Consider the following 230686-nt stretch of genomic DNA (forward strand, 5'->3'; position numbering starts at 1 on the left):
CCGCTGGCGATCCTGATGATGGACCTGGATCACTTCAAGCAGGTCAATGATCGCTATGGCCATCTCGCCGGCGATGCCTGTCTGCGCCATACCGCCCAACGCATCCAGCAACGCCTGCGCAGCAGCGACCTGCTGGCACGCTTCGGCGGCGAAGAATTCGTTGCGCTACTGGACAATACCGATCTCACCGGCGCACTCGACCTGGCCGAACATCTGCGCGAAGAGCTCGCGCAGAATCCCTGCCTCTACCAGCAGCATTCGATCACGTTGAGCCTGAGCATCGGTCTGCATGCCGGGATGCCGAGCGACGCCAGCGTCGCCGAGCAATGGCTGGAACTGGCAGACCGCGCGCTCTATCGCGCCAAGGCGAACGGTCGTAACCGTATCGTCAACTACGAAGCCAAGGCCTTCAACGACGTCTGAGGCACCTGCTCCAGCAGTTCGAGTACTGCCTGCACGAGCAGCGGTTCACTCAACAGACGCTGATGCCCTCCGGCAGGCAGGCGCAGCAGCTGGCTGTCGAACCAGGCCTGGTGGATCAGATCGGCTTCGCTCACAGGTACCACCTGATCATCCTCGGCATGCACGATCATGCCCGGCAAATCCAGCTGATAGCGCTGTACGTCGAGATGGGCGGCAGGGATTCCGGCAACCCTTTCGACCTGGCGCACAAAGTGCGCTCGCGCCTCGGGCGGCAAACCCATGTGTCTGGCGAACCCGCGCAGCAGCCCCAGAATGCGACTCGGTGTGGCGATGGTCACCAGAGTTTCGCTACGCAAGCCCATCTGCGTGGCCAGCAGCGCGCTGGCGCCACCCATTGAATGACCGATCACGGCACGTAGCGGCGGCAACTCACTGGCGGCCTCGAGCAGTGCGCGTGCAAACAGCACCACATTGGCCTCCCGCCCAGGCGAGCGGCCATGGGCCGGTCCATCCAGCGCGACGACGCCGTAGCCCGCATTGACCAGACCGCGGATCAGCAACGCGAACTGAGTCGGCCGTCCTGACCAGCCATGCATGAGCAGAACCGTAGGCCCACTCCCCCAGCGCAAGGCAGACAGCCCGAAACGCAGAGTAATGCGCTCGGAACTGGCCAACAGGGGCAGCTCCCACTCGCGCGGAGGCAAGTTGTGCGGCGTCATGAAGCGCTCGCGCATGCGGCCGGCAAGCCATTGCGGCGCTACCCTGCCCAAGGTTGCATTGACGCCGCGCACCCATGTCATCTGGTTCATAACCCTCTCCTCTCGCTCGAGATCAGATCACTGCCGATTTGGCAGCACGCAACAGCCGGTCGGACAGCTCTCCCGGCCCCAGTGCCCTTGCCAGCGCCAGACCACCGACCATCAACGCCAGGTCGGCCAGCGCGGCATCCGCTTCTTCTGGCGCATCGCTCATCTGTGCCGCCGTCAACTCAACATGCCTGGCCAGCACCTGGCGAAAACCAGCCGGCAGACGCTCGACTTCACTCAGCGAGCTCGGCAGCGGGCAACGCTCTGCGGCGTCATCACGGTGTTTGCGCGACAGATAGAAGGCTGCCACCAGCACCCTGCGTTCTCTGCCACTCAGACGCCGATCGACCCGCGTCAGGCGCTCGCGTCGAATCCTGAGCAACTGCTCAAAGGCTTCGAGCATCAGCGCCTCCTTGCTGGCGAAATGTGCATAGAAACCGCCCACGGTCAGCCCGGCTGCAGCCATCACCTCGGCCACTGCCGGGTCAGTTGGCCCGCGCTCGACCAGTTCCCGTCCAGCCGCGGCGAGGATGCGTTTACGGGTTTCGCTTTTGCGTTCGCTCATGACCGCAGCCCTTTATATGATAATCAAAATATTACGACCATCATATGAATTTGCAAGCGCTATCCACGACCGCTGGTCAGCATTGAAAAAGGGGCGAAAAATCAGAGAAGGTCGGAGGGGAAAACAAAAAGGGGCCACCTCTGAAGAAGCAGCCCCTGGATTCCGCAAATGCGGCAAGAAAAATGGCGTCCCCTAGGGGACTCGAACCCCTGTTACCGCCGTGAAAGGGCGGTGTCCTAGGCCACTAGACGAAGGGGACGGATCCTTCGAACGACAAGGCCAGCGCTAGGCTGGCCTTGTGTGTGATTGGTGGAGCTAAACGGGATCGAACCGTTGACCTCTTGCATGCCATGCAAGCGCTCTCCCAGCTGAGCTATAGCCCCGAAACCTTGCGGTCGGCTCGCCGCGCTTGCGCGCTGCGACTGGAAAATGGCGTCCCCTAGGGGACTCGAACCCCTGTTACCGCCGTGAAAGGGCGGTGTCCTAGGCCACTAGACGAAGGGGACAAAACCTTCGAAGAACAAGGCCAGCACTAAGCTGGCCTTGTCAGTGTTTGGTGGAGCTAAACGGGATCGAACCGTTGACCTCTTGCATGCCATGCAAGCGCTCTCCCAGCTGAGCTATAGCCCCGAAACCTTTCGGTCTGGCTGCAACGCCTGAGCGCTGCGGCTGGAATAAGTGGCGTCCCCTAGGGGACTCGAACCCCTGTTACCGCCGTGAAAGGGCGGTGTCCTAGGCCACTAGACGAAGGGGACGCAAGACCCTGATCGTGAATCGACTCACATCGATTCTGGCACTCCCGAAGGAGTCGAGATTGGTGGAGCTAAACGGGATCGAACCGTTGACCTCTTGCATGCCATGCAAGCGCTCTCCCAGCTGAGCTATAGCCCCATCTCGAGGACGGGGCGCATGTTAAGAGCGCCCCGATTGGCTGTCAACAACATTTTTCCTGCCAGCCAAAAGTTTTTGCCACTAGAACAATTACTTAGGGCTTTCACTCGTGGAGAGTCAGCCGTCACCGCGGGAGGCGCTTTCGACTCTGGCATCATGCTTCGTTCTAACTCCTGCATCCATGCAGTCGTAGCGACGACAAAATCAAATCATCGCGGCTAAGCCCCTCTCACAGTTGCACACCTCAACTTAGCCGATGCTCGCCAGTAGTTTTTCCCATTCCTTGGTCTCTTTCTTCGAAGTGCCGCCCAGCAACTCTAGCGCCTGACGCAGGCGGAAGCGGGTCAGGTCCGGACCGAGAATTTCCATGGCATCGAGCACGGATACCGAGCTGGCCTGACCGGTGATGGCGGCGAACATCAGTGGCATGGCATCGCGCAGCTTCAGCTCCAGATGCTCGACCACGGCCTGGATGCAACCGGTGATGCGATCCTTTTCCCACTGACGCAGCGATTCGAGCTTCCACAGGATCAGCTGCATCAACCGGCGAACCTGGTCAGACGACAACTTCTTGTGCTCGAACAGCTTGGCGTCGAGGCTCAGACCACCCGAGAAGAAGAACCCGGCCAGCGGCGCAATCTGGCTGAAGGTCTCCACCCTGCCCTGCACGTGCGGCGCGATCTTCATCATGTATTCGGGGTTGAGCGCCCATTTCTGCACTTCGGCGGCGAAGGTCTCCACCGGCAGCTCACGCAGCCACTGACCATTGAGCCAGGACAGCTTCTCCAGGTCGAAGATCGGCCCGCCCAGCGACACACGATTGATGTCGAAGTGCTCGATCATCTCAGCCAGGGAGAACTTCTCGCGCTCGTCCGGCATCGACCAGCCCATGCGCCCCAGGTAGTTGAGCATGGCCTGCGGCAGGTAGCCCATGCGTTCATAGAAGGTGATGCTGGTGGGGTTCTTGCGCTTGGACAGCTTGCTCTTGTCCGGATTGCGCAGCAGCGGCATGTAGCACAACGCCGGCTGCTCCCAGCCGAAATACTCGTACAGCTTGATCAGCTTCGGCGCCGACGGCAGCCATTCTTCGCCACGCAGCACGTGGGTGATGCCCATCAGGTGGTCGTCGACCACGTTGGCCAGGAAGTAGGTGGGCAGGCCGTCGGCCTTCATCAGCACCTGCATGTCCATGCGATCCCACGGAATCTCGACATCGCCACGCAGCATGTCCGGCACCACGCAGACACCTTCGCTCGGCACCTTCATGCGCACCACGTGCGACTCGCCGGCGGCGATGCGACGCTGCGCCTCGGCCGGATCGAGATGCATGCAGTGACCGTCATACCGCGGAGTTTCCTTGTTGGCCATCTGCTGCGCGCGCACTTGATCGAGGCGCTCGGCGGAGCAGAAGCACGGGAAGGCGTGGCCCTTGGCGACCAGCTCATCGGAGTACTTCTTGTAGATCTCGCCACGCTCGCTCTGCCGGTACGGGCCGTGCGGGCCGCCGACGTCCGGGCCTTCGTCCCATTCGATACCCAGCCAGCGCAGGGCGTCGAAGATCTGCTGCTCGGACTCGCGGGTCGAGCGCAACTGGTCGGTGTCTTCGATGCGCAGGATGAACTGGCCACCGTGCTGACGGGCGAAGCACAGGTTGAACAGTGCGATATAGGCGGTGCCGACATGGGGATCGCCAGTCGGCGAAGGCGCGATACGGGTACGGACGGTGGTCATGAATGCTCTCGGATGGAAGACACGAGGTTTGAATCAAGCAGGCGATGTTATCAGGCCGACGGCCCCCGGCTCCAGCAACCCGCCACGGGTGATCGGCAAGCTGGCGATCAGGAAGTCGAGGAAGGTCTTGACCTTCATCGCCTGGAAGCGCCGCGACGGATAGATGGCATACACCTCCCCCACCGGCAGCCGCGCCTCGGGCAGTAGCTCGATCAGGCGCCCGCTGCGCACAGCCTCTTCGCTGATCATCACCGGCAACCCGGAAATCCCCGCCCCCGCCAGCGTCGCCTCGCGAGCGAAGGTGATGTTGTTGCAGGTCATCACACGCTGACAGGGCAGATGCTCACCCAGCAGCGGCCAGTAACGCGGCGCATCGTGCTGCAGGAGGATCGCCCGATGCCCCTCCAGCTCGGCGACGCTGCGCGGCGTACCGTGCGCGGCCAGATAGGCCGGGCTCGCGCAAAGGCGCCGGCCGCTCTCGAACAGCTTGCGCGCGATCAGGGTGGAGTCCTGCGGCTGCCCGATCTGAATGGCGATGTCCACGCCCTCCTCCAACGGATCGACAGTTCGCGAGGTCAGCTCCACCTCGGCGTCGATCTGCGGGTACTGACGCATGAACTCACCCAGAACGCGGCCGAGAAACAGCTGACCGAACTCAATGGGCGAGGTGATGCGCAACAGCCCGGAAGGCTCGCGCTGCAATTGCATGACCGCCTGCTCGGCCTCGGCGAAGTCGAGCATGATCTGCCGGCAGCGCTCGTAGTAGGCCTGCCCCACCTCGGTCAGGCGCAATTTGCGCGTGGTGCGATTGAGCAGGCGCACGCCCAGGCGCTCCTCGAGCAACGCAATGCGCCGGCTTACCGTCGACTTCTGCATGCCCAGACTGGTCGCCGCCTGGGTAAAGCTGTGGCATTCCACCACTCGGGTAAAGATCAGCGCGTCATCCAACCCCATGATTGTTCCTCATAAGCAACAAAGCATGCCAAGTCTAGAGTCTACTAGCTCAAAGGGAACATTGTTAAATTTGCTTACATTTCCATGTCGCATCCCGAGCCTCAAGCATGCCCGCCAAACTGCAACGCCGCCTCATCGTCTTCGTGATCCTGCTGGCCCTGATCGCCGGCGCCCTGCTGGCCCACTGGCTGCTAGTCGGCCGTTACCACGAGAGCACCGATAACGCCTACGTACAGGGCGAGATCACCCGTGTCTCCAGCCAGTTGAATGCACGCATCGAGAAGGTGCTGGTACGTGACAACCAGCACGTGCAAGCCGGCCAGTTGCTGGCCGTGCTGGAAGACGCCGATTTCCGTCTGGCCCGCCAGCGCGCCCTCGCCGCCCTGCAAACCCATCAGGCCGAGCGCGCCCAGGCGCAGAGCAAACTCGACCAGCAGGCCAGCCTGATTGCCGCCAGCCAGGCCGATGTAGCCGCCAGCCAGGCCACGCTGGATCGCGCCCGGCTCGATCTCGGCCGTGCTCAGACCCTGCGCAAGCCGGGCTATGTTTCCGAAGAGCGCGTCACCACCCTGGCCGCCGACAACCGCGTGGCCCGCTCACAACTGGCCAAGGCTCAGGCCGATCTGCAGGCGCAGCGCCAGCAGGTGTCCAGCCTGGAAGCCGAACTCAAGCGCCTGGATGCGCTGATTCTTTCCGCCCAGGCCGATCTGGAACAGGCCGATCTCAACCTCTCGCGCACGCAGATTCATGCGCCGATCAGCGGCATAGTTGGCCAGCGCTCGGCTCGTGAAGGCCAGGTGGTACAGAGTGGCGCCTACCTGCTGTCGCTGGTGCCGGATCAGGACATCTGGATCCAGGCCAACTTCAAGGAAACCCAGATTGGCCGCATGCGCCCGGGACAGACGGCCGAACTGTTGTTCGACAGTTTCCCGGACACACCCATCGAAGGCCGCATCGACAGCCTGTTCGCCGCCTCCGGCGCGCAGTTCAGCCTGCTGCCGCCGGACAATGCCACGGGCAACTTCACCAAGGTGGTACAGCGCATCCCGGTCAAGCTGACCCTGGCCGCCGACAATCCGTTGCGCGGGCTGATCCGCCCCGGCATGTCGGTGGAGGTCACCGTGGACCTGCGTAGCGACGAAAGCCATGGCGGGTGATGCGCTGATCCGCCCCACGGCGGAGCCCAGCCGCCGCGACTGGATCGCGGTGATGAGCGCCATGCTCGGCGCCTTCATGGCGGTGCTGGATATCCAGATCACCAACTCATCGCTGAAGGACATCCAGGGCGCGCTGTCCGCCACGCTTGAGGAAGGCTCGTGGATCTCCACCTCTTACCTGGTGGCCGAGATCATCATGATCCCGCTGACCGCCTGGCTGGTGCAGCTGCTCTCGGCCCGACGCTTGGCGGTGTGGGTTTCGGTAGGTTTCCTGTTCGCCTCGCTGCTCTGCTCCATGGCATGGAGCCTGGAGAGCATGATCGTGTTCCGCGCGCTGCAGGGCTTCACCGGCGGCGCGCTGATCCCGCTGGCGTTCACCATGACGCTGATCAAGCTGCCCGAACACCACCGGGCCAAGGGCATGGCGCTGTTCGCCATTACTGCCACCTTCGCGCCGTCCATCGGACCGACGCTGGGCGGCTGGCTGACGGAGAACTGGGGCTGGGAATACATCTTCTACATCAACGTGCCGCCTGGCCTGATCATGATCGCCGGTCTGCTCTACGGCCTGGAGAAGAAGGCGCCGCACTGGGAACTGCTGAAGACCACCGACTATGCCGGCATCGTCACCCTGGGCATGGGCATGGGCTGCCTGCAGGTGTTTCTCGAGGAGGGCCACCGCAAGGACTGGCTGGAATCGCAGCTGATCGTCGGCCTCGGTAGCGTGGCCCTGGTGAGCCTGATCCTGTTCGTCATCCTGCAGATGTCGCGCCCCAACCCGCTGATCAACCTCGCCGTGCTGCGCGAGCGCAACTTCGGTCTGGCCAGCATCGCCAGCATCGGCCTCGGCGTCGGCCTGTACGGTTCGATCTACGTGCTGCCGCTGTATCTGGCGCAGATCCAGGGTTACAACGCCATGCAGATCGGTGAGGTGATCATGTGGATGGGCGTGCCGCAGCTGTTCCTGATCCCGCTGGTGCCCAAGCTGATGAAGATCCTCTCGCCGAAATGGCTATGCGCCTTGGGCTTCGCCCTGTTCGGCGCGGCGAGCTTCTTCTCCGGCGTGCTCAATCCGGACTTCGCCGGCCCGCAGTTCAACCATATCCAGATCATCCGCGCGCTGGGTCAGCCGCTGGTGATGGTCACGGTATCGCTGATCGCCACGGCCTACATCCTGCCGCAGGACGCAGGTTCGGCCTCCAGCCTGTTCAACATCCTGCGCAACCTCGGCGGCGCCATCGGCATCGCTCTGCTCGCGACCCTGCTGGATGCGCGCGCCAAGGTCTACTTCGACTACCTGCGTGAATCCATCGTGCCCACCAATCCGCAGGTGGAGGAGCGCCTGCAGTTGCTGACACAAACCCTGGGCAGCGAACAAGCGGCACTGGCCAGGCTCAGCCAGATCGTCCATGAACAGGCGACCATCATGGCCTACAACGACGCCTTCCATTTCATCGGCATCGCCCTGGGCATGAGCATGCTGGCGATCCTGCTGACGCGAAAGCTGCCGCAGAACATGGCAGGCGGAGGCGCAGGACATTGAACCCTGCCCAGCAGAGCCAACGTCGCCCTATCGCAGGGTGGACGACGCTCTATCCGTCCACCACTTGCACACGCAATGGTGGATGAGCAGAGCGTCATCCACCCTACGCGAGGCGCCGAGGCGTAGCCCGGATGTAATCCGGGGAGCTCGGGCTGCTGGCCCCGGATTGCATCCGGGCTACGCGGTCTGCGGTATCAACCTTTGTGGGAGGCGCTTTAGCGGCGATGGTTTGTCGCGGCGGAAGCCCCCTCCCATAGTTTGCGGCGGTCTTCTAGGCCGGGCATTTCGCGGCTGAAGCGGAATGCCGCCCAGCCGCTCCTACACACATTCCACAGGCACCGCACCACCCTGTAGGAGCCGCGCCTCGCGGCGAATCGCAAGAACACCGCACCTCCAGAAGCTTCGCCCCGGGGGCGGGGCTCCTACACCGGCGCCCCCGCGCCACGCGGCAACATCAAACCTGCAACAACCTATCCCGCAGCTTCTGAATCTCATCACGTAACTGCGCGGCGGCCTCGAACTCCAGATCGCGCGCCAGGGCGTACATCTTCTCTTCCAACTGGCGAATGCGCCTGGTGATCTCGCTGGGCGAGCGCAGCTCATTCTCGTAACGCGCACTCTCCTCCGCCGCCTTGGCCATGCCCTTGCGCTTGTTGCTGCGCGCGCCCGGCACCACGGCGCCCTCGAGGATGTCCTTGACGTCCTTTTGCACGCCCTTGGGCACGATACCATTGGCCTGGTTGAAGGCGATCTGCTTCTCGCGGCGCCGCTCGGTCTCGCCAATGGCACGCTGCATCGAGCCGGTGATGTTGTCGGCGTAGAGAATCGCCTTGCCATTGAGGTTGCGCGCCGCCCGGCCGATGGTCTGGATCAGCGAGCGCTCGCTGCGCAGGAAACCTTCCTTGTCCGCATCGAGAATGGCCACCAGCGACACTTCGGGCATATCCAGGCCCTCGCGCAACAGGTTGATGCCCACCAGCACGTCGAAGGCGCCAAGACGCAAGTCGCGGATGATCTCCACCCGCTCCACGGTATCGATGTCCGAGTGCAGGTAGCGCACCTTGACGTCGTGATCACCGAGATAATCCGTCAGATCCTCGGCCATGCGCTTGGTCAGAGTGGTGACCAGCACGCGATCCCCCGCTGCCACGCGCAAACGGATCTCCGATAGCAGGTCGTCGACCTGGGTACGCGCCGGACGCACCTCCACTTCCGGATCGACCAGGCCGGTAGGCCGCACCACCTGCTCGATCACCCGCCCCGCATGCTCCGCCTCGTACGGGCCTGGTGTGGCGGAGACGAAAATGGTCTGCGGGCTCGCCGCCTCCCACTCCTCGAAACGCATCGGCCGGTTGTCCAGTGCCGAGGGCAGGCGGAAGCCGTATTCCACCAGGGTTTCCTTGCGCGAGCGGTCGCCCTTGTACATCGCGCCGACCTGCGGCACCGAAACGTGGGATTCGTCGATCACCAGCAGCGCTTCGTCCGGCAGGTAGTCATAAAGAGTGGGCGGTGGCGCGCCGGCCGGACGTCCGGACAGGTAGCGCGAGTAGTTCTCGATGCCGTTGCAGTAGCCCAGCTCGAGGATCATCTCCAGATCGAAGCGTGTGCGCTGCTCCAGACGCTGCGCCTCCACCAGCTTGTTGGCACCACGCAGGTATTCCAGACGCTGCTGCAGTTCGACCTTGATGTGCTCCACCGCCTCCAGCAGCGTCTCGCGTGGCGTGACGTAGTGGCTCTTGGGGTAGAAGGTGAAACGCGGCAGCTTCTGGATCACCTCGCCGGTCAGCGGATCGAAGGCGCTGATGCTCTCCACCTCGTCGTCGAACAGTTCAACGCGGATGGCTTCGAGATCCGATTCCGCCGGGAAGATATCGATCACGTCGCCGCGCACGCGAAACGTCGCGCGGGCGAAATCCATGTCGTTGCGCGTGTACTGCAGCTCGGCCAGACGCCGCAACAGCGCGCGCTGGTCCATCTTGTCGCCACGATCGAGGTGCAGCACCATTTTCAGGTACTCCTCGGGACTGCCCAGGCCGTAGATCGAGGACACGGTGCAGACCACAATCACGTCCTTGCGCTCGATCAGCGCCTTGGTCGCCGACAGGCGCATCTGCTCGATATGGTCATTGATCGAGGCGTCCTTCTCGATGAAGGTGTCCGAGGACGGCACATAGGCTTCCGGCTGATAGTAGTCGTAGTAGGAAACGAAGTACTCCACCGCGTTGTTTGGGAAGAACGCCTTGAACTCGCCATACAGTTGCGCGGCCAGGGTCTTGTTCGGCGCCAGCACCAGAGTCGGACGCTGCACCTGGGCAATCACGTTGGCGATGGAAAAAGTCTTGCCCGAGCCGGTCACCCCCAGCAGGGTCTGGTGCGAAAGACCGGCCTCAAGCCCCTCGACCATCTGCCGGATCGCTTCGGGCTGATCGCCGGCAGGTTTGAAGCGGGTCACCAACTGAAACTCGGACATGCAGTACCTCGACAAATGACTGTGACGCATACTTTCGGACTGCGTCAAAAGCCATGAATTGCGGGGCGATCTGGCGATAGTTCCAGATAGAGTCGAATTACCTGGCAAAAGGCCTTAATTCAGGGCTTTGCGCTGTCGCCCCCTGGATTCAGGGTCGTTATACTAACGCCCCGTTTACGCGCTCCCTAGCGCTTTCGTTGGGGACGCCTGGCCACCCACCCCTCACTCGAGTTGCCGCACCCATCATGAGTCTCTTCTCTGCCGTCGAAATGGCTCCGCGCGATCCCATCCTGGGCCTCAACGAAGCATTCAACGCCGACACCCGCAGCACCAAGGTCAACCTTGGCGTGGGCGTCTACTACAACGAGGAGGGGCGAATTCCGCTGCTGCGCGCCGTCGCAGAAGCCGAAAAAGCGCGTATCGAGGCGCACGCTCCGCGAGGTTACCTGCCGATCGAAGGCATCGCCGCCTACGACAAGGCCGTGCAGGAACTGCTGTTCGGCAAGGGTGCAGCGCTAATCGAAGCCGGCCGCGTGATCACCACCCAGGCCCTCGGCGGTACCGGCGCCTTGAAGATCGGCGCCGACTTCCTCAAGCGCCTGCTGCCGGACGCGACCGTGGCCATTAGCGACCCGAGCTGGGAGAACCATCGTGCTCTGTTCGAGGCCGCCGGCTTCCCGGTGCAGAACTACCGCTACTACGATCCGTTCAGCAACGGCGTGAACCGCGGCGGCATGCTCGAAGACCTGCGTAACCTGCCGGCACGCTCCATCGTCGTGCTACACGCCTGCTGCCATAACCCGACCGGCGTCGACCTGCAGCTGGAAGACTGGAAAGCCGTGCTGGAAGTCCTGCGCGAGCGTGAGCACGTGCCGTTCCTCGACATCGCCTACCAGGGCTTTGGCGACGGTATCGATCAGGACGCCGAAGCCGTGCGCCTGTTCGCCGACTCCGGCCTGGAGTTCTTCGTCTCCAGTTCCTTCTCCAAGTCGTTCTCACTGTACGGCGAGCGCGTTGGCGCCCTGTCGCTGGTCACCAGCAGCCGTGAAGAGTCGACGCGCGTGCTGTCGCAACTCAAACGTGTGATCCGCACCAACTACTCCAACCCGCCGACCCACGGCGCGACCGTAGTTGCCAACGTGCTGAACAACCCCGAGCTGCGCGCCATGTGGGAAGCCGAACTGGGCGAGATGCGCGACCGTATTCGCAGCATGCGCCTGGCCATGGTCAAGCAACTGGCGGCTCTGGGCGCCAAGCGCGATTTCAGCTTCGTCGCCGAGCAGCGCGGCATGTTCTCCTACTCCGGCCTTACCGTGGAGCAGGTGGAACGCCTGAAGGAAGAGTTCGGCATCTACGCCGTCGGCACCGGCCGCATCTGCGTCGCGGCGCTGAACAACGGCAACCTGGACAGAGTCACGCGCGCGATACACGAAGTGCTGTAAGCCTCTGCGATAAACAAGAACGCCGGCTCATAAGCCGGCGTTTTCGTATAAACCGGGTCCCTGTAGGAGCGGCTTCAGCCGCGTTCCACCACTGCTGTCGCGGCTAAAGCCCCTCCTACGACGCCATTGCTGAACACCCCGAATTCCAACCACATAGATATCGCGGCAAAGTATTGACTTCTCTTTTTTAATCAGTAACATACGCGCCGTTGTTCCGCGATAGCTCAGTCGGTAGAGCAAATGACTGTTAATCATTGGGTCCCTGGTTCGAGTCCAGGTCGCGGAGCCAAATTCTAGAACCCAGCCTTGCGCTGGGTTTTTTATTGCCTGCGGACTCTTACCAGGGACGGCGTCCCAGGTTATTCGCTTCGCTCCCCCCTACGGGGCCGCGCTAAAGCGCGTTCAGCTTCGCTGTCGAGTCCAGGTCGCGGAGCCAAATCCCAGAACCCAGCCTTGTGCTGGGTTTTTTATTGCCTGCGGACTCTCACCAGGGACTGCGTCTCAGGTTATTCGCTTCGCTCGCCGCTGAAGCGCGCTCAGCTTCGCTGTCGGGCCCAGGTCGCGGAACCCAAACGAGCACCCTGCCTGGTGCTGGTTTTCTCATTGCCCTCGTATGGAAGGCCACCCACATCCGCCCTCCTTTAGCACAACAGTTCTTGCCCCTCAGAAACACAAAAGGCCGGTCAAAGACCGGCCCAAATGGAAACGCCGCCAGGCGTCAGTTCACACTCAACTTGTCGCGATTCTTCTCCAGCGTCGCCTCGCCAATACCCTTAACTTCCAACAACTCGTCCACCGAGGCGAAATTACCGTGCTCCTCACGGTAAGCCACAATCGCCTGCGCCTTGGTCGCACCAATCCCCACCAGCTCACGCTGTAGCGTTTCAGCATCGGCAGTATTCAGATTGACCGCGGCAACCTGCGCGACCTGCACTGCAGCCGCTTTGGTACTTTCGGTTTTTGGGTTTTCAGCTGCAGCAGCAGCCAGAGAGAAGGAAGCAAGAACAGCAAACAGAATGGAAGACAGACGGATTTTCAGCATGGGAAACACTCCTTTGTTTATGAAAAGCGAGGCAGCCGTCGCCTCGCTTTTCAAACTAGACGCTATCTCCCAGCTGTCAAATCAAGCCTCAGCGCTCCCGGTTTCTGAGATGAATCCAGTCGACGATTTCACCCTCCGGCACATAGCCATGTACCGTTTCGCGTAGCAGCACACGCACACGAGCGTAATCATCCTGCTCAACTGCGGCCAACAGCTCCTGCAACCGTAGCTTGAGGTCCTCCCAAGGCAACATATCCTCTTCGGCGCTCATGATCATCGGATGCTCGGTCGGCTTCACGTCTTCACCGATCAACAGTTCCTCATAAAGCTTCTCGCCTGGGCGCAGGCCAGTAAACTCGATGGCGACGTCACCATTAGGATTGCTCTCATCGCGAACGGAAAGACCAGACAGGCGAATCATCTTCTCGGCCAGATCGGCAATTTTCACCGGCGATCCCATGTCGAGCACGAACACATCGCCGCCCTGCCCCATCGCCCCAGCTTGAATCACCAGCTGGGCCGCCTCGGGAATGGTCATGAAATAGCGCGTTATATTCGGATGCGTGACGGTTACCGGGCCACCCCGCTTGATCTGCTCTCTGAACAGCGGAATCACCGAGCCGGACGAACCCAGCACGTTACCGAAACGCACCATGGTGAAACGGGTCTTGTTGACGTGATGAACACCTGAATCATCACCGAACAGCAACGGCGCGGACTCACGACTCAACGCCTGCAGCACCATCTCGGCCAAACGCTTGGTACTGCCCATTACATTGGTGGGGCGTACAGCCTTGTCCGTGGAAATCAGAACGAAGTTAGCAACTCCGGCCTTGATCGAAGCCTGCGCGGCATTGACGGTACCCACGAGGTTATTCAGCACCCCTTCCGCGATATTGTGCTCGACCATGGGTACATGTTTGTAAGCCGCAGTGTGATAAACAGTATTCACGCGCCAGGTCTGCAGAATGTCAAACAATCGCTCGAAATTGCGGATCGATCCAAGCATCGGCACCAACTGGATCGGCAGCGACTCCCGCTGGATACGCTGCCGCAATTCACCATGGATACTGTAGAGATTGAATTCGCTGTGTTCGAAAAGCAGCAACGTACGAGCACCGCTCGCCAGGATCTGGCGACACAACTCCGAACCGATTGAGCCCCCAGCGCCGGTAACCATGACGACCTGATTCTTGATGCAGCGCTCGAACAAGTCTTGCCGAGGCGGCACGGCATCCCGCCCGAGAAGATCAGCGATATCGACTTCCTGAATATCCTCGACCTTTACCCGCCCACTGGCCAAATCAGTGAACCCTGGCACGCTGCGCACGTGCAAAGCATAAGGTTCAAGCGCGTCTAGGATCTCTCGTCTGCGCGCGCGCGCGAGCGAAGGCATGGCGAGCAGAATCTCATCCGCCCCCGTCTCATCGATCATCTGCTGAATGTGTTTAGGGGTATACACACGCAGCCCCGCGATGACGCGATTGGCGACCCCGGCATCATCATCCACGAAAGCCACTGGGCGCATTGTCTTGCTCAAGCGCAAGGCGGCCAACAACTGATTGCCCGCGGTGCCAGCGCCATAAATGGCCACCCGCGCCACGCCATTTTCGGAGTCACTTTGCCAGTTCAACGGATCTAGCCAGCTGCCGATAAAGAACTGGCGCATCGCCAAGCGCAAGCCGCCCAACAGCAACAGACTAAGCCACCAATAATTGAAAACCATCGAGCGTGGCACAATCGCCGTAGGACCGATGTACCAGTAAACCGCAAGCGCCAACACCAGAGCCGACAAGGAAACGGCCTTGGCAATGGTGAATAGCGCATCACTACCGATATAACGCATCACTGCCCGATACATGCCCATACGAATGAAGATAGGCAGAGCGATTAGGGGTGCAGTGATAAAAAGCCAACCATGGCCGTCGAAAGGCTTGGCAGCGAAAAAGTCGCCCAGCCGCACAGCGAATGACAGCCAAAGCGCAACCCAGATCAGCAGTGTATCGGCTGCTAGTTGCAAGAAACGCTTCTGCCGCCTGGGTAGAGCGACCAGAAATTCACGCATAAGAATCATCCCTAAGCTTTAACCCAACCAGCCAGCTAACGTCGCCGAACGCTGTTAGGCAGCAGAGCGTATCCAGAGTCATACACAGGCACAAACTCAGCGCACAACTCGATCACCACCGCCCTTTCCGAGAGCCGTCTGCATGATCAACCTGAAATACAAGGAAAGCGACAAGGTCCGGATCATCTGCGCGTCCGTTTCAGCCAAAAGCCTGGGCGTGGACATATCGACGCCCTGCACCTGAGCTACACCCGTAATACCTGGACGGACGTCATACACCCCAAGCACCTTTCGCTCAGAAATCAACTCGGTCTGATTGAACAGATTGGGGCGCGGCCCTACTAGGCTCATCTCACCTTTGAGAACATTCCAAAGTTGAGGCAGCTCGTCCAGCTTGGTGCGTCGCAAGAATCTACCCATCGGAGTAATCGATGCGGAAGATGCCAAATGACTGGCCACCGAGGCAGTGTCCACCGTCATGGTGCGAAACTTCACCAAGATGAAAGACTTCTGGTGGCGCCCTACTCGTTCCTGACGAAAGAGTGGCGAACCCGTATCGAAAAGCCCCAATACATAAATCAGTAGCAGCACAGGGAAGCCAAGCACCAGTCCCAACGAAGCAAACAGCACATCAAACAGACGAATCACGCACGCACCTTCTCAACCCTTCTTTAACGGAAACAGGCGGCTCCCAGCCCAGTAAATCACGCGCCTTGCTGATGTCTACCTGCAGCGAACCCAACAAGCGCTGAGCGACCGCACGCTTGCCCAGAACGGCAGCACCCAAACTGAGCAAACCGGCAGGTACAGGAATCAAACGCGCAGGGCTCCCTATCGCCTCAGCCAGTCCACACAGCAGCTCGGTTGTCGATAAATCCTCGCCATCACCAGCCAGGAACACCTGATTGGCAGCCGCAGGATGATCAATACACCGAATGACCAGATCAACCAGGTTGTCGACCCCCACCAGAGAGCGCTTGTTGTTAATGGCACCAAGTGGCAGGGGGAATCCTTTTCTCATGAGTTTGATCAGGCTAGCAAAGTTACCCTTTACTCCTGGCCCGTATACCAGAGGTGGACGAATGATCACGACCTCCATGCTGGTCTCATCCGCCAACTGCATCAGACCGCGCTCAGCCTCAAGCTTGGAAATACCATAGGGATCCTCTGGCGCCGGCGTATCAGATGGACCAAAAGATCTACCAGCATAGGTCGCCTCACCGTTGACCTTGATCGAGCTGATAAAAATAAAACGCTTTACGCCGCTGGCAGCTGCCTGCCGAGCAAGATTCAGAGTACCTTCGACATTTACTCGGCGGAATTCAGACAGCGGATCGCTGACGGCATCCGACATGACATGGACTCTAGCGGCACAGTGAACGACAGCCGAAACCCGTGAGAAAACCCCGACATTCTTAAAGTCAGGGGACAAAAAATCAGCATAAACAATATCGGGCGCAGCGATACAATCTGATGTAAAAGTACGGCAGAGGCCGACAGAGTGAAAACGACTCGCACTTGATAACGAGCGATGAAGCGCCCCCCCAACTAATCCATTAGCCCCTGTCACAAGAACGTGCATGACATATACCTAGGTTCTGTACGAAAAGTACTGTCGTAGGCACCGCAGCGTGCAAGCCAGCGTGACCATTGCGGCAAAACTTCTTGCCAGCTTGTCGTAGCGAGTGCCGATTCTGCGGCTCTCCTTCAGCCAGCCGAACATCCGCTCGATAATGTTGCGCTGTCGGTATTTCGGGCGGTCGAACAGCCTTGGTAGTCCCGGCTTGGGCTTGCGTTTCATGGTTCGCAGCGGAATCACAGGCTGCATCCGGTAACGGTCGCAGTACTGACGCAAGTGCTCGGCATCGTAGCCCTTGTCTGCCAACAGCCAGCGGCAGCGCTTGCGAGGTCGGCCTGGCTTGCCGGGGATACGAACCTGATCCAGGAGTGCCTGAGCATTCGAGATGTCGCTGGCCTGGCCCGGCGACAGCAAAAAGCGCAGAGGCACGCCGTTGGCATCGCAGAGCATATGAATCTTGGTGGTCAGGCCACCTCGGCTACGTCCCAACGCATGGTCTACCGGCTCTTCTGGCCCCCCTTTTTCCCGGCGCCAGAAGAGGCTCGGGTTGCTCGTACCGCTGTCGAGTCGATCATCCAGGTATCCAGATCAATCAGTCCTTCCTGATTCAATCGAATCTGCAAACGCTCAAGAACTTGGTCGAACGTACCGTCATCCCGCCAGTCACGAAACCGTTGATACACCGTCGACCATGGGCCAAACCGCTCTGGCAGGTCACGCCAAGCTGCGCCTGAGCACAGGATCCAGAGGAGGCCGTTGAGCATCAGCCGGTCATCACTGCGAGGTCGCCCCATTTTCTGCTCGGGGGAAACCAGATCCGCGATCAGCTCCCAAGCTGCATCCGGGAGTTCGTAACGCTTTGCCATGCGGGCCTCCAGCCGGTCATGGCGCCGATTCTACCCGTTCGGACTTTTCGTACAGAACCTAGATACGTTTAAAAAGCATAGCCAGCCACAACCCCAAATTATCTAATGACGACTGCCGGAAGACGCCAGATTTTTTAAAAGCGACCAAACGCTTCATCACCCCCCCCTCACGCCCTTGCAAAAAGGCATCATACACAGAACGATTCAGCGGAGTCATTTCGTCTTTAAAATAATTCAAAACCTCTATATTCGAATCAGACCACCCCTTAAATCGCCCCGCAAGCAGTTGCCGCATACGAGACAATCGATTTAGAAATGAGTTATTTGCTCCGACCAAATTCGCACCATGCTGTCGATAGCGCAAACATGGATAGGCATCATAAATCACGCGACCGCCACAAGCAGTTACCAATAAATAGGCAAGCCAGTCATGAGAAACAATATTCAACCCCGACGGGACCTTTACCAGCAGGTCGCGCGCCGCCCGATTCATAACCATAGTATTGCCCCCCCCGATACTCTGAACAAGAGCATTCTTGAAAGATGGCTCTATCGAGAATAGCGGCGAAAAACCAATCTCATTCTCTGCCTCATCTACTAACCGGGTGCGCGCACAATAGACAGCAGGAATCTGCTCTCCCAGATCACCCAAAGCCGAAATCGCTCGGCTTAACTTATCGCACTCCCACACATCGTCCTGATCAGAAAAAGCATAAAAATCATAATTATCACCAGCCCTACTCAGCAGGGAAATGAAATTCCATGCAAAGCCTTTTCTTGGCCCCGCGAATACGTTTAACGAGGGCTCTATCAACCTCTCGGAATACTCTCCCAAGATGGACAGGGTAGAATCAGAAGACCCATCATCAGAGACAAAAATATCAGAATCCTTTACATCCTGAGCCAAAATAGAATCAATCTGACTCGATAGATAACGGCTACCATTATAAGTAGCAATCAACACAGCAACCCGCGCCATACTCAACACCCAGCCTAAATACTATATGCGTCCAACTAGAATATATTGAACTGTTAGGTAGCGCTTAAAAACACCCAATGTCAAAAAATTAATGAGTCTTGGTAAAGTGTGAGACTCAAGCTTGTGATGCACACTTTCCAACTCAAAACCAGCCCCCCGCAGCAATTCAACTGCTGTTCGCTTAGTAAAAAAGCGCAAATGCGTCTTATCTAAAATCCCTAACTCTTTGTACCGCCACTGCCCCATCAACAACGGCACCAAAACCCGGACACTTTGTACATTAGGCAGGCTCACATAAGCACGCCCACCAGGCCTCAAAAAACCAGAGATGCGCTTTAGAACAGACCATGGATCAACAAGATGCTCCAACACATCCAGCATGAGAATAGCGTCAAAGGTACGTCCATGCAGTATCTCCTCCAAATCATCTAGATTAGAGACAAAGGCCTCATCCACCCCTTGCCGCAGAGCGACTTCTATTTGGCTGCTAGCAATATCAATCCCAACCACATGCTGAGCAAGGCCATTAGATTTTAAATAAGACAATGTACCACCGGCACCGCAACCAATCTCTAAAACTTCGCCAGCCGGCTTATCAATAAAAGAGATCACATCCATACGAATATTATCGAAATAACCAAGAGGATTTTTTTCCTCATACATATCTTCAATCATAAACAATGATCCTCCATAAGCGCGAGAAACCGCTGAGCGACCGTACGAGAATCAGAAAAAGGCATAAAGGGACTCCCCATCCTAATCAACTCAAGAAGCTGACTATCTAACGAGTTACTTTGAAGCGTGTGAGCATATCCCATTTCAGAAAATCGCTCCGACGACAAACGCTCATCAAAAATCTGTATAGCCAACTTGCCAGCCAGCGAAGCCTCAAACAAAGCTGTGGAGGTAAAAGAAAGAAATATATCATATTCATCAAAAACAGCATCCAGCGACAAATCAGTCAACTCAACACCGCCATCAATATAATCACGAACCCCAGCCTCGCCAGGATGAGGCTTATACACAATATGAATACCTCCAAGTGAGAGTATAGATACCAGAGAAGACAGAAGACTCTTATAAACATCTCCTTTATCCTCATAGTACTGAGGCAACGGCTGCCCCAAAATACAGACAACCGAGCGCTGCTCACGCCATACTCGCGACTTGACATCCCCATAGAAACCAAAAACAACAGGATTCAAGGCACCAGTACGCTTCAGAATATCGACCTGACATTGGTCGTATGCAGCCATGACGTCCGCATACTTTCCATCATTGATAACGCCACCCGACTCAGAGAATAGTCCATGCTGAATACATATACTGCGAACACCCACTCTACGTGCAGCTAGAATCCATACTCTCTCTAATGGCAGTGAGTCACTCATCACCACTACCGCTTTGATTCCCCATTGACGGAGCAACCTCTCACATCGCCCTACCAGCTCCTCGAGAGCCAATTCATCTTTTGATAAGAATATTTTATAGGCTCGATAGGAAAGCCCCCAAGAACAAAAATAGCCAAAACGCCCCAAAAGTGAAAAATATAATTCCTTGCCCCCCCCTAAAACCTTTACAGACCTGTGCATATCAACCACACGAATCAGATCAGCAAATCTCCCCCCACAAAAAAGCACATCCGCCCTTCCTCGATTGAATAAAGAAATTGGCAGACTACAAAAAGCCCTCAATCTTGAACCATAGGCTTTCACTATACGCTGCGGCGCATTAAAACCAGGAACCTCAAGAAGAAAATAAGAAAAAATTTCTGAGTACGAAGCGCGCCAAAAACCTTTAATCATCTTTAAAACTCAAGTCATCAGGCCGCACTGGAGCAAATGCCTTTACTGAATTAACAACCACTCTACCAATCAACTTTTCATAATACTTTGGATGCATCCCAAAACCCGGCCTTACACTACGGACAGAATCCGCAGTAATGATTTCTCCCGCTGCCAAATCCTTAACAAAATACAAAGACCGACGGAATTTGACATTACCCTGCTCACTTGACTTCCTTCCATAGTCAACTCGACCCAAGGCGGCCCAAGCCGTCTTGCTGTCTCGGCACAGGGCTTCCAGCTCTTTCGGTTCCAAGGAGAAGCTGTCGTCGGGTCCACCGCCACTGCGATCCAGAGTGAAGTGCTTCTCGATGATGGAAGCACCCAGCGCCACGCTAGCTATAGCTGTGGTGTTATCCAACGTGTGGTCGGATAGACCCGTTACCAGACCAAAGCGCTGGATCATGTCCGGGATGGTGCGCAGGTTGTAATCCTCGGCTGGAGCCGGGTAGCCACTGACGCAATGGAGGATTGCCAGCTCTTTGCAGCCGCCTTCACGTGCCGCCTCGATGGCCTCCTGAATTTCCTCAGCATCTGCCATACCCGTGGAGATAATCATCGGTTTTCCAGTGCTGGCTACATATTTGATCAATGGCAGATCTACAGCCTCAAAAGAGGCGATTTTGTACGCCGGCGCGTTGAGGTCTTCTAGTAGGTCTACAGCCGTGTTATCGAAGGGCGAACTGAACATGGTAATCCCAATTTTCCGGGCATGTTCGAACAATGGCTTGTGCCACTCCCAGGGAGTATGCGCCTCCTCGTATAGATCATAAAGCGTACGCCCGTCCCATAATCCTCCGGAAATACGAAATTCCTCATTGTCGCTACGCAAAGTTATAGTATCTGCCGTATATGTTTGGAGCTTAACCGCCGAAGCACCTGCCTCTAATGCAGCGGTTACTAGCTTTTTAGCTCGCTCTAGGCTGCCGCCGTGGTTAGCGGACATTTCCGCAATGATAAAAGGAGGGCAGCCCTCCCCAATACCCACACCCGCAACTTCAATATACTTGCTCATAAACTCTCCATTGCATAATTTCCAGCCTGCTTGAAGCCTTGGATAGCCACAACATCGATAAACGAAAGGTGGGAGTGAAAGAGATCAGTACGATACTGCTCGTAATCGGCCGGACTATAGTTTTGAAACTCCAAATTTATAGTTGTCTTCAATGAAAAGCCATCGGACTCGAGATACTCTCTCGCACCTTGTGGAGATAGGTAGGTATCACACCCTAGCTTCTCACATATCGCAATAACATGTTCCGTTCTATGCCCGCCGCAATTGAGCTCTGAGGCAGAAATACACTTTATCGCCAATCCAGCCCTATCAGCCAACTCAAGAATAATTCGCTGGTTCAGCGGCACAAGATGTGAAAATGACTCTTCATTAAATATTGGATAGAGGCAATCTAAGAGCTCATCCCCATAGGGTGCTTTGCGATAAGCTGAAACCAAAGTCTTCCAGTGTTTAGTTTTCCAATGTTTATTTTCAACCAGCTGTATATCAGCAAGCATCGTTTTATGCGATACGTTCTTAATGGGTACTGTAAGATAATGCTCTTTGCCATCTAACAGAATTCTGTTTCGATTCTGCCATGACTGCTGTTCGTACTGCACATCATCCAAGAAAACGAACACATCGACTGAGGCCATCAAATTGAAGTAACCTGCCCAGGGCAAGTAGGTTGGCTGCATTATTGCACAGCGCATGAGGAGGCCTCCGTACACTGAAAAGCCGAGAATGCCGCTTTAACTTTTTCATCACGACCATAAAATTGCCAGCCGCCCGGAATTACAGCATGTTCAGCCAATGAAGAGGCAAGCAGGCTTAGGGTCTCTTTGTCAGAAAGCGTCAATAGTGTATATCGCTTCTGCAGCACAAGATGCTCCGAGGTCACCTTGCAAGCCCATCCCATCCGCCGCATCAGTGCATTAAGTTCTGTTATGAGCTCACCGCAAGAACGCCCTGTATCGAAACCTTCAACAGTTATCTTGCTCACACCTTGCAAGTCATATTTAAAAATTCGCAAGAATGGCGAATCACGCAAGAACGTCTGGTAGTAAACTGGCACCCCTTCCGGCTCTATATCCAAGGTTGCCACCAGATTGAAGCAAGACATCGCTGGCATCTCCAGACGACGCCCGGTGACCAAATGAGCCAAGGCAGTGGGGTTCGCACACCATACTTTCAAGTCATCAGGTAATTTTTTCTTCCTGACACTGAACTCTAATTTCCCTGAGATCATGCGCGGTGTTACCGGCGCCTGTAAATGCACCATTACCCCGCGCTTTACCATCTCTGTATGAATAGCGTCAAAAAAATTATTATAACCATGTGCCGGCAGTGCCGCGGCCTGAACAGCTAACGGTGGCTCAAATAAATGCCTTGGCAGACCAAGCATATCATTTGCCCACGGAGATTCTTCTTTCGTATTCCGAACGCGCTCTACGGCATCTGAATAGAAGACGCGCCCAAGCTGCATGTGCGTGCAGTTACCGGCATCTAGGTTATGCAGATCCCCAAACCTTTTTGCCCATGACAATAACGCATCAGCCACAACAGGCTCATAGGCACCCAAGCGCTCAGCCACTGTATTATTGTCATGATCAGACACCGTAACGTCAGACTGGCCCGGCACCACAACTTGGGCAAAGTCATCATAAATAACTAAATCTCCGAAAAGATCGTTCACAGATCCATAGCGATGCGGAAACTCAAAGAGATCAACACCTTCGACTCTTTTGAAAAGAGCATGACTCTCAGCACCAACATTCAGATACTGACAGTTACTGAAAAATAGTTTCTCGCCTACTTGAACATCCCTGCATATACCACCCAGACAGTCACTCGCCTCGTAGAGAGAGACAGCGTGCCCGAGATCAGAAAACTTCAAAGCCAGCAGGCAGCCAGAAATACCTCCACCTACTATCGATACATTCATGGCCGATTCGCCAATTTGTAAGCATAAACTGCAAACTCGAATGGCACTATCGTCTCTTTTACAACATAATCATTCCGAATAGAAACATACGGCGTAAGGCCTTTAATAAAACCAAATACTTTTTCTGGCTCCACATACCAAAGGCCATCATCATAGTAATCAACATGGCTACTCATGAGATTGAACGCCACGCCCTTCCCCGCTATAGCAAAAAGCTTTTGGATCGTAGCACTGAAAAAAAACCAGTTATCTTCAATGCGATTATTAAAAACACCGCTTACAAAAACGTAATCAAACGTTTCCTCACAAAAATCTTCCCAACTCCCAAATCTATGCTCAGGATGTTTATCCTTCGCATAGACGAAAAATTCATCAACTATATCAACGCCCGTATAACTTACAGAGATCCCTTGCTGCTTCAGGTACGTGGCGAAATGCCCTGTCCCGCAACCAAAATCCAATATTTTAGCACCATCCAAATCCGCAACGCCGGTCAATACTTTGAATCGGGCTTCCTGTGATTCCTTAGAAGAATATTGCGCGGCTTCATATGTATCGCCATGCATTTTTAGTAAATCATTGTAATGTGACCTAATGTCTTTCATCTAAAACTCTCTTCCATAATTTCTACAATTCGTCGAGCCCCGTCCAAAGGAACCACACCACGCCCATCTGGCTCCCAAGGCAGGTTTAACAAACGACTCAAAGCAATAGTTACGTGCTCTGACGATCCCAAACTCTCCAGGGGCAACATTAAAGCACGACCATTACTGATAAAGTACTCAGCTACATCCTTCTGAATATCAGATAGTGGCGTCAATAGACATGGTATCTCCAACGCCTGCAACTCAACAGCGAACATACCACAAGCGACAATGGCTGCCCTGGTCTCCGCCAGTAAAGGTCCTATTTGTCGGTGTGCTACCGTAAAGGCTACGCCATGAGACTGGCACCATGTCTGTAACTCTGACTGCCGTGTATTCATTACGCCAACTAATACATGCAACGGGTACGGCATACCTTGAGTAATAAGAGACTCCAGCACTTTCTGCGTATTATTTCCAGAGTCTGCCCCACCCATGAAAACAACAATATATCCCTGCTGGCTCAGCCACTTCTGTTTGGATATACGCAAGTCGAATACCTGACTAAACTCCCGGCGTAACAGAGTGAAGCGCGGCCCCAACAGTAGTTGACAATATTCCGGAACCAGAGCGGGATAACGCTCGTGGATTGAAGAAATAGCATTCTGGTCCACTAGCAAGTCACAGGCATACTGCCGATTGGCCAAGTCATCTATAACAGCAATGTGAGCGCCACATTGAACTACGGCGTTATGCCAGCGACCATCCAACTGATAATGGTCAACAATTACCCAGTCTGGCTCATAAGCATTGTTGTTAAGCACTCCTAAGGTATTCTCCGCATCTTGCAGCCAATCCCATCCGGAATCGGAAAACTCTTGCCTTACTGCTGGCAAAGGCCAGACCTGAAAACCTCTTTCAGTCAACTCTTTAATCAAAGAGCCGACGAAAGCCACACAGACAAATACCACCTCATGATTGCGCTCAATCAAGACCTCAGCCAGAGAAACGCATCGCATAACATGGCCCGACCCCATATGCTGCGAGGCATCCACACGAATAACTACGTTCATGAGCGCTGCGTTTCCTGCATGACTCTATATAGGCATTCTGCTCTCACCCAATCTTCCAGCGTATCGATATCCTGTACACGATAGCGAGGAAGCACAACCGGAGCGGCGTCCTGCGAAAATACCGGTTTTCCGTTCAACCAGGCTTCCGCCTTACCCCAACAGAACTGGCCTGCATCATGCCAGGCCTCTTCAAGATCCTGAGAGCGCGTGTTAAATTGCGTGGAATCGAACATTTCCACCCGCTGCTCCTTGGTAATACGTATAGCCCGCTGAATAGGAAAAGCGTAGCTGGTAACAGCAAAAGCATAATCGCAGTATTCATCGGCCATCATATCCAGCCCCTTTTTTAAATCCACTGTAGACGTAAAAGGAGCTGTGGCGTAAATGCAGCAAGCCAGCGTGACCTGCTGTTCAGAATTCGTATTCACCCACTTAATAGCATGCGCTATAACTGGGATGGTACCTGTATAGTCATCCGATAATGTCGCAGGCCGAACAAATGGAGTGGTAGCCCCATGCGCTCGGGCAACTTCCGCTATTTCCTCATCATCAGTAGAAACGATGACCTGATCGAAACAGCCGCTGTTTAATGCTGCCTCAATAGACCATGCGATAATAGGCTTTCCGTAAAACAGCTTGATATTCTTGCGGGGAATTCGCTTGCTGCCCCCACGGGCTGGAATTACTGCAATTTTCATTATTCACCCTGCCCATATTTAAAGATGACTTGGCAAATTGAACGGTGGGAAACGCCCTCAACCACCGTGAATTCCTAATGCACGCCTCAATACTTTAACAACCTGCCCCTGCTCATGCTCTCTCAATGCTTGAAACATCGGCAAGCTAATCGCCTCGGCGTAATAGCGCTCGGCCTCAGGGAAGTCCCCCTGTCGGAACCCCATTCGCTGGTAATACGGCTGGGTGTGCACGGGTATGTAATGCAGGTTTACACCGACGCCCTGTTCGCGCAGGGCTTCGAACACTTGTCGATGAGTTTTGCCGATCTTGTCCAGCTGCAGACGGATGACATAAAGATGCAGGCCGGAGTAGCTGTCCGGGTGCTGCCAGGGAGTGGTGACAGGCAGCTCGGCAAGCAGCGTGTCATAGCGGCTGGCCAACTGGTGGCGACGCGCAACGAACTGATCCAGTCGCTCCATCTGGCTGTTGCCGAGAGCCGCTTGCAGCTCCGTCATTCGGTAGTTGAAGCCCAGGTCGATCTGCTGGTAGTACCACGGGCCATCGGCTTCATGAGTCATCTGATTTGCATCACGGGTTATCCCATGACTGCGCAAGAGAGCCATCTTGCTGGCCAACTCAGCATCGTTGGTAAGCGCCATGCCACCTTCGGCAGTCGTGATGATCTTCACCGGGTGGAAGCTGAAAACGGTGATATCGCTATAGCGGCAACTGCCGATGAACTCGCCTCGGTACTTGCCCCCAATGGCGTGGGAGGCATCTTCGATGATCTTGAAGCCGTAGCGCTGCGCAAGAGCGCCGATAGCCTGCATGTCGCAGGGCTGACCGCTCAGGTGTACCGCGACCAAAACCTTGGGCAGCTTGCCGTCTCGCTCGGCCTGCTCCAGCTTGTCGGCCAATGCTTTTGGACAGAGGTTATAGGTGCGCGGATCGATGTCGACGAAATCCACACCTGCACCGCAGTACAGCGCGCAATTTGCCGACGCAACAAAGGTAATCGGCGTGGTCCACAACACATCACCCGGGCCAAGCCCCAACGCCAGGCAAGCGATATGCAGCGCCGAGGTGGCACTGTTGACTGCCAGCGCATGGCTGGCACCCACGTGCAGGGCCACGTTTTGCTCGAAGCGAGGTACCTGTGGGCCCTGGGTAAGGAAGTCGGATTTCAGGACATCCAGAACCGCATCGATGTCGGCCTGACTGATGTCTTGGCGACCGTAGGGGATCATTATTCAGATGCTCCCGATCTTTTCACGGTTGCTGTCGATCCAGGCTTGCAGTTGGGCATCACTCATCCACTCGCTGTTGTTGTCACTGGAATAGACAAAACCTTCCGCCACCTTGATGCCATCCTTGATGCGCTTTGCGCAGGTGCCCCAGTCGTGGATTGTGGGCAGGATCTTGAAGTGCTCCGGGTATTCGTAGGTGTAGTAGGCGTCTTCAGCGCTGATCATCTGCTCGTGCAGCTTCTCACCGGGGCGAATGCCGACGACTTCCAGGCGGGCTTCCGGGGCGACCACTCGGGCCAGGTCCGTCACCTTCATGGACGGGATCTTCTTGACGTAGATTTCCCCGCCAACCATGTCTTCGAATGCATGCCAGACCAGTTCGACGCCCTCCTCGAGCGAGATCATGAAGCGGGTCATGCGCTCATCGGTGATCGGCAGCACGCCCTTGTCCTTGATCGACATGAAGAACGGGATCACTGACCCCCGCGAACCCATCACGTTTCCGTAACGCACCACCGCCATGCGGGTATCGTGACCACCAGCATAGGAGTTGCCCGCGACGAACAGCTTGTCCGAGGCTAGCTTGGTGGCACCGTAAAGGTTGATCGGGCTGCTGGCCTTGTCGGTGGAGAGTGCGACCACACGCTTGACGCCCTTGTCGATGCAGGCATCGATCAGGTTCATGGCCCCATTGATATTGGTCTTGATGCATTCGAACGGATTGTATTCAGCGGTCGGAACGATCTTGGTCGCGGCGGCATGTACCACGTAATCCACGCCATCGAGGGCGCGATAGAGGCGATCTTTGTCGCGAACATCGCCAATAAAGAAGCGAACACGCGGGTCGCCTTCGAATTTCTTGGCCATGTCCCATTGTTTCATCTCATCGCGAGAGAAGATGATAATTTTCTTGGGATTGTATTTTGCCAATGTCATCGGCACGAATGTGTTGCCGAAAGAGCCAGTGCCCCCGGTAATGAGAATGGTTTTATTTTGAAGCATGGGTAAGTCCTTACATTAAACCCCTGATGCAGGGCTGTGATGGCGATACCGCACCGGAGTGAGCCGAATATAGGCCGCTACTTTCCAGACGAGCACCAGTGAAAAGGCAACGCAAAGGCCGACGGGAACAGCCAACGTAGGCCAAGTAGAAACGAGTGACCAAGTAACCGGCACGAACAGCAGCAAAGCCACGATATGACTTTGAATGATCGCCCGATCCAACCGCTGCGCATACAGTGCGTAGTGAGGAATCATACTGAGATTGTAGAGTGCCATCGCCAGCAAAACCCAGGGGAACACTTCAACATGCTCGCGATACAGCGGGCGATCAAGCCAGTGGAGCAAAGGATCGATTAGCGACAACGCGAGGATACAGAATCCAATCACGAGAAAAACGGTCTGCATGCAGAGCTTACGCATACCCAGCCTGAAGTTGGCCGGCTGCTCCTTTTGAAAAGCTGCAATCAACCCCGGATAGGCAAACACGAAAACTCCAGCCTCGAGGAATGCTCCCATAACAGTGGCAATGCTTATGAACAATACGTAAGCACCCAGTACATCAAGCCCCGCCAGGCTCTCCAGCCAGTAGCGATCAATCGTGAACAAAGCACGTATTGCAAGGGTAGCGACCAACAACGGCAGAGCAACCCTGACACCTTTGACGATCCAAGACCAATCGACTGGCAGAGACCACCCCCCCATCCGCATCGATATCAATCGCCATACGCACAGAGATAGAGCCACGAAGCCACCTACTGTCCAAGCCACCAGCACACTGGCCAACATGCGTATATCAGGATCGGCATACATCGCCGGCACGAGTAGTAGCACCCAAGCCCCCTGGCGCAAGAACAGTGCGGCACTGGCGAACAATGGATCTGAAACTGCAATCAGCAAGCGCGAAGCCTCCTGATTGAGGTGTTCAAGAATGATCAACGCGAAAAACCAACCAGCAGCCCACCAAGGCAGCTTCCCCCCCACAAACACCAGCAAGAGCAACGGCAACACAATGCTATAAAGCACCAACGTTAATGCGCCCTGACTTTTCAGCATCCCGCCCCAATGAGCCCTGTCGTACTTGAGGAGCTCTCGGGTTGTGTAAGCATAGAAGTCAAGCCCCAGCAAATAGAGGGCATAACCTATTGCAGCAACCAACAACCCATAAAGACCCAGCTCATGAGGTTCTAGAAATCTGGCAAGAAAGAAGATCAGCAAAAATTTGGCAAGTAGCGTCATCCCTCGCATGCCGAGGTTGAAAAGGCGATCAAGATGACTCACGCGCATCAGCGGCATAACTGGAGAGCATTCCAACTGAAGCAGAATTGGCAGCCACAGCAGCGTTGATAGCTTTCACGCCCTCTAAGCACACTCAAAATACTGAAGAAAGAAGTACTCTCAGCGTCTGCAATACCGGCATTTCGCCACAAAAAGATTTTCATATCCGATGACATTAACCGGGGATTACAGCTTCAAAAGAACGCCCGCCGTGTGCATAGGCGCCACGTAGGCATTGCGCGAAAGCCAATTTGGCCTGCCTATCTCCATGCACGATGCGAACTTCATCAGGCCACTTACGCATACCCGTAATAAATCTCATTAACCCTGCTTGATCCGCATGAGCTGAATAGCCGCCTATGGTATGCACCTGAGCTCGAATGTCATAGCGCTGCCCGTCAAATTCCACATAGCCACTACGCGGGCCAAAGCGCTGGATCTGTCGTCCAGGCGTGCCTTCAGCCTGGTAGCCGACAAACAGCACATCATGTCGTGCATCGCCCAGCATGGCTTTGAGGTAGTTGACGATACGCCCGCTGGAGCACATACCGTTACCCGCGATGACGATGGCCGGTTGAGCGGTTTTCGCCAGACGGTTGACCATGGCCAGGTGGGCCTGGTGGCTGTCGACCGTGAGCAGGTTACGAAAGGCCAGTGGGTTACGGCCTTTGGCCAGGCGCGCCCTCGCCTCTGCATCCCAGAAGTGATCAAGCTCGCGATACACCGCCGTAAAACGACTGGCCAGCGGAGAGTCGAGAATGATCGGCAAATTTGCCCAGTCGAGCGCTGGAGCTTTGCTTGCTTTCGGCGTGGAAGCACTCGATTGAACCTTAGCTGACTCTTTCAGTGCTCTGCGATGGATGATGTCCTCAAGTTCGTAGAGCAACTCTTGAGTGCGACCAATGCTGAAGGCCGGAATCATGACCGTGCCCTGGTTGCTCAACGCATGTTCGAGCACTTTCTCCAGTCGCGCACGTCGACTGCGACGGTCTTCGTGTAGCCGGTCGCCGTAAGTGCTTTCGATGACCAGGATATCTGCTTTGTATGGGGCTTTCGGGGCCGAGAGGATTGGTGCGTGTGGCGCCCCCAGATCACCAGAAAATACGATGCGTTTTTTCTCACCCGTATCGGGGTAGTGAACATCCACTTCGACGTAGGCCGAGCCAAGGATGTGGCCAGCACGCTGCAAACGAATGCGAGCCTTGAGCTGCGGCGTGTCGATCAAGCTGAACCACTGCTTGTAGGGCAAGGCGACGATGCGCTGGTCGATCAGTTTTAGGTAGCGCTCGACTTGTTTCTGGTCGCGGCTGAAACCGAGCTTGAAGGCATCCTCGAGGACGATGGGTAACAACTTGGCAGACGGCTCACTGCAAAGAATCGGGCCTTTGAAGCCAGCCGCTAACAAATAGGGGATGCGGCCAACGTGGTCGATATGGACATGAGTCGAGACCAGCGCCTTGATGCCGTCCAGAGAGAAGTCGATTGCGAGCTTGCCGGCGCCTGCCCGGCCTTCAGGGGAGGTTTCGGCGCCTTGAAAGAGGCCGCAATCAATCAGCAGCGAATGCTCAGCATCCATCTGCAGCTGATGACAGGAGCCCGTCACGCCTGTTACGGCGCCGTGGTGAACAATGGAGGGGTACCGCACGAGCCAATCCCTTAACGCTGGCGAAATTTAAAGGGAATCAACCCAGTAGCGCGGCTGACTGTTCAGATAAGGCAATTAACTGAACTAGCTGAAAACTGGCGAAGGCGCGCCTTGTGAAAGCCCGCACATTTTGCCGGTTTTTCATGATTTCTCAAGCATGACAAAAGCATGACGCCGGGCGACCGCCTAATCAGGAGACTTGCCACCCGCAACAAAGGGCAAAGCGCAGTCACTCATCCTCATTGACCCGATCACGTAGCTCCTTGCCCGGCTTGAAGTGTGGTACGAACTTGCCATCCAGACGCACCGACTGGCCGGTTTTCGGATTGCGCCCGACGCGCGGCGCGCGATAGTGCAGCGAGAAGCTGCCAAAGCCACGAATTTCGATGCGATCCCCCGTCGCCAGTGCCTGAGACATTTGCTCCAGCATGGTCTTGATGGCCAGCTCGACATCCTTGGAAGACAGTTGCCCCTGATGAGTGACGATTCTTTCGATCAACTCCGACTTGGTCATGGTTTTCCCTTCTTTTTCAAGCGGCTAGATGACTCGACGGCTTGGTTTTAGCACGCTGATCAGCTTTTGAACAGCCTAAAAAACAAGGTGTTAGCGCAATACGGGATTGGTCGTCTATATGTCGACCTCATCGCACTCGACCACAAGCAAATACCCTGTCGATCTTAGCAATGAGCCTGGAAGGAAATTTACAAGCCGCAATGCGTATCAGGGGAGGCTGATACGCAGCAACAGAGCGAGCCCCTGAAACGAAAAAAGGCGACCCGAAGGTCGCCTTTTTCTGGATGGAAAACCGAACTTAGTTCTGTTTTTCCATTTCAGCACGGAGCAGATCACCAAGGGTGGTCGGGCCAGTGCTTTCAACGTCTTGCTTGTTACGCAGTTCCTTCATCGCATCCTTCTCGTCTTCAACGTCTTTCGACTTGACGGACAGGCTGATGACGCGGGACTTGCGGTCGACGCTGATGATCTTGGCTTCTACTTCGTCGCCTTCTTTCAGGACGTTGCGCGCGTCTTCAACGCGGTCACGGCTGATTTCGGAGGCTTTCAGGGTAGCTTCGATCTCGTTGCCCAGGTCGATGATGGCACCCTTGGCGTCTACTTCTTTCACAACGCCACGGACGATGGTGCCCTTGTCGTTGATGGAGACGTAGTTGCTGAACGGATCGTCTTCCAGCTGCTTGATGCCCAGGGAGATGCGCTCGCGCTCCGGGTCAACCGACAGGATGACGGTTTCCAGCTCGTCGCCCTTCTTGAAGCGACGCACGGCTTCTTCGCCGGCTTCGTTCCAGGAGATGTCGGACAGGTGAACCAGGCCGTCGATGCCGCCGTCCAGACCAATGAAGATACCGAAATCGGTGATCGACTTGATGGTGCCGGAGATCTTGTCACCCTTGTTGAACTGACCGGAGAAGTCTTCCCACGGGTTGGTCTTGCACTGCTTGATACCCAGGGAGATACGACGACGCTCTTCGTCGATGTCCAGAACCATGACTTCCACTTCGTCGCCGACGTTAACGACTTTCGACGGGTGGATGTTCTTGTTGGTCCAGTCCATTTCGGAAACGTGTACCAGGCCTTCCACGCCCTCTTCCAGCTCGGCGAAGCAGCCGTAGTCGGTGAGGTTGGTGACACGGGCAACAACGCGGGTGTTTTCCGGGTAACGAGCCTTGATGGCAACCCATGGGTCTTCACCCAGCTGCTTCAGACCCAGAGATACACGGTTGCGCTCGCGGTCGTACTTCAGAACCTTGACGTCGATCTCGTCGCCAACGTTGACGATTTCGGACGGATGCTTGATGCGCTTCCAGGCCATGTCGGTGATGTGCAGCAGGCCGTCTACGCCGCCCAGGTCGACGAACGCACCATAGTCGGTGAGGTTCTTGACGATACCTTTGACTTGCTGGCCTTCCTGCAGGGACTCCAGCAGAGCTTCGCGCTCGGCGCTGTTCTCGGCCTCCAGGACGCTGCGACGGGAAACGACAACGTTGTTGCGCTTCTGGTCGAGCTTGATGACCTTGAATTCCAGCTCTTTGCCTTCCAGGTGAGTGGTATCACGCACCGGACGGACGTCAACCAGGGAACCCGGCAGGAACGCACGGATGCCGTTGACGTCAACGGTGAAGCCGCCTTTGACCTTACCGTTGATAACGCCCTTGACCACTTCTTCAGCGTTGAACGCAGCTTCCAGAACCAGCCAGGATTCAGCGCGCTTGGCTTTCTCGCGGGACAGCTTGGTTTCACCGAAGCCATCTTCAACCGCGTCCAGCGCGACGTGGACTTCGTCACCGACCTTGATGGTCAGCTCGCCTTGTTCGTTGAAAAACTGGTCGAGCGGGATGACGCCCTCGGACTTCAGGCCGGCGTGAACGGTAACCCAGTCACCGTCGATGTCGACCACGATACCGGTGATGATGGCACCCGGCTGCATGTCGAGGGATTTCAGGCTTTCTTCAAATAGTTCTGCAAAGCTTTCGCTCATGTTGATTCCTGTTGATCAAGGGCGGGGATTCGCCCAAACCACATTCCAGACCATGTGGGTTCGTTCATGTAAAAAGAGGCCTGCGGGACAGGGACTGGTCTCCCGCATGCCTCCTTGCGAGTTCATCGATTTAAGGCAACCGATAACCCTTAACCGGCGAGATCGCGTTCAGCGACCTCGCGCAGAATTCGTTCCAGCACTTGCTCGATGGAAAGCTCGGTGGAGTCCAGCAGGATCGCGTCGGCTGCCGGCTTGAGTGGAGCCACTGCGCGCTGGGTATCACGCTCATCGCGCGCCCGAATCTCGTCGAGAAGACTCGCGAGATTAACATCATCTCCCTTGGCCTTCAACTGCAGGTAACGCCGACGAGCACGCTCCTCGGCGCTGGCGGTGAGAAAAATCTTCAGCGGCGCATCGCTGAACACCACGGTGCCCATATCGCGACCATCAGCCACCAGGCCCGGCATTTCCCGAAACGCCCGCTGCCGCTGCAGCAGCGCATCACGTACGGCCGGCAGCGAAGCCACCATCGAAGCCCCCGCCCCCACCTGTTCGTTACGAATGGCGTCGGTCACCTCCTCACCTTCGAGGATGATGCGCTTGTCGATGAACTGCACATCCAGATGCGCAGCCAGTTGCTTGAGCGCCTCTTCGTTGGTCAGGTCGATACCGTGATTGCCGGCCGCGAAGGCCAACAGGCGATAGAGCGCGCCGGAATCGAGCAGATTCCAGCCGAGCTGCCTGGCCAGCAGCGCGCAAAGCGTGCCCTTGCCGGACCCGCTCGGCCCATCGACGGCGATCACCGGGGCGCTCATGCGGTCTCCTCGACGGCCACGTTGATACCCACTTCCGCCGAGAGGGAGAGGAAGTTGGGGAAGGAGGTGGCGACATTGGCACAGTCATGGATTCGGATCGGTGCGGTGGCGCGCAGCGACGCGACACTGAAGGACATGGCGATACGGTGGTCGCCATGCGCCCAGACTTCGCCCCCCCCAATGGGGCCGCCCTCGATGATGATGCCATCAGGGGTCGGCTCTGCCTTGACGCCCAAAGAGATCAGGCCATCGGCCATGACCTGAATACGATCAGATTCCTTGACCCGCAGTTCTTCAGCGCCACGCAGCACGGTGCGACCCTCGGCACAGGCCGCCGCCACGAACAACACTGGGAACTCGTCGATCGCCAGAGGCACCAGATCTTCCGGGATGTCGATCCCCTTGAGCCTGGCTGCACGCACACGAATGTCGGCCACCGGCTCGCCACCCACTTCGCGTTGGTTCTCCAGGGTAATGTCGCCGCCCATCAGCTTGAGGATGTCGATCACGCCAGTGCGGGTCGGGTTGATGCCGACGTGCTCCAGCACCAGCTCGGAGCCCTCTGCAATGCTGGCCGCCACCAGGAAGAAAGCCGCCGACGAGATATCAGCCGGCACTTCGATACGGGTGGCCGTCAGCCCATGACCGGACTCGACGCAGGCCGTGCTTCCGTCGACACTGACCGGGTAGCCGAAGCCACGCAGCATGCGCTCGGTGTGATCACGGGTTGGCGCCGGCTCGGTGACCGAGGTGCTGCCGGCGGCGTACAGGCCTGCCAACAACAGGCAGGATTTGACCTGGGCACTGGCCATGGGCATCTCGTAGTCCATGCCTGTCAGGCGCTGGCCGCCCTTGATGTTGAGCGGAGGACGGCCTTCCGGTCCGGTTTCAATGACCGCCCCCATCTCCCGCAGCGGCTTGGCCACACGATTCATTGGACGCTTGGACAGTGAAGCGTCGCCAGTCAGCGTGGTGTCGAATGGTTGCCCGGCCAACAGACCTGAAAGCAGACGCATGGACGTGCCCGAGTTGCCCATATACAGCGGGCCGGCCGGCGCTTTCAGACCGTGAAGGCCGACGCCATGAATGGTCACGCGACCGTGGTGCGGCCCCTCGATCACCACACCCATGTCGCGGAATGCCTGCAGGGTCGCCAACGCGTCCTCACCCTCGAGGAAGCCCTCGACCTCGGTAGTCCCTTCGGCCAGCGAACCCAGCATGATCGAACGGTGCGAGATGGACTTGTCACCGGGTACGCGAATACGTCCGGACAGGCTGCCACCAGGTTTTGCCAGGAAAATCAGATCGGTCGAGTGCATAGCGTCCACATAGGCCCTGCGGGCGAGAATTTTACTGAAATGTTCGCGGGCAACGCGGGCGCGGGTAAATACGCCCAGCAGTTGATGCCCATCCCCGGCGTCGACCGCGTCGCGCAGAGCGTCGAGGTCGTCGCGAAACGTGTCCAGCGTGCGCAGCACGGCCTCACGGTTGGCGAGGAAGATATCGTGCCACATCACCGGATCACTGCCAGCAATCCGCGTGAAGTCGCGGAAACCGCCAGCGGCATAGCGGAAAATTTCCAGGTTCTCGCTGCGTTTGGCCAGCGAGTCGACCAGAGTAAAGGCCAGCAGGTGCGGCAGATGACTAGTGGCGGCGAGTACCTGGTCGTGATGTTCCACATCCATGGCTTCGACGTCAGCACCAAGCTCACGCCACAAGCCCTCGACCAACGCCACGGCTGCCTCATCACTGTGCTCGCAAGGCGTGAGAATGACCCTGTGGCGGCGGAACAGCTCGGCGTTGGCCGCCTCCACCCCGCTCTGCTCGGAGCCGGCGATGGGATGCCCGGGCACGAAGCGCACGGCATTATCAGCAAAGGCCAAACGCGCCGCACGCACGACATTGCCCTTGGCGCTGCCCACGTCAGTCAGCACGGCAGTGCCGAGATCGAGCCTGGCCAGCTGAGCCAGCAGCTTCTCCATGGCCAGGATAGGCACAGCCAGCTGAATGACCTCAGCCCCCTGACAGGCGACAGCCAGGTCGCTCTCGCAGCGGTCGACAACTCCCAACTGCACTGCCAGGCGACGCGATTCGACATCCAGATCGACACCCACCACTTCCCGGCACAGGCCGCGCTCGCGCAGCCCCTTGGCAAAGGAGCCCCCGATCAGACCGAGGCCGACCACCACCAGCCGGCCGATTCTGGGTGCATTCGTTTGCACCGAAGTGACAGTCACGCCGACAGCACCTTGGCCAGTGCCTCGAGGAAACGTGCGTTCTCTTTCGGCAGACCAATGGAGACACGCAGGAAGTTGGGCATGCGGTAACCCGCCGTCGGCCGCACGATCACCCCCTCACGCAACAGCGCCTGGTTGATCGCGGCAGTATCGCGGCCGAAGTCGACGGCGATGAAGTTGCCCTTCGACGGAATCCAGCTAAGCCCCAGTGCGCGCAGCCCCTCTTCCAGTTGCTGCATACCGGCATCGTTGAGGCGACGACTCTCGGCGAGGTAGTCGGCATCGGTCAGCGCGGCGCAGGCAGCGGCCAGGGCGAGACTGTTGACGTTGAACGGCTGACGTACACGGTTGAGCACATCGGCGATCGCCGGCGAACTGATCGCATAGCCCACGCGTAGCGCAGCCAGGCCATAGGCCTTGGAGAAAGTGCGCGACACCAGCAGGTTGGGATAGCGCGCCAGGTAGTCCAGACCGTCCGGCAGTTCGTCGCCTTCGGCGTACTCGATATACGCCTCGTCCAGCACCACCAGCACCGACTCCGGCACCTTGGCCAGGAAGGCTTCCAACGCGTCCGGGCCGAACCAGGTGCCGGTCGGGTTGTTGGGGTTGGCGATGAAAACGACACGCGTGTTGTCATCGATGGCCGCCAGCATTGCTGGCAGGTCGTGACCGTAATCCTTGGCCGGCACGACCTTGCCCTGCGCGCCGACCGCCTGGGTGGCGATTGGATATACGGCGAAGGCGTAGTCGCTGAACACCGCATTGAGGCCGGGCGCCAGATAGGCCCGCGCGACCAGCTCGAGGATGTCGTTGGAACCATTGCCCAGCGTGACCTGAGCGGCATCCACGCCATAGCGCGCCGCGAGAGCGGTCTTGAGGGTGAAGCCATTGCCGTCCGGGTAACGGGTCAGCTCGTCCAGCTCGGCACGAATCGCAGCCAGTACCTTGTCGCTGGGGCCAAGCGGGTTCTCGTTGCTGGCCAGCTTGACGATACCGGCCGGATCGAGCCCCAACTCCCGGGCCAGTTCATCGACCGGCTTACCTGGTACATAGGGGGACAGCTTTTGCACCCCTGGCTGGGCCAGGGTCAGGAAATCGCAACTCATCACAAAACCTCATTGTCTCGACCGAACGCCACAGGCTGCGCAGGAGCGACCTCAATCGCGAACATCGCGGCCGAGCCCCTCGTGCAAGGGCGCGACTTACAGTACCGCCTTCGGATACGAACCCAGCACCTTGAGGGCCACGGTATCCTGCGCGAGCTTCTCCAGAACGTCCTTGATCAGCGGATCACGGTGATGGCCGATGAAGTCGATGAAGAATACGTAAGTCCATTTGCCGCTGCGCGACGGGCGGGTTTCGATACGGGTCAGGTCGATGCCGTTGTTGTGGAACGGCACCAGCAGCTCGTGCAGCGCGCCCGGCTTGTTGCGCATGGAAACGATGATCGAGGTCTTGTCATCACCGGTCGGCGGTACTTCCTGGTTGCCGATGATAAGAAAGCGCGTGGAGTTGTCCGGGCGATCCTCGATCTTCTCGGCCAGCTTGGTCAGGCCATAGAGACTGGCCGCCATGTCGCCGGCGATGGCCGCGCTGTTCCACTCACTCTTCACCCGCTTGGCTGCGTCGGCGTTGCTGGAAACTGCAACACGCTCAACATTCGGATAGTGCGCGTCCAGCCACTTGCGACACTGGGCCAGGGACTGGGCGTGGGAATAGATACGGGTGATCTTGTCGGTCTTGGTGGTTTCGCCCACCAGCAGGTGATGGTGGATACGCAGCTCCACCTCGCCGCAGATGACCAGGTCGTGTTCGAGAAAGCTGTCGAGGGTGTGATTGATTGCACCTTCGGTGGAGTTCTCCACCGGCACCACGCCGAAGTTGACCGCGCCGGCCGCCACTTCACGGAACACTTCGTCGATGGCTGCCATCGGCACGCTGACCACGGCGTGACCGAAATGCTTCATCGCAGCCGCCTGACTGAAAGTGCCCTCCGGGCCGAGATAAGCGACCTTCAGCGGGTTCTCCAGGGCCAGGCAGGAGGACATGATTTCGCGGAACAGTCGCGCCATTTCCTCGTTGCCCAACGGCCCTTGATTGCGCTCCATCACGCGCTTGAGCACCTGAGCCTCGCGCTCGGGACGGTAGAAGACCGGCGACTCGCCTTCCTTCAGCTCCTTCATCTTCACCCGAGCCACTTCTTCGGCGCAGCGCGCGCGGTCGCTTATCAGCTCGAGGATGCGCTCGTCGAGGTTGTCGATACGTACGCGCAGCGCTTGCAGTTCCTGCTCGGACATATCAGGCGTGCTCCTTCTCGAACTCGGCCATGTAGGCCACCAGCGCCTCGACCGCATCCAGGCCGACCGCGTTGTAGATCGACGCACGCATGCCGCCGACCGAACGGTGACCCTTCAGGTTGAGCAGGCCGCGCTCATCGGCGCCGGCGAGGAAGGCCTTGTCCAGCTTCTCGTCGGCCAGGCGGAACGGCACGTTCATCCACGAGCGCGCATTGTGCGCAACGGGGTTGCTGTAGAAGTCACTGTCATCGATGGCCTTGTACAGCAGATCCTTCTTGGCGCGGTTGATACGCTCCATGGCCTCGACGCCGCCCTGCTCCTTGAGCCACTGGAAGACCAGGCCGGAGAGGTACCAGGAATAGGTCGCCGGGGTGTTGTACATCGAGCCATTGTCGGCGGAGATCTTGTAGTCGAGCATGGTCGGGCAACTGGAGCGTGCCCGACCGAGCAGGTCTTCACGCAAGATCACCACCACCAGGCCGCTGGGACCGATGTTCTTCTGCGCACCGGCGTAGATCAGGCCGAACTGCGACACGTCGATGGGGCGCGAGAGGATGTCCGAGGACATGTCCACTACCAGTGGCACGTCACCGGTCTGCGGTACCCAGTCGAACTGCAGACCGCCGATGGTTTCGTTGCTGCAGTAGTGCAGGTAGGCGGCGTTCTTCGACAGCTGCCAGTCGTTTTGCCCGGGAATCGCGAAGTAGTCGTAAGCCTTGGCGCTGGCGGCAACATTGATGGTGCCGTAGCGACGCGCTTCTTCGATGGCTTTCTTCGACCAGATACCGGTCTCGACATAGTCCGCCACGCCGCCTTCCGGCAGCAGGTTCAGCGGGATTTCGGCGAACTGCTGGCTGGCGCCGCCCTGCAGGAACAGCACCTTGTAGTCGTTGGGCACAGCGAGCAGATCGCGCAGGTCCTGTTCGGCCTGGCTGGCGATGGCCACGTAATCGTCGCTGCGATGGCTCATTTCCATCACCGACAGGCCCTTGCCTTGCCAGTCGAGCATCTCGGCCTGGGCGCGTTGCAGTACAGCGGTCGGCAGCGCGGCCGGGCCGGCGCAGAAGTTGAATGCTCGCTTGCTCACTTCTTTTCTCTCAATTCATTCGATGGGGCCACCCCATCCTACGACCTGAACCTGTAGGAGCGGCTTTGGCCGCGAACCCGAGCGAAGCACGGAAGCTTCGCGACCAAAGCGGTTCGCCGCCCGACCGCTCCTACAATCCTATTGCTCGCCGCCTTCCTCGGCGTCAGCGACCGGTACGTCGGCGTTTTCGGCGACTTCAGCGCCCTCTTCACCTTCGACCAGTTCGTCCTCATCGACAGGTGTTGGCTCCTGCACACGCTCCAGGCCGACCAGTGTCTCGTCCTTGGCCAGCTTGATCAGGGTCACACCCTGAGTGTTACGGCCGGAACTGGAGACCTCGTCGACGCGGGTACGTACCAGGGTGCCCTGGTCGGAGATCAGCATGATTTCTTCGCCGTCCTGCACCTGGATGGCACCGACCAGCTTGCCGTTACGCTCGCTGGTGACCATGGCAATCACACCCTGACCGCCACGACCGCGGCGCGGGAACTTGCCCAGCGGGGTGCGCTTGCCATAACCGCGTTCGGAGGCAGTGAGGATCTGCGCGCCGCTTTCCGGGATCAGCATGGAGATCAGCTGCTGCCCCTTGGGCAGGCGCATGCCGCGTACGCCGCGGGCAGTACGGCCCATTTCGCGCACCTTGCTCTCGGCGAAGCGGATCACCTTGCCGGCGTCGGAGAACAGCATGACTTCCTTGGCACCATCGGTGATGGCCGCGGCGATGAGGGTGTCGCCCTCCTCCAGCTTCAGCGCGATCAGACCGGCACTGCGCGGGCGGCTGAACTGCACCAGCGGGGTCTTCTTCACGGTACCGAAGGCGGTGGCCATGAAGATGTACGCGCCAGTCGGCTCGGCATCCAGCTCGGCGGTATCGCCGTCGGCGTCATCGGCCTCCTCGGCCTCCACCACCTCGCCCTCCAGCACGACGCCCTCGTGTTCTTCCAGCTCGTCCTCGTCACCCGCGCTCTGCTGCAGGGCCTCAAGGTCGATCTGCAGCATCGCGGTGATGCGCTCGCCTTCGTCCAGCGGCAGCAGGTTGACTAGCGGACGACCACGCGCAGCGCGCGAGGCCTCCGGAATCTCGAAGGTACGCAGCCAGTAGACCTTGCCCTTGCTGGAGAACAGCAGCAGGGTCGCGTGGCTGTTGGCCACCAGCAGGTGCTCGACGTAGTCCTCATCCTTCACGCCGGTGGCGGACTTGCCCTTGCCGCCGCGACGCTGCGCCTCGTAGGCGGCGAGCGGTTGGCTCTTGGCATAGCCACCGTGGGAGATGGTGACGACGCGCTCTTCCTCGGTGATCAGGTCGGCGATGGTCAGGTCCTGACGCGAGGCGATGATCTCGGTACGGCGGACATCGCCGAACTCGGCCTTGACCTTCTCCAGCTCCTCGCGGATGACTTCCATCAGGCGCTCGGGACTGGTCAGGATGCGGATCAGCTCGCCGATCAGGCCGAGAATTTCCTGATATTCGGCCAGCAGCTTTTCGTGCTCCAGGCCAGTCAGGCGGTGCAGACGCAGCTCGAGGATGGCCTGGGCCTGTTCCGGCGACAGGTAGTACTTGCCGTCACGCAGACCGTATTGCGGATCCAGCCCTTCCGGACGGCAGGAATCGGCACCGGCGCGCTCGACCATGGCTTCCACGGCGCTGGACGCCCAGGCGGTGGCAATCAGGCGTTCCTTGGCTTCGGCCGGGGTCGGCGAGCTCTTGATCAGCTCGATGACCGGGTCGATGTTGGACAGCGCAACGGCCTGGCCTTCGAGGATGTGGCCGCGCTCGCGCGCCTTGCGCAGCTCGTACACGGTCCGACGGGTCACCACTTCACGGCGGTGACGGACGAACACCTCGAGCATGTCCTTGAGGTTCATGGTCTTCGGCTGACCGTCGACCAGCGCCACGACGTTGATGCCGAACACGCTCTGCATCTGGGTCTGGGCGTACAGATTGTTCAGCACCACGTCCGGCACTTCGCCGCGACGCAGCTCGATCACCACGCGCATGCCGTCCTTGTCGGACTCGTCACGCAGTTCGGTGATGCCTTCGATTTTCTTCTCTTTCACCAGCTCGGCGATCTTCTCGATCAGACGCGCCTTGTTCAGCTGGTACGGCAGCTCGGTGACCACCAGCTGCTGGCGGTTGCCGGACTTGTCGATATCCTCGACCTCGACGCGGGCGCGGATGTAGATGCGTCCGCGGCCGGTGCGGTAGGCCTCGATGATGCCGGCGCGGCCATTGATGATGCCCGCAGTAGGGAAATCAGGGCCGGGGATGTACTGCATCAGGTCATCGACGGTCAGATCGGCATTGTCGATCAGCGCCAGGCAGCCATCGATCACCTCGGTGAGGTTGTGCGGCGGGATGTTGGTGGCCATACCCACGGCAATACCGGAAGAACCGTTGACCAGCAGGTTGGGCACCTTGGTCGGCATGACGGCCGGAATCTGCTCGGTGCCGTCGTAGTTGGGCACCCAGTCGACAGTTTCCTTGTCCAGGTCGGCCAGCAGCTCGTGAGCCAGCTTGGTCATGCGCACTTCGGTGTATCGCATGGCCGCAGCGTTGTCGCCGTCCACCGAACCGAAGTTGCCCTGACCGTCGACCAGCAGGTAGCGCAGGGAGAAGTCCTGGGCCATACGGACGATGGTGTCGTACACCGCCGTGTCGCCGTGCGGGTGGTATTTACCGATCACGTCGCCGACCACACGGGCTGATTTCTTGTAGGGCTTGTTCCAGTCGTTACCCAGCTCGCTCATGGCATAGAGCACACGACGGTGGACCGGCTTCAAGCCATCGCGCGCATCCGGAAGCGCACGCCCGACGATCACGCTCATCGCGTAGTCGAGATAGGACTGTTTCAGCTCGTCTTCGATATTGACCGGGAGGATTTCTTTGGCCAGTTCGCCCATGAGAAGCCTGGTTCCTTTTTCTGGTGAAACTCCGCGTCATTCTTCCTGAACGCCATGGAGCTCGTCGCGATAGCCTCAGGCCATCAGCGACTCACGACAAATCAACGAGTTACGTCACGATTCGATGCAGTGACTGCGGCTGCTGCCAGCCCCCTTGAAAACTGCCGGAGATTACCACAAAGCGCGCGACACACCTACCCCGCAAAGACCGGGCATGGGCAGTCAATGCAGACGCTTGCGGCACATCAGTTGCGCCAGCTTGGCACTATCGGGGCGTTCGACCACGCCCTTCTCGGTCACGATGTAGTCAACCAGATCCGCCGGCGTCACATCGTACGACGGATTGACCGCATGCACGTCGGCCGCCACCCGATGCCCAGCAACCTCCAGCAGTTCGTCACCCTCGCATTCTTCGAACAGGAGGTCCTCGCCATTTTCCAGGTTCATGTCGATGCTCGAACTGGGCGCCACCACCATCAGGCGCACACCGTGATGCATGGCGTTGACCGCCAGCTGATAGGTTCCGATGGCGTTGATCACATCGCCATTGGCTGCAATGCGCTCGGCCCCGACAACGGCCCAGGTAATGCCCTTGACCTTCATCAGGTGCGCCGCAGCCGCATCGGCATTGACACTGACCGGCACGCCGTCAGCGGCCAATTCCCATGCGGTCAGCCTTGCTCCCTGCAACCAGGGACGGGTTTCATCGACATAAACCCGCTCGATCAACCCTTCGAGATGCGCCGCACGAACCACCCCGAGCGCGGTACCAAAGCCCCCGGTAGCCAGCGCACCGGCATTGCCGTGGGTCAGCAACACCTGCGCATTGCCCTGATGCCTGCGGATCAGCTCCATGCCCAGTTGCGCCATGGTCAGATTCGCCTCGCGATCGGAGGCATGAATACCCAGCGCCACAAACTCCAGCAACGCCAGAGCATCGTCGCCATCCTTGAGCCGCACAAGGCGCTCACGCAGGTGCTGCAGCGCCCAGTACAGATTGACCGTCGCAGGGCGCAACTGCTCGAGACAGGCAAAATCCGCCTCCAGCGCCTCACACCAGTCTCCCCCAGCCTGCAGCCGGGCGCGAGCCGCCAGCACCACGCCATAGGCGCCGGCAATGCCCACGGCCGGCGCGCCTTGCACCGCCCTGTCGCGAATCGCATCGACCACCTCGGCCACGGTATCCAGGCGCAACCAGCTTTGCCGATGCGGCAGCAGGCGCTGATCGAGCAGGTACAGCGCACCATCGCGCCACTCGATTGCCCGAATCTTCTCCACCGCCAGCAATTGCTCGCGCATCGCGCACTCCACCCTTGGCCGCCAAAAAGTCGCGGATTATACGCAGACCGACAGCTGCCAACCGAACAATCCGGCTCGCCCTCGCGACTTCAAGCTGCACGCGTTCATCTATACACTGGCGACCTTTCATGCACCGACCAAGCCAGACGGACAAGCCCGATGCCCGAAGCCCCTCTCGACCTGTTGCTGCTACCTACCTGGCTGGTGCCCGTGGAGCCGGCCGGGGTCGTCCTGCGCGATCATGGGCTGGGCATCCGCGACGGGCGCATTGCCCTGATCGCACCACGTAGCGAGGCACTGCGCCAGCCGGCGAGAGAAATACGGGAACTGCCGCAATGCCTGCTCGCCCCCGGTCTGATCAACGCCCACGGCCATGCGGCGATGACCCTGCTGCGCGGCATTGCCGACGACCTGCCATTGATGACCTGGCTGCACGAACACATCTGGCCCGCCGAAGGTCAGTGGGTCGACGAGGATTTCGTCCGCGACGGCACCGACCTGGCGATCGCCGAGCAGATCAAGGGCGGCATCACTTGCTTCTCCGATATGTACTTCTACCCGCAGGTGGCCTGCGAATGCGTGCACAACGCCGGTGTACGGGCGCAGATCACCGTTCCCGTGCTGGACTTCCCGGTGCCCGGCGCACTCAACGCTGCCGAGGCGCTGCGCAAGGGCCTGCAACTGTTCGACGACCTCAAGCAGCATCCGCGCATCCGCATCGCCTTCGGCCCGCATGCGCCGTACACGGTGAGCGACGACAAGCTCGAGCAGATTCGCGTACTGGCTGATGAGCTGGACGCCGGCGTTCATATGCATGTGCACGAAACCGCCCAGGAAGTGGCCGAAGCCGTCGCCAGCAACGGCGAACGCCCGCTGGCGCGCCTCGCGCGCCTCGGCTTGCTCGGCCCGCGCTTTCAGGCGGTGCACATGACGCAGATCGATGATGAAGACCTGGCGCTGCTGGTCGAGCACAACTGCAGCATCGTGCATTGCCCCGAGTCCAATATGAAGCTGGCCAGCGGCTTCTGCCCGGTCGAGCGCCTGTGGCAGGCCGGCGTCAACGTCGCCGTCGGCACCGATGGTGCAGCCAGCAACAACGATCTCGATCTGCTCGGCGAAACCCGCACTGCTGCCCTGCTGGCCAAGGCCGTCGCAGGCTCTGCCACCGCTCTGAATGCTCACAGCGCCTTGCGCATGGCCACCCTCAATGGCGCCCGCGCACTGGGTCTGGAAACCCAGACCGGCTCGCTGGAGCTGGGCAAGCTGGCCGATGTGGTCGCCTTCGACCTTTCCGGCCTGGCTCAGCAGCCGATCTACGACCCGGTTTCGCAACTCATCTACGCCAGCGGCCGCGACTGCGTGAAGCACCTCTGGGTTGGCGGCAAGCAGTTGCTGGACGACGGTCGCCTGACGCGCATGGACGAAGACGAGCTGATCGCCAAGGCCCGGGCCTGGGGTGAGAAAATCGCCAGGAAGTGATCCGCAGCACTGCGACAAACTGACATACATTGAACGAATCCGCGCCGCCCCATGCCCGTTCCTAAACTGGCAACATAGCGGCAATACGCTTTCCAGATTTGAAAGAGATGCTTATGAGCAACGTCGACCGCGCCGAAATCGCCAAATTCGAGGCCCTGGCACACCGCTGGTGGGATCGCGAAAGCGAGTTCAAACCTCTGCACGACATCAATCCGCTGCGGGTCAACTGGATCGACGAGCGCGTCAGTCTGGCCGGCAAGCGCGTACTGGACGTCGGTTGTGGCGGCGGCATCCTCAGCGAGGCCATGGCCCAGCGCGGCGCCAGCGTTACCGGCATCGACATGGGCGAAGCGCCGCTGTCGGTGGCCCAGCTGCACCAGCTGGAGTCGGGCGTCGAGGTGGAGTACCGGCAGATCACCGCCGAGGCCCTGGCCGAGGAAATGCCGGGCCAGTTCGACGTGGTCACCTGCCTGGAGATGCTCGAGCACGTGCCGGATCCGTCCTCGGTCATCCGCGCCTGCCACAAGCTGGTCAAACCGGGCGGCCAGGTGTTCTTCTCCACCATCAACCGCAATCCCAAGGCGTATCTGTTCGCGGTGATCGGTGCCGAATACATCCTGCGCCTGCTGCCGCGCGGCACCCACGACTTCAAGAAATTCATCCGCCCCTCGGAGCTGGGTGCCTGGAGCCGCGCTGCCGGCCTCGAGGTGAAGGACATCATCGGCCTGACCTACAACCCGCTGACCAAGCACTACAAGCTGGAAGCCGACGTCGACGTCAACTACATGATCCAGACGCTGAGGAAAGACTGATGCGTTTGCGCGCTGTACTGTTCGACATGGACGGCACCCTGCTCGACTCGGCGCCGGACTTCATCGCCATCACCCAGGCCATGCGTGCCGCTCGTGGCCTGCCGCCACTGCCAGACAAGACCATTCGTGACCAGGTATCCGGCGGCGCCCGCGCCATGGTCGCCTGCGCCTTCGACGAAGCCCCGGACTCGGCTGCCTTCGAAGCCCTTCGCCTGGAGTTCCTCGAGCGTTATCAGGAGCACTGCGCGGTGCTCACCCGCCCGTTCGAAGGCATCGAAGCCCTGCTCGGCGATATCGAACAGGCGCGCCTGCAATGGGGCGTGGCCACCAACAAACCGGCGCGCTATGCCGAACCGATCATGCAGCGCCTGAACCTGACCGAGCGTTCGGCCGTGCTGGTCTGCCCTGATCATGTCGAGCGGAGCAAACCCGCACCGGACATGCTGCTGCTCGCCTGCAGGAAGATGGGGGTAAAGCCCGAGGAAACCCTGTTCATCGGCGACGACGCGCGCGACATTGAATCCGGCCGCGCCGCCGGCTGCCGCACCGCAGCGGTCACCTACGGCTATATTCACCCCGAAGACAACCCGCGCAACTGGGGCGCCGATGTCGTCGTCGATCACCCATCGGAACTGCGTGCGGTGCTCGACCGTGCCCTCTGCAGCTGCTAAGACGCCTCCCATTTCGGCGGGATCCCGCCCCATTTCAGCATCACGAAGGACCTGAACATGTTCGACTACACCGCCCGCCCTGACCTGCTCAAGGATCGCGTCATCCTGATCACCGGTGCCGGCCGCGGTATCGGCGCAGCGGCCGCCAAGAGCTTCGCCGCCCACGGTGCGACGGTGCTGCTGCTGGGCAAGACCGAGGCCAACCTGAGCGAGGTATATGACGAAATCGAAGCGGCCGGTCATCCTCAGCCGGTGGTGATTCCCTTCAACCTGGAAACCGCCTTGCCGCACCAGTACGACGAACTGGCGGTAATGATCGAGAACGAGTTCGGTCGCCTCGACGGTCTGCTGCACAATGCCTCGATCCTCGGCCCGCGCACGCCGCTGGAACAGCTCTCCGGCGACAACTTCATGCGCGTGATGCACGTCAACGTCAACGCCATGTTCATGCTCAGCAGCACCCTTCTGCCGCTGCTCAAGCTGTCGGAGGACGCCTCCGTGGCCTTCACCTCCAGCAGCGTCGGCCGCAAGGGCCGCGCCTACTGGGGCGCCTATGCGGTCTCCAAGTTCGCCACCGAAGGCCTGATGCAGGTGATGGCCGACGAGCTGGACGGCATCGCCAACGTGCGCGCCAACAGCATCAACCCGGGTGCAACCCGCACCGCCATGCGCGCCCAGGCCTATCCGGGCGAGAATCCGGCCACCCGCCCACTGCCCGAAGAGATCATGCCGCTCTACCTCTACCTGATGGGTCCGGACAGCAAGGGCGTCAACGGCCAGGCATTCGACGCGCAGTAAGCCAGGACCATGGCCCGTCGCGAGTGGCGGGTCATGGCGTGACAGAAATCCGCCACGCCTCCTGCCGCACGGCAGCACATTGCCACCACTGCCGCCAAACATCCGGCAAAGGCTTGCCGACAAAAGCCGCGACTTAGCTCCAAGCACCTGATTTTATAGGGGTTTTTAGGCCGCGAACCAGTTGGCATGGAATTCGCTCTAACCCTCTCGTCGCACTACCGCACCTGAGGTTGAGCTCCATGGTTCCCCCCAACCATTCCAATACCATCGATTTCGACGCAGCCAAACTGCAGCGTCTCGGTTTCACCGGCAGCCGCAATCTGCCGCTCAAGCCCGCCAGCCTGGCAGAGCTGCGCCACCAGCTGAGTCTACAACTGCAGACCAGCCTGGATGTGGAGCGCATCCTCAACCTGTTCTTTCGCCAAGTGCAGCGCCTGGTGCCGCTCGATGCGCTGGCCTTCCAGCATCCCTCTCACGATCTGCGCCTTGAGCTGGGAGAACGCGCGCCGCACTCGGCCAGCTATCGTCTGAGTCATGAGGGGGAATACCTGGGCGAGCTGATTTTCCGCCGCAAGCAACGTTTCTCCGAAGAGGAGCTGATTCAGCTGGAGTCGTTGCTGGCCAGCCTATTGTTCCCACTGCGCAATGCCCTGCTCTACCGCACTGCTCTGCAAAGTGCGCTGCGCGACCCACTGACCGACACTGGCAACCGCATTGCCATGGACCAGGTGCTGCAGCGCGAGGTGGATCTGGCCCGCCGCAACCTGCAACCCTTGTCACTGCTGATGCTCGATATCGACCATTTCAAGAGCATCAATGACAACCACGGCCATGCGCTTGGCGATGAAGTGCTGAAAGCAGTCGCCCAGACCCTGAAGAACCAGCTGCGCAACATCGACATGGTATTTCGCTACGGCGGCGAGGAATTTCTGGTGATTCTCTCCGGCACCAACCGCGAAGGCGCTGCGCTGGTGGGCGAGCGCCTGCGCTTTGCGGTGATGGAGCTGCAATGCCTGGATGCCGGCCGCCACATCGACGTATCCATCAGCCTGGGCTGTTCCAGCCTGCTGCCGGGCGAGTCGGTGGAAAGCCTGCTACATCGCGCCGACAACGCGCTGTATATCGCCAAGCGCGAGGGACGCAATCGTCTGAACATGGCGGGATAACCACGCCTAATAGCGGGCATCCCGAGCAATACCTGTACGGTACTGCGCATCGCGTACAACAGGCGATTGCCCTTTGACTTCTACATATTTATCCTGCGCACTTCCCATAAGAGTGCTCAGATATGGACTGTCGCCTACACACTACCTCGTTGAAACAGCTATTTGTCCTGCTCGGCTTCGCCCTTCTAGCAGGCGGCTGCAGCAGCACCTCTCAGCAGAGCGCCCGTTTCTGCGATGACAGCGGCTGTTCCGAACGCCCCCTCTCCTCCGTCTCGGCCGACTATCTGAACAAACCGGCCGTGGTCAAAAGCGAAGAAATCCTCAAGCTCGAAGAGGCTGCCGCCAGCGAACCCAAGGCCGCATACGATCTGTCCCTGCGTTACTTTCGAGGCGACGGCGTACAGCGCAACAGTTATCAGGCTTTACAATGGATGCGCAAGGCAGGCCATGGTGGCCTACTGGAGGCCCAGAAGGCACTGGGCGGCTATTACCTGAGCGGTTTTGAGGAAATGGGCAGCGATCCCCAAGAAGCTGAGAAATGGCTATCGATGGCAGCAGCGCAAGGGGACCAGGAATCTGCCGCGCGTCTGGCAGAAGCCACGGAAGCGAAGAAATCAGAAGCTGAAGACTACCGCTGGCGCAAGCACTGGCGTGAGTACTACCGCGGATACTGGTATCGAGGCTATTCGTACTTCGGCTACTGGCGACAGGGCTATTGGTACTACTACTGACAGCCCTCAACAATAAGTAAGAAAGCTCGGCCAGGGAAGGCAAGGGTGATCCCTACCGTATCTGGCTAAGCGAATGATCATCCGACACGACAACATATGGAGAAGTGCATTTCATGAACAAGTCTCGCCTCCCATCCAAGCCTCTCAAACTGTTCAGCCTGTGCCTGCTGGGCGCGACTTTGTCCGCCTGTGCTGGCGGCGGCATGATCAGTACCGGCAACCAGTCCACTGCCATGTCCGGATCTGCTGGTGGTAGCACCAGCGTCGGCGCCAACCCAGAACTGGAGCGCTGCGATCGCACCCTGGGAACCATCGCCATCGATGATGGGCGCAATTCCGACTGGTATGGCCAGTTTGGCAGCGCAACCCAAGTCACCAGCATCGAACCACTCCTGCGCCTGGCAGTACAGCAATCCAACTGCTTCGTGATCACCTCCATCGGCAACCAGCAGCTAGACAGCCGTCTGAGCAAGATAACCGACCAGCAGCGCAATTCCGGCGAATACCGTGCCGGCTCCAACCAGCAAAAGGGCCAGCGCGTTGCCGCTGATTACTTCCTAGAACCCAAGATCATCATCGATAACGATTCGGTAGGCGGCGTGGGCTCAGCCATCGGTGGCCTACTGGGCAACAGCGCCGTGGCGGGTCTGGCGGGTGCCTTGCAATCGAAGGCATCGGTAGTAACCCTGTCGCTGTTTGACATTCGCTCCTCGGTACAGATTTCCACCTCCGAAGGCAACGCCACCGCTACCAACTATGGTGCAGCCATGGGCGCCCTCACCAGCAGCGGCGTGGCCGGCGGCCTGGGTGGTTTCTCCCGCACCCCGGAAGGCAAAGCCACCGTGGCAGCGTTCAACGACGCTTGGAACAAGATGATCGTCTCCCTGAAAAACTACAAGGCACAGGAAGTTGAAGGTGGCCTGGGTACCGGTGGCGTCTTGAAGGTCAACTGACCTACATACACCTTCACCAACAAAAACGCCCCGCACAAGCAGTTGTGCGGGGCGTTTTTGTTTGTAAACCGCTTGGGACTATAGATTTCTAGCGCTTGCGCCCGAAGCCCGGCCGTTGACCGTCACCCGCTGGCGGTCGCTTACCCGGGGTAGCCGGACGCGGCTTGCGCGCCGGACGCTCGGACAACTCGACGGCCGGGCGCGGCTGACGCTTCTTCATATCACTCGGTCGTTCGGCGACTGGCGTGCCGCGGTTGTTTTCACGACGCTCGCCACCCTCCTTGCGCGGCGCACGTGGCGTACGCTGCTCGCTATCCTCACGGCGCGGCGCGCGGCTCGGACGCGCGCCCTCAGCCGCATCATCCTTCGCCGGGCGCAGCACGCGCTTGCCACGCACCTCGACCGGTTTGGCCGATTTGCGCTGCAGGCGGTCAAGCTTCTCGCGGGTCTTTTCCTTCATCGCCGGCAGTGCCTGCGGGGTCAGGCCAACTTCGGCGCTGAGAATGTCCACTTCACGCTGCTCCATTTCGCGCCAGCGGCCCATGGTCAGCTCGGAAGTCAGGAACACCGGGCCGAAGCGCACTCGCTTCAGACGGCTCACCACCAGGCCCTGGGATTCCCACAGGCGACGCACCTCGCGGTTGCGCCCTTCCATCACCACGCAGTGATACCAGTGGTTGAAGCCTTCACCACCGGGCGCTTCCTTGATGTCGGTGAACTTGGCCGGACCATCCTCGAGCATCACGCCGTTCTTGAGGTTTTCCAGCATTTCCTCGGTGACTTCGCCACGCACGCGCACCGCGTATTCGCGGTCCATCTGATAGGAGGGGTGCATCAGGCGGTTGGCCAGCTCACCGTCGGTGGTGAACAGCAGCAGGCCGGTGGTATTGATATCGAGGCGCCCGATGTTGATCCAGCGACCTTCCTTCGGTCGCGGCAGGCGGTCGAACACGGTGGGACGGCCTTCCGGGTCGTCACGAGTGCAGATCTCGCCGTCCGGCTTGTTGTAGATCAGCACGCGGCGAACCGAACCGGTGATTTCTTCGCGCTTGAGCAAGCGGCCGTCGAGGGCGATGGCGTCGTTGGCATCGACACGCTGACCCAGGGTTGCAGCGGCGCCGTTGACCTTGATCCGCCCTTCGGCAATCCAGGTCTCGATTTCGCGACGCGAGGCCAGCCCGAGGCGGGCCAGGACTTTCTGCAGTTTCTCGCCTGCAGGACGCGGTTGTTCGTGCTCAGTCATCTTGGGCACCTCCCGGTGTAGTAAAGGATGATCGAAGGGCGCGCATCATACGCGCTGTAGAGCCCATAGGGTAGACGATGCTGCGCTATTCGCCCGCAGGGCGTGGGGGTCGTCAGTACTTGCGCCGGCCGGTCGCCTCCAGCGCCAGCAGGCGCATATCGGCTTCGGCCATCAGCGCCAGGCGTTCGTGCTTGTCCAAGCGCTTCCAGCCCTTGATTTCCTGACGGCTGCGGCCGCAGCCCAGGCAGATGTCCTTGTCGAACTCACACACCTTGATGCAGGGATTCTTGCTCATTGCCTCTCCTCGACCAGTGCGGGTCGGATGCTGGCAAGAATAATGGCCTGGGCAGGCAAGCGTGATTGAAGGATTCGATACCCGGCTTAAACCCTGTCAATGCAACGATTCGTCACCATCCAGGTCGGCCAGATCACTTTCGACTGGCTCGTCGTCGCTTTCGTCATCCAGGTGCAGGTCATCGAAGTCGGTCTTGAGCCCTTGTTCCATGTCGTCCAGCTCGGCCAGCAGGCTGCGAAAACTGGTCTCCTCACGCGGCTGCTCTGCAGCTTCACCTTCCTCCTGCAAAGCCAGGGCGGCGCGCGCCTGCAAGCCGGCCGGCACCTCGGCATCGTCGTCCAGCGCCAGCTCCGGTTCGGGCTCCAGTTCGCGCAGGGCGGCGAGCGGTGGCAGCTCGTCGAGGCTTTTCAGGTTGAAATGATCGAGAAAGCCCTTGGTAGTGGCGAACATCGCCGGACGGCCCGGTACATCGCGATAGCCCACCACACGAATCCATTCGCGCTCCAGCAGGGTCTTGGTGATATTGCTGTTGACCGCCACACCGCGCACATCCTCGATCTCGCCACGGGTAATGGGCTGACGGTAGGCGATCAGCGCCAGGGTCTCCAGCAGCGCACGGGAATAGCGTTGCGGGCGCTCCTCCCAAAGCCGGCCAACCCAGGGGGCGAAGCGCTCACGCACTTGCAGGCGATAACCCGAGGCGACTTCCTTGAGCTCGAAGGCACGGCCTTCGCAGGACTGGCGCAGAACTTCCAGCGCCGCCCTGAACTGCTCGGGCTCGGGCCGCTCGCCCTCCTCGAAAAGCTCGAAGAGACGCTCAAGCGACTGCGCCTTGCCGGAGGCGAGCAGGAAGGCTTCGAGCAACTGGGCCAGTTCTTTGGGGTCGTTCAGATTCATTCGGCACGGGCTCGGACATGGATGGCGGCGAAGGGCTCATTCTGCACCAGCTCCACCAGGGATTCCTTGATCAATTCGAGAACTGCCATGAAGGTCACCACCACGCCAAGCCGACCCTCCTCGACGGCAAACAGCTCGACGAACGGCACGAACGCGCCCCCCTTGAGACGCTCCAGCACTTCGCTCATGCGCTCGCGGGTGGACAGGGCCTCACGCGTGACCTGGTGGCTCTCGAACATGTCGGCGCGGCGCAGCACCTCGGCCATCGACAGCAGCACTTCTTCCAGGCTGACGTCCGGCAGCAGCTTGCGCGCACGGGCTTCCGGGGCGTCCAGCCTGGGCACGCTCACGTCGCGGCCCACGCGCGGCAGTTCATCGATATTCTCGGCAGCGGCCTTGAAGCGCTCGTACTCCTGCAGGCGACGAATCAACTCGGCGCGCGGATCGTCCTCTTCCTCTTCCGCCTCGGCGGAACGCGGCAGAAGCATGCGCGACTTGATCTCGGCGAGCATGGCGGCCATGACCAGATACTCTGCAGCCAGCTCCAGTCGCACCGACTTCATCAGCTCGACATAACCCATGTACTGCTTGGTGATCTCGGCCACGGGTATGTCGAGGATGTCGATGTTCTGCTTGCGAATCAGATAGAGCAGGAGATCCAGTGGTCCCTCGAAGGCTTCGAGAAAGACCTCCAGGGCATCCGGGGGAATATAAAGATCCAGCGGCAGTTCGGTGACCGCCTCGCCGTAGACCAGGGCGAACGGCAGCTCCTGCTGAGCGCCGGCCTGGCTGTCCACGGCTGGCGTGGCGGACTCACTCATCGACTGAGGCTCCTTCAACGATGATTCAGGCCCATGGCCTGGCGAACTTCGGCCAGGGTTTCGCGCGCCTGGTCACGCGCGTGCTCGGCACCCTCGGCGAGGATGCTGCGCACCAGGTCCGGGCTCTCCGCGTAATCGATGGCGCGCTGCTGCAACGGCGCGAGTTCGGTCTGCAGGGACGAACACAGAGCGCTCTTGCAATCGACGCAACCGATCGAGGCGCTGCGACAGCCCTCCATGACCCAATGCAACTGCTCGTCGGTGGAATACAACTGGTGCAGCGACCACACCGGGCAACGTTGCGGCTCCCCCGGATCGTCGCGGTGCACGCGTGCCGGATCGGTGGTCATGCGCCGCAGTTTTTCCTCGATCTCGGCATCGCTATCGCGCAGGAATATCGCGTTGCCGCTGGCATTGGCCATCTTCTGCCCGTCCAGGCCGGGCACCCGCGAGAATTCGGTGAGAAGCGGCTGCGGTTCGCTCAGAATCACCTTGCCGCCGCCTTCCAGGTAGCCGTACAGGCGCTCCTGGTCGCCCAGAGTAATGCTGCTCTGCTCCTTGAGCAGCGCCCGTGCCGTCTCCAGCGCCTGGATATCGCCCTGTTCCTGATAGGCCTTGCGCAGGTTGCTGTATAGCTTGCCGACCTTCCTGCCGAGCTTGCCGATGGCAGCCTGGGCCTTGAGTTCGAAATCCGGCTCGCTGCCGTACAGATGGTTGAACCGGCGCGCCACTTCGCGGGCGAATTCGATGTGGGGCAACTGATCCGCACCGACCGGCACCTGACCGGCGCGATAAAGCAGGATGTCCGCCGCCTGCAGCAGCGGGTAACCGAGAAAACCGTAGGTGGCGAGGTCCTTGCTGCTCTGATGCTCCTGCTGCTCCTTGTAGGACGGCACCCGCTCGAGCCAGCTCAGCGGGCAGATCATCGACAGCAGCAGGTGCAGCTCGGCGTGCTCCGGCACCTGGGATTGCACGAACAGAGTCGCGGAGCTGGGGCTGACACCTGCCGCCAGCCAGTCCACGGCCATGTCCATGACATGCTGGGAAATCAGACGGGTATCGGCGTACTCGGTCGTCAGCGCATGCCAGTCGACGATGCAGAAGTAGCAATCGTATTCGTGCTGCAACTTGACCCAGTTCTTCAGCACACCCTGGTAGTGCCCGAGGTGCAGGCGTCCGCTCGGACGCATTCCTGACAGCACCCGACGTTCGGAGTCGTTAAGGCTCAAACCGTTCTATCCAAAAAATCCAGACAAGGCGCTGGAGTATAGGGTAGCTGCGCTCACAACGGAAAAGCCCGTATCAGAGTTCGTTGAACGCTGTCGGGTCGCCGCAGCCGACGCGCACGACCTCGGGGCTTTCGCCGGCGAGATTGACCACAGTGGAGGCCTCCAGCCCGCCAAATCCACCGTCGATGATCAGATCCACATGATGCTCGAGCACCTGGCGCATCTCATAAGGGTCGGACAACGGCAGATCGTCGCCCGGCATGATCAGACTGACGCTCATCAACGGCTCACCCAGTTGCTCCAGCAATGCCAGGGCAATGGGATGACTGGGCACGCGGATGCCGATGGTGCGGCGCTTGGGGTGCAGCAGCATGCGCGGCACTTCGCGGGTGGCATTGAGAATGAAGGTATAGGGGCCTGGCGTGTGGTTCTTCAGCAGGCGGAAGGCCGCAGTGTCGACCTTGGCGAACAGGCCGATCTGCGAAAGGTCGCGGCAGACCAGCGTGAAGTTGTGCTTGTCATCGAGCTGACGCAGACGACGTATGCGTTCCACCGCATTCTTATCGCCAATGGCGCAACCCAGCGCGTAGGAGGAATCGGTCGGATAGACCACCACACCGCCGCCACGAATGATCTCCACGGCCTGCTTGATCAGACGTGCCTGCGGGTTTTCCGGATGAATCTGGAAAAATTGACTCACGCTTGCTCCCAGCTCATGAAGTGACAGCGGATGGCTGTGCATGTTCGAAGCGCTCCCAGAGCGCGGTCAGGTCATCGGGCAACGGGCGGTACATGCCCACCTCGGACCAGTCGCCCGGCGCATGGAAATCGCTGCCGGCGCTGGCCATCAAGCCAAACTCGCGCGCCAGAATCGCCAGGCCACCCACTTGTTCCGCCGGCTGCATGCCGTTGACCACTTCCAGGGCATGACCACCGGCCGCAGCGAAGTCGGCTACCAGACGTCGACGCTTACTGCGAGTAAAGTCGTACTGCCACGGATGCGCCAGGCTGATCCAGGCCCGGGCCGAGCGCAAGGTGGCAACGGTTTCTTCCAGCATAGGCCAATGTTGCTTGACGTCACCCAACTTGCCCGAGCCCAGCCATTTGCGAAACGCCTCGGCGCGGTCACGCACGTGCCCGGCGCGCACGAGAAACTCGGCGAAGTGCGGTCGCGCCGGCGCGTTGCCACTGTCGCCCAGTTCCTGCTGGACAGCCCGAGCCCCCTCCAACGCACCGGGCATGCCTTTGGCAGCCAGGCGTCGGTCGATTTCCTCGGCACGCTGCCAGCGCCCATGGTGCAGGGCCTCGATGGCCTCGCGCAGGGCCGGCGCGTCCTGTTCGAAGGCATAACCCAGCACATGGATGGTCGCTCCGCCCCAGGTGCAGGACAGCTCGATACCGTTGATCAGCTTCATGTCCAGGGCCGTTGCCGCGCGGCGCGCCTCGTCAAGGCCCTCAACGGTGTCATGGTCGGTCAGCGCCAGCAGCCTCACTCCGCGCTCATACGCCCGGGCCACCAGTACGGCGGGTGCCAGGGCGCCATCGGAGGCAGTGCTGTGGCAGTGCAGATCGACAATCATGGCGGCGCTTTCGTTGAGATTGATGTTTGTTATTATGCCCCACATCCGCCACAAGCAGGCCGTTGAAAAACCCAGGCGAGACAGCCAGTGCAAGGCAAATGCAGGCGAAAAAGCGCAGTCACGAGTTGTAGATGAGCATTTTTAGCCTGCCTTTAACGCAGCAATGGCAACGTAGGTAGTTTCTCAACAGCCTGCTGGGCAACTGCCGTATGGCACAAATACTTCACTCCCTCCTGCCTCGCCCCCAAATAAGGACTGAGATGCTCTACGCCATCATCGCCACCGACGTCGAAAACTCCCTGGAAAATCGCCTGGCCACCCGCCCCGCTCACCTGGCTCGCCTGGAGCAGTTGAAGGAGGAAGGCCGCCTCCTGCTGGCCGGTCCGCACCCGGCCATCGACAGCAACGACCCGGGCCCGGCGGGCTTCAGCGGCAGCCTGGTGGTTGCCGAGTTCGAATCGCTCGAAGCCGCGCAGAAGTGGGCCGATGCCGACCCGTACCGCGCAGCCGGCGTGTATGCCAGCGTTGTGGTCAAACCCTTCAAGAAAGTGCTGCCCTGACGCAGCACCAGCCAAGCTGCTTTCGCATACAAGGAATCGCGATGCGCTCGATCCCGTCGTCTCTGCTGGTCACCCTGCTGCTGACCTGCGTCTCGGTACAGGCCGAAGAAGAAATCGTGCAACCGACCGCGCCGGAAGTCGCAGTCGATAGCCAGAGTCGTGAGCTCGAGCAGCGCCTGGCCCAAAGCGAACAGCTGCGCAGCGAACAGGAGGCCAGTAGCGCTGTACAACTGCAGCGCCTGCGCCAGGAAAACCAGCGCCTGCGCATGCAGCTCAAGGAAAGCCAGGCGCAGAGCCAGCCGCGTCTGCTCAATGAAGAGCAGACCTGGTTCGCGCTTGGCGCCGCCCTGAGCCTGGTCTCGATACTGTTCGGCGCTCTGCTGCGCGGTCGTCGTAAAAGCCGTCGCGAGTGGATCAACTGAGCCATGAGCCGACTGCTGCTGATCGACGACGACCAGGAACTCTGTGAGCTGCTCGCCAGTTGGCTGACCCAGGAAGGTTTCCAGGTTACCGCCTGCCACGAGACCGGCAGCGCGCGTCAGGCCCTTGCTGCCCAGGCGCCTGACGCCGTGGTGCTGGACGTGATGCTGCCCGATGGCAGTGGCCTGGAACTGCTCAAGCAACTACGCGGCGAACATCCGGACCTGCCTGTGCTGATGCTCTCGGCTCGCGGCGAGCCACTGGATCGCATCCTCGGCCTGGAACTGGGCGCCGATGACTACCTGGCCAAGCCGTGCGACCCACGCGAGCTCACCGCACGCCTGCGCGCCGTTCTGCGGCGTACCGCTCCCGCCCCGACCAGCAGCCAGTTGGAGCTGGGCGACCTCAGTTTCAGCCCCAACCGCGGCGTGGTGAGCATCGGCGGACATGACATTCCCCTGACACTCTCGGAAAGTCGCCTGCTGGAGGCCCTGCTGCGCCAACCGGGCGAGCCGGTGGACAAACAGGCACTGGCGCAACTCGCCCTGGGTCGAAAGCTGACCCTGTACGACCGCAGCCTGGACATGCACGTCAGCAATCTGCGCAAGAAAATCGGCCCGCACCCTGACGGTCGCCCGCGCATTCTCGCCCTGCGTAGCCGCGGCTATTACTACGCGCTGTAGAACGTGTGCCGACCTCTGGTAAAGACCTTGCAACATTGCCTTTACCCAAGCTTTACCCACGCCTGACTGCCCTTGACCTTGACCGCCGCATACTGAGCCCATCCGGTCGTTACCGGTTTCGAGACAAGGAGAATCACCATGCGCAAGACCCTCACCGCACTGCTGCTCGCTGCCACCCTGCCGACCCTGGCCTTCGCCATGCCCGACGGCGGCCCACGCCACCATGACCGTGGCCACGGCATGTTCAAGGAGCTGAACCTGAGCAAGGAACAGCGCCAGGAGTTCCGCAAGCTGATGGGCGAGCAGATGAAGACCCATCGCGACATCACCAAGCGCTACCTGGACAAGCTGCCGGAAGCCGAGAAACAGGCCATGAAGAAGGAGCTGGAACAGGCCCGCGCCAACCAGCACAAGGCATTGCGTGACCTGCTCAACCCGGAACAGCAGAAAGCCTTCGATGAGCACCAGAAGAAAATGGAAGCTCGCCGCGCTGAAATGGCCGAGTTCAAGGCCTGGAAAGCCGAGAAGGCGAAAAGCGGCAACTAAGCCGTAAACCCTGACCCGCCGCCGCGCTCGCCGAGCCCGGCGGCTTTTGCATGAGGAATCACCGTGCGATCACTGTTCTGGCGCATTCTGGCGACTTTCTGGCTGGCCATCGCCCTGGTGGCCGGCCTGTCGCTATTGCTCGGCCGCGCCCTGAATCAGGACGCCTGGATTCTCAGCCTGCACCCGGGCCTGGATGACCTCGACAACAAGTGGGTCCAGCGCTACGAGCAAGAGGGGCCGGCGGCGGCCCAGGCCTTTCTCGAACAGCGCAAACGCGAATACCGCATCGACACCCAGGTGCTCGGGGAAAGTGGTCAGCAGCTGGTCAAGGGCACCTTCCCGTCACGCGCCGCTGCGTTCGAAGCGCGTCATGGCGATGACCGCCGTTTACCCTGGCGCCGCCTGACCGCCGAGTACACCAGCCCGGAAAGCGGCGAGAGCTATCTGTTCATCTACCGCATCCCGCATCCGGAACTGGCGGCCTGGCACCGTGGCAGCCTGTTCTGGCCACTCAGCGCCCTGGCCATCGCCCTGGTGGTGCTGACGCTGTTCAGCCTGATGCTGACGCTGTCGATCACCCGCCCACTGGATCGCCTGCGCGGCGCCGTGCACGACCTTGGCCAGACTGCCTACCAGCAGAACAGTCTGGCCCGCCTGGCCACCCGCCGCGACGAACTGGGGCTGCTGGCCAAGGACTTCAACCGCATGGGCGAGCGTCTGCAGGGGCTGATCGGCAGCCAACGCCAGTTGCTGCGCGACGTCTCCCACGAATTGCGTTCGCCCCTGGCGCGTCTGCGTATCGCTCTGGCGCTGGCAGAACGCGCTGATGCCTCAGAGCGGGAAAAGCTCTGGCCACGGCTTGGCCAGGAATGCGACCGGCTGGAAGCGTTGATCAGCGAAATCCTCGCCCTCGCCCGCCTCGACGCCGATCCGGGTGCGGCCCAGGCGATCGATCTGCGCGCACTGCTCGGCAAGCTGCAGGAGGACGCACGCCTGACCACGCCGCAGCAGCCGCTGCAGATCGATTTCGATCAGGCAGCACACCTCGAAGGCTGGCCGGATATGCTCGAGCGCGCGCTCGACAACCTGCTGCGCAATGCCCTGCGCTTCACCCCCGAGAACCAGCCCGTGGTTATCGGCGTGCAGCGCCAGGGAGCGGACGTATTGCTGAGTGTTCGCGACCATGGCCCGGGAGTCGCCAGCGAACACCTGCAGCAGTTGGGCACGCCCTTCTTCCGCGCGCCGGGCCAAAGCAGTTCCGGCCACGGCCTCGGGCTGGCCATTGCGCGCCGGGCGGCGCAGCGTCATGGCGGTGAGCTGTTGCTGGAAAACCATCCGCAAGGCGGTTTCGTCGCCACCCTCAGGCTGCCAGCCAAGCAGCTGACGGCCTGAGCCCGCTCAGCCTTGCCAGGTCCTGACGAAATCCTCGACTCGTAGTTCAGGAGCGCGGCGCGGCTCGCGCTCCGGCGTGCCGAGGTAGAGATAGGCGATGATCTGCTCATCCGCCGCCAGGCCCAGACCTTTGGCCACATGAGCGTTGTAGGCCATGTCGCCGGTACGCCAGACCGCACCGATACCCTGGGCATGCGCAGCCAGCAGCATGCCATGGGCAGCGCAGCCGGCGGCGATCACCTGCTCGGACGCAGGCACCTTGGGGTGCGCCTGGACACGGGCTATCACCACGACCAGCAACGGAGCGCGCAGCGGCATGCCACGTGCTTTGTTCAACGCTTCCGGCGAGACCTGAGCGTCGGCGACCTGCAAGGCCTCGGCGAACAACTCCCCCATGCGCTCGCGCGCCTGACCTTCTACGGTGAGAAAGCGCCACGGGCGCAGCTGACCATGATCCGGCGCACGCAACGCCGCGCGAAACAGCAGTTCACGCTGCGCCGCATCCGGCGCCGGCTCGACCAGACGGGGAACGGAAACACGGTTGAGCAGAGCGTCGAGAGCCTCCATCGGCCACCTCCGAAACACAAAGATGGCGCATTCTAGCAGGCTCTTGCAGCCAGACCGGCTTTGGCTTCTCGGGCCGTGACCAGGCTCAGGCGACGCGATCGGGTGATATCACCGGCTGCACCGGAGGTGTCAGCGGCGGCAGACCATGGGCCATGCGCGCTTCATCGCAACGCGGGTTGTGCACACCGTCCTCCCAGGAAGCCTTGAATTCGCGGCAACTGCTCGAACGCTGTTCATACATGGTGCAGCGCACGCCGCAACCGACATCGCCCAACAGCTGAACACAGCGCGCCGGCTTGCTCTCGGTACCGCGCATGGCAACGAAGTGCGGACTGATCTGAATGACCTGTTCGTCCGGGACGCTACCGCCCGCGGATTGACACTCGCCCCAGAAGAAGGACACACGAAAGAACGCGCAGCAGGCGCCGCACGTGAGGCAGGGATTGGCTTCGGACATTTGAGGAGAACTCGGAAACCGGCGAACGCCGGCAACGGACGGCTATTCTATGCTTGGGCATGCGCTTGTAAAGCCCCCTCGTGCAGCGGTTTACAGCTGCACGTCCACGGGTAGAATGGCGCATTTTGACAACCCGCCAGAGCCTTCTACATGGCCTTGCCGACGCTGCGCATCATCGGTTTCATCATCGGCATATTCCTGATTACCCTGGCGGTCGGCATGACCATCCCCATGCTGACCCTGCTGATCTTCGAGCACCCGCAAGATCTCAACGCCTTTCTCTGGTCCAGCCTGATCACCCTGCTCACCGGCCTCGCGCTGGTGATCCCCGGTCGCCCGGCGAATGCACGGCTACGCCCGCGCGACATGTATCTGCTGATGACGGGAAGCTGGACCCTGGTTTGCGCTTTCGCCGCCCTGCCGCTGATGCTGATCGCCGGTATCAGCCATACCGACGCCATCTTCGAGACCATGTCCGGCATCACCACGACCGGCTCCACCGTGCTGACCGGGCTGGACGACATGTCTCCCGGCATTCTGATCTGGCGCTCGATGCTGCATTGGCTGGGCGGCATCGCCTTCATCGGCATGGCCGTGACCATTCTGCCGCTGCTGCGCGTCGGGGGCATGCGCCTGTTCCAGACCGAATCCTCGGACTGGGGCGAGAAGGTCATGCCCCGCTCCCACTCGGCCTCCAAGTCACTGCTGCTGATCTATATCGCCCTGACCCTGTTCGGTTTCCTGGCATTCTGGGCGGCGGGCATGAGCCCCTTCGATGCCATCAACCACGCCATGGCTTCCATTTCCACCGGTGGTTTCTCCACCTCCGACGCGTCCCTGGCACATTGGCCGCAGCCTACGGTGCACTGGACGGCCATCATGCTGATGCTGCTCGGCAGCATGCCATTCATGCTCTATGTGGCCTTCGTTCGCGGCAATCGCCAGGCCTTGTTCAAGGATCATCAGGTCCGTGTTTTCATCGGTTTTCTGCTCCTGACCTGGCTGGTATTCGGCACCTGGCTGTGGATCAACTCGAATTACGCCTGGCTCGACGCATTGCGCATCGTCGCGGTGAACATCACTTCGGTGGTGACCACCACCGGTTTCACCCTGGGCGACTACACCACCTGGGGCAGTTTTGCCGTACTGCTGTTCTTCTACCTGACCTTTGTCGGTGGCTGCTCCGGCTCCACCGCCGGCGGCCTGAAGATCTTCCGCTTCCAGGTCGCCTATGTGCTGCTCAAGGCAAACCTGATGCAACTGGTGCACCCGCGCGCAGTGATCAAGCAGCGATACAACAATCACAACCTGGATGAAGAGATCGTCCGCTCGCTGATCACCTTCTCCTTCTTCTTCACCATCACCATCGGTGTGCTCGCCCTTGCCCTGACACTGGTCGGCCTGGACTGGGTCACCGCACTGAGCGGCGCCGCTACCGCCGTATGCAATGTCGGCCCGGGCCTCGGCCCGATCATCGGTCCGGCCGGCAACTTCGCCAGCCTGCCGGACTCGGCCAAGTGGCTGCTCAGCGCCGGCATGCTGATCGGCCGCCTGGAAATTCTGACCGTGCTGGTGCTGGTCACCCGCAGTTTCTGGAAGCACTGACCGATGCCCTTAGCCAGCCTGCGCATCCTCGCCTTCATCAATGGCATATTCCTCGTCACGCTGGCGTTGAGCATGCTCGTGCCGGTGGTCACCCTGCTGATCTTCGAACAGACGCAAAAGATCAATGCCTTTCTCTGGTCGAGCCTGATCACGGCGCTCGTCGGTGTCGCCATGATCGCTCAGGGACGGCCCCAGGAAACGCAGCTGCGTCCACGCGACATGTACATGCTGACGGTCTCGAGCTGGGTGATGGTGTCGATCTTCGCCGCATTGCCGTTCATCTTCGCCGAGCACGCGAGCATCACCGATGCCTATTTCGAGAGCATGTCCGGTATCACCGCTACCGGCGCCACGGTGTTCAGCGGCCTGGACGAGATGTCGCCCGGTACGCTGATCTGGCGCTCACTGCTGCACTGGCTCGGCGGTATCGGCTTCATCGGCATGGCCGTGGCGATCCTGCCGATCCTGCGCATCGGTGGCATGCGACTGTTCCAGACCGAATCTTCGGATCGTTCGGAAAAGGTCATGCCGCGCTCGCACATGGTCGCCAAGTACATGGTACTGGCCTACGTCGGCCTCAGCGCCCTCGCCATGCTAGCCTTCTGGCTGGCGGGAATGGGGCCTTTCGATGCGGTCAACCACGCCATGTCCGCCATCGCCACCGGTGGTTTTTCCACCTCGGATGCCTCACTGGGCAACTGGCAGTCTCCCGCCATTCACTGGGTTGCCATTGTCGTGATGGTCCTCGGCAGCCTGCCTTTCGCGCTCTACGTCAGCTCCCTGCGCGGCAACTACCGTGCATTGCTACGCGATGCTCAGGTACGGGGCTTTCTGCTGTTGCTGGCGGCCAGCTGGCTGGTGCTGGCAAGCTGGAAATGGCTTACCAGTGATCTGTACTGGCTCGATGCACTGCGCCTGGTGGCGGTGAACATTACCTCGATCATGACCACCACCGGTTTCGCCGTGGGTGACTACCACCTGTGGGGGCCGTTCGCCAGCATGATGTTCTTCTACCTGGGCTTTGTCGGCGGCTGCTCCGGCTCCACCGCAGGCGGCCTGAAGATCTTCCGCTTCCAGGTTGCCTACATCCTGCTCAAGGCCAACCTCAAGCAGCTCATCCATCCGCGTGCGGTGATCAAGCAGCAGTACAACCGCCACCCACTGGATGAAGATATCGTTCGCTCGATCCTCGCCTTCGCCTTCTTCTACACCATCACCATCGCCACTCTGGGGCTCGGCGTAGCCCTGTGCGGAGTGGACTGGATCACTGCGCTGACCGGTGCTGCGGCAATAGTCTCCGGCGTTGGCCCGGGCATGGGCGAGATGGTCGGTCCGGCCGGCAATTACGCCACCATCCCCGATCTGGCCAAGTGGCTGCTGAGCTTCGGCATGCTGCTCGGGCGCCTGGAAATCCTGACCGTACTGGTACTGCTGTTCCCGGCCTTCTGGCGCCACTGAGCAGACGCGCTACACCAGCCCACTACGAATACGGTACTCGCCCGGGGTTTCGTCGAACCAGCGGCGAAATGCCCTGAAGAAGTTGCTCGGGTCGGAAAAGCCCAGCAGGTAGGCGACTTCCAGCAGGGTCAGGTCGACCTGCCCGAGATACTGCTCGGCCAACTCACGGCGGGTGTCGTCGAGCAACTGCTGATAGCTGGTGCCCTCTTCCTGCAAGCGCCTTTGCAGCGTGCGTTGCGACAGATGCAGCGTCTGCGCCACCAGTTCGCGGCGCGGCTCGCCCTGAGGCAACAGGCGACAAAGCACCTGACGCGCCTGATGCGTGACCCGACTGCTGCAGAACCGTGCCAGGTACTCGCCGGCAAAACGATCATGCAGCTGCGCCAGCGCCTCGTTCGCGCTGGGCAATGGCGCCTCGAGATCCGCACGGTCGAAGATCAGCCCATAGTGCTCGGCGTTGAACCTCAGCGGCGCCTGGAATACCTGCTGATAAGGCGCCAGATCGGCTGGTGCCGCACCTTGCAGACGTATCTCGCGCGGGCGCATGGGTTTACCGGTCATCCAGCGGCAGAACGACAGACAGTAGGCCAGCGAGGCTTCGGCGCTCTGCCGGGCCGGCGGCAGGCGGTCGCCATGAATGGCCAGGGTCAGGGCGTAGCCATCGGGCTGCGGCAGGAAGTTCAGATCCGCGCCCTCGCCGATGATGCGCTGATAGCGCACCAGACGAGTGAAACCGTCTCGCAGGTTGCGGCTGGACATCAGCGCATAACCCACCACATGGAAGGATGCCGGACGCACCACCTGCGCCATGTTCAGGCCGATGGCAGGGTTACCCGACAACTCCACGGCGCGTTGCCACAGACGGGTCATGCCGTCCTGCGGGAAGCGCGCGTCGGGATCATTCAACGCGGCGTAATCCATCTCCAGCTCGGTGAACAGGCTGGCGCAGTCGACACCGCCCAGCTCCAGTGCCTGCACGATGGCCAATGCCCAGTTGGAAGAGGTGGTTCTTTCGCTCATCTTCTTTGTTCTTATGATCGATCAGGCCAGCAAGGTCAGAGTTGGCGGCGCAAGGATACTAGACTGGCACCTTAAGTCAGTGGCCCCGGAAGACAGCGCGATTACACTGACAGTGACAATAACAGGAGGTGTGCCATGACCGCCCAGACTACCGAACGCTACCAGAGCTTCGCCGAGTTCTACCCCTACTACCTGCAGGAACACAGCAACCCGGTATGCCGGCGCCTGCACTACGCCGGCAGCCTGCTGGTGCTGGCGATCCTCGCCTACGCCCTGTTCACCCAACAATGGCTGTGGCTGCTGGCCATGCCACTGGCCGGCTACGGCTTCGCCTGGATTGGCCACTTCGTGTTCGAGAAGAACCGCCCGGCCACCTTCGACTACCCGCTGTACAGCCTGATGGGCGACTGGGTGATGCTAAAGGATGCCTTTACCGGCCGTATTCGTTTCTGACGAAACAGGTTGCGCGCTCTGATGCGCGCCCTCGAACGGGGCCGGGACACTTCTGCTGACCGCCTTCACAGGCCTTGCTGCAATCCGGCCTCGCCCGGCCGAAGAACGCCCCGTTCACCTGGCCACCCCAGACAGTACCTGCCCCTGACCGCCTGCCACTGTTACGCCGCCGTTCGGCGGCCGTGCTTGGCTGGTCGCCCCCCCTTGGTTATGATCCCCGCCCATAGAGCCTCTGGCTCAGGTCTTGCAGACCAGTCAGGCGTCCGGCAGAGACGCCAGAATTCCAGCAGGGACAGTTCCAGCAGATGAAGCCAGCAACCACCAGCCGTGCCAACGGACTGCCAACGCCGCCGTTGCGCGAATACTACTCGCGCGTGCTGGCCTATATCACCACGGCGGCGGGTATCGCCGCCGGCACCTACGTCGGACACTTTTCCTACGACATCCTCTGGATGGTGCCTTACGCCCTGCTCTATCCGCATCTGGCGCACAATCTCAGCCGCCGCTTCAAACGCGAGCATCCCCAGCAGACCGTCTTGGCCCTGTTGTTCGTCGACGCCGTGCACGCAGGTTCCTCCGTCGTCCTGTTGGGCTTTTCCGTCGTGCCCAGCCTGATGATCCTGCTGATTCTGTGTTTCAGCTCCCTGGTCATCGGTGGGATGCGTTATCTGGGCCTGGCGCTGCTGCTGGCCGGCAGCAGCATAGCGCTGTGCATTGCCCTGCTGGGGATACAGCCCAATCTGGAAACGCCGATGCTGGTGGCATTGGTCAGCACGCTCTTCGCCACCCTGTACATCTGCATCACCGCGTACTTCGTCAACCTGCAGGGCCTGCGTCTGGCGCAGGTGCGCAGCGAGATCAAGCGCGAGCAGGAGAAGGCCGCGCGCCTGGCACGCAATCTGGCCAAATACCTGTCGCCGCAGGTGTGGGAGTCGATCTTCACCGGCAAGAAGAGCGTGCGTCTGGAGACCCAGCGCAAGAAGCTCACGGTGTTCTTTTCCGACATCAAGGGCTTCACCGAACTGTCGGAAGAACTGGAAGCCGAAGCGCTGACCGACCTGCTCAATACCTACCTCAATGAAATGTCGAAGATCTGCCTCAAGTACGGCGGCACCATCGACAAGTTCATCGGCGACAGCGTGATGGTTTTCTTCGGCGACCCGAGCAGCAACGGTGCCAAGAAGGATGCGGTCGCTGCGGTTTCCATGGCCATTGCCATGCGCAAGCACATGAAGGTACTGCGCCAGCAGTGGCGCGCCCAGGGCATCACCAGGCCGCTGGAAATCCGCATGGGCCTCAATACCGGCTACTGCACGGTAGGCAACTTTGGAGCCGATACACGTATGGACTACACCATCATCGGTCGCGACGTGAACCTGGCCAGCCGCCTGGAAAGCGCCGCCGAGTCCGGCGAGATCCTGATTTCCCACGAGACCTATTCGCTGGTCAAGGACGTGATCATGTGCCGCGACAAGGGTCAGATCACCGTCAAGGGCTTCACCCGCCCGGTGCAGATCTACCAGGTGGTGGACTTCCGCCGCGACCTCGGCGCCACTTCCAGCTATGTCGAGCACGAACTGCCGGGCTTCTCCATGTACCTGGACACCAACGGCATCCAGAACTTCGACAAGGAGCGGGTGATCCAGGCGCTCAACCAGGCCGCCGAGAAGCTCCGCGACAAGGTCATTCTCTGAGGCGAACCTCCTCGGTTGAGACTCGCGGCTACGCCGCCAGCCTGCTGATCTGACCGCCCCGGCACCGGAGCCAAGGGAAAGGCCCTTACATCAGACGGCATTACCGCGGACGTTACACCGCGGCGGTTGCCGAGGAAAACGCCATGCCCCCGATTCTGTCCCTGCGTCACTACAGTCACGAAGTACTCAGCCATAGCCACGATCACGCCCAGCTGGTGTTCGGCCTGGCCGGTGAGCTGCAGTTCGAAGTGGACGGTCAGGGTAGTCGCGTTCTGCGTCATCATCTGGCGGTAGTACCGGCCGAATCGCGCCACACCTGCGGCAGCCCGGGCGGTAGCCAGTGCCTGGTGCTGGACCTGCCGGCCAACGACTGGCTGGAGCGCCAGCTCGGCCACCACGCCAACGACATCCAGCGCCTGCTCGACAAACCCAACGCCCTGCAGCTCGATCCCTCACAGGGACAGCTGCTCAACTGGCTGGCCAGCAGCCCGATCAACGATCCAATCATCGCGGCTCAGGGTGCAGCCCTGCTGCTCGGCAGCCTGGCGTGCAGTCGCCAGCATGCCGAAACAGCCGGCTTGCCGATGGCAGCGCTGGACCACTACATCGAGCAGCACGCGGCCCATCCGCTGCAGGTGGCTGATCTGGCGCGCCTGGCCGGTCTCTCGGTGGCGCGCTTCCATGCCCGCTTTCTGGCCGAGACCGGGCATACGCCGATGGAACACATTCGCCAGCAGCGCCTGCGCCTGGCAGAACAGCTGCTGCGCGGCAGCGACCTGGCCGTTGGCGAGATCGCGTCCCGCGTCGGTTACAGCTCGCAAAGCGCCTTCACCGCTGCCCTCTCCCGTCATCTGGGCATGACGCCACGGCAATTGCGCCGTCTGCGCTAGCGCGGCGCGGATCAGGCGCACGCACGCGCAATCGAGAGTCTGGCGACAAAACTCATCACTCCCGCGACAGACACCGGCCATCTGCCGGGCCTAGACTGCGCCGCATCATCGAAGGAGTACCCCATGCAAACCATCGAATGGCAGGATTTCGAGAAAGTGGAACTGCGCGTCGGCACCATTCGCAGCGCCCGTCCCAATAAAAAAGCGCTGAAGCCGGCTTACGTACTGGAAGTGGACCTCGGCGAACTGGGTATCAAAACGTCCAGCGCACAGATCACCGCGCATTACGGCTGCGAGGACCTGGTCGGTCGTCAGGTGCTCTGCGTGTGCAATTTCGCGCCCAAGCGCATCGCCGGCGTGCGTTCCGAAGTGCTGGTCACGGGTGCCTATGACAGCGACAAGCGAGTGGTACTCGCCGGCTTCGACAAGCCTCTGCCCAACGGGGCGCGCCTGGCATGACGGAACGTAATGCCCTGCTGGCGATTCACCTGGGCGCCCTGCTGTTCGGCCTGTCAGGCATCTTCGGCAAGCTGGCCGCCACCACGCCGAACATGATCGCCGGCGGCCGTGCCCTCTTCGCCGTCATCGCCCTGGCTCTGGCCGCCCTGCTCTGGCGCAGCCGCAACGCGGTTCGCCCGAGCTTGCGGCAGATGGCCCTGCTGGCACTCGGCGGCCTGCTGCTGGGCACGCACTGGGTGACCTTCTTCGAGGCGGTGAAGGTCTCCGGCGTGGCCATCGCCACCCTGGGTTTCGCCAGTTTCCCGGCCTTTACCGTGATGTTGGAAGGTCTGCTGTTTCGCGAACGCACTCGCCCCGGCGAATTCGCCATGGTCGGCGTGGTGTGCGTGGGGCTGGTTCTGGTCACCCCCGAGTTCAGCCTGACCAGCGGCGCCACCGTCGGGCTGCTGTGGGCGGTGCTGTCGGGCTTCCTGTTCGCGCTGCTGTCGCTGCTCAACAGGGCCAGCACACGCGGCCTCGACCCGGTAAAGGCTGCGCTGTATCAGAACATCACCGTGCTGCTGTGCTTCCTGCCGCTGGCCTGGCCGTTGCTACCCAGCGTGCGTCCGCTGGACTGGCTGTGGCTGGCCATGCTCGGCATCTTCTGCACGGGCCTGGCGCACAGCCTGTTCGTTGCCAGCCTGCGCGTACTCAAGGCGCGCACCACCGCCGTGATATTCGCCCTGGAGCCGGTGTACGGAATTCTCTTCGCCTGGTGGCTGTTCAGCGAGCAACCTACCCTGCGCATGCTGGCCGGTGGCGTACTGATCGTCAGCGCCATCTTCGTTTCGGCGCGGATGGCGCGCTGAGCCGGCACCAGCCTAGCGGTCGTTGTGGCCCAGGTCGCGGGTTGGATCGATCTGGTCACGCACCCGCTGCTTGAGCACCTTGGCCTCGGGAAAGCCGCCATCGGCCTTGCGTTCCCAGATCTGTTCACCATCGCAGAGGATGCGAAACACCCCGCCTGTGCCGGGCTCGAGACTGACCCGCCCCAGCTCGTCGGCAAAGGTGCTGAGCAGCTCCTGAGCCAGCCAGGCGGCGCGCAGCAACCACTGGCATTGGGTGCAATAGGTGATGACGATTTCAGGCTTCTGATCGGACATGACAGCGGCTCTACGATGGGGCTTGGTGCCTATAATAGCGGCCTTTGTCCATGCTCCTGCCGGAAACCGCCATGCGTCGCCTGCTCGTTTCGCTGCTCTGCCTGTTTGCCCTGTCCAGCCTGCCTGCCATCGCCGCCGAACGGGTCGGCCTGGTCTTGTCCGGTGGTGCCGCCCGCGGCCTGGCACACATCGGCGTGCTCAAGGCACTGGAGGAGCAAGGCATTCGCATCGATGCCATCGCCGGCACCAGCATGGGCGCCATCGTCGGCGGCCTCTATGCTGCCGGCTATTCGGTGGCAGAGCTGGAACGGCTGGCGGTGGAACTGGACTGGCAGCAGGCGCTGTCCGACTCGCCGTCGCGCGAGGACATTCCCTTCCGCCGCAAACAGGATGACCGCGATTTTCTAATCAAGCAGAAACTCAGTTTCCGTGACGACGGCAGCCTGGGTCTGCCGCTGGGCGTGCTCCAGGGGCAGAACCTGGCGCTGCTGCTGGAAAGCCTGCTGGTGCACCGCAGCGCCACACGCGATTTCGATCACCTGCCGATTCCCTATCGCGCCGTCGCCACCGATGTGGTCAGCGGCGAGCAGGTGATCATGAGCACCGGCCACCTGCCACAGGTGATGCGCGCCAGCATGTCGATCCCGGCGGTATTCGCCCCGGTGGAGGTGGATGGTCGTCTGCTGGTCGACGGCGGCATGGTCAACAACGTGCCGATCGATGTGGCGCGGCAGATGGGGGTCGACCATGTCATCGTCGTCGATCTCGGCATGCCGCTGAAGCCGGCCAGGGATCTGCTCACGGTGGTCGATGTGATGAACCAGTCGATCAACCTGATGATGCGCAAGAACTCCGAAGCGCAACTGGCGACACTGACCGCCGGCGATGTGCTGATCCAGCCGCCACTGGCCGGCTTCGGTGTTGCCGATTTCAATCGCAGCGAGCAGATGATGGAGGCCGGCTACCGCGCCACGCAGATCAAGGCGGAGCAGTTGGCCCGACTGCGTACCACCGGCGCCGGCAGCCCGGCGCTGGCCATGGCGCGTACCCGTGAGCAGCGCACCCCGGTCATCCGCGAAATCCATGTGGAGAACGACTCGAAAGTCGGCGACACGGTGATTCGCCGCCATATTCGCCAACCGCTGGGCGAACCGCTGGACGTGGACCGCCTGCAGAAGGACATGGGCACACTGTACGGCCTGGATTATTTCGAACGTGTGCAGTACCGCATCGAGCCACTGGATGAGCACGGCAGCGCCCTGGTGATCGACGCACGCGGCAAGCGTACCGGTACCGACTACCTGCGCCTGGGACTGAACCTGTCGGATGACATGCGCGGTGACAGCGCGTTCAACATAGGCGCCAGTTACCGCATCAATGGTATCAACGAGCTTGGTGCGGAGTGGCTGACCCGCCTGCAGCTGGGGGATCGCCAGGAACTCTACAGCGAGTTCTATCAACCACTGGATGCCGGCTCACGCTATTTCGTCGCGCCCTATCTGTTCGGCGAAATGCAGAACGTCGAAGCGATCCTGGACAACGACCCCATCGCCGAATACCGCCTGGAGCGCTATGGCTATGGCTTCAACCTTGGCCGGCAGATTGCCAACAACGGCGAAATCCGCTTCGGTATCGCTCAGGCCTGGGGCGAGGCGGATGTGCGCGTCGGCGAGCGCGATCTGCCCAGCTTCAGTTTCAGCGAGGGCTACTACGAGTTGCTGTACTCCTTCGACACCCTGGACAACTTCGACTTCCCGCACACGGGCGAGGACATCGGCCTGACGGTGCGCAAGTACGACCGCGGGCTGGGCTCGGACGAGGAGTATCGGCAATGGCAGCTGAAGCTGGACAAGGCCTACAGCCACGGACCCAACACCTGGCTGTTCGGTGGCCGTTACGGCCGCACGCTGGATGAAGCGGAGGTGGTCACCTCAGGCTTCATCCTCGGCGGCGCCCAGGAACTGTCGGGCTTCCGCCAGGACTCGCTGAGCGGGCAGAACATGGCACTGGCGCGAATGATCTACTACCGGCGCATGACACAGAATTCGCTGTTGCCGCTGAACGTCCCGCTGTATCTGGGAATGTCGCTGGAGCGTGGCCGCTCGTGGAACAACGACAACGCTTTCGACAGCGGCTATATCAACGCCGCCAGCATCTTCCTCGGCCTGGATACGCCACTGGGTCCGCTCAACTTCAGCTACGGCTTCAACGACGAACGAGAAAAGGCGCTGTACCTGAATCTGGGCAAGAGCTTCTGAAACGACGAGGCCGCGCATGTGCGCGGCCTCGTTATACAGCAATCGATCAGGCAATCTTCGCCAGCAACTGGCGCGCGGCCTGTTTCTGCTCGTCGTCGCCGTGATCGATCACCTCATTGAGGATGTCGCAGGCCGTGGCGATATCGCCCTGATTGATGTAGGCCAGGGCCTGATTCAGGCGGGTCATGTGCTCGGGATTGCCTGCCAACACATCGATGTCCACCGGCAGCGCAGCAACGACCTCGGCTACGCCCTCTGCCTCGTTGGCGATGCTGTCAGCCACCTCATCGCCAAGCACCAACTCCATCTCGCCGAAAGCACTCATTTGCTCATCTTCGTGGTGCAGCTCGAACACTTCCGGCAGTTCCTGCAGATTGCTGGCGAAAGAGGTATCGAACTCCGGCTCGGCGGGCGCCTTGGGCTTGACCCTGGCGACCGTCGGGAACGGGCTGACCAGATCCCAGTCAGCATCCAGCGACAGGTCGTCAAGGTTGAGCAAAAAATCCTGATCGGCCAGTGGTTGTGCCGCCACCGGCTGCGCCGCTGCAGGTTCGCTCGGCGCCTGCTGAGTCGCCTGCAGCCCTGGATAGCGCGCTTTCAGTGCCTCGATACGCGCAGCATCGAACGCCTCGGTACGCAGCACAGCCTCCTCACGGGCGAAACCGCCACCATCCCCCTGCATAGCCAGAACCTCCAGCAGGCGGAAACGCAGGTCGGTGCGTTGTGGCTCCTGAGCCAGCGCCTTGCTCAACTCGCCACGCGCCTCACTGATGCGCCCGTAGGCGATGTAAACGTTGGCAGCTTCGAGCGGGTCGACCGGTCCTTGCACACGCAACGGCAGCGCTGCAGGCACCACCCTGCCCATCGGCGCAGGGGCTGGCGGGGTAACCGCAGCAGCGCCATGGGCGACGACAGGTTGCCGAGGCACTTCCACTTCAGGCCGAACCTGCACCACCGCCCTCTCATTCCCGCCACCACGCCGAACCACCCAGAACAGTGCGCCGAGCATCAGCAGCAAACCGACGCCACCGGCGAACAGCATCGTCCACCTTCCGCGCTCCGCGACCACAGGATTCTCCGCACTTGTCGGTGCTGTGGCGGCAGGCGCGGTGACGGCTTCGGCCGGCGTAAGCGCCGACAGCCTGGCCAGCAGAGCTTCCTTCTGCTCCAGTTGTTCCTGCAACTGGAGCAGTTGGGCCTGCAGCTGCGCCAAGCCCTGTCGCAGCTGCAGGTTCTCCGCAGCCTGATTGGCCAGCTCCAGATCGACCTGACGCTGCTTCTCTGCCAGCTGCTGCAGACTATCGTCCTGTTCCGACTCAGGCTCCATGGCCGCCACAGGAGCGCTGACAGGACTTTCGGCATCACTCCGAACAGCAATGGCGGGCGATGCCGCTGTCGATATCGCAGCCACCACAGGCTCTGCAGAGCCGATGCGAGCGGCGTCGGGCAGCAACAGGTCCGCGCCGGCCAGCAAACGGCCCGGATCTCCACCGCTGAAGGCACCTGGGTTCAGTGCGAAGATGCCATCCATCAGCGCCTGTTGCGACAGTGCGCTGCCCTGCTCGCGCAGACGCGCGGCAACCAGCCAGAGACTGTCGCCACGAGCGACCTGGTAACGATGCCCGGCCGTCGCACTCGGTGGCGTGAGCGTCCGCTGCGGTGCAGCGGGCACAACTGCGGAAACGTTCGTCTGCGCAGCCGGCACCGGGCTCGGCGCAGCCGCTACGGCGGTATAGGCCGAGGAGCCTGGTGGATCCAGCAACACGGTGTACTCTCGCAGAAGCTGGCCGTTGGGCCGGGCCACTTCAACAATGAAATTCAGGTAGGGCTCGCGCACCGGACGGCTCGACACCACCCGGATCACGCTGCGCGAGCCGCGCAGCAATGGCGTGAAGCGCAGATCGTTGAGGAAGTAGATGCGTTCGACACCAGAACGGCTGAAGACTTCGGCAGGAGCCAGACCCACGTGCAAGTCCTGCGCCCCCAGATCGCCCACTTCGAGCAGCTCGATTTCAGCCTCGAAGGGCTGGCTCAACGCCGAATGCAGCGTGATCTCACCTAAACCGAGTGCAGGCGCCATTCCTGAATACAGGGCAGATCCCGACGCCAAACCCAACATCAACTGACGCACCCGAGCCATGTGACCTCCAGGGTAATCCGGTTCGAACAGCACTTCCCCGATTCCCGTCTGTGCTTCCCTTTGCTGGGGATTTGGCGCGTGCCCGAAAAAATCCGATAACGCTTACAGGGTCCTTGTCGAGGCGGTCTCGGAGCTAAATATGGCGACTCACCACAAGTAGCCATCTGGACGCCAGTTTGCCGGTGAAGGCACCGTGCCATCAAGCAGAATCAGTCAAAAGTTGGGCACAAAATTTCCGCCAATAAAAAAGTGATCGGAAATTTGACGGATATAGGATCTGTACGAAAGGTCGCCGAGCGATGATAGGCCGAGACAGCTCGGGATCAGGGGCGGCGTTTGCAAGTCATGACGAGCATGCCGATCCATCACCGGGCGCGGGGGACTTTCGTAAGGCCCCCGGGGAAAGGGTCACTTCACCAGATTGCCAAGCACTCTTGCGTGCACCTGCTGACAGCGGCGCAGGTCGTCTTCATCGATGCCGGCAAAGACTTCACGACGAAGCTGGGTGGAAATCGCCTCGATCTTCTCAATCAGAGGCTGCGCCTTGGGCTGCAACGCAATTTTCTTGGCACGGCGATCTTCGGGCACTGCCACACGCATCACCAGCCCCTGGTTTTCCAGACTGTCGAGCAGTCGCGCCAGGGTTGGCCCTTCTACGCCGACACTTTGCGCCAATTCACGTTGGGTCGGCATTTCGGTGAAACGCGCCAGATGCAGCAGTACCAGCCAGCGCGCCTGAGACAGCCCCAGGCCAACCAGGCGTCTATCGAGTTCGGAACGCCAGGCGCGTGACAGCTGGGCAACTTGCATGGCAAAGCGATGTTGATCGGGATAAGACATGGACTAGCAGCTCGCACAAAGGTCAAAAACTAATTATTAGCTAGCTAGCCATAACCCGATGCACAGGGCAAGCGCAGAATGCGTCGATAGCGTTGCAGAATGCGACCGGTCCAGCCTTGTCCGTTGTCCCTCAGGAGGCCACCTTGTTGCGACCAAAAGCCTTGGCCTCGTATAGCGCACGATCCGCCTGTTCGTAGAACCGACTCAATTCGGGCTCGGTTTCGGGACACAGGCAGGCGACGCCAATGGACATGGTCAGCACTTCACCGCTACCGGAACCGCGATGGGCGATACCCGCCTCCTCCAGCGACTGCCGCAACGCTTCAGCACGCTGCCAGGCCTCGGTGGCGCCAATATCGAACAGCAGTACGGCGAACTCCTCGCCACCAAGCCGCACGCCCATGTCCAGCGGTCGCCGTGCGGCCTGCCTGATCAGTGCACCAACACGCTGCAACGCCATGTCTCCGGCGTGGTGACCGTAGCAGTCGTTGTAGGCTTTGAAATGGTCGACGTCGCAGAGCAACAACGCCATGGATTTGCCTTCGCGCTGCGCCTGGCGCCACAGACGCTCGAACTGCCAATTGAAACTGCGTCGGTTGTGCAGACCGGTCAGGCTGTCGTGATAGGCGAGCAGGCGCATCAACCGGCTGATCAGGAAATGCTCGCGCGATCTGTATTCCAGCAAATAGCAACCAACGGCACCGGTGAGATTGCCGAGCACGAGAAACAGCACATTGTTGACCAGCCTCGGCATAGCCAGCCCGGCAAACCATTCGGCCAGCACGTAGGCAAACAGCACGATCAGCGAACAGGCAAGGGCTTCGTTCAGACGCAGGCCAACCAGAAAGTAGCTGCCATGCTTACCAACAGCAGCCCTTCGTAGGGATAGCCGGGATCGGCATGGTGTGCGATGCCGATGATCAGCGCTGCACCTACACCTAACGCGAGGATGCAGGTCATGCTCAGCGGCAGTAACAGATGGACATGCCGGCGCTGCAGGATCAGCGCGGCACACACCAGCAGGATGACCAGCACCACGATCCGCATGGCGATCACCCAGCCGAGATGCGATGCGGGCACCACCAGCACGTCGAGCGCAGCCAAAGCCAGCCAGATGAGCGTGGCGACGCTCAGCGCGATGCGTTTGAGCTCGAAGCTGTCTTCGAGCATGTGGGCGCGGTATTCGCGCTCGAGCACGCGGGAAAAACGCAACCAGCGAAACCCCAGGCTGAGCTGGTCGGCATAGGGGCTCGGACGAACTTCATCGAGCCAGGCGTGATAGTTAGGCACCGTCACCTCGTCATCTGGCGGCCTGCTCGACACCTTAGCCTTGTCATGGAGATGACGCCAGAAGCGCAGCGGCGAGTTCGCCACCCATGCTTTAGAGTTCGAACTCGGCCTGCAGGGCCGCACGCACGCAGTAGAGCACTGCCTCGTCGACACGTCCGGCGAACAAAGGCGCGATCTCACTGACTGCAGGAAGTTCGCCCTCGCCGTCGAGGAAGCTCTCCTGAATCTCACCGAGGAGCTCTTCGGGAAGGTCAAGCGCCTGCTCCAGGGTCAGTTGCTGCTCGGCGATGGCTTCGGCCAGCAGGCTGTAGACGTTCTTCTCGGTGCACTTGAGCTGCCCGGCAATCTGCGCAGGCGTCATGCCGGCACGTGCCAGACTGACCAGCTCGTGGCGCAGATCGGCCACCGGAGCCCGTGCTGCATCCGCGGCGGCGCCATTGAGCACCTCGAGGAAAGCCTGCCCGTAACGCTCCAGCTTGCGCGCACCCACGCCGCTGACCTCGGCCATCTCGCTCAGCGAGCTGGGCTGGCTACGCAGCATCTCCAGCAGCGTGGCGTCAGGGAAGATCACGTAAGGTGGCACGCTGTGCTCCTCGGCGAGCTTGCGACGCAGGCTGCGCAGGGCCTCCCACATGTCCCGCTCGTGGCCACGCACCAGTTGGCTGGCGGCGCTGCTGGAGGCCTTGGCCGCCTGCGCCGGCTTCGGTTCGCGGCGCAGTTGCAGGCTGACTTCACCGCGCAGCAGTGGCCTGCAGCTCTCGTCCAGACGCAAGCCACCGAAGCCTTCCAGATCGACATCGGCCAGACCACGGGCGACCAGCTGGCGGAACAGGGTGCGCCACTCGACCTCGGAAAAACCCTTGCCCACACCGAACACTGCCAGGTGCTGATGGCCGGCGGCGCGGATCTTCTCGTTATCGCGGCCGAGGAGAATATCCACCAGATGGCCGACCCCGTAGCGCTGACCGCTGCGGTAAATGGCAGACAGCGCCTGGCGCGCTGGCTCGGTGGCGTCCCAGGTCTCGACGCCGTCGATGCAGTTGTCGCAGTGCCCGCATGGCTGCGGTAGTTCCTCGTCGAAATAGGCCAGCAGTGCCTGACGACGGCAGCGTGTCTCCTCGCACAGGGCCAGCATGGCATCGAGCTTGTGCTGTTCGATGCGCTTGTGGCGCTCGTCGCCATCGGAGTTGGCCAGCATCTGCTTGAGGAAGATCACGTCCTGCAGGCCGTAGGCCATCCAGGCATCGGCTGGCAAGCCGTCACGGCCGGCACGACCGGTTTCCTGGTAATAGGCCTCCAGCGACTTGGGCAGGTCCAGGTGGCAGACGAAACGCACGTTGGGCTTGTCGATCCCCATGCCGAAGGCGATGGTCGCCACCATGATCAGGCCTTCCTCGTTGAGAAAGCGCTTCTGATGGTAGGCCCGCAGCTCGTTGGGCAGGCCGGCGTGATAAGGCAACGCCGGAAAGCCCTGGCTGCTGAGAAAGTCGGCGACCTCCTCGACCTTCTTGCGCGACAGACAATAGACGATGCCCGCATCGCCCTTGCGCGCAGCGAGAAAGCCGAGCAGTTGCTTGCGTGGCTGATCCTTGGGCTGGATGCGGTAGAAGATGTTCGGCCGGTCGAAGCTCGACAGGAAGCGCTCGGCGTTATCCAGATGCAGGCGCTGGACGATCTCCTCGCGGGTGCGCTTGTCGGCCGTGGCGGTCAGGGCAACGCGTGGCACCTGCGGGAAAAGCTCGGCAAGCTGGCCGAGCTGCAGGTATTCCGGGCGGAAATCATGGCCCCACTGCGATACGCAGTGCGCCTCATCGATGGCGAACAGAGCGATGTCCAGGCCCTGCAGAAAATTCAGCATGCGCGGCTGCACCAGGCGCTCTGGCGCCAGGTAGAGCATCTTGATCTGCCCGCGGCGGATGCGGTCGGCAATCTCGCGTTGTTCATCGACGCTGAGCGTGGAGTTCAATGCCACCGCTGCCACGCCCAGCTCGTCGAGTGTCGCCACCTGATCGTCCATCAGCGCGATCAGCGGGGAAACCACCACCGCCAGGCCTTCGCGCATCAACGCCGGCACCTGATAGCACAGCGATTTGCCGCCACCGGTGGGCATCAGCACCAGCGCATCACCGCCTGCCGCCACACGCTCGATGATCGCGGCCTGGTTGCCGCGAAAGGCGTCGTAGCCGAAAACGTCTTTGAGAATGCGCAGGGCGTGGTCGAGCATGAAGGCCTCCAAATCGAGCCGCGCATTATGCCGCAGGAACGCACTGAACAGGGCGCCTACCCGTCCGAAGCCGCTCAATCGCCTCTTGCAGAGCGCCTATGCTGGTCGCAGAGGCGGCGGTGAACTAGAATCCAACCTCGTTTATCCCAAGCCCCAAGGTAACCCCACGATGTCCTTCGCTGAGCAACTGTCCCGCCTGCAAGCCTTTCTCGATGCCGATGAGCTGCACGAAGAGGCGTTGGACTATGTGGCCGCCCACGGCTATCTCACTGCCCTGGCGATCTGCCCGGATCAGGTGCCGGAGCGCGAGTGGATCGATGCGCTGTTCGCCGAGCCGCCGCACTATCGCAGCGACGCCGAGCGCGAAGAGATCGAGAACACCCTGATCCACCTGAAGGCGCACATCGCACGTCAGCTGGCTGGCGAAGAAGAACCCGAACTGCCCTGCGATCTCGATCTTGGTGACGAGCCGGACGATTCCGACCTGCGCGGTTGGTGCATTGGCTTCATGGAAGGTGTGTTCCTGCGTGAAGCGGTTTGGTTCGAGGATGCCGAAGACGAAGTCAGCGAGTTGCTGCTGCCGATCATGGTCGGCTCCGGGCTGTTCGACGAGCAGCAGGAGTTCGCCGAGATTGCCCGTGATCGCGATCTGGTGGACAGCATGATCGATCAGATTCCCGAGCTGCTCACCGCCCTGTTCCTGCTGTGCCAGGCTCCGGAAGAAAAACCAGCGCTGCTCAAGCCCCGCCACTGACCGCGAGCCGGGGCACTGCTCCGGCTGCCGCCAAGACTGCCCATGCCGCATGACATCCAGCCAAGCCGCCATCGCAGTGTCCGCTATCTGCTGCTGGGCATCGGCTGGCTGAGCGTCGCCCTTGGGGTCCTCGGCATCTTCCTGCCGGTGCTGCCGACCACACCCTTCCTGCTCCTGGCTGCCGCGTGCTTCGTGCGCAGCTCGAGGCGCTTCTACATCTGGCTGGTCACCCATCCGCACCTGGGGCCTTGGATTCGCGATTACCTCGAAGGTCATGGCATCCCGCTCAAGGGCAAGGTCTACGCGCTGGTGCTGATGTGGGCGAGCATCGCCTTCTCCTGCTATCTGGTGCCCTTACCCTGGGCACGCGCCTTCATGCTCACCAGCGCGGTGCTGGTGAGCATCTACATACTCAAACAGAAAACCCTGCCCAATCCGTAAGCGCTCTGCATGGCCCGGATGCAATCCGGGCTACGAAGCCGGCCAACACCTCGACAACCTTTTGACACCGCTTTCTTTTTCCAGCGAAGCGACCGGCAAGAACTCGACACCTCGCCTAGACTTCGACGATCAGGCACTGAGACTCGACCCATGCGACGGCTGCGCATTCAGCGATGGCGGTGGCGACTGCTGATCCTCTGGATCGGCAGTGGGTTGCTGGCCGCGCTATCCCAGGCGGATTGGGACTTCGCCCTGATCATCAAGAATGCCGAGAGCCGCTACGGCAACCTCGGCCCAGCGCGAACCCGTCTGCTCGACTGGGAAGAGCTGATCAAGACCAGCGCGGCGTTGCCGGAGCCAGACAAGCTCAACGAGGTCAATCGTTTCTTCAACCGCAAGGTGCGCTTCGTCGACGACATTCAGCTCTGGCGCGAAAACGACTACTGGGCCACCCCCGTGGAAATGCTGGTCAAGGGCGCCGGCGATTGCGAGGACTATTCCATCGCCAAGTACTTCACCCTGCGACGCCTCGGCATCCCCAGCGAGAAGCTGCGCATCACCTACGTCAAGGCGCTGAACTACAACCAGGCGCACATGGTGCTGACCTACTACGCCAGCCCGAGCGCCGAACCGCTGGTGCTGGACAACCTGATCAACGACATCCGCCCCGCCTCACAGCGCAAGGACCTGCTCCCGGTCTACGCCTTCAATGCCGAAGGCCTCTACCTGCCTGGTTCCAACACCCGCAAGAGCGACTCGAAGAAGCTCTCGCGCTGGCAGGACATTCTGAAAAAAATGCATGCCGAGGGCTTCGCCGTGGGCGAAGGCTAGGAGGAAGAATATGTCCCTACTGAAACAACTGTTCCTCGCCATCTGCCTGTTCCTGGTCGTGGCCTTTACCGGCAGCTTCGTCGCCAGTGTCGAGACTTCACGTGAACAACTACTCAGCCAGCTACGCTCCCATGCCCAGGACGCGGCCACGGCTCTGGGCCTGTCGATGACGCCCCATGTGGATGACCCGGCGATGCTCGAACTGATGGTCAGCTCGATCTTCGACAGCGGCTACTTCGCCAGCATCCGCGTGGTGAGCATCCCTGAGAACAAGGTGCTGGTCGAACGCAACACCGAGGTGCGCGCAGAGAATGTCCCGCAGTGGTTCGTCGATCTGGTGAACCTAGAACCCGAAGGTGGCGACGCCCTGATCATGCGCGGCTGGGAACAGGCCGCAAGGGTCGAAGTGCTCAGCCATCCGCAATTCGCCCTGGCCAAGTTGTGGGACGGCGCCATTGGCAGCCTGATCTGGCTGTTGCTCTGCGGCCTGGTCAGCGCCGTGCTCGGCGGCTGGCTGCTGCGCACCCAACTGCGCCCGCTGGACAATATGGTGCAACAAGCGCAAGCCATTACCCGCCGCGAGTTCCTCACCCTGCCCCGCGTACCACGTACCCCGGAGCTGAAACGCGTGGTCCTGGCCATGAACCAGATGGTCGACAAGCTCAAGACGCTGTTCGCCGAAGAGGCCACACGCAGCGAAAAGCTCCGCGAAGAGGCGTACCAGGACAGCCTGACCGGCTTGGCCAACCGTCGCCAGTTCGATATTCGTCTGGACAATCAACTGGTAGTCAACGAGCAGAATGCCGAGGGCTATCTGCTGCTGTTGCGTGTCAACGATCTCGGCGGGCTCAATCAACGTCTGGGCGGGCAACGTACCGATGCGCTGATCAGCGCCCTGGGCGATCTGCTCAGGCGCCTACTGGAAGCACCGGAATGCGGCGAATGGCTGGCCTCGCGCAGCCGCGGTGGCGAGTTCGCCCTTCTTGCACCGGGGTTGAACGGCGATGACGCAGATCGTCTCGCTGAAGAGATCAGCGAGCACCTGAGCAACCTGCGCCAGACCGGCGCCAGTGACTGCAACCCCGTGGCCCATATGGGGATCGCTGCATTCCGCCCCGGCGAGGATCCCCCCAGCGTGATCGGCCGCGCCGACCAGGCGCTGGCCCAGGCCCAGAGCAATGCAGAACGCTGCTGGGAACGCCTGGACGATTTCAACGCACAGAGCGGTCATGGTCTTCATGACTGGCGCGGCTGGATCGACGATGCGCTGAACCAGGGCAAGTTGCAGCTGTATTTCCAACCCGTGGTCGAATGCGTTTCCGGCAAGCTTCTGCAGCGCAAGGTGCTGGCGCGGCTGCTGGATCCACAAGGCGAAGCCATCGCTGCCGGGCGTTTCCTGCCCTGGATCGAACGCCTCGGCTGGGGCGCCCGCTTCGACCTGGCCATGCTTGAGCATGTACTCACCCACCTTACCCTCCATGCCGAACCGCTGGCACTGAGCCTGTCGGCCGCCACGCTGCGCGAGCCGGCGAATCGGGAGCGAGTTCTCACCCTGCTAAGAAGCCGCCCGGAGCAGGCAAACCTGCTGACCCTGGAGGTGGACGAACGTCACCTGCCACCGCCGGCAGAACTGGAGGCATTGAGCCAAAGCCTGCGTGAGCTCGGTTACGGGCTGGGTCTGCAGCATTTCGGCGGTCGCTTCAGCCTGATCGGTAACCTGACCCACTTGGGCCTGGCCTACCTGAAGATCGACGGCACCTATATCCGCGCCATCGACAAGGAGAGTGACAAGCGGTTATTCATCGAGGCGATCTTCCGTGCCACCAACAGTATCGACCTGCCGCTGATCGCCGAAATGGTGGAAACCCGGGGAGAACTGGAGGTGCTGAGCGAGTTGGGCATCCATGGGGCCATGGGCCGACTTATCGGTGCCCCCGCCCCCCTGCTATGAGTTGCATGAAAAACGATCAGTTGAAGTCAGTGATCATGTCTGGAAAGGCGAGGCACGGTCTGCACGCCCAACGCCAGTCCGAGCCCGCGGCTATACCAGATCATTATCCTCATCACCGAGCAGACCGCTCAGGCCTTCGATCTCGGCACGGGCGATGGCACGTTGGTCGAGTTTCTGGCGAGCTGCCTCGGGCAGATCGGTGTAGCGGATGACGCCACGCTCGACCAGTACGCTGACCACGTCTTCGAGCACACGAACCAGCTCCAGGTCGGATTGTTTCAGGCTATCCAGCCGTGCCTTGACCTCTTCCTTGGCAGCCAGCCAGTTATGCAGCTCCTCGCTCTCGACCGCCAGGTTCTCCGTCATCCCCTCGAAGGGTTGGTGTTCAACCCGCAACAAACGCCCGGCCGCGTCGCGCTGTACGTAAACCATCGTTGCCTCCAGCAAACGCCATAAAAAAAGCCCGCTCCCTGAACGGGTAGCGGGCTTTACTCTAGTTGAGTGCTTCGGCTAAGGAAACTCTGATAAACATTTCCGTTTGTCTGAGAAGCCGCTGACCTGAGGCCAACGGCTCCTTCGCACCTCAGGCGACCAACTGATCGTGGTCCAGCATGCCTTGGATGATATCCGCTGCATTGCCGCCGGACAGCACGGTGTTCTCCAGGGTGATGGTCTGATCCACCGGCGCACTGCTTCCTGCGCTGGCCACGTTGATCACCGTACTGCCCGGATTGCTGACGAAGTCGAAGCTCAGATACTGGGTCAGTACATCGGCGCTGGCGGGGCCATCGATACCCTGCAACAGCTGGGACAGATCCAGCTTGTCCGCGCCGTTGCCGAAGTCCTTGACGATATCGTGATAGTTGCCACCACGGTCATCGGCCGTCCAGACGAAGATATCGTCGCCGGCGCCGCCGACCAGAACATCGTTGCCTCTGCCGCCAATCAGGGTGTCATTACCGTCGCCGCCCTCCAGACGATCGTTGCCCCCCAGGCCACGGAGCGTGTCGTTACCGCCCAACCCGAGCAGCACGTCGCTCGCTTCGCTACCGAGCAGGGTATCGTTGAGCGCCTCGTTGCCCATCAGCACATTCGGCTGCACCGCGGGAGCAGAGCCGATGCCGACCACCAGACGGGCCTCGCTGACATCACCGTCCGGCTGCGTCAGGCGGTAGGTAAACACTTCCTCCTTGCCGAGATTGGCGTAATCACTGTTGGGCGTATAGGTATAGGACCCGTCACCCTGTATCACCAGGGTTCCCCACTGGCCGACAATCGTCTTGGAAGTACCCACGGCGACAAAGCTGCCGTTATCCAGCACGCTGAGCACGGCCCCTTCGCTGCCTTTGCTGTCCACCGCTCCCCAAGGGTGGGCGCTGCCCACGTAGTTGTTGGGATCGGTCAGGACGTTGCCCGCTACTGCCGTGGCGGTATCGACCAGCATCGCGGCTGCAACGGTGATCAGGGTGATGTTGTCCACCCGCACGCGGAAACTGCTGCTGTTGTTAGTGCGATCATTGACCTCGAAGTAGAGGCGATAAGTACCTTCGCCCACGCTGTTGCTGGTGACGGTAGTCGCGTTACTGGACGCATGGGTGCCGCTCTGCACCAGCTCCCAAGCGCTGCCGTTCTGCTTGTACAACGTCCAGGTGAACTGATCTCCCGAGCCGCTGCTACTGAAGTTGCTGATGCTGCCCAGGTCGAACGAGACCTTGGCCGTGCTGCCCTCAGCCACCTCGAAGGTCGGTGTTGCAGCCTTGGTACTGACCCCGGCGTTACGGTCGCTGTCAATGAGCTGAAGTGCCCCACCCTGCACACTGACGCCATTGGACGAACTGATCGCGGATACGCCCCACTTGTTGCCCGCGACAGCCATGACATTGGCCTGCGTGATCACCGTGGTTTCATTGCCGCTCACGTTGCCGTTATCGGTGGTATCGAATATCCACGGGTTGTGGTTGGGCCCGGACGAGGCCGGATTGCTGGTGCTGGAAAAGTTCGCCAGCACCTTGGTTACAGAGTCGGGGGTAACCAGGGTCTGCCCGACGATGGCCTGGTTGTAGTTGTCGTAGGCATACACCTCGCTGCGGTCGGTAATGGTCAGCTCGAGATCGGCAGACACCGCATCGCCATCACGATCGACCAGGGTGTAGCGGATGGTGTCCGTCACATCTTCGGCAACATCGCCGTTGAAGTTGTAGGTGTAGGCACCGGTGACCAGGTTGACGCTGAACGAACCCCCTCCTGCAGTGGTGAAGGTCAGCGTTTGGCTCGCGGCATCGTAGCCGGCGGAGGCGCTGGTGTAGGTCACACCGTTGTGGGTGATCGCCGCGACCGGCTGCAGACCCGGACCGTCTGCACCAAAGCCATTGCTGCCCTCGCTGATCAGGTTGCCGGAGATCACCGTGCCGGTCACGGTGCCCTGCAGGGTGTCATTGAGCTGGTTGAGGTTGGAGACCAGGATGCCATCGGTGTTGACACCCGCCTTGCCGTCATAGGCGATGGGGTTGAGCAGCGTCTTGTCGAGTTCGCTGCCCAGCCCCATGCCCAGCGCGTAGGACTTGATGCCCTTGGCGTTGAGGAAGGCGATCCAGGCTGCCTCCTCGCTAGCGCCGATGCCATCGCCCAGTTCCGGGTTGTACTGACTGCCATTGTTGTTATTGCCGGGGTTGGCGTTGGACAGGGTTGGCTGACCGTCAGACAGGAAGTACGAGACGCTCTGCACACTGGTGCCTGTGAGTTTGCCGTACGAGTCGTAGGCATTCATCGCCTTGATCAGCGCATCGTCATAGTTGGTCGAGCCATTGCCGGCGTTGTCGGCCAGCGCGGTGAGCCAGGCCTTGGCGTCGGCGGCGGTCATCCAGACGTTGCCCACGGCACTGGCCGTATTGGCGAAGGTGACGATACGTACCATGACGTCACCAAGGTTGTCGTAGCTGTCGATCAGGCGTTGCACCGCGTCCTTGGCCAATGCCAGCTTGCTGCTGAAACCACTGACACCCGACGGGGCGTCGTCCATACTGCCGGACAGATCCAGCACCACCATGAGGTTGGTGTGGATGCCTTGCGGTTCGCTGGCAGACTTGGCGATGTCATCGGGCGTGGCCGGCGAGTCGTCATCCACCGTGATCGTCAGGCTACCCGTGGCCGGAGCCGAAGGCGCCGCGGAGTCCCAGACCTTGTAGGAGAAGGCCAGGTTCAGGTCGTTCTCGTCTGCCGTACCGGCAACGCTCGGTGCCGAATGATCGAGCGGTTTGAACAGCTTGAAGCTGTATTGCCCGGTATCCGAGTTGGTCAGGCTGAGAGTGAAGACCGGATTGCCACCGGCATCGAACGCACTCAGCGTCTTGCCATCGACACTGAGCTGATAGTTGAGCGCCAAGCCGCCTGAAGACAGGCTGCCAAGGCCACTGGTATCCCAGGCAAAACCACCGAAGCTGTCCACCTGATAACCGAGCGCCCCACTGGCCGTGGTGGCTTCGCCAGCCAGGTCGTTGGGGCCTCCGGCCAACCCATTGGGCAAGCCATCTTCGTCGACGCTGCCGGAGGCCTGGCCACCGACCGGGTCATTGCCGCCGAGCGTGAGGGTCACGGTGGCCGTGGAAACGTCACCATCGCCGTCGGTGATCTGATAGGTGAACACCTCCGTACCGGCGCTGGCCCCACTGCCGGCGCTGTAGACCAGATTACCGCTGGGATCGATGACCAGCGTACCGCCCTGACTGCCCTGGCCGATGATCTGCACCGGCGAGACGCTTGCCTTGCCATCGTTGCCAAAGCTGTCGTTGCCGGTGAGGTCGTTGACGTTGCCGACGACCTGATCGACTGCCGAGCGTGAGACCTCACCGGCAATCTCATCGTTGACCGCCATCGGTGCGTCATCACGGAAGCCCAGCACCTTACCCAGGTCGATACTGGCCGAATCCTGATCGCCGTCGGCATCGGTGATGGTGGCCTGCAGCCCGATCTTGTCACCGCCCAGCAGATGCAACTCATCCGGCTGGGCGGTGGGATGAACCACGGCCCTCAGTTGCGTCAGAGTCACCAGTCCTGCGGCGTCGACGCTCAGGGTGAAGACCAGCTCGTTACCGGTTTCGGTACGGCCTTCGAGCACCGAGCCGTTGAACACCAGCTTGACCGCTTCATCGCTCTCGGTATCGACCAGCCCGGAGTTCGGCGACTTGATTACCAACGCGTAGACCAGAGAACCGGGGCCGTCGGCACCATACTCGGCGTTGAAGGCCGAGCTGAAGTTGCGGCTGACCGTTGCATCCGGCGTACCCAGATAGGTCTCGTCCACCTGCAGCGGCATGCCCCAGGTCACGTTGGTGTTGACGTCGTTGTAGTCGTAGTCGGGATTGTTGGTCACGTCCTCCCAGTTCTGGTTGCCGGGTGCGGCGTTGTCCTGCAGGTGCGAGCCGCCCGGGTTGAACTCGGCGCGGTCGAACAGCACGCTGGCACCGCCAGCACCTTTCAGCGGCACCCCGTTCAGCAAGGCCTGCCAGTTGCCATCAGCATCCTGCCCGAAGGTCAGCTCGGCGCCATTGCTCAACGCAAGATTGGCGGCGCCATTGGGGATGATGAAGAAGCCGACCTCACTTGGATCGAGCCCATCCAGATCGAAGGTGGTTCCCGCCGCCTGCGCCTTCACATCAGCCCAGATCACCTTGCCCACGGATGGATTGCCGTCGGCATCTCGCGAGTAATAGCCGTAGCTGTTGTGATAGCCGGCGTCGCTGCCGAGGAAGGTGGCCTGCGACTCGAAGCCCGGCTGCATGGCCTGGATGGTCGGGGTGTCGTCGTTGACCGTGACCACGAGTTTGCCCTCGGCGGTATCACCGTCACCGTCGGTCACGGTGTAGCCGATCTGCAGCGTGATGTCGTTTTCGTCCTGGCCAGCCGGATGCATCAGGGGTTGGTGCAACTCCAGCTGGTACTTGCCGAGCGCCGGATCGGTCAACACCACGGTCACCAGCGTGCCACGCGCGGCACTGCTGATGGTCAGCGTCTTGCTGTCGGCGTTCCAGGTGGAGGTGACGTTCTCGGTGCCCAATACGCTCGGCCCGGACAGGGAGATACCACGCAGACCATCGGAGCCGGCGTCGAATACCAGCGTGCCGGAGACCGTGGTGTTCGTCCCCGTCACATCGCCCTCGCCACCGTTGATGCCATTGGGCAGGCCTTCATCATCCAGCGCGTAGGCGGCATTGGTGGTGCCCGCGGAGGGGCCATCGTCCTCGAAACCGACTACCTTGCCCAGATCCAGACTGGCGCTGTGGGAGTCGCCGTCCTTGTCATAGACGGTCACACCGAGTTTCAACACACCGTCTTTGATCGACGCCAGTTCGTCATGGTTGCTGGTATTGCCGTGGGCGATGGCCTCGTATTGCACGAGGGTCACACTGCCACTGCCGGCATTGACGCTGACCTTGAATACCGTGACGCCATTGGCCACCCCCAGCACGTTGCCGTCGGCATCCTTGTACAGGCGAATATCACCGCCTGCGGTAGCATCCAGCCCGGAGTCCACACCGTCCTGGCTCAGATTCAACTCGAAACGAGTACGCGACGTGTCCTGGCCATCCGAACCGGCATCCACCGTGAGCTTGAACAGATCCTTGCCGTCGATGCTGGCATAGCCGAGCACATCGCCATGGCCTTGCTCATCATTCGGCGCGACATGGCCATTCTCGTTCTGGCTGGAACCGGTGGTACCCACCGATTCGTCGACGTACAGCTTGGTGCCATGCTGCAGCTCGAACCTGGTGATTTTCGGGCCGTCATCCTCGAAGCCGACCACCTTGCCCAGATCCAGGCTGGCGCTCTGCGGGTCGCCATCCTTGTCATAGACCGTCACGTTCAGCTTCAGCACGCCATCCTTGAGCAGCGCCAGCTCGTCATGGCTGCTGGTGTCGCCATGGGCGATGGCCTTGTACTGCACCAGGGTCACGCTACCGTCAGCGGCATTGACGCTGATCTTGAACACCGTGACGCCATTGGCTTTACCCAGGATGCTGCCATCGGCCTCCTTGTACAGCAGGATGTCGCCGCCGGCCGTGGCATTCAGCCCGGAGTCCACACCATTGCCGGCAAGGCTCAGGGAGAAGCGGGTACGGCCGCTGTCCAGACCATCGGAACCACCATCGGCGATCAGCTTGAACAGATTCTCGCCGTCGATCCGGGCGTAACCCAGCACATTGCCGTGGCCCTGCTCGTCATTCGGCGCAGCCTGACCGGGTTCGTTCTGGCTGGAACCACCTTTGCCAACGGATTCGTCGACGTATAGCTTGACGCTGTGACCCAGCTCGAACTTGATGATTTTCGGGCCGTCGTCCTGGAAGGAGAAATAGGACGAATTGCCGCCGGCAAGCTCGACCTTCGCGGTACGGGTCACCGCGTCACCATCACCGTCGACACGGGTTACCTGATACTGCAGCTGCAACGAGCCCTGGTGTTTGATCAGCAGATCGACCGCCTCGTCGAAACGCTGATCGTTGTCCGGATGGCGGATCGCTTCGAACAGCGTGGTCTGCAGTTGCGGCTGACCATCGACAGTGACGATGGCGATGGTGAAGACCGTATCGCCAGTGGCGTCGACACCCTTGATGACCTGGCTGTTGGCCGGGTCGACGAACAGGCGGATGGCACCGCCATTGGTGGCCGACAGTGTGGTGGCCAGCCCCTGGGCCGGCACCCCGGAGAAGCTCAGCGTACCGCTCAGCGAAGCCTGGCCATCAGCCCCGGCTGCCCCACCGATGGTGAACAGCGAAGTCAGGCCACCGGCAAGTTGGGTGGTGACCTTGGCCAACGCGCCATTGTCGTCGTTCATGTAGCCCTGGCTCTGGTCGTCGTTCGCGGCGTAACGATCCTGATTGCCACGGGTTTCGTCCAGCGCCACTTCCAGCTGAGCCAGTGCCTGAGTATTTACCCCGAGGCTCAGGGTCGGCACATCGTCCTCGATATTGATGACGAACAGGCCGCCAACACCTTCGGGGATGTTCAGCGGATCGCCATCACCGTCGGTGATGGCCAGCAGATGGGTGAAGTCGATGCCGATCTGGCCAGCGCTCGACCACAGCTCACTGTCGTTGCCATCGGCCTGCGGATGGTCGATCGGCCCTTGCAGGGTGAAGGTGAAGCTGCCATCGGCATTGATCACCAACTCGAATACCGAATAGCCACCCACTTCGTCGGCGGCCGTAGCAGTCAGCGTGGTGCTGAGCAGATTGCCGTCGCCATCGAAGCTTTCACTGACCGAATAGACCAGCGGCTTATCGCCGGAGGTCAGCCCCTGGCCGTCCAGCAACGCGGCAGCGCCATCGCTGTCTACCAGGCCGAAGCTGCCGGGCCCGTCGGCACCGAAGGCCACTAGCGAGGCCAGCGTGCCGGCACCACCAGCCGTGCTGATGACCAGCGTCTGCCCAGCTTCCTGATTACCAGCGTTGGGTGACGTCAGTTTGTCTTCATGCACCGTGCCACCGATGGCAGGCGGCGTCTTGGCCGTCCAGGTGGCCTGGATATTGACGTCGTTGTAGTCGTTGTCGCTGTCGCCGTTGTTGACGTCTTCCCAGTTCTGGTTGCCGGGCGCGGCGTTATCCTGGACATGAGACTTGCCATCGGGGTTGAGCGCGTTATCGCCGAAGACGATGGACGCCCCGCCCGATCCGGCCAGCGGGGTATCACCCACGAATGCCTGCCACTGGCCGTCGACCAGCTGGAAGCTGACCTCGGTGCCATTGGCCACACCATTGACGTTGCCATTGGGAATGATGAAGAAGCCGACACTGGCGGGATCGAGCCCCTCCAGCGTGACACTGCTGCCGATGTAGAGCTTGCTGGTATCGGACCAGATCAGCACACCGCTGACCGGCATGCCGTCGTCACCCTTGATGTAGTAGCCATAACTGTTGGCATAGTCGGCATCCCCCCCCTTGTAGGTCAGGGTCAGGCAATGCTCAGGCTCTCCGACCACCAGCTCCGGCACGTCGTCCTGGACATTGACGACGAACAGGCCACTGGAGCCTTCCGGCAGCTGCAGGCGGTCGCCATCGCCATCGGTGGCAGTGAACAGGTGGGTGAAATCGATGCCGAAGACGCCATCGTTAGCCCACAGCTCGCCGTCATTGCCATCTGCGACCGGATGATCGATCGGCCCCTGCAGCTCGAAGTGAAAACTGCCATCGGCGTTCACCGTCAGGGTGAAGACCGGGTAGCTGCCCAGGCCATCGGCGGCAACGGCAGTCAGCGTGGAGCTGACCAGCTGTCCGCCGACAATGCTCTCCTCCACCAGGTAGACCAGACTCTCACCGCCTGACGTCAGCCCCTGAGCCTCCAGCAAGGCCGTGGCGGTGGTGCTGTCGACCAGACCGAAGACACCAGGACCGTCGGCACCGAAGGACACCAGCGACGCCAGATTGCCCGCCCCACCTTCAGTGCTGAGCACCAGGGTCTGGCTGCCAGCGTCCGGGTTGCCGGCATGGGGATGACTCAACAGATCCTCGTGTACAGTGCCGCCCAGTGGAGGCTGTTGCGGATCGAGGGTCTTGAGAATCGGTACGTCGTCCTCCACGTCGATCACGAAGCTGCCGGCCGGGAAGCCTGCGGCAATCGGGTCGCCGTCCCCATCGGTGGCCACCAGCACAGCGGAGAAGTCCAGTGCCTGGCTGTTGTCGCCAAGGGTTTCCGAGTCAACCCCGTTCGGATCCTCGTGATCCAGCACCCCCTTGAGAGTGAACCGATAACTGCCGTCAGCCCCCACCACCAGGGTGAATACCGTGCTGCCGCCCTCACCTGCGGTGGCAGTCAGGGTGGTGCCATCGAGCGATACGCTGTAGACCAGCCCCACACCACCAGAGGTCAGGCCAAGCGCCTGCAGGCCGGACAAGGCCCCGGGTGCCTGACTCAGATGGAAAGTCCCGCGGCCATCGGCACCGAAGTTGACCAGGGCATCCAGCGTATGCGGCCCACCTTCGGCTATCAGGGTTTGCGCCGGCTCGTTATCCGCTTCAGCGTTGCCATTGCCGAGCACGTCCTCATGCACCAGCCCACCAACCACGGGCTGTTGCGGGTTTGGCTGGGCTGGCAGCGGTACGTCGTCCTGGATATTGATGACGAACAGCCCCTTCGCGTCTTGCGGCATTTGCAGCGGATCGCCGTCGCCGTCCGTCGCGGTGATCAGGCGGGTGAAGTCGATGCCGATACCGCCCTCCGATGCCCACAGTTCCGTGTCGTCGCCATCGGCACGCGGATGATCGACCGGGCCCTGCAGCTCGAAACGGTAGCTGCCGTCCGAATTCACCGTCAGGGTGAACACCGGGTAGCCACCGACACCGGGAGCAGCTGTGGCAGTCAGCGTGGTGCTGACCAGATTACCGTCATCGTCGTAACTTTCGTTGATGCTGTAGATCAATGCCTGGCCGCCCGACTTCAAGCCCTGGGCGGACAGCTCGGCCGCCACCGCAGGAGCATCGACCAGGCCGAACTCACCCGGGCCGTCGGCGCCGAAGCTGACCATTGCCATGAGACTGTCGGCAGCTCCCTCGGAACTGACCACCAGACGCTGCCCGGCCTCGGGGTTGCCCTGATGCGGCGTGGTCAGCAGGTCTTCATGCACGGTACCGCCAACCAGGGCCTTGCTGCTCCAGCTCACCTGGATGTTGACATCGTTGTAGTCGTTGTCGCCGCCGAGGTTGGTGTCTTCCCAGTTCTGGTTGCCCGGTGCGCCATTGTTCTCGACATGAGACTTGCCATCGGGGTTGAGAGTCGAGTCGTCAAACACCACGTTGGCACCCGCTTCGCCTACCAGCGGCATATCCCCGATGAACGCCTGCCACTGGCCATCGACCAGTTGAAAGGTCACTTCGGAGCCACTGGCAATGACGTTGGCCGCACCGTTGGGAATGACGAAAAAGCCTACCTCGCTGGGATTCAGCCCGTGCAAGGTTACGGAGACACCATCACTCAGAGCCGAGACATCGCCCCAGATGATCTGGCCGCTGACCGGCAAGCCATCCGGCCCCTTGATGTAATAGCCATAGCTGTTGCTATAGCCCGCATCACCGCCCATGTAGGTCAGGGTCAGGCAATGGTTGTCGTCGACCAGAACCGGCACATCGTCTTCGATATCGATCACGAAACTGCCAGCGTTGAAACCGCCGGAAACCGCATCGCCATCGTAGTCGGTGGCGATCAGCAATTTGGAGAAGTCCAGCGCCAGACTGTCATCACCCAACCGCTCGGAGTCATCACCATCAGCACGCGGATGATCGATCGGTCCCAGCAGCGTAAAGGTGTAACCACCCTCGGGGGTGACCACCAGGGAGAAGACAGGCACACCGCCCAGCTCGGTCACGGCGGTCAGGGCAGTGCCATCCGGAGAGACGGAATAGACGAGTTTGTCGCCGCCCGACTTCAGCCCCAGAGCCTGCAGATCGGCCAGTGCATCGGGATCGGTGCTGAGGTGGAAGCCCCCCCGGCCGTCGGCGCCGAAGTCGACCAGAGCATCCAGGGTACCTGGCCCACCGCTGATCTCGGACGTCTGCACCGGGCTACTACCGGGCTCGGCATTGCCAGTGCTCAGGGCGTCTTCGTGTACCAGTCCTCTGACGATCGCACACTGCCCCTCGCTGGCCACCGGGCTGTCATCGTCCACCAGGATGCTCAGCCTGCCGCTGGCCGGCGTGCCATTGCCGTCGGTGATGGTGTAGTTGAACTGGTAGAGAATGTCGTTTTCATCGCTGCCACCCAGTGCGGGGGCAACATGGTCGAGCGGCGCAAAAAGCTGGAACTGATAACTGCCGGTCAGGAAATTGGTGACCTGAGCGACAAACACCAGGGTTTCGCCTGCGTAGGCGCTCAGGGTCAGGCCATCGGGGCTCACCTGATAGATCAGCGGCGTGCCGCCGGAGCTGATGCCCATCGCGGCCAGCCCGGCAGTGGACCAGGTGAAGCTGCCCGGCCCGTCGGGGCCGAAGCTGTAACCCAGCACTCCGGAGACTGACGTAGCCTCCCCGTCGAGATCGTTCACCCCGCCGATGATGCCATCCGGCAGACCATCTTCATCCACGGCGTTGGAGGCGTTGCCGCCGGTGGGTGTGCCATCGGGGTCTGCGGTAGCGATGGGCAGAGCTGCCGGAAACTCCGGCCCGTCCACCAGGCCTGCGGTGTCAAAGCCGATGACCGGATCGAGCGCCCCGCCGACCTCACTGAGCATCACAAAGGAATGACCACCGCCGGCGCCGCCCGCACCACCGGCACCAGCACCCGGGCCGGCGGCAGTGGCTTCACCTTCCTGGGTCGGGTCGACGCCAGCTTCGATGGCCGCCTGCAGACGCTCGACATCGGTGAGGTCGTCATCGCTCGGCGCCGCCGGAGACGGTTCTGCAGCCGGAGCTTGCGGCGTGTTGCTGGTGGCAAGCATCTGTGCATCGAGCGTCATGCTGCTGTCGCGTCCAAGCGTCAACTGCTGCCCGTTGGTCATGGCTACGGCAACGGCCCCGGAGGCTCCCGTTACCAGTTGCTCGCCGGCATAGACCCGGTCACCTTCACTGACTGGCCGGCGCGATCCATCGCTCGCTACCGCGAACACTTCGCCGACAACCTGACTGACGACACCAATGAGAGTAGCCATGATTCCATCCTCACTACAGCTGCCGACCACCGTCGACACGTACCTACCGAAAGGGTCAGCACACCTTTTCGAAGTCGAGGAGAGAACCTGACAGCTGCTGGAAGTAGAACGGCGCAAAAATCCAAAAAGCGCTACTGACAAAAAAATGTCACAACAGCATGCGTCGAACTACTCCATCAGTGAATCCCCGCCCTTTTGATGCCTGACTGCCCGTTTTCAGCTGTGCAGCCCCGAAAACAGGGACTCGCGCAGCTCACAGGTTCAAACAATGTGCTGCTTTTCTCAGAGTTCATAAGATTTTTTCCGAATATGGCTTGTGAAAAAATCGTCTTAGCCTCTCCCGAAAGTTGTTCTTATCTCTGATGTTACAAGCCTGAAACGGTTTAGCAGGCAGAAACGCCATTTTTATGGCGACAGGATAAGAACTCTAGTAAGGAGAAACGCCAATGCGCACCTTGACACCGCTTTGGAGCGCCATGCTTTTGGCGACTGTTTACAGTCAGGCGCAAGCCATGAATCTCTCGGAAGCGATTCAGAGCACGCTGGATAACCATCCGGAGATCCACGCTGCCGCCAATAGCCGACTCTCATCGGATGAGGATGTGAAATTCGCCAAGGGCGGTTACCTGCCCACCGTCGACCTGCTGGTCGGCTATGGTCGCGAACGCACCGACAGCCCCAGCACCCGGGGACTGGGCGATCACAACAAGGAAACCCTGAACTACCGTGACGCCGAGCTGCGTCTGCGTCAGATGCTGTTCGACGGTTTCAACACGCCCAACGAAGTGGCGCGCACCAAGGCCGTGGTCAACTCCCGCGCCTACCGCCTGCTCGGGACCTCCGAGAGCCTGGCGCTGCGCACCGTCGAGGTCTACCTGGATCTGCTGATGCGTCGCGAGATGGTCACCCTGGCCCGCAACAACCTGCAGGCCCACCAGCGCATCAACGACCAGATCGGTCTGCGCAGTCGCCAGGGTGTAGGCAGCACAGCGGACCTGGACCAGTCCGAAGCGCGTCTGGCCCTGGCGCAGAACAACCTCTACACCGAAGAAGTCAACCTGGCCGATGCCGAAGCCAACTTCTTCAGCGCCGTCGGGCGCCTGCCGGACGAGCTGGAGCCGCCCCCTTCGATCAAGGGCAGCCTGCCCGCTGACCTGATGGCCGCCCGGCAAACGGTGATGGAAAACAACCCGTTCCTGAAATCGGCGCAAGCCGATGTCAACGCTGCCGAGAAACAGTACGAGGTTGCCAAGTCGCCCTTCTACCCGCGCTTCGACCTGGAGCTGGCCACCTCGGCCAACGACAACGTGCAGGGCGACGAAGGTCACTACAACACCTGGCGAGCCGCCGTGGTGATGAACTACAACCTGTTCAACGGCATGCGCGACAAGGCCCGCCTGCAGTCCGCCGCGCACCAGATCAACGAGTCGATGGACATCCGCAACAACGCCCTGCGCGTGCTCAACGAAAACCTCTCGCTGGCCTGGAACGCCATGGAGAACGCCCGTCTGCAAACCCCCAAGGCACGTGATTACGCGGACTACACCGCTCGCGTTCGCGAGGCCTATCAGCAGCAGTTCAGTCTGGGACAGCGCACCCTGCTCGACCTGCTCGACAGCGAAAACGAACTGTTCACCGCCAACCGCCGCTATACCGAGGTTCGCTACAGCGAAGAGTTCTCGATGTACCGCGTCGTAGCCGCCATGGGGGACCTGCTGCGTCAGCAACAGGTCGTGGTCCCGGCAGAAGCCGTAGCGCTCACGGAAGTGAAAAGCGAAGCACGCTTGCCGGACATGAAGTGAGCCCCGGCTCGAAGGGCCTGCATGAATCCCGGCAGGCCCGAAGCGCAACAGAGGGCTGAACAGGCTCCGAGGAGTAGTAGAAATTGACCACCATGGAACGACCAGGGCCGGCATGTGATCCACGGCTCAGTCACGACGATCCGCTGTTGGATGGTTTATTGATCCTTTGCCGGCTGCACGGCTGCAGTGCCAGTCGTGGCAGCCTGAGTGCCGGCCTGCCATTGCCGGCGCAGCGTCTGAGCCCCGATCTGCTGCCCCGCGCTGCGGCACGGGCCGGGCTGCAGGGTCGCCTGCTGCAACGCGATCTCGCCAGCATTTCACCGCTCAACCTGCCGGTACTGCTGCTGCTCAAGGATGGCCGCAGCGCCGTGCTGCGCCAGTGGGGAGCCAAACAGCAGGCGCAGATCCTGCCCTGCGAAACCGACGGCGGCGAGCAGTGGGTCAGCCGCGAGCAGCTGTCCGCCGTATACAGCGGCCAGGCCTTCTTCGCGCGCCCACGACACGAGCTGGAAGAAGCCCGGACACCGCTGGTGCCGCGTATCGAAGCCTGGTTCCGCGACACCCTCAAGCTGTCGCGCTGGCTGTACACCGATGCGGTGCTGGCCAGTCTGCTGATCAACCTGCTGGGGCTGATGGTGCCGCTGTTCGTGATGCAGACCTACGACCGCGTGGTACCCAATCAGGCCATCTCGACACTCTGGGTTCTGGCCATCGGCCTGTTCATCGGCACCGGTTTCGAGCTGCTGCTCAAGGTACTGCGCGCACACCTTCTGGATACCGCTGGCAAGAAGACCGATGTGGTGCTTTCGGCGACCCTGTTCGAGCGCATCACCGGCATGTCGATGAAGGCAAGGCCGGCGACCATCGGCGGCTTCGCGCAGAGCATCCACGACTTCCAGGGGCTGCGGGACTTCCTCACCGCCGTGACCCTGACCAGCCTGATCGACCTGCCCTTCTCCCTGTTGATGCTGCTGGTGATCGGCCTGATCGGTGGGCCGCTGGTGGCCATCCCGCTACTGGCCTTCCCCATCACCATCCTTTTCGCCTGGATCATCCAGGTGCGCCTTCGCGACACGGTGCAGAAGAGCCTGCAACTGGGCGCACAACGCCAGGCTCTGCTGATCGAAACGCTTGGCGGACTGGAAATGCTCAAGGTTTGTGGTGCCGAAAGCGAACGTCAGCATCAGTGGGAACAGACCCATGGCGCCCTCACCCGCCTGGATAGCCATGCCAAGTTCCTCGCCTCGCTGGCCACCAACGGCACCCTGTTCCTGCAGCAGTTCGCCGGCATGGCCACCATCGTTTCGGGGGTCTATCTGATCATCGCCGGCAACCTCAGCGTCGGCGCACTGGTTGCGTGTTACATGCTCGGCAGCCGGATTCTCGCACCGCTCGGTCAGATCGCCGGGTTGATCACCCGCTACCAGCAGGCGCGTCTGACCATGACCAGCACCGACGCCCTGATGGCCCTGCCCCAGGAACGCCAGGACAAGCAGCGCCCGCTGGACCGCACGCAACTCAGGGGAGCATTGGAGGTCCGCCAGATCAGCTTCACCTATCCCGGTCAGAGCGCGCCGGCACTGAGCAACGTCAGCCTGCGCCTGGGGGCCGGCGAACGTCTCGGCATCATCGGGCGCAGCGGTTCGGGCAAGAGCACCCTGGCGCGCCTGCTGATGGCCTTCTACAGCGCCGATGAAGGCCAGATCCTGCTGGACAATCTCGACCTGCGTCAGCTCGATGTGGCCGACCTGCGTCACCAGATCGGCTACGTCGCCCACGACCTGCCGCTGCTGGCCGGCAGCCTGCGCGACAACCTGACCCTGGGGGCACGCTACATCAGCGATGCGCGCATGCTCGAAGTGGCCGAACTGACCGGGGTAGTCGACCTGGCGCGACAACATCCGCAAGGCTTCGACCGCCCGGTGGGCGAGCGTGGTCAGCTGCTGTCCGGGGGCCAGCGCCAGGCCGTGCTGCTGGCCCGCGCGCTGTTGCTCGACCCGCCGATCCTGGTACTCGACGAGCCCACCAGCGCCATGGACAACACCAGCGAAGACCTGCTGCGCCAGCGTCTGCACAGCTGGGTACAGGGCAAGACGCTGATCCTCATCACCCACCGCGCGTCCATGCTCAGTCTGGTCGATCGCCTGGCCGTGCTGGACAACGGCCACGTCGTGGCGGACGGGCCCAAGGACGCCGTCATCGAAGCCTTGCGCAAGGGTCGTGTCGGCCCGGCCAGCCTGTAGGAGCTCCGTCATGCAAGCCATTCAGAGCCTCGGCGGCTATTTCGGTAGCCTGCGCGAGAAACGCCAGGACACCGAGTTCATGCCGGAAGTGGAAGGCGCCATTCTGGAGGATTCGCCCTGGGCGAGCCGCATCACGGTATGGGCCGTCAGCGCCTGCCTGCTCACCGCGCTGGCCTGGGCCCATTTCGCCGTGCTGGAGGAAGTCACCACAGGCGAAGGCAAGGCCATTCCATCGAGCAAGGTACAGGTCATCCAGAACCTCGAAGGCGGCATCGTCAGCGAAATCTTCGTCAGAGAAGGCCAGGTGGTGGACAAGGGCGACACCCTGCTGAGGCTGGATGACACCCGTTTCCTCTCCAATCGTGGGGAAACCGAAGCGGATCGACTGGCGCTGGTGGCCCGCCTGGAAAGACTCGCCGCAGAAGCGGAAGGACGCGAGCCCAGTTTGCCGGCAGAGATCACCCAGGGCGCCCCGCAACTGGCCGAGGATGAACTGGCGCTGTACCGCTCACGGCAACAGCGCCTGCAGAGCGAGCAGCGCACCCTCGGCGAGCAACTGCGGCAGAAAGAGCAGGAACTCGCCGAGTTCCGCTCCAAGGCCCAGCAGTACCGCTCCAGCCTGGGCCTGCTGCAGCAGGAGCTGAACATGTCGCAGCCTCTGGTGGCCTCGGGCGCGATCTCCCAGGTCGAAGTGCTACGCCTGCGCCGCAGCCTGGTGGAGGTGCGCGGCTCGCTGGAGGCGACCAACCTGGCCATTCCCCGTGCCGAAGCGGCGATGAGCGAAATCAGGAGCAAGATGGAGGAGTCCGAGCTGAGCTTTCGCTCCGATGCCTTCAAGGAACTCAACGAGGTACGTACCGAACTGCAGAAGATCACCGCCACCAGTGTCGCCATCGAGGACAAGGTGAGCCGTACCACCGTGACCTCCCCCGTGCGTGGGGTGATCAAGCAGCTCAAGGTCAATACCATCGGCGGCGTGGTGCAGCCGGGCAGCGACATGCTGGAGATCGTGCCGCTGGACGACAGCCTGCTGATCGAAGCCAAGGTACGTCCTCAGGACGTGGCCTTCCTCCATCCGGGGCAGAAAGCCATGGTCAAGTTCACCGCGTACGACTACACCATCTACGGCGGGCTCAAGGCCAATCTGGAGCTGATCAGCGCCGACACCATCACCGACGAGGAAGGCAACAGTTTCTACCTGATCCAGGTGCGCACCGAGAAAAGCCACCTGGGAAGCGAGGAGCATCCGTTGCTGATCATCCCCGGCATGGTCGCCACGGTGGACATCATTACCGGCGAGAAAAGCGTGCTGGACTATCTGCTCAAGCCCGTGCTCAAGGCCCGCTCGGAAGCAATGCGCGAACGTTGAACACCTGCCGTGCACGCTGCGTAGCCCGGATGAAATCCGGGATTGATGGTCGAGACGCAGAACCTCCCCGGATTGCATCCGGGCTACGTGGCCGAAGCGATACCGTAGGGTACGTGGTGTGTACCTCCTTAGCGCTGGTGATTGCGGATAAAGACCTCTTCTCCCATCGCCGCGATCTGCCCTTCGATCAACGCGTCGAAGGGCCGCAGCAGCGCCTCGAACACCTGCGGAGCCTCCAGCACATCCAGCGCGGCAACGATCGCCTCGATGGTCGACAGCGCCCCCTCTTCCGGCGCCTTGCGCAGACGGTAGCGCGACGGGGCCACGGCTCCCAGGCTCACGCGCGGCAACGCCGCCAGGAGCGGGTTGAGATGCAGTAGCTTGCGCGCCTTGCGCCAGGTGCCGTCGGGCACGACCAATAGCAGCGGTTTCTCCATGGGCGCGTAGCCTGTCAGGGCCACAGCCTCATCGCCGGGAAACAGCAGGCAGGCGCGATAATCAGACTGCGCGAGCAGTTGCGGTAAATCATCGAATACCTCACCGACGCGCAGCTCCGCGTTGCGCAAGCCAAGCGCAGCCAGGCGAGCGGTATTGAGGGCATGGCCGACTTCGCTCGGGTGCTGCAGGATGAGCACACGAGTATGACTATCAAGGTTGGGAATCAGCGGGCAGAGGCAGTGGCCAAGCGGGCGCTGGCAGCGGGAGCAGGTCGGACGAGGCATGCCGCGCAGTGTGCCAGAACGGCTCGAACTCGCGTAGCCCGGCTGCAATCCGGGAACCCCCAGACTGCATCCGGCTTCAGAGTCAGCGGTTGAAGCGCTCCGCCAGACTGTGCAGGTAATCGGCCATTTCCTCCAGCTCGCGGCTGATGGCCGCGCCCTGATGCGCCTGCCCGGCACTGTGATCGGAAAGCTGAGCGATACGAGTGATCTGCCGGCTGATGTCCTCGGCCACGTGGCTCTGCTCTTCGGAAGCCGCAGCCATCTGCTGACTCATACTGGTGATACGCGTCACTGCAGAGCTGATGCCCTCCAGCGCATCGCGTACCGACTCCACGCTTTGCACGCTGCCACGGGAAATGTCCTCGCCCTTGCCGGCCGTCAATACCGCACGCTCGGCCCCGGCACGCAGCTCGGAAATGATCTGATGGATCTGCTCGGTGGACTGACGGGTGCGCGACGCCAGCGAGCGCACCTCGTCGGCCACCACCGCGAAGCCTCGGCCCTGCTCACCGGCGCGCGCCGCCTCGATGGCTGCGTTGAGCGCCAGCAGGTTGGTCTGTTCGGCAATCGAAGTGATCACATCGGCAACGCTGCCGATCGACTGGGTGGAGTTGGCCAGCTCATTGACCGCCTGGCCGATATCACTCACGGCGGTGGCCATCTCCCGCATGGAGTCGAGGCTGCCGACGGCGAGATCACGCCCTTCGCGCGCCAGGCGATCGGCCTCCTCGGCAGCATGCGAGGTGTTCTGCACGTTGTGCGAAACCTCCTGAATGGTTGCCGCCATCTGGTTGATGGCCGTCGCCGACTGGTCGGTTTCCATACGCTGCTGGTCGAGCATCTGTGCCCCGGAGCGCGAAAACTCGGCAGCCTGAGTAGCGCGTTTCTTGACGTTCTCGCCGGCATCTTCCAGCCGCGTCAGCGCCGTCTGCAGGCGCGCCTCTTCGCTGATCATCGCCATGTCGAGCAACGCCTGGGCGCCGCGATTGTCGCTGTAGGTCAACGCCACCAGGCCACTGGTGAAGGCTTTCGGGTGATCGGCCAGGGTGCGACGGATGAGCTGGCGAGTGCGGTAAAGCTGATAGGAGCCGAGGGCGAAAAGCGTCAGCAGGGTGAACACCGTCAGTGGCCAGCCGGAGATCAGCCAATGCGCCGAGACGATCAGCAAAGACGCAGCAATCAACGGCCAGGAACGCACCAGATCGTAAGTCCAGTACTCATACTTCGGCACTGGCGGCTTGCCGGCACGCAGACGCGCATACAGCGCTTCGGCACGACGTTTCTGAGCCTCCGAGGGCAATGAGCGCACCGACTCGTATCCCGCGATCCGGCCATTCTCGTAGATCGGCGTGACGTAGGCGCTGACCCAGTAGAAGTCGCCATTCTTCGAGCGATTCTTGACGATGCCCATCCACGGCTTTCCCTGTTTGATCGTCTCCCACATATGAGCGAACACCGCCGACGGCATGTCCGGATGCCGCACGAGGTTGTGCGGCTGGCCGACCAGTTCCTCGCGCGTGAAACCGCTGATCTCGACGAATGCATCGTTGCAGTAGGTGATCTTGCTGTTGAGGTCAGTGGTGGAAATCAGGCGGTCTTCTGCCGGAAAGGTTCTTTCTCGCTGAGTCACGGGCAAGTTCTGGCGCATCGAGTCGTCCCTGTTGGTATCGGAATGGAGGCAGGCGTATTAAGTACTAGCACACGCCCGGGCCTTGGGCTGTCAGCCCTTTCAACAGAAAGGCGACCCTGTTTCAGGTCTGATTGAGCTGTGCCTTGAGCAAATCGCGAAAAGTTTGAATCAGCGGCTCACGAGCACGTCCACGACGCAGGATCAGAGAGAACGGCGCCTGGTAGCCGAAAGTGGTGGGCAGCAGCACCTTGAGACGCTTCTGCTCCACCCAGGGTTGAGCATAGTGCTCCGGCAGGTAGCCGATGTAGGCGCCGGACAGCACCAGGATCAGTTGGGCCTCCATCGACTCGACCGTAGCAGCACTGTGTTTGAACCCATGCCTCGCCAACTCGGCCTGGCTCCAGTAACCGCGCCCGACCATGCGCTGCTGAGCGATTAATTCCTCGGGAATACGCAGCTGTTCGAACAGTGGGTGGCGTTCGCTGCAATAGAGCCAGTGTTGCTCACGATACAGCGGTTGATAGACCAGACCGTTCATGCGCGTGAAGAACGCACCAATGGAGAGATCCAGACGGTTGTCGAGCACGGCCAGTTGCAGCTCGTAGGGACTCATGACCGACAGGTGCATGTGCACGCCCGAGTGCTCCTGACTGTAGGCGCCAATCACCTCGGCCAGCGGGAGCGCTGGATCACTGACGATGGAGTCCAGCACACCGAGTTTGAGCGTACCGCGCAGCTCCCCCTTGAGCGCGGCGGCATAACGCTCGAAGCCCTCCAGCTCACCAAGCAGGCGCAGGGTTTCCTGATAGAACAGCTCCCCCTTGCTGGTCAGGCTGAAACCGCCGCGCCCTCGATGACACAGCACAATACCCAACTGGCTCTCCAACTGACTCATGTACGTGCTGACAGCCGAGGTGGAGAGATTGAGCTCCTGCTGCGCCGCAGCGAAGCCCTGGTGGCGTACCACTGCGGCAAAGATCCTCAGAAGTTTCAGATCGGGTAAAGCAAAGGACATCACAGCGCCCAACTCATGACGGGGTCTTCAGTTTAACGTGCCAGGCTGCCTGTCAGAATCTCAAAGCCCACATCCATAGTTTATGAAAATCTGAACTAATTATTTGTTCATGAATATTTATTCCAGCCACTCGTCAAGCAAACATGCAGCCATAACTAGGCGCCGACTTGATTCGGATGCCATCGGGCCATACACGGGCCCCTTGAAAATCTGCCGCAGACCCTCGCTTCCTTCGGGAGTTGGTAATGCGACTGGAATTATTCCGCACTCTTTGGGGCTACCGTGCCCCCTGGCAGCAGGCAATTGACGAACTGCTCGCCGCTGGCTTCGATGGCCTGGAAGCCCGCATCCCCGAAACAGCTTCGCAACGCAGTGCCAATGCTCGACTGCTACGCGAACTCAACGTCCCCTACATCGCCACGCTGTTCACCTCGACCCCGGTACTGCCGGTACAGAGCGACACTCCGGACATGCATCTGCAGGACTTGCGCCTGAAGCTGCAATGGGCCGCTGAACTGGAACCGCGCAAGGTCAATATCCTGCCCGGCAATGATCGTTGGTCGCTCAGCGAGCAAGTGGATTTCTTTGGCGCTGCCGCTGAAATCGTTGCCGAGAGCGGCCTGCAAGGCAGCTTCGAGATTCACCGCGGCCGTTCCCTGTATAGCCCGTGGGTCACTCTGGACGTTATCCGCCAGGTACCTCAGTTGCGCTTCACCAGTGACATCAGCCATTGGGTGGTGACCTGTGAGCGCCTGCTCAACGACCCCACCGACGACCTCACGCCCTTCATCGAGCGCGTCGACCACATCCAGTCACGGGTCGGCTACGACCAGGGCCCGCAGGTCCCGCACCCGGGTGCGCCGGAATACGCCGACGCCCTGGCCTTCCACCAGCAGCACTGGGAAGCGATCTGGGCGAGCCAGGAGCGTCGCGGCATGCAGGTAACCACCATGACCCCCGAGTTCGGCCCTGATGGCTACCTGCACCACCTGCCCTTCACCGATGTGCCTATTGCCGACCTGTGGCAGCTGAACCAGTGGATGGGCCGCTGCGAGCGCCAGCATTTCCACCGTTTCACCAGTCGTTGAGAGATTCGTGATGAGTAATAACACCAAGAACTTCACCGAAATCCCGGTGGTCGACATTTCCGGTCTGTTCAGCGCTGAAGAAGCTGATCGCCGCGCTGTGGCCGAGAATCTGGGCAAAGCCGCCCGCGAAGTGGGCTTCCTCTATATCAGCGGTCACGGCATCGAGCAGGAGCTGATCGACGGCCTGCACAAGGCGGCCGAGGACTACTTCGCCCAGGACTTCGAGACCAAGATGAAGCACTACATCGGTGCTTCGGAAAGCCACAAAGGCTATGTCCCGGAAGGCGAAGAGCGCTATTCCAAAGGCAAGCCGGACCGTAAGGAGGCTTTCGATATCGGCTTCGAGGTGCCGCGCGACAACCCGCTGTTTATCGCCAAGACCCCACTGCTCGGCCCGAACCACTGGCCGGAAGTTGCGGGTTTCAAAGAAGCGGTACAGGCGTACTACGCCCGCGTTTATCAACTCGGCCAGGTGCTGTTCCGCGGTTTTGCCCTGGCGCTGGGCGTGCCGGAAAACACCTTCGACGACATGGCCAAGTTCCCGCCGTCGAAGCTGCGCCTGATCCATTACCCCTACGACGGCGACGCCCATGACGCCCCCGGTATCGGCGCCCATACCGACTACGAGTGCTTCACCATCCTGCTGGCCGACAAGCCGGGCCTGGAAGTGATGAACGATCTGGGCGAGTGGATCGATGCACCACCTGTCGAAGGCGCCTTCGTGGTCAACATCGGCGACATGCTGGAAATCATGAGTGGCGGCACCTTCGTGGCCACTTCCCACCGCGTGCGCAAAGTGGCCGAGGAACGTTACTCGTTCCCCTACTTCTATGCCTGCGACTACCACACCCAGATCCGTCCACTGCCGCAGTTCGAGAAAGAAGGCCAGGAGTACGAGGCCATCAGCATCGGCGACCACATGTGGAGCCAGGCGCTGCAGACCTACCAGTACCTCCAGGCCAAGGTCGAGAAAGGCGAGCTGCAACTGCCCGAGCGCGGCACCAAGACCTTCAGCTTTGGCTACCTGAAAAACCAACCCTCGGCTCTGTAAGCCGCCAACCGCAAAGTGAGAACGAAGATGGCACTGAAGACTTTTCTGAAAGTAAGCAGCCTGGCGGCCTGTGTGGTCGCAGGCTTGATGCAAGCGGCCCAGGCCGATGACGTCAAAACCCTGGTCGCCGGCGAGCTGCGCGTGGGCATGGAAGTGTCCTACCCACCGTTTGAGTACTACGAAGGCGACAAAGTCGTTGGTTTCGATCCGGACGTTTCGACCGAGCTGGCCAAGCGTTTGGGCCTGAAGATGAGCGTGCACGACACCCGCTTCCCCAACCTGATTCTGGGTCTGAACGCGGGCCGCTTCGACACCATCATCTCCGGCATGTACATCCTGCCGGAGCGTTTGGAGCAGGCCGATGCCATCCCGTACGCCGCCACCGGCGCTGCGATCATGGTCAAGAGCGATTCCGATGTACGCCCTGCAACCGCTGAAGAGCTGTGCGGCCTGCCGGTTGGCATGCAGCAAGGCACCTCGTGGATCAAGAAACTCAACGACCTGTCGGCTGAGTACTGCGTGCCTAACGGCAAGGCGCCGATCAAGGTCAACGAGTACCCGACCACCTCCGAAGCCTCTCAGGCGCTGCTGTCGGGCCACATCAAGGCACATCTGGAAATCGACGCGGCGTCCAAGCTGATCGTCGAAAAATCCCGCGGCCGCCTGGCCATCAGCTCCACCTCTTCGGTTTACCCGCAAGTACTGGGTATCTACGTGAAGAAAGGCAACAAGCAACTGCTCGACGCGCTGAAAAAAGCCCTGAACGAGTTCAAGGCCAGCGGCGACTACGCCGAGTTGCTCAAGCAATACAACCTGGAAGAAGCCTGATTCTCAGGTGTCACGGTGACCAGGGAAGGTCACCGCAGTCAGCTACGAGGTGACGCGCATGCAATTTGAATGGAGCTACTTTTTCTCCCTGTTTTCCCTGCCGGCGTTCTGGTCTGCGAGCTGGACCGTGGTCAAGCTCAGCGCCCTGGCCTGGATTATCGGCCTGATCCTGGGCTTTGGCCTGGCCAGTGCAAAACAGGCACAAAGTCGCTGGTACAGCGCCCCGGCCTCGGTCTACATCTGGTTCTTCCGCAGCGTGCCGCTGCTGGTACTGCTGATCTTTGTCTACAACCTGCCGCAGCTGATGCCCAGCAGTGGCCCGATTCTCTCCAACCCCTTCTATGCCGGTCTGCTGGCCCTGGTACTGACCGAAGCGGCCTACATGGCCGAAATCCACCGCGGCGGCCTGATTTCGGTCGCCAAGGGGCAACGCGAAGCGGCCCGCGCCCTGGGCATCAGCACACTGGGAGCGCAACGTCTGATCGTCATTCCGCAGGCTTTCCGCATCGCTTTGCCGACCCTGACCAACGAATACGTCACCATCGTCAAGCTCACCTCGCTGGTATCGGTCATCGCCCTGACCGAGTTGTTGATGGTCGGCCAGCGCCTGTACGCGCAAAACTTTCTGGTTCTGGAAACCCTGGGCGCAGTGGCCATCTACTACGTGATGATCGTCAGCCTGTTCGGCTGGGGCCTTCAGTACCTGGAACGCTACCTGGACCTGACCCGTCGCAAACCGGAAACACTGAGCGACACGCACGTCAGCCAAGTCCGCCAGAACCTGCCCGCTGTTGGCGGCGGCGCCGTCAGCAATAACCGCGCCGGCTCACCAGCAGCCCTGCGCCTGAGCAACATTCACAAGCGCTACGGCAGCCACCATGTACTCAAGGGCATCGACCTGAGCGTGGCCAGCGGTGAAGTGATCTCGATCATCGGCCCGTCCGGCTCCGGCAAGACCTCGCTGATCCGCACCGTCAACGGACTTGAAAGCATTGATGATGGAGAGATCGTGCTGTTCGGCGAGGACTTCATCAAGGCCGCCGGCCGTTCCGACGACCGCCGCGTGCGCGATGGCGTGCGCCGCATCGGCATGGTGTTCCAGAACTTCAACCTGTTCCCGCACCGCACCATCGCCGACAACGTCATGCTGGCCCCCCTGTACCACGGCCTGGCAGATCGTCAGACCCTGCGCCAGCAGGCCCTGGCCCTGCTCGACAAGGTCGGTCTGCTGGCCCATGCCGACAAGTACCCGCACCAGCTCTCCGGAGGTCAGCAGCAACGCGTGGCCATCGCCCGCGCCCTGGCCATGAAGCCCGACATCATGCTGTTCGACGAGCCCACCTCGGCGCTCGACCCCGAGCTGGTCGGCGACGTGCTGGCGGTGATCCGCGACCTGGCCGCCGAAGGCATGACCATGCTGATCGTGACCCACGAGATGGACTTCGCCATGTCGATCTCAGATCGCGTGGTGTTCATGGAAGGCGGCCATGTGCAGTTAGACGCCTCACCGCAGGAAATCCGCGACGGCGATCACGAGCGCGTACGCCGCTTCATCGGCCTGGCCCACTAAGTAGCTCCGGCAGGGCCTGCGCCTTGCCGCTTTGTCAGCCAAGGAATCTCTCATGAGCAGCACCGCTATAAGCGAAGAACTGCAACTGCGCCGTGATCTGGCCGCCGCCTACCGTCTGGCCGCCCTGTTCGGCTGGGACGACACCCTCTACACCCACTTCTCCGTGCGCCTGCCCGGCGACGGCGAACCACGCTTTCTGATCAATCCGTTCGGCCTGTTCTTCGAGGAAATCCGCGCCAGCGACCTGATCGTGGTCGACATGCACGGCAAGGTGGTCGAGGGCAACGCCGACTACAACGTCGCCGGCTTCACCATCCACAGCGCCGTGCACATGGCCCGTGACGACGCCCACTGCGTGATCCACACCCACACGCTGCCGGGCATGGCGGTTGCCGCGTCAGACAATGGCTTGCTGCAGCTCAATCAGATCAGCACCGAATTCTACAACCGCCTGGGTTACCACGATTACGAAGGCGTGGCCCTGGACCTGGACGAACGCCAGCGCATCCAGGCCTCGCTGGGCAACAACATCGCCCTGATGCTGCGACACCACGGCCTGCTCAGCGTCGGCGCGACCGTCGCCGATGCCTTCTACGTCATGTACTACCTCAACCGCGCCTGCGAGATACAGCTGGCCGCCACCTCGACCAACCTGCGCTACAGCGAGATCGCCCCGCACCTGAGCCAGCACGCCTGCGAGCAGCTGCAGGGCGCCGAATGGCAGCGCCAGCTGCTGTGGCAGGCCTGGCTGCGCCGTCTGGAGCGCATCGCCCCGGACTACAAGGACTGACACCCGCCGGCATTACTTCAGGCTTGCCTGAACTGAATATTTGCCCACACCGATTTGCCACATCCCCTGGCTGGAGAAGAATCCGGCCGTAACCCGAAACAACTGAGGCACCCCATGGAAAAGCAACTTCACCAGCCGCTGGGCGGCAACGAGATGCCACGCTTCGGTGGCATCGCCACCATGATGCGCCTGCCGCACATCCAGTCGGTTGAAGAGAAGCGCGAACTCGACGTGGCCTTCGTCGGCGTCCCCCTCGACATCGGCACCTCGCTGCGTTCCGGCACCCGCTTCGGCCCGCGCGAGATCCGCGCCCAATCGGTGATGATCCGTCCCTACAACATGGCCACCGGCGCTGCGCCGTTCGACTCGCTGAACGTCGCCGACATCGGTGACGTGGCGATCAACACCTTCAACCTGCTCGACGCCGTGCGCATCATCGAAGAGGCCTACGACGAGATCACCGAGCTGGGCATCAAGCCGCTGACCCTGGGCGGCGACCACACCATCACCCTGCCGATCCTGCGCGCCCTGAGCAAGAAGTACGGCAAGATCGGCCTGGTCCACATCGACGCCCATGCCGACGTCAACGACCACATGTTCGGCGAGAAGATCGCCCACGGCACCACCTTCCGCCGCGCCCTCGAAGAAGGCCTGCTGGACCCGGACCGCGTGGTGCAGATCGGTCTGCGCGCCCAGGGCTACACCGCCGAGGACTTCAACTGGAGCCGCAACCAGGGCTTCCGCGTGGTCCAGGCCGAAGAGTGCTGGCACAAGTCGCTGGAGCCGCTGATGGCCGAAGTGCGCGAGAAGGTCGGCGGCGGCCCGGTGTACCTGTCCTTCGACATCGACGGCATCGACCCGGCCTGGGCCCCGGGCACCGGCACCCCGGAAATCGGCGGCCTGACCACCATCCAGGGCATGGAGATCATCCGTGGCTGCGAAGGCCTGGACCTGGTCGGCGGCGACCTGGTGGAGGTCTCCCCGCCCTACGACACCACCGGCAACACCTCGCTGCTGGGCGCCAACCTGCTGTACGAAATGCTCTGCGTCATGCCGGGCGTGGTTAAGCGCTGATTGTCCCTGGCCCTGGGGGGCTGCTCCACGCAGCGGCCTCCAGGGCCGACGAAACACTCCAAGAACACTGTGCAGGCGCGGCAAAAACGCAGTCGCGCCTGCCCTGGCCACCCGAAGGAAGCGACCATGACCACCTGCGGTGAATTCCTCGTCAAGCAACTGCAAGCCTGGGGCGTCGACACCGTATTCGGCATCCCCGGCGTGCACACCGTGGAGCTGTACCGCGGCCTGCCCGGCAGCGGCATCCGACATATCACCCCGCGCCACGAGCAGGGCGCCGGCTTCATGGCCGACGGCTATGCACGGGTGAGCGGTAAACCGGGGGTGTGCTTCATTATCACCGGCCCGGGTATGACCAACATCCTCACCGCCATGGGCCAGGCCTACGCCGATTCCATTCCCATGCTGGTGATCTCCAGCGTCAACGAGCGCGCCCGCCTGGGCCAGGGCAACGGCCATCTGCACGAGCTGCCCAACCAGCGCGCGATGGTCGCCGGCGTGTCCGCCTTCAGCCACACCCTGATGAGTGTGGAGGAGCTGCCGGCGGTGCTCGCCCGCGCCTTCGCCGTGTTCGAAGGCGAGCGGCCGCGACCGGTGCATATCGAGCTGCCGCTGGACATCATCACCGCCCCGGCCGGGCACATGCAGGTGCAGCCGCGCGTGCAGCTGGCCCGGCCGGCGCCGGCGCGCTCGCCGCTGCACGAGGCCGCCGCCAAGCTGGCCAAGGCGCAGAAGCCGCTGCTGCTACTCGGTGGCGGCTGCGTGTCCGCCCAGGCCGAGGCCCGCGCCCTGGCTACCGCGCTGGACGCACCGACCGCGCTGACCATCAATGCCAAGGGCCTGCTGCAGCCGGACCACCCGCTGCTGATCGGCAGCAACCAGTCGCTGCGCCCGGTGCGTGAGCTGGCGCTGGAGGCCGACGTGGTGCTGGCCATCGGCACCGAGCTGGGCGAGACCGACTACGACGTGGTGTTCGATGGTGACTTCCGCATCGGCGGCGAGTTGATCCGCGTCGACATCGACCCGCAACAGCTGATGCGCAACTTCGCGCCGAACATCGCCATCCAGGCCGACGCCCGCACCAGCATGCGCGCGCTGCTGGAGCTGCTGCCGCCCCGCGCGAGCGATCCCGCCAGCCCCGGCGCGCAGCGCGCGGCCAAAGTACGCGCGCAGCTGGCCAAGGATCTCGCCGGCTGGGCGCACTACCGCGCGTTGTTCGACACGCTGCTGGAGGCGCTGCCACAGGCGCGCTTCGTCGGCGATTCGACGCAGACCGTATACAGCGGTAACCACCTGGTGGAACTGGACGGCGCGCGGCGCTGGTTCAATGCCTCCACCGGCTATGGCACGCTCGGCTACGGTCTGCCGGCAGCCATCGGCGCCAGGCTGGCCGAGCCGACGCGACCGGTCATCAGCCTGATGGGCGACGGCGGCATCCAGTTCACCATCGCCGAGCTGGCCAGCGCGGTGGAAGCGCGGGTCGGTATAATCGTGCTGCTGTGGAACAACGCAGGTTATGGCGAAATCAAGCGCTACATGCAGCGCCGCGATATCGAGCCCATCGGCGTCGACATCTACACCCCGGACCTGCTGGCCATCGCCCGTGGTTTTGGCTGCGCCGCCGAGCGTGCACGCGACCATGCGCATCTGGCCGAACTGCTGCGCAGCGCGCCCGAAGACCGCCCTCTGATCATCGAAGTGCAGGAGGCCGCGCCCTTTCACCCCTGAACCATGGTCCGGCTGAAAGCCGGCCAATGCCGGGCCCGGATTGCACCCGGGCCACGGCCATAACCACAAGATAAAAGCTGTACCACTGACTGCCGCTCACCAATACCAACAATCAAGCATCCGGGAGTCGCTTCATGCTCAAGAATCTCAGCCAGTACTTCGGCCAGGACGGTCTGGCCCCGACCGACAAGAACCATCGCAGTCTCGGCCTCGGCGGCACCACCGCCCTGTGGCTGGGCGCCAACGTGGTGGTCACCACCATCCTCACCGGCATGCTGCTGGTGCCGGATCTGAAATTCACTCAGGCCATGCTCATCGTCCTGATCGGCTCCGGCATCGGCATTCTGCCGCTGGTGCTGGTCGGCCTGATGGGTCAGCGCAGCGGTCTGACCACCATGGTGCTGGCACGCGGCAGCTATGGCTCGCGCGGCGCCAAGCTGCCATCGCTGGTCAACCTGATGACCCTGCTGGCCTGGAGCTGGATTCAGGCACTGCTGGCCGGCATGAGCCTGAACTACGCGGTGGAGCACCTGACCGGCTACTCCAATCTGCCGCTGTTCACCATCCTCTGCGAGACCCTGGTGCTGCTGATCGCCCTGCGCGGCCACCTGGGCATCGAGCAGGTCGAGCGCTGGGCCGCGATCGGCATGCTTCTGCTGGCCGGCGCGGTGTTCTACGTGATGGGACAGAAGTTCGAGTTCGCCAGCCTCCTGGCCATGCCCACCGAGCCACGTAACGAGATCACCCCCGGTATCGCCTTCGATATCGTCATCGCCACCGCGTTTTCCTGGATTCCGCTGGCAGCCGACTACAATCGCAACTGCCGCAACCAGGGCGTGGCGGCTGTTGGCACCTGGGTCGGTTATGTCGCCGCCACCCTGCTGGCCATGGGCCTGGGCGCCACGGTGTCGGGCTTCTCGGTGCTCACCGGCATGGAGCAGACCTACGATCCGGCAGTGCTTCTGGCAGGTTTCGGCTTCGGTCTGCCGGCGGCCATCGTGGTGTTCCTCTCGGTGATGACCACTAACGTCATGTGCGTCTACAGCGCCTCGCTGTCTTACCTCAACATCAGTCCGAAAACCCCGTTCTGGAAGCCTGCGCTGTGTATCGGCGTGCTCTCGATCCTGGGCTCGCAGATTCCCGGCATCCTCGACAACTTCCAGAATTTCCTGCTGGTGATCGGCAGCGTGTTCATTCCGGCCTTCGCCGTGCTGATCGCCGACTACTTCCTGATCCACAAGGGCCAGTACGCCGTAGACGAGCTGCTCAGCGAGGACGGTGGCCGCTATCGCTACCTCAATGGTTTCAACCCGGCCGCCTTCGTCGCCTACGCGCTGGGTGCGGTGCTGGCCTACTACTGGGGCTGGGTCTCGCCGCTGGCCTGGGGCGCATCGCTGCCGGTGTTCCTGCTTACTGCCACCAGCTATGCGGTGCTGCGTCGCTGGGTGCTGGTGCCACGGGCGCAGCTGGCGTAGCGTGATCACAACCGCGTTGCCCCGCCCTGCTGGTCATACCAACCTGTAGGGCGGGTGCAACCCGCCAACGAGGCAAGTTCCAGTGATGAAGATCGTCAGCCGTGACCGCTGGTTCGAGGTGCAGCACCGCCACGACGGTATCAGCCTGATCCACGAGCCCTACATACGCCCTTTCTACCGCTGCAACATGTGGCATGTGCAGGGACGCGGGCATGACGTGCTGATCGACTCCGGTTCCGGGCTGGTCAGTCTGCGCGAGCAATTGCCCTGGATGACCGAAAAACCGCTGCTGGCGGTGGCCAGTCACTGCCACTTCGACCATATCGCCGGGCATCACGAATTCCCCGAGCGTCTGGTGCATCCGGCCGAGGCCGAGATTCTCGCGGCACCGGACGGCGCCAATACCCTGGCTACGGATTTCGTCGGCGACGACATGTTCGAGGCGCACCCGGACTGCCCGCTGTGCTATGCCGAGTATCGGGTACGAGCAGCACCGGCCACGCGCCTGATCGAGGATGGCGATGTACTTGATCTGGGCAATCGGGTTTTGCAGGTGCTGCACACCCCCGGCCATTCACCGGGCGGCATCAGCCTGTGGGAAGAGAAGACGCAGACGCTGTTTTCAGGCGACATCCTCTACGATGGGCCGCTGATCGAGGACGCCTACCATTCGAATCTGGAAGATTACGCGCAAAGCCTCGCGCGTTTGCGCGAACTACCCGTACGCACGGTGCATGGCGGGCATTTCGCGAGTTTCTCGGGGCAGCGGATGCGTGAGCTGATAGACGCCTGGTTCGACGTCCATCGGCTCGTCTGACAGGCTTCAGCGACGCTGACGCGCTTCGCGACGCAGGCGCTGCTGCTCGGCCTCGCTGATACGAATCGGCTGAGGTTGCGGAGTGAGACCGAGGGCCTGCAGTACGGCTTGCAGTTGTTCTTGCAGCTTGGCGAGCATGGATACGACCTCCTGCCAAGTAAACGGAAGAGCCAGCGTAACGGGCTCCCTTATAAGATTAGGCCTGCCCAGGTGGATTTCAACCTGGTCAGGTCAAATCACCGGGCTCTTGCGCCGATAGGGGAACACGTCGATCACCTTGCCAGCACGGATCGCCTCCTGCAATTGTTTCCAGTAATCGGCGTCATACAGATTGCCATGCAACTGGCTGAACAGCCGGCGCTGCCTGATGTCGGCGAACAGGAACGGCGGAAACTCCTCGGGGAACACATCCATCGGCCCCACCGAATACCAGGGCTCGGAACTCATCTCGTCCTCGGGGAAGCGCGGCGGCGGAATGCGCCGGAAATTCACCTCGGTAAGAAAGCAGATCTCGTCGTAGTCGTAGAACACCACGCGGCCATGACGGGTAACGCCGAAGTTCTTCAGCAGCATGTCGCCTGGGAAGATATTCGCGGCTGCCAGTTGCTTGATGGCCAGGCCGTAATCGTCCAGGGCTTCGCGTACCTGCGCCTCGTTGGCACTTTCCAGATAGAGGTTCAGTGGCGTCATGCGCCGCTCGGTCCAGCAGTGGCGCACCAGCACGGTATCGCCCTCCACCACCACGGTCGAAGGCGCCACTTCCAGCAGCTCGGCCAGGCACTCGGGCTCGAACTTGGCCTTGGGGAAACGGAAATCGGCGAACTCCTGGGTATCGGCCATGCGCCCCACGCGGTCGACGCTTTTGACCAGGCGGTACTTCTCGATCACCGTGTTGCGGTCCACCGTCTTGGCGTGGGCGAAGCGGTCCTTGATGATCTTGAACACCGTGTTGAAGCCCGGCAGGGTGAACACGCTCATCACCATGCCGCGCACGCCGGGCGCCATGATGAAGCGGTCATCGGTGCTGGCCAGATGGCCGATCAGCGCCCGGTAGAACTCCGACTTGCCGTGCTTGTAGAAACCGATCGAGGTATACAGCTCGGCGACATGCTTGCCCGGCAGAATGCGCTTGAGGAAGCCGACGAATTCAGCCGGAATGGCCACATCCACCATGAAATAGCTGCGGGTGAAGGAGAAGATGATCGACACCTCCGCCTCGTCGGTGATCGCCGCATCGGCCTGGATACCCAGCCCTTCGCAGTGCAGCAGCGGTAACGCCAGCGGCCACTGCTCCTCGCGGGTGTAGATGCGCCCGATCAGGTAGGCGCCCTTGTTGCGATACAGCACCGAGGAAAACAGCTCGATGCACAGCTCCGGGTCCTTGCATACCCAGTCTGGCAGGCTGGCGCGCAGTTGCTCTTCCAGGCGCTGCAGGTCGCGCGGCAGATCCTCGTAGGGCACGTCGAAACGGTAATCCTCGAAGATCGCCAGCAGCGCCGCGTGCAGCTCGCCGTCCGGGCGATAACTGCGCGTCTGCGCAGCGCTGGGCTGGTTGCGCAGCGATGGCCGGGTGGTGTGGATGAACATGCAGCCGTCACTGATCTGGTCATGGCTGAACAGGCTGCAGAAGATCGAGTTGAACCAGGTTTCCGCCAGCTCGTCGTCGAAGCGCAGGTCGATCAGGGCGATATAGGCGCTCTTGACCAACGGCCACTGGCCCGCGTCCAGCAAGGACTGATCGAAACCGGCGAGCAGACGCTCACGGGTCTGCGCTACCTTCTCTTCGTACAGATTGATCCGCGCCGCCGATGCCTGCTGCGCCTCCTGCCATTGCGCCTGTTCAAAACGTGGGCGGGCGCCGTCGGTGATCTGGCGAAAGTGCTCGCGATAATCGTCGAAGCCGTCGAGGATCTGGCGAGCGATCTCGTCGGCCGGCCATTGTTGCCCCATACATTCATCCCGTTACGCATTGACGTGAGCGGAGCTTAGCTGCAAAGGCGCAGAATATGCACGGCCTGCCCCTGTCGCGGCGAAAGCCTTCGCATATATTCAAAGTGCAATGCAGATTGCCAGAAGCACGCCCAGCGGCAACACTCTCGCCCCCACACCCTGCCGGATGCTTCGCCGTGCGTACCGCCGATCTCCTTCGCCTGCTGCTGCTCGCTGCCATCTGGGGCGCCAGCTTTCTCTTCATGCGTGTTGCCGCGCCGGTTCTCGGCAGCATGCCGACCGCATTTTTCCGCGCCAGCTTCGGCGCGCTGGGGCTGTTCGCCGTGCTTGTGCTGTTGCGCAGCAATTGGGACTTTCGCGGCAAGCTGCGCATATGCCTGGGTCTGGGCGTGATCAATGCCGGGCTGCCTTCGGCGATGTACTGCCTGGCAGCGTTGATCCTGCCGGCCGGGTACTCGGCGATCTTCAACGCCACCACGCCGCTGATGGGCGTGCTGATCGGAGCGCTGTTCTTCCATGAGGGCATCACCCCAAGCAAGGCCGCGGGCGTATTTCTCGGCCTGCTCGGCGTGGCGGTGCTGACCCGCACCGGCCCGGTGGCCTTCGACCTGCAACTGCTGCTGGGCGCCGGCGCCTGCCTGGTGGCCACCACCTGCTACGGCTTCGCAGGTTTTCTCACCCGCCGCTGGATCGGCCAGCAGGGTGGTCTGGACAACCGTCTGACCGCCTTCGCCAGCCTCGCCGGCGCCAGCCTGTTTCTGCTGCCGCTGTTCGTCGGCAGCCTGGCGCTGCAACCACCACCCAGTTGGGGTGGCCTCGATGTGTGGCTGTCGCTGGCCGGCCTGGGGCTGCTCTGCACGGCGTTCGCCTATGTGCTGTATTTCCGCCTGCTGGCCGATATCGGGCCGATCAAGGCCAGCACCACGACCTTTCTTATCCCGCCGTTCGGTGTACTGTGGGGAGCCCTGCTGCTGGGTGAGCCACTGAGCTGGGACTATCTTCCCGGCTGCGTGCTGATCGCCGTGGCACTCTGGCTGGTGGTCCGACCCGGCGTAGCCAAAGCCCAGTAGGCCGGCTGCACGCATGAAAGCCGCGCGAAACCGCGCCAGACGCACCTAAAAAAGCCGCCCGAAGGCGGCTTTTTCGAAGCAGGCAGACTTACTGCTGCAGCTCCTGCTCGGTGAACAGATCGCTGAACAGCATGCTCGACAGGTAACGCTCGCCGGAGTCCGGCAGGATCACCACGATGGTCTTGCCCTGCATATCCGGCTTCTCGGCCAGGCGCACTGCCGCCGCCATCGCCGCGCCACAGGAAATCCCGCAGAGAATGCCTTCCTCGCGCATCAGGCGCAGGGCCATGGCCTTGGCGTCCTCGTCGGTTACCTGCTCCACCTGATCGACCAGCGACAGATCGAGGTTCTTCGGTACGAAGCCGGCGCCGATGCCCTGAATCTTGTGCGGGGCCGGTTTGACCTCGTCGCCGGCCAGGGTCTGGCTGATCACCGGCGAGCCTACCGGCTCCACCGCCACCGACAGAATCGGCTTGCCCTGGGTCTGCTTGATGTAACGCGAAACACCGGTGATGGTGCCCCCGGTGCCGACGCCGGCAACCAGCACGTCGATGGCGCCGTCGGTGTCGCGCCAGATTTCCGGTCCCGTGGTCTTTTCGTGGATGGCCGGGTTGGCCGGATTCTCGAACTGCTGCGGCAGGTAGTAGTCAGGGTTGGCGGCCACCAGCTCGTTGGCCTTCTCGATCGCGCCCTTCATGCCTTTGGCCGGCTCGGTCAGCACCAGCTCGGCGCCCAGAGCCTTGAGCACCTTGCGCCGTTCCAGGCTCATCGAGGCGGGCATGGTCAGCACCAGTTTGTAGCCACGTGCGGCAGCGACGAAAGCCAGGCCGATGCCGGTATTGCCGGAGGTCGGCTCGACAATGGTCATACCCGGCTTGAGCACGCCGCGCTCTTCGGCATCCCAGATCATGCTGGCGCCGATACGGCACTTGACCGAATACGCCGGGTTGCGGCCCTCGATCTTGGCCAGGATGGTCACACCCTTCGGCCCCAGGCGATTGATCATCACCAGCGGCGTATTGCCGATGGCCTGGGAGTTGTCTGCAAAAATGCGGCTCATGGTCCTTTCCTTAGCAGGTGGATGACGAACAAGGACATCAGCCTATGCCCAGGCGCGGCAGCAGTCCAGCCGAACAGATCGGCGCGCGCGCAGTCCATCAAATACACCCGCTCCGACAGACGCTGCCATGAAACGACGCTACAGCTGGCCTCTCAAGGCCCTGCTCATTCTGGTTCTGCTGGTACTGACCGCGCAGCTGGCCCTGCCGTGGCTGATCCGCGACTACCTCAACGACAAGCTCGCCGACATGGGCGACTACCGCGGGCATATCGGCGATATCGACCTGGCCTGGTGGCACGGCGCCTACCGCATCAACGAACTGACCATCGTCAAGGTCAGCGGCGATGTGCCGGTACCGCTGCTCGACGCCCCGCTGATCGATCTCTCGGTCAGTTGGACAGCGCTATGGCGCGAGCACGCGGTGGTCGGCGAGGTGTTCTTCAAACGGCCGCAGTTGAACTTCGTCGATGGCGGTGAAAATGAACAGGCCACCCAGACCGGTGCCGGCACCGACTGGCGCGACCAGTTGAACAAGCTGCTGCCCATCACCCTCAACGAACTGCGGGTGATCGACGGCCGCATCAGCTTCCACAACTTCACCACCGATCCCAAGGTGGAACTCAGCGCGAACGAGGTCAACGCCAGCCTCTACAACCTCACCAATGTCGGCGACGAACCTGGGGACCGGGTCGCGCACTTCGAAGGTCGCGCCCTTTTACTGGAACACGCACCGCTGGAAGCCGAGGCAGCCTTCGACCCGTTCGAGCAGTTCGAGGATTTCGAGCTGCGCCTGCGCGCGCGGGACATCGACCTGACCCGCTTCAACGATTTTGCCCGCGCCTACGGCAGCTTCGACTTCAAACGAGGCAACGGCGATCTGGTGATCGAAGCGCAAGCGGAAAACGCCCAGCTCAATGGCTATATCAAACCCCTGCTGCATGATGTCGAGGTGTTCGACTGGGAGCAGGACGTCGAAAACGAAGATAAAGGCGTCCTGCGCTCCATCTGGGAAGCCATCGTCGGCGGCACCGAGACGCTGCTGAAGAACCAGCGCCGCGGCCAGTTCGCCACCCGCGTCGAACTCAGTGGCAGCGTGCACAACCAGCAGACCAGCGCCTTCCAGGCCTTCATCGCCATCCTCCGTAATGGTTTCGTCGAAGCCTTCACACCCCGCTACGAACGCCGGCCACCGCAGCAGGACGGCGGTTGAGTCGTAGTCGAAGGTGGCGGTGACCGCCCATTCAGTGACTGAATACCGCGTCTGCGTTCACAGCTACCTGAGCTGCGCGCTATAGTCGCGCTCTGAATTTCTGCTGCGGGCCGGCCCCGCGCGTTACCGTTCCGAGGATTTTCCGATGAAGTTCGAAGGCACCCAGTCCTACGTCGCCACCGACGACCTCAAGCTCGCGGTCAATGCCGCCATCACCCTGCAGCGCCCGCTGCTGGTAAAGGGTGAACCGGGCACCGGCAAGACCATGCTGGCCGAGCAGCTGGCCGACGCCTTCGGCGCCAAGTTGATCACCTGGCACATCAAGTCCACCACCAAGGCCCACCAGGGCCTGTACGAGTACGATGCGGTCAGCCGCCTGCGCGATTCGCAGCTCGACTCGGACAAGGTCCACGACGTTCGCAACTACATCAAGAAGGGCAAGCTGTGGGAGGCGTTCGAGTCCGACGAGCGCGTGATCCTGCTGATCGACGAGATCGACAAGGCCGACATCGAGTTCCCCAACGACCTGTTGCAGGAACTCGACAAGATGGAGTTCTACGTCTACGAGACCAACGAGACCATCAAGGCCAAGCAGCGCCCGATCATCATCATCACCTCGAACAACGAGAAGGAACTGCCGGACGCCTTCCTGCGCCGCTGCTTCTTCCACTACATCGCCTTCCCCGATCGCGACACCCTGAAGAAGATCGTCGACGTGCACTACCCCAACATCAGCGGCGAGCTGGTGGCCGAAGCGCTGGACGTGTTCTTCGACGTGCGCAAGGTGCCGGGCCTGAAGAAGAAGCCGTCCACCAGCGAGCTGGTCGACTGGCTCAAGCTGCTGATGGCCGACAATATTGGCGAAGCCGTGCTGCGCGAGCGCGACCCGACCAAGGCCATCCCGCCGCTGGCCGGCGCCCTGGTGAAGAACGAGCAGGATGTGCAGCTGCTCGAGCGCCTGGCCTTCATGACCCGCCGCGCTTCGCGGTAAACATCGGGCGGCTGCGCGTCGGCCAGGCTGCGTTGAGAGCAGGCACGCAATGCTCATGTACAAAAATACACTGCGCTTGCTCGCCTGCTCTCGCCTTGCCTGACTCTAGCTCGCTCGCCCTTCCTCTGGTGCGGGCAGCGGCCACAGGCAGTCACAGACTTTCATGAGGGCATAACATGCTGCTCAACCTGTTCAACGAAATGCGCGCGGCCAAGGTGCCGGTGTCGGTGCGCGAGCTGCTCGACCTGATCAACGCGCTCAAGCACAACGTCGTGTTCGCCGACATGGACGAGTTCTATTACCTGGCGCGCGCGATTCTGGTGAAGGACGAACGTCACTTCGACAAGTTCGACCGGGCCTTCGGTGCCTACTTCAAGGGTCTGGAAAACCTCAACGAACATATCGAGGCGATGATCCCCGAAGAGTGGCTGCGCAAGGAATTCGAACGCCTGCTGAGCGAAGAGGAAAAGGCGCAGATCCAGAGCCTCGGTGGTCTGGACAAGCTGATCGAGGAGTTCAAGAAACGCCTCGAGGAGCAGAAGGAAAAGCACGCCGGCGGCAACAAGTGGATCGGTACCGGCGGCACCAGCCCGTTCGGTTCCGGCGGCTACAACCCGGAAGGCATTCGCGTCGGCGATGCCGGCAAGCGCCAGGGCAAGGCCGCCAAGGTGTGGGATCAGCGCGAATACAAGAACCTCGACGATCAGGTCGAACTGGGCACGCGCAACATCAAGGTCGCCCTGCGCCGCCTGCGCAAGTTCGCCCGTGAAGGCGCGGCCGAAGAGCTCGATCTCGACGGCACCATCGACCACACCGCGAAGGACGGCGGTCTGCTCAATATCCAGATGCGCCCGGAGCGACGCAACACGGTCAAGCTCCTGCTGCTGCTGGACATCGGCGGTTCGATGGACGCCCACGTCAAGGTCTGCGAGGAACTGTTCAGTGCCTGCAAGACCGAGTTCAAGCATCTGGAGTATTTCTACTTCCACAACTTCATCTATGAGAGCGTGTGGAAGAACAACATGCGCCGCACCAGCGAACGCACCTCGACCCTGGACCTGCTGCACAAGTACGGCGCCGACTACAAGGTGGTGTTCGTCGGTGATGCGGCCATGGCGCCCTACGAAATCACCCAGGCCGGTGGCAGCGTCGAGCACTGGAACGAGGAAGCCGGCTACGTCTGGATGAAGCGCTTCACCGAGAAATTCAAGAAGATCATCTGGATCAACCCCTACCCCAAGGACACTTGGAACTACACCGCTTCCACCGGTCTGGTACGCGAGCTGATCGAAGACCGCATGTACCCGCTGACCCTGCAGGGCCTGGAAGAAGGCATGAAGTACCTGTCCAAGTAAGACGTTCAGCCGCAACGAAAAACGCCGCGAACCCTGCAAAGGATTCGCGGCGTTCTTGTAGCCCGGATGCAATCCGGGGGCGCCATGACAAGCCCCCGGATTACATCCGAGCGACGTAAGACTCGAACTCAGCGCTTGTCGTCGTCCGGCTTGTTCAAGTCCATCACCGTCTGCGCCGGGGTCTGCAGTGGCTCTTCGGGCTTGCTCTCGGCAGTGGCTACTGGCGCTTGCGGCGCACTTACCGCTTCGCTGGGCTCGTCCTTCTTGCGCAGCCCGATACGCTTGAACAGCCAGCCAAACAGCACCACCGGAATGAACCAGAACTTCTTCAACAGCACCAGCAGCATGGCCAGCAGACCGGTCTTGGCCGCCACCTTGCCGGCGACCAGGGCGCCCAGACCGTAGGCTGCCACGGTGTCCAGATCCGGATCGAACTCGGCATAGCGCTGACCGGGATTGAAGTCGGTCGCTGCCAGCACGGCCGGCACGTTGGCCTCGATTTCCGCCAACTGGTCCATGTTGGCGACGAAATTCAGCACCAGCACCCCCTTACGGCCCAACACGCGGATGTTGTAGTTCAGCGTGTTGGTTTCGCTGTCGCCGAACTTCAGTTCCTTGGCCCAGTGCAGCTTCTTGCCTTCGGCATCGTAGCGCGGCTCGGCCGCCCAGCCGACCAGCTGTACGGGCTCGTAACCGTTCTCTTCGCGCCAGATATTGGCCTCGTGCATATCGGCCTGCATATCCTTGAGCATGTCGCCGTAGTCGATGTCGGCGGCGTCCTCGTCGGACACATAACCGCTGTCTTCGTACTCGACGGTCACGCCCCAGGATTCGTCGGCCAGCGGCGATATTCCGGCCGGCAGGATCATGCCCAGCGGCAGCACATCGTCCGGTGGGTTGCCCCAGCCGTCGACCAGCAGACGCTGGGTATTCTCGCCATCGAGGAACACCAGCGAATCTGGAAGATCGAGGGTGGCCAGATCGTTACCAAGCACCACTCGCCCGGTCCTGACCTCCAGGCTGGCGACGAACTCTTCGGGGCTGATGTATTGCGCGGAATCATCGTCCTCGACGAAGTCCTCGCCGAACGCGGCGCTTTCGGACTCGGGTTCAGGATTGGCGTATGCAGACGTGAACGGCAGGACGGCAGCCAGCGCGGCTGCCAGGATCGAATCCTTGATCGACATGGAAACTCCAGTGAGACGGGGGTAGTGGTAAATGTAACGCGGTATTACATTAGCATGCCCAGCCCTGTGCTCAGGCGAACCAGCGCACCTTTTCGGGGCTCACCATTGGTGGCGGCCAGCCTGGCGAACCATTGGCAACCACGCTCGGCAAGTCCTTGCGTTCAGCGCCAGTGGCGTTGCTGGACGCGCCGGGTCTGCCCTGCTCCGAACATCCAGCCGACCAGCACGACCAGCACCTCAACCAGCCAGGCCAGCAGAAGCGCGCTGATCACGCCCCAGAGAATCGCCTCCGGGGTGAACAGCACCTGATAGCGGTAAGCCTGCAGGGTTTCCTGGAACAGTTCGTGGTCGGCACCTGTCGCCAGGTGCCAGGCCTGGGCGTACCAGGGCCCCTGCATGGCCTGCCACTCGCGTTCGAGCAAGGCTGAGCGCTGCACCAGATGGCCAACGCTCTGGGCATCGCTGCGCATCACCGGATCATCGCTGACGCGGTAGTGCGCCACCAGGGCATCCATGTCGCCCTTGAAGAACTTCTGCGCCGTCTCCTCAAACCCCTTGAGGCTTTGCCGCGACTCGAGGCGATGAGCCTCGACGCGCTTGGCGTAGTCATCGATGAAGCCCGGCACCTGTACGCCGAGCAACAGACCGAAGGCGAACAGCGTCAGACGCAGGTAGCTTCTAAGCATGGGATCAGGCCTTGCCGTGAGTGATGCATTCGCCGCGGCGCCACAGGCGCCATTCGCCCGGCTGGTACAGCGTCCACTGCTCGTTATTGGTGAGAGGCTCGGTGGCGATCACCGTGACCACGTCGTTGGGGGTGGTTTCCGACTGAAAATCGACTTTCAGATCGGCGTCCTTGAGCTGCGCCGGACCGAAGGGCGCGCGGCGGGTGATATGCGCCAGCTTGGTCGAGCAGAAGCTGAACAGCCAGTCGCCATCGCTGAGCAGGCAGTTGAACACGCCGAGCTGGCGGTAACTGGCACAGGCCGCGACCAGCACCGGCAGGAGCATTTCCACCGATACCGGCTCGGGAAAGGCGCGCCGCACACGGTTGAGCAGATCGCAGAATGCGGCTTCGCTGTCGGTCTCGCCCACGGGCCGATAGAAGCTGCTGGAGCCTTGCAGGCCGGCCAACTGGCCGTTGTGCGCGAAACACCAGTTGCGCCCCCACAGCTCACGGCTGAAGGGATGGGTATTGACCAGACAGACCTTGCCGACGTTGGCCTGACGGATATGGCCGATGACCACTTCGCTTTTGATCGGGTAGCGCTGCACCAGTTGCGCCACCTCGGACTCGCTGCTCGCCCGAGGGTCCTGGAACAGGCGCAGACCGCGCCCCTCATAGAAACCGATGCCCCAGCCATCGCGATGCGGGCCGGTGCGACCACCGCGCTGCATCAGCCCGGTGAAACTGAAAACGATATCGGTGGGTACATTGGCGCTCATGCCGAGCAATTCGCACATCGAATCAATTCTCCTTGCCGAGGCTCAGGCGCAAACGCCCGGCTTCGGGCTGCAGACGCGTATCAAGTCGCTTGCGACCCTGCGGCAAAAACGCACCAGCAGGCACAAGGGGTCAAGTCAGATACGTGGCTCCATACGACCGCTGCGATCACGCCCGTAATCGCGAATCGGCAGATCGTCGTCCTCTTCCATGCGTTCGCGCAGGGTACGCGGATCGTCGTCAGGCTCGGATCGTGACTGACCATGGCGACCCTTCCACCAGCTTTCGATGGGCCAGCGAATGGCGACGAACAGTAGATAAACCGCAAGGGCAATCAGGCCATACAGCGCCAGATCGGCCACGGCCCGCCAGGCGTTGTTGCCGACCTTGAGCAGCAGATCCATGGCGGTGACGGCAAGCGCGGGGGCGAACAGTTCACGTGTCGGATCGATGATGGTCGGGCTGAACAGCAGCACGGCCACCAGCACGGCGAGCGGCTCACGCAGATAGCGCCACATCCAGCGGGTCAGGCGCATCCATACCAACAGGCAACCCAGGGCAGCAATCCCGTAGGCCGCCCAGGCCATGAGGTAGTCGTTTTCATTCATCATAAGCAGGCGCCGGCGTGGCAGGTCTGGCAAAGGGGCGCTTATCATAGCGGTTTTTACCAGGCTCGGCGCTCTTGCCGACCAGGCTGCTCTGGAGTTTCGCCATGTCCCCTGCCCCCATCGCCCGCCAGGAAGCCGGCAACGATCCCTATCGCTGGCTGGAGAACCGCGACAGCGAAGAGGTGCTGGCATACCTGCAGGCCGAGAACGCTTACCTGGAGAGCGTGCTGGAGCCTCAGCAGGCGTTGCGCGAGCAGTTGTTCGAGGAGATCAAGGGGCGTATCCGCGAGACGGATCTGTCGCTGCCCACGCCCTGGGGCGATTACCTCTACTATCAGCGCACCACGGCCGGTGACGAGTACCCACGGCACTATCGCTGCCGTCGCCCTGCCGATGGCTCGCTGCAGGTCGACAGTGCCAGCGAGACGCTGCTGCTCGACTCCAATGAGCTGGCCGGCGGCGGTTTTCTTTCCGTGGGCGCATTCAGCATCAGCCCCGACCAGCGTCGTCTGGCCTACAGCCTCGACACCAGCGGCGACGAAATCTACCACCTGTTCGTCAAGGAACTGGACAGCGGCCAGATCAGCGAACTGCCCTTCGACAATTGCGACGGCAGCATGACCTGGGCCAATGACAGCCAGACGCTGTTCCTCACCGAACTGGACGACACCCACAGGCCCTACAAACTTCTGCGTCACCGCCTCGGCGAAAGCGCAGCCCAAGCGGTATTCGAAGAGCCCGATGGCCGCTTCTTCGTGCACTGCTATCGCTCCAGTTCCGAGCGTCAGTTGATTCTGCAACTGGGCAGCAAGACCACCAGCGAAGTCTGGGTGCTGGACGCCCAGCAGCCGCAAGGTGCCTTTACCTGCCTGGCCGCCCGCGAGGAAGGCCACGAATACGACGTCGATCACGGCATGCTGGATGGTCAGTGGTGCTGGCTGATCCGCAGCAACCAGACCGGCATCAACTTCGCGCTGTACCGGGCCGCCGAGGACAAACCGCAGCGGCCACACTGGCAGCAGATTCGTGCCCATGACCCGCAGGTGATGCTCGAAGGCGCCACACTGAATCAGCGCGCCGTCGTCCTGTCCCTGCGCGAAGGCGGCCTGCCGGTTCTCGAAGTACAGGCGCAGGGTCAGGCGGCTTATCGCGTGCAACTGCCGGATGCCGCCTACAGCCTCTATGTGCAGGACAGCCTGGAATTTCACAGCCCGGTGATTCGTCTGCGCTATGAGGCGCTGAACCGCCCGGCGCAGGTACGCCAGCTGGAGCTGGCCAGCGGCGCGCAGCAGGTGCTCAAGCAGACGCCCGTGGAAGGTCCGTTCGACACCGATGCCTACGAGAGCCGGCGTCTCTGGGCCAGCGCTGCCGACGGCACGCAGATTCCCATCAGCCTGGTGGCACGCCGCGAGGTATTCGCCGCCGGCCAACCGGCTCCGCTCTATCTCTATGGCTATGGCGCCTATGGTGCCAGCCTCGACCCCTGGTTCTCCCACGCCCGCCTGAGCCTGCTCGACCGCGGTTTCGTCTTCGCCATCGCACACATACGCGGCGGCGGCGAGATGGGTGAAGCCTGGTACCGGGCCGGCAAGCTGGAGCTCAAGCAGAACAGTTTCGATGATTTCATCGCCAGCGCCGAACGCCTGATCGCCGAAGGCCTCACCACCTCGTCACAACTGGCCATCAGCGGCGGCAGCGCCGGCGGCCTGCTGATCGGTGCCGTGCTCAATCAACGTCCGGACCTGTTCGCCGCTGCCATCGCCGAGGTGCCTTTCGTCGACGTGCTCAACACCATGCTCAACCCGGACCTGCCGCTGACGGTTACCGAATACGACGAATGGGGTGATCCCAATCAGCCTGAGGTCTTCGAACGCATCAGGTCCTACGCGCCGTACGAGAACGTCCGCGCCCAGGCCTATCCTGCGATCCTCGCCGTCGCCGGTTACAACGACAGCCGCGTGCAGTACTGGGAGGCGGCCAAGTGGGTGGCCAGGCTGCGCCGCGACAAGACCGACAGCAACCTGTTGCTGCTCAAGACCGACCTTGGCGCGGGTCATGGCGGCATGAGCGGGCGCTATCAGAGCATCAGGGATGTGGCGCTGGAGTACGCGTTCCTGTTCCGCGTCCTGGGGATAGCACACCCGTAGGAGCGGTTGGGCGGCATTGCGCTTCCGCCGCAAGCATCGCGGCAGAAGCCGCTCCTACGATAAAACGACGCTCAGTCCTGCTTGCGCTGCCCTTCCAGCTCCTGGCTGTTGCGGCGTATCTGCTGGTCCAGTTGCGGAATCGGCTGATCACCACTGGAACGGGGCGCCGCCCCGGGCATAGGTTGTCCCTGGGGTGGCGGCAACAGGGGTGCCGATCCCTGGCGCTTGATCGGAGCTGTGGTCGAAGGCTGACCATAAGGCTGCGGCGTCGCCGTTCCCGGCGCACCGGCCTCTGCGGATGATGGCATGCTCATGGGCTGCTGTGCCCATGCCAGAGCGGCGGCGCTGGACGCCAGAATCATCGCGGCAAGAATGGGGATACGCATGATGGCTCTCCTGCTCGACTGGCTTTCGTTCTATTCTGGCAATTCCTGCCCACGAACGTTCCAGCGAACCTCATGACTCCGACCAGCAAGCTCGACAAGATTCTCGCCGAAGCCCAGCAACGCCGCGAAACCAGCTACCGGGAAAAGGCCCTGCGCATGTATCCGCACATCTGCGGGCGCTGCGGCCGCGAGTTCAGCGGCAAACGCCTGAGCGAGCTGACCGTGCATCATCGCGATCACAACCACGACAACAACCCGGAAGACGGCTCAAACTGGGAACTGCTGTGCCTGTACTGCCACGACAACGAACACCAGCGTCAGGTCGATTTGCACTACCAGAAGGAAGAGGCGGCCAGTGCGGGTTCCGGGAGCAAGGTCACGCACAAGGGGCTGGCCGGCCTGGCGGCGCTGCTCGGCCGCACGGAAGACAAACAGGGTTGAACCGAGTCCACCGGAGCGTCTTCAGACTGAAGACACTCCGGCGCGCCCCTGAATCGCGACTACTCAGCGCAGCAGTCGGGTATCCAGGGTTTTCGACGGACCGCCGATTACATTCTCGGTGATATCGACGAAGTCCTTGGTGCTGACCTTGTCCAGACGCATCAGCCCGCGGGTCACGTCGTCCAGGGAGAGATTGCCCTTGTCCTTGGTCTTCTGGCGGATTTCCCGATCCAGCTCCTGCAGCAACAGCACCGCACGCGCAGTGACCGGGCCGCTGGCATTGTCGGTACGCAGGCTGTTGACCGGCTTGCTCCAGCGAATCAGTTGCTCGCGGATCTTCTGATAGCGATCCTCGCTGATGCCACCGGCACGGCGCACCAGCTCGATGGCGTAGTACTCGGCCAGACCTTCGGCGATCCAGTCACTGCGGTCGCGACCATAGATGCGACCGAACACATGCACCAGCTCATGCACCAGCGAACTGGTGCCGTTCTCGCTGACCAGCGGACGGTCGGCGTGCATGTAGTAGGAGTTGGCCGCTGACAGGCCACCACGCCACATCGGGTTGCCCGCGCCGACGATCAGCAGCTTGTCCGGATCGCGCGGGAATACTTGCTGCATCTGCGGCCAGACGAAGGTAAGAAAGGTCATGATGTCCATGCGCCGCATGCCTTCGCCGATCGGCGCGGAAATGGCGACCTCGGTATCGCCCAGGCGCGTGCGGCGGGTGCCGAGTTTGCCAGCCAGCATCCAGCCGGTCGGGCGGTCGAACTTGCGCTCCGGGTTGTCGATGCGGAAACGATTCTTGCCGATGCGCGGCCAGCCGGTTTCCACGCTCTTCCAGCCCTTGGGCAGCTCGAACTGCAGGCGCGCCACCAGGTCGGTCTTGTCGCGCTGATCGAGCTTGGCCGCGGGTACCAGATCGTCGCCGCGAAACAGCGCCCAGTCCTCGGTCATCCTGGCATCGTAACGGCCCGGCTTGCGCTCGTTGTCGATCAGCACCCGATAACTGAGCACGCTCTTGCCCTCCGCCGGCTGCCACTGGCCACGCCCTGCGACTTCCTGCGACCACTGGCCATCGGCCTTGAAGTCGCTGAAGCGGCCGTCTTCGCCAAGATTGAAGTCGAAACTGCGCACGCGCTCGCCCTTCTCCAGAGTGATACTGACCTCGGCCTGATTGCTCTCGGGCAGAAAGCGCACGTGATAATCCAGATTGACCTTCTGCGCGGCGGCGAAGGCCGGCAGGCTCAGAAGCAGCAGAGACGAGAACAACGGCAAGCGAAGGGACATCGGGCACAACTCCTGATGCGGGACATGGCGGCATATGACCGCCGCGCCACAGGGCAAATTCCATGGACGGTAGACAGATTTGCCACGAAGCCGCGCGGCAATCAACCAGCGCGAAAAATCAGATGATCTTCCCAGTCATCTTCGGCCACGCTGTTCTCGCTGAGCATGCGTCCCGCCTGGGAAATCCGCTCGGCGTGCACCGCATCCGGATCACCGCTCACCAGGTGGTGCCAGTGCGGCAGATCCTTGCCTTCGCTGACCAGGCGATAGGCGCAGGTCGGCGGCAGCCACTTGAACTGATCGGCTTGCGCCGGCGTGAGCTGGATGCAATCGGGCACATGCTTGACCCGATTGGGGTAATCGCTGCACCGGCAGGTCTGCAGGTCCAGCAGTTTGCAGGCGATACGCGTGTAGTAGACGGAGCCGTCGTCCTCGTCCTCGAGCTTCTGCAGGCAGCACAGACCGCAGCCGTCGCACAGCGACTCCCACTCGGCCGGATCGAGCTGGGCCAGCGTCTTGCGTTTCCAGAAGGGGTCGGGGTTGGCGGCCATGGCAGCAGTATCGACTCAGGCGTGAAAGGCGCGGCAGTCTAGCCCGGGCAGCGGATCGGGCCAAGCGGCCTTTGCCCAACGGCATCAGTAACCACGGGCGAAATCCACTTCACCACGCAGCGGCTGGCCGGCTTGCCAGCACGCCAGGTTGTCGATGAACAGCTCGCTCATCAACGCCGGATCGGTTGGCGCCGAACTGTGGCCGGTGAGCAACAGCCGTGGCGCCGTCCAGAACGGATGGCCTGGCGGCAGCGGCTCCTCCCGGCATACGTCGATCACCGCGCCCGCCAGCTGATTGCGTTCGAGCGCGGCGACCAGATCGGCGTCGACCACCGCAACGCCACGACCGGCATTGATCAGCACGGCCTCGTTGCGGAAATGAGCAAACAGCCGGGCATCGTACAGGTCGCGGGTTGCCGGTGTATCCGGCAGCAGATTGACCACGTAATCGGCCCAGGCGATCAGCCGTGGCAAATCATCCATGGCCGCCACTTCGGCAAAAGGCGCCTGCTGACGCGACTGGCTGGCAACGCCACGCAGTTCCACGCCAAACGGCTGCAGGAAGGTGGCCACGGCCTGACCGATATCACCACAACCGACCACCAGCACCCGGCGCCCACGCAGGCTGCGCGGCAGGCCGTGATCCCAGCGCTGCTCGACCTGTGCCGCCAGCCGAGCGAACAGGCGCCGCTCATGAGCCAGCATGTGGCCGAGCACGTATTCGGCCATCACCTGACCGAAGATGCCCACGGCGCGGGTCAGCCGATAATCGCACGGCAGGCCGGCAGCCAGCAGCGGCGTGATCCCCGCCCAGGTCGACTGCAGCCACTGCGGGTGCAGGCCTTCGCGCAGCAATGGCGCGAGCAGATCAGGCTGGCCCAGCCACAGCTCGCACTCGCCGGCTACCGCACGCAGCGCCTCGGCTTGCGCCCCCGTTACCAGTTGCAGTTCGGGGCAGGCGCAGCGGATGCACTCGGCATAGAACGCGTGGTCGTCTTCGGCGATCAGCAGACGCATGGTTCAGACCGGGTCGTTGCGACGCAGCAGTTCGTCGGGCAGGTGCTCGATGTACTCCTCTTCGGGTGGCGGCATCTGCAGGTGGTAGCCCTGCTTCTCGAGATTCTCCAGCACCACGGCGATGTCCTCGCGCGCCAGTTTGCGCTCCGGGCTGAGCACCAGGTCGAAGGCATGCGCGGGCGGGCCGAACACGGCGAGCAAGCCCTCCGGTACCCGGGTCAGGGCCTCGGCCTTGAGCACATAGAGATACATCTCGTTCTTGCGCGGACTTTTGTAGATGGAACAGATGCGTTTCACGCAGATTCTCCTTCAGCGGCCCGCAGGCTTTTGAACAATGTTGGCGAGGCTGGCTGGCCCAGGCAAAAGCGGTCGGGAGAGCGCAGTTTACAAGCGGCTGGATAAGCATCTCGACCGGGCTGGCGACCCAGACTGCTTTTAACAACGGCCAGACAACCTAGATAGTGTTTCAATCGTCTGCGAGACAATCGAGCAGCGCTTGCCCCATCAGCTCCCGACGCCAGCCGCGCAGGGAATCGGGCAATTGGTAGGGACCATCGGGGTAACCGCTTTTCAGCAGAGCCTCCAGGGTTTTCTTGCGCAACATCAGCTCGGGCACGATATCCAGGCGCTCGCCCTCACGCTGGCCGACGGCACGCAGTTTCTTGAGCAGCGCCGAGGCCTCGATTGGCAGCGGCTCGAGCAAGGCCTCGGGCCATTGCTCGGGCGGCAATGCCGCAGCCTCGCGAATCAGCTTCAGCAGGGTTTCGCCATCCTGGCGCACGGTCTTCGGATGCATGTCCTCGATGCGCGCCAGCGCCACCAGGTTATCCGGCTGGGTGCGCGCCAGCGGCCACAGCGAATGCTCGCGCAGCACACGATTGCGCGGCAGGTTGCGCGCCCTGGCCTCGCGCTCGCGCCAAGCGCACAGGGCGCGAAGCACTGCCTGTTGCTGACGCGAGAGTTTCCAGGCCAGCTTGGCATCGCGCCAGGCATCCTCCGGCGCCACTTCACGGCTCAGGTTGGCCACCAGCTCGGCACCGTCCTCCAGCACCCACTCGACCTTCTGCGGCGCCAGACGGGCCATCAGTTCACGGTACACCTCCACCAGATGCAGCACGTCTTCGGCGGCGTAGCGCACCTGCAGCTCGGACAACGGCCGCTGCAACCAGTCGGAGCGGGTCTCGCCCTTGGGCAGCTCGATATCGAGCAGCGTCTGCACCAGGCGCGAGTAGCCCATGGAGAACCCGAGATTGAGATAACCGGCCGCCAGTTGCGTGTCGAACAGCGGCGCCGGCAGGCTGCCGGTCAGGCGCAGGAATACCTCAAGATCTTCACTGCACGAATGCAGCACCTTGACCACATTCGGCGCTTCGAGCAACGCAGTGAACGGCCGCCAGTCGCTGATGCGCAGCGGATCGATCAGATACGCGCCATCGCCACCGCTGACCTGCAGCAGCCCAGCGATGGGATAGAAGGTGTCGACGCGCATGAACTCGGTGTCCAGCGCGACGAAAGGCAGCGCCTGCCAGGCGGCGCAGTGCTCGGCCAGGCTGGCGTCGTCGAGAATCCAGTGAATGTCGTTAGCCACGCGGCTCTCCCGTTAACAATGCCGCGCAGTATATATGCCCAGGCTATCGCTCGGGGCGCGGCCTGCCGTGAATCAGCGGAACTGTGTAATCTGTGCCGCGCACTACCTCCGACACGGAAGAACAACAATGCTAAAAAAACTGCTTGCCCTGCTCGTCATGCTATTGGCCGCAGCGGCCGGTTACCTGGCGCTCAGCCCCAGCCCGATCGATCCGCTGCCCTGGGACGCTGCGCCCGCTCCGGAGATGACCGGCGTACTGGAACCCAACGACACCCTGATGAAGGCCGAACTGCTGGCTCGCGGCCAACTGCATGGCCCGGAAGACACCGCCGTCGACGACCAGAACCGGGTGTACGCCGGCCTGCATGACGGGCGCATCGTACGCGTGCTGGAAGATGACAGCCTGGAAACCTTCGCCGACACCGGTGGCCGGCCGCTGGGCATGAACTTCGACGCCAGTGGCAACCTGATTGTCGCCGACGCCTACAAGGGCCTGCTGAGCATCGACCCGCAAGGCGCGATCACCGTGCTGACCACCGAGGCGGACGGTCTGCCCTTCGCCTTCACCGATGACCTGGATATCGCCAGCGACGGCACCATCTATTTCAGTGACGCCTCCTCGCGTTTCCAGCAGCCGGACTACCTGCTCGACCTGCTCGAAGCGCGCCCGCATGGACGCCTGCTGAGCTACAACCCGGCCAGCGGTGAAACCCGGGTGCTGCTCGATGGCCTGTACTTCGCCAATGGCGTGGCGTTGTCGGCCGACGAAGACTTCGTGTTGGTCAACGAGACCTATCGCTACCGCATCACCCGTTACTGGCTCAAGGGAGATAAGGCCGGCCAGCATGACGTTTTCATCGACAACCTGCCCGGCCTGCCGGACAACCTGCAGGGCGACCGCAAGGGCACGTTCTGGGTGGCGTTGCCGACCCCGCGCAAGGCCGATGCCGACTTCCTCCATCGCCACCCCTGGCTCAAGGCGCAACTGGCCAAGCTGCCGCGGGCGATGTGGCCAAAGGCAATTCCCTACGGTTTTGCCATCGCCCTCAACGAGCAAGGCGAGATCGTCCGCAGCCTGCACGACACCAGTGGCACCCACCTGCGCATGGTCACCTCGGTGAAGCCGGTAGGCGATCATCTGTACTTCGGTAGTCTGGACAACGACCGCATCGGCCGGCTCGAGCTGCACTGACAAAAAGCCCCGGATGACCGGGGCTTTTTTTACCGCCAGATTGCGGGCCTCAGACCACGCCCTGGGCCAGCATGGCGTCGGCAACCTTGACGAAGCCGGCGATGTTGGCGCCCTTGACGTAGTTGATGCGGCCATTCTCCTCGCCGTGGTGCATGCAGGCGTGGTGAATGTTCTGCATGATGCCGTGCAGACGCTCGTCCACTTCGCCGGCGCTCCAGTGCAGACGCATGGCGTTCTGGCTCATTTCCAGACCGCTGGTGGCCACGCCGCCGGCGTTGGAGGCCTTGCCCGGCGCGTAGCAGATGCCGGCCTCGACGAACAGATCCACTGCTTCCAGGGTCGAGGGCATGTTGGCGCCTTCGGCCACGCAGATGCAGCCGTTCTTCAGCAGGGTACGGGCATCCTCGCCGTCCAGCTCGTTCTGCGTCGCACAGGGTAGCGCGATGTCGCACGGCAGGCCCCAGGGGCGCTGACCAGCGAAGAACTGCAGACCATAGTGCTCGGCCATCTCGCGCAGACGACCACGGCGCACGTTCTTCAGATCCATCAGGTACAGCCATTGCTCGTCGCTCAGGCCGCCCTCGACATACATGGTGCCTTCGGAGTCGGACATCGAAATCACCCGGCCACCCAGCTCCATGACCTTCTGCGCCGCGTATTGGGCGACGTTACCAGAGCCGGAAATAGCCACACGCTTGTCTTCGAAACCCTGATCGATGCGCTTGAGCATCTCCTGGGCGAAATACACGCAACCATAACCGGTCGCTTCCGGGCGGATCAGACTGCCGCCGTAGCTCAGGCCCTTGCCGGTCAGCACCGAGGTGAACTGGTTGGACAGGCGCTTGTACTGGCCAAACAGGTAGCCGATCTCGCGGCCACCGACGCCGATGTCACCGGCCGGCACGTCGAGGTCGGCACCGATATGGCGATACAGCTCAGTCATGAACGACTGGCAGAAGCGCATCACTTCACCTTCGCTCTTGCCCTTGGGATCGAAGTCCGAACCACCCTTGCCGCCGCCCATGGGCAGCGAGGTGAGCGAGTTCTTGAACACCTGCTCGAAGGCCAGGAACTTGAGCACCCCCAGGTTCACCGAGGGATGAAAGCGCAAGCCGCCCTTGTACGGGCCGATGGCGCTGCTCATCTGGATGCGGTAGCCGCGGTTGACATGCACCTGGCCGCGGTCGTCGACCCAAGGCACACGGAACAGGATCGCGCGCTCGGGTTCGACCATGCGTTCGAGAATGCCGGCATCGCGATAGCGCGGGTTGGCTTCGAGGAAGGGCCACAGACTGCGCACGACCTCTTCCACCGCCTGGTGGAACTCGGGCTGATCGGGATCGCGCTGCTTCAGGCGCGCCAGGAAAGAATCAACGGACAACGACATGCGGTACCTCGACACCACAAAGACAAAGTGGCCGGCACTCTATCAGGCAGCACAGCACCAAAACAGATCAAAATGTCGCCTAAATGAAACTTTTTAGTGCGCCAGCCCTATCAGGCGCCGGCGCAACTCATCTTCAGCCGCCCAAAAAACACCCCGAAATGCAGCATAACCACCCTATTGCGCACAGTTTTCGACCACTGGAGCGACATCGACGCCCGCCGCAGGTACAAGGTCGGCGCCCTGCAGCAATGTTTCGATGCTCTGCCGCGTATCGGCCATCAGAGCCGTCAGACTATCGCGGTCGTAGCGGCTGGCGTCGATCGCGGCACCAATCACGAACTGCACCGGCTGATCGAGATTCAGACGCCAGGTGCGTGCCGGCAACACATGTTGAATGCCGCGGATAGCGACCGGCACGATCACCGCATCGGTATCCAGCGCCAGATGGAAGCAGCCCTTCTTGAACGGCTGCAACCGCCCGTCGGCCGAACGCGTCCCCTCCGGAGCGGCCCATAGCACGATGCCACTTTCCATCATCTGCCGGGCACGCTCCAGGTCACGCCGGGACTGCTGCGGATCATGCCGGGCTACAGAGGGAAACTCGGCCGCGCGCATGGCACGACCGAGAAACGGAATGCGGTACAACTCGCTCTTGGCCAGCATGCGAATCGAACCCGGCATGGCGACGAAACTGGCTGGAATGTCGTAATGGCTGGAATGCGTGCAGAGGATCAGATAACGCCGGCCATCATCGAAGTTCGGACACTGGCCCTGCACCGTCATCCGCATGCGCACCAGCCGCAGCAACGCCGCAGACCAGGCGCGCGTGTAACCATCGACATGCTCGCGGCGCAGCCTTCCCACGGCGGCACGGCCAATCACCAGCAGGCAGAAATACAGCGTCACCCCCAGGGTCCCGAGCACCACGCCGATACGACGGGCCAGGTTGGCGCTACGCGCGATGGGTTGCAGACTCAGCATGAAACGGCTCCTTACCTATCGGGAGATCGATACGGGATGCAGCGGATGAGCTAGACGGTATGATGCCGGCAAACGCGTATACGACACAGGAGGTACCATGCCACTCGCTCAACTGATCAGCGCGACACACCTTCAGCAACGTCTGGGGCAGGACAACCTGGTGGTACTCGACTGCCGCTTCGCCCTTGAGGACCCCGCCTACGGCCGCCGCAGCTATCTGGACGGACATATCCCCGGGGCCCACTTTCTCGATCTCGAACAGGACCTGTCCGCACCGGTAGTCAAGGGCGTGACCGGGCGCCACCCGCTGCCGGACCCAAGCGCGCTGGTCGAACGCCTGCGCAGCTGCGGCCTGCGGGCGGACAGCCAGGTGGTGCTGTATGACGATGGTCCTGGCGCATTCGCCGCAAGGGCATGGTGGCTGCTGCTCTGGCTGGGCAAGCGCGATGGTCTGTATCTGCTCGACGGCGGCCTGAAAGCCTGGCGCGAGGCCGGCCTGGAACTGACCCTGGACCCACCGGAAAATGCTTCCGGCGACTTCTCGGCGCAACCTGACAGCAGCCTGCTGCTGAGTGCCGAACAGCTGGCCCTGCGCCTGGGCAATCCAGATCTCACCCTGCTCGACGCACGTGCCTTGCCACGTTTCCGTGGCGACGTGGAGCCGCTCGATCCGGTTGCCGGACACATTCCCGGCGCGCAATGCGCGGCATTCACCGACAACCTGAGTAGCGACGGCCGCTTCCTTCCGGCACAGGCGCTGCGCGAGCGCTTCGACAAACTGCGCGGTGATCGCCCGGTGGAAAACCTGGTGGCCTACTGCGGTTCCGGCGTTACTGCGTGTCACAACCTGTTCGCCATGAACCTGGCCGGTTACCCGCTGGCACCGCTCTACGCCGGATCATGGAGCGAATGGATCACCGATCCGTCACGTCCGATTTGTAGTGGTCAACAATTCCCGGACACAGAATTGAGTTTTTCTTCCGCAACCGCCGGCGGTACGAAGCCGTTGTGCTGATGCGGCCTTATCCAGTTGTACCGCTGCATGAGGTAGCGGCCGATGTCCTGCTCGGCCAACGCTGTCGTCATGTAACCCACTGTCGGCACCCACTCCGTTTTCAGGCTACGAAACAGCCGCTCCATGGGCGAATTGTCGTAACAATTTCCCCTTCGGCTCATGCTCTGAATCATCCGATAGCGCCAGAGCCGTTGGCGGAAACCCCGGCTGCCATATTGGCTGCCCTGGTCGCTGTGAAACAGCACGCCTTGTGGTCTGCCACGCATCTCGTAAGCCCTGTCGAGCGCTTTGACGACCAGTTCCGCATCAGGCTTGGCGGACATCGCCCAACCCACCACTCTGCGGCTGTACAAGTCCAAGACCGCCGCCAGATAGCTCCATCGACCCTCTGCCCAGATATACGTGATGTCGCCACACCAGACCTTGTTTGGCGCAGCCACGGTGAACTTGCGATCAAGCACATTGGGAATGTCGGGGCGCTCGACCGTGGCCTTCTTGTACGCATGAGAACCGGGCTGTTTGCTGATCAGTCCTTGTTCCTTCATCAATCTTCTGACTCTGAAACGCCCGACGTTAACGCCTTCATCCCGCAGCATGGCAACCAGACTGCGACTGCCCGCTGAGCCACGACTTTGGTTGAACAGCTCGTTGACACGACTGCGTAGGTTCACTCGGCGGACATCGATATGACGCCGCCGGGCCAAGTGGGCGTAATAACAAGACCGGGGTAGCTCGAAGACTGAACACAACAGTTGAACAGGGTAGTGCTTTACCAACTGCCGAATCGACTTCAACGTCTGCGCCCGTGTTCCTCGGCCATCAAGAGCGCAGTGGCCTCCTTTAATATTTTCTTCTCAAGCTCCAGCCGGTTGATACGGGCCTGAAGCTCCTGAATGGTCTGCTGCTCCGGTGTGAGCGCCTTGGCAGTGGGCGTAACGCCCCCGCGCTCCAGCTGCAACTGGGTAACCCAGCGGCGCAATAAGCTCTCACCTACATCGAGAGATCTGGCGGCCTCGGGACAGCTGTAGCCTTGGTCGAGCACCAGGCTGGCAGCCTCTCGCTTGAAAGTCGGGGTGAAGGTACGTCGTTGTCTGCTCATCGAACACCTCTGTATGGCGAGCATTCTCGCCCTAAATGGGTGTCTGGGGTTAGTAGACCACTACAATTGCCACTGGCGACTAAGCAGCGGTTTTAAGCACCAATCGAAATATGCCCAATAACTCAGATCCGAAATCAATTTAAAAACAGCCCTTTAAGACTGAAATATCGCACTAGACTTGAAAATGAGCGGCTAACCCCGCTCCCGGTGGGGCCTTTATCCTAGAGCCACCAGAATAGCTGCCAATGCACGGCCCCACCGGCACCCTTCGCGAGGACGTCATGGGAATAGCCGCCTGCGATCTCAGTCAGCACGTGATCCGCCCTACCCTTCTCTATCTGCAACGTCATAGCGACACAGCCGAGGCGCTGCTGCTGGGGGCCGCGGCCTGCCAGTCGGCACTCGGCAGCGCACTCGACACCCCGCAAGGCCACGGTCTTTATCGCATCAGCGAGCAGCGTCATCAGTCGCTCTGGGACCAGCACCTGGCCTTCGACCCCGAGCTTGCCAGCCGCGTCCGCGGTCTCGCCAGCCAGCACACCTTTCTCGAAGCACCGCACCTGGAACTCACGGTCAATCTGCGCTACGCCACGGCCATCGCCTGGTTGCTGATTGAGGTCGAGAAACTGGAACTACCCGCCGCCAATGACCTGATGGCCATGGGCCGAATCTGGTGCAGGGTTTTTCAGCCACAAGGTCGTCAGCACGACTTTCTCGAGGCCTGGCAACGCTGCATCGAACAGGCAAGCCAGGCGGCCTGACCGACTCGTCAGAAAAATAACTGAAGAAGATACGTACAAAATCCAACCAATTGTCCGACAATACGCTCTATTTCGGGAACTTAAGCGCCTTGGCAGGGGTCAGGAAAAACTGTAGCGTGCGCCCCCTCGCCTCACCATAGGAGCTTCCCCGTGAGCAAACGTCTTCTCAAGACCGGTCTCGCCGTCGCCATTACCGCCGCATCCAGCCAGGCTTTCTCCAGCGGCTTCGCCCTCAACGAACAGAGCATCGCCGGAATGGGCACGTCCTTTGCCGGACGCTCATCGTCCGCCGATGACGCCAGCACCGTGTTCGGTAACCCGGCCGGCATGTCCCGCCTCAAGCGTAGCGAGATCTACGTCGGTGCTGCGGCCATTTACGCCAAAAGCGATATCGACCGGGTCAACGCCAGCTCTCCGGGCGGTCCGATCGCGGGCAGCAATGACGGTGACATGGTGCCCGTCACAGGCGTGCCCATGGGTTACTACGTCAAACCGCTGGACGACAAGGTCGCATTCGGCCTCGGCATCTACGCACCGTTCGGCCTGATGACCGATTACGAGAGCAACTTCCAGGGTCGTTACTACGCGGACAAGAGCTATGTACGCGTGATTACCGTGCAACCCACCCTGAGTTACCGCTTCAACGACAAGCTGTCGGTCGGTTTCGGCCCTACCTTCAACCATATCGAAGGTGAGCTGACCTCGTCCCTGTTTACGCCGCTTGGCGATGGCAAGGTAAAGGTCAAGGGTGATGACGTGGCCGTGGGCTTCAACGTCGGCATGCTCTATGAGTTCACGCCCGGCACCCGTGCCGGCCTTACCTACCACTCGCGCGTGAAGTACGAACTGGAAGGTGACACTCGCGTCGAAGCCCCGGCGCTGGTAGGTATCGCCGGCAAGTACGACGCCAATCTGGAGCTGACTACTCCCGAATCCGTAGATCTTTCGTTTACCCACGAACTCGATGATCGCTGGACCCTGTACGTCGGCAGCACCTGGACGCGCTGGAGCCGCCTCAAGGAAATTCGTGTGGAGAACGATGCCCCGGCATTACCGGCCAACCTCTCCACCATCGTCGAGGATCAGAACTGGCACGATACCTGGGCCCATGCAGTTGGCCTGTCGTACAAGCTCAATCCGCAGTGGACGCTGCGCACCGGTATCGCCGTCGACCAGTCGCCGACCAATAACGTCGACCGTTCGCCCCGCATTCCCTCGGGCGACCGCACCATTTTCAGCGTTGGCGCCGGCTGGAGTCCGAACCAGGACATGACCATCGATCTGGCCTACTCCTACCTGCAGGAAGAATCGGTGAACGTGGATCACGTCAGTGCCTCCCGTGGCACCTACCGCGCACGCTACAAGAACAGCGCGCACGGTCTGGGCGCCGCGATCAGCTACCGCTTCTGATCGGAATCATCCCCGCGGCCAGGGACGGCCCGTACCAATCCGCATACTCAGGGCTGCGACGCGATGGCCTTCTCGACGGCGGCGATCAGTTCCGGATCGTCCGGTTTGGTCAGGCTGGAGAAACTGGCGAGCACCTTGCCCTGACGGTCGACCACATATTTGAAGAAGTTCCAGCGCGGCCGCCGGCTCTGCTCGGCCAGGCCCTTGAACAGAGGAATGGCGTCATCACCGGAAACGGCTTGCGGCTCGGTCATGGCGAAGGTCACGCCGTAATTGACGTAACAGACAGTGGCCGTCTCCTGGCTATCAGCGGACTCCTGGCGAAAATCGTCGGACGGCACGCCCAGAACTTCCAGCCCCTGATCCCTGTAGCGCTGATAGAGCGCTTCAAGCCCTTTGAATTGCGGAGTGAAGCCGCAGAAGCTGGCGGTGTTGACCACCAACAGCGGTTTGCCGGCGAATTGGCAGAGTTCGATGTTCTCGCCCTTGGCACGCAGCCTGGGCAGTTCGCCCTGCAGCATCGCCGGACACTCGGCGGCCAGTGCCGGCAACGTCAAACTGGAGAGCAGTAACGCGCGGGCAAAACGGCGAATGGACATGACGATGACCTCGAGCTGTAACGCGATCTCACCACGCTACTCGCAGCCCAAGTCTCAGGCAACTAGCAGATGCCCACGCCCAGCTGCAGCAGGGCCAGGCCACCCTGGCGCCAGCCCCACCAGGCCAGTACCAGAAGCAGGCCGGCGCCCAGCGCAACGGCACTGAGCGTCAGCACCTTGCGCTTCATGCTGGCGCCCCCTGCAGGCGCGCCACCGGAACCTCGCGCACCGGCCAGTTGAGCACCGCAGCCATCAGGCTCAGACCGATGGAAATCTGCCAGACCAGATCGTAACTGCCGGTGGTGTCGTACAGATAACCGCCCAGCCAGCCACCGAGGAAGGAGCCGAGCTGATGGAACAGGAAGACGATACCGCCAAGCATCGACAGGTTACGCACGCCAAACAGGGTGGCCACGGTGCCGTTGGTCAGCGGCACCGTCGACAGCCACAGCAGGCCCATGGCGATGCCGAACAGGTAGGCGCTCCACTGCGTCAGCGGCGCCACCAGGAACAGCGTGATCACCACCCCGCGCAGCAGATACAGCGCGCTGAGCAGACGCGGCTTGGACATGCGCCCGCCGAGCCAGCCGGCGATGTAGGTACCGAAGATATTGAACAGACCGACCAGCGCCAGCACCGTGGTACCGGTCAGTGCCGGCAGATGATGATCGACCAGATAGGCCGGCAGGTGCACGGCAACGAATACCACCTGGAAGCCGCAGACGAAGAAACCCAGCGCCAGCAGCCAGAACCCGGAATGGCTGGCAGCCTCACGCAATGCTTCCAGCAGCGTCTGCTCTGGGCCATTGCTCACTGGTGGCGGCGTCTCGTTGATCATTGCGGCCAGCGGCAGGATCAGGGCAACCAGCAGCCCCAGCGCCAGCAACGCGGCAGACCAGCCGAGCCAGCCGATCAACCCGAGCGTGCCCGGCAACATGGCGAACTGGCCGAAGGAGCCCGCAGCCGCAGCGATGCCCATGGCCATGCTGCGCTTCTCCACCGGCACGGCACGGCCGACCACACCGAGAATGACCGAGAACGACGTGCCGGACAGTCCGATACCGATCAGCAGGCCGGCGCTCAGCGACAGCGACAACGGCGAATCGGCCATGCCCATAAACACCAGACCCAGCATGTAAAGCACACCGCCGATGATGATGGCCTTGCGCGCACCGAAGCGGTCGGCCAGCGCACCGGTGACCGGCTGCGCCAGGCCCCAGATCAGGTTCTGCAACGCGATGGCGAAGGCGAATACCTCGCGGCCCCAGCCGAACTCCGCACTCATCGGCGGCAGAAACAGGCCGAAACCATGGCGAGTGCCGAGCGACAGCGCCAGGATCAGCGACGCCCCGAGCAGCAGCCAGGTGGTTGAACGCCATGCAGTTGTCATCGTTATCTCCAGCAGACGGCCGCCAGCGGCCGTTCAGGCAGTAAAGGGCCCATCAGGCCAGTTCGTCGAGCAGCTTCATCAACTCGCTACGGCGTCCTTCGCCCAGCCGAGCATTCAGCTCACGCTGCACCTGTTCCCACAGTGGCAGCGCCTGTTCGATACGTTGCAGGCCGGCTTCTGTGAGCCGTACCTCGCGAGCGCGTAGATCACGCCCCTCACCCATTTGCACCAGCCCCTGTTCTTCGAGCACCCGCAGATTGCGCCCCAGAGTGCTGCGATCCAGCCCCATGGCTTCGGCCAGTGCGGAAATGCTCGGCTGTCCGAGCCGCTGCACATGGCGCAGCAGGGAAAACTGGGCAGCCCCGAGCCCGACGGCAGCCAGCGCATCGTCGTAGCGGCGGGTCACGCCACGGCTGGCGCGGCGCAGTTGGGTGCAGAGGCAGGAAGTCGGCAACATGGATACAGGTATATACCCGCATCGGCGATTCGCACTCATACAGTTGCGCAGCGCGTGGCCATAACAGTTGCTTCAGAAAGTCGATATCCGTACCGACAGGGCACTGCACCGGATCGAACAAAGCGCCGTATCGTCGTGAAGCGGCAACTCCAGATGCAGCATCAGCTCCGTCTCTCGGCCACAGCGGCCTCGGCGAAGGTCGCCATCTGCCCGTGCAGCGCACAGGCCAGGCGCAGCAACGGCACAGCCAAGGCGGCACCGCAGCCCTCACCCAGGCGCAAACCGAGTTCCAGCAGCGGTTCGGCTTCCAGCGCCTGTAGCACGCGCACGTGACCGGGCTCGGCACCATGATGGGCAAACAGCAGCCACTGACGGCAGGCGGGATTGAGGCGCACCGCGAGCAAGGCCGCGACGCTGCAGATGAAGCCATCCACCAGTACGGCGATACCCAGCTGCGCCGCAGACAGATATACACCCGTGAGCGCAGCGATTTCGAAGCCGCCAAGGTGGACCAGCGCCTGCAGCGGCCCATCGATTTTCGCCCGGTGCATTGCCAGCGCCGCATCGATCACACGCGCCTTGTGCACCACACCGGCCTCGTCCAGCCCAGTGCCGGCACCGGCCAGCTCGCTCGCCGGGCAATCCAGCAGCCAGCAGGCCAACGCAGTGGCTGCCGTGGTACTGCCAATGCCCATCTCGCCACCGACGAACAGATCGCAGCCTGCGACGCGAGCACGCTGCACGCTGTCTCGCCCCGCCTCCAGACAGATCATCGTCTGAGCCAGAGTCATGGCCGGATCACGAACGAAATTCTGCGTACCGGCGCCAACATGCAGACGCCGTACGCCAGGCAGCGGCGGCGGCGGCCCGGCAGTGCCCAGGTCGATTACCTCCAGCGCTGCATCCAGCTCACGCGCCAACACGCTGATGGCTGCGCCGCCTTTTGCAAAGTTGGCCAGCATCTGCCCGGTCACACTCTGCGGATAGGCGGAAACGCCTTCGGCCACCACGCCATGATCACCGGCAAAAACGGCAATCCACAATTTGTCGAGGACCGGTCGCTCGCGCCCCTGCAGCGCCGCCAGATGAATGGCCAGCGCTTCCAGACGGCCAAGTGAACCGGCCGGCTTGGTCAACTGTTGCTGACGGGTCTCAGCCTTGGCTCGAGCGACGTGGTCAAGCGGCTGGCAGGGCCCCTGCCACCATTGCAGACTCATAACGCATCCCCTAAGTCTTGTCGTGCAGTGCTTTGGGAATCGGATGGTGGCTACTCAGCGCCACCGGGCGCGCGCAAGACTCGCAGACCTCTGGCTGAGGAGCAGGCGGATGGGCTCGGCCAGGACCAATCAGGGATTGCGGGCGAGCTCGGGCGTGATCACACGCTTGGCATCGAGGTAGACACGCTGCCAGTAGACATTGTCGAGACTGTCCAGGCGCACGGTGCCGCCACTTGATGGCGCATGGACAAAACGCCCTTCCCCGACATAGATGCCGGCATGACTCACGGCGCGCCCGCCATTGGTGGCGAAGAACACCAGATCACCACTCTGCAGCGCATCGCGACGTACCTCCGGCGTGCGCATCGCACTCAACTCGCGGGTCGAGCGCGGCAGGCTGATACCCGCGGCATCTCGATAGACATAACCGATCAGGCCGCTGCAGTCGAAACCGCCTTCCGGTGTATTACCACCATAACGATAAGGCGTACCGACCAGCCCCAGGGCACGAAACAGAACGTCTTCAGCGCCTCCCTGCCAGGAAGAGGAAGAGACCGCTGGACTATAGACCGGCTGAGGAGAGGGTGCACGACTGCTACAGGCGCTCAGCAGCAGCGCAATAGAAATGAGAACGACGCGGGTCGTTAAGGGCATAAGCGAGGCGATCCAGAGCCTGAATGCGTCCTACTCTGCCCATTGCAGGCAAACGGCGCAACCCTCAAGACCCTTACAAAGTCCGCTGCGCGTAGGCAGCTTCTGCGTCAAAACAGGCTCGGGGCGCTCATGTACCGCAGTACACTGCGCCTCCTTACCTGTTTTTTTCCTGGCATTACGCCAGCGCGCCAGCCTTTGCCGCGACACATCAATTGGGGCGTTTGGCTGCGACCTGCTCATCCACCGGGGCCAGCGCCAGGACGCGCTTGGCCTGCAGGTAACTGCGGTTCCAGTAGCTGTCATCCAGGCTGTCGATACGCACACCGCCGCTGCGGCTGCTACTGGAATGGATGAACTGGTCATCGCCCAGATAGATACCAGCATGGCTGACGCGACCGCGACCGCGATCGTTGAACAGGATCAGGTCACCAGGTTCGAGATCGGCACGTGCCACCTTGGGCGCGTCGAGGTTGATCAGCTCACGAGTGGAGCGAGGCAGCTCCAGACCGAGCTCCTCACGGAACAGGTAGCCAACGAAACCGCTGCAATCGAAACCGGACTGCACCGAAGTGCCGCCGTAACGATAACGCGTACCGATCAGCGAACGCCCGAGATCGAGCAGGCTGTCGGCCAGTTGCGGCATTTCGTAGGGTTTATCGTCGATCAGCGCGTTGACTTCATCAGCAGCAGCCTCGGCCTGATGAGAGAACGTACTATCAACGGGGTCGATCCTGGTTTCACTGACCTGCGGCTGCGGCGAATGGCCGGCGCAGGCAGCGAGAAAGACCGTCAGTGCAAGAGGCACGAGGGGTGCGAAGCGTTTTAGCATGGGCACGACCGTGTCGGTTGAATTTATAAGTCGGCGACTATGCCCTCTATAGTGTCCATTTGCAAATTCTATCGTCAGAAATGTGACCAAGTGGTCTCAGCATGCCATCTAACGCGCCCAGCCATCTGTAAGCCGGGCGCCTGATTCTTCAGCCAAGAATCTCGCTCAAGGGAATGAAACGCAGCGTATCCCCTTCGGCCAGTGTGCTGCCCTCCATCACCTCAGCCAGTCCTTCGGCCCAGGCGGCGCTTCGCAGAACGCCAGAACTCTGATTGGCATAAGGCACCGCACGACCATTTTCCAGACGTGCACGCAGGTACTCACGACGCATGCCCGGTTTTCCCCAGCTGAAACCCGCGGGCACCGCGAAACCCAGGGGTTCGACCCGCTGCACGCCGAGGCGGCGCAGCATATAGGGGCGCGCCAGCAAACCGAAGGTGACCAGTGTCGAGGCCGGATTGCCCGGCAGACCTATCACCGGCACGCCCTGGTAATGACCGAAAGTCAGTGGCTTGCCCGGCTTGATCGCCAGCTTCCACAACGCCAGCTCACCCGCCTCACGCAGGGCCAGGCCGAGATAGTCCGCCTCCCCCACCGAAACACCGCCCGTGGAAAGAATCAGATCCACCTCGCCCAGAGTGCCCAGCGCTTCCCGGGTGCGCTGCAGGTCGTCGGGCAAGATGCCCGCATCCACCACGGCGCAGCCCAGACGTTGCAGCCAGGCGATCAGCAAACGCCGGTTGCTGTTATAGATCTGCCCCGGACCGAGCGCCTGCCCCGGTTCTACTAGCTCATCGCCAGTGGACAACACGGCAACGCGCAGACGCCGGCGTACCGACAACCGCGCGGCGCCCAGGGATGCGGCCAACCCCAGCTCGACAGGCCCAAGGCGCGTACCGGCTGGCAGTACGCAGTCCCCCATGCGGGTTTCCTGACCCTGGGCGCGAACATTCTGCCCGGCTTTCAGCCGCTCGCGGAAATGCACGCATCCCGCCTCATCAACCTCGACGTTCTCCTGCATCTCCACGGTATCGGCGCCTTCAGGCAGCGGCGCTCCGGTGAAAATGCGCGCGCAGGTTCCCGGCTCCAACGGCACGGGCGCAGCGCCGGCCTGAATGCGCTGACTGACGGGCAACGGCTGGCCGCTCCAGTCAGCCAGGCGCAGGGCGTAGCCGTCCATGGCGCTGTTGGCCCATGGCGGCAGATCCAGCGCCGCGATCAGCGGCTCGGCCAGCACCCGGCCATCGGCCTCGGCCAGCACGACCTGCTCGGTCTGCTCGACGGGAGCCGCGTCGGCCAATGCCAGCAGACGCTCCAGCGCCGCCTCCATGGGCAGCAGGCCGGGATGATCGCAACAGCTCATCCGCGCGACTCGCACGCGCCCACCGATTTGAGGTGCGGCACGAAGTTGCAGGGACGATGCCGTGCATCCAGCTGTTCAGCGAGAATCCCGTCCCAGGCAGTGCGGCAGGCGTTGGTCGAGCCTGGCAGGCAGCACACCAGCGTGCCATTGGCCAAACCGGCCAGTGCGCGCGACTGAATGGTCGAGGTGCCGATATCGGTTACGGATATCTGCCGGAACAGCTCGCCAAAACCGTCGACCTGCTTGTCCAGCAGGCAGGCAACCGCTTCCGGTGTGCTGTCGCGCCCGGTGAAACCGGTACCGCCGGTAATCACCACGACCTGCACCTGATCCTCGGCAATCCAGGTCGCGACCTGGGCGCGGATCTTGTACAGATCATCCTTGAGCAGTACACGGACAGCCAACTGGTGGCCGGCAGCGGTCAGGCGATCGACCAGCAATTGGCCCGAGGTATCGGTCTCCAGCGTACGCGTGTCGCTGACGGTCAGCACGGCGATGTTCAGCGGCACGAAAACCGCATCGGCCTTGTGGTTCATGGCAGGCATCCAATTGGGAGAGAATGGGCGCTGTTATATCACACAGCCTGACGTCGGAGACCGCCCAGATGCCTGCACCAGCCCCCTCCCTCCCCTGCTCGGTGTTACTGCTTTCCGGCGGTCGAGGCCAGCGTATGGGCGGGCAGGACAAGGGGCTCATCGAATGGCGCGGCTGCCCCCTGATCACCTGGCTGCATGACCTGACCAGGCCGCTGAGCGATGACCTGATCATCTCCTGCAATCGTAACAGCGAGCGTTACGCCCTCTACGCCGACCAGCTGGTAGCCGACGAGGATAGGGATTTTCAGGGCCCACTGGCCGGCATTCGCGCCGGAATGGCTGTAGCGCGCCATGAGCAGATGCTGGTGCTGCCCTGCGACGCCCCGCTGGTGGACCGCGCACTGATCGAATCGCTACTCGCCCACGCAGGCGACCGGCCTGTAGTGATTCGCCAGGGCGACTATTGGCAGCCGCTGTTCTGCCTGCTGCCGACCCGCTTGAAGGATGATCTGGAGCAGGCCTGGCAGGCCGGCGAACGCAGCCCACAACGCTGGTTCGCCAGGCTGTCGCCGATTGCCGTTGTTTGCCCGATGGAAGATGAACGGCTGGCCAACCTCAACACCCCTGAAACGCTGGCGCAAAGTACGCCCGCCAGCTGAGGCAGAACGGCCGCTGCGGAACTCATACAGGAGTTTTACGTCAGAACGTAGGCACCCCATTTGTACGCAAGGAGACAAACCATGACCAAAAGGATCATCCCCGCCCTGCTGATGACTCTCGGCTTCGCTGTACTGGCTGGCTGCTCCACGCCATCGGTGATCACGCTGAACGACGGGCGCGAGATCCAGACCGTGGACAAGCCCAAGTTCGATGAAGAGTCCGGCTTCTACGAATTCGAGCAACTCGACGGCAAGCGCGCCACGATCAACAAGGATCAGGTGCAGACCGTCAAGGAACTCTGAGGCGAGAACCCGAGGCATCGCCGAAGGACGCCGAGCTTGCGCCGGCCGCATAAAAGGACGAACGGCCTGCAGATTTTTTCAGGCTAACCCCTTGTGCGGTAAAAGTTTTTCGGTAGAATACGCCTCATTCGGAGTGTAGCGCAGCTTGGTAGCGCGTCTCGTTCGGGACGAGAAGGTCGCAGGTTCGAATCCTGTCTCTCCGACCAAATCAAAAAACCCGCCCTAACCGGCGGGTTTTTTATTGCCTGCAATTTATCGGTGCCGCCTTTCAGCTGAGAAAGGCCACCACCTGATCGGCATCGAACGGCCAGTTCAGCTCACTGCCGGTGTCGCAACGACGCAGCACCGGAATGCGCAAACCGTAGTGATCGACCATGCCTTCGTGCTCGGCAATGTCGATCAGCTCGACCAGCAAGCCATTCTCGACGAAGGGCATCAACAGCGCCTCGGCCACCTCGCAGAGATGGCAGCCCAGGGTTCCGAAAAGTTGGCATTCAGGGGTCATGTGCGCACCTCTCTGTCAGCGAGGTGCGCAGTTTAACACCGGGCGGAGATCAGCTCGCGTCGCTTGCCTGGGCGGCGAGCAGAGACTGCAGGCCATCCAGCAGGCTGCGGTTGAGACTGTCGGCCTTGTCCAGACGCGCCTGGTCGAAACGCTCGTCGAGCGAGAAGCCGCCCTTGAGCAGATCCTTGAGCAGGCCACCCGCATCCTGGGTCAGCTCACCGGCACTGCGTAGCGCATCGAGCAGACCCTGGGCATAGTCCTGGAGATCGCTGTTGACCGCACTTGCACCCTGCCCGGCCACAGCACCGTAGGCATCGGTAGCCTGGCGTACGCTGGTCTGGGTCAGCCGCAGGGACATCGACGCCAGTTGCTCGCTGTCCATCTCCAGCGCCATGGCGCGGTCGAAGGCGCCGGCCAGATCACCGGCATAGAACTTGTCGGAAAGGTCCTGAACCTGGCTGAAGAGTTTCTCCAGCGCCTTGATCTCGTCAGCGTCCAGCTCGCCTTCGACAGACACTTGCCAGCCGCCGATACGCATGCTGCCGGACTGACTGCTGGCGGCCACGCTGGTGGACTTGCCATCGCCGGAGGCGGCGAAGCTGCTCTGCGACCAGCTGGCCGAAGCCTGAGCCACGGAAATACGCAGTCGGTCGCCATCGCGAGTGGTAATGGACAGATCGAAGGTCTCCGCCAATGCGCTGAAGCGCTCGCTGTAGCCTGCCACCGCGACCTTGTCCGAGGCGCTCGGGACGGCACTGCCAAAGCGCTTGTCGAGATCACCGAGGCCATCTTGGATACGCTTGTAGGTGTCATCGATATCGCCTGCCACCTGGCCTTTGAGCACACCCATGCCATCGAGGATCTTGCGCGCTTCGGCGAAGCCCTTCTCCACACCTTCACGCGCCTGACTCAGCAGCTTGTCCAGCTTGGCCGGGTCAGCACCGGCTGCCGCCTCGCTCTGCAGGCGCTGCTCGATGAAACCGAGAATCCGCCCGGCAACCTTTTCAGGGGTGAAGTCGTCACGCGAGCCGGAAAGCGAACCCGGCGGCACGCCCAGTTTCTCGGCGAGGCGATTGGCCAGAACGGCCTGCGCATCGGCGGCATTGTTGCGCGCGGCAATGGACTGGCCGGCTTGCGCGGCACGGGACGCGGCGGAATTGAGTGAGCTCAGAGGATTCATGACGGGTACCTGAACAGGTTATCTGCCGAATTTAACGACCGCCCAAGAGCAAGCTTTAGCTTTTATCGACCAACGGTTGCCGATTCTTCCGGCCTCGATTGCCTGCGAATACGTTTTTCTGATCAGCGGCACCGCCATGAAAAGCCCCGACAGGCACGACTTAGAGCCTGCGCCCGTCCGGCCCTGATTTGCCGCGACTGGCGGCCAGACTAAAGTCTTACAGTCGACTCGTTATCCAGATGCTTTATTTCATCGCGCCGTAACTGGCCGGTCACATTGTGTCCGGCCTGACAATAACAACGAGGAGACAACAATAATGAGCAAGACTCCCCTCGCCCGCGCCGTGGCCCTCGCCACGCTGGGCGCCAGCCTGACGCTGCCATCCCTGGCACAGGCTGACTTCATCGGCGACAGCAAAGCCACTCTGGAACTGCGCAACTTCTACATGAATCGCGATCTGCGCGACACGGGCGTCGCTCAGTCAAAACGCGAGGAATGGGCACAGGGCTTCATCCTCAAGGCTGAATCCGGTTTCACCGAGGGTACCGTCGGGTTTGGTCTGGACGCCTATGCCGGCCTGGGGCTGAAGCTTGATTCGTCCGACGAACGTGCAGGCACCGGCCTGCTGCCCAACGGTTTCGGCGACGAGGGGCCGGACGAATATTCGGAGTTCAGCGGGGCAGTCAAGGCACGTATATCCAAGACCGTCGCCAAGGTGGGCGGGCTGATGCCCAAGCTGCCCATCGTTTCCGCCGGTGACTCGCGCCTGCTGCCGCAGGTTTTCACCGGCGGCATGATCACCTCGCAGGAGATCGACGGCCTGACCCTAAATGGCGGTCAGCTGCGTGAGGTGAACCAGCGAAACTCTACTGATAGGGAGGATATCCTCGTCACCAACTATCCCGGCGTTGCAAGTGACCGTTACAACTTTGCGGGCGGCGACTACAAATTCAACGGCGGCAATACCACTGTCGGCCTGTGGTACGGCGAGCTGGACGATATCTACGACCAGAAGCTGTACAACCTGATCCACGTGCAGCCGATCGGCGACTGGAAGCTGGGGGCCAATCTGGCCTACTTCGACTCCCAGGACAACGGCCGCAAACTTGGTGGCAAGCTGGACAACGACCTGACGTCGGTGAACCTCTGGGCGGGCATCGGCGCGCACACTTTCCGCCTCGGCTATCAGAGGGTCAGCGGGGACGGCGCATTCCCCTTCCTGAGTGAAACCGATCCCTATATCGTCAACTATATCCAGATCCTCGACTTTACCCGCGCGGACGAGAAATCTTGGCAAGCACGCTATGACGTCAACTTCGCCAGCTATGGCATTCCCGGGCTGACGGCCTTCGTACGCTACGTCACCGGCGACGGCTTCGACGGCGTAGGCGGCACGAGCGGCAAGGAATGGGAACGCGATGTGGATATCAGCTACATCATCCAGGAAGGCCCGCTGAAAAACCTCGGCGTGCGCTGGCGTAACGCGATGGTGCGCTCGAACGCGACTATCGGTGACCTGGACGAGAACCGCCTGATCGTCAGCTACACCATCCCACTGATGTAAACACACCGGTAATACGAAAACGCCGCAACGTCCATAAGGGGTTGCGGCGTTTTTTGTTTCTCCGCAAACAGTCGCAGCCACTTCTCGACTAGGCTCTGGTAATTGCGGAGGAAAACTCGATGGATGACTACCAACCCCTCGCCTGCGATCTCTACGACTACCTGGAGATCGCCTGCATGCACCGCTATCAGCTGGATATCGAACTGGTCGACGGCTCTCACCTGCGGGGCCAGGCCCTGACCACTGAAACCATGGCGAACAAGGGAGAGTTTCTGCTGGTGCACACGGCCGATGGCCAGCAGCGTCTGCGCATGGATCGCTTGCTGGCAATCACCCCACTGGATGCAGGCGCCAGTTTCGGCCGGGTGCTGTTAAGCGGCAAGAGCTGCTGAACCGGCGCAGGTGTTGCCACGCACCCCATGCGAACCTGCAGTAACGCGGTGTTACCACATCAGATCGTCAGGGATCTGATAGGCCGCGTAAGGGTCGTCGGCATCCGGCTCTTCGACATGCGTATTGAGCAGAACGATGCGCGAGGCGTCGCGCTCCTGAATCTTCAACGCTGCCTCACGCGGGATGACCTCATAGCCACCGCCATGGCGGACGATGGCCAGCCAGCCGTTGGACAGCTTGTTGCGCACCATGGTGTTGACCGGCAGGCGCTTGACCTTCTTGTCGTCGACGAAGTTGTAGTAGTCCTCGCCATCGAGCTTGGGCAGGCGTGAACGCTCGATCAGTTGCTTGATCTGCGCGGCACGGGCTTTCTGCTCGGCTTTTTCCTGCTGCTGGCGGTTCAGCTCCTGGTCACGCGCAGCCTTCTCGGCCTGAGCCTGCAGCGCTGCCTGGCGGGCGCTGTCGTCGAGTTCGGCCTGGCCCTTGTGCGCCAGACGCTTCTGCTTCTGCTGCTGTTTGCCAACCTGCTTGGCCTGTTTTTCATTGACCAGGCCGGCTTTGAGCAGCTGGTCGCGCAGGGAAAGACCCATGAATAAAGATCCCGAACATGATTTTGTTGCGGCAGCGGCGCAGATTCGCGCTGCCAGTCCAAGGCGCCCAGCATAAGGGCTAAGGCGCAACGGCTCCAGCCCGAAAAGCCGCCACTGGCCCGGTTGCAATCCGGGTAATCGTGCTCAGCAAGCGGGAGACTGCTTCTCCAGCTTCTTCGCCTCACCCCACAACGCGTCCAGCTCCTCCAGCGAGCAGCTGTCGAGACCACGCCCGGCTTCACGCACGCTTTGTTCGATAAAGCGAAAGCGTCGCTCGAACTTGCCATTGGCCGCACGCAGCGCAGCTTCCGGGTCGACTTTCAGGTGCCGCGCCAGGTTGGTGACGACGAACAGCAGGTCGCCAATCTCCTCGGCCACCGCCTCGGCATCGTTCTCGCTCATGGCTTCGAGTACTTCGTCCAGCTCTTCGCGCACCTTGTCCACCACCGGCAGCGCTTCGGGCCAGTCGAACCCGACCTGGGCCGCACGCTTCTGCAGCTTGGCGGCGCGCGAAAGCGCCGGCAGCGCAGTGGGTACGTCGTCGAGCAGGGACAACTGCTCCGGCGCCTTGGCTTTCTCGGCGCGCTCCTGGGCCTTGAGCTCTTCCCAGCGCTGCTTGACCGCAGCCTCCTCCAGCTTCGCCGCATCGGCAGCGCCGTACAGATCGCCATCGGGAAATACGTGCGGGTGGCGGCGGATCAGCTTGCGGGTGATGCCATCGACCACCCGGGCAAAGTCGAAACGCCCCTCCTCGCGCGCCAGCTGGCTGTAGTAGACCACCTGAAACAGCAGGTCGCCCAGCTCGCCCGGCAGGTGATCGAAATCGCCGCGCTCGATGGCGTCGGCGACCTCGTAGGCCTCTTCCAGGGTATAAGGCACGATGCTCGCGTAGCTTTGCTTGAGGTCCCACGGGCAGCCGTGTTGCGGATCACGCAGGCGCGCCATCAGGTGCAGCAGGTCGTCGAGCTGGTACATGAATACGTCCTGTTATGCCACGCGGTGACGGCGCGCCTCGATGATGTTGGGCAACTGACCGATACGTGCCAGCAGGCGGCCGAGCGCATCGAGCCCGGGAATCTCCACTGTGATCGACATGGAGGCGGTGTTGTCCTCCTTGTTCGAGCGGGTGTTGACCGCCAGCACGTTGAGCTTCTCGTTGAGCAGCACCTGGGTGACGTCACGCAGCAGACCGGAACGGTCGTAGGCCTTGATGACGATTTCCACCGGGTAGGTCTGCACCGGCACCGGCCCCCAGCTCACCTGGATCATCCGCTCCGGTTCGCGCGCTGACTGCTGCAGCGCCGTAGGGCAGTCCTGACGGTGAATGGTGACGCCGCGACCGAGGGTGATGTAGCCGACAATGGGATCGCCCGGCAGCGGCTGACAGCAGCCGGCCATCTGCGTCAGCAGGTTGCCGACGCCCTGAATCTGGATGTCGCCGCGCTTGCCCGGCTTGAAGCCCTGAGCCTTGCGCGGGATCAGTTCGAGCTGTTCGCTGCTGCGCTCCGGCTCGACCAGTTGCTGCGCCAGGTTGACCGCATGAGCCAGGCGCACATCGCCGGCGCCCAGGGCCGCGAACAGGTCTTCGGCGGTTTTCAGGTTGGCCTTCTCGGCAAGCTTGTCGAAGTCCACGCCGATCAGGGCCAGGCGCGCAAGCTCGCGCTCGAGCAATTGCTTGCCGGCGGCGACGTTCTGGTCACGATCCTGCAGCTTGAACCAGTGGACGATCTTCGCCCGCGCACGGCTGGTGGTGACGTAGCCCAGGTTGGGGTTGAGCCAGTCGCGGCTCGGCGAGCCCTGCTTGCCGGTGATGATTTCCACCTGCTCGCCGGTCTGCAGGCTGTAGGTCAGCGGCACGATGCGCCCGTTGATCTTGGCGCCACGGCAGTTGTGACCGATCTCGGTATGCACTCGGTAGGCGAAATCCAGGGGTGTCGCGCCCTTGGGCAGGTCGATGGCGTGACCGTCCGGAGTGAAGACGTAAACCCGGTCCGGCTCGATATCGACGCGAAGCTGCTCGGCCAGACCGCCAATGTCGCCCAGCTCCTCGTGCCACTCGATGACCTGGCGCAGCCAGGAGATCTTCTCTTCGTAGTGGTTGGAGCCGGATTTGACGTCGGTACCCTTGTAGCGCCAGTGCGCGCACACGCCCAGCTCGGCTTCCTCGTGCATCGCGTGAGTGCGGATCTGCACCTCCAGCACCTTGCCTTCCGGGCCGAGCACGGCGGTGTGCAGCGAGCGGTAGCCGTTCTCCTTGGGGTTGGCGATGTAGTCGTCGAACTCCTTGGGGATGTGCCTCCACAGGGTATGCACGATACCCAGGGTGGTGTAGCAGTCGCGCACCTCCGGCACCAGCACGCGCACCGCACGCACGTCGTAGATCTGGCTGAACTGCAGGCCCTTGCGCTGCATCTTGCGCCAGATCGAATAGATGTGTTTCGCCCGGCCGCTGATGTCGGCCTTGATTCCGGCGCTCTCCAGCTCCTGGCGCAGGTGGGCCATGGCGTCGTTGATGTACTGCTCGCGATCCAGCCGCCGCTCGTGCAACAGCCGAGCGATCTGCTTGTACTGCTCCGGTTCCAGGTAGCGGAAGGACAGGTCCTCCAGCTCCCACTTGATATGACCGATGCCCAGGCGGTGAGCCAGCGGTGCGTAGATGTCGAACACCTCGCGCGCGACGCGCTGGCGCTTTTCCTCGTCGGCTTCCTTGACCGCGCGGATGGCGCAGGTGCGCTCGGCCAGCTTGATCAGCGCCACGCGCACATCGTCGACCATGGCCACCAGCATCTTGCGCAGGTTCTCCACCTGCGTCTGCGAGCCGACCACTACCGATTCACGCGGGTTGATACTGGCGCTGATCGCCGCCATGCGCAGTACGCCTTCAATCAGCTTGGCCACTACCGGGCCGAATCGCTGGTGCACTGCAGCCAGTGTGATCTTGCCCTCGCGCACGCCGCGATAGATGACCGCTGCGACCAGAGAATCCTGATCGAGCTTGAGATCGGCGAGGATTTCCGCGATGTCGAGGCCGGCACGGAACGTCGACGCGCCCTCGCTCCAGTGATGCTGGGTGGTGTTGGCCTGCTGCTCCAGATCGCGGGCGAACTCGCAGGCTTCCTGCAACGCCTGACGGTCCAGCGCCGGATCGACGCGGGTGACATGATCCAACCAGGCCTCGAGATTGATGCTGCCGTCGTCGTTGACCGGCTGATGCGCTCTCACCTGAACCATCGTCTTACCTTCCCTACGGTGCGCCCATGTCGCACCGAACAGTCGCCGGCCTTCTCTGAGCCGGTCGGATTAACTGAAAGGATGCGCATCCTGCACACCCCCCGCGGTACCGAACGTACCGCTTTGACAGGTCGTTGAAAAACTACGACCTGTTAGACCGAGGCTAGGCCTCGGGTTTCTCGAACAGTGCCATCGCCTCGACATGCGCAGTTTGCGCAAACATGTCGAGAATCCCGGCGCGGCGCAGACGGTAGCCCTGCTGTGCCAGCTCGGCGGCGTCGCGTGCCAGGGTGGTCGGGTTGCAGGATACATAGACCAGACGACGCGCGCCCAGATCGCCCATCCCACGTACCACCTCCAGCGCGCCGTCACGCGGCGGGTCGAGCAGCACTGCGGCGAAACCGCCCCGCGCCCAGGTCTCACCGGCCAGCGGGTTGGACAGGTCGGCACGGTAAAAGTGCGCATTGCCCAAGCCATTGTTCCGCGCATTGTCGGCAGCCCGCCGCACCATCGCTTCGACGCCCTCCACGGCCACTACTTCAGCGGCCTGACGCGCCAGCGGCAGGGCGAAGTTGCCCAGGCCGCAGAACAGATCCAGCACCCGTTCGCCGGATTCTACTGCCAACCAGTCTAGCGCCTGGGCGACCATGGCCTCATTGACCAGACCATTGACCTGCACGAAATCGCCCGGCCGATAAGCCAGCTGCAGTTGCCAGCGCTGCAGCTCGAACCCCAGCTCGGCGGACGGATCGTCCGGCTGTGGTTGCCCTTCCCCCTGCAACCACAACTGCGCACGGTGTTCGCTGCAGAACATGCGCAAACGGTTCAGGTCAGCTTCGGGCAGCACAGCCGTGTGGCGCAGCAGAACGGCCTCGGCCGTACCGCTGAACAATTCCACATGGCCAACTGCCTGCGGCTTTTCCAGGCTGCGCAACAACGCCGGCAACGCGCTGAAAACAGGCTGCAAAGGCTGTACCAGCACCGGGCACTCATCGATGGCGACGATGTCCTGACTGGCCTCGGCGCGGAAGCCGACCTGCAGCTGGCGCGCCTTGGCATCCCAACGCACGGCCACGCGCGCGCGGCGGCGGTAGCCGAGTTCCGGGCCAGCCAATGGCGCGGCCCACTCGTCCGGCTGCACGCCACCCAGGCGTGACAACTGCTCGGCCAAGGTGCGCTGTTTCAGGGCAAGCTGGTCGGCATGCGGCATATGCTGCAGGTTGCAACCGCCACAACGGTCGGCATGCACGCACGGCGCCTCACGGCGCTCGCTGCTGGCCACGATGATGCGCTCGGCGCGCGCCTCGACGGTCTGACTACGGGCGCCAAGCACTCGTGCCTCGACCTGTTCACCAGCCAGTGCACCGCTGACGAACCATGTACGACCGCCCTCGAAGGCGATGCCGCGGCCGTCACCGGCCAGACGCTCGATGGCGAGTTTCTGCTTCTTGCCGACCGGCACCTGCGCCGCGCGGCTGCCGCCGCTGGGCTGGAAGCGCAGGTTGGAGCTGCGTCGGGCCATCAGCGCGCCGGTTCTTCGTATACGCCGGTGGACAGGTAGCGGTCGCCGCGGTCGCAGATGATCGCCACCAGCACGGCGTTCTCCACCTGTTGCGACAGACGCAGCATGCCGGCTACCGAGCCGCCGGACGACACGCCGCAGAAGATGCCCTCTTCCCGCGCCAGGCGGCGCATGACGTGCTCGGCCTCGGCCTGACTCATGTCCATCACCTGATCGACCCGTTCGGCCTGATAGATCTTCGGCAGGTATTCCTCGGGCCAGCGGCGGATGCCGGGGATGGCCGAACCTTCCTGCGGCTGCAGACCGATGATCTGGATCGCCGGATTCTGCTCCTTCAGATAGCGCGAGGTGCCCATGATGGTACCGGTGGTGCCCATGGAGCTGATGAAATGGGTGATAGTGCCGCCGGTCTGGCGCCAGATCTCGGGACCGGTACCGTTGTAGTGCGCCTCGGGGTTGTCGCCATTGGCAAACTGGTCGAGCACCTTGCCACGGCCTTCGGCCTGCAGCCGCTCGGCCAGGTCACGCGCCCCCTCCATGCCCTCCTCCTTGCTGACCAGAATCAGCTCGGCGCCATAGGCGGTCATCGCCCACTTGCGCTCGGCGGTGGAGTTGTCCGGCATGATCAGGATCATCTTGTAACCCTTGATCGCCGCAGCCATCGCCAGGGCAATACCGGTATTACCGCTGGTCGCTTCGATCAGGGTGTCGCCGGGGCGGATATCACCACGCAGCTCGGCGCGATCGATCATCGACAGCGCCGGGCGGTCCTTGACCGAACCGGCCGGGTTGTTGCCTTCCAGCTTGACCAGCAGGGTATTGCTGGTGTCGCCGCCCAGGCGTTGCAGGCGTACCAGAGGGGTATTGCCGATGCAGTCGGCAATGGTGGGAAATTGCAGGGTCATGGGTCGCTCGAATCCAGACTGACGCGAAGGGGCGTCATGATACGCCGAACCCGCGGCGGCATCACCCGGCGAACGCAACCATGGGCCGCCCGGTGCGCTCAAGCCGCCGGCAGGTACATATATATGCGCAAGCCATGCTCATGGTTTGCCGCCCAGATGCGCCCACCCTGCGTCTCGATCATGCTGTGGGCGATCGCCAGACCGAGGCCGAAGCCATCGCCACCCGGCCTTGACGCGCTGAGACGGGTGAAGGGACGGAAGATGGCCTCCAGCTCGCTGTCGGCCACGCCCGGCCCCTGATCCTCTATCCACAACAACCAGCGGCCACCTTCCAGCCGGCCTGCCAGGCGCACCACGGCATCATCCGGCGAATGCCGGATGGCGTTGCGCAGGATGTTTTCGAACGCCTGCGCCAGGCCGTTGAGGTTACCGCGTACCAGGCAGTGTGCAGGCAGGTCGCAAGGCATGCGCTCGAGCGGCCAGCCGGTTTCGAACCCGGCGTTCTCGCGCAGCACATCCCATAACCTGGCAACGTCCACCTCTTCACGGGGCAGTTGTGGCCGCTCCGTGTCCAGCCAGACCAGCTCCAGTGCATCGCCAACCAGCTTTTCCATCTGCTCGACTTCTCGCGCCAGTCGCTGCCGCAGCGCGGCAACATCCTGCTCGCTCTCTCCGGCCACACGCAGGCGCGCCAGTGGTGTGCGCAGTTCATGGGACAGATCGCGCAGCAACTGACGCTGGAAGGACACAGTGCCCTCCAGGCGCTCGGCCATGTGATCGAAGGTCCGGGCCAGTTCACCCAGCTCGTCCTTGCGCCGCGTCACCTGTGATCCGAGCCGAGCGGAAAGGTCGCCCGCACTGAGCACGGCGGCCTGGCGTCGGAGAATCGCCAGCGGAGCGATCAGCAGACGGTACAGCAGTACCGCCACGACGACCGCCAGAATCGCCGGCAGTATGCGCTGCAGCAGCAGCTCCCACAGTTCGTTGTACCTGCGCGGGTCCAGACGCTGCGGCAGTTCCATCACCAGCCGGGCATCGCTTTCGCTGAAGGGGATATAGAAGGTTGGCATGCTGCCCGGCCGCCCCACGGGGAAATCCAGCCTACGCACGAAATCCAGGCGCTGCGCCTGCTCGGCGCTCAAGGGCTGCGAGGATAACGAATTCTTCTGCGGGCCGACCACCACGGCCCATACCTGCTCGCGTGCCTGCAGCTGCTGCAGATAGGCATCGACGCCCGGCGCGCCGCCTTCACGCCAGCTGTTCTCCGCCTCCCGGCCATAGTCCTTGAGCGTCTGCCGAGTGGACTCGGGCAAATAGGAGGTGGCATCCATCAGCTCACGTCCGACATCCACATGCAGGCTGACCAGCAGCAGACAGAACAGTGCCAGCGCGCCAGCCAGGCGCCAGAGCAGCGAGTGCCTCCCGGGCAGACTCATGCGCCGGCCTGCACCAGGATGTATCCCTTGCCCCACACGGTATCGACACGCGTGGTCTCGTTACCAACGGCCTGCAGCTTGCGACGGATATGACTGACGTGCATGTCCAGGCTGCGGTCATGCTGCGCGTAGGCACGGCGCAGGGCCTGCTGATAAAGGAAAGGCTTGCTCAGCGCCTCGTCCCTGTGCCGCCAGAGCAGTTCGAGCACACGGTACTCGCTGGGCGTAAGGCCAACCCAGTTGCCGTGGAAGGCCACGTCGCTGCGCCCCTCGTCGAACTGCAAGCCATTGCTCTCGTTGCCCGGATGCGGCTCACGCCGCTCGTAGGCGACACGCCGCAGGATGGCCTCTATCCGCACACTGAGCTCGCCCAGGCTGAAGGGCTTGGGCAGGTAGTCATCGGCCCCCTGACTGAAACCGGCGATGCGGTTCTGCTCGTCGCCCAGCGCCGACATAAGCAATACCGGCACGCTGCGCTGCCGGCGCAGACGCTGCAGCGCCTCGAGACCATTGGTACCCGGAAGCAGGATATCCATCAGGATCAGGTCGAAATCATCACTTTCAGCCAGCTGCAGGCCTTCGCTGCCGTCATGGCTGAGCGTCACGTCAAAACCGCAGCCCATCAGGTGCGACTGCAGATGGCTGGCAAGCAGGGGATCGTCCTCGACCGCGAGAATTCGAGCCGAAGCGGGAGCGGAGATCATCATGGCGAAAAACCGGGCAGCAGAATGAGAACAATTCTACCTACTAAACAACAATCGCTCACCTAAAGATTCCAGCGTGACGAATCGCTACACTGCCCAGATGTTCTGAAGGAGGAAGGTCGTGTTCAAGGATCTCAGCATCAAGGGGCGCGTGCTGCTGCTCACCCTGCTGCCCACCAGCCTGTTGGCGCTGGTGCTGGGTGGCTATTTCACCTGGGTGCAGCTGTCGGGCCTGCAGACCCAGTTGCTGCAGCGCGGCGAGATGCTGGTGGAACACCTGGCACCGCTGGCAGCCCCGGCGCTGGAACAGAACGACATCAAGAAGCTCGAACGCATCGCCCGACAGGCGCTCGAGCATCCGGACGTCCGCGCTGCTGGTTTTCTCGACACCGAACGAGCTCTGCTGGCCCATGCCGGACCGAGCATGCTCAACCCGCCGCCCACCGGCCAACCGGGCGTCAGCCTGCTCAGCGGCCAGGACGCCACACGCTTTTTGCTGCCGGTCTACGACCAGCACCTGGTGCTCAGCGACAGCCCCGATGCCGAGCGTGAGCTGGAGCTGCTCGGCTGGGTCGAGATGGAACTTTCCCATCAGGGTACGCTGCTCAGTGGCTATCGCAGCCTGTTCGCCAGCCTGCTGCTGATCGCTGGCGGCCTCGCCGTCACCGCCCTGCTCGCCTTGCGCATGAGCCGCAGCATCAACGGCCCGCTACGCGAGATCAAGGCTGGCGTCGCCCTGCTCAAGGACGGCCACTTGGAAACCCGTCTGCCACCGCTGGGCAGTCACGAGATGGACGAACTGGCCGCCGGCATCAACCGCATGGCCGAAGCCCTGCAGAACGCCCAGGAAGAACTGCAGCACAGCATCGAGCAGGCCACCGAGGACGTACGCCAGAACCTGGAAACCATCGAGATCCAAAACATCGAGCTGGACTTCGCGCGCAAGGAGGCCCTGGAGGCCAGCCGCATCAAGTCCGAATTCCTGGCCAACATGAGCCACGAGATTCGCACTCCGCTCAACGGCATTCTCGGCTTCACCAACCTGCTGCAGAAAAGCGAGCTCAGCCCGCGCCAGCAGGACTATCTGTCGACCATCGAAAAGTCCGCCGACAGCCTGCTCGGCATCATCAACGAGGTACTCGACTTCTCCAAGATCGAGGCCGGCAAGCTGGTGCTCGAATCCATCCCCTTCAACCTGCGCGATCTTCTGCAGGACACCCTGACCATCCTTGCTCCGACCGCCCATGAGAAGCAGCTGGAACTGGTCAGTCTGATCTACCGCGACACCCCGCTGGCTCTGCGCGGCGACCCGCTGCGCCTGAAACAGGTGCTGACCAATCTGGTGAGCAACGCCATCAAGTTCACCCGCGAAGGCACCATCGTCATGCGGGCCATGGTCGAGGACGAGAGCGCCGACAGTGCGCAGCTGCGCATCAGCGTGATGGACACCGGCATCGGTCTGACCGATGAAGACCTGCGCACGCTGTTCCAGGCCTTCAGTCAGGCCGACAACTCGCTCAGCCGTCAGGCCGGCGGCACAGGCCTCGGCCTGGTGATATCCAAACGCCTGATCGAGCAGATGGGTGGCGAGATCGGCGTCGACAGCACGCCGGGAGAAGGCTCGGAGTTCTGGATCACCCTGACCCTGCCCAAGGCCCGTGACGATGCCGAAGACCTGCCGCGTACCGCCCTGCAGGGCCGCCGCGTGGCCGTGCTGGAGAGCCACGAGCTGGCGCGCCAGGCAATGACTCACCAGCTCGAGGATTGCGGCCTCCAGGTGCAAGGCTTCGCCAATCCGGAGCAATTCTTCGAAGCGGTAAAGAACCAGCGGGAAGCCGAACAACCGCTGGGCCTGGCGGTGCTGGGCATCACTGCCAGCCAGATGCCACCCGACACTCTCGGCCAGCACATCCGGGATCTCGACCAGCTCGGCTGCAAGGCTCTGGTGTTGTGCCCGACTACCGAGCTGGGGCTGTTCCATGAATCGCTCCCCGATGCCTACACCCAGCTGCAGGCCAAGCCTCCCTGCACGCGCAAGCTGCACAAGGCGCTGGTGGAATTGGTCAACCCGCAACGCCCGGTTAACGAGGCGGTCGTCATCGGCGACACACGCCGACCGCAGATTCTCTGCGTCGACGACAATCCGGCCAATCTGCTGCTGGTGCAGACCCTGCTCGACGACCTGGGCGCCCAGGTCAAGGCTGTAGATAGTGGTTACGCTGCAATAGAAGCCGTACAGCAAGGCTGCTTCGATCTGGTGTTCATGGATGTGCAGATGCCCGGCATGGATGGCCGCGAAGCGACCGAAGCCATTCGTCAATGGGAGATCGAGGAAGGCCGTGGCGCCACACCGATCATCGCCCTGACCGCACACGCCTTGGCCAACGAGAAGCGCGCCCTGCTGCAAAGCGGCATGGACGACTATCTGACCAAACCGATCAATGAACGCCAGTTGGCCCAGGTGGTTCTGAAGTGGACCGGCCTGAACCTGCGCAATCAGCCGAACCATCGAATCGCCCCAGTTGCACCGCCGCAGTTGCAACCCAAGGTGCTCGATGCCGAAGAAGGCCTGCGCCTGGCCGCCGGCAAGGCCGATCTGGCCGCCGATATGCTGAGCATGCTGCTGGCGGGTCTGCCGGGCGACCGCCAGGCCATCCGCCAGGCACGCGATGCAGGCGAACGCACCACACTGATCGAGCGGGTTCACCGCCTGCACGGCGCCACTCGTTACTGCGGTGTGCCGCAACTGCGCGCGGCCTGCCAACGCAGCGAGACACTGCTCAAGCAGGACGACCCCGAGGCGCAACGTGCGCTGGACGAACTGGACGACGCCATCGCACGCCTGACCGAAGCAGCGGCACAGAGCGCCTGACGGCCAGCGATACGGCGCGCAAGATGACCTCGTCCTTGATCGATGAGGGCCAGACGCGCGGCCGTCCGGGCGATGAGGTCAGGGCCCGCGCGTGATAGCATGCCGGCTGAACCGGAGGACCCATGGCCGAACACGATTTCCGTTATTCCCTGCTCAACCCGCAGCACACTCTCACCGAATGCCGTGCCCTGGCGCCGGGCCGCTATCAGGTCACCGGCAACGGCGGCTCGATCCAGGCCAATGACACCTTGCTGGTCACCCTCAAAGGCAGCCGCGACCTGCATATGCGCCTGGACGTGGAAAAGGTTCGCCATCTGATCAACCCGCCCGGTCAGTGGCTGGCGGTATGCAAAGGACCACAGTTCAAGGAGCTGGCCATCCATAACTGGCAGGTGAACTGCGACGGCTGCGGCAAGCAGCTGGATTTCGAATTCGCCGTCGATGCCGCCCTCGGCAAAGCCGCGCAAGCGCCGGCTGCCGAGGCCCGTATCAGCGAACTGGGCTGGCGCAACGACGCCGGCCGTCATTTGTGCCGCAGCTGCCAGGAGGCCTGACACCATGCATCGCGCCTTGCCCCTCGCACTATTCGCTGGCGCACTGAGCGGCTGCGCCAGCGACGCAGCGCAACTGGAAACCGGGCGCAGCTATCGCGTGGAGTGGATCGGCGAACGCCCGCTAATCGACCGCAGCCACCTGACGGTCACCTTCGCCGCCGACGGCCGGGCACACGGGCATGCGGGCTGCAACCACTGGTTCGCCGGTTATTCACTCAAGGAAGACGCGATCCGCTTCGAGGCACCGGGCAGCACCCGCAAGCTGTGTGCGCCGGCACTGATGAAGCAGGAACAGCGCTTCCTTGCTGCATTGAGCGAAGTCCAGCGTTGGGACTTCAACGGCATTGGCCAACTGCAACTGAGGCCGGCCAGCGGCAAGCCGATTCGCCTCTGGGCGGAGTGATCGGGCAACACCGTTACGTCATGGGAGGCTGCCGCGGCGATGGATTCATCGCGGCTTAAGCCCTTCAATTCGTCTTCAGGCAAACAGCTCCAGTTGCTCCTGCCGACCGCGCAGATCATGCAGCCTGACGCCAACCCCCAGCAGACGCACCGGTTTGTTGCCGCGGGCAAAAGCGCTGGCCAGCAACTGCCGATAGCTTTCCAGCTCCAGACTGGCCCCGGCCTGCTCGAGGGTGGTCTGGGTAAAGTCGTGGAACTTGACCTTGACGAAGGGCTTGTCCGGCCGGTAGCTGGCGTCCAGGCGCTGCAGACGGCCGTTCATCTCTTCGAGCAGCACCGGCAGCTTTTCCAGGCAGCTCTCCAGATCAGGCAGATCCTGATCGTAGGTATGCTCGACGCTCAATGACTGGCGACGGCTATCGACCTTGACCTCGCGTTCGTCGATGCCGTGAGCCAGACACCACAGACGCTCACCGAAGCTGCCGAACTCGCGCACCAGCGCCAGCTTGTTCCAGTCACGCAGATCCAGGCAAGTGCGGATGCCCATACGCGTCAGCTTGTCAGCCGTCACCTTGCCTACACCGTGCAGCTTGCCCACCGGCAACTCGGCGACGAAGTCATCGACCTGATCCGGCGTGATGACGAACAAGCCATTGGGTTTGCGCCAGTCACTGGCGATCTTGGCCAGGAACTTGTTCGGCGCCACCCCTGCCGACACGGTGATATGCAACTCCTGCGCTACACGGCGGCGAATCTCCTGGGCAATGCGCGTGGCGCTGCCGGCAAAATGCGGCGAGTCGCTGACATCGAGATAGGCCTCGTCCAGCGACAGCGGCTCGATCAGGTCGGTGAACTGGCGAAAGATGCCGTGAATTTCCCGCGACACGCTGCGGTACACCTCGAAGCGCGGCTTGACGATCAGCAGGTCCGGACACAGTTTCAATGCATGCCGCGAGGACATCGCAGAGCGCACGCCATAGGCGCGAGCTTCGTAGTTGCAGGTGGCGATCACCCCGCGTCGGTCGGCGGAGCCACCAACGGCCAGCGGACGATTGGCCAGGCTCGGGTCGTCACGCATCTCGATGGCGGCATAAAAGCAGTCGCAGTCAACGTGGATTATCTTGCGCACAACATCCTCGGAAGCCTCGTCCAGCCTGGCCTGGAGCGTTGCAGTCTAACAGCTGTTTGATGCTAAGCATCTGAGTTGAAAACACTTTTCTCGCAGATAGCGGTTGACAACCAGGCTTCTGGCTGTAAAATGCCGCCCCACAGACGCGGGATGGAGCAGTCTGGTAGCTCGTCGGGCTCATAACCCGAAGGTCGTAGGTTCAAATCCTGCTCCCGCAACCAGCTTCACGAAAAGGCCACTCAATGAGTGGCCTTTTTGCTTTGGCGAGAATTAACTTTTTCGATCAAACGAAACAAATCGATTGACAAGATATTAAGCAAGCGTAGAATGGCCGGCGCGGGATGGAGCAGTCTGGTAGCTCGTCGGGCTCATAACCCGAAGGTCGTAGGTTCAAATCCTGCTCCCGCAACCACCTTCAGATAAAGGCCACTCAATCGAGTGGCCTTTTTCGTTTGCGATCATTGATCTTCCTCAGTTTCTCCTCAGCCAAGCGGGCCTATGCTCAACGCACCTGCCTCAGTTGCAGCGGATTGACCGAGGAAACCCCGATGAACTGGAAGAACACCCCCTCACGTTATGGCAGCCTGTCCATTGCCCTGCACTGGCTGATGCTGCTTCTGATCGCCGCCGTTTATGCCTGCATCGAGCTCAAAGGGAATTTCCCCAAGGGCAGCGACACCCGTGAACTGCTCAAGCAATGGCACTTCATGCTCGGCCTGAGCGTCTTTGCACTGGTCTGGCTGCGCCTGCTGGCCCGCCTGATCGCTCCGACACCCCGGATTGAACCAGCACTGCCTGCCTGGCAGGCCATACCGGCCCAGCTGATGCATGTGGCGCTGTATGCCCTAATGATCGGCGCACCGCTGGCCGGCTGGCTGATCCTCAGCGCCGCCGGCAAGCCCATCCCCTTCTTCGGCCTGGAGCTGCCGGCACTGATCGGCCCAAACAAGGAACTGGCCGGCCAAATCAAGGAACTGCACGAGCTGGCCGGCACCGCCGGCTACTGGCTGATCGGCCTGCATGCAGCTGCCGGCCTGTATCACCATTACGTGGCGCGCGATAACACCCTGACGCGCATGCTGCCGGGGCGCAATTGAGGTGAAGACGCCTCTGGTCAAGTGCCCGCAGCGCCGCTAGAATTGCGCACTTTTTGATCAGAGGCGCCAGCCAGGCGCCCTTAGAGGTTAGCCCGCATGTCCACCGCCACCCCAAAAGTCGGATTCGTCTCGCTCGGATGCCCGAAAGCGACCGTCGACTCCGAACGCATCCTGACCCAGCTGCGCATGGAAGGTTACGAAATCGTGCCGACCTACCAGGATGCCGACGTGGTGGTGGTCAATACCTGCGGCTTCATCGACAGTGCCAAGGCCGAGTCGCTGGACGCCATCGGTGAGGCGCTGGCGGAAAACGGCAAGGTGATCGTCACCGGCTGCATGGGCGTGGCCGAAGACAGCATCCGCGACGTGCACCCGAGCGTGCTGGCGGTGACCGGCCCGCAGCAGTACGAGCAGGTGGTCAACGCGGTGCACGAGGTCATCCCGCCGAAGACCGAGCACAACCCGCTGATCGATCTGGTGCCGCCACAGGGCATCAAGCTGACCCCACGCCACTATGCGTACCTGAAGATTTCCGAAGGCTGCAACCATACCTGCAGCTTCTGCATCATCCCGTCTATGCGCGGCAAGCTGGTCAGCCGCCCGGTGGGCGATGTGCTCAGCGAAGCCGAGCGCCTGGTCAAGGCCGGCGTCAAGGAGCTGCTGGTGATCAGCCAGGACACCAGCGCCTACGGCGTCGACATGAAGTACAAGCTGGACTTCTGGAACGGCCAGCCAGTGAAAACGCGCATGCTCGAACTGTGCGAAGCGCTGTCGTCGATGGGCGTGTGGGTGCGCCTGCACTACGTCTACCCCTACCCCAACGTCGATGACGTGATCCCGCTGATGGCCGCCGGCAAGCTGCTGCCGTACCTGGACATCCCCTTCCAGCACGCCAGCCCGAAAGTGCTCAAGTCGATGAAGCGCCCGGCCTTCGAAGACAAGACCCTGGCGCGCATCAAGAAGTGGCGCGAGATCTGCCCGGAGCTGACCATTCGCTCCACCTTCATCGTCGGCTTCCCCGGCGAGACCGAAGAAGACTTCCAGTACCTGCTGGACTGGCTGACCGAGGCGCAGCTCGACCGCGTCGGCTGCTTCCAGTACTCGCCGGTGGAAGGCGCACCGGCCAACGACATGGGCCTGGAGCCGGTACCGGATGAGGTCAAACAGGAGCGTTGGGAGCGTTTCATGGCGCATCAGCAGGCGATCAGCTCGGCGCGTCTGCAGGCCAAGATCGGTCTGGAGATGGACGTGCTGGTCGACGAAGTGGATGGCGAAGGCGCCGTGGCGCGTTCCTGGGCCGACGCCCCGGAGATCGACGGCAGCGTGTTCATCGACTCCACCAACGTCAAGCCGGGCGACAAGGTGCGCGTGCGCATCGTCGATGCCGACGAATACGACATGTGGGGCGAGCTGGTCTGATCCACCACCTGCCGAAGAGCCCCGCAGCATGCGGGGCTTTTTCTTTTCCGGCACCATGGTTCCTTGCCGGTACAATGGCCTTCTTTTTATCGAGCACCACCATGAGCGATCCCACCCGCCTGTCCAAACGCGTCATCGAACTGTTCGGCTGCTCCCGGCGCGAGGCTGACCTGTACATCACCGGCGGCTGGGTCACGGTGGACGGCCAGGTGGTCGAAGCGCCGCAGTTCAAGGTCGAGGACCAGCGCGTCAAGCTGCTGCCCGGTGCCAGCCTCGATCCGGTAGAGCCAGTCACCCTGCTGGTGCATTGCCCGGCCGGAACCAGCGCCGCACAGCTACAGCATCTGCTCACGGGCGAACGGCACTGGGAAGAAGATCCGCACGCCCAACGCATCCTGCATGGGCATTTCCTGCGCCAGGAGCAGAGCCTGCCATTGCAGAACGGCGCCAGCGGCCTGGTCGTACTCAGCCAGGACTGGCGCGCACAGCGCAAGCTGCGCGAAGACGGTGCCAAGCTGGAGCAGGAATACCTGGTGGACGTCGCCGGCGAACTGCCAGCCAGTGCACTGGAGCGGCTGAAGAAAGGTCTGCAGCACAAGGGCACACAGTTCCCGCCGTGCAAGGCCAGCTGGCAGAGCGAGCAGCGCCTGCGCTTCGCCCTGAAGAATCCGGCACCCGATCTGCTGCGGCAGATCTGCACCGCGCTGTGCCTGAAAGTGCTGGGCATGAAACGCATCCGCATTGGCGGCGTGCCGATGGCCAAGCTGCCGGCCGGGCAATGGCGCTACCTGGGTGACAAGGAACGATTCTGAGGCCGTGCTAGGCTGAGCCATCACGCTCTGGAGATCATCACCATGCGTACCCTGCTGCTGACCACCCTGCTCGCCCTGAGCCTGCCCACTCTCGCCGCCCCGGCGCCGTTCTATCTGTGGCAGAGCAAGATCGACGGCCACCTGACCTGTGCCCAGGCAAGCCCGGGCGACGGCTGGATTCGTTTCACCGGCCCGTTCCGCGATGCCGGCTGCCGCGTGGCGTACGACGCCCCCGTCAACAGACGCTAAGCAGGCCACCATGCAGCATCTGGTTTCTCCGGTCGGTATCGTCCGCTCCTGCTTCAGGGAAAAGTTCGCCATTCCCCGCCAGCCACACCTGGCCCCGGCCGCCCGCGGCGTGCTGGAACTGCTGCCGCCTTTCGACCAGGGCGACGCCGTCCAGGGCCTGGAACAGGTCAGCCATGTCTGGCTGCTGTTTCTGTTTCACCAGGCGCTGGAAGACAAGCCGCGACTGAAGGTGCGCCCGCCCCGCCTGGGTGGCAACCAGTTCGTCGGCGTGTTCAGTACCCGCGCCACCCACCGCCCCAATGGCATCGGCCAATCGGTCGTGCGTCTGGAACGAGTGGAGCCGGGCCGCCTGCATCTGTCCGGCATCGATCTGCTCGACGGCACACCGGTACTGGATATCAAGCCCTATGTGCCCTATGCCGATGCGGTGGCCGGCGCACGGAACGAAATGGCCGAGGCGCCGCCTCCGCTGATCCCGGTGGACTGGCAGGACGATGCGCTGGCCCAGGCGCGCCAGCACGCGCTGCGTCTGGCTGAGCCGCTGGTGGAACTGATCGAGCAATGCCTGGCGCAGGACCCGCGCCCGGCCTATCAGCAGCCACAGCCGCAGCGGCGCTACGGCGCGCGCTTCTGGGATCTGGATGTGCACTGGCATTACCCCGAGCCGGGGCGTATCCGGGTACTGGATGTGCAGATGGCAGACCACGGCTAGAGCCCCACTCAATCTGCTCCAGTGGAAAGTGCTTTGGCCGCGACAGGACAAAACGCATGAAGCGTCATTTCGGCCGGCCATGATGCCTGCTTTCCACGCAGTCAGGCCCTAGGATGAAGACCTCACCACGCTTCGAGAGGGCTGGGGTCGTGAGGACGAGACGGCCGCACTGGCGCTAAGCCTTGCCGGCAGCGCCGGTGCCTACATGACCGGCGCCATCATTCCCATCGACGGTGGTTTTCACCTGGGCTGAAGCGCTGCCATGCGCCCGCACCTGCCGCCCCCTCAACGTGAAGGATTGAGCGCCAGCATATCGGCCTCGATGGCCTCCTGATGCTCGATCAGCGGCTCAACCAGGGGACGGCTGGCAAGGAAATGCGCGCTCTGCGTATGCGCCTCGAAAGCTGCTTCATCGACATATACCTCATATAGCCAGAGCAGATCGGGATCGCTGCGATCACGCATCACGTCGAAGGTCTGGCAACCCGGTTCATCACGCACAGAGGCAGCGGCGTTGACGCGCATGGCAGCCATGAAGGCATCGTAGCTACCGGGTTTGAGCTGGGTCTTGAGCAACAGGACGTACACAGCAGACTCCTTTATGTCTTATATTTGAAAAATAATTGTATACATAATGGAGCACAAAAAATGATCGAACGCCCGTCACGCCTCAATGGCCTGCGCCATCTGGCCCTGCTGGTGCCTAACCTGGAGGAATGCGAGCGCTTCTACGTGGACGTGCTGGGCATGCAGGTGCTGCACCGCGCCAACGAGGATCTGGTCTATCTGACCTGCGGCAACGACAACCTCTCGCTCGGCCGCGCCTACGCCGAAAGCCACGGCGTGCCGCTGGTCGATCATTACGGTTTCATCGTCGACAGCATAGAGGAGCTGAATGCCTGGTATCACTACCTCGAGGCACGCGGGGTAAGGATGCTGGATCGCCCCTTCGACCATGGTGACGGCGCCCGCAGCTTTCACGTGCTGGACCCTGCCGGCAACAAGATCCAGCCTCTCTTTCATCCGGCGATATCAGGCCAGCGCTTCATCCCGGCAGCCTGATCAGCCGCCTGCCTGCGCCCTCAAAGGCGCGGCAGGCGATCGGAATCAGGTACGAAACTGCCTGACCAACTCCTGCAGCTCCACACCCAGGCGCGCCAGTTCGGCACTGGAAGAGGCAGTCTGCTCGCTGGCCGCGGCGCTCTGCTCACCAATGTCACGTACCCGGGTCACACTCTCGTTGATCGCATCGGCCACTGCACTCTGCTCCTCGGCTGCAGCCGCGATCTGCTGGTTCATCTGTTCGATGGTGCTGACCGCCTGGGTAATACGGCCCAGGGCATCGCCCGCTTCACCGGCCAGTTCGACGGTACGGCGGGTAAGATCGCGACTGCTGTCCATCTGCTGCACAGCGCCCCTGGCCATGCGCTGCAGACCGGCGATCAGGCTCTCGATCTCCTCGGTGCTGTCTTGCGCACGCTTGGCCAGCGCGCGAACCTCGTCGGCAACCACGGCGAATCCGCGGCCCTGTTCGCCGGCCCGAGCCGCTTCGATGGCCGCATTGAGCGCCAGCAGATTGGTCTGCTCGGCCACGTTGCGAATCACCTCCAGCACGCTACCGATACGCGCGCTTTCCTGATTCAGATCGGCGATGGCCTTGGCCGACTGTTCCACTTCAGTGGCCAGACTGTCGATCTGATCCACAGCCTGCTGCACCACCCGATTGCCCTGCTGCGCCTCCAGGTCGGCATCCCGCGCCGCCAACGAGGCCTGCTCAGCATTCTGCGCCACTTCCTGCACGGTGGCCGCCATCTGGTGCATGGCGGTGGCTGTCTGTTCGGTCTCCAGTTTCTGCGTCTGCACACCGGCGCTGGTCTGCGCGGTGATCGAAGAGAGCTGCTCGGCTGCTGCAGCGATCTGCCCGACACCGCCACCAATGCGGCTGACCAGATTGCGCAGGCTGACGGTCATGTCCTGCATGGCGGCAAGCAATTGCCCCACTTCGTCATGACGCTCCTGCGGGATGTCCTGGCTGAGATCCCCGGCAGCGATGCGCTGGGCGAAGGTCACCGTTTGCCGTAATGGCGCGACGATCAGACGGGTAATCAGCAGTGCAGCGCACAAGCCCAGCACCACGGCAGCAACACCCATGATGCCGAGCATCACCAGGCCACGCTGGGTATTGGCGAGCATGCGGGTTTCGGCACTGGCCTGAGCCGACTCCGCGAGATCGACGACCGAACGCGCACGCTCGATCATGGCTTTCTCGGTGGCCTGGTTCTGCTCATGCAGCTGCTGGTAGTAAAGGAAGGAACGCTGATAGAGGGTCAGTGCCTGCAAGGCGGTTTCGATAGCGGCTTTCTGATTCTCTTCGAGCCAGACGGTCAGGCTGCGCGCGACAGTCTGCAGGTCCTCGCTGACATACTCCCATTCCTCCAGAGCGTCGGGCGAACCATCGATGATGTAGAGGCTTTCCTGGCCACGGAGGTCCAGCATGCGTTTGCTGAGACCGGATGCAGTCTCTGCCAGGGTCAGTGGGTCACTGCCACGCAGACGATCTCCTTGCAGACGCAACTCTCGCACCGCGTCGTACATGTCCATCTCGATCACTTCGAACTGATCGCGGGCTTCCGCTGCAGCAGTGCGCATGTCCTGACGGGCTTCGCGCGCCTTGGCCTGCTGCTCGACATAGTTGTCGAACTGTTTCAGATACTCGGCGGTGGCCTGCTGCATCGTCTGCACACGGGTGCTTTCGATGGCATCCTTGCTCAGATGCTCGAGCATGTCCTGCACCTTGAGCAGACTCTCGCGCACCAGAGCGGCACTTTCCCCGGTCTGTTCGATGGCGAAAGTTCGTTCCAGACGACGCGCCTGAAGAATTTCCTGGTTCACCTCGGCCAGTTGCCCGACCTGCTCGTGCCCTTTCAACACTGCCTGGACGGCCCGATAGCCGCTGACCGTCATGGCGGCGGTAAGCAGTAGCACCAGACCAAAACCGATGAGAAGTTTCTTGCCCACGGCAAGGTTGGCGAAGTAGCGTAAGGCAGGCTTGAGCATAAAAGGTAACTCCAGTTTTTTCTTATACAGCCGCGCCTCGTGAGCACGACCTGATCGACTGGCTACGCAACTGCTATGCCACATCGAATTCGATTTATCGGCAGGACAGCGGCACCGCTTGAGTGCTGGCAATTCGCCAACCCCGGTTTTCTCCGCGTAACCAATGTCGCCGCGCAGACCGGCAATGATCCGCCTATAGCGGACTGCCCCCTGGCGAGATCTCGCCTATTTCATCGCTGCCAATAAAAAAGGCGCAGCCTCTGTCGAAGCTGCGCCCCTTTGACTCTAGCTGCAATCAGCGGCCGGCGAGCACCGGCATCACCCGTGGCCGCAGAATCTCACCGGCCACAGCAAGCAAGCCGATGGCACCCGCGATCCAGTACCACTGCACAACCGGATCGAACATCAGCCAACCCAGCGCATGCAGGAAGACCACCATGATCAGCACCGGGCTGACGTAACGCACCATGAACAGCCACAGGGCATAGCCGGCGGGAGGCAGGCCCAGCTCATCACGCATGATCTCGCCACGCAGTGAATAGCCGGCGAGTACCACCATGAAGATGCCACCGAGCGGCATCATCCAGCGCGATGTCAGGTAGTCCAGCCAGTCGAAGAAGTTCTTGCCCAGCGGCGTCCAGCCCGCCAGCAAGTTGAACGACAGCATCGCCAGCAGGCTGATCACCAGCAGCACCGCACCGGCCCCGACGGCCGCGCGCAGACGGCTGATGCCGTGCTTCTCGTTCAGGTAGGCAACCGTGGCCTCGATCATCGAGATGGCCGAAGTCAGCGCAGCAATCGACACCATGGCGAAGAACAGCACGCCGAATGCGGTACCGAAAGGCATTTGCTGGAAAGCCAGCGGCAGGCTCATGAAGATCAGCCCCGGTCCGGCGCTCGGGCTCATGCCGTTGGCGAAGATGATCGGGAAGATCGCCAGACCGGCCAGCAGCGCTACACAGGTATCGCAGATGGCAACCAGGAAGGTGGTACGGGCGATGGATTGACCATCGGGAATGTACGAGCCGTACGTGAGGATCGCCCCCGAAGCCAGGCTGAGGGTGAAGAAGGCATGGCCCAGAGCAGCCAGCAACGCCTCGCCGGTGATCTTTGACGCATCGAAGTGGAACAGGAAACCGAAGCCAGCGCTGAAACTGCCGCTGGTGAAGGCGTAGCCGACCAGCACGATGAGCATCAGGGCCAGGCCCGGCATCATCCAGCGTACCGCGCTCTCGATCCCCTTCTGCACACCTTTGGCCACGATCCACAGGGTCAGCAGCGCCACCAGCACGCTCCAGCCACCGAGCTGCCAGGGATTGGCGTTATGCGCCTCGAACACACCGCCAAGCGCCTCGACACTGGTAGCCGCCAGCGAACCGTCAAGCATCTTCCACGTATAGGCGAAGGCCCAGCCGGCCACCACCACGTAGAAGCACAGGATCATGAAACCGGCGAGCATGGCCATGCCACCGAGCACTTTCCACAACGGATTGCCACCGTTCTCGCGAACCACGCGGCCAATGGCATCGATGGGGCTGCCACGGCCACGGCGGCCGATGGCGATCTCGGTCATCATCACCGGAATACCGATAGCCAGGATGCACGCCAGATACATCAGCACGAAAGCGCCGCCGCCGTACTCACCGGTGATGTAGGGGAATTTCCAGATGTTGCCCAGGCCCACGGCGGAGCCGGTTGCAGCGAGGATGAAGCCCCAGCGCGAGAGCCAGAGGTTCTTCGGTTTTTCACGGGTCATGCGTCACCTGCTTGTTTTTATCTGTGACGGAATCGGACCCGCCGCGCTCGTGGCGCAGCGGAATGCAAGGCTTGGGTGAAGCCGGGAGTGTCACTGGGCGTCGGCTTGTACCTCCGGCGCGGCCATTTTGAAGGCCTCCAGGGGTTCACAGCGCGCCGCCATGGCGACGATGCGTGGGTACGCGGCAAGGTCACAGTTAAAACGCCGCGCATTATACAGCTGCGGAATCAGGCAGGCCTCCAGATATCCAGGCCGCTCACCGAGCGACAGACGCCCGTCGAATGCGGCCAGCCCCTGCTCCACCGCCGCCAGGCCGAGCGCGACCCAGTGCCGGTACCAGGCGTTCTTCGCCTCATCGGCAACACCCAGTTCATTGCTCAGATACTGCAGCACCCGCAGGTTGTTCAGCGGGTGCACGTCGCAAGCCAGATGCAGGGCCAGCGCCCGCACCCGAGCACGCTCGGCAGGATCGGCCGGCAACAGCGCCGGCACCGGGAAGATCTCCTCTAGGTATTCGATGATCGCCAGGGACTGGGCGATGCGTACGCCACCGTTCTCCTCGTCCAGCAAAAGCGGCAGCAGTCCCTGCGGGTTCAGCGCCCGGTAGTCGGCGCCGTGCTGCTGACCGCCATCCTTGAGCAGATGCACCGGCACCTGCTCATAGGCCAGGCCCTTGAGGTTCAATGCGATGCGTACACGGTAGGCGGCGCTGGAGCGCCAGTAGCCGTAGAGTTTCAACATTGCGAGTTCCTTTCGAAACGCAAACTGCGTAGGAGCGGCTTCAGCCGCGATGCTTTAAGCGACTGCTGGCGAATCGCGGCTAAAGCCGCTCCTACCGATCAGTGGGCGTCGTACTTTTCCACCACCTGATCGATGGCCCCGAAGATGCTCTGGCCAGCTGCGTCGAACATCTCGATGCGCACCCGGTCGCCGAACTTGAGGAACGGCGTTTTCGCCTCGCCCTGCTCGACGATCTCCAGCATGCGCTTCTCCGCCAGGCAGCTGGAGCCGGCGCTGCGGTCATAGTTGGACACGGTGCCCGAACCGATGATCGTGCCGGCGCCCAGCGGTCGGGTCTTGGCAGCGTGAGCCACCAGGGTCGGGAAGTTGAAGGTCATGTCCACACCGGCGTTCGGCTGGCCGAACAGCGCGCCGTTGATATGCGATACCAGCGGTCGATGCACCTTGCCGTCCTTCCAGCTTTCGCCGAGTTCGTCCGGGGTAATGGCCACCGGCGAGAAACTCGACGACGGCTTGCTCTGGTAGAAGCCGAAGCCCTTGGCCAGTTCGCCGGGGATCAGGTTGCGCAGCGAAACGTCGTTGACCAGCATCAGCAGGCGGATATGCCCGCCCGCTTCGGCCGGCGTGGCGCCCATAGGCACGTCGTCGGTGATCACCGCCAGCTCGGCCTCCAGATCGATGCCCCAGGCTTCGTCGGCCAGGCGGATCGGGCTGTGCGGCGGGATGAAGGCATCGGCGCCACCCTGGTACATCAGCGGGTCGTGCCAGAACGATTCCGGCATCTCGGCGCCACGAGCCTTGCGCACCAGTTCGACGTGGTTGACGTAGGCGCTGCCGTCGGCCCAGTGATAGGCGCGTGGCAGCGGGCTGTGACAGGCCGCCTGATCGAATTCGAAAGCGCCCTCTTCCAGCCCGTCATTGAGCCGCTGATAGACCGCCTCCAGCCTGGGCCGGGCGACGGCCCAGTCGTCCAGCGCAGCCTGCAGGGTAATGGCGATCTGTGGCACGAGTACGGCGCGGGTCAGATCGCGGGAGACGACGATCAGCACGCCATCGCGGCCTTGGTTCAGTGATGCGAGTTTCATGCTCAAACCTCGTAAGGTGCGCGATGCGCACCGTTGCAATCAGAGTCGGCGAACGGTTACAGCCCCGGTGCACGCCAGGAGTTGACGTACTCGGCCACGTCCACCGCTGCGGCGCTATCGCTCACCTCCAGGGCGCGACGGGTGTCGATCATGACCGCCACCTCGTCGATGAAGGTGGCCGGGTCCTCCTGGCTCTTCTTCAGCGCCTTGGGGTGCGGACCGTGTGGGAAGCCGCACGGGTGCAGGGTGACCATGCCCTGCTCGATGTTGTCGCGGCTGAAGAAATTGCCACGGTGATAGAACAGCACCTCGTCATAGTCGTCGTTGTTGTGGAAGAACGGCACCTTGAGTGCGCCCGGGTCGGACTCCACCGGCCGTGGGGTGAAGGTGCAGATGACGAAGCCATTGGCGACGAAGGTGGTATGCACCGACGGCGGCAGGTGGTAGCGATGACTGATCAGCGGGCGAATGTCGCGCCAGTTCAGGCGCACCACGGTGTTGTCGCCATGCCAGCCGACCACGTCCAGCGGGTTGAACGGGTAGGTCACGGTGCTGATCTGGCCGCGTCGCTTGATGCGGATCTGCCAGGTGTTCTCGTCCTGCTGCGCCTTGAAGGCGTCATCGATATGCGGATGCTCCAGCACCGCCAGGTCGAAGATCGCCTGCGGACCGAGCAGCCCCTTGTCCGGCAACTGGTAGGCGCCGTCGGTGTTCTCGATCAGCAGGAAATAGCTCGGCGTAGTGGCCTCGATACGCCAGGCGGTGCCACGCGGAATCAGCAGGTAGTCGCCGTCGCGGTATTCCAGATGGCCGAAGTCGCAATAGAAATGCCCGCTGCCTTCATGGACGAACAGCAGCTCGTCGCCGTCGGCATTGCGCACCAGATGGCGCATCGCGCCGTGGGTGCGCCACACGCGCAGCTTGACGTCGGCGTTGTGCAGCGTCAGCGGCGCCGCCAGCGGACAGTCGCGCTCGCTCGGGATGTCGTTGAAGTTGAAGGCATGCGGGCGCAGCGGACCTTGCCAGTCGACCCAGCCGGTGGGCGGATGCTTGTGGTGCAGGTGCGCGGTGGGGCCGAAAAATCCCTCACGGCCCATCTCGCGCTCATAGGTGCCCTGCGGCAGATCGCAATGCGCCTGGCGCGAGCACTCGCCTTCGCGCAGGGGGAAGCGAATCCATTGACGGCTCATGGCATCACTCCTCGGAGATCACACCGCGACGCAGCTGGTCTTCCTCGATGGATTCGAACAGGGCCTTGAAGTTGCCCTCGCCGAAGCCCTGGTTGCCCTTGCGCTGGATGATCTCGAAGAAGATCGGGCCGATCACCGTATTGGTAAAGATCTGCAGCAGGATGCCGTCATCGCCCGGCGCCCCGTCGATCAGCAGGTTCAGCTCGCGCAGGTCGTCCAGCGGCTCGCCGTGGCCCGGCACGCGGCTGTCGACCTTCTCGTAGTAGGTGTCTGGCGTGGTCATGAAGTCCACGCCATTGGCGCGCAACTGACGTACGGTAGCGTAGATGTCGTCGGTGGACAGGGCGATGTGCTGGATGCCTTCACCGTGGTATTCGCGGATAAATTCCTCGATCTGCGACTTGTCGTCGGCCGACTCGTTGATCGGGATGCGGATCTTGCCGCACGGCGCGGTCATGGCGCGGGAGAACAGGCCGGTGAGCTTGCCTTCGATATCGAAGTAGCGGATCTCGCGGAAGTTGGCGATACGCTCGTAGAAGCCGGACCACACGTCCATCTGCCCGCGGCGCACGTTGTGGGTCAGGTGGTCGATGCACTGCAGACCGACAGCATTGTCGTTGGGGCCGCGGCCTTCGATGTACTCGAAGTCGACGTCATAGATGCTCTTGTCGCCATAGCGGTCGACCAGATACAGCAGAGAGCCGCCGATGCCTTCGACGCAGGGAATGTTCAGCTCGCCGAAGTTGGCGTGGCTGCCCAGCAGTTTGGCCCCCTGCTGCTCGACGTAGGCGGCGGCCTGGGCGGCGTTCTTGACCCGGAAGGCCATGGCGCAGGCACTGGGGCCATGCTTTTCGCCGAAGGCACGTACGTGGCCGGTGGGGCTGCCATTGAGCACGATGTTGATGTCGTGCTGCTGGAACAGCCATACCTCTTTGGAGCGGTGCTTGGCGGTTTCGGTGAAACCCATGGCGGTGAACAACTGACGCAGTTGCTCGATACCTTCGGCAGTCGGTGCGGTGAATTCAACGAACTCGAAACCGTCGGTTCCGATGGGATTGTGCTGCTCGATCTTGGCCACGGCGTTCATCTTGCCTCCTGATTGTCATTGTTATGGCAGTGCACGAATGCGCTGCGGACAACCTCATAACAACCGAGCGCAGACGCGCTCTCAAGATGGCTTGCGACACTTCGACACAGCAGTCGAGCGCAACAGTGGCAAACTTTCGTTACGCCAGGCGCGCAATGCAGGCAACGCCCCGCCTGTCGTAAGAAAAACCTTACACCCCGGTCTGCCGGCTTGCCGCCGGCGCTCAAGCAGAACGCGAGAAGCTGTAGGCACGCTCGACCTTGGCCACCCGCGTAGCAAAGGCGGCGTACCAGTCGGCTCGTCCCTGTTCACGCACGGCGCTGTGCTCGGCATGCTCGCGCCAGGCACGGATGGCCTCCTCGCTCTGCCAGTAGGACAGCGTGATACCCAGGCCATCACTGCGCGCCGACTCCACACCGAGAAAGCCGGGCTGCTGCGCGGCCAGCTCCAGCATGCGCTGCGCCGCCTCTGCATAACCGGCGTCCACCTCGGCGCGCTGCGAGGTAAAGATCACCACGTAATAGGGTGGCTGCGGTGTAGAGGCAATCATGAGGCCATGGCCAGATGCGCCTCATGCACCGACTGCACCGCACAGGCACCGACCAGACCGGCGACCAGTGGCGGCAGACGCCCCTCCAGCGCCGCACGCTCGGGCTGGAACAAAGTGGCAATGAAGAACGGATGATCTTCCAGCTCGATGGCACGCACCGCCCCGGACTCGTCATGCCCGGAGGCCTTCAGCGCCTGTGCCATCAATGGCTCGACGAAGGCGTCAGCAAGGCCATAACGGCACAGGTACTGCTCGCTGATCTCGCGCACCCCGTACAGCTCGGCGATACGTGAACCTGACACCAGGTGAACATGTTCGCTGACATCCAGCAAGGCACAGGCCAGCGGAGCGATCAGGGGCGTTTGCGCCTGCGACGCCAGTTCGGCGTGCTCGACGTCAGTCCAACCCAGGCGGTTACGCGCGTATTCCAGCAAGGCGTGCTGGAAGCCGCCACAGGTACCGAGAAAGGGCACGCCCTGTTCGCGGGCAAAACGAATGGCGCGCAACGCACCCTCGGCAGAGGCATAAGGGCTGCCCGGCACGCACCAGATGCCGTCGTAGGCCATCAGCGCGGCGTCATCCTGAATACTGTCGGTGGCCAGCCAGTCATGCTCGACTGCCACACCCAGGGCCTCGCTGGCCAGACGCAACGCCTCGGGAATGGCCCGGTGCGCGGTGATCGCCGCATTGAAGTCCCCCACCAGAGCAACCTTGACTCGACACTTGCTGTACATGCGCTTATCCCCCTCTTGCATGGCGGTTTACCTGCCACTATAAGATGGCGCCTGCGCAACAATAATTGGCAAATAGACAAGCAGAGATTGCACGCATGCAATATAGAATCGAGCACGCCGACCTCTCCCTGGTGCTCGCCCTGGTGCGTGGTCGCTCCCTGGCGCGGGCCGCAGACCTGCTGCAGGTGGACGTCTCCACCGTGTTCCGCGCCGTGCGCCGGCTGGAGGCTGCTTTGGGAGTGGCGCTGTTCGAGAAAAGCCGTCGCGGCTACGAACCCAGCGAAACCGCACGCGCCCTGGCCGAACAGGCCGAACGCGCCGAGCAGGCGCTGGATGCCGCGCGCGTGGCCCTGGAACTGGGCAAGCAGGTGGTCAGCGGTACGGTGCGTCTGACCTGTACCGATGCGGTGCTGAGCAGCCTGCTGCTACCGGCAATGGCGCGGTTCATGCCCAACTACCCGGCGCTGGCGCTGGAACTGGTAACCTCCAATGACTTTGCCAACCTGAGCAGGCGCGACGCGGACCTCGCCCTGCGCCTGACCAATGAGCCACCGGAACATCTGGTGGGCCGACGCCTGGCCAGGGTGAGTTACCGGATCTGCGTCCGTGACGACGATCAGGACCGCAGCGACCTGACACGTCAGAGCTGGATCGCCCCGGACGAGGCGATGCCGGATCACAGCACGGTGCTCTGGCGCCTGCGCGAACTGCCGGGCGTCACGCCCAACTATCGCTGCAGCAGCATGTACGCCGTGGCCCAACTGACCCGCGCCGGACTGGGCGTTGCCGCCCTGCCCGACTTCGTGCTGCGCGCCCATCCCGACCTCAAGGCACTCGGCCCGCCCCTGGCCGGCTGCGACACCGAACTTTGGCTGCTGACCCGGCCCGACTGCCGCGCCTTGCGCTCGGTGCAGACGCTGTTCGAGGAGCTGAGCGAAGCCTTGATGGCGAGCGCTTGAGGCAAACGCCCGATCCGCCCATCTCGACTCGCAGGAATGGCTCCAACTGCGAACGACCTTGAGAAGTTCGCCGCATTCGTGGTCTTTTCGTTGCGCGGACGGGCAGCCAGCATTGCGCATTTCGCGGCTGAAGCTGCTCCTACAAATGCTATCCGTTAGAAGCGGCTGGGCGGCATTCCGCTTCAGCCGCGAAGAACACGCAGCCCACTCTTGGCCTCAACCCTGCTGCAAATGCCCATACAGCTTGGCGTACAGCCCGCCTTCGGCGATCAGCTGCTGATGGTCGCCATCCTCGGCAACGCTGCCGCCATCGAATACCAGTACCCGATCGGCCTGTTTCACCGCGCTCAGGCGGTGGGCAATGATCAGCGTGGTGCGGCCTTCGAGAAACTGCGCCAGCGCTTCGTGCAGGGCGTACTCGGTGGCGGCATCCAGCGCCGAAGTGGCCTCGTCGAGGATCACCACCTTCGGTTCAGCCAGGACCATGCGCGCAATGGCCAGGCGCTGGCGCTGCCCGCCGGAAAGCCGCACGCCACTGCGCCCGACCACGCTGTCCAGGCCCTGCGGCAGTTGCGCAATGGTGTCGTGGAGCTGGGCGATGCGCAGCGCCTGCCAGCAGGCCTCGTCGCTGCGCTCGCGGCCCATGGTGAGATTGGCGCGCACGGTGTCGTTGAACAGCGCCGGGTGCTGCAACACCACTGCGACATTGTCACGCACGCCATCCAGACCGATCTCCTCTAGCGCGCTACCACCGAAGCGGATACTGCCGGCCTGCGGCGTATACAGGCCGAGCAGCAGTTGCACCAGCGTGCTCTTGCCGCCACCGGAAGCACCGACGATGGCGACCTTCTCACCCGGATCGATGGACAAATCGAGACGATCCAGCACCGGTTCGTCGCCATAGCCGAAGGTCAGCCCGCGCACCTCGATACCCACCGTGTCACGTCCCCTGAACGGGTCGACACGCCCTTCGTACTGAGGTTCGTCCTTGCGCGCCAGCAATTCGTTGATCCGCGTCAGCGCGCCGCCGGCAGCATAGAAGGCGTATTGCAGGCTGAGCAGTTGCTCTACCGGGCCGATCATGAACCACAGGTAGCTGAATACCGCGAGCATCTGGCCGATGGAAAGGTCGGAGAACAGTACAGTGAGCATCGCCGCGGCGCGAAACACGTCGATGCCGAACTGGAACAACAGGCCACTCGCGCGATTGGAGGCGTCGCTCTTCCATTGCGAAGCCACTGCGTAGTCGCGCACCTCGCGCGCGCGCCCGCCGAGACGGCCAAGGAAGTAGCCCTGTCGGTTGCCGGCGCGTATCTCCTGAATTGCCTCAAGGGTCTCGGTCAAGGCCTGGGTGAAGCGCGAGGTGCTGTCGTTCTCCAGCTTCTTCAGGTGCTTGACCTTCTTGCCCAGCAGCACGGTGGCGTAGATCACCAGCGGGTTGAACAGCAGGATCAGCAAGGCCAGCTGCCAGTGCATCCAGATCAGGATGGCCGAGGTACCGACCAGGGTCAGGATCGCTACCAGAAAGCGGCTCAGGGTCTCGCCGACGAACTTGTCCAGGGTGTCCAGATCGGTGACCAGATGGGTGGTCACCGTACCGCCGCCCAGACTCTCGTACTCGCCGAGGGAAATGCGCCTGAGGCGTTCGATCAGGCGTATGCGGATGCGATAGACGATGTCCTTCGACAGTCTGGCGAACAGGCGCGCCTGCAATACGTTGAAGATCAGCGCCGAGCCGCGCAGCAACAGGGTCAACAGCAGCATCAGGCCGATATAACCGGCGGCGGTTTCCCACTGGGCCGGCAGGAAGTTGTCCATCACCCTGAGCGCGGCGTCGCCGTCGTGCAGCAGCACTTCGTCCACCAGCAGCGGCAACAGCAGCGGAATCGGCACGCTGCACAGGGTTGCCAGCACGGCGACCAGATTGGCCAGGATCAGCGCCTTCTTGTGACGCAGGGCCAGGCGACGGATCTCTGCCCAGCTCAACCGATCAGGCATGGGCAGCGCGCTCCAGCCAGCGGCCCAGCAGCGGAGACAACGCCTCGAGCGGCTGATAGCCGTTGGTCAGCAGCGCCAGCTGTCCATCGCGCTCGGCCAGCAGCGTGGGGAAACCGGCGATACCGAGATCCTGCACCCAGGCGAAGTCGGCAGCGGTAGCCTCCTGCATGGCCAGGCTGTCGAAGGCCTCGGCAAACTCGATACGCGGGACTCCGGCCTGCTCGGCCAGTTGCACCAGCACGCTGGCCTGGGTGACATCGACGCCCTCGGTGTAGAAGGCGCGCTGGATCAGCTTGAGCAGCGTCCAGGCGCTGAGTGCGTCGAGGTTGCGCGCAGTGACCAGCGCGCGACAGGCCGGTTCGGTGTCGTAGACGAAGCCTTCCGGCAGACCACGGTCGAAATCGAACAGCTGCCCGGTGCTGGCATTGACCGCCTGCCAGTAACTCAGGTAACGCACCCGCGCAGCCGCATCGACCGCCATCTGGTCGCAGCGCAAACCGCCAGCCACGATCTGCAACGGCACGCCGGCTGCCGCCGCCTGCTCGGCCAGTGCTTCGACCACCGGGGCAAAGCCCCAGCACCAGGAGCACATCGGATCCATCACGTAGAGCAGGCGGCTTGCCATGGCTCAGGCCTCGTTCAGTTGGCGGGGGTCACGGCCAATGGGATGCGGCTGGTTGCGCTGACGCGCCAGCTCGATCTGCTTCTGCCGCTCGCGGGCGCTCTGGCGGGTTTTCTCCGGCAGCGAATCCCAGCAGTGCGGGCAGCTGACGCCGGGGCTGTAGTACTCGGACTGGCGGTCTTCCACGGAGATCGGATTGCGACAGGCATGGCACTGGTCGTAGTCGCCTTCGGACAGGTCATGACGCACGGTCACGCGGTTGTCGAAGACGAAACAGTCGCCCCGCCACTTGGTCTGCTCCTGCGGCACTTCCTCGAGGTATTTGAGGATGCCGCCCTTGAGGTGATAGACCTCCTCGAAACCCTCGCCAAGCATGTAGCTGGAGGCCTTCTCGCAGCGGATGCCGCCGGTGCAGAACATCGCCACCTTCTTGTGCCTGCTCGGGTCGAAGTTGGCCTTGATGTACTCGGGAAATTCGCGGAACGACTTGGTCTTGGGATCGATGGCGCCCTCGAAGGTGCCGATGGACACTTCATAGTCGTTGCGGGTATCGATCAACAGTACTTCCGGGTCGCTGATCAGAGCGTTCCAGTCCTTCGGCTCGACGTAGGTGCCGACACGCTGGTTGGGATCGACACCGGGCACGCCAAGGGTGACGATTTCCTTCTTCAGCTTGACCTTGGTGCGATAGAACGGCTGCTCGTCGCAGTAGGATTCCTTGTGATCGATATCGGCCAGACGCGCGTCCTGGCGGAACCAGGCGAGCAGTGCATCGATGCCGGTACGACTACCCGACACGGTGCCGTTGATGCCTTCTTCGGCCAGCAACAGCGTGCCCTTGATGCCATTGTCGATAAGGGTTTGCAGCAGAGGTTCGCGCAGCGCCTGGTAATCCGGCAGGGAGACGAATTTATACAGCGCCGCGACAACGATCTTGTCGGTCATGAACAGTTCTCTCAGTAGTCACCCACGTAAAGGGCGGACTGGGCTCGATCCGCCGGGAAGCGGACCGGCGACTCAAACGAAAGCGCCGGCGTGGGCCGGCGCGGGGCAATTCTACCGCAGAGACGAAAACCTCGCACTCCGGCGGGGGACCAGGCGCAGCGACAGGTCGTCGCGCAGCGAAGTCAATGGTCGTGCTTGCTGCCGCCACGACAGCTCGGCGAGGCAGGCGCCACACCCTGCGCCGACCACTCCTGCGGCGTGTAGGTGTGCAACGCCAGCGCATGGATCTGCCCCATAAGTTCGCCGACGGTGGCATAGACCTTCTGATGTCGCTTGACCGCATTCAGCCCGGCGAACGCCGGGCTGACGATTACTGCCTTGTAGTGAGTTTCCAGACCGCGGCTGTGCATATGACTCTCGTCCAGCACTTCGAGATGCTCGGGTTCCAGCGCAGCAAGGGCAGCAGCGATCAGGTCTTGCTTGGACATCTTGGGCTCCATCAGGGTTGTTTCGGCAGGCCAAGCTCGCTGCTCATGTCAGCCAGCAGCTTGTTCACTTCAGGCACGGCGGATTCCAGCTTGCTCTGGGTAATCTGCGCGGACTGTGCGGTCAGGGTCGGCATCTTCTGCAGCACCTTCTGCCCCAGCGGCGATTCGTAGAAGGCGATCAGGTCCTTGAGCTCCTGCTCGTTGAAGTTGCTGGTGTAGAGCTTGACCATGTCCGGCTTCAGCTTGTCCCAGCCCACCGCCTTGTCCAGCGCGGCGTTGGCCTTGGCCTGATAGCTTTCCAGCACCGCCTTCTTGCCGTCCGGCGCCTGAGCAAAACGCTGGGCAAACATCTGCTGCACCTGACCGTACACAGGCACGGTCAGCTTGTCGGCGTGGGCCAGCTTGAGAAAACGCTCGGCATCGGCGGCGTGGCTGGCAGCATCGGCCATGGCCATGGATGCGCTCGCGCTGAGCAGAATGGCGGTGCAGAGTTTGGAGAAACGGAGCATGAGAAGGCGTCCAGGGTTATGAGTGAGTCTGGGTAGACTGCGGTGGGCGCATTTTGTGCCCTGCGTCCAAAACCCTCAAGCGATGCGAGTTGTGCACTGGCTCACAACGCCCGTGCAGACCGGCGCACCCACTGGTCAGTTGCCAAAATGCCAGTACTTGCCCATGCTTGGACGGGCTCGGCATCCTGCGCGACGTTCGCCGTTCTCATCAAGGCGTGCGCACCTCCCAACCGACATTTATATCGCCAGCCTGCGCACATACATGGACGTGCCCGATGACCAGCCTCACCTCTCCTGCGCCCTTTCCGCTCCAGCCGCTCTGCGACAGCAAGGGGCGTCTGCTGGACGAAGCCATTGGCTGGTCCAGCCGCCCGCAAGTGGACTGCGCCCTGCATGGCCATCTGGGAAGGCGCAAACGCTGGAACCACTGGTGTATCACCACACCACAATGGATGCTCTCGCTGACCCTCGCCGACCTCGACTATCTCGTCTACGGCGCGGCCTACTTTCTCGATCTGCAAACCGGCCAGTCGGTCGCCCACGCCCAATTCCGCCCTTTCGCACTGGGCTGCCAGTTACCCGATCTGCCGCTGGAGAGCCACTCCTTCACCCACTCTCGCCTGCAACTGCGGGTCGAAGAACACGCCGGCCGGCTGCGCCTTACCGCATCGGCCCCCGATATCGGTGGTCAGCCGCTGAATATCGCCCTGGACATTCAGCGCCCCGCCCACCTGCAATCGGTCAATCTGGTGGCGCCCCTGAAAAATGGCGGTTTTCATGCCACCAGCCGCCATTTGGGCCTGCCTACCGCCGGCACCCTGCAACTGGGCAGCAAGCAGTACAACTGCGTGCCCGGTCAGAGTTTTGCCGCGCAGGACTTCGGCCGTGGCGTCTGGCCGCTGAACAGCTACTGGCAACGCGCAGCCTTCGCTGCTGCTGGCGGTATCGCCGGCAACTTCGGCAGTGGCTGGCTGGATCACAGCGGCCTGTCGGAAAACGCCCTGTGGTTTGGTGGTGAAGTCGAGCAGTTGGACAGCGCGCTGCAGATCGTGCGCAGCTCGCAGGCGCCGCTGGCGCCCTGGCGCCTGGATAGCGAGGACGACCGCGTATCTCTGCGCTTCACCCCCCGCCAGTTGCACAAGGCCTGTCCCAGGTTCGGCCCCGCCCATGCCAACACCGTACAGCGCTTCGGCCACTATGATGGTGTGCTGCGTGGTCCGAAGGGCGAACGCGTCCCGGTAGATGGCGCCCTGGGATGGCTGGGTGAAACCCACGCCCGCTGGTAATCGAGGCAATAGATAAGTTGCGGAACCAGTCTCCGGCGGCGCGACCTAAACTGCCAGCTACCTATGAATTTGCCCCGGAGATCACCATGAGCCGCACCGAAACCGACAGCATCGGCCCCATCGAAGTCCCCAACGAAGCGTACTGGGGTGCGCAAACCCAGCGCTCGCTGATCAACTTCGCCATCGGCCAGGAGCGCATGCCGCTGGCCGTGCTGCACGCCCTGGCATTGATCAAGAAAGCCGCTGCGCGAGTCAACAGCCGCAGCGGCGAACTACCGGCCGACATCGCCCGGCTCATCGAGCAGGCTGCCGATGAAGTGCTCGAAGGCCAGCACGACTCGCAGTTTCCCCTGGTGGTCTGGCAGACCGGCAGCGGCACGCAGAGCAACATGAACGTCAACGAGGTGATCGCCGGCCGCGCCAACGAACTGGCTGGGGGTCAGCGTGGCGGCAAGAACCCGGTACACCCCAACGACCACGTCAACCGCGCGCAGAGCTCCAACGACTGTTTTCCCACGGCCATGCACATCGCCGCCGTCCAGAGCGTACGTAACTGCCTACTGCCGGCACTGGCCGAACTGCGTGACGGCCTGCAGGAACAGGCGCAGCGCCACGCCGATCTGGTCAAGACCGGGCGCACGCACATGATGGACGCCACCCCCATCACCTTCGGTCAGGAACTGTCTGCCTTCGTCGCCCAGCTCGGCCATGCCGAAGCGGCGATCCGTGCAGCCCTGCCGGCGGTCTGCGAACTGGCCCAGGGCGGTACCGCCGTCGGCACCGGGCTGAATGCACCGGCCGGGTTCGCCGAAGCCATCGCCGCGGAACTGGCAGCGCTCTCCGGTCTGCCGCTGACCAGCGCGCCGAACAAGTTCGCCGCCCTGTCCGGGCACGAGCCGCTGGTGCAACTCTCCGGCGCGCTGAAAACCCTCGCCGTGGCCTTGATGAAACTGGCCAACGACCTGCGTCTGCTCGGCTCCGGCCCGCGCGCGGGCTTGGCCGAAGTGCGTCTGCCGGCCAATGAACCGGGCAGCTCGATCATGCCCGGCAAGGTCAACCCGACCCAGTGCGAGGCGCTGTCGATGCTCGCCTGCCAGGTATTGGGCAACGACGCCACCATCAGCTTCGCTGCCAGCCAGGGGCACCTGCAGCTCAACGTGTTCAAGCCGGTGATCATTCATAACCTGCTGCAATCGATCCGCCTGCTCGCCGACGGCTGTCGCAACTTCCAGCAGCACTGCGTGGCCGACCTGAAGCCGGATGCCGCACAGATGGCCGCACATCTGGAGAACGGCCTGATGCTGGTGACCGCCCTCAATCCCCACATCGGCTACGACAAAGCCGCTGAGATCGCCAAGAAGGCCTACACCGAAGGCAATACGTTGCGCCAGGCAGCGCTGCAACTCGGTTATCTGACTGAAGAGGAGTTCGACCAATGGGTGCGACCACAGGACATGCTCGGAGCCGGGCAGCATGATTGAAGGCAAGAGCGGCGCCACGCCGCTGGAAGGCGATGGCAGGAGGATCCTGCTGATTCTCGGCACCCCGAAGAAGGACAGCCTCTGTCACTCCCTGGCCGAGGCTTACAGCCAGGGCGCCCGCAGCAAGGGGCATGTGGTGCGCCAGATAAAACTGGGCGAAATGCAGTTCGACCCGGTACTGCGCGACGGTTACGAGCAGAGCCAGAGCCTGGAACCGGACCTGCTCGAGGCCCAGCGGCTGATTCACTGGGCCGAGCATCTGGTGTTCGTCTACCCGGTCTGGTGGGGCGGCTTGCCTGCACTGCTCAAGGGCTTCTTCGACCGGGTCTTCCTGCCCGGTTTCGCCTTCAAGTACCGCAACCGTTCGCAGCTCTGGGACAAACTGCTCAGCGGCCGCAGCGCCGAGCTGCTGGTGACCATGGACACGCCGCGCTGGTATTTCCGCTGGGTCTATGGCGCTCCGGCACATCGGCAAATGGTGCGCACCATCCTCGGTTTCTGCGGTATCAGGACCCGCCGCCTGAGCGAATTCTCCCCGGTGCGTCCATCCAGCGAAGAGCAGCGTCAGAACTGGTTGCGCAAGGCACAAGAGCTGGGCACGAAGGCATGAAGCGCACGGCCTGGGTCGTGACAACAACTTGTTGATCTAGGGCTGCGGGCGCACCGCGGGCCCTCTGCCCGCCCACCACAGCGCCAGCGGCCCCAGTGTCAGCAGCAGGCCCATCAGCGAGAACGCCGCCCACCAGCCAAACAGCTGCTGATCACCCAGGACATCGAGCGTCATGCCAAACAGCAGCGGTCCGAGGAAGGCGCCGGTAAAACCGGTGCAGGAATACAGTGCCATCGCCGCACCACGGTGGCTGGCCGGAGCCACGCTGACCAGCCCGGCGGTCAGCGAGGCGGAGTCGGCCGTAACGGTGACCGCATAGATCAGGACCAACGGCAGCATTGCCCAGAACGGCAGGGCCGCCCCCAGGCCGACCACCGCAGCCAGCAGCGCGGAGCTGAGCATCACGCCGATCAGCCAGCGCTGACGCCCCAAGCGCAGGGCCAGTTCATTACCCACGATGCTCGCTGGCATGCCGATAAGCGTGGCCAGCATTGCCACCCAGGTGCCCGACAGCCAGGGATCGACACCCTGCAACCGCCCGGAGAACACCACGAAGGCCACCAGCCAGGCACGCAGCGCGAACAGCTCCAGGTTATGCATCGCATAGGCCAGGCAGTAAGCCAGCACTGCACGACTCTTCAGCGGTGCCAGATCCAGCAACTTGCGCGGGCTGTGCGTCACCACGGGTTTTGCCGACAGCCCCCAGTACACCAGTGCCCAGGCGAGCAGCGCACAGGCACCACTAAGCACTGCCGGCACTTGCCATCCGCCGAACCTGGCCAGCTCGCCGGACAGGGTGAAGGACAGCGCCGTACCCAGGCCGAAGCTGGCGGTATAGAAGGCAATTGCCCGCGACTGCGAAGCACCATCGATCCGCTCGGACAGCGCCTTGAGCCCCGGCATGTAGGTGCCCGCCAGGCCGATGCCGGCCAGCACGCGCCAGAACAGGGCAGACCAGAAGCCATCGGCGAAGACGAAACCGGCGCTGGCCACGGCCGTCAGCAGCATCGCCCACAGGTAAATCAGCCGCGCATCATGACGGTCGGTCAGCCCGGCCAGAACGGGCACGGTCAGCATATAGCCAAGAAAGAAGCCGCCGCCGATCCAGCCAGCTTCGGTATTGCTCAGCCCCCAGAGCACCTGAAACTGCGGCAGCAGCGCGGCGAACAGAGCGAAGCCGGCCATGCCGAGGGTTTCGGAGGTACACAGCAGCAGGGTAATGCGACGAGCGCTCATGCTTTTCTTGGGCAATGAATCAGAAGGCTTTGCACTGTAACGGCAAAGTCGCGCAAATCGGAAACCTTTTGTTACATCCGATTCAGGCCGTCGCCGGCTGGCTTACACTGTTGGGACGTTCCGGCAGCCAACCATCAGAAGGCTCTCGATGGCCCGCAGCGCACGGACCAGGTCATTGTACGCGCGGCGCCAGGCAGGGTCAGGCGTCGTCCAGCAGTTGCAGCAGGCGGTTGACGGTCTGCTGCAGTGGACCGGAGTTGTCGAGCGCAACGACGTCGCCCCTGTTCTGCTTCTGTAACTGGCGGCTGCGCACCAGGCGCTGTTCGATCTGCTCCGGCGTTTCCCGGCCACGGGCCAACAGGCGCTGGCGCAGCACCGTCTCGTCGACCTGCAGCAGCACGGCGATCAGCTGCGGATAACGCTGGCGGGCGACCTCGAGATGCCCGCGCGAACCATTGATCAGCACGTCGTGCCCGGCGCCCAACCAGTCATCGATCTCGCGCGGAATGCCATAGGCCAGCCCGTTGGCGCGCCAATTGAGGGCGAAGGCCCCCTCGCCCACCAGACGCTCGAACTGTGCCGGACTCACCCCTACGGCATCCTCTCCCACGGATTCGGCGCTGCGGGTGATCACCCGCCTGGCGAAACGGCAGCCGTGCGCCTCAAGTGATGTGCGCGCGGCTTGCAACAGGCTGTCCTTGCCCGAGCCCGAAGGCCCCATCAGATAGATCAACCTGCCCTGCATCAGAAACACCCTTAGCGCTTGGCGCCACGCCTGCCAGATCAGGCGATTGCCGACGGCGAATCATAGCCGGTGTCCGGCCCGGCAAGCATCCGGCTTTGCGTACAACCAGCTGGTCGGATGGACCGGCACCGGACGAGGCACCAATTTGAAGTTCTGCCGAGTACCACGCATTTCAGATAATTGGTGCTGGCATAAAGCCGCCACCTGAATCACAATCGACGTGCATTTGGCGTCAAGGAACTGTTCAGATGACCGACGGGTCGTAATGACGCAGAACGCGATACCGGTTGAACGGCTAGTGCGAAACACGGTCAAACCGGTGACAATCTCGACACTGACTACCAGTATCGCTCCCTGAACTAACCGGTAATGTATGCGCCCTATGAAACAGGCTATTTATTCCAGCCGTACGGCTGACAAATTTGTCGTTCGCTTGCCCGACGGCATGCGTGAGCGTATCGCTGACGTAGCACGCAACCATCACCGCAGCATGAATTCGGAAATCATTGCCCGTCTGGAGCAGAGCATGCTTCAGGAAGGCGCTCTGGATGACGACCTCAGTCTGCGCCTCGACAGCCCTGAACTGAGCCTCCATGAGCGTGAATTGCTGCAGCGTTTTCGTCAGCTGTCGCGCCGCCAGCAGAATGCCCTGGTCGCTCTGATCGCCCACGACGTGGAAATGGCCGCTGAAGAAGCCTGAAGCGAACCCATAAAAAAACCGGCCTTTGCAGACTGTGTGAAAACGTTCTGAACTGAACCGGTTCAATACAAACGCCTCGATTGATTCGGGGCGTTTGTGTTTTTACTGGTGCAATGATGCAAAGTGCAGCGCTCAGGTCAGCAGCTCGATCATGCGGCGTGCCCCGAGTACCGAAATAGCACGTTTGAGGTTGTAGGCTTGCACGGCCATCGCCATCTCTGCTCTCACCCCGCTGAAATGGCGCACTAGAAAACGACCGTTGCCCAGAATCCATTGTTTGAGATTGCCAAAAGGGTGCTCGACGATTGCTCGTCGCCGTCCCATCATCTCAGGGTGAGTTTCGAGTCGTTTCTCCATCCGCGCGAACGCCTCTTCGTTGGGATGGCGGCTGATATGACGCCGTTGGGCCTGTGTGCACTTGGCTTTTAATGGGCAGTTCCCGCAGTCCTTGGCACGGGCTGCGTAAAGGCGAGTGCCACGATTTAGCTGTTTGAGTGATAGGGTCTTGCCCGCAGGACATTGGAAGCTGTCGGTCGCAGGATCGTAAGTGAAGTCCTGACGCGCAAACAGTGTGCCGCCGCCCTGGTTGTTGGGCGCGCGATTCACGGGGACGAAAGCCGTAATGCCCGCTTCTTCGCAGGCCTGAAACTGCGCCCCGTTGGAATAACCTGCATCAGCCGTGACGGTCAGCTCAGACTGCTGCAGAACCGCCTGAGTCGCTTTGGCCATCGGCTCCAACTGCTGATTGTCGGTGCAGTCACTGGTCACTTCGTGATGCACGATCAGGCCATGCTCGGCATCGACAGCGCTCTGCACGTTGTAGGCCACGCAAGGGCTCTTGCCTGAGCAGCGCATCTTCTTGGCATCCGCTTCGCCTTCGACGAACTGTTCCAGGCCCTGCGCCTCCATCAGCGCTTTTACGGTCAAGTTATCGGCATGGCGATCCTGTAGCTGGCGTAGCGCCTGTTTCACCGCTGCCCGGTCAATCGTCTCTTGCGCGTCTTGTGCATCACCCTCATCAAGCTGGGCCAGGTACTGGGCAATGTGTTTTTCCAGCTTCGCTTGTTGACGCTTGAGCTTCTCCACGCTCAGGTGCTTGCGCAGCGAAGCTACCGCTTGGAACTTGCTGCCATCGATGGCCACCAGCTCCCCACTGATCAAGCTCGCCTGGCGACAGAACTGGACGAAAGCCTTGCAAGTCGCCTGAAAGGCCATGCTGTTGTCTTTGCGAAAATCCGCGATGGTCTTGAAATCCGGCGCCAGACGACCCAGCAACCACATCACCTCGATATTGCGCTGGCACTCCGCCTCCAATCGACGAGAGGAGCGAATGCGCTGGAAGTAGCCATATAGGTATAGCTTGAGCAAATCAGCTGGATCGTAGCCAGGGCGCCCAGTCTTGAGCGGCTCAGCCTTGCTGAACCCCAGTACCTTCAGATCCAGACGAGCCACATAGGCCTCGATCACCCGTACCAGGTGATCCTCCGGCACCAGCTCCTCCAATGTGGGAGGAAACAGGCTGCTTTGCTGACGACCTTCGCCCTGGATGTAGCCCATAAACGACAATGCCCCCATCGACTGATGGAGGCATTGTCTTCAGCTTGCTCTCAGACTGCTAGGTTTTCACACAGTCTGTTTGTGCCGGTTTTTTTATGGCTGCGGAAAAGGCGCGGAGCGAACTCCGCACCTCTCAACCCACGAAGCTGAGCAACACCCCCGCCGCCACGGCCGAACCGATGACCCCGGCCACGTTGGGTCCCATGGCATGCATCAGCAGGAAGTTCTGCGGGTTGGCTTCCAGGCCGACCTTGTTCGACACCCTGGCAGCCATCGGCACCGCCGACACACCCGCCGAGCCGATAAGCGGGTTGACCTTGACGCGGCTGAACAGGTTCATCAGCTTGGCCATCAGCACACCGGCCGCCGTGCCAGCGCAGAACGCCACCATGCCAAGCATCAGAATGCCCAGGGTCTTGAGCTGCAGGAAGGCTTCTGCCGACAGCTTCGAACCCACGGTCAGACCGAGGAAGATGGTGACGATGTTGATCAGCGCGTTGCGCGAGGTATCGGCCAGACGCTCGACCACGCCGGCCTCGCGGAGCAGATTGCCGAGGGCGAACATGCCGATCAGCGGCGCCGCATCGGGCAGCAGCAGACCGATCAGAATGCACAGCACAATGGGGAAGATGATCTTCTCGGTCTGCCCCACCGGACGCAGCTGCTGCATGACGATGGCGCGCTCTTCCTTGGTGGTCAGTGCGCGCATGATCGGCGGCTGCAGCAGCGGCACCAGGGCCATGTAGGCGTAGGCCGCAACCGCGATCGGGCCAAGCAGATCCGGCGCCAGCTTGGAGGTGACGAAGATCGAGGTCGGCCCGTCCGCGCCGCCGATGATGGCGATGGACGCCGCCTCCTTGAGAGTGAACTCCATGCCGGGAATCCCCAGCGCGGTGATCGCCAGGGCGCCCAGCAGTGTGCCGAAGATGCCGAACTGCGCAGCAGCACCGAGCAGAAGGGTCTTCGGGTTGGCCAGCATCGGACCGAAGTCGGTCATGGCGCCGACGCCGAGGAAGATCAGCAGCGGGAAGATGCTGGTTGGCAGCCCCACTTCATAGATCAGGTGCAGGAAGCCAGCACCCTCGGCCATGTTGGCCACCGGGATGTTCGACAGCAGACCACCGAAACCGATAGGGATCAGCAGCAGCGGCTCGAAGCCTTTCTTGATGGCCAGGTAGATCAGCAGCAGGCACACCGCGATCATGAAGACCTGGCCAGGCTCCAGATGGTACAGACCGGTGCTCTGCCAGAGCTTGAGCAGCTTTTCCATGGTGCGCTCCTCAGCCGATGGTCAGCAGGCTGTCGCCTACCGCCACCGCATCACCGACCTTGACATTGACGCCGCCGACGGTGCCCGCCTTGAAGGCGCGGATCTCGGTTTCCATCTTCATCGCTTCGAGGATGATCACCAGCTGGCCCTCCTCCACGGCTTGGCCAGGCTGCACCAGCACCTTGAAGATATTGCCGGCCAGCGGAGCCGCCTGCGGCTCGCCCCCCCCCGCTGCGACCGGGGCCGGGGCCGGGGCCGCAGCAACGTTAGCCGTGCCACCGACAGGCTTGATGCCTTCGATATCGCCACCTTCGTTGACTTGCACGACGAAGGATTTGCCGTTGACCTCGACGGTGTAGACCTCAGGCTTGCCGGCCTCGCGGGCAGGGGCCTCCTTGCCGGTCGGCACCGGTTCGAACGCCGCCGCGTTGCCGCGGTTTTCCAGAAACTTCAGACCTATCTGCGGGAACAGCGCGTAAGTCAGCACGTCGTCAATCTCGTCGGCGGCCAGCTTGATGCCCTTCTCCTGGGCGATGCCCTTGAGTTCGGCGGTCAGCTTGTCCATTTCCGCATCGAGCAGGTCGGCGGGACGGCAGGTAATGGCCTCGGCACCATCAAGCACACGCGCCTGCAGTTCGGCATTGAATGGCGCGGGCGCGGCGCCATACTCGCCCTTGAGCACGCCGGCGGTTTCCTTGGTGATCGACTTGTAGCGCTCGCCGGTGAGCACGTTGATCACCGCCTGGGTACCGACGATCTGCGAAGTGGGCGTCACCAGCGGAATGAACCCAAGGTCTTCGCGCACGCGCGGGATCTCGGCCAGCACCTGGTCGAACTTGTCCAGGGCGCCCTGCTCCTTCAGCTGGCTCTCCATGTTGGTGAGCATGCCGCCTGGTACCTGAGCAACCAGGATGCGCGAATCGACACCCTTGAGGTTGCCCTCGAACTTCGCATATTTCTTGCGCACTTCGCGGAAGTAGGCGGCAATTTCTTCCAGCAGTTCCAGGTTCAGCCCGGTATCGCGCTCGGTTCCCTGGAACATCGCCACCACCGATTCGGTCGGCGAGTGGCCATAGGTCATCGACAGCGAGGAGATGGCCGTGTCGACGTTATCGATACCCGCTTCCACAGCCTTGAGGATGGCCACGGACGACAGCCCCGCGGTAGCGTGGCACTGCATGTGGATCGGAATGGCCAGGCTGGCCTTCAGGCGCGAAACCAGCTCGAACGCGGTATAAGGAGTCAGAATGCCGGCCATGTCCTTGATAGCCACCGAGTCGGCACCCATGTCTTCGATCTGCTTGGCCAGATCGACCCACATATCCAGGGTATGCACGGGGCTGGTGGTGTAGGAGATGGTGCCCTGCGCATGCTTGCCCTGCCGCTTCACGGCCTTGAGTGCGGTTTCCAGGTTGCGCGGGTCGTTCATCGCATCGAACACGCGGAACACATCGACGCCATTGATGGCGGCGCGCTCGACGAATTTCTCCACCACGTCATCGGCGTAGTGGCGATAGCCCAGCAGATTCTGCCCACGCAGGAGCATCTGCTGGCGGGTGTTGGGCATGGCCTTCTTCAGCTCGCGAATGCGCTCCCAGGGGTCTTCCCCCAGGTAACGAATGCAGGCATCGAAGGTAGCGCCGCCCCAGGACTCCACCGACCAGAAACCGACCTGATCGAGTTTCGGTGCGATCGGCAACATGTCTTCCAGTCGCACGCGGGTGGCCAGGATGGATTGATGGGCGTCACGCAGCACCACATCGGTGATCCCGAGTGCTTGTTTAACGGCTGTCATACAGGTACTCCCTCTGAACCTGATCAACCGCGACGTGCGCGGTGCTGAGCAATAGCGGATTGGATGGCGGCCAGCGTTTCTGCATCCGGCTCATGGCTGGGCGAACCGGCGCTGGAAATTGAAGTGGAGACGGCAGGTGCCGGGGCAGGCGGAGCGAAGGTGGTGATCAGGCGTGACATCAGGCTGACCACACCCACCAGCAACAGCAGAAAGACAAACACGAAACCCATGCCGAACAACATGAGTTCGACACCCTCGAGCAGCAGTTCACTGGGGGTCATCTTGACTCCTCTGGCCAGCAGCTCATGGGCTGCATTCATCATTGATCAGGAGCGCCCGTGCTCGGTGCCCGGGGCGAAGCTGCCGAACCTTAGCCTGAAACAAGCGTTTGAAGCAAACCTCAAAAGCGTAGAATTGGCCCTTTATGTAGTGGTTCCTGTGCATCCACTACCAAAGGACGAGACAAGCCGCCGCGAGCAGCCTTTCAGGAAGCCGAACGCACGTCCGTATCGACTGCGGGCGCCAGCGCCAGAAGCTGCTTGAAGTGGAGCGCCTCGGCGCCAGGGGCGCGCCCGAAGAGCCGCTTGAACTCCCGACTGAACTGCGAAGGACTCTCATACCCGACGCTCTGCGCCGCGCTGATCGCACTCATATCGCTGCGTATCATCAGCAGTCTGGCCTGATGCAGACGCACGGCCTTGAGGTATTGCAACGGCGAGCGACTGGTCATGGCCTTGAAGTGTACATGGAAGGCCGGCACGCTCATGTTGGCGATCTCAGCCAGGCGAGGCACATCCAGTGAGGTCTGATAATCGCGATGTATATGCTGCAGGACGCGCGCGATGCGGCCGAAATGACTGTTCTGCGCCAGGGTAGCGCGCAGGCCACTACCTTGCTCGCCCTGCAGCACGCGGAAGACGATTTCACGCATGATCGACGGGCCTAGCAGGCGCACTTCGTCGGGGTCGGCCAAGGCCTCCAGCAGACGCAGCGTCGCGTCGCTCAAACGCGCATCCATCGGGCAGGAATAAAGCGTCGCCGGCGCGCTGACCGGGGGCTCACCCAGCTCAATCACCAGTTCGGCCAGCAACAGCGGATCGACCCGCAGGGCCACGCCAAGCATGGGTTCTTCGGCTATCGCCTCGGTTTCGATGGCAAACGGCAAGGGCAGCGCCAGGACAAGATAGTGCTGCGCATCGTAGACGTACATATTGCCGTCGTGCAGCCCTCTCTTGCGTCCCTGGATGACGATCACGATGCTCGGTTCGTACAGCGCCGGAGTCACCGGAAGTGGCCGGTTCGAGCGCATGAAGGTGACCCCATCCAGTTGCGCCGCCGTATACCCCTCCTCGGGAGCAAGACGCAGCATCAGCTCGACCATGCTCCGCCTCATGCTTTCGGACCTGGCACTCATGCCTCTGACACTCTCTTTTGAGGAAGACCGGCACATTGTAGGAAGCAGTCAATAGAAACAGGCAATCTCCAAAGAGTAACGAGACTTAGCAGGCGGCCCGCTCATGCCTAGCATGGAATCTCCATAAGACAGATGAGACCGACATGAGCAAAGTCATCCTCATTACCGGTGCCAGCAGCGGCATCGGTGAAGCAATCGCCAGACACCTGGCCAGCCAGGGCCACCATGTGGTCCTCGGCGCCAGACGCATCGAACGCCTGCAGACGCTGGTAGACGAGCTGCACGCACAGGGGCAACGCGCCTCCTGTCGCGCCCTGGACGTCAGCCAGCTGCATGACATGCAGGCCTTCGTCGAACAAGCCGAGGCGCACCACGGCCCCGTCGACGTCATCGTCAACAACGCAGGAGTCATGCCCTTGTCGCCGCTCAACGCCCTGAAGGTGGACGAGTGGAACCGCATGATCGACGTCAACGTACGCGGCGTACTGCATGGCATCGCGGCAGTGCTGCCCGGGATGGAACAGCGCGGGCGCGGCCAGGTGATCAACATCGCCTCTATCGGTGCCCATGCCGTATCACCGACTGCCGCGGTCTACTGCGCTACCAAGTACGCGGTCTGGGCCATTTCCGAGGGCTTACGCCAGGAAAACGAGCGCATCCGCGTTAGCACGATCTGCCCGGGCGTGGTCGAGTCCGAGCTGGCCGACAGCATTAGCGACGCCAGCGCCCGAGATGCGATGAAGGCTTTCCGCCGTATCGCCATCACCCCGGACGCCATTGCCCGTGCCGTGGCCTATGCAGTCGAGCAACCCGACGACGTCGATGTCAGCGAAGTCATCGTACGCCCTACCGCCAGCCCTTACTGAAAGGAACGCCTCAATGAAAGCACCCCAACCCCTGATCGCCCTCCTCCTTGGCAGCCTGCTCAGCCTCTCGGCCGTAGCAGACGATGCCACCCGGGAAAACGCCGCACTGATTCAGAAAGCCTTCGATGACTGGCGCGCCGGTCAGGGCGGCATCTTCAATCTGCTGGCCGACGATGCGGTCTGGGTCGTGGCTGGCAGTAGCCCCGTGTCGGGCACCTACCGCACACGCGAGCAGTTCGTGGAAGATGCGGTGAAACCCATCACCGACAAGCTGGCCACACCCATCGTCCCCACCGTTCGCCAGATCGTGGCGCAGGGGTCTCATGTCGTCGCACATTGGGATGGAGAAGCGACCGCCAAGGACGGCAGTCGCTATGAGAACAGCTATTCCTGGCACATGCAGTTGGAGAATGGCCGCATTACTCGGGTCACGGCCTTTCTCGACACCTGGCGCCTGGTCGGACTGATGAAATGATTACAGCAGGAAGATCGACGCCAGCCCCAGGAAGATGAAGAAGCCGCCGCTGTCGGTCATGGCGGTGATCATCACGCTGGCCCCCATGGCCGGATCGCGCCCCAGGCGCGCCAGAGTCATGGGGATCAGCACCCCCATCAGCGCCGCCAGCAACAGGTTGAGAGTCATCGCTGCGGTCATCACCACACCCAGCGACCAGCTGTCGTACAGGTAGTAGGCAACACCACCGATCACGCCCCCCCAGAGGATGCCGTTGATCAGGGAAACCCCGAGTTCCTTGCGCACCAGGCGCGCGGTGTTGCCGGTGCTGACCTGATCCAGCGCCATGGCGCGCACGATCATGGTAATGGTCTGGTTGCCGGAGTTGCCGCCGATACCGGCAACGATGGGCATCAGCGCCGCCAGAGCCACCAGCTTCTCGATCGAGCCTTCGAACAGGCCAATCACCCGCGAAGCAAGGAAGGCGGTGACCAGATTGATCGCCAGCCAGGCCCAGCGGTTGCGTACCGACTTCCACACCGAGGCGAAGATGTCTTCCTCCTCGCGCAGACCGGCCATGTTCAGCACTTCGCTTTCGCTTTCCTCTCGAATGAGGTCGACCATCTCGTCGATGGTCAGACGCCCGATCAGCTTGCCGTTCTTGTCCACCACCGGGGCGGAAATCAGGTCGTAACGCTCGAACGCCTGGGCGGCGTCATAACCGTCCTCGTCGGGGTGGAAGCTCACCGGATCGTCGGCCATGACCTCACCGACCTGTTTCTCCGGGTCATTGACCAACAGACGCTTGATCGGCAGCACGCCCTTGAGCACACCGTCGTAGTCGACCACGAACAGCTTGTCGGTATGCCCCGGCAGCTCTTTCAGACGACGCAGGTAACGCAGTACCACTTCCAGGCTGACGTCTTCACGGATGGTGACCATCTCGAAGTCCATCAGCGCACCGACCTGGTCTTCCTCGTAGGACAGGGCCGAACGCACGCGCTCGCGCTGCTGGGCGTCGAGCGACTCCATCAACTCATGAACGACGTCGCGCGGCAGCTCCGGGGCCAGGTCGGCAAGTTCATCGGCGTCCAGATCCTTGGCCGCAGCAAGAATCTCGTGATCGTCCATGTCGGCGATCAGGGTTTCGCGTACCGCATCGGAAACTTCCAGCAGGATGTCGCCGTCACGCTCGGCCTTGACCAGTTGCCAGACGGTCAGACGCTCATCGAGCGGCAGGGCTTCGAGGATGTGGGCGATGTCGGCGGGGTGCAGGTCATCGAGCTTGCGTTGCAGCTCGGCAAGGTTCTGCCGGTGGACCAGGTTCTCGACCCGGTCGGGGTGCTGGCCATCCTGACGGTGAGTCAGGTCTTCGACCAGCTTGTGCCGATGCAGCAGTTCGATCACCTGGGCCAGGCGATCCTGCAGGCTCTCTTGCGGCTTTTTGGCTTCTACTTCAGTCATAGCGCGCTCCACCCCCAGCTGGCGGGCACGCCAAAGGGGATCAATCAGGTCTTACACGATTGTGCGAGGGGAGTATTGAGTAACTACTGGGTAAGTCCATGGTGGTATTCCACAAGCCCCGGCGGGGCTGACGCGGCGAATGATAACACCGCAAAACAGCTTTGTACGTGACAAAAGCGCGGCAAGAACAATTGCTTGCATCGCAAACTTCGATCCCGCATGAAAACCTGGCTATGCGACGCCAGCCATGCGCGCCAAGACACCCTGGCAGATGAGAAAAATCGGTCTACCCTGAAACCTGCAACGTCACGGAGGACGATTCATGCGAGGACTGCCCTTCGCAGCACTATTCACCGCTGCACTTCTCTTGCCCCTTGAAGACAGCTCTGCCGCCAGCGTATTTCGCTGCGTGGATGCTGACGGCCATGTCACCTTCACCCGGCACGGTTGCACCAGCGACCAGGAACAGCATCTGCAGGATGCTCGCAACCATACGCCCGGCAGCGGCAAGGCCATCCCGCTGGCTGAGCCCGCGCGGCGCCAGACGAGCACAACAGCGAACGCCGGTGAGCTGGTCATAATCGGCCAGCAAGACGATGGCTGTGGCAACCTGCTGAGCAGCAGCGAAAGGCGCCAGGCGATCATTCGCAGAGAAATCCGCACCGGCATGAGCCGCTCAGATGTTGAAAACAGCCTGGGCAAGCCGGACAGAGTCACGGCCAGTAATGGACAGGAGCGCTACCACTATCGCTCGAAGCGCAAGGGCGGCAACAGTCGTCAGGTCAGCTTCGACGAAGCCGGATGCGTGAAGAAATGAGCGCAAAAAAAGGGCCTGCATTGCTGCAGGCCCTTTCGGTATGGCGGACTCAGGAGGATTCGAACCTCCGACCGCTCGGTTCGTAGCCGAGTACTCTATCCAGCTGAGCTATGAGTCCGTTTGGCGCTTTTAAACCAGATCACCGCTGGCTGAAACATGACCTTGCATCGCTGCAGTGCCATTTGAATATGGCGGACTCAGGAGGATTCGAACCTCCGACCGCTCGGTTCGTAGCCGAGTACTCTATCCAGCTGAGCTATGAGTCCGTTACAGATCACCCGAAAGCTACTGCGCTTGGTTATGCTTCGTTGAAACCGAACTCAGAATGCTCATTTAGAAAACTAAACTGCGCTTCTTCGTTCGCTTTCGCCTCGCCTACCCTTCGCTCGCCACGCTTTCGCGAGATCTTTGGCGCTTTTAGACCAGATCACCACTGGTTGAAACAAAATGGCTTGCAGTGATGCAAGCCATTTGAATATGGCGGACTCAGGAGGATTCGAACCTCCGACCGCTCGGTTCGTAGCCGAGTACTCTATCCAGCTGAGCTATGAGTCCGTGTGGTGCTTTTATACCAGATCACCTCTGGTTGATTCGCCAGCCCGGCTTACGCCCGACTCGCTGAATAATGGCGGAGAAGGGGGGATTCGAACCCCCGACACCCTTTTGAGGTGTACTCCCTTAGCAGGGGAGCGCCTTCGGCCACTCGGCCACCTCTCCGCAACACGGGGCGCATGATAAACATGTTTTCCCCGTTTGCAAACAAAAATTTGTAGAAAAATTAGTGGCTTGGTTCGTCACCCTTCTCTTTCTGGATGCGCTGGTAGATTTCTTCACGGTGCACGGCAACCTCTTTCGGCGCATTGACACCAATACGCACCTGATTACCTTTCACACCCAACACGGTGACAGTCACATCATCACCGACCATCAGGGTCTCTCCGACCCGGCGAGTCAGAATCAGCATTCCTTTCTCCTCACGGATTACATTTTTCAGGACAACAGTCTGCAAAAAAGAAAATGGCGCCAGCTCCCTGCTAAATCAAGCCTGAAAGCCTCCACCCAAGTATTGACCAGCCCGCGCAGAAAGAAAGTTCCCGCGAATCGGTCAAAAAAACGAAAGGCGCGGAACCAGCCGCGCCTTTCGGATCAGATCAATCACTCGCCCTGTCGGGCCGGAGCATCCAGCTCGAAGGCGGTATGCAGAGCGCGCACTGCCAGCTCCAGATACTTCTCCTCGATCACCACGGACACCTTGATCTCGGACGTGGAGATCATCTGAATGTTGATGGTTTCCTTGGCCAGAGCTTCGAACATGCGACTGGCGACACCGGCGTGCGAACGCATGCCGACACCGACAATGGAAACCTTGGCGATCTCGGTATCGCCCACGACTTCACGGGCGCCCAGCTCGTCAGCAGTCTTCTGCAGCACCGCCAGGGCATTGTTGTAGTCGTTGCGATGCACGGTGAAGGTGAAGTCGGTGGTGTTATCGTGCGCCACGTTCTGCACGATCATGTCCACTTCGATGTTGGCGGCGCTGATCGGGCCGAGAATCTTGAAGGCCACGCCGGGAAGATCCGGTACGCCACGGATGGTCAGCTTGGCTTCGTCGCGATTGAAGGCGATGCCGGAAATGATCGGCTGTTCCATGGATTCCTCTTCATCAAGGGTAATGAGGGTGCCCGGCCCCTCCTGGAAGCTGTGCAGCACGCGCAGCGGGACGTTGTACTTGCCGGCGAACTCCACCGAACGGATCTGCAGCACCTTGGAGCCGAGACTGGCCATTTCCAGCATCTCTTCGAAGGTGATCTTCTCCAGGCGCTGGGCACGCGGCACCACGCGCGGGTCGGTGGTGTAGACGCCATCGACATCGGTATAGATCTGGCACTCATCGGCCTTCAGCGCCGCCGCCAGGGCCACGCCAGTGGTATCGGAGCCGCCACGACCAAGGGTGGTGATATTGCCGTGCTCGTCAACGCCCTGGAAACCGGCGACGACGACGACACGACCAGCATCGAGGTCGGCACGAATCTTCTGGTCGTCGATCTGCAGAATGCGCGCCTTGGTGTGGGCACTGTCGGTGAGGATGCGAACCTGGTTGCCGGTGTAGGACACCGCCGGCACGCCACGCTTGATCAGGGCCATGGCCAGCAGGGCAATGGTCACCTGCTCGCCGGTGGACACCATCACATCCAGTTCACGCGCTACCGGCTCGCCGTCGGTGATCTGTTTGGCCAGATCGATCAGGCGGTTGGTTTCGCCACTCATGGCGGACACCACGACGACGATGTCGTCGCCCTTCTCGCGGAACTTCTTAACCTTCTCGGCCACCTGCTGGATACGCTCGACGGTGCCGACGGAGGTGCCCCCAAACTTCTGTACGATCAAAGCCATTTCAAAAAGCCGCCTGATTCCTCAAGGGCGCCCATTAAACCCGCATCGGGTCACACTGCCAAGGCCCGCCGGACGCACTGCGGGCCCCGCTTTCACGCTACCTACGAAGCCTGCTCGACCAGCGTCGCTGCCAGAGCCAGGGCCTCATCCAGCTTGCCGGCATCAACGCCGCCACCCTGGGCCATGTCCGGGCGACCACCGCCCTTGCCACCCACGACTGCTGCGGCCTGACGCATCAGGTCACCAGCCTTGAGCCTGGAGGTCAGGTCCTGGGTGACACCGGCAACCAGCACCACCTTCTCCTCGAACACGCCACCAAGCAGGATCACTGCGCTGCCCAGCTTGTTCTTCAACTGGTCAACCAGCGCCAGCAGTGCCTTGCCGTCCAGACCATCGAGACGCGCTGCCAGCACCTTGGTGCCCTTCACGTCCACGGCCGAACCGGCCAGATCGTTGCCCGCAGCACTGGCGGCCTTGGCCTTGAGCTGCTCCAGTTCCTTCTCCAGCTGGCGGTTGCGCTCGATCAGCGCCGACAGCTTGTCGAGCACGTTGTCGCGGCTGCCCTTGACCAGAGATGCAGCTTCCTTGAGCTGCTCCTCGGCGCCGTTGAGGTACGCCAGCGCCGCTGCACCGGTGACCGCCTCGATACGGCGCACGCCTGCAGCCACACCACCTTCGCTGGTGATCTTGAACAGACCGATGTCGCCGGTACGGGAAACGTGGGTGCCACCGCACAGCTCGACGGAGAAGTCCCCGCCCATGCTCAGTACGCGTACCTGGTCACCGTACTTCTCGCCGAACAGCGCCATGGCCCCCTTGGCCTTGGCGGTTTCGATATCGGTTTCCTCGGTCTCGACAGCCGAGTTCTTGCGAATCTCGGCATTGACGATGTCTTCCAGGGCGCGGATCTGGTCCGGCTTGATCGCCTCGAAGTGACTGAAGTCGAAACGCAGACGCTGGCTGTCGACCAGCGACCCCTTCTGCTGCACGTGCTCGCCGAGCACCTGACGCAAAGCTGCGTGCAGCAGGTGGGTGGCGGAGTGGTTCAGCGCGGTGGCCTGGCGCACGGACGCCTCTGCTTCGGCCTTGACGCTGGCGCCCACGGAGAGGCTGCCCTTGGCGAGCACACCGTGATGCAGGAAGGCACCGCCAGCCTTGGTGGTGTCGCGCACGTCGAAACGCACGCCGGCGCCTTCCAGGTAACCGCAGTCACCGATCTGACCACCGGACTCGGCGTAGAACGGGGTCTGATCCAGCACCACTACGCCCTCTTCGCCTTCGGCGAGACTGTCGACCGCAGCGCCGGCCTTGAACAGGGCAATAATCTTGCCGCTGCCGCTGGTGCCTTCATAGCCGAGGAAGCGGGTATCGGCGTCGACCTTGACCAGGCTGTTGTAATCCATGCCGAAGGCGCTGGCGGAACGGGCGCGTTCACGCTGCGCTTCCATCTCACGTTCGAAGCCTTCTTCGTCCACCGACAGCTCGCGCTCACGGGCGATGTCGGCAGTCAGGTCGACCGGGAAACCGTAGGTGTCGTACAGCTTGAACACCACGTCGCCAGGAACGACGCTGCCTTTCAGTTCGGCCAGGTCCTGCTCGAGAATCTTCAGGCCCTGCTCCAGGGTCTTGGCGAACTGCTCTTCTTCGGTCTTCAGCACGCGCTCGATGTGTGCCTGCTGCTGTTTCAGCTCAGGGAAGGCTTCGCCCATCTCGGCCACCAGGGCGGCGACGATCAGATGGAAGAAACTGCCCTTGGCGCCCAGCTTGTTGCCGTGGCGGCAGGCGCGACGAATGATGCGGCGCAGCACGTAGCCGCGGCCTTCGTTGGACGGGGTTACGCCGTCGGCGATCAGGAAGCTGCAGGAGCGGATGTGGTCAGCCACCACCTTCAGCGAGGCCTGGCCTTCGTTGGCGCAGCCAATGGCCTTGGCCGAAGCCGCCAGCAGGTTCTGGAACAGGTCGATCTCGTAGTTCGAGTTGACATGCTGCAGCACGGCGCTGATGCGCTCCAGGCCCATGCCGGTGTCCACGCTCGGCGCCGGAAGCGGGTGCAGTACGCCGTCCGCGGTGCGGTTGAACTGCATGAACACGTTGTTCCAGATTTCGATGTAACGATCACCGTCTTCCTCCGGGGAACCGGGTGGGCCGCCCCAGATGTGTTCGCCGTGGTCGAAGAAGATCTCGGTGCACGGGCCGCACGGGCCGGTATCGCCCATCGCCCAGAAGTTGTCGGAGGCGTACGGCGCACCCTTGTTGTCACCGATGCGGATCATCCGCTCGGTAGGGATGCCGACTTCCTTGGTCCAGATGTCGTAGGCCTCGTCATCGGTGGCGTAGACGGTGACCCAGAGCTTTTCCTTGGGCAGGTTCAGCCACTTCTCGGAGGTGAGGAACTCCCAGGCGTAATGAATGGCGTCGCGCTTGAAATAGTCGCCAAAGCTGAAGTTGCCCAGCATTTCGAAGAAGGTGTGGTGACGCGCGGTATAACCGACGTTCTCCAGGTCGTTGTGCTTGCCGCCGGCACGCACGCACTTCTGGCTGGTGGTGGCGCGGGTGTAGGCACGCTTCTCCAGGCCGAGGAAGCAGTCCTTGAACTGGTTCATGCCTGCGTTGGTGAACAGCAGGGTCGGGTCGTTCGCCGGGATCAGCGAGCTGGAAGCGACACGGGTGTGCCCTTTTTCTTCGAAGAAGCTCAGGAAGGCTTCACGGATTTCTGCGCTTTTCATAGGGGTATCCACGGAATCAGGCGGCCACGGCAAAAGCCGGCAAAGGGCCGCATTATATCGGGCCTGTCGCTTGCGGCTAGTACCTTGTTGATAGCCGACAGCTATGGACTGTCGGCATCTTGTTCAATGAGAGCGAAAAGCGGCAAAAGCCTCGATCACCTGCTCGGTCTGCTCGGCACTGACGTCCAGGTGCGTGACCAGACGCAGGCGCGGCGCGGCAGTGACCGCAATGCCGCGTTCGGCCATGAAGGCCTTGATCTGCCCAGCACGCTCGCCGAGCTGCACATAGACCATGTTGGTCTGCACCGGCTCGATGCGGTAGCCCAGCTCGGTCAGTGCAGCGCCCAGGCGCGCCGCATTGGCATGATCCTCGGCCAGACGCTCGACCTGATGCTGCAGGGCGTATAGCCCAGCCGCCGCCAGCACGCCCGCCTGGCGCATGCCACCACCGACCATCTTGCGCAGGCGCCGCGCCCTGCCAATCAGCGCAGCGCTGCCGCACAGAACCGAACCGACCGGCGCGCCAAGGCCCTTGGACAGGCACACCGAGACCGAGTCGAAATGCCGGGCGATCTCGCGTGCCGGCACACCCAGCCTGACCGCTGCGTTGTACAGACGCGCCCCGTCCAGATGCAGCCCCAGACCACGGCGGCGGGTAAACTCACGGGCAGCCGCCAGGTAATCGAGCGGCAGCACCTTGCCCTGCATGGTGTTTTCCAGCGCCAGCAGACGGGTGCGGGCGAAGTGGAAATCGTCCTCCTTGATCGCCGCTTCCACCTTGGCCAGGTCCAGCGAACCGTCCGCCTCGCCCTCGATCGGCTGCGGCTGGATGGAGCCGAGCACGGCGGCACCGCCGCCCTCGTACTTGTAGGTATGCGCCTGCTGGCCGACGATGTATTCGTCGCCGCGCTCACAATGCGCCATCAACCCCAGCAGATTGCTCATGGTGCCGGTAGGCACGAACAGCCCGGCCTCGAAACCAAGCTCCGCCGCCAGCCAGGCCTCCAGGCGGTTCACCGTGGGATCTTCGCCATACACATCATCGCCCAGCTCGGCAGCCAGCATGGCTTCGCGCATGGCGGCGGTAGGTTGAGTCACGGTATCGCTACGCAGGTCGATCATGGGCATGACAGGCTTCCCGATTTGTTAGGCGAAAAGCCCATGCTAAAGCGCTCACTCGTATGGTGACAGATACAGTTGAGCGAGAAAGCGCCTTGCCAAGGCCACATTCTGAACGAGTTCCAGGAAGGCGTGCTCGCAGCGGATTGCAGCCAGGCTACACCAGACCGGCACCATCGTCAGGGACGATGAGAATGGCGGCGCGCAGTCCATTTCTGACCTTGGGATTGGGAAAGATGATGCGCGCACCCTGCTCTTCCACTATCCAGCGGGTGTCGGCGATATCTTCAGCGAGCAGGTAGCCAGGCTCCAGTTCGGTGAAGTTCTCGATATCCGCCGGCAGGTGCAGCTGGAAGCTGTCGCTGTGCTTGATGACCTCACGCGAAACCGAGAACAGCTGCATGCCATCGAGTGTCGGCTCGCCCGTGATGACCTCGCGCCCCTCGATCAGAGCGTGCAACGCGTTCTCCAGCAGGTCGAGGTTGACCAGCTGGTTCTGTCCGAACGCACGCGCCTTGCCCAACTCCAGGGTGAAGGCCTCGGCGCCGAGCTGCGCGTAGGTGTAGGCGCTGAAGGTGATCGACGGCTTGTTCTGCAACAACACCGCCTCGATACCGGCCGCGCGCAGGCGCTCCAGCTCGCGACGCGAGTGGCTGCGCCCCTCCTGCCAGGGATACAGAGCGAACTGCTCGATCCTGGAGCCACGGATGGCGGTGTGCAGATCATAGTGCAGGCGCGTACGACCGCTGTCCCTGCCGAAGAAACTGGCCGCCAGGTGCTCCAGATCACAGGCCCTGATGGCCTCGAAGCCGCTGGACTGTTCGTGCCGGCCGTTGAACAGGCGATTGAGATCCTGCTCGACATAACGCTCACCGCGCCGTATGGCCTCGGGGTTGCCGAACAGAAAGAGAACGCGCGCCGCCGGACGCAGCTCGTTGCGTGCGATGCCGCGCAGAAGACGGTCGAGCAGCTCGATGGGAGCGGTTTCGTTGCCGTGGACGCCCGCTGACAGCAGCAGATCGAGGCCATTGTCGCGCGCTGCAGGCGGGGTCACCTCCAGCGCACCTTCGTCCAGCCAGCGCAGGCGCGTGCCATCGGGGGTCAGTTGAATCTTCGCCGACGGCTCATGGCCGGCCAGGGTCAGTTCAAGCAGTTTGCCGAGGGCAAGCATCGGACACTCCTCAGGACTTAATGATTGCAGTCCGGACCATGCACATGATCATCGTCATCGGCGATCGCCGGCTCCATCTCCAGTTGCAGACTGACCAGGTTGGTGGCCTGCGGACGCAGCAGCAGGTTGGCGTACTCGGTATCGCCTTCCTCCACATCGACGCCGATCAGCAACTGATCGCCAACGGCCTGAACCCACAGCTCCTTGCCCTGCCAGACTACGGCGAAGCGGCTGCAGGAAGTTTCCAGTTGGGTGCCGTCGTTATCTTCAAGAATCAGTTGCAGCGCGTCGCTCATAGGATCTCCGGGAGAGTAGGTTGAGCGGATGTAACAAGCGACACCCGCCCTGAAGGTCAGTTCAGTTGGAAAGGATAGACCGAGCCCAGTTTAAGGATCTGCGTCAGCTCATCCAATGCCGTGCGGCATTCCGTCAGCAGTTGCGGGTCGGCCAGGTCGGCTTCGCTCAGACGGTCGCGGTAGTGCTTGTCGACCCAGGCCACCAGCGTATCGTGCAGCGCATCGCTCATCACCACACCCGGATTGACCGCAGCCAGCTCCTGCTCGTTGAGTGCCACGCGCAGACGCAGGCAGGCCGGGCCACCGCCGTTCTGCATGCTCTGCTTGAGGTCGAATACCCGCACCTCGCGGATCGGCCCGCCGCTCGTGGTCAGTTGTTGCAGATAGCGCCAGACGTTGGTGTTGTTGCGGCACTCTTCCGGCACTACCAGCAGCATGCTGCCATCGGCGCGCGTCAGCAGCTGGCTGTTGAACAGGTAGGAGCGTACCGCATCCTGCACACTGACGGCGGAGCCCGGTACACACACCGCCTGGAAATTGCCGCCGCGCCGCGCCAGCTTGTCGCCCAGTTCGGCGAGCACCCTGTCGGTATCGAGGAAGGCGTCCTGGTGATAGAACAGCACCTCACCATTGCCCACGGCGATCACGTCGTTGTGGAACACGCCCTGATCGATCACCGCCGGATTCTGCTGGGCATAGACCACGCCCTCCTCGCTCAGCCCGTGCAGGCGCGCGACCGCCTGACTGGCCTCCAGGGTCTGCCGCGCCGGGTAGCGGGCCGGCGCCGGGTAGCGTGTATCGAAAGCGCTGCGCCCATAGACGAAGAACTCAACCCCGGCATCGCCATAAGCCTTGCAGAAGCGCGTATGGTTGGCCGCGCCTTCGTCACCGAACTGCGCTACTGCAGGCAGTGCCGGGTGATGGGCGAAGTGCGCCTGGTTGGCGAACATCGCCTGCAATATGCGGCTGGTGGTCGGGTGTTCGATGCTGCGATGGAACTTGCAGTTGAGATTGGCCGCAGTGAAGTGCACGCGCCCATCGGCCGTATCGGCACTGGGGCTGACGGTGCAGGAATTGGCCGTCCACATGCTCGATGCCGAACAACTCGCCACTAGCAACGGCATGGCTTCGCGCGCAGCCCGCTGGATCACCTGCGCATCACTGCCGGAAAAACCCAGGCGACGCAGCGCGGCGACATCCGGGCGCTCCTGCGGAGCCAGCACGCCCTGCTTGAAGCCCATGTCCATCAGCGCCTTCATCTTCGCCAGGCCCTGCTTGGCGGCTTCCCTGGGGCTGGATACGGACTGGCTGTTGCTCTGCGAAGCCACGTTGCCGTAAGACAGCCCACCGTAGTTGTGGGTCGGCCCGACCAGGCCGTCAAAGTTCATTTCATAGGCCGACATCACAGAGTCACTCCCGGGGTCAGGGTCGCGGGCAGAGCCAGGCTTTCGCTTTCCAGCCCGGCAACCGGGTAGGCACAATAGTCCGCGGCGTAGTAGGCACTGGCGCGATGGTTGCCCGAAGCGCCGATACCGCCGAATGGTGCAGTGCTGGCGGCGCCGGTGAGCTGCTTGTTCCAGTTGACGATGCCGGCGCGGCTTTGCAGCCAGAACTGCTCGAAGCGCGCGCGCGAGTCGGACAGCAGGCCCGCAGCCAGACCGTAAGCGGTGGCATTGGCTTCGGCGATGGCAGACTCGAAGCCGTCGTAGCGGATCACCTGCAGCAGTGGGCCGAAGAACTCCTCGTCAGGACGTTCGGCAACAGCGGTGACATCGAGAATGCCCGGTGTGAGCAGCGCGGCATCGGCCTTTGGCTGCGTCATTGCCAGCAGCGCCGTGGCGCCGCCTGCCAGCAGATTCTGCTGCGCCTGCATGAGCTGGGCGGCGGCCTGCAGGGAAATCACCGAACCCATGAAGGGTGCCGGCTGCTCATCGAAACGACCGACCCTGATCTGCCCGGCAACCTGCACCAGACGCGCCAGCAGGGCATCGCCCCACTCCCCCTGCGGCACCAGCAGACGGCGGGCGCAGGTGCAGCGCTGGCCAGCCGAGATGAAGGCGGACTGGACGATGGTGTAGACGGCGGCGTCGACATCGCCCACCTGATCGACGATCAGTGGGTTGTTACCGCCCATCTCCAGCGCCAGGATCTTGTCCGGGCGGCCGGCGAACTGGGCATGCAGCAGGTTGCCGGTGCGGCTGGAGCCGGTGAAGAACAGCCCGTCGATACCGGGATGGCCGGCCAGCGCCACACCGGTTTCACGGCCGCCCTGCAGCAGGCTGAGCACGCCTTCGGGCAGCCCCGCCTCGATCCAGCATTGCACGGTCAGCTCGGCGACCCTGGGCGTCAGCTCGCTGGGTTTGAACAGCACGCAGTTGCCGGCCAGCAACGCCGGCACGATATGCCCGTTTGGCAGGTGCCCCGGGAAGTTGTAAGGCCCGAACACCGCCACCACACCATGCGGTTTGTGCCGCAGCACGGCCGTAGCGTCGCCCAGCGGACTACTCTTTTCGCCGGTACGCTCGCGGTAGCTCTGGATGGAAATGGCGACCTTGTTGATCATGCTGGTCACTTCGGTGGCCGCTTCCCACAGCGGCTTGCCGGTCTCTTCGCCAATCGCCCGCGCTACCTCGTCGGCACGCGACTTCAGGCAGGCGGCAAAACGCTCCAGCACGGCGATACGGCCATCCAGGGAATGTGCCGCCCATAGCGAAAAGGCTTCACGCGCAGCGGCAACGGCTGCGTCTACCTGCGCGGCAGAGGCGCCCTGCCCCTGCCAGAGCACGGCCTGACTGACCGGATCGAGCGACTGCAGAGACTCGCCCTGGCCGGGCTGCCACTGACCTGCAATGTAATGAGTGTTCATCTTGTTCTACCACTCCCAGCATTTTCCGGCGGCCAGCCTGGGCCACCGGGCAAAACCAATGACTCAGCCGTGCGCCGCCAGCGGCACGGCACGTACCTGATCACCAGCAGAAAGGCGCAGGCGCTTGGCCGTCAGCGGATCGACCACCAGCGTGCCGGCCGCCAAGCGCGCAGGAGCAGCAGTAATGCGGCAGTCCTGACACTTGCGGTTGTGCACCAGGAACGGTTCGGCGTCGTCGCCTGGCGTACCGATGGCCAACACCAGATTCTGGCTGTCGCGCACGGCGCGAATCTTCGCGGTTTCCGCCTCGATGGCAGGCCCCGCGTCGAAGATGTCGACGTACCCCTGATAGCTGAACCCCTCGGCCTTGAGCATGGCCAGCGCCGGCTCGGTATCGGGGTGCACCCGGCCGATCACGGCACGCGCACTCTCGGACAGGAAGCAGGTATAGAGCGGAAACTTTGGCATCAGCTCGGCGATGAAGGCCTTGTTGCCTACGCCGGTGAGGTAATCCGCCTGGGAGAATTCCATCTTGAAGAAATGCCGGCCGAGGCTTTCCCAGAAAGGCGAACGCCCGCGCTCGTCGGACATGCCGCGCATCTCGGCGATGATCTTGTCACCGAACAGTTCGCGAAACTCGGCGATGAACAGAAAGCGCGCCTTCGACAGCAGGCGACCATTGAGGCCATTGCGATGATCGGCATGCAGGAACAGCGAGCACAGCTCGGAGTTACCGGTCAGGTCGTTGGCCATGAACAGCGTCGGCACCTGGCGATGGATGTTCAGTTCCTGCGAGGCGCTGACGGTCAGGCCGACCCGGTAGTTGTACCAGGGTTCGCGCAGGCCGACAGCACCGGCCACTGCGGAAATGCCCACCACCTGGCCGTCATCGGTCTCCAGCACGAACAGGTAGTCGGCATCGGCACGTTCGGCCTCGCCGCGAAAGGCCTTCTCCGCCCAGCCGACCCGGTGCGCCAGGCGCTCCTCGTTGGCCGGCAGCGTGGTCAGGCCAGCGCCGGTGCTGCGAGCCAGGTCGATCAGGGCAGGCAAGTCGGCACTGCGCACGGGACGAACGATCATAAATCCTCCAGATTTCTCAAGAGCACCGCCGGCACTCTCATCTGCCCACGAAGGGCGCTCTCTCCAGTCGGAGCAGAGCCTGTCAAACCGCTACCAGCCTGACGCTGGCGCCTTCACCGACACCCAGTGTCTCGGCCGCTTCCGCACTGAGCACCACGGGCTTGCCCGGCACCCAGTCAAGGTCGGCGACGATGGCGCGGAAATCCTGCAGCTGGCCGTTGCTGACCAGATACTGACGGCCACCGGCCTCGGCCTCACCGATGCGCACAGGCACCAGGCGGCTCTGGGCGATGCTGCGGATGCCCGACGTGCGCGCATGCAGTGTCGGGCCACCGTCGAAGATGTCGATGTAGTGATCGGTCTCGAAGCCTTCGCGCATGAGGATGTCGAAGGTGATCTGCGCACGCGGATGCACCTGGCCCATGGCTTCCTGCGCCTCGTCGGAGAGCAGCGGCACGTAGATCGGGTAATGCGGCATCAGTTCGGCGAGGAAGGTACGGCTCTTCAGGCCGCACAGACGCTCGGCCTCGGCGTAGGTCATGTCGAAGAAATTGCGCCCCACCGCATCCCAGAACGGCGAATCGCCGTTCTCGTCGCTGTGGCCGACGATCTCCACCACCACCGCATCGGCGAAGCGTTCCGGATGCCCGGCCATGAACAGCAGGCGTCCGCGTGAGTTGAGCTCGGCGAACACGCTGCTGACCAGCGGACGCTCGACATAGAAGCTGGTGAGCAGGCTGTTGCCCGTGAGGTCATGACACAGCGACAGCACGTGGATCTTGTTGTGGATCTTCAGCTCGCGCGAGTTGTGCACGAAGGTTTCGTTGCGAAAGCTGTAGAAGGGCTCGGAATAGCCTGCCGAGGCGACGATGCCGGAACAGCCGACCAGTCGGCCGCTCTTGGTGTCCTCAAGGACGAAGAAGTAGCTTTCCTCGCCGTTGAAACTGACTTCGGCGGCGAAGGATGCCTCCGAGGCGGCGATCTTGTCGCCCAGCCGGCCTGCGTCATCCGGCAACGAAGTGACACCCACCGGGCTGTCAGCAGCCAGTCGCTGCACGTCCGCCAGGTCCGCCATTTGCGCAGGGCGCATCACCAGCATGGGTCACTCCTTCTAAACTCGGAATCTATAGGACTCGCAGCCAGGGTCAGGCGGACAACCGTGGGAGGCGCTTCAGCGGCGATTGTCGCGGCTAAAGCCCCTCCCACAGTCAGTCAGCAAGAGCTCAGGCCGTCGTCAGTTTGCTCAGCGCGCGCTCGAAACGGGCCAGGCCTTCTTCGATATCGGCGTCTTCGACCACCAGGCTCGGCGCGAAACGCACCACGTCCGGGCCTGCCTGCAGCACCATCAGGCCTTCGGCCGAGGCGGCATCGAGTACCTGCTTGGCCTTGCCCTTCCACTCGTCGTTCAGCACGCAGCCGAGCAACAGGCCCATGCCGCGGACCTGTTCGAACAGGCCGAACTGCTTGCCCAGCGCCTGCAGACGGGACTTGAACCGTTCACTCTTGGCCTTCACGCCATCCAGCGTCTGGCGGGTATTGACGATATCCAGCACCGCCTCACCGACCGCGCAGGCCAGCGGGTTACCGCCATAGGTGGTGCCGTGGGTGCCAGGCGAGAAATGCTTGGCCAGGTCGGTGGTGGTAAGCATCGCGGCGATGGGGAAGCCACCGCCCAGGCTCTTGGCACTGGAGAGGATGTCCGGCACCACACCGTAATTCATGTAGGCGAACAGCTCGCCGGTACGACCCATGCCGCTCTGCACTTCGTCGAACACCAGCAGCGCATTGTGCGCATTGCACAGTTCGCGGGCGCCTTCCAGGTAGGCCTTTTCAGCCGGCAGCACACCGCCCTCGCCCTGCACAGGTTCCAGCACCACGGCGCAGGTCTTATCGGAAATCGCGGCCTTCAGAGCTTCCAGATCGTTGTACGGCACGTGGGTGATGCCCTGGATCTTCGGCCCGAAGCCGTCGGAGTATTTCGGCTGACCACCCACGCTGACGGTGAACAGGGTGCGACCGTGAAAGCTGTTGGTGGCGGCAATGATTTCGTGCTTTTCCGGGCCGAAGCGGTCATGAGCAACGCGACGCGCCAGCTTGAACGCAGCCTCGTTGGCCTCGGCGCCGGAGTTGCAGAAGAACACGCGCTCGGCGAAGGTCGCCTCCACCAGCTTCTTGCCCAGACGCAGGGCCGGCTCGTTGGTGAAGACGTTGGAGATGTGCCACAGGGTATTGGCCTGCTCGGTCAGCGCCGCAACCAGCGCCGGGTGGCAGTGGCCCAGTACGTTGACGGCAATGCCGCCGGCGAAGTCGATCAGCTCTCGGCCACTCTGATCCCGGACTCGCGAACCCAGGCCGCGCACGGGTACGAAGGCAGCAGGGGCGTAGTTGGGGACCATGAACTGGTCGAAGTCGGCGCGTTGCACCGCATCGTGCTGAACGGACATCAAAGCTCTCCTGATGAGAAATACCAGTCGCGGGCAGGCGACGAAGCGCCCGAAACGACAGGGAATGCAAGGATTGTAGGGACTGAATCGGGGCTGGCATTGTCGCCATGCGACAACTTCTTACAGCGCCACCCCAGGTTTTCCGCGGGTTTTCGTCCAAGCGACAGAAAGCGTCGGAAAGGCGCAGTTTAATCGCAGATCACGGCTCGGAGCACGCCGCAGGAGAAAATCTCCGTAGGCTGACCGTGCAGTATCGAAAGTCCTGCTCGCGTAGCACGGATGAAATCCGGGGCTGGCACCAATCTCCCCGGATTTCATCCGGGCTACGATTAGCTTTTCTCCCCTCTCCCGCTGCGGGAGAGGGGGCCGGGGGAGAGAGCCTATCGATACCGCCGAGTCGACTGCACCACCCTCTCCCCAGCCCTCTCCCATTAATGGGAGAGGGGGCAGATTGTGCACGCACGATGCACAACGAAAACCGTCTCAGCCGCGCTCGACCGGCGTGGAGGTCAGCTCGAAGGGGCTATTGCTGCGCCGCTGGTTGCGATCATCGCGCGGCGTGGCGCCGAAGAAGTTGCGGTATGCGCTGGAGAAGTGCGGCCCCGAGGAGAAGCCACAGGACAGGCCGATCTGGATGATCGACTTGCTGGTCTGCATCAACAACTGGCGCGCCTTGTTCAGACGCAACTCCAGGTAGTACTGGCTGGGCACACGATTGAGGTACTGCTTGAAGATACGCTCCAGCTGCCGGCGCGATACACACACGTGCTGCGCAATCTCGTCGGTGGTCAGCGGCTCCTCGATGTTGGCTTCCATCAGCAGCACGGCCTGGGTCAGCTTCGGATGGCTGGAGCCCAGGCGATTTTGCAATGGAATGCGCTGACGCTCGCCGCCCTCACGAATGCGCTCGACCACCAGCTCCTCACTCACCGCTCCGGCCAGTTCGGCGCCGTGATCGCGCGCCAGCACCGCCAGCAGCAGGTCGAGTACGGCCATGCCACCGCAGGCTGTCAGGCGATCACGATCCCAGTCGAACAGATGACTGGTGGCGATGACCTTGGGAAAGCGCTCGGAGAAATCGTCCTGCCAGCGCCAGTGGACTGCGGCACGATAGCCGTCGAGCAGACCGAGCTGCGCCAGCGGATAGACCCCGGCGGACAGACCACCAATCACACAGCCGCTGCGCACCTGCTGCTTGAGCGCGGCCGCCAGGCCGGCGGACACCTGCGCCGGCGGCGCATCGGCAAGCAGGAACAGTTTGTCCAGCCCCTCCAGGTGCCCGGCCCAGGGCTCGCCCGGGAGACGCCAGTCACCGGCCGCCAGCGGCTCGGCCTGAAGGAACACCAGTTCGTACACCACTTCCGGATGCACGCGCTGGGCGACGCGCAGGGCTTCTTCCGCCAGAGACAGGGTCAGGGCCTTGGTGCCGGGCCAGTAGAGGAAGCCGATTCGATGGGGGGTCATGAGTGTCTGTTCAAGGTCCGCTGCGCACCAGTTCAGTGCGCAGTCTAGCTTCTTATTACTTGAGACTGCCGGAAAGGAACTGCTGCAACCGCTCGGACTGCGGATTGGCCAGCACTTCCTTCGGACAACCGCGCTCCTCCACCAGCCCCTTGTGCAGGAATACCAGTTGGTTCGACACCTCGCGGGCAAAGCCCATCTCGTGAGTCACCACCACCATGGTGCGGCCTTCGGTGGCCAGATCCTGCATCACCTTGAGCACCTCACCGACCAGCTCCGGGTCGAGCGCCGAGGTCGGTTCGTCGAACAGCATCACTTCCGGCTCCATCGCCAGAGCCCGGGCGATGGCCACGCGCTGCTGCTCGCCACCGCTCATATGCGCCGGATAGGCATCCTTGCGGTGCGCCACGCCGACCTTGGCCAGGTAGTGCTCGGCCCTGTCGCGGGCTTCGGCCTTGTTCACACCGAGCACGTGCACCGGCGCTTCCATGACGTTCTCCAGAGCGCTCATGTGCGACCACAGATTGAAGTGCTGGAACACCATCGCCAGACGCGAGCGCATGCGCTGCAGCTGCCTGGCATCGGCGGCACGCAGCGAGCCGTCCTTGGCCGGTACCAGCTTCAGCTCTTCGTTGTTGAGCAGAATCCTGCCGGCATGCGGTTGTTCCAGCAGGTTCAGGCAGCGCAGGAAGGTGCTCTTGCCCGAGCCACTGGAGCCGATGATGCTGATCACGTCTCCAGCCTTGGCGGCCATCGACACGCCCTTGATCACCTCATGGTTGCCGTAGCGCTTGTGCAGGTCCTGAACTTCGAGTTTGTACATGTTCGGGGTCTCTTGAATCGTCATGACGTCAGGCCTTGCGCGGTGCCAGATACGCCAGCCAGCGGCGTTCGGCCAGCTTGAACAGGCGCACCAGGATGAAGGTCAATGCCAGGTAGAACAGACCAGCGGTGACATAGGCTTCGAACGGCAGGTAGTACTGCGAGCTGACGGTCTTGGCTGCGCCGGTGATATCAATAAGAGTCACCACCGAGGCCAGGCTGGTGGTGTGCAGCATCATGATCACCTCGTTGCTGTATTGCGGCAGCGCGCGACGCAACGCAGAGGGCAGCAGGATGCGCCGATACAGCTTGCCGCGCGACATGCCCATGGCCTTGGCCGCCTCGATCTCGCCGTGCGGCGTGGCCTTGAGGCTGCCTGCCAGGATTTCAGCGGTATAGGCACTGGTATTGATGGCGAAGGCCAGACAGGCGCAGAAGGTGGCGCTGGACAGGTAGGGCCACATGAAGCTCTCGCGCACGGACTCGAACTGGGCCAGGCCGTAGTACAGCAGGTACAGCTGCACCAGCATCGGCGTACCCCGAATCACATAGGTGTAGAGCCAGGCGGGGAAATTGATCAGTTTCCGTCTGGATACCCGCATGATCGCCAGCGGCACCGCCAGCAGCAGGCCCACGGCCAGGGCGACGAGCAGCAGCTTGAGGGTGACCAGCACGCCACCGAAGTAAAGCGGCAGGCTGTCGAGTACCACGTTGTAATCGAAAAGCATGGTGCCCCCCCTCAGAGCTCGGCGGCTTTCACGCCGACCGAATAGCGGCGCTCGAGATAACGCAACACCAGCAGCGAAACGCTGGTGATCGCCAGGTACACCGCCGCCGCCAGGAGAATGTAGGTGAACGGCTCGCGGGTCGCGTCACCGGCGCTCTTGGCGCGGGCCATCATGTCCTGCAGGCCGACCAGGGAAATCAGCGCAGTGGCCTTGACCAGTACCAACCAGTTGTTGGTAAGGCCGGGAATGGCCAGGCGGATCATCTGTGGCACGAGGATGCGCAGGAACACGCGCAGCGGGCTCATGCCATAGGCCATGCCGGCCTCTCCCTGCCCCTTGGGGATGGCCATAAAGGCACCGCGGAAGGTTTCCGACAGATAGGCGCCGTAGATGAAGCCCAGCGTACCGACACCTGCCACGAAGGGATTGATGTCGATGTAGTCCTCATAACCCAGCAACGGGGCGATACGGTTCACCAGATCCTGGCCGCCGAAGAAAATCAGCAGAATCAGCACCAGCTCGGGGATACCACGAATCACCGTGGCATAGGTCTCGCCCATCAGAGCCAGCCATTTCACCGGCGACAGACGGAAAGCCGCGCCAAGCAGACCAAGTGCGACGGCCACCGCCATCGACAGCAGCGCCAACTGCACGGTGAGCCAGGCACCGTCGAGAATGGTCGAGCCGTAGCCTTGAAGCATGCGCCAATACCTCTCAGGCACCGCAATGGCGCCGTATAGCACAAAGGAAACTGATGTCGCCGAGCGACGCACGACGCCTGAACGTCAGCACGGGCGGACAGGCAGATTCTTACAGGATGAGCCAAGAAAAAAGTGGCACAACCTCGGTAAAGGTTAGTGCCACTTCATCTGCCCGGAGCGCTTACTCGCCGTAAACGTCGAAATCGAAGTACTTGTCCTGCACTTCCTTGTACTTGCCGTTGGCGCGGATGGCCAGAATGGCCGCGCTGATCTTGTCGGCCAGCTCCTTGTCACCCTTGCGCACGGCGATGCCCTGCCCTTCGCCGAAGTACTTCACGTCGGTGAAGTCCGGCCCCACGAAGGCGAAGCCCTTGCCGCCGTCGGTCTTGAGGAAGCCATCATCGATATTCACCGAGTCGGCCAGAGTGGCGTCCAGACGACCGGACTGCATGTCCAGGAAGATTTCGTTCTGCGAGCTGTAACGCACGATCTCGGCACCGGCCGGGGCGAAGATTTCGGTGGCGTAACGGTCATACACGGAAGAACGCTGCACGCCGACCTTCTTGCCTTTCAGATCGACCAGCGGGTCCTTGATCTCGGTACCGGCCTTCATCGCCAGTTTGGCGGGAGTGGCGTAGTACTTGCCGGTGAAGTCGACGGATTTCTTGCGATCTTCGGTGATCGACATGGACGACAGCACGGCGTCGAACTTGCGCACCTTCAGCGCCGGGATCAGACCGTCGAACTCCTGTTCGATCCACTTGCACTCGACCTTCATCTCTTCGCACAGAGCGTTACCGATGTCGTAGTCGAAGCCGGCGATCTGACCATCGGGAGTCTTGAATGCGAAGGGCGGATAGGCCGCCTCGATGCCAATGCGCAGCGGCTTCTCGGCCAGCGCCAGGGGCGACATCAGGGACAGCGCCAGGGCGCCGAGCAGTGCGATCTTCTTCATTCTTTGCTCCTTCGAATTGGGTATGGCATCGATGGCAGTGAGGGGCCCGGGCCTTTTATGGATTGTAGAAGGCGGTGCTGCGCTGTCGTGTGGACAAGCGACAAAGGGGCCTTGGCTGGGTGAGCGGCATTCTAGCGGCAGGCATTGAGGCGATATTTCCTCAATGCGACAACTAATTACAGAAGCGCCGGATGCGACGGGGGCGGATATTGACAGATCGCAAAAGCAGTGATCAAGAACAAACACAAAACGTATATACAAAGCAATACTCGGGCCACAGATCGTTAAACGCCCGTTACATGGGCCTTTCAGCCTATGACGTCTGTCACGCAGCACTGAAAGGGGCACCTTATCGGAGCACTTGCGTTCCCTAAACGCCCAACCGGAGTGCGCGATGTTACCGCCTGCGCCCAGGCAATCCGCTGGCAGCTCCAGCGATTGCGGTGGCACAAGGCGGGCACACCCGCACTGTGCCTGCGCAATCGCGGCTAAAGCCGCTCCTACACCAGCGGCGGCGTACGCGGCGGCACCAGGCGCTTGCTGCCGGTCGACTCATAGGCCGCTGCCAGTTGCAGCAGCGCATTGTCGTCATAGGCACGACCGGCAAAGGTCAGGCCGACCGGCATGCCGATATCGGCCATCACGCCCATAGGCACGGTGACGGTGGGCACGCCCTGGTGGCGAATGGCGAGGTTGCCGTTGGCAACCCAGATGCCGTTGCTCCAGGCGATATCGGCAGATGCCGGATTCACATCGGCATCGGCCGGTCCCACATCGGCCACGGTGGGGAACAGCACCGCATCCAGACCCAGCTGATCCATCCAGTCCTCCAGATCGATCTTGCGAATCTGCTCCAGGCCGCGCAGGCCATCGGGCAATGTGGCGATCTGATCCCAGGGTTTGATGCCGCGCTTGGCCATGTTGACGTACTCGTCCATGCCCGCCGCCAGATCGCCCTCGCGGTTCGGCAGCGTGCCCGGGTCATGCGGGAAGATCTGCGGGCCATCCACATCGGCCAGGCGATTGAGTTTCGGGTCGCCATTGGCGCGCAGGAAGTCGTCGAAGGCCCAGCCGCTCAGCTCCCACAACTCGTCATGCAGGAACTCGGGCGTGACGATGCCGCGATTGAACACGGTCGGCGCACCGGGGCGGTCGCCCTCGCAGTTGGATACCAGCGGAAAATCCACCTCGATCACCGTGGCGCCGGCCTTTTCCAGCGTTGCACGGGCCTTTTCCCACAGCTCGATCACCGAGGCACGGGTGTGGATGCGCTGACCAGTTGGCCCGCCGATGCCGGGCGACTCGCTGGTGCCGGCCAGCTCGTCCTTGTTGACGAACATTTTCGGCACGCCCAGGCGCTTGCCCTTGAGCGCATCAGCCCTGGCCGCGAGGGCCAGGTAGGACTCGGGACGCACCTCGGAAGCCTTGGGAATCGGCACCCAGGGCTGCAGACGCCAGAGGTCGCCCCGGGTGTCCGGATCATCGGCCACCACCACGTCGAGCACTTCCAGCAGATCGGCCATGGTCCGGGCGTAGGGCACCACCACGTCCATCGTCGGCGTCAGCGGCCAGTTGCCACGTACCGAGATCACCCCGCGCGACGGCGTGTAGGCACACAGGCCGTTGTTGGAAGCCGGGCCGCGCCCACTGGACCAGGTTTCCTCGGCCAGGCCGAAGGCGGAGAAGCTGGCAGCAGTGGCCGTACCGGCACCGTTGGACGAGCCGGAAGCGAAGGGCGCGGTCAGGTAATCTGCGTTGTACGGGCTTTCGGCGCGGCCGTATACACCGCGCTGCATGCCGCCGTTGGCCATCGGCGGCATGTTGGTCTTGCCCAGACAGATGGCGCCGGCGGCGCGCAGACGTTCAATGGTGAAGGCATCGCGCTGGGCCACCAGGTCCTTGAAAGCCGGGCTGCCGGAGGCGGCCGTCAGGCCCTTGACCAGGTAGCTGTCCTTGGCGGTGTAGGGAATGCCATCGAGCGGGCCGAGGGTCTCGCCACGGGCACGACGCGCATCGGAAGCCTCGGCCTCCTTCAGCGCATCGGGATTGCGCACCACCACTGCATTGAGCTTGGTCGGCGTGTCCGGGCCATCGTAGGCATCGATACGTGCCAGATAGGCCTTGACCAGCTCGACCGCCGTGGTGCGGCCGGATTCGAGCGCGGCACGCAGCTCGGCGATGGAAACTTCGGTTACCTCGATCATGGTTCATCACTCATAGAAAACGGGCCGGCGCCTCATGGCCCCGGATATGAAAACAGCGCATTTGCGGCCGACGCTTGCAGGCAGCTTCAGCCGCACAACCATGCGCCCGATGATACATGCCGCCAGCCCCTGACAGCAGCCCACCCGGATGGCCAGACAACTCGTGGCCCTATACAGTCTCGACACTGCGCTACAGGTAAACCAAGGCTCATGACCCGCGAACAACGCATCCAGCTGTGGTCGGCATTGTCGGAGGTATTCGTCGACAACGAAGTCAACTACGGCTTCATCGCCCATCAGCTGCAAGGTCATGACCGTGCCACGACAGAAGCGGCCTTCTACGAGGACGTCGCTCCGGCCTGCTACACCAACCTGCTCACCCCGATCCCGCCGATCTGGACCGGCTTCGACAGCACCTGGCTCTGCGAAACCATCGAGCAGGCCCGAATAGCCCGCAAACGCTCAGCGCTGCGCCGCCTGCGCGACCGGATCTTCATCGCCTATCTGCGCCGCGTACTGAAATCGGAATGGGCCAAAATCACGCAAGAGGCGGATCGCCTGTAAGCCCAACCGCGATCTGCTGCTATGTTCAGTTCCTGCACGCCCAACCACTGGAGGACGAGAGATGGAACGACTCACCGGAGGCTGCCTTTGCGGCCAGGTACGTTTCGAAACCAGCGGCCAGCCTTATCGGGTCGGCGTCTGCCACTGCATGGATTGCCGCAAGCACCACGGCGCCCTCTTTCACACGTCGGCGATATTCCCGCAGGACGCCGTGACGATAGAGGGCGAGACCGGCCAGTACGCCGGCCGCCATTTCTGCCCGCGCTGTGGGTCATCGGTGTTCGGACGCTCGGCGGATGAAATCGAAGTGAATGTCGGCTCGCTGGATGAGCCGGACCGCTTCACCCCGACCTACGAACTCTGGACCATCCGTCGCGAGGCCTGGCTGCCGCCCTTCCCCTTTGCCCGGCATTACCCGCGCGACCGCGACACCGGCAGCCGCTACGAGTGACCGCGGCGTCTTACGCAAGCACCGCCCGCTGGCACACCCAACCGTGCATCAGCCCCGCCTGGAAGAACTGCGTCGGCGCCGTGAAACCGCCCGCCTGAATGATGTCGGCCACCTGCGGTGCCGGCAGCACAGCCACGTCACGTGCATAGGCCGCTCGCGCCCGTTCCAGCATCTGCGCATCGACGCCGGCAGACGACATCAGCGTCATCCAGCTGGGCAGCAGCACCTCGTAGTCGGACGATTGGGTGTCCGATGCCAGGTCGGCATTGGCCAACAGCCCGCCCGGCGTCAGGCGCTGGGCGATCTGGCGGAAGAAGCCGATACGCGCCTGTACCTCGGTGAGGAACTGCGAGACCAGAAAACAGGTGGCACCGTCATGATCCTGACCTGCCGCCAGCGTTTCCAGATAGCCCTCGTGATAGTCGCAACGATGCGCAAAGCCGCCACGCTCAGCGCGCTGGCGACACACATCCAGCATCGCCCCGGATGGGTCGAGTGCGGTGAAGCGCCAACCGGGAAAGCGTTCCGCCAGATGAGCGATCTCCGCCCCCGTACCGGCGCCCACGCAAAGAATCCGCGCATCGGCCGGCAAGCCGCCGAACAAGGCATCGAGCAGCAGATACAACGCCTCGCGAATCGGTGTCATCCCTGCCCATTGCCGGTCGTAGCCTGCCGCCTGCTGGTCGAACAGCGCCTTGATTTCCTCGTCACGCATGGCGAACCCTCCGTCGAATGATCGCACTCACCGGTTCCAGTATCCCAGAGCTGTCAAGTCCTCCCGCCGCCGTCACTGAAAGAGAAAGGGAATCGACCACAGCTCGAGGAGGCGGCTGATCCGCCAATGATCAATTCGCGGGCACTTTGCCAGAACCTCGGGGGACTAATGGGCATGCCCTCCCCAGCGGACCCGATATGCAGAACCCGACCTTCGAACAGAAAGCCTTCATCCTGCTGCTGATTCTGGTGACCATCGCCTTCTTCTGGATACTGCTGCCATTCTATGGCGCCGTGTTCTGGGCCGTGGTGCTGGCGGTGGTGTTCGCTCCGCTGCAGGAACGCCTGATCCGCCGCACGGACGGCCGAAACAATCAGGCAACCCTGTTGACCACGATCATCTGCCTGCTGGTGGCCATCCTGCCGGTGATCTTCATCATCTCGGCGGTGGTGGCCGAAGGCGCTTCGCTCTATCAGAGGCTGGAGTCCGGCGAACTGGATATCGGCACCTATGTCACCAGTGCCATCCAGATGCTGCCACCATCGATACAGGAGCAGCTGGACCGTGTCGGCATGAGCGACCTCGACGGCCTGCGCGAGAAGATATCGACCGGGGCCATGGCCGGCAGCCAGTACCTGGCCACCAAGGTGTTCGCCATTGGCCAGGGTACTTTTGAATTCTTCATCAGCTTCTTCGTCATGCTGTACCTGCTGTTCTTCCTGCTGCGCGACGGCAAGGAGCTGGTCTACAAGATCCGCAGCACCATTCCGCTGGCCGACACCACCAAGCGTCGCCTGCAGATCAAGTTCACCCGCGTGGTACGCGCCACCGTCAAGGGCAACGTGCTGGTAGCCGCAGTACAGGGCGCACTCGGAGGTCTGATTTTCTGGGTACTGGGCATCAGCAGCCCGCTGCTGTGGGGTGTGCTGATGGCGTTCCTGTCACTGCTGCCGGCAGCCGGTGCCGGGGTCATCTGGGTGCCGGTAGCCGTGTACCTGATGTTGAGCGGCAGCCTCTGGCAGGGCGTGATTCTCACCGCCTTCGGCGTACTGGTGATTGGTCTGGTGGACAACATCCTGCGCCCCATCCTGGTCGGCAAGGACACCCGCATGCCCGACTACCTGATCCTCATTTCCACCCTTGGCGGGCTGGCCCTGCTGGGCCTCAACGGCTTCGTGATCGGGCCGCTGGTTGCGGCGCTGTTCGTATCCAGCTGGAACCTGTTCGGCGGTAAGAAGAAGGTCAGGCTGCCGGACTGAAGCCAGCGGCATGCGCCATGCCGGCGGGCAGACAGGCGATTCGCGCACCTCGGTAACTACTGCTGCGTCGGGATCTTCGCTGCGCAGATTCGGAGCACCGCTGTGCAATGCCCGCCGTAATTGGCCTGACATGGCGAAGACGCCGAGTGGTTTCAGCTCCCCACCTGAGAAAAACACTGAATGACCGGGACGTCCGCAGTCTAAATCCTTGTTCCCCGCCCGTTTCTCCCCCAGCCAGACAGTCGAGCGACACCGATGAAGACCTCGCGAATCATCACCTCCGATACGCACGACAGACAACGCGAGACACAGGCGCAGCTGATGATTTTCGGCACCCCGAAGGAGCGCCTCGATTTCTATCGGCGGGAAATCCAGTACGAAACCAGTCTGCTGGCCGGGCGCACCAATTCCTATCTGACGGCGCAGTCGTTTCTGGTGATCGCCTACGCCTCGTCGATGGCCAATCTGAACGAAAACTGGGGAGCACTCTTCACCCTGGTGGTTCCGGCGCTGTTCACCCTGCTGGGCATCATCAGTTCCCTGCACGCCTGGCCGGGGATCAGGGCTTCCGCCACCATCATCGAGCACTGGCACTACAAACAGGAGCAGTTGTTGCGCGCCGATCCCGAGTTCGGCCACGCCTATGACGACTCCCCGTTGTTCAGCGAGCAGGAGGCCAGCAGGGAGAGCACCTACAAGTCGCTGCTGTTCTTTCTGCGCTCGCCCTGGCTATTCATCGTTTTCTGGAGCGTGCTGGGCGTGTTCTCCATCTGGTTGCAGCTGCCCTCTGCAAAGCTGTGACCCGGTCGGCTGGCCAGGCAGCGGTCAATCAGTTCGAACTTCTGCTTGTTGCGCCTTTCAATCCTGATACATGCGCGTTCGCCAACGCGATCACTCACTGCGCCAATCGGGCGCATCAGCGGAGGTATCGATCATGAGTTCGAATCTGCAAGGCAGGAAGGTACTGTTCATTACCGCCAACACCGGTATCGAGCGCGACGAACTGCTCAAGCCGATGCAGGCCCTGAAGGATCAGGGCGCGAGCGTCACCCATGCCAGCATCAAGGGCGGCGAGGCCGAAACCTGGCTGAAGGACAGCGAGAAGGACGTCAGCGTGCAGTCCGACACTCAACTCAAGGGGCTAAGCGCTGCTGACTATGACCTGCTGGTGATCCCTGGCGGCACGGTGAATGCCGACACCCTGCGCCAGGACGAAGATGCACAGCGCCTGGTGCAGGAATTCCGCGAGGCCGGCAAGACGGTCGCGGCGATCTGCCATGGCCCCTGGCTGCTGATCGATGCCGGCGTGGTGCCGGGCAAGGTGATGACGTCCTACTCCAGCGTGCGTCTGGACCTGGCCAACGCCGGTGCCAGCTGGGTGGACGCCGAAGTGCAGGTCTGCCCGGGGCAGAACTGGACGCTGATCACATCGCGCACCCCGGACGACATCCCCGCCTTCAACAACGCGATCAGCCAGGCGCTGCAGGCTGCCTGACCAGCCCCGCTGGCCGGCAGAGCACTGCAGCATCTGCCGGCTACAGCAGCCTGGCCAGCGACAGCACCACCAGAATCAGCCCGGACAGGCTCAACAGGCTCAGCAGCACCCGCCGAAAGCCCTGGTCGCTGACGCGCCGGTACAGACGCAGGCCGATCAGCGTCGGCCCCAGCACCGCGACGATCACCAGCGGGAACAGGCTCAGTGCCTCCGTGGTGATGGTGCCCGAGACCAGGTACACGGCCATCGTCAACAGGTGCATGGACAGGTTGAATCCCTGAATCACGCTGCGCTGAGTGTCGCGATCCCAACCCTTGAGCGCCGCCCACAATACCGGTGCCGGGCCGGTCAGGCCGCCTAGCCCGCCCATTACCCCGCCAACCACGCCGACACCGGCATTGGCGCAACGCCCGCCCCAGGCGATGCGCGGCAGTTCGCGGGACAACAGCATCAGCGGGCACCACACCAGCAGCAGGACGCCAACGCCCAGGCGAAACAGGGTCGGATCCAGCAGGTGCAGCAGCGCCACGCCCAATGGCACGCCCAGCAGGCCGCCGGCCAGCATCGGCAGCAGCAGCTGACGATTGAAGCCCTGGCGCAGCGACCGGATCGCCAGCAACTGACCGGTAAGCGAACCGCAGACGATCAACGGACCGGTCAGAGTGGGATCAAGCAGCCACGCCCAGACGGCCATCGCCACCAGGCCGAAGTTCGATCCCGAGAGTCCCTGCACGAAGCCGGCGAGCGCAGCGCCGAGCAACACGATAACGATGAGATTTTCCATGGGATCAGCGACCTGCTCCCCGCCTGGTTGGGTACTGCCTGAAATACGCCACCATCTTGGCCTCTGCCCTGCGTTCGGGCGGGCAGGATAAACGCGACAGGCTCGTTACGGAAACAGCGGCATCCGCAACTCATGCAGTGCAGATCACTCCCCTGCGAGCGCTCATGCGAGCTGAACAAAAGCCCGGCCAGGGCAGTCGGAAAATCACAAGCATCGCCAAGGAGGCCTCGTCCCATGCTGCCGAAAATCGCCTTGTTCTGCGCCCTCGCGCTGAGCGCCTGCTGCGTTGTGGCCAGCACAGAGCAACCGCTGCGCATCGAAGGTCTGCAGCGCTGCGGCAACCTGCTCGAACATGACCGCCAGCAATGGTGCATGCAGGTGCGCGGCCTGGGCGAGCAGATGCCGACGCTCAGGCTCGGCGGCACCAAGCTGCCGGCCTCGGTGATCGAGCGCAGCGAGAACGGCCTGCGTCTCGAGCTACGACGCGGCGAGCACCGCAGCGCCCCGCTGTGGCTGGAGGATGGCTCGCGTGCGAGCAACCCGGTCTGGCTGTCGCTCAACAGCAGCCATGTGGTCGCGGCTGGGCCGGACGAAGTGGCGAAGAACATGGACGGTCTGACCACCTACGTCGATCTGGTCAGCCTGCTGATCGAGGAGAAGCACGAAGGCCTCGATGAGGCCAGGCGCCTGGCGAAGAAATACGATGCCAAGGTGGTCGGCGCCATCCCGCCCCTGAATGTGTACCAGCTGCGCCTGCCGGTGAAGAACCTCACCGAACGCGATGCGCTGGTGCTGCGCATCGGTAATGAAACCAGCGTCGACGCCGTGATCGTAGAGGAAAGTGCCCCCGAACGTGGCGAGGAAAGTGAAGACCCGCGCAAGCCGGCGCGCAAACCGCAGAAAAACTCCGAAGAATGGGCGGCCAACCGTTTCATGGATGCGGTGAACTACTACCAGCGGCGTATTCCCGCAGGCGATTCGCCGATAGAAACCGAGCGGATCCGTGTTGGCGTGATCGAGCGCAACCTCGACTTCGACTCGCCTGACTTTGCCGACTACCTGGGTGCCTGCCCGGACGGCAAACCGCGCACCTGTTTGTATGCCCGGGACGCCGACGAGCCGGATAACCACGGCAGCACTGTCGCCGGCATTCTGGCCGCGCACTGGGACAAGGGCGGCAACACCGGTTTCCTGCGTGGGCTGGACAAGGCCAGCAATGGCTTCGACGTCATAGTCGAACGCAATTCCGATGCCGGCATCACGGCCAATATCGCCGCCTCGGTCAATCTGGTGGAAGACGGCGTGCGCGTTCTCAACTGGAGTTGGGGCATTCACCGCGTCGGCACGCGCAATGTCGAGGGCAACGAGATCGAATCACTGGTGCGCTCGGGCATCGCCATGAGCGGCTATGAGGAGTTGCTGGAGGAATTCTTCCTGTGGCTGCGCGAAGAACACCCGGACGTGCTGGTAATCAACTCCGCCGGCAACGGCGCTTCCTACTCCGGCAGAGACGAGTACCGCCTGCCCTCCTCATTCATCACCGAACAACTGCTGGTGGTTGGCGGGCACCAGCGCAGCAAGAAGGACGAAGTTGAAGTCGATGATCCGGGCTATGCGGTCAAACGCGACTCATCCAATGTCGACATGCGCGTCGATATCACCGCTGCGGCCTGTGCCCAGGCCTCGACTCATGAAGTCGATGCAACCGGCGATGTGCATTGCGGCACCTCCTACGCCACGCCACTGGTGACCGGTGTGGTCGCTGCAATGCTGTCGATCAACCCGCAGCTGCAACCGGAGCAGGTGCGCATGCTGCTAAGGCGCAGCGCCATGACCATCGGCGGCGAGTACGACTTCGAACCGATGGACGCCGAGGACCTGACCGCGCCCATTCTGCCGTCCGAACGCAACTACGAGCTGAGCGACGAGGACGTCGGCCGCTCAGCGCGTCTGGACATGCAGAAGGCGCTGGACCTGGCGGTGCAGAGCCGCGACCGCGTGCGTTGACCCCTCAGCTCGGTAGCGGACCGATGGGGAAGAAACGTCCGCTGCTCCACACACCCAGCCAGGGTTCTCCGTCGACTTCGCGCTCCACCGCCAGATCTACCAGTTGGTAGAACACATTGCGGTGAATCAGCGCCTCAAGGTTGCGCCGTACCAGAATGTAGGGCGAAGGTTCAAGCGTCACCAAGTCGATCTGCACACGAATCGGGTGCTCGTCACCGGCCACGACCTCGTCCTCGACATTGGTGGTGAAGCGCAGCACCTGTGCCTCGCCCTCACCCTCGACCTGCACGGTCACAGCAACGAAAGGCGCGTCCTCGACCTGGATGCCGACCTTCTCCACCGGAGTGATCAGGAAATAGTCGTCGCCATCGCGTCGGATGATGGTGGAAAACAGCCGCACCATGGGTTTGCGGCCGATGGGCGTGCCCTGGTAATACCAGGTGCCGTCACGGGCGATACGCATGTCGATATCGCCACAAAAATCGGGATTCCACAGGTGCACGGGGGGCAGGCCCTTGCCTTCGCCCTTGGGGATCTGCGCCAGCAGGTCGCCGGCCTTGCCTGGATCGCTCATGCTCTCTCCTCGTACATTGCCCGGCACGCCGGGTCAGACGAACGAGGATACATCATCGCCGTGCTCGCCTTGGCTGTGGCCTGCTCAGCGCCCCAAGCCCAGCAGGCTGCGCGCGTAGTCATTCAGCGGCGGGCCGATCAGGTCCTGCGGCTGTACATCGTAGAACGTCAGAAATCCGCCGCGACTGCGAATCCGTGCCGTATCGACCAGAAAGCGCGTATTGGTTTCGATCAGCATCAACTGAATTACCGCACGGTCTGTACCGAGGCGATCCAGGGCTTCCTGCTCTTCCCACTCTTCCTGGGTGCCGATGCGGTCGTCGCTGTAGGCGAAGCGAGTGTACAACAGGTAGTGCGCGCCAGCGCCACGCGCTTCGGCCATTGCCTCGTCCAGGCCGACCGGCTGACGCGCTCGGCGCACCAGCGGGAAGTACTCGACGAACCCCTTGAAGGCTTCCTCGGCCACCACATTGGGCCGCGGATATCCATGTCCTGGCGGGACGAAGTGGCCCTGGGCGATATAGATGAAGGAGTCCTGCTGCAAACGCCGCGAAGCCATTCGCTCGGTACGGCCATGATCGAGAAACCCGGCATCACGCAGGTGGTACTCGGCGCCACTGGCCATGTCACTGACCTTCATGCAGCCAGCAAGCCCCAGCAGCGCTACCAGTAGAAGCAGGTTACGCATGAAAGAATCCTCCTCGTGCCGGTGACGGAAAACCGGCGGATGAGGGACAGATGCAGATTCTGCGCCAGCCTCGTCACAGCCCGCGCTGCCACTCCTGGCGCAGGTTCGCCTGCTGGGGCTGCTCGATGGCGCTACGCACCTGCGCCAGCAAACGCGCCTTGTCACGCCCCAGATTGCCCTTGAGCACCAGATAATTGGAGGCGTGATCGCTGCGAAACACCGTTTGCTGCAGCTCGAGCCCCTGCAGCAGACGCTCGACCTCGGTGAACAGCTGCAACTGCGTCAGTGGCAAGTAGTCGGCGAAGTGCTGGCGGAAACGCGCCTCGCCCAGGGGAAAGCTGACCACCAGAGTCGACAGGTACTCGGGTTGCGCCTCGTTCATCAGTCGCGCCGAATTGTCCGCATGCTGATCGCTGAGCGCCTGGCCACCCAGCCCGTTGAGAATCATCACCGAACGGGTGATGCCGGCCTGGCCGAGCTTGTCCAGAGCACTGAGGCTGGAGTCGTAGGTTTCACCCTTGTTGACCCGCGCCAGCACCTCATCGTCACCCGACTCGCAACCGACATAGGCCATCTTCAGCCCGGCATCGGCCAGCTCGCGAAGTTCCTCGACCGACTTCTTGCGCAGGTTGCGCGGCAGGCAGTAGCTGGAAACCCGGCGGACCTCGGGCATATGTTCACGGATGGCTTGCAGGATCGCCAGCAGGCGCCGGGTCGGCAGCACCAGCGCATCACCGTCGGCGAGAAACACCCGGTTGACGATCAGTTGCTCGCCGGCACGGCGGATCTCATCCAGCACCTGCGCTTCATCGCGGGCACGGAATTTCTTCTG

205 protein-coding genes, 14 tRNA genes and 6 pseudogenes (2 of these 225 cut by a window edge) are annotated in these 230686 nt (G+C 62.0%); 82 read left to right on the plus strand and 143 right to left on the minus strand.

Annotated features, from left to right (window positions below; translation table 11 throughout):
- A protein-coding gene (locus tag OEG79_RS12570; RefSeq protein ID WP_264145350.1) for a diguanylate cyclase crosses the window boundary here: on the plus strand, window positions 1–423 show its final stretch. 1476 nt of this gene lie to the left of the window's left edge; the window shows 423 of its 1899 coding nt (coding positions 1477–1899); its start codon lies off the left edge, out of view; it ends in the stop codon at window positions 421–423.
- Here the strand turns inward: OEG79_RS12570 and OEG79_RS12575 are convergent.
- The 10 genes from OEG79_RS12575 to OEG79_RS12620 form a co-directional block, all read right to left on the minus strand.
- A complete protein-coding gene (locus OEG79_RS12575; protein WP_264145351.1) occupies window positions 393–1232 on the minus strand; it encodes an alpha/beta fold hydrolase in 840 nt (279 codons plus the stop codon). The genes OEG79_RS12570 and OEG79_RS12575 overlap by 31 nt on opposite strands.
- A gap of 22 nt (window positions 1233–1254) precedes the next feature.
- Complete coding sequence (locus tag OEG79_RS12580; protein WP_264145352.1) at window positions 1255–1794, minus strand: TetR/AcrR family transcriptional regulator; 540 nt, start codon at window positions 1792–1794, stop codon at window positions 1255–1257.
- Between the two features lie 183 nt (window positions 1795–1977).
- Window positions 1978–2053 (minus strand) — tRNA-Glu (locus OEG79_RS12585).
- Between the two features lie 48 nt (window positions 2054–2101).
- A tRNA-Ala gene (locus tag OEG79_RS12590) sits at window positions 2102–2177 on the minus strand.
- A gap of 47 nt (window positions 2178–2224) precedes the next feature.
- Window positions 2225–2300, minus strand: a tRNA-Glu gene (locus tag OEG79_RS12595).
- Between the two features lie 48 nt (window positions 2301–2348).
- Window positions 2349–2424: transfer RNA gene (locus OEG79_RS12600), tRNA-Ala, on the minus strand.
- Window positions 2425–2473: 49 nt separating this feature from the next.
- Window positions 2474–2549, minus strand: a tRNA-Glu gene (locus tag OEG79_RS12605).
- A gap of 60 nt (window positions 2550–2609) precedes the next feature.
- Window positions 2610–2685 (minus strand) — tRNA-Ala (locus tag OEG79_RS12610).
- A gap of 249 nt (window positions 2686–2934) precedes the next feature.
- Window positions 2935–4416 carry a glutamate--tRNA ligase gene (gene gltX, locus OEG79_RS12615; RefSeq protein WP_264145353.1) on the minus strand — a complete coding sequence of 494 codons (1482 nt, stop codon included), beginning with the start codon at window positions 4414–4416 and terminating at the stop codon, window positions 2935–2937.
- Window positions 4417–4449: 33 nt separating this feature from the next.
- The gene (locus tag OEG79_RS12620) at window positions 4450–5370 is read right to left on the minus strand and encodes a LysR family transcriptional regulator (RefSeq protein ID WP_264145354.1); all 921 of its coding nucleotides are present in this window, start codon (window positions 5368–5370) and stop codon (window positions 4450–4452) included.
- Window positions 5371–5477: 107 nt separating this feature from the next.
- On the opposite strand from OEG79_RS12620, the gene OEG79_RS12625 reads away from it, so the two are divergent.
- Together OEG79_RS12625 and OEG79_RS12630 are read left to right on the plus strand one after the other, a co-directional pair.
- Entirely contained in the window at window positions 5478–6527 is a 1050-nt protein-coding gene (locus tag OEG79_RS12625; protein ID WP_264145355.1) for an HlyD family secretion protein, read from the plus strand.
- 49 nt (window positions 6528–6576) lie between these two features.
- On the plus strand, window positions 6577–8070 hold the full coding sequence (locus tag OEG79_RS12630) for an MDR family MFS transporter (RefSeq protein ID WP_264148718.1): 1494 nt from the start codon (window positions 6577–6579) through the stop codon (window positions 8068–8070).
- Between the two features lie 454 nt (window positions 8071–8524).
- Here the strand turns inward: OEG79_RS12630 and uvrB are convergent, their stop codons facing one another.
- The gene (gene uvrB / locus OEG79_RS12635; protein WP_264145356.1) at window positions 8525–10540 is read right to left on the minus strand and encodes an excinuclease ABC subunit UvrB; all 2016 of its coding nucleotides are present in this window, start codon (window positions 10538–10540) and stop codon (window positions 8525–8527) included.
- A 245-nt stretch (window positions 10541–10785) separates the two neighbouring features.
- Between uvrB and OEG79_RS12640 the strand changes: the two genes are divergently transcribed.
- Together OEG79_RS12640 and OEG79_RS12645 are read left to right on the plus strand one after the other, a co-directional pair.
- On the plus strand, window positions 10786–11982 hold the full coding sequence (locus OEG79_RS12640) for an amino acid aminotransferase (RefSeq protein ID WP_264145357.1): 1197 nt from the start codon (window positions 10786–10788) through the stop codon (window positions 11980–11982).
- Between the two features lie 213 nt (window positions 11983–12195).
- Window positions 12196–12271, plus strand: a tRNA-Asn gene (locus OEG79_RS12645).
- 429 nt (window positions 12272–12700) lie between these two features.
- Here the strand turns inward: OEG79_RS12645 and OEG79_RS12650 are convergent.
- From OEG79_RS12650 to mtnA, 27 genes are all read right to left on the minus strand, one after another.
- Window positions 12701–13024: a ComEA family DNA-binding protein gene (locus tag OEG79_RS12650; protein ID WP_264145358.1), complete on the minus strand. Its 324-nt coding sequence runs from the start codon at window positions 13022–13024 to the stop codon at window positions 12701–12703.
- An 88-nt stretch (window positions 13025–13112) separates the two neighbouring features.
- The gene (locus OEG79_RS12655) at window positions 13113–15089 is read right to left on the minus strand and encodes a polysaccharide biosynthesis protein (RefSeq protein ID WP_413247507.1); all 1977 of its coding nucleotides are present in this window, start codon (window positions 15087–15089) and stop codon (window positions 13113–13115) included.
- Window positions 15090–15185: 96 nt separating this feature from the next.
- Window positions 15186–15737, minus strand: a complete 552-nt coding sequence (locus tag OEG79_RS12660) for a sugar transferase (RefSeq protein ID WP_072424718.1) — start codon at window positions 15735–15737, stop codon at window positions 15186–15188.
- Window positions 15721–16671 (minus strand): UDP-glucose 4-epimerase family protein, encoded by a 951-nt coding sequence (locus tag OEG79_RS12665; protein ID WP_264145360.1) that lies wholly within the window; start codon window positions 16669–16671, stop codon window positions 15721–15723. The genes OEG79_RS12660 and OEG79_RS12665 overlap by 17 nt, the downstream gene beginning before the upstream one ends.
- 9 nt (window positions 16672–16680) lie before the next feature.
- A protein-coding gene (locus tag OEG79_RS12670) for an IS5 family transposase (RefSeq protein WP_264145361.1) occupies window positions 16681–17534 on the minus strand; the annotation gives its coding sequence in 2 pieces (ribosomal slippage) (window positions 16681–17192 and window positions 17192–17534; 855 coding nt in all).
- Window positions 17535–17592: 58 nt separating this feature from the next.
- Window positions 17593–18513, minus strand: a complete 921-nt coding sequence (locus OEG79_RS12675) for a glycosyltransferase family 2 protein (RefSeq protein WP_072424716.1) — start codon at window positions 18511–18513, stop codon at window positions 17593–17595.
- Window positions 18514–18534: 21 nt separating this feature from the next.
- Window positions 18535–19188, minus strand: coding sequence for a class I SAM-dependent methyltransferase (locus OEG79_RS12680; protein ID WP_264145362.1), 654 nt, complete (start codon window positions 19186–19188; stop codon window positions 18535–18537).
- On the minus strand, window positions 19185–20318 hold the full coding sequence (locus tag OEG79_RS12685; RefSeq protein WP_264145363.1) for a hypothetical protein: 1134 nt from the start codon (window positions 20316–20318) through the stop codon (window positions 19185–19187). Before OEG79_RS12685 ends, OEG79_RS12680 begins: the two co-directional genes overlap by 4 nt.
- The gene (gene pseI, locus OEG79_RS12690; RefSeq protein ID WP_264145364.1) at window positions 20311–21372 is read right to left on the minus strand and encodes a pseudaminic acid synthase; all 1062 of its coding nucleotides are present in this window, start codon (window positions 21370–21372) and stop codon (window positions 20311–20313) included. The genes OEG79_RS12685 and pseI overlap by 8 nt, the downstream gene beginning before the upstream one ends.
- Complete coding sequence (locus OEG79_RS12695) at window positions 21369–22064, minus strand: WbqC family protein (protein WP_264145365.1); 696 nt, start codon at window positions 22062–22064, stop codon at window positions 21369–21371. The genes pseI and OEG79_RS12695 overlap by 4 nt, the downstream gene beginning before the upstream one ends.
- A complete protein-coding gene (locus OEG79_RS12700; RefSeq protein WP_264145366.1) occupies window positions 22049–23296 on the minus strand; it encodes an NAD(P)-binding protein in 1248 nt (415 codons plus the stop codon). Before OEG79_RS12700 ends, OEG79_RS12695 begins: the two co-directional genes overlap by 16 nt.
- On the minus strand, window positions 23293–23901 hold the full coding sequence (locus OEG79_RS12705; RefSeq protein WP_264145367.1) for a class I SAM-dependent methyltransferase: 609 nt from the start codon (window positions 23899–23901) through the stop codon (window positions 23293–23295). Before OEG79_RS12705 ends, OEG79_RS12700 begins: the two co-directional genes overlap by 4 nt.
- On the minus strand, window positions 23898–24953 hold the full coding sequence (gene pseG, locus OEG79_RS12710; RefSeq protein ID WP_264145368.1) for a UDP-2,4-diacetamido-2,4,6-trideoxy-beta-L-altropyranose hydrolase: 1056 nt from the start codon (window positions 24951–24953) through the stop codon (window positions 23898–23900). The genes OEG79_RS12705 and pseG overlap by 4 nt, the downstream gene beginning before the upstream one ends.
- Window positions 24950–25651 carry a pseudaminic acid cytidylyltransferase gene (gene pseF, locus OEG79_RS12715; RefSeq protein ID WP_264145369.1) on the minus strand — a complete coding sequence of 234 codons (702 nt, stop codon included), beginning with the start codon at window positions 25649–25651 and terminating at the stop codon, window positions 24950–24952. The genes pseG and pseF overlap by 4 nt, the downstream gene beginning before the upstream one ends.
- 57 nt (window positions 25652–25708) lie before the next feature.
- Window positions 25709–26878, minus strand: coding sequence for a UDP-4-amino-4,6-dideoxy-N-acetyl-beta-L-altrosamine transaminase (pseC, locus tag OEG79_RS12720; RefSeq protein ID WP_264145370.1), 1170 nt, complete (start codon window positions 26876–26878; stop codon window positions 25709–25711).
- Window positions 26879–26881: 3 nt separating this feature from the next.
- Window positions 26882–27880, minus strand: a complete 999-nt coding sequence (pseB, locus tag OEG79_RS12725; protein WP_264145371.1) for a UDP-N-acetylglucosamine 4,6-dehydratase (inverting) — start codon at window positions 27878–27880, stop codon at window positions 26882–26884.
- A gap of 15 nt (window positions 27881–27895) precedes the next feature.
- Window positions 27896–29173: a lipopolysaccharide biosynthesis protein gene (locus tag OEG79_RS12730; RefSeq protein WP_264145372.1), complete on the minus strand. Its 1278-nt coding sequence runs from the start codon at window positions 29171–29173 to the stop codon at window positions 27896–27898.
- A 157-nt stretch (window positions 29174–29330) separates the two neighbouring features.
- Window positions 29331–30800, minus strand: coding sequence for an MBL fold metallo-hydrolase RNA specificity domain-containing protein (locus tag OEG79_RS12735; RefSeq protein WP_264145373.1), 1470 nt, complete (start codon window positions 30798–30800; stop codon window positions 29331–29333).
- A gap of 229 nt (window positions 30801–31029) precedes the next feature.
- Window positions 31030–31314, minus strand: coding sequence for an integration host factor subunit beta (gene ihfB, locus OEG79_RS12740; protein WP_003243558.1), 285 nt, complete (start codon window positions 31312–31314; stop codon window positions 31030–31032).
- A 298-nt stretch (window positions 31315–31612) separates the two neighbouring features.
- Window positions 31613–33295, minus strand: coding sequence for a 30S ribosomal protein S1 (gene rpsA / locus OEG79_RS12745; RefSeq protein ID WP_264145374.1), 1683 nt, complete (start codon window positions 33293–33295; stop codon window positions 31613–31615).
- Between the two features lie 149 nt (window positions 33296–33444).
- A complete protein-coding gene (gene cmk, locus OEG79_RS12750) occupies window positions 33445–34110 on the minus strand; it encodes a (d)CMP kinase (RefSeq protein ID WP_264145375.1) in 666 nt (221 codons plus the stop codon).
- Entirely contained in the window at window positions 34107–36347 is a 2241-nt protein-coding gene (locus OEG79_RS12755; RefSeq protein WP_264145376.1) for a bifunctional prephenate dehydrogenase/3-phosphoshikimate 1-carboxyvinyltransferase, read from the minus strand. Before OEG79_RS12755 ends, cmk begins: the two co-directional genes overlap by 4 nt.
- Window positions 36344–37453, minus strand: coding sequence for a histidinol-phosphate transaminase (gene hisC, locus OEG79_RS12760; RefSeq protein WP_264145377.1), 1110 nt, complete (start codon window positions 37451–37453; stop codon window positions 36344–36346). Before hisC ends, OEG79_RS12755 begins: the two co-directional genes overlap by 4 nt.
- A 96-nt stretch (window positions 37454–37549) precedes the next feature.
- Window positions 37550–38644, minus strand: coding sequence for a prephenate dehydratase (pheA, locus tag OEG79_RS12765; RefSeq protein WP_264145378.1), 1095 nt, complete (start codon window positions 38642–38644; stop codon window positions 37550–37552).
- A 1-nt stretch (window position 38645) separates the two neighbouring features.
- On the minus strand, window positions 38646–39731 hold the full coding sequence (gene serC, locus OEG79_RS12770; RefSeq protein WP_264145379.1) for a 3-phosphoserine/phosphohydroxythreonine transaminase: 1086 nt from the start codon (window positions 39729–39731) through the stop codon (window positions 38646–38648).
- Between the two features lie 138 nt (window positions 39732–39869).
- The gene (gene gyrA, locus OEG79_RS12775; protein ID WP_264145380.1) at window positions 39870–42632 is read right to left on the minus strand and encodes a DNA gyrase subunit A; all 2763 of its coding nucleotides are present in this window, start codon (window positions 42630–42632) and stop codon (window positions 39870–39872) included.
- A gap of 222 nt (window positions 42633–42854) precedes the next feature.
- Window positions 42855–43931: an S-methyl-5-thioribose-1-phosphate isomerase gene (gene mtnA / locus OEG79_RS12780; RefSeq protein ID WP_264145381.1), complete on the minus strand. Its 1077-nt coding sequence runs from the start codon at window positions 43929–43931 to the stop codon at window positions 42855–42857.
- A gap of 159 nt (window positions 43932–44090) precedes the next feature.
- On the opposite strand from mtnA, the gene OEG79_RS12785 reads away from it, so the two are divergent.
- The 7 genes from OEG79_RS12785 to OEG79_RS12815 all read left to right on the plus strand — a co-directional run bounded on the left by OEG79_RS12785 (window position 44091) and on the right by OEG79_RS12815 (window position 50541).
- A complete protein-coding gene (locus tag OEG79_RS12785; RefSeq protein ID WP_264145382.1) occupies window positions 44091–45410 on the plus strand; it encodes a TRZ/ATZ family hydrolase in 1320 nt (439 codons plus the stop codon).
- Between the two features lie 113 nt (window positions 45411–45523).
- Entirely contained in the window at window positions 45524–46222 is a 699-nt protein-coding gene (gene ubiG, locus OEG79_RS12790; RefSeq protein WP_264145383.1) for a bifunctional 2-polyprenyl-6-hydroxyphenol methylase/3-demethylubiquinol 3-O-methyltransferase UbiG, read from the plus strand.
- Window positions 46222–46893, plus strand: coding sequence for an N-acetylmuramic acid 6-phosphate phosphatase MupP (gene mupP, locus OEG79_RS12795; protein WP_264145384.1), 672 nt, complete (start codon window positions 46222–46224; stop codon window positions 46891–46893). The genes ubiG and mupP overlap by 1 nt, the downstream gene beginning before the upstream one ends.
- 57 nt (window positions 46894–46950) lie before the next feature.
- Window positions 46951–47691: a YciK family oxidoreductase gene (locus OEG79_RS12800; RefSeq protein ID WP_264145385.1), complete on the plus strand. Its 741-nt coding sequence runs from the start codon at window positions 46951–46953 to the stop codon at window positions 47689–47691.
- A gap of 239 nt (window positions 47692–47930) precedes the next feature.
- Window positions 47931–48857 (plus strand): GGDEF domain-containing protein, encoded by a 927-nt coding sequence (locus OEG79_RS12805; protein WP_264145386.1) that lies wholly within the window; start codon window positions 47931–47933, stop codon window positions 48855–48857.
- A 122-nt stretch (window positions 48858–48979) separates the two neighbouring features.
- On the plus strand, window positions 48980–49588 hold the full coding sequence (locus OEG79_RS12810; RefSeq protein ID WP_264145387.1) for a tetratricopeptide repeat protein: 609 nt from the start codon (window positions 48980–48982) through the stop codon (window positions 49586–49588).
- Window positions 49589–49701: 113 nt separating this feature from the next.
- Window positions 49702–50541, plus strand: coding sequence for a hypothetical protein (locus OEG79_RS12815; RefSeq protein ID WP_185965417.1), 840 nt, complete (start codon window positions 49702–49704; stop codon window positions 50539–50541).
- A gap of 88 nt (window positions 50542–50629) precedes the next feature.
- On the opposite strand, the gene rluB is transcribed toward OEG79_RS12815, so the two are convergent.
- The 7 genes from rluB to OEG79_RS12850 all read right to left on the minus strand — a co-directional run bounded on the left by rluB (window position 50630) and on the right by OEG79_RS12850 (window position 56606).
- The gene (gene rluB / locus OEG79_RS12820) at window positions 50630–51784 is read right to left on the minus strand and encodes a 23S rRNA pseudouridine(2605) synthase RluB (RefSeq protein WP_264145388.1); all 1155 of its coding nucleotides are present in this window, start codon (window positions 51782–51784) and stop codon (window positions 50630–50632) included.
- A gap of 112 nt (window positions 51785–51896) precedes the next feature.
- Entirely contained in the window at window positions 51897–52079 is a 183-nt protein-coding gene (locus OEG79_RS12825) for a DUF1289 domain-containing protein (RefSeq protein WP_264145389.1), read from the minus strand.
- 96 nt (window positions 52080–52175) lie between these two features.
- Window positions 52176–52976, minus strand: coding sequence for an SMC-Scp complex subunit ScpB (scpB, locus tag OEG79_RS12830; RefSeq protein ID WP_264145390.1), 801 nt, complete (start codon window positions 52974–52976; stop codon window positions 52176–52178).
- Window positions 52973–53671, minus strand: a complete 699-nt coding sequence (locus OEG79_RS12835) for a segregation and condensation protein A (protein ID WP_264148719.1) — start codon at window positions 53669–53671, stop codon at window positions 52973–52975. Before OEG79_RS12835 ends, scpB begins: the two co-directional genes overlap by 4 nt.
- A gap of 140 nt (window positions 53672–53811) precedes the next feature.
- On the minus strand, window positions 53812–54987 hold the full coding sequence (locus tag OEG79_RS12840; RefSeq protein ID WP_264145391.1) for a tryptophan--tRNA ligase: 1176 nt from the start codon (window positions 54985–54987) through the stop codon (window positions 53812–53814).
- Between the two features lie 112 nt (window positions 54988–55099).
- Window positions 55100–55726 carry an L-threonylcarbamoyladenylate synthase gene (locus OEG79_RS12845; RefSeq protein ID WP_264145392.1) on the minus strand — a complete coding sequence of 209 codons (627 nt, stop codon included), beginning with the start codon at window positions 55724–55726 and terminating at the stop codon, window positions 55100–55102.
- A 13-nt stretch (window positions 55727–55739) separates the two neighbouring features.
- Complete coding sequence (locus OEG79_RS12850; RefSeq protein WP_264145393.1) at window positions 55740–56606, minus strand: PHP domain-containing protein; 867 nt, start codon at window positions 56604–56606, stop codon at window positions 55740–55742.
- A 260-nt stretch (window positions 56607–56866) separates the two neighbouring features.
- Between OEG79_RS12850 and OEG79_RS12855 the strand changes: the two genes are divergently transcribed.
- The 5 genes from OEG79_RS12855 (at window position 56867) to OEG79_RS12875 (ending at window position 60207) form a co-directional block, all read left to right on the plus strand.
- Complete coding sequence (locus OEG79_RS12855) at window positions 56867–57166, plus strand: YciI family protein (protein WP_264145394.1); 300 nt, start codon at window positions 56867–56869, stop codon at window positions 57164–57166.
- Window positions 57167–57207: 41 nt separating this feature from the next.
- Window positions 57208–57588, plus strand: coding sequence for a translation initiation factor 2 (IF-2, GTPase) (locus OEG79_RS12860; RefSeq protein ID WP_264145395.1), 381 nt, complete (start codon window positions 57208–57210; stop codon window positions 57586–57588).
- Window positions 57589–57591: 3 nt separating this feature from the next.
- The gene (locus OEG79_RS12865; RefSeq protein WP_264145396.1) at window positions 57592–58269 is read left to right on the plus strand and encodes a response regulator transcription factor; all 678 of its coding nucleotides are present in this window, start codon (window positions 57592–57594) and stop codon (window positions 58267–58269) included.
- A gap of 138 nt (window positions 58270–58407) precedes the next feature.
- Window positions 58408–58815 (plus strand): Spy/CpxP family protein refolding chaperone, encoded by a 408-nt coding sequence (locus tag OEG79_RS12870; RefSeq protein ID WP_264145397.1) that lies wholly within the window; start codon window positions 58408–58410, stop codon window positions 58813–58815.
- A gap of 63 nt (window positions 58816–58878) precedes the next feature.
- Window positions 58879–60207, plus strand: a complete 1329-nt coding sequence (locus OEG79_RS12875; RefSeq protein ID WP_264145398.1) for a sensor histidine kinase — start codon at window positions 58879–58881, stop codon at window positions 60205–60207.
- A 6-nt stretch (window positions 60208–60213) separates the two neighbouring features.
- Here the strand turns inward: OEG79_RS12875 and OEG79_RS12880 are convergent, their stop codons facing one another.
- Together OEG79_RS12880 and OEG79_RS12885 are read right to left on the minus strand one after the other, a co-directional pair.
- Entirely contained in the window at window positions 60214–60774 is a 561-nt protein-coding gene (locus tag OEG79_RS12880) for a nitroreductase family protein (protein WP_264145399.1), read from the minus strand.
- 85 nt (window positions 60775–60859) lie between these two features.
- Window positions 60860–61231 carry a YkgJ family cysteine cluster protein gene (locus OEG79_RS12885; protein WP_264145400.1) on the minus strand — a complete coding sequence of 124 codons (372 nt, stop codon included), beginning with the start codon at window positions 61229–61231 and terminating at the stop codon, window positions 60860–60862.
- Window positions 61232–61381: 150 nt separating this feature from the next.
- Between OEG79_RS12885 and OEG79_RS12890 the strand changes: the two genes are divergently transcribed.
- Window positions 61382–62836: a TrkH family potassium uptake protein gene (locus OEG79_RS12890; protein ID WP_264145401.1), complete on the plus strand. Its 1455-nt coding sequence runs from the start codon at window positions 61382–61384 to the stop codon at window positions 62834–62836.
- Window positions 62837–62839: 3 nt separating this feature from the next.
- Window positions 62840–64294, plus strand: a complete 1455-nt coding sequence (locus OEG79_RS12895; protein WP_264145402.1) for a TrkH family potassium uptake protein — start codon at window positions 62840–62842, stop codon at window positions 64292–64294.
- A 9-nt stretch (window positions 64295–64303) separates the two neighbouring features.
- Here OEG79_RS12895 and OEG79_RS12900 read toward each other — a convergent pair whose 3' ends face one another.
- The gene (locus tag OEG79_RS12900) at window positions 64304–65314 is read right to left on the minus strand and encodes an AraC family transcriptional regulator (RefSeq protein WP_264145403.1); all 1011 of its coding nucleotides are present in this window, start codon (window positions 65312–65314) and stop codon (window positions 64304–64306) included.
- A 135-nt stretch (window positions 65315–65449) separates the two neighbouring features.
- Between OEG79_RS12900 and OEG79_RS12905 the strand changes: the two genes are divergently transcribed.
- The 5 genes from OEG79_RS12905 (at window position 65450) to OEG79_RS12925 (ending at window position 69658) form a co-directional block, all read left to right on the plus strand.
- Window positions 65450–65767 carry an Mpo1-like protein gene (locus OEG79_RS12905; RefSeq protein WP_264145404.1) on the plus strand — a complete coding sequence of 106 codons (318 nt, stop codon included), beginning with the start codon at window positions 65450–65452 and terminating at the stop codon, window positions 65765–65767.
- Between the two features lie 305 nt (window positions 65768–66072).
- Window positions 66073–67461, plus strand: a complete 1389-nt coding sequence (locus OEG79_RS12910) for an adenylate/guanylate cyclase domain-containing protein (RefSeq protein WP_264145405.1) — start codon at window positions 66073–66075, stop codon at window positions 67459–67461.
- 143 nt (window positions 67462–67604) lie between these two features.
- Window positions 67605–68351, plus strand: a complete 747-nt coding sequence (locus OEG79_RS12915; RefSeq protein WP_264145406.1) for an AraC family transcriptional regulator — start codon at window positions 67605–67607, stop codon at window positions 68349–68351.
- A 123-nt stretch (window positions 68352–68474) separates the two neighbouring features.
- Entirely contained in the window at window positions 68475–68810 is a 336-nt protein-coding gene (locus tag OEG79_RS12920; RefSeq protein WP_264145407.1) for a tRNA-binding protein, read from the plus strand.
- A complete protein-coding gene (locus tag OEG79_RS12925) occupies window positions 68807–69658 on the plus strand; it encodes a DMT family transporter (protein WP_264145408.1) in 852 nt (283 codons plus the stop codon). Before OEG79_RS12920 ends, OEG79_RS12925 begins: the two co-directional genes overlap by 4 nt.
- A gap of 12 nt (window positions 69659–69670) precedes the next feature.
- On the opposite strand, the gene OEG79_RS12930 is transcribed toward OEG79_RS12925, so the two are convergent.
- Window positions 69671–69952, minus strand: a complete 282-nt coding sequence (locus OEG79_RS12930; protein ID WP_264145409.1) for a SelT/SelW/SelH family protein — start codon at window positions 69950–69952, stop codon at window positions 69671–69673.
- Window positions 69953–70023: 71 nt separating this feature from the next.
- Here OEG79_RS12930 and OEG79_RS12935 point away from each other — a divergent pair, with 71 nt between their 5' ends.
- Entirely contained in the window at window positions 70024–72210 is a 2187-nt protein-coding gene (locus OEG79_RS12935) for a patatin-like phospholipase family protein (RefSeq protein WP_264145410.1), read from the plus strand.
- A gap of 46 nt (window positions 72211–72256) precedes the next feature.
- Here the strand turns inward: OEG79_RS12935 and OEG79_RS12940 are convergent, their stop codons facing one another.
- From OEG79_RS12940 to recQ, 4 genes and pseudogenes are all read right to left on the minus strand, one after another.
- Window positions 72257–74290, minus strand: coding sequence for a FimV/HubP family polar landmark protein (locus OEG79_RS12940; RefSeq protein WP_264145411.1), 2034 nt, complete (start codon window positions 74288–74290; stop codon window positions 72257–72259).
- A gap of 468 nt (window positions 74291–74758) precedes the next feature.
- Window positions 74759–75190, minus strand: a complete 432-nt coding sequence (locus tag OEG79_RS12945; RefSeq protein ID WP_264145412.1) for a MarR family transcriptional regulator — start codon at window positions 75188–75190, stop codon at window positions 74759–74761.
- Between the two features lie 130 nt (window positions 75191–75320).
- A pseudogene (locus OEG79_RS12950) lies at window positions 75321–76480 on the minus strand (diguanylate cyclase domain-containing protein).
- A 91-nt stretch (window positions 76481–76571) separates the two neighbouring features.
- Complete coding sequence (gene recQ / locus OEG79_RS12955) at window positions 76572–78704, minus strand: DNA helicase RecQ (RefSeq protein ID WP_264145413.1); 2133 nt, start codon at window positions 78702–78704, stop codon at window positions 76572–76574.
- A 169-nt stretch (window positions 78705–78873) separates the two neighbouring features.
- Between recQ and OEG79_RS12960 the strand changes: the two genes are divergently transcribed.
- The 4 genes from OEG79_RS12960 (at window position 78874) to lapD (ending at window position 82681) form a co-directional block, all read left to right on the plus strand.
- A complete protein-coding gene (locus OEG79_RS12960; protein ID WP_013716139.1) occupies window positions 78874–79458 on the plus strand; it encodes a YecA family protein in 585 nt (194 codons plus the stop codon).
- Between the two features lie 42 nt (window positions 79459–79500).
- Window positions 79501–79899 carry a YbaN family protein gene (locus OEG79_RS12965; RefSeq protein WP_013716140.1) on the plus strand — a complete coding sequence of 133 codons (399 nt, stop codon included), beginning with the start codon at window positions 79501–79503 and terminating at the stop codon, window positions 79897–79899.
- Between the two features lie 150 nt (window positions 79900–80049).
- Window positions 80050–80730, plus strand: coding sequence for a cysteine protease LapG (gene lapG / locus OEG79_RS12970; protein WP_013716141.1), 681 nt, complete (start codon window positions 80050–80052; stop codon window positions 80728–80730).
- A 10-nt stretch (window positions 80731–80740) separates the two neighbouring features.
- Complete coding sequence (lapD, locus tag OEG79_RS12975; protein WP_264145414.1) at window positions 80741–82681, plus strand: cyclic di-GMP receptor LapD; 1941 nt, start codon at window positions 80741–80743, stop codon at window positions 82679–82681.
- Window positions 82682–82771: 90 nt separating this feature from the next.
- On the opposite strand, the gene OEG79_RS12980 is transcribed toward lapD, so the two are convergent.
- Both OEG79_RS12980 and OEG79_RS12985 read right to left on the minus strand, forming a co-directional pair.
- On the minus strand, window positions 82772–83113 hold the full coding sequence (locus OEG79_RS12980; protein ID WP_264145415.1) for a tryptophan synthase subunit beta: 342 nt from the start codon (window positions 83111–83113) through the stop codon (window positions 82772–82774).
- 151 nt (window positions 83114–83264) lie between these two features.
- Entirely contained in the window at window positions 83265–94310 is an 11046-nt protein-coding gene (locus tag OEG79_RS12985; RefSeq protein WP_264145416.1) for a retention module-containing protein, read from the minus strand.
- 446 nt (window positions 94311–94756) lie between these two features.
- Here OEG79_RS12985 and OEG79_RS12990 point away from each other — a divergent pair, with 446 nt between their 5' ends.
- The 3 genes from OEG79_RS12990 to OEG79_RS13000 all read left to right on the plus strand — a co-directional run bounded on the left by OEG79_RS12990 (window position 94757) and on the right by OEG79_RS13000 (window position 99724).
- Window positions 94757–96112, plus strand: a complete 1356-nt coding sequence (locus OEG79_RS12990; RefSeq protein ID WP_264145417.1) for a TolC family outer membrane protein — start codon at window positions 94757–94759, stop codon at window positions 96110–96112.
- 92 nt (window positions 96113–96204) lie between these two features.
- Window positions 96205–98355: a type I secretion system permease/ATPase gene (locus OEG79_RS12995; RefSeq protein ID WP_264145418.1), complete on the plus strand. Its 2151-nt coding sequence runs from the start codon at window positions 96205–96207 to the stop codon at window positions 98353–98355.
- 10 nt (window positions 98356–98365) lie between these two features.
- Entirely contained in the window at window positions 98366–99724 is a 1359-nt protein-coding gene (locus OEG79_RS13000; RefSeq protein ID WP_264145419.1) for an HlyD family type I secretion periplasmic adaptor subunit, read from the plus strand.
- Between the two features lie 128 nt (window positions 99725–99852).
- Here the strand turns inward: OEG79_RS13000 and OEG79_RS13005 are convergent, their stop codons facing one another.
- From OEG79_RS13005 to OEG79_RS13015, 4 genes and pseudogenes are all read right to left on the minus strand, one after another.
- A complete protein-coding gene (locus OEG79_RS13005) occupies window positions 99853–100446 on the minus strand; it encodes a tRNA-uridine aminocarboxypropyltransferase (RefSeq protein ID WP_264145420.1) in 594 nt (197 codons plus the stop codon).
- Between the two features lie 82 nt (window positions 100447–100528).
- Window positions 100529–101512 (minus strand): annotated as a pseudogene (locus tag OEG79_RS21310) (methyl-accepting chemotaxis protein); the annotation flags it as partial.
- A gap of 300 nt (window positions 101513–101812) precedes the next feature.
- A pseudogene (locus OEG79_RS21315) lies at window positions 101813–102094 on the minus strand (PAS domain-containing protein); the annotation flags it as partial.
- A gap of 103 nt (window positions 102095–102197) precedes the next feature.
- Window positions 102198–103091: a LysR family transcriptional regulator gene (locus OEG79_RS13015; protein WP_264145422.1), complete on the minus strand. Its 894-nt coding sequence runs from the start codon at window positions 103089–103091 to the stop codon at window positions 102198–102200.
- A 245-nt stretch (window positions 103092–103336) separates the two neighbouring features.
- On the opposite strand from OEG79_RS13015, the gene OEG79_RS13020 reads away from it, so the two are divergent.
- The 9 genes from OEG79_RS13020 to OEG79_RS13060 all read left to right on the plus strand — a co-directional run bounded on the left by OEG79_RS13020 (window position 103337) and on the right by OEG79_RS13060 (window position 113512).
- On the plus strand, window positions 103337–104179 hold the full coding sequence (locus tag OEG79_RS13020) for a sugar phosphate isomerase/epimerase family protein (protein WP_264145423.1): 843 nt from the start codon (window positions 103337–103339) through the stop codon (window positions 104177–104179).
- A gap of 10 nt (window positions 104180–104189) precedes the next feature.
- Window positions 104190–105230 carry an isopenicillin N synthase family dioxygenase gene (locus OEG79_RS13025; protein WP_264145424.1) on the plus strand — a complete coding sequence of 347 codons (1041 nt, stop codon included), beginning with the start codon at window positions 104190–104192 and terminating at the stop codon, window positions 105228–105230.
- Window positions 105231–105257: 27 nt separating this feature from the next.
- The gene (locus OEG79_RS13030) at window positions 105258–106058 is read left to right on the plus strand and encodes an ABC transporter substrate-binding protein (protein ID WP_264145425.1); all 801 of its coding nucleotides are present in this window, start codon (window positions 105258–105260) and stop codon (window positions 106056–106058) included.
- 58 nt (window positions 106059–106116) lie between these two features.
- The gene (locus OEG79_RS13035; RefSeq protein WP_264145426.1) at window positions 106117–107628 is read left to right on the plus strand and encodes an amino acid ABC transporter permease/ATP-binding protein; all 1512 of its coding nucleotides are present in this window, start codon (window positions 106117–106119) and stop codon (window positions 107626–107628) included.
- Window positions 107629–107680: 52 nt separating this feature from the next.
- On the plus strand, window positions 107681–108418 hold the full coding sequence (locus OEG79_RS13040) for a class II aldolase/adducin family protein (RefSeq protein WP_264145427.1): 738 nt from the start codon (window positions 107681–107683) through the stop codon (window positions 108416–108418).
- A 114-nt stretch (window positions 108419–108532) separates the two neighbouring features.
- Entirely contained in the window at window positions 108533–109492 is a 960-nt protein-coding gene (gene speB / locus OEG79_RS13045; protein WP_264145428.1) for an agmatinase, read from the plus strand.
- 126 nt (window positions 109493–109618) lie between these two features.
- A complete protein-coding gene (locus OEG79_RS13050) occupies window positions 109619–111220 on the plus strand; it encodes a 5-guanidino-2-oxopentanoate decarboxylase (RefSeq protein ID WP_264145429.1) in 1602 nt (533 codons plus the stop codon).
- Window positions 111221–111354: 134 nt separating this feature from the next.
- Entirely contained in the window at window positions 111355–112695 is a 1341-nt protein-coding gene (locus tag OEG79_RS13055) for a purine-cytosine permease family protein (protein WP_264145430.1), read from the plus strand.
- A gap of 85 nt (window positions 112696–112780) precedes the next feature.
- Entirely contained in the window at window positions 112781–113512 is a 732-nt protein-coding gene (locus OEG79_RS13060; protein ID WP_264145431.1) for an MBL fold metallo-hydrolase, read from the plus strand.
- A gap of 6 nt (window positions 113513–113518) precedes the next feature.
- Here OEG79_RS13060 and OEG79_RS13065 read toward each other — a convergent pair whose 3' ends face one another.
- Together OEG79_RS13065 and aceK are read right to left on the minus strand one after the other, a co-directional pair.
- Complete coding sequence (locus OEG79_RS13065; protein WP_264145432.1) at window positions 113519–113650, minus strand: PA1414 family protein; 132 nt, start codon at window positions 113648–113650, stop codon at window positions 113519–113521.
- A 93-nt stretch (window positions 113651–113743) separates the two neighbouring features.
- The gene (gene aceK / locus OEG79_RS13070; protein WP_264145433.1) at window positions 113744–115462 is read right to left on the minus strand and encodes a bifunctional isocitrate dehydrogenase kinase/phosphatase; all 1719 of its coding nucleotides are present in this window, start codon (window positions 115460–115462) and stop codon (window positions 113744–113746) included.
- Window positions 115463–115638: 176 nt separating this feature from the next.
- Between aceK and OEG79_RS13075 the strand changes: the two genes are divergently transcribed.
- Entirely contained in the window at window positions 115639–116532 is an 894-nt protein-coding gene (locus tag OEG79_RS13075; protein ID WP_264145434.1) for a DMT family transporter, read from the plus strand.
- Window positions 116533–116620: 88 nt separating this feature from the next.
- Here OEG79_RS13075 and cysK read toward each other — a convergent pair whose 3' ends face one another.
- Window positions 116621–117592, minus strand: coding sequence for a cysteine synthase A (gene cysK / locus OEG79_RS13080; protein WP_264145435.1), 972 nt, complete (start codon window positions 117590–117592; stop codon window positions 116621–116623).
- Between the two features lie 127 nt (window positions 117593–117719).
- On the opposite strand from cysK, the gene OEG79_RS13085 reads away from it, so the two are divergent.
- The 3 genes from OEG79_RS13085 to OEG79_RS13095 all read left to right on the plus strand — a co-directional run bounded on the left by OEG79_RS13085 (window position 117720) and on the right by OEG79_RS13095 (window position 121148).
- Window positions 117720–118802 carry a DUF748 domain-containing protein gene (locus OEG79_RS13085; RefSeq protein WP_264145436.1) on the plus strand — a complete coding sequence of 361 codons (1083 nt, stop codon included), beginning with the start codon at window positions 117720–117722 and terminating at the stop codon, window positions 118800–118802.
- Window positions 118803–118947: 145 nt separating this feature from the next.
- Window positions 118948–119793, plus strand: coding sequence for an AAA family ATPase (locus tag OEG79_RS13090; protein WP_017362874.1), 846 nt, complete (start codon window positions 118948–118950; stop codon window positions 119791–119793).
- Between the two features lie 176 nt (window positions 119794–119969).
- Window positions 119970–121148, plus strand: a complete 1179-nt coding sequence (locus OEG79_RS13095; RefSeq protein ID WP_264145437.1) for a vWA domain-containing protein — start codon at window positions 119970–119972, stop codon at window positions 121146–121148.
- A gap of 128 nt (window positions 121149–121276) precedes the next feature.
- Here the strand turns inward: OEG79_RS13095 and OEG79_RS13100 are convergent, their stop codons facing one another.
- The 4 genes from OEG79_RS13100 to OEG79_RS13115 form a co-directional block, all read right to left on the minus strand.
- On the minus strand, window positions 121277–122335 hold the full coding sequence (locus tag OEG79_RS13100) for a DUF2167 domain-containing protein (protein WP_264145438.1): 1059 nt from the start codon (window positions 122333–122335) through the stop codon (window positions 121277–121279).
- 161 nt (window positions 122336–122496) lie between these two features.
- A complete protein-coding gene (locus tag OEG79_RS13105; protein ID WP_264145439.1) occupies window positions 122497–123021 on the minus strand; it encodes a DUF2937 family protein in 525 nt (174 codons plus the stop codon).
- A gap of 4 nt (window positions 123022–123025) precedes the next feature.
- Complete coding sequence (locus tag OEG79_RS13110; protein WP_264145440.1) at window positions 123026–123799, minus strand: class II glutamine amidotransferase; 774 nt, start codon at window positions 123797–123799, stop codon at window positions 123026–123028.
- Between the two features lie 117 nt (window positions 123800–123916).
- Window positions 123917–124390 (minus strand): MFS transporter, encoded by a 474-nt coding sequence (locus tag OEG79_RS13115; RefSeq protein WP_264145441.1) that lies wholly within the window; start codon window positions 124388–124390, stop codon window positions 123917–123919.
- Window positions 124391–124491: 101 nt separating this feature from the next.
- Between OEG79_RS13115 and OEG79_RS13120 the strand changes: the two genes are divergently transcribed.
- On the plus strand, window positions 124492–126534 hold the full coding sequence (locus OEG79_RS13120) for a S9 family peptidase (protein WP_264145442.1): 2043 nt from the start codon (window positions 124492–124494) through the stop codon (window positions 126532–126534).
- 71 nt (window positions 126535–126605) lie between these two features.
- On the opposite strand, the gene OEG79_RS13125 is transcribed toward OEG79_RS13120, so the two are convergent.
- A complete protein-coding gene (locus tag OEG79_RS13125) occupies window positions 126606–126920 on the minus strand; it encodes a hypothetical protein (protein WP_264145443.1) in 315 nt (104 codons plus the stop codon).
- A gap of 72 nt (window positions 126921–126992) precedes the next feature.
- On the opposite strand from OEG79_RS13125, the gene OEG79_RS13130 reads away from it, so the two are divergent.
- Window positions 126993–127361, plus strand: a complete 369-nt coding sequence (locus OEG79_RS13130; RefSeq protein WP_264145444.1) for a YajD family HNH nuclease — start codon at window positions 126993–126995, stop codon at window positions 127359–127361.
- A 63-nt stretch (window positions 127362–127424) separates the two neighbouring features.
- On the opposite strand, the gene OEG79_RS13135 is transcribed toward OEG79_RS13130, so the two are convergent.
- The 5 genes from OEG79_RS13135 to rnd all read right to left on the minus strand — a co-directional run bounded on the left by OEG79_RS13135 (window position 127425) and on the right by rnd (window position 131807).
- Window positions 127425–128651 carry a hypothetical protein gene (locus tag OEG79_RS13135; RefSeq protein ID WP_264145445.1) on the minus strand — a complete coding sequence of 409 codons (1227 nt, stop codon included), beginning with the start codon at window positions 128649–128651 and terminating at the stop codon, window positions 127425–127427.
- A gap of 101 nt (window positions 128652–128752) precedes the next feature.
- The gene (locus OEG79_RS13140; RefSeq protein ID WP_264145446.1) at window positions 128753–129202 is read right to left on the minus strand and encodes a YcgN family cysteine cluster protein; all 450 of its coding nucleotides are present in this window, start codon (window positions 129200–129202) and stop codon (window positions 128753–128755) included.
- A gap of 84 nt (window positions 129203–129286) precedes the next feature.
- Complete coding sequence (locus tag OEG79_RS13145; RefSeq protein WP_264145447.1) at window positions 129287–130219, minus strand: D-2-hydroxyacid dehydrogenase; 933 nt, start codon at window positions 130217–130219, stop codon at window positions 129287–129289.
- 3 nt (window positions 130220–130222) lie between these two features.
- The gene (locus OEG79_RS13150; RefSeq protein ID WP_264145448.1) at window positions 130223–130516 is read right to left on the minus strand and encodes a YcgL domain-containing protein; all 294 of its coding nucleotides are present in this window, start codon (window positions 130514–130516) and stop codon (window positions 130223–130225) included.
- A 169-nt stretch (window positions 130517–130685) separates the two neighbouring features.
- Window positions 130686–131807, minus strand: coding sequence for a ribonuclease D (gene rnd, locus OEG79_RS13155; protein WP_264145449.1), 1122 nt, complete (start codon window positions 131805–131807; stop codon window positions 130686–130688).
- Window positions 131808–131934: 127 nt separating this feature from the next.
- On the opposite strand from rnd, the gene OEG79_RS13160 reads away from it, so the two are divergent.
- Window positions 131935–132999 carry an SMP-30/gluconolactonase/LRE family protein gene (locus OEG79_RS13160; RefSeq protein WP_264145450.1) on the plus strand — a complete coding sequence of 355 codons (1065 nt, stop codon included), beginning with the start codon at window positions 131935–131937 and terminating at the stop codon, window positions 132997–132999.
- Between the two features lie 49 nt (window positions 133000–133048).
- Here OEG79_RS13160 and gdhA read toward each other — a convergent pair whose 3' ends face one another.
- Both gdhA and OEG79_RS13170 read right to left on the minus strand, forming a co-directional pair.
- Entirely contained in the window at window positions 133049–134386 is a 1338-nt protein-coding gene (gene gdhA / locus OEG79_RS13165) for an NADP-specific glutamate dehydrogenase (protein ID WP_264145451.1), read from the minus strand.
- Window positions 134387–134560: 174 nt separating this feature from the next.
- Window positions 134561–135367: a lysophospholipid acyltransferase family protein gene (locus OEG79_RS13170; RefSeq protein ID WP_264145452.1), complete on the minus strand. Its 807-nt coding sequence runs from the start codon at window positions 135365–135367 to the stop codon at window positions 134561–134563.
- Window positions 135368–135464: 97 nt separating this feature from the next.
- Here OEG79_RS13170 and OEG79_RS13175 point away from each other — a divergent pair, with 97 nt between their 5' ends.
- Window positions 135465–136382 carry a sulfurtransferase gene (locus tag OEG79_RS13175; protein WP_264145453.1) on the plus strand — a complete coding sequence of 306 codons (918 nt, stop codon included), beginning with the start codon at window positions 135465–135467 and terminating at the stop codon, window positions 136380–136382.
- On the opposite strand, the gene OEG79_RS13180 is transcribed toward OEG79_RS13175, so the two are convergent.
- Window positions 136313–137481 (minus strand): IS3 family transposase gene (locus tag OEG79_RS13180; protein ID WP_264145293.1). Its coding sequence is split into 2 segments (ribosomal slippage): window positions 136313–137220 and window positions 137220–137481, totalling 1170 coding nucleotides; the frame shifts between segments, so codons are not numbered across the junction. The two genes, OEG79_RS13175 and OEG79_RS13180, sit on opposite strands and share 70 nt — an antisense overlap.
- 281 nt (window positions 137482–137762) lie before the next feature.
- Between OEG79_RS13180 and OEG79_RS13185 the strand changes: the two genes are divergently transcribed.
- Window positions 137763–138242: a hypothetical protein gene (locus OEG79_RS13185; protein ID WP_264148720.1), complete on the plus strand. Its 480-nt coding sequence runs from the start codon at window positions 137763–137765 to the stop codon at window positions 138240–138242.
- Window positions 138243–138392: 150 nt separating this feature from the next.
- Window positions 138393–139652: an OmpP1/FadL family transporter gene (locus tag OEG79_RS13190; RefSeq protein ID WP_264145454.1), complete on the plus strand. Its 1260-nt coding sequence runs from the start codon at window positions 138393–138395 to the stop codon at window positions 139650–139652.
- A 47-nt stretch (window positions 139653–139699) separates the two neighbouring features.
- Here OEG79_RS13190 and OEG79_RS13195 read toward each other — a convergent pair whose 3' ends face one another.
- The 9 genes from OEG79_RS13195 to moaB all read right to left on the minus strand — a co-directional run bounded on the left by OEG79_RS13195 (window position 139700) and on the right by moaB (window position 146697).
- A complete protein-coding gene (locus OEG79_RS13195) occupies window positions 139700–140251 on the minus strand; it encodes a glutathione peroxidase (protein ID WP_264145455.1) in 552 nt (183 codons plus the stop codon).
- Between the two features lie 62 nt (window positions 140252–140313).
- Complete coding sequence (locus OEG79_RS13200) at window positions 140314–140439, minus strand: hypothetical protein (RefSeq protein WP_264145456.1); 126 nt, start codon at window positions 140437–140439, stop codon at window positions 140314–140316.
- On the minus strand, window positions 140436–141641 hold the full coding sequence (locus tag OEG79_RS13205; RefSeq protein ID WP_264145457.1) for an MFS transporter: 1206 nt from the start codon (window positions 141639–141641) through the stop codon (window positions 140436–140438). The genes OEG79_RS13200 and OEG79_RS13205 overlap by 4 nt, the downstream gene beginning before the upstream one ends.
- 52 nt (window positions 141642–141693) lie before the next feature.
- Window positions 141694–142098 carry a MarR family winged helix-turn-helix transcriptional regulator gene (locus OEG79_RS13210; RefSeq protein ID WP_264145458.1) on the minus strand — a complete coding sequence of 135 codons (405 nt, stop codon included), beginning with the start codon at window positions 142096–142098 and terminating at the stop codon, window positions 141694–141696.
- 161 nt (window positions 142099–142259) lie between these two features.
- Complete coding sequence (gene cobT, locus OEG79_RS13215) at window positions 142260–143315, minus strand: nicotinate-nucleotide--dimethylbenzimidazole phosphoribosyltransferase (protein WP_264145459.1); 1056 nt, start codon at window positions 143313–143315, stop codon at window positions 142260–142262.
- Window positions 143316–143444: 129 nt separating this feature from the next.
- Complete coding sequence (locus OEG79_RS13220) at window positions 143445–143969, minus strand: C40 family peptidase (protein WP_264145460.1); 525 nt, start codon at window positions 143967–143969, stop codon at window positions 143445–143447.
- Window positions 143970–144177: 208 nt separating this feature from the next.
- Window positions 144178–144798, minus strand: coding sequence for a C40 family peptidase (locus OEG79_RS13225; protein ID WP_264145461.1), 621 nt, complete (start codon window positions 144796–144798; stop codon window positions 144178–144180).
- A 148-nt stretch (window positions 144799–144946) separates the two neighbouring features.
- Window positions 144947–146161, minus strand: coding sequence for a gephyrin-like molybdotransferase Glp (glp, locus tag OEG79_RS13230; RefSeq protein ID WP_264145462.1), 1215 nt, complete (start codon window positions 146159–146161; stop codon window positions 144947–144949).
- The gene (moaB, locus tag OEG79_RS13235) at window positions 146158–146697 is read right to left on the minus strand and encodes a molybdenum cofactor biosynthesis protein B (RefSeq protein ID WP_264145463.1); all 540 of its coding nucleotides are present in this window, start codon (window positions 146695–146697) and stop codon (window positions 146158–146160) included. The genes glp and moaB overlap by 4 nt, the downstream gene beginning before the upstream one ends.
- A gap of 68 nt (window positions 146698–146765) precedes the next feature.
- Between moaB and mobA the strand changes: the two genes are divergently transcribed.
- From mobA to OEG79_RS13250, 3 genes are all read left to right on the plus strand, one after another.
- Window positions 146766–147356, plus strand: a complete 591-nt coding sequence (mobA, locus tag OEG79_RS13240; RefSeq protein ID WP_264145464.1) for a molybdenum cofactor guanylyltransferase MobA — start codon at window positions 146766–146768, stop codon at window positions 147354–147356.
- An 81-nt stretch (window positions 147357–147437) separates the two neighbouring features.
- Window positions 147438–147659: a YgdI/YgdR family lipoprotein gene (locus OEG79_RS13245; protein ID WP_264145465.1), complete on the plus strand. Its 222-nt coding sequence runs from the start codon at window positions 147438–147440 to the stop codon at window positions 147657–147659.
- Between the two features lie 129 nt (window positions 147660–147788).
- Window positions 147789–147865 (plus strand) — tRNA-Pro (locus tag OEG79_RS13250).
- Window positions 147866–147927: 62 nt separating this feature from the next.
- On the opposite strand, the gene OEG79_RS13255 is transcribed toward OEG79_RS13250, so the two are convergent.
- Window positions 147928–148164, minus strand: coding sequence for a glutaredoxin family protein (locus OEG79_RS13255; protein WP_264145466.1), 237 nt, complete (start codon window positions 148162–148164; stop codon window positions 147928–147930).
- A gap of 49 nt (window positions 148165–148213) precedes the next feature.
- On the minus strand, window positions 148214–149344 hold the full coding sequence (locus OEG79_RS13260; protein ID WP_264145467.1) for a DUF5610 domain-containing protein: 1131 nt from the start codon (window positions 149342–149344) through the stop codon (window positions 148214–148216).
- Between the two features lie 316 nt (window positions 149345–149660).
- Here OEG79_RS13260 and OEG79_RS13265 point away from each other — a divergent pair, with 316 nt between their 5' ends.
- Entirely contained in the window at window positions 149661–150908 is a 1248-nt protein-coding gene (locus OEG79_RS13265) for an OprD family porin (protein WP_264145468.1), read from the plus strand.
- A 119-nt stretch (window positions 150909–151027) separates the two neighbouring features.
- Window positions 151028–151300 carry a Rho-binding antiterminator gene (locus OEG79_RS13270; protein WP_264145469.1) on the plus strand — a complete coding sequence of 91 codons (273 nt, stop codon included), beginning with the start codon at window positions 151028–151030 and terminating at the stop codon, window positions 151298–151300.
- 51 nt (window positions 151301–151351) lie between these two features.
- Here the strand turns inward: OEG79_RS13270 and OEG79_RS13275 are convergent, their stop codons facing one another.
- From OEG79_RS13275 to OEG79_RS13305, 7 genes are all read right to left on the minus strand, one after another.
- Complete coding sequence (locus OEG79_RS13275) at window positions 151352–151891, minus strand: DUF2058 domain-containing protein (RefSeq protein ID WP_264145470.1); 540 nt, start codon at window positions 151889–151891, stop codon at window positions 151352–151354.
- A gap of 144 nt (window positions 151892–152035) precedes the next feature.
- Window positions 152036–152866 carry a nucleoside triphosphate pyrophosphohydrolase gene (gene mazG, locus OEG79_RS13280; RefSeq protein WP_264145471.1) on the minus strand — a complete coding sequence of 277 codons (831 nt, stop codon included), beginning with the start codon at window positions 152864–152866 and terminating at the stop codon, window positions 152036–152038.
- Between the two features lie 12 nt (window positions 152867–152878).
- The gene (relA, locus tag OEG79_RS13285; RefSeq protein WP_264145472.1) at window positions 152879–155122 is read right to left on the minus strand and encodes a GTP diphosphokinase; all 2244 of its coding nucleotides are present in this window, start codon (window positions 155120–155122) and stop codon (window positions 152879–152881) included.
- A gap of 163 nt (window positions 155123–155285) precedes the next feature.
- Window positions 155286–156644 (minus strand): 23S rRNA (uracil(1939)-C(5))-methyltransferase RlmD, encoded by a 1359-nt coding sequence (rlmD, locus tag OEG79_RS13290; RefSeq protein ID WP_264145473.1) that lies wholly within the window; start codon window positions 156642–156644, stop codon window positions 155286–155288.
- Window positions 156644–157549, minus strand: coding sequence for a cysteine synthase CysM (gene cysM, locus OEG79_RS13295; protein WP_264145474.1), 906 nt, complete (start codon window positions 157547–157549; stop codon window positions 156644–156646). The genes rlmD and cysM overlap by 1 nt, the downstream gene beginning before the upstream one ends.
- Before the next feature lie 98 nt (window positions 157550–157647).
- Entirely contained in the window at window positions 157648–158985 is a 1338-nt protein-coding gene (locus OEG79_RS13300; protein ID WP_264145475.1) for a sensor histidine kinase, read from the minus strand.
- Window positions 158982–159692, minus strand: a complete 711-nt coding sequence (locus OEG79_RS13305) for a response regulator transcription factor (protein WP_264145476.1) — start codon at window positions 159690–159692, stop codon at window positions 158982–158984. Before OEG79_RS13305 ends, OEG79_RS13300 begins: the two co-directional genes overlap by 4 nt.
- A 118-nt stretch (window positions 159693–159810) precedes the next feature.
- On the opposite strand from OEG79_RS13305, the gene OEG79_RS13310 reads away from it, so the two are divergent.
- The 3 genes from OEG79_RS13310 to OEG79_RS13320 all read left to right on the plus strand — a co-directional run bounded on the left by OEG79_RS13310 (window position 159811) and on the right by OEG79_RS13320 (window position 163518).
- On the plus strand, window positions 159811–162561 hold the full coding sequence (locus OEG79_RS13310; protein ID WP_264145477.1) for a response regulator: 2751 nt from the start codon (window positions 159811–159813) through the stop codon (window positions 162559–162561).
- Between the two features lie 122 nt (window positions 162562–162683).
- Window positions 162684–163115: a hypothetical protein gene (locus OEG79_RS13315; RefSeq protein WP_264145478.1), complete on the plus strand. Its 432-nt coding sequence runs from the start codon at window positions 162684–162686 to the stop codon at window positions 163113–163115.
- 4 nt (window positions 163116–163119) lie between these two features.
- A complete protein-coding gene (locus tag OEG79_RS13320) occupies window positions 163120–163518 on the plus strand; it encodes an META domain-containing protein (protein WP_264145479.1) in 399 nt (132 codons plus the stop codon).
- 75 nt (window positions 163519–163593) lie between these two features.
- On the opposite strand, the gene dinB is transcribed toward OEG79_RS13320, so the two are convergent.
- On the minus strand, window positions 163594–164646 hold the full coding sequence (dinB, locus tag OEG79_RS13325; RefSeq protein WP_264145480.1) for a DNA polymerase IV: 1053 nt from the start codon (window positions 164644–164646) through the stop codon (window positions 163594–163596).
- 144 nt (window positions 164647–164790) lie between these two features.
- Here dinB and OEG79_RS13330 point away from each other — a divergent pair.
- From OEG79_RS13330 to OEG79_RS13365, 8 genes and pseudogenes are all read left to right on the plus strand, one after another.
- Window positions 164791–164867: transfer RNA gene (locus tag OEG79_RS13330), tRNA-Met, on the plus strand.
- A gap of 114 nt (window positions 164868–164981) precedes the next feature.
- Window positions 164982–165058, plus strand: a tRNA-Met gene (locus OEG79_RS13335).
- Window positions 165059–165194: 136 nt separating this feature from the next.
- On the plus strand, window positions 165195–165743 hold the full coding sequence (locus OEG79_RS13340; protein WP_264145481.1) for a cytochrome b: 549 nt from the start codon (window positions 165195–165197) through the stop codon (window positions 165741–165743).
- A 96-nt stretch (window positions 165744–165839) separates the two neighbouring features.
- Window positions 165840–167162 carry a 30S ribosomal protein S12 methylthiotransferase RimO gene (gene rimO / locus OEG79_RS13345; RefSeq protein WP_147811104.1) on the plus strand — a complete coding sequence of 441 codons (1323 nt, stop codon included), beginning with the start codon at window positions 165840–165842 and terminating at the stop codon, window positions 167160–167162.
- 101 nt (window positions 167163–167263) lie between these two features.
- Window positions 167264–167974: an rRNA pseudouridine synthase gene (locus tag OEG79_RS13350; RefSeq protein WP_264145482.1), complete on the plus strand. Its 711-nt coding sequence runs from the start codon at window positions 167264–167266 to the stop codon at window positions 167972–167974.
- 42 nt (window positions 167975–168016) lie between these two features.
- The gene (locus OEG79_RS13355) at window positions 168017–168223 is read left to right on the plus strand and encodes a hypothetical protein (protein WP_264145483.1); all 207 of its coding nucleotides are present in this window, start codon (window positions 168017–168019) and stop codon (window positions 168221–168223) included.
- Window positions 168224–168233: 10 nt separating this feature from the next.
- Window positions 168234–168935 carry a tRNA (N6-threonylcarbamoyladenosine(37)-N6)-methyltransferase TrmO gene (gene tsaA / locus OEG79_RS13360; RefSeq protein ID WP_264145484.1) on the plus strand — a complete coding sequence of 234 codons (702 nt, stop codon included), beginning with the start codon at window positions 168234–168236 and terminating at the stop codon, window positions 168933–168935.
- 142 nt (window positions 168936–169077) lie between these two features.
- A pseudogene (locus tag OEG79_RS13365) lies at window positions 169078–169188 on the plus strand (3-oxoacyl-ACP reductase); the annotation flags it as partial.
- A 32-nt stretch (window positions 169189–169220) separates the two neighbouring features.
- Here the strand turns inward: OEG79_RS13365 and OEG79_RS13370 are convergent.
- Window positions 169221–169523 carry a putative quinol monooxygenase gene (locus tag OEG79_RS13370; protein WP_264145485.1) on the minus strand — a complete coding sequence of 101 codons (303 nt, stop codon included), beginning with the start codon at window positions 169521–169523 and terminating at the stop codon, window positions 169221–169223.
- 60 nt (window positions 169524–169583) lie between these two features.
- Between OEG79_RS13370 and OEG79_RS13375 the strand changes: the two genes are divergently transcribed.
- Entirely contained in the window at window positions 169584–169997 is a 414-nt protein-coding gene (locus OEG79_RS13375) for a VOC family protein (protein ID WP_264145486.1), read from the plus strand.
- A 45-nt stretch (window positions 169998–170042) separates the two neighbouring features.
- Here the strand turns inward: OEG79_RS13375 and OEG79_RS21320 are convergent, their stop codons facing one another.
- From OEG79_RS21320 to OEG79_RS13415, 9 genes and pseudogenes are all read right to left on the minus strand, one after another.
- Window positions 170043–170915 carry a methyl-accepting chemotaxis protein gene (locus OEG79_RS21320; RefSeq protein ID WP_413247545.1) on the minus strand — a complete coding sequence of 291 codons (873 nt, stop codon included), beginning with the start codon at window positions 170913–170915 and terminating at the stop codon, window positions 170043–170045.
- A gap of 33 nt (window positions 170916–170948) precedes the next feature.
- Window positions 170949–172076: pseudogene (locus tag OEG79_RS21325) on the minus strand (methyl-accepting chemotaxis protein); the annotation flags it as partial.
- Between the two features lie 211 nt (window positions 172077–172287).
- Complete coding sequence (locus OEG79_RS13385; protein WP_264145488.1) at window positions 172288–173748, minus strand: sodium-dependent transporter; 1461 nt, start codon at window positions 173746–173748, stop codon at window positions 172288–172290.
- A gap of 90 nt (window positions 173749–173838) precedes the next feature.
- Complete coding sequence (maiA, locus tag OEG79_RS13390; RefSeq protein WP_264145489.1) at window positions 173839–174489, minus strand: maleylacetoacetate isomerase; 651 nt, start codon at window positions 174487–174489, stop codon at window positions 173839–173841.
- Between the two features lie 98 nt (window positions 174490–174587).
- On the minus strand, window positions 174588–175574 hold the full coding sequence (locus OEG79_RS13395; protein WP_264145490.1) for a fumarylacetoacetate hydrolase family protein: 987 nt from the start codon (window positions 175572–175574) through the stop codon (window positions 174588–174590).
- 56 nt (window positions 175575–175630) lie between these two features.
- Window positions 175631–176764 (minus strand): homogentisate 1,2-dioxygenase, encoded by a 1134-nt coding sequence (locus OEG79_RS13400; protein WP_264145491.1) that lies wholly within the window; start codon window positions 176762–176764, stop codon window positions 175631–175633.
- 4 nt (window positions 176765–176768) lie between these two features.
- Window positions 176769–177851 (minus strand): 4-hydroxyphenylpyruvate dioxygenase, encoded by a 1083-nt coding sequence (gene hppD, locus OEG79_RS13405; RefSeq protein ID WP_264145492.1) that lies wholly within the window; start codon window positions 177849–177851, stop codon window positions 176769–176771.
- A gap of 223 nt (window positions 177852–178074) precedes the next feature.
- The gene (locus OEG79_RS13410) at window positions 178075–178401 is read right to left on the minus strand and encodes an antibiotic biosynthesis monooxygenase family protein (RefSeq protein WP_264145493.1); all 327 of its coding nucleotides are present in this window, start codon (window positions 178399–178401) and stop codon (window positions 178075–178077) included.
- Window positions 178398–179135, minus strand: a complete 738-nt coding sequence (locus OEG79_RS13415; protein WP_264145494.1) for a CTP synthase — start codon at window positions 179133–179135, stop codon at window positions 178398–178400. The genes OEG79_RS13410 and OEG79_RS13415 overlap by 4 nt, the downstream gene beginning before the upstream one ends.
- Window positions 179136–179230: 95 nt before the next feature.
- On the opposite strand from OEG79_RS13415, the gene OEG79_RS13420 reads away from it, so the two are divergent.
- Entirely contained in the window at window positions 179231–180094 is an 864-nt protein-coding gene (locus OEG79_RS13420) for a LysR family transcriptional regulator (protein ID WP_264145495.1), read from the plus strand.
- Window positions 180095–180310: 216 nt separating this feature from the next.
- On the opposite strand, the gene OEG79_RS13425 is transcribed toward OEG79_RS13420, so the two are convergent.
- From OEG79_RS13425 to OEG79_RS13445, 5 genes are all read right to left on the minus strand, one after another.
- Window positions 180311–182092: an ABC transporter ATP-binding protein gene (locus tag OEG79_RS13425; RefSeq protein WP_264145496.1), complete on the minus strand. Its 1782-nt coding sequence runs from the start codon at window positions 182090–182092 to the stop codon at window positions 180311–180313.
- Window positions 182085–182717 carry a DsbA family protein gene (locus tag OEG79_RS13430; protein ID WP_264145497.1) on the minus strand — a complete coding sequence of 211 codons (633 nt, stop codon included), beginning with the start codon at window positions 182715–182717 and terminating at the stop codon, window positions 182085–182087. The genes OEG79_RS13425 and OEG79_RS13430 overlap by 8 nt, the downstream gene beginning before the upstream one ends.
- A 3-nt stretch (window positions 182718–182720) precedes the next feature.
- The gene (locus OEG79_RS13435) at window positions 182721–183659 is read right to left on the minus strand and encodes a rhodanese-related sulfurtransferase (protein ID WP_264145498.1); all 939 of its coding nucleotides are present in this window, start codon (window positions 183657–183659) and stop codon (window positions 182721–182723) included.
- Window positions 183660–183841: 182 nt separating this feature from the next.
- Window positions 183842–184147, minus strand: a complete 306-nt coding sequence (locus OEG79_RS13440; RefSeq protein ID WP_264145499.1) for a BolA family protein — start codon at window positions 184145–184147, stop codon at window positions 183842–183844.
- 11 nt (window positions 184148–184158) lie between these two features.
- On the minus strand, window positions 184159–184656 hold the full coding sequence (locus OEG79_RS13445) for a DUF2059 domain-containing protein (protein ID WP_264145500.1): 498 nt from the start codon (window positions 184654–184656) through the stop codon (window positions 184159–184161).
- 275 nt (window positions 184657–184931) lie between these two features.
- Between OEG79_RS13445 and OEG79_RS13450 the strand changes: the two genes are divergently transcribed.
- From OEG79_RS13450 to OEG79_RS13460, 3 genes are all read left to right on the plus strand, one after another.
- Window positions 184932–185942 carry a DUF2804 domain-containing protein gene (locus OEG79_RS13450; protein ID WP_264145501.1) on the plus strand — a complete coding sequence of 337 codons (1011 nt, stop codon included), beginning with the start codon at window positions 184932–184934 and terminating at the stop codon, window positions 185940–185942.
- Between the two features lie 86 nt (window positions 185943–186028).
- Window positions 186029–187423, plus strand: a complete 1395-nt coding sequence (locus OEG79_RS13455) for a class II fumarate hydratase (RefSeq protein WP_264145502.1) — start codon at window positions 186029–186031, stop codon at window positions 187421–187423.
- Entirely contained in the window at window positions 187416–188033 is a 618-nt protein-coding gene (locus tag OEG79_RS13460) for an NAD(P)H-dependent oxidoreductase (protein WP_264145503.1), read from the plus strand. Before OEG79_RS13455 ends, OEG79_RS13460 begins: the two co-directional genes overlap by 8 nt.
- A gap of 36 nt (window positions 188034–188069) precedes the next feature.
- On the opposite strand, the gene OEG79_RS13465 is transcribed toward OEG79_RS13460, so the two are convergent.
- Together OEG79_RS13465 and phnN are read right to left on the minus strand one after the other, a co-directional pair.
- On the minus strand, window positions 188070–189269 hold the full coding sequence (locus tag OEG79_RS13465) for an MFS transporter (RefSeq protein ID WP_264145504.1): 1200 nt from the start codon (window positions 189267–189269) through the stop codon (window positions 188070–188072).
- A gap of 199 nt (window positions 189270–189468) precedes the next feature.
- On the minus strand, window positions 189469–190014 hold the full coding sequence (phnN, locus tag OEG79_RS13470) for a phosphonate metabolism protein/1,5-bisphosphokinase (PRPP-forming) PhnN (protein WP_264145505.1): 546 nt from the start codon (window positions 190012–190014) through the stop codon (window positions 189469–189471).
- A gap of 373 nt (window positions 190015–190387) precedes the next feature.
- On the opposite strand from phnN, the gene OEG79_RS13475 reads away from it, so the two are divergent.
- The gene (locus OEG79_RS13475) at window positions 190388–190714 is read left to right on the plus strand and encodes an Arc family DNA-binding protein (protein WP_003461866.1); all 327 of its coding nucleotides are present in this window, start codon (window positions 190388–190390) and stop codon (window positions 190712–190714) included.
- A 132-nt stretch (window positions 190715–190846) separates the two neighbouring features.
- Here OEG79_RS13475 and OEG79_RS13480 read toward each other — a convergent pair whose 3' ends face one another.
- The 5 genes from OEG79_RS13480 to OEG79_RS13500 all read right to left on the minus strand — a co-directional run bounded on the left by OEG79_RS13480 (window position 190847) and on the right by OEG79_RS13500 (window position 196717).
- On the minus strand, window positions 190847–192271 hold the full coding sequence (locus OEG79_RS13480) for an IS1182 family transposase (protein ID WP_264145506.1): 1425 nt from the start codon (window positions 192269–192271) through the stop codon (window positions 190847–190849).
- A gap of 133 nt (window positions 192272–192404) precedes the next feature.
- Window positions 192405–193541 carry a sodium ion-translocating decarboxylase subunit beta gene (locus OEG79_RS13485; protein WP_264145507.1) on the minus strand — a complete coding sequence of 379 codons (1137 nt, stop codon included), beginning with the start codon at window positions 193539–193541 and terminating at the stop codon, window positions 192405–192407.
- 10 nt (window positions 193542–193551) lie between these two features.
- Window positions 193552–195336, minus strand: coding sequence for a sodium-extruding oxaloacetate decarboxylase subunit alpha (oadA, locus tag OEG79_RS13490; RefSeq protein ID WP_264145508.1), 1785 nt, complete (start codon window positions 195334–195336; stop codon window positions 193552–193554).
- A 23-nt stretch (window positions 195337–195359) separates the two neighbouring features.
- Entirely contained in the window at window positions 195360–195617 is a 258-nt protein-coding gene (locus OEG79_RS13495) for an OadG family protein (protein ID WP_264145509.1), read from the minus strand.
- 203 nt (window positions 195618–195820) lie between these two features.
- Entirely contained in the window at window positions 195821–196717 is an 897-nt protein-coding gene (locus OEG79_RS13500) for an AraC family transcriptional regulator (RefSeq protein ID WP_264145510.1), read from the minus strand.
- A 176-nt stretch (window positions 196718–196893) separates the two neighbouring features.
- On the opposite strand from OEG79_RS13500, the gene OEG79_RS13505 reads away from it, so the two are divergent.
- Window positions 196894–197616, plus strand: a complete 723-nt coding sequence (locus OEG79_RS13505) for an SDR family oxidoreductase (protein WP_264145511.1) — start codon at window positions 196894–196896, stop codon at window positions 197614–197616.
- A gap of 13 nt (window positions 197617–197629) precedes the next feature.
- Complete coding sequence (locus OEG79_RS13510; protein WP_264145512.1) at window positions 197630–198091, plus strand: nuclear transport factor 2 family protein; 462 nt, start codon at window positions 197630–197632, stop codon at window positions 198089–198091.
- Here OEG79_RS13510 and mgtE read toward each other — a convergent pair whose 3' ends face one another.
- On the minus strand, window positions 198092–199534 hold the full coding sequence (gene mgtE / locus OEG79_RS13515) for a magnesium transporter (protein WP_264145513.1): 1443 nt from the start codon (window positions 199532–199534) through the stop codon (window positions 198092–198094). It abuts the gene before it with no gap.
- Window positions 199535–199856: 322 nt separating this feature from the next.
- Here mgtE and OEG79_RS13520 point away from each other — a divergent pair, with 322 nt between their 5' ends.
- Complete coding sequence (locus tag OEG79_RS13520) at window positions 199857–200351, plus strand: DUF4124 domain-containing protein (protein ID WP_264145514.1); 495 nt, start codon at window positions 199857–199859, stop codon at window positions 200349–200351.
- Between the two features lie 41 nt (window positions 200352–200392).
- Here OEG79_RS13520 and OEG79_RS13525 read toward each other — a convergent pair.
- The 21 genes from OEG79_RS13525 to OEG79_RS13625 all read right to left on the minus strand — a co-directional run bounded on the left by OEG79_RS13525 (window position 200393) and on the right by OEG79_RS13625 (window position 221318).
- Window positions 200393–200469 (minus strand) — tRNA-Arg (locus OEG79_RS13525).
- Window positions 200470–200540: 71 nt separating this feature from the next.
- A tRNA-Arg gene (locus OEG79_RS13530) sits at window positions 200541–200617 on the minus strand.
- A 212-nt stretch (window positions 200618–200829) separates the two neighbouring features.
- A tRNA-Arg gene (locus OEG79_RS13535) sits at window positions 200830–200906 on the minus strand.
- Window positions 200907–200977: 71 nt separating this feature from the next.
- Window positions 200978–201068 (minus strand) — tRNA-Ser (locus OEG79_RS13540).
- A gap of 61 nt (window positions 201069–201129) precedes the next feature.
- Window positions 201130–201315 (minus strand): carbon storage regulator CsrA, encoded by a 186-nt coding sequence (gene csrA / locus OEG79_RS13545; protein ID WP_003244478.1) that lies wholly within the window; start codon window positions 201313–201315, stop codon window positions 201130–201132.
- A 191-nt stretch (window positions 201316–201506) separates the two neighbouring features.
- Window positions 201507–202745 carry an aspartate kinase gene (locus tag OEG79_RS13550; protein WP_264145515.1) on the minus strand — a complete coding sequence of 413 codons (1239 nt, stop codon included), beginning with the start codon at window positions 202743–202745 and terminating at the stop codon, window positions 201507–201509.
- 101 nt (window positions 202746–202846) lie between these two features.
- The gene (gene alaS / locus OEG79_RS13555; protein ID WP_264145516.1) at window positions 202847–205471 is read right to left on the minus strand and encodes an alanine--tRNA ligase; all 2625 of its coding nucleotides are present in this window, start codon (window positions 205469–205471) and stop codon (window positions 202847–202849) included.
- A gap of 123 nt (window positions 205472–205594) precedes the next feature.
- Entirely contained in the window at window positions 205595–206599 is a 1005-nt protein-coding gene (gene ltaE / locus OEG79_RS13560) for a low-specificity L-threonine aldolase (protein WP_264145517.1), read from the minus strand.
- 148 nt (window positions 206600–206747) lie between these two features.
- Window positions 206748–207761 carry a succinylglutamate desuccinylase gene (astE, locus tag OEG79_RS13565; RefSeq protein WP_264145518.1) on the minus strand — a complete coding sequence of 338 codons (1014 nt, stop codon included), beginning with the start codon at window positions 207759–207761 and terminating at the stop codon, window positions 206748–206750.
- Window positions 207762–207778: 17 nt separating this feature from the next.
- The gene (locus OEG79_RS13570; protein WP_264145519.1) at window positions 207779–208057 is read right to left on the minus strand and encodes a topoisomerase II; all 279 of its coding nucleotides are present in this window, start codon (window positions 208055–208057) and stop codon (window positions 207779–207781) included.
- A 56-nt stretch (window positions 208058–208113) separates the two neighbouring features.
- Window positions 208114–209460, minus strand: a complete 1347-nt coding sequence (gene astB, locus OEG79_RS13575; protein WP_264145520.1) for an N-succinylarginine dihydrolase — start codon at window positions 209458–209460, stop codon at window positions 208114–208116.
- Window positions 209460–210923, minus strand: coding sequence for a succinylglutamate-semialdehyde dehydrogenase (gene astD / locus OEG79_RS13580; protein ID WP_264145521.1), 1464 nt, complete (start codon window positions 210921–210923; stop codon window positions 209460–209462). The genes astB and astD overlap by 1 nt, the downstream gene beginning before the upstream one ends.
- A 63-nt stretch (window positions 210924–210986) precedes the next feature.
- Window positions 210987–212003: an arginine N-succinyltransferase gene (gene astA, locus OEG79_RS13585; protein ID WP_264145522.1), complete on the minus strand. Its 1017-nt coding sequence runs from the start codon at window positions 212001–212003 to the stop codon at window positions 210987–210989.
- Window positions 212004–212085: 82 nt separating this feature from the next.
- Entirely contained in the window at window positions 212086–213102 is a 1017-nt protein-coding gene (gene aruF, locus OEG79_RS13590) for an arginine/ornithine succinyltransferase subunit alpha (RefSeq protein WP_264145523.1), read from the minus strand.
- A gap of 124 nt (window positions 213103–213226) precedes the next feature.
- Window positions 213227–214447 carry an aspartate aminotransferase family protein gene (locus OEG79_RS13595; RefSeq protein ID WP_264145524.1) on the minus strand — a complete coding sequence of 407 codons (1221 nt, stop codon included), beginning with the start codon at window positions 214445–214447 and terminating at the stop codon, window positions 213227–213229.
- Window positions 214448–214930: 483 nt separating this feature from the next.
- Complete coding sequence (gene argR / locus OEG79_RS13600; RefSeq protein WP_026041958.1) at window positions 214931–215911, minus strand: transcriptional regulator ArgR; 981 nt, start codon at window positions 215909–215911, stop codon at window positions 214931–214933.
- A 55-nt stretch (window positions 215912–215966) separates the two neighbouring features.
- Window positions 215967–216731, minus strand: coding sequence for an ABC transporter ATP-binding protein (locus tag OEG79_RS13605; RefSeq protein ID WP_264145525.1), 765 nt, complete (start codon window positions 216729–216731; stop codon window positions 215967–215969).
- Between the two features lie 28 nt (window positions 216732–216759).
- The gene (locus tag OEG79_RS13610) at window positions 216760–217458 is read right to left on the minus strand and encodes an ABC transporter permease (protein WP_264145526.1); all 699 of its coding nucleotides are present in this window, start codon (window positions 217456–217458) and stop codon (window positions 216760–216762) included.
- Between the two features lie 11 nt (window positions 217459–217469).
- On the minus strand, window positions 217470–218159 hold the full coding sequence (locus OEG79_RS13615; protein ID WP_264145527.1) for an ABC transporter permease: 690 nt from the start codon (window positions 218157–218159) through the stop codon (window positions 217470–217472).
- Window positions 218160–218340: 181 nt separating this feature from the next.
- Entirely contained in the window at window positions 218341–219114 is a 774-nt protein-coding gene (locus tag OEG79_RS13620) for an ABC transporter substrate-binding protein (RefSeq protein ID WP_264145528.1), read from the minus strand.
- Between the two features lie 500 nt (window positions 219115–219614).
- Window positions 219615–221318 carry an amidase gene (locus OEG79_RS13625; RefSeq protein WP_264145529.1) on the minus strand — a complete coding sequence of 568 codons (1704 nt, stop codon included), beginning with the start codon at window positions 221316–221318 and terminating at the stop codon, window positions 219615–219617.
- A gap of 210 nt (window positions 221319–221528) precedes the next feature.
- On the opposite strand from OEG79_RS13625, the gene OEG79_RS13630 reads away from it, so the two are divergent.
- Window positions 221529–221882: a hypothetical protein gene (locus tag OEG79_RS13630; RefSeq protein WP_264145530.1), complete on the plus strand. Its 354-nt coding sequence runs from the start codon at window positions 221529–221531 to the stop codon at window positions 221880–221882.
- Between the two features lie 61 nt (window positions 221883–221943).
- Window positions 221944–222333, plus strand: coding sequence for a GFA family protein (locus OEG79_RS13635; RefSeq protein ID WP_264145531.1), 390 nt, complete (start codon window positions 221944–221946; stop codon window positions 222331–222333).
- A gap of 10 nt (window positions 222334–222343) precedes the next feature.
- Here the strand turns inward: OEG79_RS13635 and OEG79_RS13640 are convergent, their stop codons facing one another.
- Window positions 222344–223048, minus strand: a complete 705-nt coding sequence (locus tag OEG79_RS13640; protein WP_264145532.1) for a class I SAM-dependent methyltransferase — start codon at window positions 223046–223048, stop codon at window positions 222344–222346.
- 197 nt (window positions 223049–223245) lie between these two features.
- On the opposite strand from OEG79_RS13640, the gene OEG79_RS13645 reads away from it, so the two are divergent.
- The 3 genes from OEG79_RS13645 to OEG79_RS13655 all read left to right on the plus strand — a co-directional run bounded on the left by OEG79_RS13645 (window position 223246) and on the right by OEG79_RS13655 (window position 225802).
- Window positions 223246–224307: an AI-2E family transporter gene (locus tag OEG79_RS13645; RefSeq protein ID WP_264145533.1), complete on the plus strand. Its 1062-nt coding sequence runs from the start codon at window positions 223246–223248 to the stop codon at window positions 224305–224307.
- Window positions 224308–224562: 255 nt separating this feature from the next.
- Complete coding sequence (locus OEG79_RS13650; protein ID WP_264145534.1) at window positions 224563–225108, plus strand: hypothetical protein; 546 nt, start codon at window positions 224563–224565, stop codon at window positions 225106–225108.
- A 133-nt stretch (window positions 225109–225241) separates the two neighbouring features.
- The gene (locus OEG79_RS13655) at window positions 225242–225802 is read left to right on the plus strand and encodes a type 1 glutamine amidotransferase domain-containing protein (protein WP_264145535.1); all 561 of its coding nucleotides are present in this window, start codon (window positions 225242–225244) and stop codon (window positions 225800–225802) included.
- Between the two features lie 40 nt (window positions 225803–225842).
- On the opposite strand, the gene OEG79_RS13660 is transcribed toward OEG79_RS13655, so the two are convergent.
- A complete protein-coding gene (locus tag OEG79_RS13660; protein WP_264145536.1) occupies window positions 225843–226586 on the minus strand; it encodes a sulfite exporter TauE/SafE family protein in 744 nt (247 codons plus the stop codon).
- A 234-nt stretch (window positions 226587–226820) separates the two neighbouring features.
- Between OEG79_RS13660 and OEG79_RS13665 the strand changes: the two genes are divergently transcribed.
- A complete protein-coding gene (locus OEG79_RS13665) occupies window positions 226821–228593 on the plus strand; it encodes a S8/S53 family peptidase (protein WP_264145537.1) in 1773 nt (590 codons plus the stop codon).
- Window positions 228594–228597: 4 nt separating this feature from the next.
- Here OEG79_RS13665 and OEG79_RS13670 read toward each other — a convergent pair whose 3' ends face one another.
- The 3 genes and pseudogenes from OEG79_RS13670 to OEG79_RS13680 all read right to left on the minus strand — a co-directional run.
- The gene (locus OEG79_RS13670; protein WP_264145538.1) at window positions 228598–229167 is read right to left on the minus strand and encodes a DUF1285 domain-containing protein; all 570 of its coding nucleotides are present in this window, start codon (window positions 229165–229167) and stop codon (window positions 228598–228600) included.
- Between the two features lie 84 nt (window positions 229168–229251).
- Window positions 229252–229854 carry a DUF4823 domain-containing protein gene (locus OEG79_RS13675; RefSeq protein WP_264145539.1) on the minus strand — a complete coding sequence of 201 codons (603 nt, stop codon included), beginning with the start codon at window positions 229852–229854 and terminating at the stop codon, window positions 229252–229254.
- A 73-nt stretch (window positions 229855–229927) separates the two neighbouring features.
- Window positions 229928–230686, minus strand: a pseudogene (locus OEG79_RS13680) (radical SAM protein) (it continues 137 nt past the right edge of the window).

The organism is Pseudomonas sp. Z8(2022), from assembly GCF_025837155.1.
Taxonomy (GTDB): Bacteria; Pseudomonadota; Gammaproteobacteria; order Pseudomonadales; family Pseudomonadaceae; genus Aquipseudomonas.

Bases quoted from the DNA above. Each gene is read 5' to 3' on its own strand.
- OEG79_RS13505 (WP_264145511.1), top strand. From the start codon at position 196,894: ATGAGCAAAGTCATCCTCATTACCGGTGCCAGCAGCGGCATCGGTGAA.
- OEG79_RS12665 (WP_264145360.1), bottom strand. From the start codon at position 16,671: ATGCACGTTCTTGTGACAGGGGCTAATGGATTAGTTGGGGGGGCGCTT.
- aceK (WP_264145433.1), bottom strand. From the start codon at position 115,462: ATGGGGCAACAATGGCCGGCCGACGAGATCGCTCGCCAGATCCTCGAC.
- OEG79_RS12960 (WP_013716139.1), top strand. From the start codon at position 78,874: ATGTCCTTCGCTGAGCAACTGTCCCGCCTGCAAGCCTTTCTCGATGCC.
- OEG79_RS12995 (WP_264145418.1), top strand. From the start codon at position 96,205: ATGGAACGACCAGGGCCGGCATGTGATCCACGGCTCAGTCACGACGAT.
- cysM (WP_264145474.1), bottom strand. From the start codon at position 157,549: ATGACCCTGCAATTTCCCACCATTGCCGACTGCATCGGCAATACCCCT.
- OEG79_RS13640 (WP_264145532.1), bottom strand. From the start codon at position 223,048: ATGCGTGACGAGGAAATCAAGGCGCTGTTCGACCAGCAGGCGGCAGGC.
- OEG79_RS13065 (WP_264145432.1), bottom strand. From the start codon at position 113,650: ATGCTCGCCAAGCTGCAAGAACAACTGCAAGCCGTACTGCAGGCCCTC.
- OEG79_RS13665 (WP_264145537.1), top strand. From the start codon at position 226,821: ATGCTGCCGAAAATCGCCTTGTTCTGCGCCCTCGCGCTGAGCGCCTGC.
- OEG79_RS13225 (WP_264145461.1), bottom strand. From the start codon at position 144,798: ATGCTAAAACGCTTCGCACCCCTCGTGCCTCTTGCACTGACGGTCTTT.
- OEG79_RS13320 (WP_264145479.1), top strand. From the start codon at position 163,120: ATGCATCGCGCCTTGCCCCTCGCACTATTCGCTGGCGCACTGAGCGGC.
- pseB (WP_264145371.1), bottom strand. From the start codon at position 27,880: ATGCTTCAAAATAAAACCATTCTCATTACCGGGGGCACTGGCTCTTTC.
- OEG79_RS12900 (WP_264145403.1), bottom strand. From the start codon at position 65,314: ATGAGCGAAAGAACCACCTCTTCCAACTGGGCATTGGCCATCGTGCAG.
- OEG79_RS13465 (WP_264145504.1), bottom strand. From the start codon at position 189,269: ATGAGCGCTCGTCGCATTACCCTGCTGCTGTGTACCTCCGAAACCCTC.
- OEG79_RS13615 (WP_264145527.1), bottom strand. From the start codon at position 218,159: ATGCTTCAAGGCTACGGCTCGACCATTCTCGACGGTGCCTGGCTCACC.
- OEG79_RS13500 (WP_264145510.1), bottom strand. From the start codon at position 196,717: ATGGTCGAGCTGATGCTGCGTCTTGCTCCCGAGGAGGGGTATACGGCG.
- mupP (WP_264145384.1), top strand. From the start codon at position 46,222: ATGCGTTTGCGCGCTGTACTGTTCGACATGGACGGCACCCTGCTCGAC.
- OEG79_RS13145 (WP_264145447.1), bottom strand. From the start codon at position 130,219: ATGCGTCTGCTGATCGCCGAAGACGACCACGCGTTCTATGCCGAGTGC.
- OEG79_RS13265 (WP_264145468.1), top strand. From the start codon at position 149,661: ATGAGCAAGACTCCCCTCGCCCGCGCCGTGGCCCTCGCCACGCTGGGC.
- gltX (WP_264145353.1), bottom strand. From the start codon at position 4,416: ATGACCACCGTCCGTACCCGTATCGCGCCTTCGCCGACTGGCGATCCC.
- alaS (WP_264145516.1), bottom strand. From the start codon at position 205,471: ATGAAAAGCGCAGAAATCCGTGAAGCCTTCCTGAGCTTCTTCGAAGAA.
- OEG79_RS12695 (WP_264145365.1), bottom strand. From the start codon at position 22,064: ATGCGCTGTGCAATAATGCAGCCAACCTACTTGCCCTGGGCAGGTTAC.
- OEG79_RS12685 (WP_264145363.1), bottom strand. From the start codon at position 20,318: ATGATTAAAGGTTTTTGGCGCGCTTCGTACTCAGAAATTTTTTCTTAT.
- pseC (WP_264145370.1), bottom strand. From the start codon at position 26,878: ATGATCCCCTACGGTCGCCAAGACATCAGTCAGGCCGACATCGATGCG.
- lapG (WP_013716141.1), top strand. From the start codon at position 80,050: ATGCGACGGCTGCGCATTCAGCGATGGCGGTGGCGACTGCTGATCCTC.
- hppD (WP_264145492.1), bottom strand. From the start codon at position 177,851: ATGAACGCCGTGGCCAAGATCGAGCAGCACAATCCCATCGGAACCGAC.
- OEG79_RS13415 (WP_264145494.1), bottom strand. From the start codon at position 179,135: ATGTACAGCAAGTGTCGAGTCAAGGTTGCTCTGGTGGGGGACTTCAAT.
- OEG79_RS13485 (WP_264145507.1), bottom strand. From the start codon at position 193,541: ATGGAAAAGCTGCTCAAGCTCTGGCAGAGCACCGGTCTGTACCATCTG.
- OEG79_RS12705 (WP_264145367.1), bottom strand. From the start codon at position 23,901: ATGAAAGACATTAGGTCACATTACAATGATTTACTAAAAATGCATGGC.
- OEG79_RS12825 (WP_264145389.1), bottom strand. From the start codon at position 52,079: ATGAGCAAGAATCCCTGCATCAAGGTGTGTGAGTTCGACAAGGACATC.
- OEG79_RS13175 (WP_264145453.1), top strand. From the start codon at position 135,465: ATGCCACTCGCTCAACTGATCAGCGCGACACACCTTCAGCAACGTCTG.
- OEG79_RS12935 (WP_264145410.1), top strand. From the start codon at position 70,024: ATGCGTCGCCTGCTCGTTTCGCTGCTCTGCCTGTTTGCCCTGTCCAGC.
- phnN (WP_264145505.1), bottom strand. From the start codon at position 190,014: ATGCAGGGCAGGTTGATCTATCTGATGGGGCCTTCGGGCTCGGGCAAG.
- csrA (WP_003244478.1), bottom strand. From the start codon at position 201,315: ATGCTGATTCTGACTCGCCGGGTCGGAGAGACCCTGATGGTCGGTGAT.
- OEG79_RS13120 (WP_264145442.1), top strand. From the start codon at position 124,492: ATGTCCCCTGCCCCCATCGCCCGCCAGGAAGCCGGCAACGATCCCTAT.
- OEG79_RS12870 (WP_264145397.1), top strand. From the start codon at position 58,408: ATGCGCAAGACCCTCACCGCACTGCTGCTCGCTGCCACCCTGCCGACC.
- OEG79_RS13160 (WP_264145450.1), top strand. From the start codon at position 131,935: ATGCTAAAAAAACTGCTTGCCCTGCTCGTCATGCTATTGGCCGCAGCG.
- OEG79_RS13420 (WP_264145495.1), top strand. From the start codon at position 179,231: ATGCAATATAGAATCGAGCACGCCGACCTCTCCCTGGTGCTCGCCCTG.
- OEG79_RS13375 (WP_264145486.1), top strand. From the start codon at position 169,584: ATGATCGAACGCCCGTCACGCCTCAATGGCCTGCGCCATCTGGCCCTG.
- relA (WP_264145472.1), bottom strand. From the start codon at position 155,122: ATGGTTCAGGTGAGAGCGCATCAGCCGGTCAACGACGACGGCAGCATC.
- OEG79_RS13645 (WP_264145533.1), top strand. From the start codon at position 223,246: ATGCAGAACCCGACCTTCGAACAGAAAGCCTTCATCCTGCTGCTGATT.
- OEG79_RS12840 (WP_264145391.1), bottom strand. From the start codon at position 54,987: ATGCGTCCGAGCGGACGCCTGCACCTCGGGCACTACCAGGGTGTGCTG.
- OEG79_RS13090 (WP_017362874.1), top strand. From the start codon at position 118,948: ATGAAGTTCGAAGGCACCCAGTCCTACGTCGCCACCGACGACCTCAAG.
- OEG79_RS13200 (WP_264145456.1), bottom strand. From the start codon at position 140,439: ATGAAGCGCAAGGTGCTGACGCTCAGTGCCGTTGCGCTGGGCGCCGGC.
- oadA (WP_264145508.1), bottom strand. From the start codon at position 195,336: ATGACAGCCGTTAAACAAGCACTCGGGATCACCGATGTGGTGCTGCGT.
- OEG79_RS13610 (WP_264145526.1), bottom strand. From the start codon at position 217,458: ATGCTTTTCGATTACAACGTGGTACTCGACAGCCTGCCGCTTTACTTC.
- OEG79_RS13195 (WP_264145455.1), bottom strand. From the start codon at position 140,251: ATGTCCATTCGCCGTTTTGCCCGCGCGTTACTGCTCTCCAGTTTGACG.
- rluB (WP_264145388.1), bottom strand. From the start codon at position 51,784: ATGACTGAGCACGAACAACCGCGTCCTGCAGGCGAGAAACTGCAGAAA.
- OEG79_RS13245 (WP_264145465.1), top strand. From the start codon at position 147,438: ATGACCAAAAGGATCATCCCCGCCCTGCTGATGACTCTCGGCTTCGCT.
- OEG79_RS13445 (WP_264145500.1), bottom strand. From the start codon at position 184,656: ATGCTCCGTTTCTCCAAACTCTGCACCGCCATTCTGCTCAGCGCGAGC.
- OEG79_RS13450 (WP_264145501.1), top strand. From the start codon at position 184,932: ATGACCAGCCTCACCTCTCCTGCGCCCTTTCCGCTCCAGCCGCTCTGC.
- lapD (WP_264145414.1), top strand. From the start codon at position 80,741: ATGTCCCTACTGAAACAACTGTTCCTCGCCATCTGCCTGTTCCTGGTC.
- rpsA (WP_264145374.1), bottom strand. From the start codon at position 33,295: ATGAGCGAAAGCTTTGCAGAACTATTTGAAGAAAGCCTGAAATCCCTC.
- OEG79_RS13020 (WP_264145423.1), top strand. From the start codon at position 103,337: ATGCGACTGGAATTATTCCGCACTCTTTGGGGCTACCGTGCCCCCTGG.
- OEG79_RS13110 (WP_264145440.1), bottom strand. From the start codon at position 123,799: ATGTGCGAATTGCTCGGCATGAGCGCCAATGTACCCACCGATATCGTT.
- OEG79_RS13625 (WP_264145529.1), bottom strand. From the start codon at position 221,318: ATGATCGAGGTAACCGAAGTTTCCATCGCCGAGCTGCGTGCCGCGCTC.
- rimO (WP_147811104.1), top strand. From the start codon at position 165,840: ATGTCCACCGCCACCCCAAAAGTCGGATTCGTCTCGCTCGGATGCCCG.
- cmk (WP_264145375.1), bottom strand. From the start codon at position 34,110: ATGAGCGCCCCGGTGATCGCCGTCGATGGGCCGAGCGGGTCCGGCAAG.
- OEG79_RS12915 (WP_264145406.1), top strand. From the start codon at position 67,605: ATGCCCCCGATTCTGTCCCTGCGTCACTACAGTCACGAAGTACTCAGC.
- OEG79_RS13385 (WP_264145488.1), bottom strand. From the start codon at position 173,748: ATGACCCGTGAAAAACCGAAGAACCTCTGGCTCTCGCGCTGGGGCTTC.
- cysK (WP_264145435.1), bottom strand. From the start codon at position 117,592: ATGAGCCGCATTTTTGCAGACAACTCCCAGGCCATCGGCAATACGCCG.
- mgtE (WP_264145513.1), bottom strand. From the start codon at position 199,534: ATGACTGAAGTAGAAGCCAAAAAGCCGCAAGAGAGCCTGCAGGATCGC.
- OEG79_RS12885 (WP_264145400.1), bottom strand. From the start codon at position 61,231: ATGTCCGAAGCCAATCCCTGCCTCACGTGCGGCGCCTGCTGCGCGTTC.
- OEG79_RS13055 (WP_264145430.1), top strand. From the start codon at position 111,355: ATGCTCAAGAATCTCAGCCAGTACTTCGGCCAGGACGGTCTGGCCCCG.
- OEG79_RS13630 (WP_264145530.1), top strand. From the start codon at position 221,529: ATGACCCGCGAACAACGCATCCAGCTGTGGTCGGCATTGTCGGAGGTA.
- uvrB (WP_264145356.1), bottom strand. From the start codon at position 10,540: ATGTCCGAGTTTCAGTTGGTGACCCGCTTCAAACCTGCCGGCGATCAG.
- OEG79_RS13570 (WP_264145519.1), bottom strand. From the start codon at position 208,057: ATGAGCGACGCGCTGCAACTGATTCTTGAAGATAACGACGGCACCCAA.
- OEG79_RS13170 (WP_264145452.1), bottom strand. From the start codon at position 135,367: ATGCTGAGTCTGCAACCCATCGCGCGTAGCGCCAACCTGGCCCGTCGT.
- OEG79_RS12965 (WP_013716140.1), top strand. From the start codon at position 79,501: ATGCCGCATGACATCCAGCCAAGCCGCCATCGCAGTGTCCGCTATCTG.
- hisC (WP_264145377.1), bottom strand. From the start codon at position 37,453: ATGAGTTGCGATTTCCTGACCCTGGCCCAGCCAGGGGTGCAAAAGCTG.
- OEG79_RS12625 (WP_264145355.1), top strand. From the start codon at position 5,478: ATGCCCGCCAAACTGCAACGCCGCCTCATCGTCTTCGTGATCCTGCTG.
- gdhA (WP_264145451.1), bottom strand. From the start codon at position 134,386: ATGTCGTTGTCCGTTGATTCTTTCCTGGCGCGCCTGAAGCAGCGCGAT.
- mazG (WP_264145471.1), bottom strand. From the start codon at position 152,866: ATGTACCAGCTCGACGACCTGCTGCACCTGATGGCGCGCCTGCGTGAT.
- OEG79_RS13675 (WP_264145539.1), bottom strand. From the start codon at position 229,854: ATGCGTAACCTGCTTCTACTGGTAGCGCTGCTGGGGCTTGCTGGCTGC.
- OEG79_RS13000 (WP_264145419.1), top strand. From the start codon at position 98,366: ATGCAAGCCATTCAGAGCCTCGGCGGCTATTTCGGTAGCCTGCGCGAG.
- OEG79_RS13040 (WP_264145427.1), top strand. From the start codon at position 107,681: ATGAGCAGCACCGCTATAAGCGAAGAACTGCAACTGCGCCGTGATCTG.
- OEG79_RS13315 (WP_264145478.1), top strand. From the start codon at position 162,684: ATGGCCGAACACGATTTCCGTTATTCCCTGCTCAACCCGCAGCACACT.
- OEG79_RS13035 (WP_264145426.1), top strand. From the start codon at position 106,117: ATGCAATTTGAATGGAGCTACTTTTTCTCCCTGTTTTCCCTGCCGGCG.
- argR (WP_026041958.1), bottom strand. From the start codon at position 215,911: ATGACCCCCCATCGAATCGGCTTCCTCTACTGGCCCGGCACCAAGGCC.
- pseF (WP_264145369.1), bottom strand. From the start codon at position 25,651: ATGAAAATTGCAGTAATTCCAGCCCGTGGGGGCAGCAAGCGAATTCCC.
- OEG79_RS13495 (WP_264145509.1), bottom strand. From the start codon at position 195,617: ATGACCCCCAGTGAACTGCTGCTCGAGGGTGTCGAACTCATGTTGTTC.
- OEG79_RS12575 (WP_264145351.1), bottom strand. From the start codon at position 1,232: ATGAACCAGATGACATGGGTGCGCGGCGTCAATGCAACCTTGGGCAGG.
- OEG79_RS13475 (WP_003461866.1), top strand. From the start codon at position 190,388: ATGCGCCCTATGAAACAGGCTATTTATTCCAGCCGTACGGCTGACAAA.
- OEG79_RS13455 (WP_264145502.1), top strand. From the start codon at position 186,029: ATGAGCCGCACCGAAACCGACAGCATCGGCCCCATCGAAGTCCCCAAC.
- OEG79_RS12800 (WP_264145385.1), top strand. From the start codon at position 46,951: ATGTTCGACTACACCGCCCGCCCTGACCTGCTCAAGGATCGCGTCATC.
- OEG79_RS12980 (WP_264145415.1), bottom strand. From the start codon at position 83,113: ATGGTTTACGTACAGCGCGACGCGGCCGGGCGTTTGTTGCGGGTTGAA.
- OEG79_RS13300 (WP_264145475.1), bottom strand. From the start codon at position 158,985: ATGAGTCTGCCCGGGAGGCACTCGCTGCTCTGGCGCCTGGCTGGCGCG.
- gyrA (WP_264145380.1), bottom strand. From the start codon at position 42,632: ATGGGCGAACTGGCCAAAGAAATCCTCCCGGTCAATATCGAAGACGAG.
- OEG79_RS12815 (WP_185965417.1), top strand. From the start codon at position 49,702: ATGAACAAGTCTCGCCTCCCATCCAAGCCTCTCAAACTGTTCAGCCTG.
- OEG79_RS12990 (WP_264145417.1), top strand. From the start codon at position 94,757: ATGCGCACCTTGACACCGCTTTGGAGCGCCATGCTTTTGGCGACTGTT.
- OEG79_RS12930 (WP_264145409.1), bottom strand. From the start codon at position 69,952: ATGTCCGATCAGAAGCCTGAAATCGTCATCACCTATTGCACCCAATGC.
- OEG79_RS13115 (WP_264145441.1), bottom strand. From the start codon at position 124,390: ATGATGAATGAAAACGACTACCTCATGGCCTGGGCGGCCTACGGGATT.
- OEG79_RS12895 (WP_264145402.1), top strand. From the start codon at position 62,840: ATGCCCTTAGCCAGCCTGCGCATCCTCGCCTTCATCAATGGCATATTC.
- OEG79_RS12675 (WP_072424716.1), bottom strand. From the start codon at position 18,513: ATGGCGCGGGTTGCTGTGTTGATTGCTACTTATAATGGTAGCCGTTAT.
- OEG79_RS12985 (WP_264145416.1), bottom strand. From the start codon at position 94,310: ATGGCTACTCTCATTGGTGTCGTCAGTCAGGTTGTCGGCGAAGTGTTC.
- OEG79_RS13510 (WP_264145512.1), top strand. From the start codon at position 197,630: ATGAAAGCACCCCAACCCCTGATCGCCCTCCTCCTTGGCAGCCTGCTC.
- OEG79_RS13460 (WP_264145503.1), top strand. From the start codon at position 187,416: ATGATTGAAGGCAAGAGCGGCGCCACGCCGCTGGAAGGCGATGGCAGG.
- OEG79_RS12680 (WP_264145362.1), bottom strand. From the start codon at position 19,188: ATGATTGAAGATATGTATGAGGAAAAAAATCCTCTTGGTTATTTCGAT.
- OEG79_RS12890 (WP_264145401.1), top strand. From the start codon at position 61,382: ATGGCCTTGCCGACGCTGCGCATCATCGGTTTCATCATCGGCATATTC.
- OEG79_RS13350 (WP_264145482.1), top strand. From the start codon at position 167,264: ATGAGCGATCCCACCCGCCTGTCCAAACGCGTCATCGAACTGTTCGGC.
- OEG79_RS13100 (WP_264145438.1), bottom strand. From the start codon at position 122,335: ATGTCGATCAAGGATTCGATCCTGGCAGCCGCGCTGGCTGCCGTCCTG.
- OEG79_RS12700 (WP_264145366.1), bottom strand. From the start codon at position 23,296: ATGAATGTATCGATAGTAGGTGGAGGTATTTCTGGCTGCCTGCTGGCT.
- OEG79_RS13105 (WP_264145439.1), bottom strand. From the start codon at position 123,021: ATGCTTAGAAGCTACCTGCGTCTGACGCTGTTCGCCTTCGGTCTGTTG.
- OEG79_RS13205 (WP_264145457.1), bottom strand. From the start codon at position 141,641: ATGACAACTGCATGGCGTTCAACCACCTGGCTGCTGCTCGGGGCGTCG.
- OEG79_RS12865 (WP_264145396.1), top strand. From the start codon at position 57,592: ATGAGCCGACTGCTGCTGATCGACGACGACCAGGAACTCTGTGAGCTG.
- astE (WP_264145518.1), bottom strand. From the start codon at position 207,761: ATGCTTGCCCTCGGCAAACTGCTTGAACTGACCCTGGCCGGCCATGAG.
- OEG79_RS13620 (WP_264145528.1), bottom strand. From the start codon at position 219,114: ATGAAGAAGATCGCACTGCTCGGCGCCCTGGCGCTGTCCCTGATGTCG.
- OEG79_RS13410 (WP_264145493.1), bottom strand. From the start codon at position 178,401: ATGATTGCCTCTACACCGCAGCCACCCTATTACGTGGTGATCTTTACC.
- cobT (WP_264145459.1), bottom strand. From the start codon at position 143,315: ATGAGTCTGCAATGGTGGCAGGGGCCCTGCCAGCCGCTTGACCACGTC.
- OEG79_RS12730 (WP_264145372.1), bottom strand. From the start codon at position 29,173: ATGCCGCTGATGCGCGTGAGTCATCTTGATCGCCTTTTCAACCTCGGC.
- OEG79_RS12655 (WP_413247507.1), bottom strand. From the start codon at position 15,089: ATGCGTGAATTTCTGGTCGCTCTACCCAGGCGGCAGAAGCGTTTCTTG.
- ihfB (WP_003243558.1), bottom strand. From the start codon at position 31,314: ATGACCAAGTCGGAGTTGATCGAAAGAATCGTCACTCATCAGGGGCAA.
- moaB (WP_264145463.1), bottom strand. From the start codon at position 146,697: ATGAACCACAAGGCCGATGCGGTTTTCGTGCCGCTGAACATCGCCGTG.
- OEG79_RS13305 (WP_264145476.1), bottom strand. From the start codon at position 159,692: ATGATGATCTCCGCTCCCGCTTCGGCTCGAATTCTCGCGGTCGAGGAC.
- OEG79_RS13655 (WP_264145535.1), top strand. From the start codon at position 225,242: ATGAGTTCGAATCTGCAAGGCAGGAAGGTACTGTTCATTACCGCCAAC.
- OEG79_RS12580 (WP_264145352.1), bottom strand. From the start codon at position 1,794: ATGAGCGAACGCAAAAGCGAAACCCGTAAACGCATCCTCGCCGCGGCT.
- OEG79_RS13130 (WP_264145444.1), top strand. From the start codon at position 126,993: ATGACTCCGACCAGCAAGCTCGACAAGATTCTCGCCGAAGCCCAGCAA.
- OEG79_RS13395 (WP_264145490.1), bottom strand. From the start codon at position 175,574: ATGAAACTCGCATCACTGAACCAAGGCCGCGATGGCGTGCTGATCGTC.
- OEG79_RS12880 (WP_264145399.1), bottom strand. From the start codon at position 60,774: ATGGAGGCTCTCGACGCTCTGCTCAACCGTGTTTCCGTTCCCCGTCTG.
- OEG79_RS13275 (WP_264145470.1), bottom strand. From the start codon at position 151,891: ATGGGTCTTTCCCTGCGCGACCAGCTGCTCAAAGCCGGCCTGGTCAAT.
- OEG79_RS13595 (WP_264145524.1), bottom strand. From the start codon at position 214,447: ATGTCCGTTCAGCACGATGCGGTGCAACGCGCCGACTTCGACCAGTTC.
- OEG79_RS12850 (WP_264145393.1), bottom strand. From the start codon at position 56,606: ATGATTGTCGATCTGCACTGCCACAGCACTGCCTCCGATGGCGCCCTG.
- OEG79_RS13085 (WP_264145436.1), top strand. From the start codon at position 117,720: ATGAAACGACGCTACAGCTGGCCTCTCAAGGCCCTGCTCATTCTGGTT.
- OEG79_RS12785 (WP_264145382.1), top strand. From the start codon at position 44,091: ATGCCCGAAGCCCCTCTCGACCTGTTGCTGCTACCTACCTGGCTGGTG.
- astA (WP_264145522.1), bottom strand. From the start codon at position 212,003: ATGATCGTTCGTCCCGTGCGCAGTGCCGACTTGCCTGCCCTGATCGAC.
- OEG79_RS13125 (WP_264145443.1), bottom strand. From the start codon at position 126,920: ATGCGTATCCCCATTCTTGCCGCGATGATTCTGGCGTCCAGCGCCGCC.
- OEG79_RS12940 (WP_264145411.1), bottom strand. From the start codon at position 74,290: ATGGCGCCTGCACTCGGTTTAGGTGAGATCACGCTGCATTCGGCGTTG.
- OEG79_RS12910 (WP_264145405.1), top strand. From the start codon at position 66,073: ATGAAGCCAGCAACCACCAGCCGTGCCAACGGACTGCCAACGCCGCCG.
- OEG79_RS13435 (WP_264145498.1), bottom strand. From the start codon at position 183,659: ATGACCGACAAGATCGTTGTCGCGGCGCTGTATAAATTCGTCTCCCTG.
- ubiG (WP_264145383.1), top strand. From the start codon at position 45,524: ATGAGCAACGTCGACCGCGCCGAAATCGCCAAATTCGAGGCCCTGGCA.
- mtnA (WP_264145381.1), bottom strand. From the start codon at position 43,931: ATGCGCGAGCAATTGCTGGCGGTGGAGAAGATTCGGGCAATCGAGTGG.
- OEG79_RS13095 (WP_264145437.1), top strand. From the start codon at position 119,970: ATGCTGCTCAACCTGTTCAACGAAATGCGCGCGGCCAAGGTGCCGGTG.
- OEG79_RS12855 (WP_264145394.1), top strand. From the start codon at position 56,867: ATGCTCTACGCCATCATCGCCACCGACGTCGAAAACTCCCTGGAAAAT.
- OEG79_RS13650 (WP_264145534.1), top strand. From the start codon at position 224,563: ATGAAGACCTCGCGAATCATCACCTCCGATACGCACGACAGACAACGC.
- OEG79_RS13060 (WP_264145431.1), top strand. From the start codon at position 112,781: ATGAAGATCGTCAGCCGTGACCGCTGGTTCGAGGTGCAGCACCGCCAC.
- pheA (WP_264145378.1), bottom strand. From the start codon at position 38,644: ATGTCCGAGCAGGAACTGCAAGCGCTGCGCGTACGTATCGACAACCTC.
- OEG79_RS13270 (WP_264145469.1), top strand. From the start codon at position 151,028: ATGGATGACTACCAACCCCTCGCCTGCGATCTCTACGACTACCTGGAG.
- OEG79_RS12620 (WP_264145354.1), bottom strand. From the start codon at position 5,370: ATGGGGTTGGATGACGCGCTGATCTTTACCCGAGTGGTGGAATGCCAC.
- OEG79_RS12925 (WP_264145408.1), top strand. From the start codon at position 68,807: ATGACGGAACGTAATGCCCTGCTGGCGATTCACCTGGGCGCCCTGCTG.
- OEG79_RS12905 (WP_264145404.1), top strand. From the start codon at position 65,450: ATGACCGCCCAGACTACCGAACGCTACCAGAGCTTCGCCGAGTTCTAC.
- OEG79_RS12650 (WP_264145358.1), bottom strand. From the start codon at position 13,024: ATGCTGAAAATCCGTCTGTCTTCCATTCTGTTTGCTGTTCTTGCTTCC.
- OEG79_RS13520 (WP_264145514.1), top strand. From the start codon at position 199,857: ATGCGAGGACTGCCCTTCGCAGCACTATTCACCGCTGCACTTCTCTTG.
- OEG79_RS12860 (WP_264145395.1), top strand. From the start codon at position 57,208: ATGCGCTCGATCCCGTCGTCTCTGCTGGTCACCCTGCTGCTGACCTGC.
- astB (WP_264145520.1), bottom strand. From the start codon at position 209,460: ATGTCGGCCTATGAAATGAACTTTGACGGCCTGGTCGGGCCGACCCAC.
- OEG79_RS13015 (WP_264145422.1), bottom strand. From the start codon at position 103,091: ATGTCCTTTGCTTTACCCGATCTGAAACTTCTGAGGATCTTTGCCGCA.
- rlmD (WP_264145473.1), bottom strand. From the start codon at position 156,644: ATGGCCCGACGCAGCTCCAACCTGCGCTTCCAGCCCAGCGGCGGCAGC.
- pseI (WP_264145364.1), bottom strand. From the start codon at position 21,372: ATGAGCAAGTATATTGAAGTTGCGGGTGTGGGTATTGGGGAGGGCTGC.
- OEG79_RS13135 (WP_264145445.1), bottom strand. From the start codon at position 128,651: ATGTCCCTTCGCTTGCCGTTGTTCTCGTCTCTGCTGCTTCTGAGCCTG.
- aruF (WP_264145523.1), bottom strand. From the start codon at position 213,102: ATGCTGGTGATGCGCCCTGCGCAAATGGCGGACCTGGCGGACGTGCAG.
- tsaA (WP_264145484.1), top strand. From the start codon at position 168,234: ATGCAGCATCTGGTTTCTCCGGTCGGTATCGTCCGCTCCTGCTTCAGG.
- ltaE (WP_264145517.1), bottom strand. From the start codon at position 206,599: ATGCCCATGATCGACCTGCGTAGCGATACCGTGACTCAACCTACCGCC.
- OEG79_RS13025 (WP_264145424.1), top strand. From the start codon at position 104,190: ATGAGTAATAACACCAAGAACTTCACCGAAATCCCGGTGGTCGACATT.
- OEG79_RS13430 (WP_264145497.1), bottom strand. From the start codon at position 182,717: ATGGCAAGCCGCCTGCTCTACGTGATGGATCCGATGTGCTCCTGGTGC.
- OEG79_RS13340 (WP_264145481.1), top strand. From the start codon at position 165,195: ATGAACTGGAAGAACACCCCCTCACGTTATGGCAGCCTGTCCATTGCC.
- speB (WP_264145428.1), top strand. From the start codon at position 108,533: ATGGAAAAGCAACTTCACCAGCCGCTGGGCGGCAACGAGATGCCACGC.
- OEG79_RS13605 (WP_264145525.1), bottom strand. From the start codon at position 216,731: ATGTACAAACTCGAAGTTCAGGACCTGCACAAGCGCTACGGCAACCAT.
- OEG79_RS13210 (WP_264145458.1), bottom strand. From the start codon at position 142,098: ATGTTGCCGACTTCCTGCCTCTGCACCCAACTGCGCCGCGCCAGCCGT.
- mobA (WP_264145464.1), top strand. From the start codon at position 146,766: ATGCCTGCACCAGCCCCCTCCCTCCCCTGCTCGGTGTTACTGCTTTCC.
- OEG79_RS13220 (WP_264145460.1), bottom strand. From the start codon at position 143,969: ATGCCCTTAACGACCCGCGTCGTTCTCATTTCTATTGCGCTGCTGCTG.
- OEG79_RS13255 (WP_264145466.1), bottom strand. From the start codon at position 148,164: ATGACCCCTGAATGCCAACTTTTCGGAACCCTGGGCTGCCATCTCTGC.
- OEG79_RS21320 (WP_413247545.1), bottom strand. From the start codon at position 170,915: ATGCAGGACATGACCGTCAGCCTGCGCAATCTGGTCAGCCGCATTGGT.
- OEG79_RS13260 (WP_264145467.1), bottom strand. From the start codon at position 149,344: ATGAATCCTCTGAGCTCACTCAATTCCGCCGCGTCCCGTGCCGCGCAA.
- glp (WP_264145462.1), bottom strand. From the start codon at position 146,161: ATGAGCTGTTGCGATCATCCCGGCCTGCTGCCCATGGAGGCGGCGCTG.
- maiA (WP_264145489.1), bottom strand. From the start codon at position 174,489: ATGTTGAAACTCTACGGCTACTGGCGCTCCAGCGCCGCCTACCGTGTA.
- OEG79_RS13635 (WP_264145531.1), top strand. From the start codon at position 221,944: ATGGAACGACTCACCGGAGGCTGCCTTTGCGGCCAGGTACGTTTCGAA.
- OEG79_RS13185 (WP_264148720.1), top strand. From the start codon at position 137,763: ATGGGAATAGCCGCCTGCGATCTCAGTCAGCACGTGATCCGCCCTACC.
- OEG79_RS13660 (WP_264145536.1), bottom strand. From the start codon at position 226,586: ATGGAAAATCTCATCGTTATCGTGTTGCTCGGCGCTGCGCTCGCCGGC.
- OEG79_RS13425 (WP_264145496.1), bottom strand. From the start codon at position 182,092: ATGCCTGATCGGTTGAGCTGGGCAGAGATCCGTCGCCTGGCCCTGCGT.
- OEG79_RS13005 (WP_264145420.1), bottom strand. From the start codon at position 100,446: ATGCCTCGTCCGACCTGCTCCCGCTGCCAGCGCCCGCTTGGCCACTGC.
- OEG79_RS13050 (WP_264145429.1), top strand. From the start codon at position 109,619: ATGACCACCTGCGGTGAATTCCTCGTCAAGCAACTGCAAGCCTGGGGC.
- OEG79_RS13030 (WP_264145425.1), top strand. From the start codon at position 105,258: ATGGCACTGAAGACTTTTCTGAAAGTAAGCAGCCTGGCGGCCTGTGTG.
- OEG79_RS12805 (WP_264145386.1), top strand. From the start codon at position 47,931: ATGGTTCCCCCCAACCATTCCAATACCATCGATTTCGACGCAGCCAAA.
- OEG79_RS13480 (WP_264145506.1), bottom strand. From the start codon at position 192,271: ATGGGCTACATCCAGGGCGAAGGTCGTCAGCAAAGCAGCCTGTTTCCT.
- OEG79_RS13400 (WP_264145491.1), bottom strand. From the start codon at position 176,764: ATGAGCCGTCAATGGATTCGCTTCCCCCTGCGCGAAGGCGAGTGCTCG.
- OEG79_RS13355 (WP_264145483.1), top strand. From the start codon at position 168,017: ATGCGTACCCTGCTGCTGACCACCCTGCTCGCCCTGAGCCTGCCCACT.
- scpB (WP_264145390.1), bottom strand. From the start codon at position 52,976: ATGAATCTGAACGACCCCAAAGAACTGGCCCAGTTGCTCGAAGCCTTC.
- recQ (WP_264145413.1), bottom strand. From the start codon at position 78,704: ATGCTCGACCACGCCCTGCGCATTCTCAAAGACGTTTTCGGCTACGAC.
- astD (WP_264145521.1), bottom strand. From the start codon at position 210,923: ATGAACACTCATTACATTGCAGGTCAGTGGCAGCCCGGCCAGGGCGAG.
- OEG79_RS13140 (WP_264145446.1), bottom strand. From the start codon at position 129,202: ATGGCCGCCAACCCCGACCCCTTCTGGAAACGCAAGACGCTGGCCCAG.
- OEG79_RS12810 (WP_264145387.1), top strand. From the start codon at position 48,980: ATGGACTGTCGCCTACACACTACCTCGTTGAAACAGCTATTTGTCCTG.
- OEG79_RS13440 (WP_264145499.1), bottom strand. From the start codon at position 184,147: ATGTCCAAGCAAGACCTGATCGCTGCTGCCCTTGCTGCGCTGGAACCC.
- pseG (WP_264145368.1), bottom strand. From the start codon at position 24,953: ATGAACGTAGTTATTCGTGTGGATGCCTCGCAGCATATGGGGTCGGGC.
- OEG79_RS13670 (WP_264145538.1), bottom strand. From the start codon at position 229,167: ATGAGCGATCCAGGCAAGGCCGGCGACCTGCTGGCGCAGATCCCCAAG.
- OEG79_RS12945 (WP_264145412.1), bottom strand. From the start codon at position 75,190: ATGTCTTATCCCGATCAACATCGCTTTGCCATGCAAGTTGCCCAGCTG.
- OEG79_RS12640 (WP_264145357.1), top strand. From the start codon at position 10,786: ATGAGTCTCTTCTCTGCCGTCGAAATGGCTCCGCGCGATCCCATCCTG.
- OEG79_RS12920 (WP_264145407.1), top strand. From the start codon at position 68,475: ATGCAAACCATCGAATGGCAGGATTTCGAGAAAGTGGAACTGCGCGTC.
- OEG79_RS13550 (WP_264145515.1), bottom strand. From the start codon at position 202,745: ATGGCTTTGATCGTACAGAAGTTTGGGGGCACCTCCGTCGGCACCGTC.